We start from the raw sequence: 227,695 nt of genomic DNA, 5'->3' as shown, positions 1-227,695 counted from the left end.
GCATAGTGCTGGCCGAGATCGAGGTGATCGCCGGCTCGCTGGTTGATCCTGCAGCACCGTTCCAGGTCGGGCCCGCCTCTCGCCATTAGTGGCGGGAGGCGGGCTCGAATGGACTATCGCCATGCTGCCTTCGCCGCTAAGATCCGGCCTTCTCACATCGAGCGCGAGGATCGTCATGGAAATCAAACGGAGTGGCTCGCAGCCTTCCGGACGCGGGCCTGCGGACTGGTTCACGGGGACTGTTCGCATCGATCCGCTGTTCAGCGCACCTCAGCCGGCCCGCTCCGTCGGCGCCCGCGTCACCTTCGAACCCGGCGCCCGCACCGCCTGGCATACCCATCCCCTCGGCCAGACCCTGATCGTGACCGCCGGCTGCGGCCTGGTTCAGCGCGAGGGCGGCCCGATCGAGGAGATCAGGCCGGGCGACGTGGTCTGGTTCGCGCCCGGCGAGAAGCATTGGCACGGCGCCGCCAGCACCACGGCGATGACGCATATCGCCATCCAGGAGCAGCTGGACGGCAAGGCGGTCGACTGGCTCGAACAGGTCAGCGACGAACAATATGGTGCGCGCTGAGGCCCCCGCCCTCATTCATCCTCGCCGAAATCGCCCGACAGCCGTAGGCCTTCGAGCCAGGTCTCGCCATCGCGCTTGATCACGCGGTGCGGTGGCATGCCGGAAAGGTCTTCGATGGCATCCGCCAGGACCTGTGAATGGGTCACCAGCCAGATCTGGGCCCTCTGCGAGGCGCGCACGATCATGCCGGCGAGCGGAACCAGGAGATCGGGGTGCAGGCTGGCTTCCGGCTCATTCAGGGCAATGAAGGGCGGCAGGCGGGCCGACAGCAGCGCCCCCGCTAGCGCGAGATAGCGCAGCGTGCCGTCGGAGAGTTCGCTCGCCTCGTAAACGCGCTTGGGATTATCGGGGAATACCATGCCGAAAGAGGCCATGCGATCGGGCATCGGCACCACCAGCTGCGCGCCGGGAAAGGCCTCGCCGATACAGGTCTGCAGGGCTTCGGCATCCGCTCGGATATGGACGAGCGTGGCAAACACGGCCGCCAGATCATGGCCGTCGGAGGCCAGGGTTGGCGTCGTGACCGCATAGCAGGGCCGACGAAGCGCGGAATCGCGGTCCGTGCGCAGCCCGTGATAGAAACGCCATTCCAGGAGAGCGCGGCGCACGGCGGCGATGTCGGCGAGGCGATCGGCGTCGTGCAGCGTCGCCAACGCCGTCTCGGAGGCAAGCAAGGGAACGCCGAAGGGGCGCCGCTTGCCGTCCTGGCCAGCAATGGTAACCACCGGTCCCTTGCGCTCCAGCACCGTCTGCTCGCGCCCGCGATGGCTGAATTTGAGGGTCTCGACCTTGACCTGGGGCTCACCGAGAAAGCCAGTGCCGAGAATGACGCCGCCGGATTGCTGCACCAGCCCTGCCTCGATCCGGTAGCGATAGCGGGCGCTCTCGCTGCTCAAGCCGACGTCGAGGTGAATGCGGACAGGTTCGTTCCTCGGGCGCGTACCGGCCCATAGCGCAGCGGCCAATCCCCCCTCCCGTGCCAGCTCATGGGCGAAGCTGCCCTGTGCCGCCGCCTGGATCAGTTGCAGCGCCCGGTAGAGATTGGTCTTGCCGGTGCCGTTGGCGCCGACAAACACGCTGAGATCACCGACCTCGAAATGGATGGAGCGCAGGGAGCGATACCCCTTGAACCAGATATCGCTGACGCTGACGGACATGGCACCGCTCCGATTCGATCGAAGCCGACCTTGCCCCAGGCCGATGGGCGCCGCAAACGCCCGGCATGACAGCCGCGGCGATCGCGCGATGACGACAGCGATCCTATCGCCCCTTCATGACCGTTTCCCACGCCCGCCCCGCCCGGAGGGCCTGGGTGCGCGCCAATTGCTGATGGCCGTCGCCAGGGTGCTGTACCAGGCCCGTCGCGTCTGTGCCGGCGCATCCGGTTCCGGCATCACCGGCCGTTCCCAGCGACGCCGATAGGCCGTCTTGAAAAAATAGCTCGAGGGAATCATGACGGTACGCCTCTTTAATTTATTGAATCGATTCAATAAATTATCCAAAACTTACCGCAAGTTACGGGAAACAGGTGGCTTTGCATTTTATTGAATCGATTCAATCGATAACTCGAAAATGAACTCCGGTCAAGCAAAATTGAATCGATCCAATCGCATGTTAGAGTGATGTGTCTGCTGGCGCGTCTCGTGCCGGCTGCAATCGCGGCACCGCCGCTTTCGCCTCGCCGCGTGCAGGCACGATGGGAGATGCCTTTGGACAAAGTCATACGGCTTGCCGACGTGGCGAAGGCGGCAGGCGTGTCGCAGGGCACCGCCTCCAACGTCTTCAATCGCCCACGCCTGGTGCGACCGGAAGTCCGCGAGCGCGTCGAGGCGGTCGCCGCATCCCTCGGCTATCGCGGACCCGATCCGAAGGGACGCCTGCTGCGTGCCGGCAAGGTCAACGCGCTCGGCATCGTCACCGCCGAACCCCTCTCCTATTTCTTCGAGGATCCGTTCGCCCGCCTGATGATGGCGGCGATTTCCAAGGCCTGCGACGAAAGGGGTGCCGGCATCGCCCTGGTCTCGGCCATGAATGAGCAGAAACTCGCCTGGAACGTGCAGAGCGCCCTGGTGGATGGCTTCATCCTGTTCTGCATCGACGAGGGGCCGCGGCTGGTCGAGCTGACGCGCGAGCGCCAGCTGCCTTTCGTAGCCCTGCATCTGGGCACGCGCGACGAGAACATCGCGGCCATCGGCGTCGACAATTTTGCCGGAGCCAAGGCAGCAGCCGACCACCTGGCCGGCCTCGGCCATCGGCGCTTCGCCATCCTGTCCATGCCCTTTGCAGACGAGCGCACCGGTCCTGCCACCATGCGGGAAGTCGACGCCGCGATCTATTCGAGTTCGCGCGACCGGGTGCTCGGCTATTTCGCCGCCCTTGCCGAGCATGACATCGATACCGCCGGCGTGCCGATCTTCGAAACGCAGAACGAGGAGGCGGACGTCCTCGATGCGATGGCCCAGCTCTTTGAAACCCCTGCGCCGCCGACCGCTCTCCTGGCCATGTCGGACCGCATCGCCTTCGCCGCCCTCGAATGGCTGCAGCAGCAAGGCCTGTCGGTACCGCAGGACGTTTCGGTCATCGGTTTCGACGGCGTGCCGGAAAGCGCCTTCTCCGAACCGCCGCTCACCACCATCGCCCAGCCGATCGCGGCGATGGGCCAGCGCGCCGTCGAGATAATTCTCGACACGCCCGAAGAAACCGGTCGGCAGCAATTTTCGACGGAACTGGTGGTCCGCGGGTCGACGGCTCCGCCCAAGCCTTGAACAGGCAACAAAAAACCCCGCCGAAGCGGGGTTTCGAAAGTGCTGTCCGGAAGCTTAGCGCTTCGAGAACTGGAAGGAGCGGCGAGCCTTGGCGCGGCCGTACTTCTTGCGCTCGACCACGCGGCTGTCGCGGGTGAGGAAGCCTTCCTTCTTCAGAGCCGAACGCAGTTCGGGCTCGTAATAGGTCAGGGCCTTGGAGACGCCGTGGCGCACGGCACCGGCCTGGCCCGACAGACCGCCACCGGCAACGGTGATGTTGATGTCGTACTGGTCCGTGCGGTTGGCAACGGTCAGCGGCTGCTGGATCAGCAGGCGCAGCACCGGGCGGGCGAAGTAGACGGCCAGTTCACGGCCGTTGACCGTGACCTTGCCGGCACCCGGCTTGATCCAGACGCGGGCAATGGCGTTCTTGCGCTTGCCGGTGGCATAGGCGCGGCCATGGGCGTCCAGCTTCTGGACATGCTTGGGCGCTTCGGCAGCGGCAGCAGCCTCGCCGAGAGCCTGCAGCGAATTGAGCGTATCGGCCATCGGATCAGCCCTTCACATTCTTGGCGTTCATGCCGCCGACATCGAGCGCTTCGGGCTGCTGAGCCTCGTGCGGATGCTCGGTACCCTTGTAGACGCGCAGGTTGAGCATCTGCTTGCGGCCGAGCGGGCCGCGCGGGATCATGCGTTCCACGGCCTTCTCGACGATGCGCTCGGGGAACTTGCCTTCCAGGATGAACCTGGCGCTGCGCTCCTTGATGCCGCCCGGATGGCCGGTGTGATGATAATAGACCTTCTGATTGTACTTGCGGCCGGTGAACACCACCTGCTCCGCATTGATGACAATCACGTTGTCGCCGCAATCGAGATGGGGCGTGTAAGTCGGCTTGTGCTTGCCGCGCAGGCGCATGGCAATCACGGAAGCCAGACGACCGACAACCAGACCCTTGGCGTCGATGATGACCCACTTCTTCTCGATATCGGCGGTCTTGAGCGTAAAGGTGGACATGGTGTCGCCTATGGTTGCGCTGTCGATCCGACGGTTGAAAACGACAAGGCGGCATAGTGGCTTGCAAATGCAAACCACGTCTCCAAAACGGAAACTGGGGCCGCCGAGTTGGGGAGCTTCTACACGAGAGCCGGATGAAGGTCAACGCGATATTTCAAGCAAGCTCTTGAATTTTCCCTTCAAAAACAATTGCTTACTCATACGGTAATTAATTACCTGCGTTTTGCCCGTAGTAACTGACGAGATCTTCGAGTTTGGGGCGCGGCCGGTCGGGCACGGCTTCCTTCGGCGTGCCGATATGCACGAAACCGGCGAGCTTTTCATGCGAGCCGATGCCGAGCTTGGCGAGCACCCGCTCGTCATAGGCCATCCAGCCGGTGAGCCAGCTCGCGCCGAAGCCCAGCGCATGGGCGGCGATCACGAGATTCTCGCAGACCGCTCCCGCCGACAATTCCTGCTCCCAGAGCGGGATCTTCACATGGTTGGCGGCGGTCGAGACCACGCCGATCACCAGCGGTGCCAGGGTAAAGCGCGTCGATTCCTTCTTGCGGGCCGCTTCCTCCGCATCCGGGCATGCTGCCATGAAGGCATCGTAGACGACCTGCCCGGCCTTCTCGCGCGCAGCGCCCTGATAGATCACGAAGCGCCAGGGATGAAGCTTGCCGTGGTCCGGCACGCGCGTGGCGATGGCAAGCAGCGTCTCGAGCTGGGCGGCGTCCGGTCCCGGCGCCGACAACATGGCGGGGGGCACAGAGCGGCGGGTCTTCAGAAGCTCGATGGCATCCATGGCGTACATTCCCATTGCATTGCGATCCAGCGCCTGCGCCGAAAATCGCAAAGCCGCGTCCAGGCGCGGCGTTGGAGCGAGGCGGCGTTTTGATCGAACGCGCCTTGCCCGAGGAGACGAACGCTCACATAAGCCCTGCGGCAGGCCTTGGGTAGGACCTCCGGCGCGATAAGCCCGAGTCCTCCCCATCTTTACGGCCGGACGGTTGCGGGATGCGGTTAGGCAATCGCGCCTATCTGTCTGATAAGAAGGAGATTGTCGTGCCTTCCCGTTCATCGGGTTGCGGCAGGGTCATTCCGCCGCATCCTGGCGGGGAATGGCGCCGGTCTCCGCTCCCGCCGGCATCTCTCGCGCCGGGCGATAGGGTGTCGCCAGCAGGAAGGCAAGCGCCAGCACCTCGGTGCCCGCTCCCACCCAGCCGATGGCCTGGATCGAATAGCGCTCGACCACCACGGCACCGACAGCCGCCCCGGCCGCGGTGCCGAGATAGATGGCCGAGGCGTTCAGGGCGAGCACGACCGAGGCCAGGCGCTGGTCGATGGCAAGCAGGCGCACCTGCTGCACGGCCGGGAAAGCCCAGCCGAAAAGCCCCCACAGGATCAGCACCAACCCTGCGCCGATCCAGCCGGCCAGCCCCGGCAGGAAGGTCGGGATCAGCGGCAGGATGCCGAAACTCACGACCAGCACCGTGAGGACGAGGGTGAGAAAACGCCGGTGGTTCCAGCGGTCGGCCGCATGGCCGCCCAATGTATTGCCGGCGGCCCCCGCCAAGCCTGCAAGGATGAGGAAACCGGCAACCGCCTCGGGCGAGGCACCCAGCACGGTCTCGAGATAGGCTCCGATGAAGGTGTAGACGCCGAAGGCACCGGCCAGGACGACGACCGTCAGGCCGATGACTTCGAGCACGTCGGAACGGCGGGCCACGGCCAGGCGGTCGGCGAGGCTTGGCGCCGGCGGCCCCGACACCGCCGGCAGCTTCAGGACGATGCCGGCCAGCACCAGCAGGCTCATGGCGGCGACCATGCCGAACGTCGCCCGCCAGCCCAGATGCGCCGCGATGGCGGTGCCCAAGGGCACGCCGATCACCAGCGCCACAGTCATGCCGGTATAGATGAAGGACAGGGCCCGCCCGCGCTTGGCCGGCTCGACCGACATCGCTCCATAGGCAAAGGCGGCCGGCATGAAGGTCCCGGCCGACAGGGCCAGGACGACGCGGCTCGCCGCCAAGGTGAGAAAGCCGGTGGCGAAGGCCGCTGCCAGATTGGCGAGGCCGAAAACGGCCATCGCCGTGATCAGCAGGGTACGTCTCTCCCAACGTGCCGTCGCCACTGCGATCAGGGGCGAACCAACCGCGTAAGCGAGCGCAAAAATGGTGACGAGGTGACCGGCATGGGCGACCGGAATGCCGAGGTCCTCGGCGATGCGCGGCAGGATGCCGGCAATCATCAAGCCTTCGCTGCCGATGGCGAAGGCGCCCAATGCGAGCCAGGCCAGGGTTCGATACATGGCGAGTCCATAAGTTCAATAATTATTGAACTTATGGACTCTTCCCTCTCCCTGTCAATGAGTTCAATGACTCTTGAACCAATGGCATTCAGTCGATATGTCCCTGTCATGGCCAAGACGATCTTTCATCCGGAGACCGACCAGATCGAGTTGACGACGGTCCTCGAAGCACTCAGCGATCCCATTCGCCGCGACATCATTCTCGGCCTCTTCGAGGATGGCGAGCAGAATTGCTCCGCCTTCAATGGCCTGAGTTCCAAGACCAATCTGACCTATCACTATGTCCGGCTGCGCGAAGCCGGCCTGACGCGCACGCGCCCCATGGGCACGCATCGCCTGATCACATTGCGCGCCGACGATATCGAATCGCGCTTCCCCGGCCTGCTCGCCGCGATCCTGGCTGCCGCCCGGGCGGAGCGCCTACAGCGCCAGGCCGAGGACTTGTGCGACGCCTTATCCTCCGCCAAGGCAGCCGGCGACCAACCCCATCGTGAAGATGGGGCTTGAAATCGCCGCCTTTCCGTGAATCGTGGCGGCCATGATTGCCAAGACTTCAATCTTCAAGATTCCGGTCCTCCTGCTGGCGGGCGCCCTGATGGCCCTGCCCGCGGCCGCGCAGACGCCGCCGGGTCCTGCAGCCGTCCCCGCAGCAGCGCCGCAGGCACCTGCCCAGGCGGCGCCCCCGGCTGCGGTCGAGGAACCGGCCGTCACGCGCAAGGTCGAACTCTCCGCCAGTTTCGCCGAAAAAGGCGAGCCGATCACCTCGGGTCTGAAATGGCGGGTGTTCCGCCTCGGCAAGGGCGAGGCGGATGCGGTGAAGATGGCCGAATCCGACGAACCGGCTCCGGAATTCTCGTTGGCACCCGGGCGTTATGTCGTGCACGCCGCCTATGGACTCGCTGCTGCGACCAAGGAGTTCGAGGTCGACAAGGCACCCGTGCGGCAGGGGCTGGTGATCAAGGCCGGTGGCCTGCAGGTCGAGGCCTCGGTGCTCGACAAGCCCATCCCGGCCGAGCAATTGACTGCACGCGTCATGGTGATCCAGCCCACCGGCGAGCGCCGCCTCATCGCCGAGGGTGTGCCTGCCACCAGCATTCTGCGCCTGCCCGAAGGCCGCTATTTCGTCGAATGCACCTATGGCGATTCCAATGCCACCGTCTCCGCCGAAATCTCCATCGGCGCCGGCAAATTGACGGAGGCCAACTTCCACCAGATGGCGGCCACCCTGACGCTCAAACTGGTGAGCCAGGCCGGCGGGGAGGCGATCGCCAACACGGCCTGGTCGGTGCTGACGCCGGGCGGCGACGTCATCCGCGAATCCATCGGCGCCTTTCCCTCCCTGATCCTGGCCGAGGGCAATTATACCGTGGTGGCTCGCCACGAAGGCCGGGTCTATACGCGCGAGTTCGACGTCAAGGCCGGCCATGACGGCGATGTCGAGGTGATCGCGCGCTGAGGGCGCGGCGCGAGATAATCGAACCGAATTGCTCGACTTTTGTCATTGCCGGGCTTGCCCCGGCAACCCAGCCCCTTGCGGATAAGGAAGAGAGCGGGGCCATTGGAGGCCCGGATCACGCCCGGCATGACAAAGGTCGTGTCTTCATTGCCTCGCGTCGCCCCCTAAGAAACCGTTCAAGAATAAGCGCACCATCATCCCCGGCGCCGCCGCTGGCGGCGGAAGGGAATCCAGGGGCCGAACAAGCGGAACACCAGCTGCCGGGCGCGATTCTGTTGCCATTCGATCACAGTTGCGTGCGCTTTTGCCGATCACGCCGTTGTGTCTCGCTTCAATGCGCAATCCTGCCGCAATGCGCCTCTATCGCCCCAATTCATTGGAGCAACCGCTCCTCAGATTTGTCGGCTGATAGTTGCCACTGAAACATGGTACTGGATATTCGGGGTTGAAATGATACTGACGCGACGCATACTTCTTCTGGGTGCACCGCTTTTTCTTGCCAGTTGTGCAACGGGAGGCGGCCGAAGAAATGCCAATTTGCAGCAGGCGGCCTTTACACCTGACCCCTACTATGTCTCCCTCTACGGCGGCATCGAGGATGATCGCTTTCCCGTCCAAGCCGTGAACCTCGCCAAGGTACCGCCGAAATATTGGCGCCGCGAGGTTCCCTACGAGACCGCGGAGCAGCCCGGCACCATCGTCGTCGATCCCAACCAGCGCTTCCTCTATCTCGTCCAAGAAAATGGCAGGGCGATCCGCTACGGCGTCGGCGTCGGCAAGACCGAGGCGTTCAATTTCCAGGGCGAGGCCACCATCGCCCGCAAGGCCGAATGGCCGCGCTGGACCCCGACGCCCGACATGATCCGCCGCGATCCGGAACTGAACGAGCCCTATCGCAACGGCATGCCCGGCGGCGTCGACAACCCGCTCGGCGCGCGCGCGCTCTATCTCTACCGCGACGGCCGGGACACGCTCTATCGCCTGCATGGCACCACCAATCCGGCGACCATCGGCACCAAAGTGTCCTCGGGCTGCGTCCGCCTGATGAACCAGGACATCATCGACCTCTATAACCGTGTGCCCACGGGCACCAAGGTCATCGTGCTGCCCTCCGCGCCCGCGCCGGAGGAAGCCCCGCTGCCTGACATGGTCTGAGCCTTACGGGCGCGTGCGACATCGCAGCACGCGCCCCTCGTCCTCGGCGGCTCTATACTCCGCGGCATCGCTCCATTCTGCCGAGACCTCGGAGCGCGTGGAGCACCGTTTCCATGAACACCGTCGCCGTCGCGCCCGACACCGGTCTTGCCAGCCTTCTTCCCGGCGCCCAGTTCGCCGACGCCTATGCGCTGGACATGGCTCCCCCAAAACTCGACGCAAGACGGGCGGCCGAACGCATCATGGCCCGCTCGCCACGCTGGATCGCCACGCTTCTGGCTCTGAGGAACCTCGCCGTCGCCCCCTTCGGCCTGCATACCCGGCCGCCCTCCTCACCGGCGGGCCTGGGCGTCCTCGGCATCTTTCCCGTCCTCAGCCAGACGCCGGATCGGCTGGTCGCCGGCTTCGACGACAGCCATCTCGACTTTCGCATCGTCGTCGACATATCGCGGCGCCGCGAGCGCCAGCGCATCACGCTGACCACGCTGGTCCTTACCCACAACCGTCTCGGCCAGGCCTATCTCGCCACCGTACTGCCTTTTCACCGCGTGATCGTGCGCGCCATGCTGCGGCAGGTGCGCGAAGCCTGATCGCGGATCGCTTTCCTCAGGAGGCCAGCAGGACGGGCACGCCCTTATGCTTGGCCTTCTCCTCGGGCTCGACATGGATGGTCACCCGCGCGCCCTCGATCGCCTGGCGGAGCGCCAGTTCGATGCGGTCGCAGATGGCATGCGATTCGGTCACCGACATCGTGCCCTGCACCACCAGGTGGAAATCGATGAAGACGACGCTGCCGACCTGACGGGTCCTGACATCGTGCGCCTCCTGGGCGCCCTCGCTGTGGGTGGCGATGATCTTGGCGATCTGGTCGAGGATTTCCGGCGGCGCGGAGGCATCCATCAGGCTGGAGACGGAATCGCGGATCATCACCCAGCCCGACCACAGAATGTTGACGGCGACGATCGCCGCCAGGATCGGGTCCAGGATCAGCCAGCCCGTCACGGCCACGAGGGCAACACCGATCAGGACGCCGCCGGACGACCAGACATCCGTCATCACATGCCGACCGTCGGCCGCGAGGGCCGGCGAGCGCCAAGCCCGGCCCCAGCGCAGCAGCGTCAAGGCCCAGCCGAGATTGATCGCCGTCGCCACGGCATTCACCGCCAAGCCCAGCGCAGGCGCATCCAGCGGCCTCGGTGCGAGAATGCCGTCATAGGCCTTGACCAAGATGAGGATCGCCGCCAGCACGATCATCACGCCCTCGATCACGGCGGAGAAATATTCGGCCTTGTGATGGCCATAGGGATGGCCGCCATCGGCAGGCTTGGAGGCTACCCGCAGGGCGATGAAGGCGGCGCCCGCCGCAACCACGTTGATGATGCTCTCCAGCGCATCCGAATAGAGCGCGAGCGAGCCCGTCAGCCAATAGGCACCGAATTTGAGCGCAAGGACGACGAGGCCGACGCCGGCGCTGGCAAGGGCGGCTTTCTGGGCGCGATTCATGATGGTTCCTGGTTCATGCGCAGCACCTCCGCAAAGGCCTGTGCCGATGCGAGGTCCCTACTCCCGGAAACTGCCGTAAGGCCAGAGCAAGTAGTATAGCCTCGGCTATCGGTGCCTCATGCTCTGCGTCGGCGCCATCTCAGCGTCCAGCCTTGCGGGCCAGGACGAAGAGCCAGTCGGTCGGCTTGTTGTCATAGCCGCCGCCCTTGGCGGCCTCGATCGAGATGCTCTCCCAGGGGCCGGGCCGATAGGCCTGCCCGAGCCAGTCGGCCGAAGGATAATTGTAATAGCGGCCGAACTGGTCCCTTCCCTCGGCCTCGCCGGCCTTGAAGCTGGCGTGGAAGACGCCGCAGGGCTTCAAGGCTCGATGGATCCTGGCGATGATTGCGGACAGCTCAGTGCGCGGCACATGGAGCAGGCAGGCATTGGCCCAGACGCCGTCATAGATCTCGACGGCCTCGATCGCCTCGAACAGCAGCACGTCGACCGGCCGGCCGAGGCGCTGGGCGGCGGCATGCGCAATTTCCGGCGTGCCGTCAGTCGGCGTGACGTCGAAGCCGCCTGCCAGCATGTATTCGCTGTCCTGCCCAGCACCACAACCAAGTTCCAGGATGGCTCCGCCCGGAACGACATGGGACAGAAACTGATCGAGGCGCCGTTTCTGCGCCACTTGTCCCCGCTTGGTGTAGGCGCCCGCCTGTTCAGCATAGAAAGCAATCGTCACATCATCTTTGGCAGACATTTGCGTTTCCTGTTTCACTTCCAGGGCTCGGGCGCGATAACGCCAATGTTTCGGCCTTTCCGCCGAATCAGGTCTCTCGCGATATTTCACAATTAATAGACGGAAAATAACATGGCAGGAAACGCTGAAGCCAGCTCTGCTGGGGGCTCCGGTACCCAAGCGGTGCCGGGTGGAATCGGCCGCATCGTCCTGGCGAGCCTGGTCGGCACCACGATCGAGTTCTACGATTTCTACATTTACGGCACCGCCGCGGCGCTGGTGATCGGGCAGACCTTCTTCCCGTCGACCGCGCCCGGTTCGCAGGCCCTCAACGCCTTCCTCACTTTCGGCATCGCCTTTCTTGCCCGCCCGATCGGCTCGATCCTGTTCGGCCATTTCGGCGATCGCATCGGCCGCAAATCGACGCTGGTCGCCTCCATGCTGGTGATGGGCCTGTCGACCACGCTGATCGGCGCGCTGCCGACCTATGAGCAGGCCGGCTTCCTAGCCCCCCTGCTGCTGTGCATCCTGCGTTTCGGCCAGGGCATCGGCCTTGGCGGCGAATGGGGCGGTGCGGCCCTGCTCGCAACCGAAAACGCCCCGCAAGGGCGGCGCTCCTGGTTCGGCATGTTCCCCCAACTCGGGCCGCCGATCGGCTTCTTCATGGCCAATGGCCTGTTCCTCGTGCTCCTGATGTTCCTCAGCGAGGCAAGCTTCCTCTCCTGGGGCTGGCGCATCCCCTTCCTGATCAGCGCAGCACTGGTGGCCATCGGCCTCTATCTCAGGGTTTCCATCAGCGAAACGCCGGAATTCCGCGAAGCCATGGCCCGCAACGAGCGCGTCGAAGTTCCCTTGCTCGAGGTGCTCCGGGACCATTGGGTCCCCCTGATCCAGGGTTCCCTCGCCATCGTGGTGTGCTACGCCCTGTTCTACATCTCCACCGTCTTTGCCCTGGGCTACGGCGTCAATGCGTTGCATATCGCACGCGGCGACTTCCTTGGTCTGCTGTGCATTGCCGTCATCTTCATGGCGATCGCCACCCCGATCTCCGCCGCCCTGTCCGACCGTTTCGGCGCCCGCCCGGTGCTGCTGATCTCGAGCGCACTGGCGGCGGCTTCAGGCTTCTGCCTGCCCCTCCTGCTCGGCAGCGGCAACAACTTCGAGGTCCTCGCCTTCCTGTCGCTGTCGCTCGCCCTGATGGGGCTGACCTTCGCGCCGCTCGGCGCCCTGCTGCCCGACCTGTTCCCCACCAGGGTGCGCTACACCGGCGCCTCCAGCGCCTATAATCTCGGCGGCATCCTGGGCGCCTCGCTCGCCCCCTATCTGGCACAGATCCTGCTGCAGAACGGCGGTCTGCCTTGGGTGGGCTATTATGTCAGTGCGGCGGCGATCATCAGCTTCCTGGCGGTGCTCAGCATGAAACGGACCGGCTGATATATCGGCACATTAAGCAACCAAAAGGTTGCACAAAATGGCTCGATCTGGCATAAATGTGCAACCAGGAGGTTGCAATTATGTCAGATCGTATCGAAAAAACCATCGCGCTGAACGCGTCCATCGACCGTGTGTGGCGTGCCCTGACCGATCACGAGGAATTCGGCACGTGGTTCCGGGTCAAGCTGGACGGGCCTTTCGTGCCCGGCCAGATCTCGCGCGGCCACATCACCTATCCCGGCTATGAGCATGTCGCCTGGGAGGCCAAGGTCGTCAGCATGGACAAGCCCCGCTTGTTCTCCTTCACCTGGCATCCCTACGCCGTCGATCCGGACGTCGACTATTCGAAAGAAAAGCCGACTTTGGTTGAATTTCATCTACGGCCGGAAGGGGCAGGGACGCATCTCAGCGTGATCGAGTCCGGGTTCGATGCCATTCCGGCCCACCGCCGGGCCGAAGCCTTCCGCATGAACGATGGCGGTTGGGCGGAGCAAGTGAGAAACATCAAAGCCCATGTCGAGACTTGATATCGCCCCACCAACACAAGACCATGCGGCGACCTTTGCCGCGCTGGGAGACCCGACCCGGCTGTCCTTGCTCGGCCGGCTCAGCAGCGGGCAGGCGCAATCGATCGCCAAACTGTCGACCGACACCCGCCTGACGCGCCAGGCCATCACCAAGCATCTGCATGTCTTGGAAGGGGCGGGATTGGTCTCCAGCCTTCGTGTCGGGCGCGAGACCCAGTTTGCCTATCGCCCGGAACCGATCGAGGCCGCGCGCTCCTATCTCGACGAAGTCTCCGCGCAGTGGGATGCCGCCTTCGCCCGCCTCAAGGCTTTCGTGGAGAAGTGATTGGGGTCTTCCGTCAAGGAGTTGAGGTCTGAAGTTCAGATAGTGCGGTGCAACCCCTCATTATCCCAGCCCTTTTCGGATTGTTCGAAAGACCTTGAAAGGGAGCGGTCCCCTATCACTCCGCCATCACCAGCCGTGCCGGCCCGCCATCCTCGCTCTTTAATACACGGTAGAAGCAGGAATGGCGGCCGGTGTGGCAACAGCCGCCATCGCCGCCGACCTCGACGCGCATGATCAGGGCGTCCTGGTCGCAATCGGTGCGCAGTTCCACCACACGCTGCAGCTGCCCCGAGGTCTCGCCCTTGCGCCAGAGTGCCTGGCGCGAGCGCGACCAGTACCAGGCCTCCCCCGTCTCCAGCGTGCGAGCCAGGGATTGCACGTTCATATGCGCGACCATCAGCACCTCGCCATGTTCGGCGCCGAGCGTCACCACCGTGATCAGGCCGTCACGATCGAATTTCGGCGTGAAGACGAGGCCTTCCTCCAGGGAGGCTTTGTCGCCGGGCGCGGGGAACGAGGTCGTCATGCTGATACTCGCGGAACGGATGACAGGATTTGCACGGGCTTCGGAAACGTTGAGGGATAAATGCACTGCTTCCAGACTGTCATCCCCTTCCCTCGCCCTCTCTCGCTTCGCTCAAGAGCGGCTCAGCCCGGGGATGACAGCAGCACTTATTTATCGGCGCTTCCTTAGAAGATGAAGTCCGTATGGATGAATTTCGACTTGTGGCTGCGGGTGATCTCGTCGAGCAGCTTCTTGCTGGGCTCGGTCTGCTTGGCGGCGATCATCGAACGGATCGAGAAGGAGCGCAGCGCATCGGTGACCGAGAGTGTCCCCTCGGCCGAATCCTTGCGGCCGGTGAAGGGGAAGACATCCGGTCCGCGCTGGCACTGGCAGTTGATGTTGACCCGGCAGACCTGGTTCACCAGCGGATCGACCAGAGTGCCGATGTCATCGGCGCTGGTGGAAAAGATGCTGACCTGCTGGCCGTGCTCGGAGGTGATGACATAGTCGAGCGCCGTCTCGATGTCGTCGAAGGGCATCACCGGCACGATCGGCCCGAACTGCTCCTCGCGATAGAGCTTCATGCCCTCCGCCACCGGATAGACCACGGCCGGCCGGAACAATGTCTCGACCTCGTCCCCTCCGCCTTCATTGACCACCCTGGCGCCCTTGGCCACGGCATCCTCGACACAGGCCACCATATAGTCCGTCTTGGCCCTGTCGGGCAGCGGCGTAATGCTGACGCCCTTGTCCCAGGGCATGCCGATCTTGAGCTTGGCAAGCTCCTCGGTGAAGCGTTCCAGGAAGCGATCGACGATGGAGCGGTGGACGATCAGCATCTTCAGCGCGGTGCAGCGCTGGCCATTGAAGGATAGCGCGCCGGCGAGGCACTCCTTCACGGCCAGTTCCAGATCGGCATCGGCGAGCACGATGGCGGCGTTCTTGGCGTCGAGGCCGAGAATGGCACGCAGGCGGTTGGTCTTGGGATGCAGCTTCTTGAGGTGATCGGCAACCTTGCTGGAACCGATCAGGGTCAGCGCGTTCACCTTCCCCGACTCCAGCAGATGCGGCACGATTTCCGCACCCTTGCCATAGACGAAATTGACCACACCGGGCGGGAAGGCGCTGCGGAACGCCTCCAGCAGCGGCTCGAACAGCAGGACGCCGAAGCGTGGGGGCTTGAACACCAGGGTGTTGCCCATGATCAGGGCCGGGATCAGCGTGGCGAAGGTTTCGTTCAGGGGATAGTTGTAGGGACCCATGCACAGCACGACGCCAAGAGGCGTGCGGCGGATCTGCCCGATGGTGCCCTCGACGATCTGGAAGCGTGAATTCTCATTGTCGAGATTGCGCACGGCATCGACGGTGGCGCGCATATAGTCGACGGTGCGGTCGAACTCCTTCTCGGCATCCGGCAGCGACTTGGCGATCTCCCACATGATCAGCCGCACGATCTCGCTGCGACGCGCCACCATCTGGCGGATAAAATCGAGCATGCAGGTAATGCGATCGGCGACCCGCATCGTCGGCCAGGCGCCGCGGCCATTGTCATAGGCACCGACGGCAGCCGCGAGCGCGGCATCAGCCTCCGGGATGCCGCCGACCGGAATCGAGCCGAGGGTAACAGGCAGCAAGCGCTCTTCCCCATCCCGCAGGTGAATGGGTGAGATCACGTTCTGCTTCTCGCCGGTCCATGCCAGCAGCTCGCCGTTCACCAGCACGCGATCCTGATGGATCTCGCCCGGAAGACGGAACTCGGCAGGAATATCCTCGGCTTTCGGGAACAGCGTTTTGAGCTCAGTCGATTGCAGCATCATCGGTACTCCTTCGAGACATGGCTGCCCCACCCCGTGCACGATCCATGCCACACGCGCTCCAGCGTGCAGCACGACTCATAAAGGGAATAAGACGCTCGGACGCCGAACGAAACCGCTCGTGACGAGCAGCCCCGCTGCCGGGTGTCGCTCAGCGTGCCTTGTAGGCGCGCTGTACCAAGCTCAGGAAGTGCATCTGCTGCTGTGGTTCGGACTTGAAGATGCCGGTGAAGCCAGTCGTCACCGTCGAAACGCCCTGCTTCTGGATGCCGCGCATGGCCATGCACATATGCTCGGCTTCCAGCATCACGGCCAGTCCTCGCGGCTTGAGGCGTTCCTCGATGGCCTGGGTGACGTTGGCGGTGAGATGCTCCTGCGTCTGCAGGCGCCGGGCATAGATCTCCACCACGCGCGCCAGCTTGGACAGGCCGACGACGCCACCGCTCGGATAATAGGCAATATGGGCGTGGCCCAGGATCGGCACGATGTGGTGTTCGCAATGGGAGTAGAAGGGAATGTCGCGCACCAGCACCATGTCGTCATAGCCGCCGACTTCCTCGAAGATGGTGTCGAGTTCTTCGCCGGCATCGTGCTCGTAGCCCTTGAACATCTCGCGCCAGGCCTTGACCACCCGCTTGGGCGTATCGACCAGCCCTTCGCGATCCGGATCGTCGCCGGCCCACTGGATCAGCGTCCGCACGGCGGCTTCGGCTTCCTTGCGCGTCGGGCGAGGCAGCGGGGCGTGGACCGTGTCATCACGTTCCAACTTGGCCGCAGGCTTATCCACCAGTGCATCCATCAAAAGCTACTCCCGCCGCCAAGACAGATCGTCAAAATCCGCCTTGCGGCCTTAGATCATACCGGCCTGGAGAACACCCCTCCCCAACCGACCCATTCATGCCTATATAGTTGAGAACGAAGCGCATACAATCAAGCGTCCCCCCATGCTCGACGACGTCTATAATAAACGTATCCTCGAATTGGCAGCCAATATTCCGCGTATCGGCCATTTGCCGCGCGCAGATGCCGCAGCCACGGCCCATTCCAAACTGTGCGGCTCCACCGTCTCGGTGGAGCTGGCGGTTGAGGACGGCAAGGTCTCCGATTTCGCCCATATCGTAAAGGCCTGTGCCCTCGGACAGGCCTCCTCCTCCATCATGGCCCGCAACATCATCGGTGCCAGTGCAGATGAATTGCGCGCGGCGCGCGAGACCATGCGTCGCATGCTCAAGGAAAACGGTCCGCCTCCCGAGGGCCGTTTTGCCGAAGCTGCGGTGCTGGAACCGGTGCGCGACTTCAAGGCCCGTCACGCCTCCACTTTGCTCACTTTCGATGCAGTGGTCTCCGCTTTCGACAGCATCGAAGCGAAGGCTGCGGAGTAGGCTGGTCCTTCCAGCGCGTTTCCTGGGATCGCAGGCTTCCAGCCTGCTCTTGGGAACGCCGTCTCCGCTGGAGAGGAAGATGCAGGCTGGAAGCCTGCGATCCCAGGAAACACACGGCCTCTTGCGCATTGTAACGGAAAAGCCCCATTCTGCCCTTGAACTTGCCGGTTTTTCCGGAAATGAGCATCGCGTTTCGAGCGTTTTGTGATTTGGCGGCATCATCAAGAATCGCAAAGATGCGCCGGAACGAGAAGTTAGAGTCAATTGCCGTTCACGCTTGAACGCGCTTTGCTCTAGGTAAGGACGGGGGCGCCCATGTTGAAACTGATCCTGCGGCGAAACGTCAAGTCGGGGCTGATCGGCGGCAAGAAGTTCGAAGTTCATAGCCGTATCGAGACGGACAAGGATCTTGTCGCCTTGTTCAAGGGGTATCCTGATGAACTGGTGCTCGCCTATAAATCCATCTGGGCGGATCGCAGCCTTTCCCTCAAGCGCAGCGAATTCCTGCGCGGAACCAAGTTCACCGTCACCTCGCTCAACGAACTCATCGAGCTCGAAGAAAGGCTGCAATCGGCCTTCGACCAGGTCCGGCGCATGATCGAGATCGTCGAGACCTTCCAGACCGACATCGCACTCGAACTTTGACGCCGGTCCCATCCGGAGGGCCTTGCACCTGTCGCCTCTCGCCACGACCTGGCCGCGCACCGCCGCCCGTCTCCTCATCCGCAGCTATCAGGTCACGCTTTCGGCCCTGATCGGGCGGCAATGCCGCTATTTTCCGAGCTGCTCGGAATTTGCCGACGAGGCGATCGAACGCCATGGCCTGTGGGCAGGCGGCTGGATGGGCCTGGCCCGGATCTGCCGCTGCCATCCCTGGGGCGGATCGGGCATCGATCCCGTGCCGGAACGATTGCCCGTCGACACCAGCTGGTATAGACCGTGGCGCTATGGCCGCCGGCGGCCTTTTACCTGCGACGAGGGGCAGTAGCCTCTCCTCTATCACCTGAAATCGCTTACCTGCTTGGTTGGCAGGAGTGAGCCTGGAGAAAACTATGCCTGTTTTGACTTTTCCCGATGGCAACCAGCGTTCCTACGAGGCCGGCGTGACCGGCAAGGCGGTTGCCGAGGGCATCTCCAAATCCCTCGCCAAGAAGTCCATCGCCATGAAGCTCGACGGGGTCCTTACCGACCTCGCCGAGGAGATCGGCAGCGATGCCCGCATCGAGATCGTCACCCGCGAGAGCCCGGAAGCCCTGGAGCTGATCCGCCACGATGCCGCGCATGTCATGGCCGAGGCCGTGCAGTCGCTCTGGCCCGACACCCAGGTCACCATCGGCCCGGTGATCGAGAACGGCTTCTATTACGATTTCTATCGCGCCGAGCCCTTCTCTTCGGAAGACTTCCCGAAGATCGAGGCGAAGATGCGCGAGATCATCGCGCGCAACGCCCCTTTCACCCGCGAGATCTGGAGCCGTGACAAGGCCAAGCAGGTGTTCGCCGACAAGGGCGAGAAGTTCAAGGTCGAGCTGGTGGAAGCCATTCCCGCCGACCAGGACCTGAAGATCTATTACCAGGACAACTGGTTCGATCTCTGCCGCGGCCCGCATATGGTTTCAACGGGCCAGATCGGCAGCGCTTTCAAGCTGATGAAGGTGGCCGGCGCCTATTGGCGTGGCGACTCGAACAACCCGATGCTGACCCGCATCTACGCCACCGCCTGGCGCAACCAGGAGGAACTGGACGCCTATCTCAAGCAGATCGAGGAAGCCGAAAAGCGTGACCATCGTCGCCTGGGCCGGGAGATGGACCTGTTCCACTTCCAGGAGGAAGGCCCCGGCGTGGTGTTCTGGCACGGCAAGGGCTGGACGATCTTCCAGGAGCTGATCGCCTATATGCGCCGGCGCCTGAAGGCCGACTACAAGGAGGTCAATGCCCCACAGTTGCTCGACAAGCATCTATGGGAGATCTCCGGCCATTGGGGCTGGTACCGCGAAAACATGTTCATGGCCAAATCGGCCGGCGAGGACACGGATGACGACCGCATCTTCGCGATCAAGCCGATGAACTGCCCGGGCCACCTGCAGATCTTCAAGCACGGCCTGAAGTCCTATCGCGACCTGCCGATGCGCCTGGCCGAGTTCGGCGCCGTGCATCGCTATGAGCCCTCGGGCGCCCTGCACGGGTTGATGCGTGTGCGCGGCTTCACCCAGGACGATGCCCACATCTTCTGCACCGACGAGCAGATGGCCGCCGAATGCCTGAAGATCAACGATCTCATCCTGTCGACCTATGCCGATTTCGGCTTCGACGAGATCGTGGTCAAGCTCTCGACGCGGCCGGAGAAGCGCGTCGGTTCCGACGAGCTCTGGGACCGTGCCGAAGAGGTGATGATGCGGGTGCTCGAACAGATCGAGGAGCAGTCCGGCGGGCGCATCAAGACCGGCATCAATCCGGGCGAAGGCGCCTTCTACGGGCCGAAGTTCGAATACACCCTCAAGGACGCCATCGGCCGTGACTGGCAGTGCGGCACCACGCAGGTCGACTTCAACCTGCCGGAACGCTTCGGTGCCTTCTTCGTGGATTCGGACGGCGAGAAGAAGACCCCGGTGATGATCCATCGTGCCATCTGCGGTTCGATGGAGCGTTTCCTCGGCATCCTGATCGAGAACCATGCCGGGCATTTCCCGCTCTGGCTGGCGCCCGAGCAGGTGATAGTGTGCACGATCACCTCGGATGCTGACGACTATGCCCAGGAGGTCGTCGCGGCCCTCAGGGCAGCGGGTCTGCGCGCCGAAATCGATCTGCGCAACGAGAAGATCAACTACAAGGTACGCGAGCATTCGCTCGCCAAGACTCCGGTGATCTTCGCCCTCGGCAAGAAGGAAGGCGCCGAACGCACCGTCTCGATCCGCCGCCTCGGCTCCCAGGCCCAGTCGGTGCTGCCGCTCGACGAGGCGATCGCCGAACTCACCAAGGAAGCGACCCCGCCGGACCTGCGCCGCTGAACCCTTCCTGGCAACTGTAGTTGAGCGAGTGTCAGGCCTTGAACGGGGTCTGATCTCGCACGATGGCATTGAGAGTGACGAGGATCGCGGGCGTCTCGCCTGCTCCTGGAAACGTTGCGTTTGCAGGAGAGGAAGATGCAGGCGAGACGCCTGCGGTCCCAGGACACGCCAATGAGCAAGCTCTTTTTCACCGTCGACACCCATTTCGGCCATGAATCGATCATCCGCCTGTGCAAGCGCCCCTTCGACGCGTCGAGGCGATGGACGAGGCTTTGATCGCGCGCTGGAACGCCAAGGTCGCTCCGAACGACGTGGTCTATCACATCGGCGATTTCAGCTTTCGCTCGGGCAAGCCGGCGCAGGCCTATCTGGAACGCCTCAACGGCCAGATCCATCTCATTCTCGGCAATCACGACGACCAGGCCAAGCTTGAGTCGACCGGGCGCCTGCGTTCGATCACCGAGATCAAGGAATTGCGCTGGAAGGGCCAGACGATCGTGATGTGCCATTACCCCATGCGGGAATGGCCGGGGGCCTGGCGTGGCGCCTGGCACTTGTTCGGGCATGTGCATGGCCGCCTCGATAGCGAGCCCTTCGGCTACAGCCTCGATGTCGGCGTGGACAGCCATGGCTACGCCCCTCTCGCGGCAGAGGAGGTCGCCACGCTGATGGACGGGCGCCGGCAGATTTTCGGCACCTGACGTCTATAGGATGGCGGCGGAAAGGCCTCGCTGTCGATCCCGTACTACTCGGCGGCAACCTTGGCCGCAGGCTCGTTTCGTATGGCCAGCCCCGCCAGCACCATGTCGAAGATCTTGTCGACATAGGCCACATCGGGCGGCGTCACGGTGGTGTGGAAACGCTGGAAGATCGGCGACATGATCAGGTCGAGCACGGTATCCGGATCGACATCGTCGCGGATCTGCTTCTTGTGCATGGCCGAGATCACGAAGGCCCGGGCGATTTCCTGGCGGCGCTTCATGACGATCTCGCTGAAGCGTTCCCGGAACGGCCGCTCGAACTGCGCCTCTGCCAGCAGGGCCCTGGAGGCGCCTTCCATCATCGGATCGCTGAGATATTCAGCCAGGCGACGCACATAGTTGCGGAAATTCACCATGGGCTCGCCGCCGGCGACCATGGGCGGCAGTACCTCGGTGCAACGGGCAAGATAGGCGTCGAGCAGAAGATCGGCCTTGCTGTCATACCAGCGATAGATAGTCTGCTTGCCCACCCCGGCGAGAGCCGCGATGCGTTCGACCGAGATGTCGCGATAGGGAGCGCGTTCGAGCAATTCGGCCGCTGCATGCAAAATCGCCTTGTGCGTTTCCATGCAGCGCGGTCTTCCGACGGGTCGTGCCGCCTGCTGCGCAATGGCCACCGAGAACTCCTATAAATGTCAAGAATATAATCTAGACGTAATGTCTCATATATAAACGCATTTCTGCTTGTTTTCAATCAACCTGACCTTGCACGGCCATGTGGCCTCCCGTGAAAGAGGATCGAATCCGCTGGGAGCGGCAGCCCAGGTGAGGCCCGGCGATGGCCCCAGCCCTGCCGGAATTCCCCCTTCCCGCCCTTCACAAAAATTTCAATACGCAACGTATCATATCTCTTGCATTCAGAGACGAAGCGTCTTATAAAGATGCCCATGGACGGCACACGGCAATCATTGCTGCAGGTTGTGAGCCCTCCGAACGAAGCGTTCAAGCGTATCATGAGTTTGGTAACGATTGTCAGCACGTAAGAGTAGATGAAAGCGTCTTTGCGCTTTTCAATATTGCATAGTTTGATTTCTAATCGGGCGCCGCACCTCCCCAACAGGTGCGGCGTTTATTTTTGTCATTCGACGATCGTCAGAATTTCCACGGACAATATTACCTCAACTCAATTCGGTGGCAGCTTCGGGACATGCCGACGGCTTGCTGGGACGGCATGACAGGTTCCGCCGCCCTGAAGTTTTCCACCTGGAAATCCATTGGCTGCGCCATCGATTGCGAACGGGCCGGACCATATTTAGCCGCACAATGATCCGAGGAGCTTATAAGCGGTACACGCGCCGGACGCTCGAGACGGAAAGGGGCGCAGGCGTGACCTTGCGTGGTCGCATCCGCGGTCGCGGCGAGCCTCGTCATGGCTTTTCCACGTCCCTTGCAGGAAAATGAGGAAAGCGCGCCAATCGACCTCCTTGCTGGCGATGTAACGTCCGGCAACGGCTGCAGTCCCACAAGCGGCCTCGACCACCAGGAAGCACCGCCCCTGCCCATAATTCTGTACTGTCTCGCTCCGGCTGCCCTGCTGTTGATTGGTTTGGTCCTGGGGCTCCTGGGCCTCGCCCGCAAGGTCGGGAACAAACCCCTGCCGGGACGAACGACGAGGCGGGGCATGATCACGAGCTTGGCCTTGTCCGGGCTTGGGACGTTGCTGATCCTCACGCAGAGCTGCGACCGTCAGGCGCTGCTCGCCCGCGTCCCAGCCCCGCTCGAAGTCGCGCAGGTGGAATACCGGCTCGAGCAATCCTGGGGCCTTGGTTTCATGCCGGGCGACAACGAGAGCGGCTTCGTCGTCTACCGCCTCACCGAGCAAAGCGCGCAATGGGCGCGGAACCAGAAAAGCCAACTCGGAAAAAGTCTTCCCGGCGGCAGCACGCGATGGCACCCGACACCCGTGAGCCATGTCGGCAACCGGGACTGGCACCCTCATGACGACGACACATCCATGACGCTGACGAAAGGGGAACCGCTCCATCCCGTCGCCATCGCGGAATATCTTGAAAAATATGGATTCACGATCCCCATTGAGGAGGGACGGGATGCGCAAGCCAACCAGGCGATCCGAGAGGCCGGCTCCTTCTATGCCTATGGCCGCGGCGGAAGCGTCACGATCGTCGACCCGGCTAGGGGAAAGGTCTATTTCGCCTATGCCGGCTAGACGTCTCAGCTCTCTTGCGACCGTAACGGCTGACTGGCCACCACTCAGAATCCGTCAGATCAAACCGGCGAACATCACAAGACTCCCTCCCCAAAGCCCGACCTCGACCACCTGCTCGCCAGGCAAACAGGTTTGTACGTTTACGGCCAGGGCGACATCCGGTAGGCTGGATGCATGGCGCTCAAACGGATGGACAACGTCGGAATCGTCGTCGAAGACCTCGCAGGGGCGATCGATTTCTTTCACGAGCTCGGTCTTGAGCTCGAAGGGCGAGCCATGATCGAGGGAGAATGGGCCGGGCGCATCACAGGGCTTGGCGATCAGCACGTCGAGATCGCCATGATGCGCACGCCCGACGGCCACAGCCGGCTTGAGCTGTCACGCTTCCTCACGCCGCCTGTGGTCGCGGATCACCGCAACGCCCCGGTCAACGCCCTAGGCTATCTCCGCGCCATGTTCACCGTGGATGACATCGACGACACGCTCGAAAGGCTCCGAAATCGCGGCGCGCAGCTCGTAGGCGAAGTCGTCCAGTATAAAGAGGCGTATAGGCTCTGCTACATCCGCGGGCCTGAGGGACTTCTCATCGGCCTAGCCCAGGAACTCGGCTGAACGCAATCGTTCCGCCAAAACCGCCCTGCCAGTCAGGCCAGGCATTGAAATTAAAAGGAAATTTGGTGCCGGTTGCGGGACTTGAACTCGCGACCTACCGCTTACAAGGCGGTTGCTCTACCAGCTGAGCTAAACCGGCGTCGGTTTTGGGGTAGCAATTCGGGCCCCTTCGCGCAAGTTTCCTGTGCAATGAAAGTTGGTGTAACATCTGTTACGCTCCACTAAGTCGTGGTGTGTTTCGATTGTGAGGGTCCAGCTGCAACAGTTTGGTGGGAACTCAGAGCCGATGATCAGTGTCTTCGACATCTTCAAAATCGGCATCGGCCCCTCGTCTTCGCACACTGTCGGCCCCATGCGCGCCGCCAATCGCTTCGTGCAATCGCTCCGCAAGCAGGGCCATTTCATCCACACCCATCGGATCGAAACCGTGCTTTACGGCTCGCTGGCCTGGACCGGTCACGGCCATGCCAGCGATATCGCCGTGATCCTCGGCCTCGCCGGCGAGGAGCCTGAAACCGTCGATCCCGAAGCCGTCGCCGCGATCGTCGAAGATGCCACCAGCAAGGGTATGCTCGCGCTCGGCGGACGCCGAGCGATGAGCTTCGAGCGCAACCGCGACATCGTCTTCGATCGCAAGACGCAGCCCAAGGGCCATCCCAACACCCTGTCCTTCACGGCCTTGGGCGAGGGCGGGGCTGCCCTCGCCACCGAATTCTACTATTCCATCGGCGGCGGCTTCGTGCTGGCCGAGGGCGAAAGCGCCGTGGCCCGTGCGGAGGTGGATGTCCCCTACCCTTTCCGCAGCAGCGCCGATCTGCTGCGCCTGGGAGCCGAGCACAATCTGAGCATCGGCGGCATCGTGCTCGCCAATGAAATGGCGAGCCAGCCCGAAGCCACCATCCGCGAGCGCCTCGCCGGCATCCGGTCCGTCATGAATGCCGCCATCGACCGCGGCATGAGCCAGGAAGGCGAATTGCCGGGCGGACTGCGCGTGAAGCGCCGCGCCAAGGCCCTGCACGATCGCCTGCTCACCGATATCGGCCGCAATGTCCGCGCCCCGCACGAGGTGATGGACTGGGTCTCCCTCTTCGCCATCGCCGTGAACGAGGAGAACGCTGCCGGCGGGCGGGTGGTGACGGCCCCCACCAATGGCGCAGCCGGCATCGTGCCGGCGGTACTGCGCTACTATCGGGATTTCTGCGACTATTCGGAAGCCGGCGCCGATGAATTCCTGCTCACGGCCGCCGCAATCGGCATGTTGTTCAAGATGAACGCCTCGATCTCGGGGGCGGAGGTCGGCTGCCAGGGCGAGGTCGGTGTTGCCGCCTCGATGGCGGCGGGCGGGCTTGCGGCCGCACTCGGCGGCAGCATCGCCCAGGTCGAAAACGCGGCCGAGATCGGCATGGAGCATCATCTCGGCATGACCTGCGACCCGATCGGCGGCCTAGTGCAGATTCCCTGCATCGAGCGCAACGCCTTCGGCGCCAACAAGGCGATCGCCGCCGCTTCCCTCGCCTTGCGCGGCGACGGCACCCACAAGGTCAGCCTCGACCAGGTGATCGCCACGATGCGCGTCACCGGCGCGGACATGCAGTCCAAATACAAGGAGACCTCGCAAGGCGGCCTCGCCGTCAATGCGGTGGAGTGCTGACGCCTTTCAGCGGCGGCTCCCGGGATCGGCAGGCCTGCAACCACGGCGCCAAAGACTTGCGCTCCCCTGTCGCAAGCCTATTAAGGCTGGGATCTTCGTCCTCCCCCGATTGTTGCTCGAGCCGATGCCAGATCCTGCAGGCCAGATCCTCATTCTCACCGGCCCTCCGGGTTCGGGAAAGACCACCACGGCGCAAGCCCTCGCCTCCGAGCCCGGCGCGCCGGCCGTGCATCTGCATGCCGACGATTTCTGGCATTTCATCAAGAATGGCGCGATCGCGCCCTACCTGCCTGAAGCCCACCGTCAGAATGCGGTGGTGATCGACGTTCTGGCCAGCGCGGCACAAGCCTATGCCCGCGGCGGCTATTTCGTGATCCTGGACGGCATTGTCGGCCCCTGGTTCCTGCCGCCCTTCCGGACGCTCACCCTGCCGGTGCACTATGTGGTACTGCGCCCTCCTTTGGCGTCTGCCATCGAACGCTGTCGCCTGCGCGGCGGCGACACCCTGAGCGATCCCGAGCCGATCACCGCGCTGCACCGGCAATTCTCCGATCTGGGCTCTCTCGAACGCCATGTCATCGCGACGCAAGGGCAGGATCGCGCGGCCACCCTGGCGGCCGTCCGCAGGGCCGCTGCCGGAGGGGAGTTCCGGCTGGCGTCCTGAGCACCCGAGAAAGTGTCCGGCAAGGCGAGGCGAGGCAGGCAGGCATTTTCTTGCAATCGCACCCTTCCTCACCATGATTTTGACGTGAGAATCGGTCAATCGACAGCTTCCACATCCTGGTCGTGCCTAAATTCCGACCGTCAACCTTCGCTACACTCTTGTGGTGCATGGTCTTTTGCTGCAAAACGCAGCGCCTCCCCCGCCGTGCACAGCGGCCAGACGCAACAGGGCAACCGAACACTTCATGGCTTCCGACAATCGGGCTTCGAAAATTCGTATCGCTCTCGACGCGATGGGGGGCGACCACGGCCCCACGGTCGTGATTCCGGCTGCCGAGCTGGCCCTCACCCGCCATCCCGACCTGAGCTTCTCCTTCTATGGGGATGAGGCCGCCATCGCCCCACTGCTGGCCACCCGTCCGCGCCTTCAGGCCGTTTCCAGCGTCCATCACACCGAAGTCGCCATCCGCATGGACGACAAGCCGAGCCACGCCCTACGCTATGGCCGCAAGAAATCCTCGATGTGGCTGGCGATCGATGCCATCAACAAGGATGAAGCCGACGCGACCGTCTCGGCCGGCAACACCGGCGCGCTGATGGCGATGGCGCGCTTCTGCCTGCGCACGCTCGCCGAAATCGACCGTCCCGCCATCGCCGCGCTGTGGCCGACCCTGCGGGGCGAATCGATCGTGCTCGACGTCGGCGCCTCCATCGGCGCCGATTCCAATGCCCTGATCGACATGGCGGTGATGGGCGCGGCCATGGCCCGTATCGTGCTGGGCGTGGAGCGCCCCACCGTCGGCTTGCTCAATGTCGGCGTCGAGGAGGTCAAGGGCCTCGAAATGGTGCGCGAGGCCGGCCGCATCTTGCGCGAGACCAGCTTGCCCGATTTGACCTATCATGGTTTCGTCGAGGGTGACGACCTTGGCAAGGGTACCGTCGACGTGGTGGTGACCGAAGGTTTTGCCGGCAATATAGCGCTCAAGACCGCCGAAGGCACGGCCAAGCAGATCGCCTCCTATCTGCGTTCGGCGATGTCGCGCACCCTGATGGCGCGTATCGGCTACCTCTTCGCCCGCGGCGCCTTCCAGGCCCTGCGCGAAAAACTCGATCCCAACCGTGTCAATGGCGGTGTCTTCCTGGGCCTCAACGGCATCGTGATCAAGAGCCATGGCGGCGCCAATGCCGAAGGCTACGCTGCCGCCATCGATCTCGCCTATGATATGGTGAAACAAGAACTCATGACGAAAATCACCGAAAGCCTGAGCTTCGACCACCGCGCCGTGATGGCCGCCGCCAGCAATCCGGACGCTGCATAATGGCGACAATCCGTTCTGTTATCCGGGGCATCGGCTCCTATCTGCCCGAGAAACGCGTCACCAATGACGAGCTGTCCAGGCTTGTCGACACCTCCGACGAGTGGATCGTGCAGCGCACCGGCATCCGCGCTCGCCACCAAGCCGCGGAGGGCGAGTTCACCTCGCATCTCGCTACCAAGGCGGCCGAGCGCGCTTTGGCCGATGCCGGCCTGAAGGGTTCCGACATCGACCTGATCGTGCTGGCGACTTCCACGCCCGACAACACCTTCCCGGCCACGGCCACAACCGTGCAGGCCAATATCGGCATGACGGGCGGCGCTGCCTTCGACGTTCAGGCGGTGTGCACCGGCTTCGTCTACGGGCTTTCCATCGCCGACAATTTCCTGCGTTCGGGTTCGGCCAAGCATGCGCTCGTCATCGGCGCCGAGACCTATTCCCGCATTCTGGACTGGTCGGATCGTACCACCTGCGTGCTGTTCGGCGACGGCGCCGGCGCTGTGGTCGTCGAAGCCACGATGAATGACGGTTCGATCCACGATCAGGGTGTGCTGGCCACCAAGCTGCGTTCGGACGGGCGGCACAAATCGAAGCTCTTCGTCGATGGCGGCGCCTCCACCACCGGCACGGTCGGCAAACTGCGCATGGACGGCAAGGAAGTCTTCAAGCTCGCCGTCGGCATGGTGCCGCAGATCATCATCGACACCATGGACGATCTCGGCCTGCCCTATGACGCGGTGGATTGGTTCGTGCCGCACCAGGCCAATGCCCGCATCATCCACGCCACGGCCGAAAAGCTTGGCCTGCCGCCGGAGAAGGTGGTGCTCACCGTTGCCGAGCATGCCAACACCTCCTCGGCCTCGATTCCCCTGGCGCTCGATACGGCCGTCAAGGACGGGCGCATCAAGCGAGGAGACCTCGTCCTGTTGGAGGCCATGGGCGGCGGCTTCACCTGGGGCGCGGCCCTGATCCGCTGGTAGTCTGACGAATTTGACGGTTGCCTGACCGAGGTCGAAGCGAACACCGGTTTCGATTGGTGGTTGACCTTGACCGATTTCGTCAATAGCTTCGCGTTTTCAGTGACATAGAGTCGGGACTTCAGTGCCGGCCCTGCTGGGATGATTTGCGGGGCGGATTCGTGGCGGGACAGGCTTCCCGCAGTTCCGGGCTGCATCGAACGGATAACAGACAGGTGGCCTCTTCATGGAGCCTGTCCAACGTGGGGCATGAAAGCGATGGCGGGAAATACCGTCACAAGAGCAGATCTTTGCGAAGCGGTTTACCAGAAAGTAGGCCTGTCGCGGACCGAGTCGTCGGAACTGGTCGAGATGGTCCTGCATGAAATCTCCAGTTGCCTCGAACGCGGCGAAACGGTGAAGCTGTCGTCCTTCGGCTCCTTCGTCGTGCGCTCCAAGGGCGAGCGTATCGGCCGCAATCCCAAAACCGGCAAGGAAGTGCCGATCTCCCCGCGTCGCGTCATGGTCTTCAAGCCTTCCAACATTCTCAAGGCGCAGATCAATGGCGAGAATGTCGACGGCATTGCCGACGACTAGTCGGGCATGGCGCCTGGCCAGCCAAATCGGTAATGGACTGATCAGTCCTGTTTTCTGCGAGATAGGAAATTCCGGTCTGCCGGCGCCAGTTGTCTGCATGGCCAGACATCCCTGACGCGACCGGCAGCTATAGCTGTCCCCACTTGTCGGCAATGGGCGTCACTTTCCCCCTCAAACGGTTTCAAACTACCACTCGATGATGTTTTGGGTTGGAAACAAGTGATAAACGCTTGTCTTTCATCACAGAATCGGACGAGTGATAGGGGAAAGGCACGATTCGCCGCTTTCCGCTCGGGAGTCCGGCAGCATGGAAAAAGCACCTGACGCGTTCCGCACCATCAGCGAGGTCGCCGAGGATCTCGACCTGCCCCAGCACGTCCTGCGCTTCTGGGAAACCCGCTTCAGCCAGATCAAGCCGCTGAAGCGCGGTGGTGGGCGTCGCTATTATCGCCCTGACGACATCGATCTGCTCAAGGGCATTCGCTATTATCTCTATGGTGAGGGCTACACCATCAAGGGCGTGCAGCGCATCCTCAAGGAGCGCGGCAATCGCCATGTGATCGAGATCGGCCGGGCGCAGAACGAGGACTATGTGCCCCCCGTCGCCGTGATCCCACGGGCGGACGAGGAAGAGCGCCGCCGCGAGCGAGCCGAATGGCCGGAGGCGGAGGCCCCTGCGCTGGGTGATCCAGCCGGCGACTATGACGAGGGCGATGATCGGATCGAGCCCGTCTTCGACGAAGAACCCGAAGCTTACGAGCCGCCGCCAGCCCAGGCCTCGCTGCCGCTGTCGTCCCTGGCAGGCCCGCCCATGCGCAACGAGCCGCGCCCCGCGGCGCCTGCGGTCGCGCAGGCGGAAAGCGGCAGTGGATTGTCGCTGAGCGACGAACGTCGCAGGCGGCTGCAGACGGTGCTGCTGGAACTCGGCGAGTGCAAGCACATCCTGGAAGCTGCCCGCGGCTGAGAAGCCGAAACGGCACAGTGGTTGCGAAATCCCCCTCTTGGAAGCGCGGCATAGGCGGCATAAGAAGAAGCCGACGGGACGTCCGCGGTGCCAGCCGCTGCGTCATAACAAGAAGGCTTCGAGGAATTGGCTGACGCAACTTCACCCGCGGTCCACAGCGCGAACACTCCCTATGACGCGGTCATCATCGGCGGTGGCCATAACGGCCTGACCTGCGCCTATTACCTCGCCCGGGCCGGCCGGCGGGTGAAGGTACTGGAGCGCCGCTCCGTCGTCGGCGGGGCCGCGGTGACGGAGGAATTCCATCCGGGCTTCCGCAACTCGGTGGCCTCCTACACCGTCAGCCTGCTCAATCCCAAGGTCATCCGCGACATGGAGCTGGAGCGCCATGGCCTGAAGGTGGTGGAACGCCAGGCCTCGAATTTCTTCCCCTTCCCCGATGGGCGCTACATCCTCTCCGGCGAAGGCCGTACGCAGGGCGAAATCGCCAAGTTCAGCGAGAAGGATGCCGCCCGCTTTCCGGCCTATTGCGACGAGATCGACACCATCGCCGACGTGCTGCGCGACCTCATCCTGGAGACGCCGCCCAACGTCTCCGACGAAGGCTGGTTCGGCTCGCTGCCGGAATTGCTGCGCGCCGGCAAACTCGGGCGTCGGCTATCCAGGCTCGACATGCATCATCGTCGCGTGCTGCTCGACCTCTTCACCAAATCGGCAAGCGATTATCTCGACGGCTGGTTCGAAAGCCCCGAGGCGAAGGTGCTTTTCGGCTTCGATTCCATCGTCGGCTCCTATGCCGCTCCCTCGACGCCGGGTTCGGCCTATGTACTGCTGCATCACGTCTTCGGCGAGGTGAACGGCAAGAAGGGAGCATGGGGCCATGCCATCGGCGGCATGGGCGCGATCACTCAGGCCATGGCCAAGGCTGCCCGCGAGGCCGGCGCCGAAATCGAAACGGACGCACCGGTCCGACGTCTCATCGTGCAGAAGGGCGTCACGGCCGGCGTCGAACTGGAGGATGGGCGCATCATCCGTGCCAAGGCCGTCGCGGCCAATATCGGCCCGCGCCTGCTCTTCGACAGGATCGTGCCCGAAGATGCCGTGCCGGCCGATTTCCTGCAGCGCATCCGCCGCTTCAAATGCGGCTCGGGCGTGCTGCGCATGAATGTGGCGCTCTCCGAATTGCCCAGCTTTACCGCCCTGCCGGGCCGCGAACAGGGCATCCACCACACCGCCGGCATCATCATCGGGCCAAGCCTCGACTATATGGAAGATGCCTTCCTGGAGGCGCGTCGCCATGGCTGGAGCCGGCAGCCCATCGTCGAAATGCTGATCCCCTCCACGCTCGACGACACGCTCGCACCCAAGGGCCAGCACGTCGCCAGCCTGTTCTGCCAATATGTGGCGCCGTACCTGCCGAACGGCGGGAGCTGGGATGCCCATCGCGATGAGGTCGCCGACCTGATGATCGACACGGTCGAGCGCTATGCGCCGGGCTTCAAGCAGAGCGTGCTCGGGCGCCAGGTGCTGACTCCCCTCGACCTGGAGCGCATCTTCGGCCTCATCGGCGGCGACATCTTTCACGGCACGCTGTCGCTCGACCAGCTGTTCTCGGCCCGGCCGATGCTCGGCTATGGCGATTACCGCACGCCCGTGAAGGGGCTCTATATCTGCGGCTCCGGCACCCATCCCGGCGGCGGCGTCACCGGCGCCCCCGGGCACAACGCCGCCCGGGAGATGCTCTGCGACCGGGTCTAGGCCGTCATCCCGGACACGCTGCAGCACGAAGTGATGCTGCGCAGATCCGGGACCGCAAGCCGTATGAGGCTTTATTCAATGCGGTTCCGCGTCTGCAGCGCATCACTTTGTACTGCGCCGCGCGCGGAATGACCTCGTTACTTAGATCAGCTCCTCGATGGCGATCGGGAAATGCCTCACACGCTTGCCGGTCGCATGCCAGACGGCATTGGCCAAGGCGCCCGCCGTGCCGGTGATGCCGATTTCGCCGACGCCCTTGATGCCCAGCGCATTCACATGGGGATCGTGCTCCTCGACCAGGATGGCCTCCAGTGACGGTATGTCGGCATTGACGGGCACGTGATACTCGGCGAGATCCGCATTCATGATCCGGCCCGAGCGCTGATCGATCACCGCATGCTCGTGCAGGGCGAAGGAGACGCCCCAGATCATGCCCCCGAGATACTGGCTACGGACCAGATGGGGGTTGATGATCCGGCCTGCCGCAAAAGCGCCGACGAGCCTACTGACCCGCACCTGCCCGAGATCGGGGTCGACCTTGACCTCGGCGAAGACAGCACCATGGGCATGCATGGCATAGCTTGCCTGCGAGGCGGGATCGGCACGGCCGCGTCCCCTGGCCTCGATCTCCGCCACGCCGGCCCGGCCGAGAATATCGGCATAGCTCTCGCTGCGGCTTTCATCGTCCCGGCGGGCGAGCCGCCCCTCGCGGGCGATCACGCCGGCATTGCCGGCGCCAAACAGCGGCGAGCGCTCGTCGCCGGTCGCCAGTTCCGCCAGTTTGGCGATCACCGCCGCACCGGCTTCGTGGATCGCCACGCCGGCCGTGGCCGTATGCGCGGAACCGCCGGCGATACCGGCATCGGGCAGGTCGGAGGTACCCGCCCGGAATTCCACCTGGTCGATGTCGAGCCCCAGACCGTCGGCAGCAATCTGGGCCAAAGCCGTCCAGGCCCCCTGCCCCATGTCATGGGCGCCGGTTTCCATCAGGCCGGAACCGTCCCGCCGGATCACCGCCCGCGCCTCGGCCTGGAACATCAGGGCCGGGAAGATGGCCGTACCCATGCCCCAGCCGACGAGAAAGCCGGCCTTGTCGCGCATCTGCCTGGGCGCGAGCGGTCTGCCGGCCCAGCCGAAACGCCTGGCGCCCTCGGCATAGCATTCGCGCAGGGCCTTGGAGGAGAAGGGCTTGCCGGTGCTCGGCTCGGTTTCGGCATAGTTCCTGAGCCGGAACTCGAGCGGATCGATGCCGCTTGCCCAGGCCGCCTCGTCCATCGCACTTTCCAGGGCAACGGAACCGGAGGCCTCGCCGGGCGCCCGCATGAACAGCGGGGTTCCCGTATCCGTCCGCACGGCGTCATAGGTGGTGGCGATGGCCGGGCTGGCATAGAGCGCATGCGAAGCGCCGGCAGCAGGCTCGAAGAAGTCGTCGAAGGTCGACGAGGCAGTCCTGGCGTGATGGACGAGCGCCGTCAGCGCCCCATCTCCGGCAATCCCCAACTGCAATGTCTGCCGAGTCGGGGCACGATGGCCCACCGGCCCGTACATCTGATCGCGCTTGAGCACGAGTTTCACCGGCCGGCCGACCAAACGCGCCGCCATGATGCCCAGGATCTGGGGCCCGGCAACCAGCCCCTTGCAGCCGAAGCCGCCGCCGAGAAACGGGCTGCGGATGTGGATCTTGTCGGGTGCGATGCCGAAAAGGCCGGCAATGCGGCCCTGCGCCATCGCCATGCCCTGGCTGGGCGTGTCGATCGACAGGCTGTCGCCCTGCCAATGCGCGACGATGGCGTGCGGCTCGATCGGATTGTGGTACTGGGCGGGCGTCTCATAGACGGCCTCGATCCGCTTGTCCGCTGCCGCGAAACCGCCTTCGATATCCCCATGCACGGCTTCAGACGGACCGCCGACACCAACAGCCGGGGGTACGAAACTATCGCCGTCGAGGCCGACCCGCGCCGTCTCGACTTCGTAGCGCGGCGCCAGCAGCGCAGCCCCTTCCGTCGCAGCCTCCAGCGATTGGGCGATCACCACGGCGATCGGCTGGCCGGCATAGCGCACGCGATCGTTCTGCAGGACGTCCAGCCGGAACATGAAGGGATGGTCCTTGGCATCCGGATCCTGCGCCAGCGCCGGCTTGTGATCCGGTGTCATCACCTCCACCACGCCCGGATGGGCCTTGGCGGCCTGGACGTCGAGAGAGGCAACCCGGCCGCGGGCGATCTGCGCCACGGCCATCACGGCATAGAGCATGCCGCCAGGATGGTTGTCGGCGGCGTAGCGCGCCGCGCCGGTGACCTTGAGCACGCCGTCGCGGCGCGTCAGAGGCTGGCCGATATTGGAACCATGCCGGACATGAGCGGGAGCCCGGTTCGGCTTGAGGTCGGGCGTGACGAGTTCAGGCATCTCGGCGTGCTCCGGGAAGGGTTGAAAAAGGGGAACCTGGCAGAGCGGGGACGCGATCCGGTGTCCCCTTTGCGGCCTCGGCCAGGGCGCGCACGAGCGTGCGGCGCGCCAGTTCGATCTTGAATTCATTGTCGCCCGAGGGCTTCGCCTCGGCGAGAGCAGCCTGCGCCGCGCGCTGGAAGACGGTTTCACCCGGCGTGGCACCGGCCAGGATCGCCTCCGCTTCGAGCGAGCGCCAAGGCTTGGCTGCAACGCCGCCCAGTGCAAGCCGCGCCTCCTCGATCACCCCACCCTGGAGACGCAGGGCAGCGGCCACCGACACCACGGCAAAGGCATAGGATGTCCGCTCGCGAACCTTGAGATAACGGGCATGGGCCGCAAAGCCCGCACCATCGGCGGGTAGTCTCACCGCCACGATCAGGTCGCCCGGCTCGAGAGCCGTATCCTGCTCCGGCATATCCCCCGGAAGGCGATGCAGTTCGCCCAGCGGGATCTCACGCCGCCCTGCCCTGCCCTCGATTTCCACCACTGCGCCGAAGGCCGCCAGCGGCACGCAGAAATCCGAGGGGTGGGTGGCGATACAGGCTTCGCTCCAGCCCAATATCGCATGAAGGCGATTCTCGCCGCCCTTGGCGTCACAGCCCGAGCCCGGCAGGCGCTTGTTGCAGGCGCCGGCGACGTCGAAGAAATAGGCGCAGCGCGTACGCTGCATGAGATTGCCGCCGACGGTCGCAGCATTGCGCAACTGGCCCGATGCCCCGGACAGCAGCGCCTCCGCAACGGCCGGATAGGTCCTTGCGAATGCCGGATCATGGGCAAGGTCCGCATTGCGCACCAGTGCCCCGATCCTGACACCGCCATTTGGCAGCCAGTCGATCGCGCCGAGATCCGGCAAGCGGGTGACATCCACGAGCCGGTCGGGACGGCTGACACCGGTCTTCATCAGGTCGAGGAGGTTGGTGCCGGCAGCGAGAAAGGCAGAGCCGGGCTGGGCCCCCGCCGCGACTGCCTCTGCGATGGTGGCCGGCCTCACATAGTCGAAGTTTTTCATGCCGATTTCCTCCGTCCGCCCTCGGCGAGGACATGGTGGGCCTCCAGCACGGCCTCGGTGATGCCGGCATAGGCCGAACAGCGGCACAGATTGCCGCTCATGCCCTCGCGGATACGCTCGGGATCATCCCCGGCCTGGCCCTCGCGGAGCAGGCCAATGGCGCTCATGATCTGGCCGGGCGTGCAAAAGCCGCATTGGAACCCATCATGGGCGATGAAGGCGGCCTGCATGGGGTGGAGATGCTCGCCCTGGGCGACGCCCTCGATGGTTTCGATCTCCGCGCCATCATGGCTGACGGCAAGCGCCAGGCAGGAATTGATGCGGCGGCCGTCGACCAGGACGGTGCAGGCGCCGCATTGACCGCGGTCGCAGCCCTTCTTGGTGCCGGTAAGATCGAGGCGTTCCCGCAGGAGGTCGAGAAGCGTCACCCTGGGATCGTCGAGTTCGACGTGGCGTTGCTCACCGTTGACGGTGAGGCTGATGGAGAAAGTCATGCACTGCTCCAATCGAGTGATTTTTGGACTGTCGAGGCTGCCGAGAGCAAAGCGCTTCAAGGGGTGGCCGATTCTCTCGAATCGAAGGCGCCTGTCTCTGCAGGGTCTCTGGAGGAGCACGATCCGGGTGGATCGAACTCCGGGCTTCTGGCCGCGAGACACAATCCGGGCGGCCGGATGCAAAGGGGCTGCCCAACGGGATCGGGCATCGATTTGATTGGAAAGCATCTGTCTGATTTGATGCTTATGCAGTATTTATACGGAGGGCCCCTCCGTTTTGCAAGAGGCAGCCTGACTGAATTCAGATGGTGGAGCGAACCGAGAAAACAAGCCGCAAGCCGCGCGCCGATGCGATCCGCAATCGGGAACGGCTGCTGGCGGCTGCCAAGACCGTGTTCAGCAGAGGCGGCTCCGAGGCCAGCCTGGAGGCCGTCGCAAGGCAGGCGGAAGTCGGCATCGGCACGCTCTATCGCCATTTTCCCACCCGCGAATCACTGTTCGAGGCGGTCTATCGGCAGGAAGTGGACCACTTGAGCGAATTGGCGGAGCAACTGAAGGATGGCGTGGAGCCGGTCGACGCCGTCCGCCGCTGGTTGCATGCCAATGTCCAGCTGGTCGCGACCAAGAAGGGTATGCTGACGGCATTGGCGCTCGCCGCCTATGCCCCGTCCGAACTCTATGCTTATTCCTTCGATCGCCTGACCACGGCGCTCGGTATCCTGCTGAATCAAGCCGTCGCCGCCGGGCGGATGCGGGCTGATATCACACCGGACGACCTGCTGCGGGCCCTGGTGGGCATGTGCTACATGCGCGACCATCCCGGCTGGCTGGAAGCCGTGCAGCGGCTCGTCGACGTTTTCGTCGACGGCCTGTGTGTTGGGGCCGCGAAGACGGGTTGAGCGCCCCGTCGGCGGGTTTTCTGCCGTTCAGCCAGTTTTCCGGATTCGCACCGGCACGGATTTATAGGAAGGCGTGCCGCTTTGCTCATCCTTGTAGTCGAGGGGCACCAGCCCATTGGCTTCGGGATAATAGGCCGCGACCGAACCGCGAGCGATGTCGTAGGCGATGGCGGTGAGGCTGAGGCGCCGGGGCTCGCCCGACGGCAGCGCCGTCTCGATCTCGACGAGATCGCCATGCGCCAATCCAAGCCGGGAAAGATCCGCCTCGTTCACGAACAACACGTCACGGCGGCCGAACACGCCGCGATAGCGGTCGTTCAACCCGTAGATCGTGGTGTTGTACTGGTCATGGCTGCGGATGGTCGCCAGCTTGAGCACGCTGGCATCGGCGCTGGCCGGATCTTCTTCCAGCTCCTTGAAAGGCAGGAACTCGGCCTTGCCCGAGGGAGTCGGCCAGATGCGCTCGGTCGGCGGCAAAGGAAGGCGGAAACCGCCGGGGACCCGAATACGCTGGTTGTAGTCCTTGAAATCAGGCAGGACGTTCTCGATCGCGTCGCGGATGAGATCGTAGTCGGCAACCATCTCGGCCCAATAGACCTTGCTGTCCGGCAGCGTCGCCATCGCCATGCCGGCGACGATGGCCGTCTCGGAGCGTAGATACTCCGAGGCCGGCGGCAGCTTGCCGCGCGAGGCGTGCACCATCGACATCGAATCCTCGACCGTCACGGCCTGGGGCCCGCTCGCCTGCATGTCGCGCTCGGTCCGTCCCAGCACCGGCAGGATGATCGACTGCTTGCCGACGAGCAGTTGCGAGCGGTTCAGCTTGGTGTCGAGATGCACGGCAAGGTCGAGCTTGCGCATGGCAGCCTGGCAGCGTTCGGGATCCGGCATGGCAACGGCGAAATTGCCCCCCAGGCAGATCAGAACTTTCGAGCTACCCGCATCGATCGCTTCCATGGTGGCCACCGCATCATGGCCGTGATGACTTGGCGGCTTGAAGCCGAAGGTGCGCTCGATCCCCTCGAACAAGGGAATGTTGGGCCGTTCGGTGATGCCGACCGTGCGGTTGCCCTGGACGTTGGAATGGCCACGCAAGGGACAGATGCCCGCCCCCGGCTTGCCGAAATTGCCCTTCAGCAGGAGGAGGTTGGCGATCTGCTGGACATTGGCGGTTCCCCGACTGTGCTGCGTGATACCCATGCCATAGGCGACGATGGTGGCGTTGGAACGGGCGTAGGCCTGCGCCACCTCCCCGAGCTGGGCTTTGCCGAAACCGCTGATGGCCTCGATGGCCTCCCAGGATGTCGCCTCCAGATCGGCGGCGAACTCGGCAAAGCCGCGGGTGTGGGCGATGATGAAATCGTGGTCGAGCACCTGGTTGCCCGACGCCTCGTCCATTTCGACCAAGGCCTTCATGATGCCCTTGAGGGCCGCGGCATCCGCGCCGACCTTGACCTGATAATAGGACGAGGCGATCCGTGTGGAGCCGAAAGTGCCCATCTCGATGGGATTCTGGGGGTCCGCGAAGCGCTCGAGCGCCCGTTCCTTCAGTGGATTGAACACGATGATCGGCACGCCCCGGCGCGAGCATTCATGCAGCGTGCCCATCATGCGCGGATGGTTGGTGCCCGGATTGTGGCCCAGCGAGAGGATCAGCTCGCAATGGTCGAAATCCTCCAGCGAGACCGTGCCCTTGCCGATGCCGATCGATTGCGGCAGGCCGACGCTGGTGGCCTCGTGGCACATGTTGGAACAATCGGGGAAATTGTTACTGCCATATTCGCGCGCGAAGAGCTGGAACAGGAAGGCCGCCTCGTTGGAGGCACGGCCGGAGGTGTAGAACTCCGCCATGTTCGGATCGGGCAGGCTGCGCAAGGCGGCGGCGATGCGTGCGAAGGCATCGTCCCATTCGATCGGTTGATAGGTGTCCGTCTCACCATCATAGGCCATCGGATGGGTGAGCCGGCCCTCATTCTCGAGGTGATAGTCGCTCCAGCCCAGGAGTTCGGTGACGGTGTGTTCGGCGAAGAACTCCGGCGTGACGCGCTTGCTCGTGGCCTCCCAGGTCACGGCCTTGGCACCGTTCTCGCAAAACTGGAAGGTCGAGCCGTGCTCCTTGTCCGGCCAGGCACAGCCGGGGCAGTCGAACCCATCCGGCTGGTTCATCCGCAGGAAGGTCAGCGGCGCCTCGAGTACCTCCATCTGCGAACGCACGGCTGCTGCGGTCGCCTTGAGGGCCCCCCAACCACCGGCAGGACTGTCATAAGGCCTGATCCCAGGAACGTCGCGTTTGCGGGCCATATGCCCCTCCGCTTGCCTATGTCTCTTTTGGATCGTCGCGGATTGCGGCCAGGCCGGCCGCCCTCGCATATCCAGGAGCATGCCGGACCGCTTTGGCCCAATCCCGATCCAGCTTGCGCGTTCTCCCCATCCTGTCAACCAACATGAAAAAGTCGCCGGCCGGTTTGTCGACAGCCAATCCGGGTCTCTAAATTTGGAGAGACACGTGCCGGAAACGCGGAGTGCCGATCCCCAGGGTTGCCGGGTGATTTCTCTCCCTCAAATCAAGGGCGCGTAATCGACAGCCTGCATGGCACGGTCTTCGATGACGCCGACCATCTTGCCGTCGCGCGCCACGGTCTCGTCCTTGATCCGTTGCCATTCCTCGTCGGCCATGAAGCGCTCCCAGCTCGCCTTCATCGTCCCGGCATCCGGCCAGCGCAGCAGGTAGACGAATTCCGTCCTTTCCGGCGTAGCCGCCTCCCAGAGCGAAGCGAAGTCGAAACCGTAGGTCTTCATGATGCGGACGGCATGGTCGCGAAAACGGGCATGAAAAGCTGCCTTGTTGTGTTCGAATATCTCGTAGATGCGCAATTGATAGATCATCGAATTCCTGCTCCTTCGGGCATGGCTGGAGCCGGGCTGGAGGGCGATGGCCGTCGCCATGGCGGCCGCCGCACATTTCAGGACATTACGTCGATCCGTGGTCTGAAGGTTCATTTCAACCGCTCCAGCTCAGCTCGGAATCGATTTTGGTCACCTGACGATCAATGTAAAATATATTATATATGACTCATTGATATCTATCAGATATCAATTGTTGCTGCCTGCTTGACGATCTCGATGAAGCTGTCTCGGATCGACGAGGCGATATCGGCACGCCAGCCGAGGACCATGTCCATATGGCTCAGTTCATCCGGCGCCGAGGTGACGATCGGACGGAACACGGCTCCCTTGCGATTCTCCTGGCCGGCCGAGGCCGGCACCAGCGCCACGCCGAGGCCGCCCGCCACCAGGCCGACGACGGTCTGCATCTCGCAGGCTTCCTGCGTGATGCGCGGCTCGAACCCCGCATGGCGGCACAGGGCGATCAGTTGGTCATGGAAGCTCACCCCCTCGTTCCGAGGGGTCATGATGAAATCCTCCCCGGCCAGTTGCTCCAGCCTGACCGCCGCGCCTGTGGCGAGGGGATGATCGTCGGGCAAGGCGGCCAGGACCGGCTCGCGCTCGATGCGCTCGAAACGGATGTCGGCCGCCGGAACGCCGGGCCAACGCATGAAACCGATATCCGCCTGCTTGCCTCGCAGGGCCTCGATCTGCCTGGCCGTCGTCGCCTCGCGCAGAACGAGTTCCACATCCGGGAAACGCGAGCGGAAGGTTCGCAATGCCAGCGGAACCAGGTCTCGACGGGCCGTACCGACAAAGGTGATGGCAAGCCGGCCCGCCAGTCCCGCCTCGATGCGGCGTGCGCGCAGGGCCCCCTGCTCCAGGCTCACCAGGCAGGCCTTCGCCGTCTCCAGAAATGCGGCGCCGGCCTCGGTCAAAGCGACATGGCGATTGCTGCGGGTGAACAGGCGCGCCCCGACCTTCTCCTCGAGCTTGCGCACGGCCTGGCTGAGCGGCGGCTGGGCCATGTGCAGCCGCTCGGCGGCGCGATGGAAATGCAACTCCTCGGCGAGGACGACGAACTGGTGCAGGAGGCGCGTCTCGATCATCAGCCAGAACCATTGCGGCCCTTGCGGCCGCCTCTAAACGAATGAGGGAGGGCAATGCCCTCCCTCACCCACCAGAACCTATCGCAAAACCTCAGTGATGGGCCAGGATGGCCAGCAGGAGCAGCGCGACGATATTGGTGATCTTGATGGCCGGATTGACGGCGGGACCCGCCGTATCCTTGTAGGGATCGCCGACCGTATCGCCGGTCACCGAGGCCTTGTGGGCTTCCGAGCCCTTGAGGTGCTTGGTGCCGTTGGCATCGATGAAGCCGTCCTCGAACGACTTCTTGGCATTGTCCCAGGCCCCGCCGCCCGCCGTCATCGAGATGGCGACGAAGAGGCCGGTGACGATCACGCCCAACAGCATGGCGCCGACGGAAGCGAAGGCATCGGATTTCGAGCCGGTGATCCACAGCACCAGGAAATAGATCACGATCGGCGACAACACCGGCAGCAGCGAGGGGATCAGCATCTCCTTGATGGCGGCACGGGTCAGCAGATCCACCGCCTTGCCATAGTCAGGCTTGTCGGTGCCCTGCATGATGCCGGGCTTCTCGCGGAACTGGCGCCGGACTTCCTCGACGATGGCCGAGGCTGCCTTGCCCACGGCGGTCATGGCGATGCCGCCGAAAAGGTAGGGGATGAGACCACCGAGCAGCAGGCCGACCACCACGAAGGGATTGGCCAGCGAGAAGTTCGGCTGCACCCCGGCGAAATAGGGATACTGCGCCGAATTCGAGGCGAAATAGGTCAGATCCGAGGTATAGGCAGCGAACAGCACCAGGGCACCGAGGCCGGCAGAGCCGATGGCATAGCCCTTGGTGACGGCCTTGGTGGTGTTGCCTACGGCGTCGAGCGCGTCCGTCGATTTGCGCACTTCCTTGGGCAGTCCCGCCATTTCGGCGATGCCGCCGGCATTGTCGGTGACCGGACCGAAGGCGTCGAGCGCCACCACCATGCCGGCAAGGCCGAGCATGGTCGTCACCGCGATTGCCGTGCCGAACAGACCCGCCAGCGTGTAGGTGGCGACGATGCCTGCGACGATCACGATGGTCGGCAGCGCCGTCGCTTCCAGCGAGACCGCGAGGCCCTGGATGACGTTGGTGCCGTGACCGGTGACCGAGGCCTGCGAGATCTCACGCACCGGCCGGTAGCCGATACCCGTGTAATATTCGGTGATCCAGACGATAAGGCCTGTTACCAGCAGGCCGACGATGCCGCAGGCGAACAGAGAGGTACCGGTGACGTCATGGCCGCCGATGGTGCCGATCGAGCCCCAGCCGATGAGGAAATGCGTGGCGACGGCCAGGCCTGCCACCGAGAGGACGGCCGAGGCGATGAAGCCCTTGTAGAGCGCGCCCATGATCGACTGGTTGGCGCCGAGCTTGACGAAGAAGGTGCCGATGATCGAGGTAACGATGCAGGCCGCGCCGATGCCGAGCGGATAGAGCAGCACGTTGGAGAGCACCGGCGTACCGGCGAACAGGATCGCCGCCAACACCATGGTGGCGACCACGGTGACGGCATAGGTCTCGAACAGGTCGGCCGCCATGCCGGCGCAATCGCCGACATTGTCGCCGACATTGTCGGCGATGGTCGCGGGGTTGCGCGGATCGTCCTCGGGAATGCCGGCCTCGACCTTGCCGACGAGGTCGCCGCCGACGTCGGCGCCCTTGGTGAAGATGCCACCGCCGAGGCGGGCGAAGATCGAGATCAGCGAGGCGCCGAAGCCGAGGGCCACCAGCGAATCGATGATCTCGCGCGCCTGCTTGGGATCGGCGAAGGAGAGCTGCATCGGCCCGGTCAGCACGTAATAGTAGACGGCCACCCCGAGAAGAGCGAGACCCGCCACCAGCATGCCGGTGACCGCACCGGCCTTGAAGGCGACTTCAAGGCCCTGTCCTAGCGAGTTCATCGCGGCCTGTGCGGTGCGGACATTGGCCCTGACCGACATGTTCATGCCGATGAAGCCGGCAAGGCCCGAGAGCACGGCGCCGATCAGGAAGCCGATGGCACTCGGGATCGAAAGGAAATAGGCGACCAGGGCAAAGATGATGATGCCGACACCTGAAATGGTGACGTATTGGCGCCTGAGGTAAGCCTGCGCGCCTTCGCGCACGTAACCGGCGATTTCCTGCATCCGGGCGTTGCCGGCTGGCTGCGCCATCACCGACTGGAATGCCCAGACTCCGTAAACGAGGGAAAGCGCCCCGCACGCAATAATGACCCACAGAGAAAGCATGGACTAAATGTTCCTTGTTCTTTACTCGCACAAGCCACTGAACAAATCGCACGAACGAACGACCCCTGCCCTTCGCATCGAAGGTCAGGATATTGCAGGTGCGGCGAATCCTCCCACCGGAGCCGTCTGATTGTCCGGATTGCCGCGATGCTGCCAAAATCATACGGGCAGCGCAACCGACGCCGTGCGTTCGCGGCAAGTTCTTTCGAAGATCCTCTTGGTGCGTCACCCGCCGGAAAACTGTCACGCCTCTGTCATCGGCTCTTGCCAAGGAAGTCCACGCTGAAGCGTTTCGCAATTCGGCCATATTGCTGAAAATTGCGAAGACACGTCGAAACAACAATGACCGGGAGCAAAGACGCGTTTTCGCTGAGGCGCGTCTGTGTTCTGGCCACCGAGCGAGATTTCCATGCGCCTTCTTCGCACCATCCTTCTCACCACCCTCTCGGTTCTGCCGACGCTGGCAATGGCCGAGCCCCTGGCCATCAAGGAGCCTTTCGTTTCTTCCGCCCCGGGCGAAGAGAAGATCGATTTCGCCGGTGGCAGCTTCGTCAACCACGGCCTGGTCGGCGTCGGCCGGCTGAGCGCCGACCTCAAGGACGAGAAGGGGGACACGCTCGGCTCCTTTTCCTCCATGGCGATCGATCCCAAGAGCTGGAGCAAGACTGCCACGGGCTACAAGGGCCAGCTCCGCTCCCTACCGGATCGCGGCTACAACAATCCCGACAAGGGCCTGTTCTTCGACTATCAGGGTCGCGTCCTCGCCTTCGACTTCGCCTTCACGCCCTATTCCGGTGCTGCGCTACCCACCGCCGTGACCTCGCAGTCGCAGATCGACTTGAAGCCGCTCGCCGGCAAGGGCGTCTTCCTCACCGGCCTCGACGGCAAGCCGACGACGGGTGCCGATCCCGCCGACAACACCGTGGAGATGAACGGCTATACCCTGCCCGTGCCACCGGCCGGTGCGCTCGGCGCCGGCTCCCTCTCCTTCGACGCCGAGTCGATCGCCTATCGCTCCGATGGCAGCTTCTATGTCGGCGACGAATATGCCGCTGCCGTCTACCTGTTCGAGCCCGGCGGCAAGTTGAAGGGCCTGATCCCGCCCGGCCCGGCACTCGTTCCCACCAAGAAGGGCAAGATCAACTTTACCTCGATGGAAGCGCCCGACACCGGCCGGCGCAACAATCAGGGCCTGGAAGCGATCTCGCTGACGCCGGACGGCAAGACCCTCTATGCCGTGCTGCAGAGCGGCACGCTGCAGGACAGCTCCGCCGGCAAGAACCAGGCGAACCGCGCCACCACGCGTATCTATGTCTATGATGTCGCCTCGGACCCGCTGCCCAAGACCCCCAAGGCCGTCTATGCGATCGAACTGCCGGTCTATTCCAAAAAAGGCGACGGCAAGATCGACAGCACGGCCGCGCAGAGCGAGATGGTGGCGCTCGACGATCACCGCTTCCTCCTGCTCGCACGTGATGGCGCCGGCCATGGCTGCGATTGCAAGAATCCGGAGATGTTCAAGGCCGTGCTGGTGGTCGACACCTCAGGCGCCACCAACCTGGCGGGCACGGACTATGAAACCGGCACCAAGCCGATCGCACCCGCCAAGGACGAGCGCAACGTCCTCGACACAGCTATCACCCCGGCCCGTTCGCAGGTGCTGGTCAACCTCTTGAACGCCACCCAACTCGGCAAGTTCGGCCTCAACATCGACAATGCCAAGGCCAACGACCTCACCCTGTCGGAAAAGTGGGAGGCCATGACGCTGATGCCGGCCCTCGATCCGGCCGCGCCCAACGATGCCTTCCTGTTCGTCGGCAACGACAACGACTTTCTCACCAGGAGGGGCGTGATGAAGGGGCAGAGCTACGACGCCGGCCTCACCAACGACACGCTGGTACTGGCCTATCGCCTGACGCTGCCCGAAGACCTGGCCAAGGCTTTGGCAGCGAAGTAGAAGCCGCAGCCGAAGCGTCTGCGCGCAAAGCGGAAAGCCAACAAAGTAAGGTGTGACAAGCCTTCTCCCCTTGCGGGAGAAGATGGACCGGCGGAGCCGGGACGGATGAGGGGTGCTGGCGAAATGCTTAGACGGATGCGTTTCTCCCCTCTTCCGCCCCCAAGTCTTTTGCTTGAACGCGAGGTCCTGGAAGGACCTCGCTACGGCACCTTCTCCCACAAGGGGAGAAGGGGAACACGCCTTCTCCTGCCTTGCTCAAAAATGACTGAAACTGCCGCGGGCGAACTGGACGTCGTTGCCCTCATCGTCAAGCCATCTCGGAGCATGATGACCTAGTGTCACCGTGCCGATTGGGCTGACCGTGACCCCGCAATTCTGTGCCGCGGTTTCGAAGGCGATACGCTGCCCGGAGGGCACGGCACAGAGAATTTCATAATCGTCCCCTCCCGTGAGCGCCGTTTCCAGCAATATCGCGTCAAGCTTGCAGGCTGCCTGCGCGGCCGGTGAAAGCGGCACAGCATCGCGTTCGATATCGGCCGACGCACCGGAAGCCCGCAGCAGCTTGGCGAGATCGCCGACGAGGCCATCCGAAATATCCATCGAGGCCGAGGCATGGGCGAGCACAGCCGGCGCCAGGGCCGTACGCGGCTGCGGCAGGAGGTAGCGCCTGGCCAGGTAGTCGCGTTCCACCTCCGCAAGCCCGGCCAAGGCGTCCGCCCCGCGGCGCGCCAGCAGGCCCAGCGCTCCGTCACCGATGGAGCCGCTGACATAAAGGATGTCGCCCGGCTGCGCGCCGTCCCGGCGCGGAATACGGTCGGAGGGCACCAGGCCGAAGGCGTTGACGGCGATGGTCAGCGGCCCCGTGGTCTTGACGGTGTCGCCGCCCAGCAAAGCGAAGTCGAATTCCTTGCCGTCGACCGCCAGGCCCTCGGCGAAACGCTGCAGCCAGTCCTCGCGCCAGCCCGGCGGCAAGGCCAGGCAGAGCGTATAGGCATGCGGCTGCGCGCCCTTGGCGGCAAGGTCCGACAGGTTCACGCGCAAGGCCTTGCGCGCGATGAGATCGGGGTCGTCGTCGGCAAGAAAATGAATGTCAGCGACCAGCGCATCGGTGGTCACCACCAGATGCGCTCCAGGCGGCACGCTCAGCGTCGCAGCGTCATCCGTCAGCCCGCGCGCCCCGGGATGGGTCGCGAGCGGAGCGAAGAAACGGCTGATCAACTGATCTTCGGTGAGCCGCGCCATGCGAGGACTGCTGCTCAGGAAGCCTGGAGATGGTCGTTTCGTTCGGCCTTGGCGATCTTGTCGAGCACAGCATTGACCATGCCGGCTTCCTCGCGGTCGAGGAAGGCATGCGCGACACTGACATATTCGGAGATCGTCACTTTCGGCGGGATGTCCTGGCGATGCAGCAATTCATAGACGCCGGCACGCAGGATGGCACGCAGAATGGCATCCACCCGCTTGAGCGGCCAGCCATCGGCCAGCGCCTGATCGACCTTGGGATCGATGCTGCGCTGCTCGCGCACGACCCCGCCGACGATGTCGCGGAAGAAGCTCTCCTCGGCCGGCGAATATTCGACGCCGTCGATTTCCTGGCCTATCCAGTGGTTCTCGAATTCTGCCAGCACCTCGACGACATTGGTGCCGCGGATGTCCATCTGGTAGAGCGCCTGCACACTGGCGAGGCGCGCAGCGGAACGTTTCTGGGCCCGGCTCATGCCTCGACCCCATGCAGGCGGCGTTTCAGGGCAACCATGTGCAGAGCGGCATCGGCCGCGCCGCCACCCTTGTTCATTTCCGAAATGCTGGCGCGAACCCGAGCCTGCTCGTCATTCTCGACGGTGAGGATGCCGTTGCCGAGCGGCAAAGCGCGCTGCACGGAGATGTCCATCAGGGCACGCGAACTCTCGCCGGCGACGATGTCGTAATGGGTGGTCTCGCCACGGATCACGCAGCCCAGGGCGATCGCCGCGTCATAGGCACGGCCGCGCTGAACGGCGGCGTCGAGAGCCATCACGATGGCCGAGGGGATCTCGAGGGCACCCGGCACGGTGAGCACGTCGAAGCTGCCGCCGGCCGCCTTGATGGCGCCGGTCGCGCCGGTGAGCAGCCCGTCGGCGATCTCTTCGTAATAACGAGCTTCGACGATCAGGATATGCGGCGGCAGGGGACCGCCGAAGCCGGACTCGGTATTTTCGAAGGAAGGAGCGGAGGAACTGGATACACGCCTGGGACCGGCCATGGGAATTCTCGTCTCAGAGGAAAGGCGGGCTCTACACGCGCCGCCTGAATGCTGTTGGATTGAGGGCGTTCCTAGAGCATCGTGTCGAAAAGGGAAAGCCGGTTTTGAGCAGGAGCGATGTGACCGCGAAGCATGGCGGCGCGCGGCCTGTCTCAGCCTCCGGCGCGATCACTCCAACGTTCGGTCCCGACATCCGCCAGCCGCGCGGCATAGCGCGCCATGGTGTCGATCTCGATGTTAACAGTATCGCCCACCTCGGCATTGCCCCAGGTGGTGACGCACAGGGTGTGGGGGATCATCATCACGCCGAAATCCTGCCCCTCGACCTTGTTGACGGTCAACGACGTGCCGTCGAGCGCCAGCGATCCCTTCTGGGCGATGAAACGCGACAGGTCACCAGGTACCCGGAAGATGAATTGCGAGGTGCCGTCCTGATCCTTGCGATCCAGCACGGTCGCCACTCCGTCGACATGGCCGGAGACGATATGCCCGCCGAGTTCGTCGCCGATCCGGAGTGCCCGCTCGAGATTGAGCTTGTGCCCCACGCGCCAGGAGCCGAGTGTCGTGCGCCCGATCGTCTCGGAAGAGGCATCGACGGTGAACAGCGTGTCGCCACCCGGCCGCAGCGCCAGGCTGGTCATGGTAAAACAGATGCCGGCCACCGCCATGGAGGCCCCCACCGTCATGGTGTCAGCGGGATAGGAGCAGGCGACGGCGATGCGCTTGGCGGAGCCGTGGTCCTCCAGCGCGACGATCTCGCCAATATCGGTGATGATGCCGGTAAACATGATGGGCCCTTCAATTCCTGCGCTGAATGGTCATGGTATCATGTCCGATCATGCGTGCGGCCAGATTGGGCAATTGCCCATCGATTTTAGCCTGAAGCTGCGATGTCAGCGCCGTCACCCCCTCGCCGATCGGTTCGGACGAGGTGAACTGCACGAATTCCTCGACGAGATCGGCCTCGACCAGGCCGGCCGCAAGCCGAGGGCCGGCTTCGACCATGAGGCGCGTGAGGCCCCGCGTGCCGAGCAGACGCAAAGCCTCGCCGAGATCGAGGGATGCTCCCTCGCCGGGTGACAAGGCCGAGCAGCCGATCCGCATCACTTCCACGCCAGCCTCGACCAGACCCTGTTCCGGTTCGACCGGCGCATCGGCGCGAGCCATGACCCATACCGGCACCTCGCGAGCCGTCTCGACCAGCCGTGAGGTGAGCGGGAGCCGCAGCCTTGAATCGAAGACGATCCGCACCGGAGACTGGGCAGCCATGCCGGGCAATCGCACGGTGAGCATTGGGTCGTCCTTGAGCACGGTGCCGATCCCGACCGCGATCGCATCGCTCTGGGCCCGCATCAGGTGCACATGGGCACTCGCCTCTTCGCCGGTAATGCGAACCGGGCGCCCGCCGGGACCCGCGAGCTTGCCGTCCGCGGAGACCGCGATCTTCACGGTAACTCCGGGCCGGCCGAAGGTCACGCGCGTGATGTGCCCGACATGGGCCTGGAAGGCTTCGTCCGCCAGCACGCCCTCGCGGACCTCGAGGCCATAGCGCCGCAACATGTCGAAGCCGCGTCCGCCCACGCGCGGATCGGGATCGCGCAGGGCGCCGACGACACGGGCAATGCCGCCGCGCGCCAGGGCATCGGCGCAGGGGCCGGTGCGCCCGTAATGCGAGCAGGGCTCGAGGGTGACATAGGCCGTAGCACCCTTGGCCAGCGATCCCGCCTCGGCCAGCGCCTGCGTCTCGGCATGGGGGCGCCCACCCGGCTGCGTCCAGCCCCGGCCGACGATGATATCGGCGTCACCGACCCGCCGGACGATCACGCAGCCGACAGCCGGGTTGGGCCAGGTGTTGCCCAGCCCCCGCCGCCCCAGCGCCAGAGCCGCCCGCATGAAGCGTTCGTCACGCCGCAGGGCATCGATGGCGGAAACAGGCATGGCGAAAGTCACGGAAAAAAATCAAACCGGCAATGGGAGCTCGAAGCAGCAGATAGGCTTGCCGCTTACGTCATGCAAGCACGACACGGCAATGTCGCACCCACATGGACCGATCGAACTCACTCCTCATCCACCCGCGTCTCGTCCTCGATGCTCAATTCATCCAGAACGGCCGTGAAATCCTTGGCTTCGCTGAAATTGCGATAGACCGAGGCAAAGCGCACATAGGCGACATCGTCGAGGGCCTTGAGCCCTTTCATGACGATCCGGCCGATCTGCTCCGAGGTGATCTCGCTTTCCCCCAGGCTCTCGATCTGCCGAACCAGGCCGTTCACCAGCCGCTCGATACGCTCCTCGTCGACCGGGCGCTTGCGCAGTGCCGTGGTGATGGAGCGCGAAAGCTTGTCGCGATCGAAGGCGACCTTGCGGCCCGAACGCTTGACGACCGTCAATTCGCGCAACTGCACGCGTTCGAAGGTCGTGAACCGACCTCCGCAGTCCGAACAGACGCGGCGGCGGCGGATCGAGGTTCCATCATCGGTGGGACGGCTGTCCTTCACCTGGGTGTCGGGCGCACCGCAATAGGGGCATTTCATGGATCATTCCTGGGAGTGCGGACATCCGACATGCTCGCATGTCGCGATGTCCGCACTTCCTATACTGCACGCGATAGGTTTCCAAGAAGCGGACGCCGCAACATGCAGGCATGTTGCTGAGATGCCCGCCCTCCCGGCAGCGATCAGTAGATCGGGAAACGGCCCGTCAGCTTGTTGACCTTGGCGCGCACCGCTTCTTCGACCGCGCCATTATTGTCGGCACCGTTCTTGGACAGGCCTTCCAGTGCCTCGGTGATGAGATCGCCGACCTCCTGGAACTCCTTGACGCCGAAACCGCGCGAGGTGGCGGCGGGAGTGCCGAGACGGATGCCCGAAGTCACCATCGGCTTCTGCGGGTCATAGGGAATGCCGTTCTTGTTGCAGGTGATATGGGCGCGCTCCAACGCCTTCTCGGCGAAATTGCCGGTCAGGTTCTTGGGACGAAGGTCCACCAGCATCAGGTGGTTGTCGGTGCCGCCCGAGACGATGTCGAAGCCATTGCCCTTGAGGTTGGCGGCCAGGGCGGCGGCATTCTCGACGACCTGCTTGGCATAGGCCTTGAACTCGGGGCGCAGCGCTTCGCCGAAAGCCACGGCCTTGGCGGCGATGACATGCATCAGCGGTCCGCCCTGCAGGCCCGGGAACACAGCCGAGTTCACCTTCTTGGCGATCTCCTCGTCATTGGTGAGGATGATGCCGCCGCGCGGGCCGCGCAGGGTCTTGTGGGTGGTCGAAGTCGCCACATGCGCGTGCGGGAACGGAGAGGGATGCGCATCACCGGCGACCAGGCCGGCGAAATGGGCCATGTCGACGAAGAAATAGGCGCCGACCGCATCGGCGATCTGACGGAAGCGGGCAAAATCCCAGTGACGGGCATAGCCCGAGCCGCCGGCAATGATCAGCTTGGGCTTGTGCTCATGCGCAAGGCGCTCGACCTCGTCCATGTCGACGCGCTGATCCTCGGGACGCACATTATAGGGCACCACGTTGAACCAGCGGCCGGACATGTTGACCGCCGAACCATGGGTGAGATGGCCGCCGGCATTGAGATTGAGGCCCATGAAGGTGTCGCCCGGCTTCATCAGCGCCAGGAACACGCCCTGGTTGGCCTGGCTGCCGGAATTGGGCTGGACGTTGGCGTAGGCGCAGCCGAACAGCTTCTTGACGCGCTCGATCGCCAGGTTCTCGGCCATGTCGACGAATTCGCAACCACCATAATAGCGGCGGCCCGGATAGCCCTCCGCATATTTGTTGGTCATGATCGAGCCCTGGGCCTCCAGGACTGCCTTCGAAACGATGTTCTCGGAGGCGATCAGCTCGATATGGTCGCGCAGGCGGCCCAATTCGAGGTCGATGGTGCGCGCCAGCTCCGGATCGGCGGAATGCATATCGGCGGCGAAGAAGCTGTTCGACAGGGCGGCGGAGCGAGCGTCATTCATCGTGGCAGGGCCTCGTTGGAGAAGAGGCAGACGACATAACGGAGTTGCACCGCAAAGTCATGTCTGCAAGCGACCAAAGTTGCGCCATGACTGGAAAGGCAGGCTTGAAACGCAACAGCGCCGCAGACGAGGCTGCGGCGCTGTCAATCTCTTTCAGGTCGGAGGGGACGGCGCCCCGATCAGCCCTGCTCTTCCTTGGTGACCACGGAGAGCGAGGCGAATCCGTCCTTGTTGTAGATGTCGTCGCGGAACTCGACCAGGCCTTCCGGCGTCGCCCAGGCCGTGATGTAGGCCCAGAACACCGGCACCTTGGCGGTCGGGTTCACCGTCGTCTGGGCGCCCGAACGGATCACTTCATCGATGCGGTCGCGAGTATATTCGGTGCCCTGGAGGATCCAGGCGACCAGCTCACGGACGTCCTGCACACGTGCACAGCCCGAGGAATCAAAGCGGTAGTCCGAGCCGAACACCGACTTGTAGGGCGTATCATGCATGTAGACGCCATACTGGTTGGCGATGTTGATGCGCACCTGGCCGAGCGAATTGCCGAAGCCCGGCTCCTGCCGGAAGCGCATCTTGGTGGCTTCGTCGGTGTTCCAGTTGATCTGCTCGGGCGTGAGCTCCTGGCCCTGCGGATTGAAGATGCGGATATGGTGATCGGCCAGGTAGCTCGGCTCCTTCTGCATCAGAGGGATCAGGTCCTTCTTGATGATGGAGAGCGGCACCGTCCAATAGGGGTTGAAATTGATGTTCTGCACCACGGTCGACAGGATTGGCGAGGGCCGGTCCGGCTTGCCGATCACCGTGGAGTGGCGCTGCTCGACCGCGCCGTTGTTCACCGCTTCCAGCTCGGTCGCCGGAATGTTCATCATGATGTAGCGGTTGCCCAGATTGCCCATCGAGCGCAGGCGCACGATGTTCATCTGCAGCTGCTTGATGCGGACATCGATCGGAATGGCGAGGGCGGCGCGCGAGGTATCGCCGACGACGCCGCTGGACAGGATGCCGTGGCGCGACTGGAAGCGCTTCACCGCACCGTCGAGATAGGAATCGAAGACGGGCGAACCGCCGAGCGACGGCGCCAGATCGCCCGAGGCGATCAGGCGCTGGCGCAGCGAGACGACGTCGGGGCTGCGCGAGCCAAGCTGGAGCCGGCCCTTGCCGGTCACCTGGGGCCAGCCGCCCTGGGCCGCGATTTCGCTATATTTCTGCAGCGCATTCTGCGTGGCCTGCAAGGTGTAGGCCGAGAAAGTGGGCGAGGAACTGCTGGCCTGCCCGATGGGGCTGGCCACGGAATCGTAGCGTTCCTTCATCTCCATCTGGCCGAGGCCATAATCCTGCGCGGCGGCCGGACGCGCCAAGGCGGTCGCAGCGGCCCCGAGGGCCAAAGTGGAGAGAAAACCACGACGAGAATAGTCAGACATCTTGTTCTAATCCTGCAGCAAAGCCCGCTTGCGCCACGCACCTACCGTACCGGTAATTTCCTGCGGCCGTGAATTAGCCGAGCTCTTTACACGGGAGAGGTAAACGAACCGAGACCAAAATCAGACCTCGTCACCGGCCATTTGCGATCCCGGTATACGAAACTTGCGCAATGCCCTATCGCCAGAAAGCGGCAAAACCGGGACAAATGTGGCAAGGCCCGTCACGATCACCGCCATGTGAGCGCGAATCGCGCTTGCGTGACAAAGTTGCAACAATCCGGTCGCCGACTCTCACGGATGGCGCCGCTCGCGCGAGGCGAGAAAAGCCAGCCCGACATAGAGCAGGATCAGGACGCCGATCGTCGTCATCATCGCATATTGCCGGCCGAAGATCTCAGGACGGAACAGCGAAATGATGAAATAGCTGCCGGAAGCGATCAGCCAGATGACCCCACCCCATGTCGCCGCCATCCACAAGCCGACAGCCGCGACCAGATCGAAGACCGCGAACACGATCACCGCACTCTGGGTGAGCACCGGCATGCCGAGGAAGCGATCCGGATCGGCCTGCCCGATCCCCAGGATCAGGCACCAATGGATGATGCCCTTGGCCATCCACAGCACGGCGACGGCACGCATGAACCACAACAGATAGGCGCCGTAGGGCGGGCCGTCGCGGTCAAACTCGATATCGCTCATGTCGTGCCTCGTTGCTGGAGGTCCTTCTAACCGTGCAGGGAGCCGAGGGCAAATCACCTGGCCGCATGCAGGCGGATCGAAGCTTGGCCGAGGAAGGAAGACGAGGAATGCCTGCCGTCTCGCAGATGCTTCCCGGCTTGACCATCAAGCCCCCGCATTTGCCGCTGCCAGGGTGTGACATGACGGCATGCCTCCACTGCACCGGATGTGATAGAACCTTTCCAAAGTTCATTTCGAAGAGACTGCCATGCCTTCCTCCGTCACCCCGCTCAAACCCGCCCTCGCCTCCGCCTCGGACCGTCTCGACCTCATCGAGCGCCCGCGCCGCAACCGCAAGAGCGAATGGGCCCGCCGGCTGGTGAAGGAGAATGTGCTCACCACCAATGATCTGATCTGGCCGATCTTCGTGCAGGAAGGCGAGAATCTGAGAAGTCCCGTGGCCGCGATGCCGGGCGTAGACCGGGTCAGCATCGACATTGCGGTCGAGGAGGCACAGCGGGCCGCGGCCCTCGACATCCCCGTGGTGGCGATCTTCCCCTACACGGATCCCTCCTTGCGCGACCCGACCGGGAGCGAGGCCCTGAACGCGCAGAACCTAACCTGCCGGGCCTGCCGCGCCATCAAGGCCAAGGTGCCCGAAATCGGCCTGCTGACCGACGTGGCGCTCGATCCCTACACCTCGCACGGCCATGACGGGCTGCTGGAAGCCGGACGCATCCTCAATGACGAGACCGTCGCCCTGCTGGTGCGCCAGGCCCTGGTCCAGGCCGAATCCGGCTCGGACATCATCGCACCGTCCGACATGATGGACGGCCGCGTCGGTGCCATCCGTGCCGCGCTCGACGCCGCCGGTTTCCTCGATGTGCAGATCATGGCCTATTCGGCCAAATATGCCTCGGCCTTCTACGGCCCCTTCCGCGAGGCAGTGGGCTCCTCCGGCGCGCTCAAGGGCGACAAGCGCACCTATCAGATGGACTATGCCAATTCGGACGAAGCGGTGCGCGAGGCCGAGCTTGACATCGCCGAAGGCGCCGACATGATCATGGTCAAGCCCGGCCTGCCCTATCTCGACATCGTCGCGCGCCTCAAGCAGAACTTCGGCCGCCCGACCTTCGCCTATCAGGTCTCGGGCGAGTATGCGATGATCATGGCAGCCGCCCAGAATGGCTGGATTGACGGCGAAAAAGCCATGATCGAGAGCCTCACCGCCTTCAAGCGCGCCGGCGCCGATGGCATCCTCACCTATTTCGCCCCACGGGCTGCCGAATATCTGCGCGGCAAATAGCAGGCCGGCTATCTGTCGATATGACCGAGATCGCGATCGGGATCGAGCCGGTCGCGCACCAGCTGCTTGAGGGCCTTCACGTCGGGAAAGCCGCCGTCGCGCTTGCGCTCCCAGATCTCCTGCCCCTCATATTCGATACGGAAGGCACCGCCGGTGGCCGGCACCAGCGTGACCTCCCCCAGATCTTCCGAAAAGGTCGAAAGCAGTTCCTGGGCCATCCAGGCCGCCCGGAGCAGCCATTGGCATTGCCGGCAATAAACGATGGTCACACTGGGCTTGCCGTCACGCATCACGGGTCTCGAAGCAGGAAAGGGATTCGACGATAGCCCCGCCGCCGCCTCAGGAAAAGCTCCTGTTTGGACAGCCCCTCATCCGGGACGGCCGGGTTTGCTGTCCGAATCGCGGCGAGGCTGTAATCTGCCTACTGACAGCGCCGATATAAAAATCGGGTCAACTGGTCCGGCGCGACGATTCAGGCGGCACCCTTGATCCATCGTGTCATCGCCTTGCTTCTCGTCACTTTGTGCCTGGCTTCCTGTCGCGACAGCCTCGACCCGCTGGAAATCCGCATCTGCCGGCAGACATTACCCGCCATTGCGATCGACGCAGATGGACTTACGGTCACTGCCGTTACCTCCGCCTCGCCGCCATTTAAGATCCGTATCGACTATCGGGCGCTGCACCAGGGACGCAGCAGCAATCACAGCGTGTTCTGCGGCTTCGGACCGAGCCTGCCGGATAACCGGCTCATCGAGCTGAGCGCCCTGGCCGCGGACGGCAGAGCCTTTGCTGCCTGGAAGCTTCATATCCTCAAGCGCTATTGGCTCGAACGCCCCGAGGCTGTCCTTGCCGATCCGGGGCCCGGTGAAACCATCGCCGATGTACCCGAGGTCCCCGGCAGCATTGCCTTTCTGGTACAGAGTCTCGGCAATGGGGTGCCGACCACGGCAATGACCATGCTGATCGCGGTGGCCTATGCCCTCGTCTTCGGCCTGGTCCAGCGTATCAACCTGGCTTTCGGGGATTTTGCCACGCTCGGCGGCGTGATGAGCGTCTCGATCATGCTGATCATGCTGGCGCTCGGTTCCCGCTCTCCGGCCCTGGACCTCGTCGTCGTGTTCGCGGCTGCGGTCGGCCTCGTGGTTCTCGCCGGTCATATCGTCGAAAAGCTGGTCTTCGCCCCCCTCGCCTTCCGCCGCGGCCAGACCATCCTGATCGCCACGGTGGCCGTGGCCTCGGTCATGCGCGAGGCGATGCGTGTCGCCCAAGGCCCCAACGACCGCTGGGCACCGCCGATCACCAGTCCCTATCTGCCCGTGGTGCGGTCGGGCAATTTCGTCGTCCACATCACCGTCATGCAGATGTCGATCGGTGCCGCCGCGGCCCTCGTCGCCATCGCCGTCGTCATGCTGATGCGCCGCAGCGAGCTCGGCCGGCGCTGGCGGGCGATATCGGACGATGCCCTGATGGCCAACCTCGTCGGGATCTCCAGCCGGGGCATGCTGGCCCTGACCTTCGGGCTCGCCTCCGCGCTGGCCGGTTTCGCCGGTTTCATCATGACGGTCTATTATGGCGGAGCCGATGCCTATGGCGGAGCCATGATCGGCCTGAAAGGCCTGGTCGCAGCCGTCATCGGCGGCATCGGTTCGATCGAAGGAGCCTTGCTCGGCGGCCTCGTACTCGGCCTGTTCGAGGTCGTCTGGCAGGCTTATTTTCCGATCGAACATCGCGATGTGGCCGTGATGATCTTTCTCGTCCTCATGCTGATCTTCCGCCCGGGTGGACTGTTCGGCTTTGCCGACGCCACCCCTCGGCAGGTCTGAGGGCCGGGCTTTAAAAACAATCCCAGGCGCGATAATTTGATCTCGCCCGCCAGCAGGACTCTGGCGAGACGCGGCGCCCAGTGGTAGCCTTCGCCTTCATGCATGGAGAATGGCGTTGAGCATTGAAATACGCGACTCACCGCAATTCTATCTGACCGCGCCATCGCCCTGTCCCTATCTGAAGGGCAAGCAGGAACGCAAAGTGTTCACCCACCTGATCGGTGAACGGGCAGCGCGCCTCAACGACGTGCTCAGCCATGGTGGCTTTCGCCGTTCCCAGACCATCGCCTACCGGCCGGCTTGCGAAAACTGCAAGGCTTGCGTTTCGGTGCGCGTGCCGGTTGCCGACTTCATCAGGACGAAATCTTTCCGCCGCGTGCAGGCCGACAATCGCGACGTCGTTTCGCAGATGCGCACTGCCACCCCGACCTCGGAACAATATTCCACCTTCAGGGCCTATCTCGACCAGCGCCATGCCGATGGCGGCATGGCCGACATGACGGTGCTCGACTATGCGATGATGGTCGAGGACACCCATGTGAACACGCAATTGGTCGAGTACCGCCTGTCCGGCGCCGGCCTGCCGTTGAACCGGCAAGGCGAGGGTCCGCTGATCGGCGTTTCGCTCACCGACGTGCTGGCCGACGGCCTGTCGATGGTCTACTCGTTCTACGAGCCGGCCATGACGGCGCGCAGCGTCGGCACTTTCATGATCCTGGACCATATCGCCCGCACGCAGGCAATGGGGCTGCCCTATCTCTATCTGGGCTACTGGGTCGAGGGGTCGCGGAAGATGGCCTATAAGGGGCGTTTCCTGCCGCAGGAACGGCTCGGCCCCAATGGCTGGGATCGCGTCGAGAAATAGCGACCAGGGCGTTTGGTGATGGGTGGCCACGCCAAGAATCTTCACCGCCCGTCAGCCCGCCATCATGTTTCTGAACGTCAGATGACCGGGGCGTTCGCGCCGCGTTCAGGCAGCAACTGGCATCGTGTCCTCATTGCTCCTCGAGTTCCCACGAGCTCGAGCCCCCTCAATGAGGTAACCGATGAATCTTCTCGGCAAGACCATGATTGCGGCCTCCTTCGCGCTGACGGGCCTGGCGGCCAGTGTCGGCACGTCCTCGGCCATGAATGTCGCTCCCGCAGCACCGGGCGCCTCGCCGCTGGTCCAGGATGTCCGTTGGGGCTGTGGCCCCGGCTGGCAGCCCAATCGCTGGGGCCGCTGCGTTCCGGTCCGCCGTCCTTACTACGGCTATGGCGGCGGGTATGGCTATGGCGGCGGCTGGGGTCCACGTCCCCGCTGGGGCTGGGGCGATGGCTACCGCCCCCGCCATGGCGGCTGGGATCGCCCCTATTATCGCGAACGCCGCTGGGACAATTATTGAGCCCACCAAACGAGTTCCGAGGGGCGGTAGCGTATAACCGCCCCTCTCTCCCCATCCGGCCGAGCCACCGGTGTTTTGCGTAATTGGCTCACACTCGGAAACGGTGCCCCAGGCAAGACCCCCTATCGCGTAGGCAAGACGCTTATGGGGGCTTTGCGGACACTCGGGCTAGGCGCGGCTTGTCAGGCTGCAATGTCGCGCCGAACCCGGTGCCCGTGCCTGACGGCACCGTTTTGACTTCAAGCGCTGTTGCTGCTCCGGCGTCTGGCCTTCAAGAGATCACGCGCGGGTCCAGAGTGGCGGCCGCTTCCACGACGGCCCGTCTTTCGGGCATGCCATCCCAGCCATTGCCGAGTTCGCATTTGAGGCTTGCGGCCGCACTGGCAAAGCAGGCGGCATCGATCACCGACCGCCCTTCCGCCAGCCCGGCAGCCAGAGCGCCGTGAAACACATCTCCCGCACCGGTGGTGTCCAGTACGTTCACCGGCAAGGCGGGTATCAGGGTCAGGACGCCGTCGCCCCACCATAGCGAGCCCCGGGCACCCAATGTGACACCGAATGTCCCGCCGAGGCGGCGCGACAATGCTTCGCAGCCGTTGGCATCCGGTTGCGCCCCGTCGCTGGCCAGCGCAAATCCATCCTCCGAAAACACCGGCAAACTTGCGCGTCGCGCCAATTCCATCAGCAGCACCGGATCGGTGACTTCCGCATCGAGCACCGACGGGACTCCCGCAGCAGCAGCTGCATCCAGCGCCGCAAGAGAGGCTTCGCGCCAATTGATATCGGCCAGCACCGCACCGGCCCCGGCAATGTCCTGCAATGGCAGATGGGCCGGCGAGGCTGGTAGGTCGGTATGGTCATGGCCGACGATGAACCGTTCGCCCTGACGATCGACGATCACCACGGCGGCAATGGTATCCATCTCCTCGCTACATTTCACGCCCGTGATCCCGACGCCATGATGACGCAGGCGCTCGCATAGGAAAGCCGCCTCGGCATCATCGCCCATGCGGCTCCACAATTCGACCGGCTGCAGCAGGCGGGCACAGGCAACCGCAGCCGTCGCGGCTGGCCCACCTCCGCGCTTGAAATGGTGCCGGGCCGTAACCTTGATGGCTTGCCGCGGCATTTCATCGATTTCCAGCACTTGGTCCAGCGTGGTGGTGCCGACACAGATGACGGCTCCCCTCGTACTCATCGGCTCTTGCATGATCGCCTTGTCTTCGCCGCCCGAAGCATTCTGCTGACGGGCCTTCCTGGGTGGTTTCCTCGCGACGATATAAAGCCAGTTTGTCAGACAAAACAATATCGCGATCGGCTCATCCGGCAGACACGCACGGCAAGTGCGAACCATGATCGAGGTGGCTTGGCAAGCCTGACCAAACGTCAGCTTCCGTACCGATATAACACCCGCGTCACGCTCGTGCTGGTGTTGTCGAACCAACATTCGGGAGGGTCGAGGAAGAGCGCATGTTGCAGCTATGGACAAAAGCGCTCGCCTCGTACTGCTGTAACAATTTACCGGCGGACTTGGTAGCTTGCGCTCTTCGGGAGGCAATGAAAAGCCCGGTCCACGCATACGCGGCCGGGCTTTCGCATTCCGGGCAATCGGGTGGCTCGAATCGGGAGCCCGCCCACCGGGTCTGGTCAATCGCGACGGGCCGGGCTCGGAATGCCGCTGTGGCTGAAACCGGTTTCGGCAAGATCCTTTTGGGTCGGCATCCGACGGGCTTCCCGGCGCTTCTAACAGGCCGGAAACGTCTGATAGCGGATGCGCAAATTGGCAATGAGGCTGACAGGGATCACCGTCGGCTAAGGAAATTCACTGTTTGTTGCGGCGCAACATAATACGCAAAACCGGCCCCGTGGCGACGCGAAAGCGTGGCGATCATGCGGGCCTTTCGCAACAGCCCCAACCCAGGAGCTAGGACTATCGCCTACCTGACTAACCAACCGCCCTCCGAGTTGTCGAAGGGAACCAACACGCATTTTGCACCTATCAATACGACCGATCGCACGGATAAGATCGAGGAAAGTTCACCTATGCCCCTTCTGTCGGCATTCACCGTCGCCCCCACCATCGAGACGTCACGCTTGATTTTGCGTGCGCATAGACCCGGCGATCTGGAGAGCGTCACGGCCATGTGGGCAGAGCCCGCGGTGCTTCGCTATGTGCGTAAATCCCCCTATCCGCGCGAGGAGGTCTGGACCCGCATGCTGCGTTATGCCGGCCATTGGCTCTGGATGGGGTTCGGTTTCTGGATCGTGACCGACAAGACCGATGGCCGCTTCCTCGGCGAAGTCGGCATTCATAATTTCGAGCGCGACATCGAGCCGGAATTCTCAGGGACGCCTGAACTCGGCTACTCCCTGATCGGTGCGGCCCATGGCAAGGGCTATGCCACGGAAGCGGCCAAGGCCGTGCTGAACTGGTTCGACAGTCATATCGATCTGCCGCACACCAACTGCATGACAAGCCCCGACAACATCCACTCCCAGCGTGTCGCTCTCAAATGCGGCTATGGATATCTGCGCCAGTCCATTCATCTGGGTTCCCCGGTTGCGATCTTTCGCAGGCAAAGAGTCATCGCCCCCTCGCCGTGAAGCGATGTGAAATCACGGCTTGATCTCCTTGATGACGTTAAGGACAGTAAAACCTTGACTGAGTTTCGATCAGAAAAGCTTGCCGGCGTGAAGCGCCGGCAAGCTTTTGCCGGAATGGAAACTGATCCGAGCTGATGAAGGTTCCTCTTTTTTCTTTGGCAGACTCGGTCTATCACCAGGGTGTGCCGTACCTTCGCCGTATTCCTGATCACACAAATAGGCATTCCGGCTGAGGCTTATCCAGAGTCGGCGGCGGGCAATATCCGCCGAAAATGAGGGAGTTAGAATGATGCTTCGTTCCGCCATCATTGGTACCGGACTACTGATCGCCAGCGCCGTCGCGCTTTCTGCGCCAGCGCAAGCGCTCACCATGAAGGAGTGCAGCGACAAATATCAGGCCGCCAAGACCGCGAACACGCTGAACGGCGCAACCTGGAACGATTTCCGCAAGGCACAATGCGGCACGGAGGCGACTCCGGCTGCCACCGCACCGGCAGCCCCTGCAGCCCCGGCCGCGACGACGGCTGCCAAACCGGCACCGGCCGCCAAGCCGGCTCCCACCGCCGCCACGTCGGGAAGCGCCGTGTTCCCGTCGGCCGTCGATCCGAAATATGCCAAGGAGTCGGCCGGCAAGCAACGCATGCACACCTGCCTCGACCAGTACAATGCCAACAAGGCCAGCAACGGCAATGGCGGCCTGAAATGGATTCAGAAGGGCGGCGGCTATTACAGCGAATGCAACAAGAAGCTGAAAAGCTAATTCTCTTCTTCTTCATGCGGCCGCGGATCCCCTCCGCGGCCGTTTTCTTTTATCGCTGATGCAAGGCGTCAAGCCTTCACTTCCACCCAGCGGCCTTTGGCAAAGCTGTCCGCAATGGCATGGACGGTACGCTCGATGGCAAGGCCATCGTCAAAGTCGAACACCGAGGCCTTCTCGCCCTCGATGCGGGCGATCAGTTCGCGGCATTCGATCACTTTCAGATCGTTGAAGCCAAGGCCGTGGCCGGGCGCTGGAATGAAGCGATCATAGGGCTTGTGCATCGGCGCACTGAGAATGGTCCGGAACCCCTGGGTTTCCTCGCTGCCCTCGCGGCGGAAAAGCTGCACCTCGTTGAAACGCTCCTGATCGAACACGATGGCGCCGGCATCGCCGAAGATCTGCAATTGGATGCGGCCCTTGCGCCCCCAAGCAGCGCGATTGACGGTGAGCACACCCGAAGCACCGCTCTCCAGGCGCAGCAAGGCGGTGGCAATGTCGTAATTCTCGATGGCCCGCCTGCCGCCATCGGGATGGGGACGGTCCGCATAGGGCCTCGCCATCTCCCCGAACACTTCGGCAACCCCGCCGAGGACAAAACGCAGCAAGCTGAGAGGATGGACGGCAAAATCGTCGAGGGCCCCGTAGCCGGCACTGGACTCGTTGCGGGTGGCGAAGGGAGTTTGCCGATCCGCCATGAAATCCTCGTCCATCTCCAGGCGAACGTGATTGACGACGCCGATCGTCCCCTCGCCGATCAGCTTGCGGATCAGGCGCATGGCGGGGTTTTGAATGTAGTTGTAGCCGAGTACCGCCACCTTGCCGCTGCCGCGCCAGGCAGCATGCATCGCCTGCGCATCGGCAAATACGGTCGCCATCGGCTTTTCGCACCAGACATGCTTGCCCGCTTCCAGCGCCGCGATCGCCATCTCGGCATGGAAACGGTTGGGCGTGGTGATCGAGATCACGTCGATCTGCGGGTCGGCCAGGAGCTCACGCCAGTCGCCGGTCGAGGTGGCGAAGCCAAGTTCCATTGCCTTGGTACGGGCAAGATCGGCGGACGCTTCGGCAAGAGCAACCAAACGAGGCCTGATGACGTCACCGAAAGTCGAGGCGACCGCATTCCACGCCAAGGCATGACATTTGCCCATATATCCCGTGCCGATCAGGCCAACACCGAGCCCCCTGCCATCTGATTTGGCCGATGCCTTCATCACTTCTCTCCCTTCGCGTCCATTCGCCATACCGCCTTGGTATGGCCGTCATTCCATTTCATTGTGCGACGCAGCACAGATTTGTTGTATGCTGCACTGCATCAAAATCGGCACAGATCGATTCGACTCACCGCGAGCGGGCTGCCGTCTCTCGGGGAAAGAAAGGATATCCATGCTGGCTCCACGGTTCGCCGTCGCAGCCAAGGGGACAACTGCCATGCTGTTTACTGGCATCATCGCGGCCTTGATTGCCCGCATCATCGACGATCCGGCCCGGCGCATACCGCCGCCCTCCACCGACGCACCACGCGACCGGGACGAGGAGAAGCCGACAACCGACGGTGTCGATCCGCTTACGCGCCGGTGCTGAGCCGATCCACATCCGCGATTGCGAAACGGGTTTCGCAGTCTTTCCAGTTGCACTAACCTTCCGTTGGGCGTGCCTTTGCGGCACGATCCGGCATCGCTGCCGAGTGGCACCACCGGTAAGGTGTCAATGATAGGGAGGGCAGCCAACACACTGCCCCGCTTCTGGAACGGGACATGGTCATGGCTGAGGACGAGACGCGCGACTTTACCGATTTTTCCGCGCGCCTCGCCGATCGCATCGACCAATTGCCCAAACGCCTGCGGCAAGTGGCGCATTTCGCCAACGACCATCCCGACGAGGTCGCCCTCGGCACCGCCGCTTCGGTGGCGGAGAATGCCGGGGTGCAAGCCTCGACCCTGGTGCGTTTCGCCAAGACGCTCGGCTATTCCGGCTTTTCCGATCTGCAGCAGGTCTTCCTCGCCCGGCTGAAGCAGCGCTTTCCCGATTATCGCCAGCGCGTGGCATTGCTGCGGACCGAGGCGAATGAGGGCTCCCTGTCGGCGCCGCTGCTCAACGGCTTCGCCGACGCAGCCACGCTGTCGATCGAGCGGCTGCGGGCATCCGCCGATCCCGAAATGATCGATGCGGCGATCGAATTGCTCGCCGGTGCCGACATCATCCATCTGGTGGCGGCCCGCCGGCTTTTCCCGGTGGCGGCCTATCTCGCCTACGCCTTCGGCAATCTGGGCCAGCGCTGCGCGCTGGTCGACCATGTCGGCCAGCTCGGCAAGGAGCAGATTTCGCTGGCGGGGCCCAGGGATGTGGTGCTGGCGATTTCCTACAATCCCTACTCGCCCGACACCATCGAACTGGCTGGTATCGCGCATCAGCGCGGCAATGCCATCCTGGCCATTACCGACAGCCCGGCAAGCCCGCTGGCCCGCCTCGCCCGCATTCGCCTGGATGTGGAGGAAGCCGATCATGGTGCCTTCCGTTCGCTGGCGGCGACCTTCGCCCTGGCCATGACGCTGGCCGTGGGCACGGCCGAACATAAGGGGCGCGACTGACAAGAGGGCCCCAGGGAGGGCGGAGGTCCTCGTCCGCTCTTGCCAGTGCTCAGCCTGTCATGAAAGGCAGGCGTCCGGCACTCCTTGAGTGCCCAGGGACGTCCGCGCTTCCAGGCAGATCCAACCCGCCTATATTTTCACCGTCATACCCGTCTGGGCCGCTTGCGTGGCGGCATCGGCCAGAATCTGGGCCTTCAGGCCGTCCTCGCCCGAGGGATTGGGCGCCTTGCCCGCCAGGATCGCGTCGAGAAAAGCGGTCATCTCGAGACGATAGGCCTCTGCATAACGCTCGAGGAAGAAATCCTGCACAGGATCGGCCAGGAAGCCGGAGCCAGTCGCCACCTCCACAGTGGTCTTCGGCACGTTATGGGCACGGATCAGGCCCTTGGAACCATGCACCTCGATGCGCTGGTCATAGCCGTAGGTGGCGCGGCGCGAATTGGAGATCTGCGCGATCTTGCCCGAAGCCGTCTTCAGGAGCACGGCGGCAGTATCGACGTCACCGGCCTTGCCGATGGCCGGATCGACCAGGGCCGAAGCGACCGCGTGGACCTCCACCGGCTCCTCGGCCAGCAGGAAACGGGCAAGGTCGAGGTCGTGGATCATCATGTCGCGGAAGAGGCCGCCGGAGCCCTCGATATAGGAGACCGGCGGCGGCGCCGGGTCACGCGAGATGATGGTGACCAGTTCCACTTCCCCGATCGCGCCCTCGACGATTCGGTGCTTGAGCGTGGCGAAATTGGGATCGAAGCGGCGATTGAAGCCAATCATCAGGGGCTTGCCGGCCTTGGTGACCTCGGCGAGGCAGTGGCGAATCCGGTCGGACGACAGATCGACCGGCTTCTCGCAGAACACGGCCTTGCCGGCTCGCACGGCCCGTTCGATCAGATCGGCATGGGTGTTGGTCGGCGTGCAGATGAGCACGGCGTCAACGTCATCGGCGGCGATGGCCTCGTCGATCGTGCTGACGCGAGCACCTGTCTCGGCCGCCAAGGCCTCGGCGGAGGGCCCGTGCGGATCGGAAACCGAAATCAGTCTGGCCTGCGGATGCAGTGCCGCATTGCGACCATGGATCTTGCCGATGCGGCCGGCGCCGAGAACTGCGAGACGAACCATTTCTCTCCCCAATCGTTTGATTTGACCCGAGGACCGGGCCTGTTTGCTGTAGGATAATCGTCAACCATCGCGCCGTGCCACCGAATCGCGGCCATGCACGCAAAGGCGGGCGGCGGCACGGGCTTCACGTCAAAATATGGCATTTTTATTCTATATTGACAACATAATAGAATATATGTTTCATTTTTGAAGCGCCAATCGAAGGGATGAAGCAACCGCCGAAAGGCCCGCCGATGCGCGAGACAACAACAAGGCGACAGGCCGGCACGCAGTCGCCAAGAGGAAACGTTTAGAGCCGGCCGTTTCCGCCCAATGCGGCTGCCTTGTGCATCCGCCGTCCCATGGCGGGCCGGTCCGTCTGTCTGGAGGTCAAGCATGAGCACGCCCGCACTCGATGTCATCACGATCGGCCGCGCTTCGGTGGATCTTTACGGCCAGCAGGTCGGCGGCAGGCTGGAGGACATGTCCTCCTTCACCAAGGCCGTGGGCGGCTGCCCCGCCAACATCGCCATCGGCACGGCGCGCCTCGGCCTGAAATCGGCCCTGATCACGCGGGTCGGCGACGAGGCGATGGGACGTTTCATCCGCGAGCAGATGCAGCGCGAAGGCGTGGCGACCGAAGGTATCCATACCGATCCCGCCCGCCTCACCGCGCTGGTCATCCTCGGTGTGCGCGATGAGAAGCAATTTCCGCTCATCTTCTACCGCGACAATTGCGCCGACATGGCGCTCGATGAAAGCGACATAGACGAGGCTCTCATCGCCTCGGCCGCCGCCATCGTCGTCACCGGCACGCATTTTTCGCAGCCCAACACAGATGCGGCCCAGCGCAAGGCCATAGGCCTGGCCAAGAAGCATGGCCGCAAGGTGGTATTCGACGTCGACTACCGGCCCAACCTCTGGGGCCTCGCCGGACATGGGGCAGGCGAGGAGCGCTATATCAAGGCCGATCACGTCACCGCGCATCTGCAGACCATCCTGCCCGATTGCGACCTGATCGTCGGCACGGAAGAGGAACTCGCCATTGCCGGCGGTTCGGAGGACACACTCGAGACGCTGCGGCGCATCCGTTCCATCTCCGACGGCACCATCGTGTGCAAACGCGGGCCGATGGGCTGCGTCGTCTTTCCCGGTGCCATCCCTGCCAGCCTCGATGACGGCATTCGCGGGCCGGGATTTCCGGTCGAGGTCTACAACGTCCTCGGCGCTGGCGACGCCTTTCTGTCGGGTTTCCTCCGCGGATGGCTGCGCGGCGAGCCGCTCGAGACCGCCTGTGCCTATGCCAATGCCAGCGGCGCCTTCGCGGTGTCCCGCCTGCTCTGCTCTCCCGAGATCCCGACCTTCACCGAACTGAGCTACTTCCTCGAACATAGCAGCAAGGAACGGGCCTTGCGCAAGGACGCCGCCATCAACCACATCCATTGGGCCACCACCCGCCGCCCGGCCGCCGAGGGGCTGATGGCGCTCGCCGTCGACCACCGCGCCCAGATGGAAGCGATGGCGGACGAAATCGGCGTATCGCGAGAGCGCATCTCCGCCTTCAAGGCCCTGGCGGTCAAGGCTGCCGCCAGGATCGCAGGCGGGCGGTCCGGCTTCGGCATGCTGATCGACGGCATCTATGGCCGTGAAGCCTTGTTCCGCGCGGCCGATCACCCCTTCTGGATCGGCAGGCCGGTCGAGCTCCCCGGCTCCCGCCCCCTGGAATTCGAGGGCGGGCCCGATGTGGGTACCAGCCTGATCGAATGGCCGGTCGGACACACGATCAAGTGCCTTTGCTTCTATCATCCCAGCGACCCTCCTGCCCTCAAGGAGCAGCAGGAGCGCCAATTGCTGCGTCTTCACGCGGCTGCACGCACGGTGGGCCGCGAATTGCTGATCGAGATCATCGCGGGCAAGCATGGTCCGCTCGAGGACGACACGGTGTCGAGCGTGGTGCAGCGCCTCTACGACCTCGGCATCAAGCCCGACTGGTGGAAACTGGAGCCACTAAAGACCGCCGCGGCCTGGCGCGCCGTCGCCGCGGTGATCGAGCGCAACGATCCGCTCTGCCGTGGCATTGTGCTGCTTGGCCTGGAAGCTCCGGAGGAAGACCTCGAGGCTGCCTTCGCCGTGGCTGCGAGTGAACCGATGGTAAAGGGCTTCGCCGTCGGACGCACCATTTTCAACGAACCGGCCCGGGCCTGGCTGCGCGGAGCTCTCAGCGACGATGACGCGGTCGACGCGATGGCAACCCGTTTCGCCAGGCTGGTTCAGGCCTGGGAGAGTGCCTCGGGACAGGCTGCGGCGGCCCAATAGCACTCGCGAAGCAGCTTCACGCTGGCTATGGTCCGGCATTCCAGGCGAGGTCCGCAAGGGGCCTCCACTTCTCGATAAAGACAGTTGGAGCAGGCCACTCAACCATATTGATAGTTGAGTCCAATACGCTCAGGGAGAGATTTCGTGGCTACCATCCGTCTCACAATGGCCCAGGCCCTGGTCCGCTTCCTCACCGCCCAGAAGACGGTCGTCGACGGGCAGACGGTACCGATTTTCGCCGGTGTCTTCGCCATCTTCGGGCATGGCAACGTCGCCGGAATCGGCGAGGCCCTCTACCAGGCGCGCGAGAGCCTGCCGACCTACCGCGCCCACAACGAGCAGTCGATGGCACATGCCGCGACCGCCTATGCCAAGGCGATGCGCCGCCGCCGCATGATGGCCTGCACCACTTCCATCGGGCCTGGCGCAACCAATCTGGTCACGGCCGCCGCCGTGGCGCATGTCAATCGCCTGCCGCTCCTCCTGCTGCCGGGCGACGTCTTCGCCAACCGCCGGCCGGATCCCGTGCTGCAGCAGTTGGAGGATTTCGGCGACGGCACCGTGACCCCGAACGATGTCTTCCGGCCCGTCTCGCGCTATTTCGACCGCATCACCCGCCCCGAGCAGATCATCCCGGCCCTGGCACGTGCGATGACCGTGCTGACCGATCCCGCCGATTGCGGGCCGGTGACCCTGGCTCTGTGCCAGGACGTGCAGGCCGAAGCCTATGACTATCCCGCCTCCTTCTTCGAAGAACGGATCTGGACCAGCCGGCGCACCCGTCCCGACGAAGACGAACTGGCCGCTGCGGTCGCCGCGCTGAAGGCCGCCCGCAAGCCAGTGGTCGTTACCGGCGGCGGCACGCTCTATTCGCAGGCCGAAGGCACCCTCGCCACCTTTGCCGCAAGGCACGGCATTCCGGTCGGCGAAACCCAGGCCGGCAAGAGTGCCATCGCGCTGGACGACCCGCTCGGCATGGGCGCCATCGGCGTCACCGGCACCGGTGCCGCCAATACGGTGGCTGAGGAGGCCGATCTGGTGCTGGCCGTGGGGACTCGCCTGCAGGATTTCACCACCGGCTCTTGGGCCCTGTTCAAGGGCGATACGCATCGCATCGTCGGCCTCAACACCCAGCCTTTCGATGCGAGCAAGCACCGCGCCTTGCCTCTGGTCTGCGATGCCAAGGTCGGACTGGAGTTGCTCTCGCATGCCCTCGGCGACTGGAAGGCGCCGCCCGAGTGGACGGACAAGGCGATCGCTGGCCGCGCAGCATGGCTGAAGACGGCAGCCCGCTACACCGATGCCAGCAATGCCGAGTTGCCCTCCGACGCCCAGGTCATCGGCGCGGTGCAGCGGGTCGGCAAGCCCAGCGACATCGTGGTCTGCGCGGCCGGCGGCCTGCCGGGCGAACTCCACAAGCTCTGGCAGGCAGGCGCTCCCGGTGGCTATCACATGGAATATGGCTATTCCTGCATGGGCTACGAGATCGCCGGAGGACTTGGCGTGAAGATGGCCGAGCCCAATCGCGAGGTCATTGTGATGGTCGGCGACGGCTCCTATCTGATGGCCAATTCCGAAATCGCCACCTCGATCATGGCAGGCGCCAAATTGACCATCGTGGTGCTCGACAACAGGGGCTATGGCTGCATCAACCGCCTGCAGCGGGCGACGGGCGGCGAAAGCTTCAACAACCTCCTGCGCGACACCCGCCACGATGTGCTGCCGGACATCGACTTCACGGCGCATGCCGCCAGCCTTGGCGCGCATGCCGTCAAGGTGAAGAGCCTGGCCGAGCTGGAGGCTGCCGTCACCGCCGCGCGCGGGCACAGCCGGACATCCGTGGTGGTGATCGACACCGATCCCTTGGAATCGACCGATGCGGGCGGTGCCTGGTGGGATGTCGCAGTCCCCGAGGTTTCCCAGCGCCGCGAGGTGGAGGCAGCCCATGCGGCCTATGTGACCAAGAAGGCGCTGCAACGCGTGGGCGATTGAGCATCATGGGCGGCGGGTCTTCAGACCCGCCTTCTCCCCTACTCCCACCTGCAAGAATGCCGGGTCTGAAGACCCGCCCCCGAACCAATATTCTCCGGAGTTCTCTTATGCCTATCCGCATCGGCGCCAATCCCATCGGCTGGTCGAACGACGACATGCCTGAAATCGGTGGCGACACGCCGCTGGAAACCTGCCTGGCCGAGGCCAGGGAAGTCGGCTTCGAAGGCATGGAACTCGGCAACAAGTTCCCGCGGGAGGCAAACGCCCTCAAGGCTGCGCTCGCGCCCTTCGGCCTCGCCTGCGTCGGCGGCTGGCACTCGATCGAATTGCTGACCCGGGACGAACATGCCGAGTTCGCGGCGGCGCGCGCCCATATCGACCTGCTCAAGGCGATGGGCACCAGCGTCTTCATCGTCGCCGAAACCTCAAACGCCATCCACGGCGACAAGGCCAAACCGCTGTCGCAGCGCCCGGTGATGGCATCCGCGGACTGGGCCGAATATGGCCGCCGCATCACCGCCTATGCCGAGATGCTCAAGGCCGAGGGGCTGCAGCTCGATTATCACCATCACATGGGCACCATCGTGCAGTCGCAGGCCGATATCGATGCCTTCATGGCGGCGACCGGCCCTGCCGTGCATCTCCTGCTCGACACCGGCCACGCCACCTGGGGCGGCTCGGATCCTGCCGATCTTGCCCGCCGCTATCGCAACCGCATCAGCCATGTCCATACCAAGGATGTGCGAGCCGAGGTCCAGGCGCGTTCGGATGCGCAGGATTGGAGCTTCCTCGACAGCGTACTGGCCGGGGTCTACACCGTGCCCGGCGACGGCATGATCGACTTTGCCAGCGTATTCCGCGAACTCCCGGGCTATTCCGGCTGGGTCATCGTCGAGGCCGAGCAGGATCCCAAGAAGGCCAATCCGCTGACCTATGCCAAGGCCGGTTACGCGCATCTGCGAAAGGTGCTCGGCGAGACGGGATTGAAGGCAGCCTGACGAGAGCGAGCGCATCTTGGCGAAAGATGCGCTTTAATCCAATTCTTTGGTTCGACGCGTTTCTCCTGACGAAGTATCGATCGCTTTTCCGGGAGACGCTCTGGCAGCAATGAGCCCGGGGAGGCCATCATGTCAAAACTTCTGCTCAAGCCCGGCAAGTCCGGCTCGCCTATCCACCGGGTCACGCCGCAATCGGCAGGCTGGACCTATGTCGGTTTCGAGGTGCATGAGCTTGCGGCCGGCGAAAGCCTGGGCGCCGAGACGGGTGCTACCGAGATCTGCCTGGTATTGGTGGCCGGCAAGGCCTCGATCAAGGCGGGCAGCCAGGATTTTGGCGTGCTAGGCGAGCGCAGCAATCCCTTCGAAGGCGCCCCCTGGTCGGTCTACGTTCCCGCCGGCTCGAGCTACGAGGTCAAGGCTGAAACGCCGGTCGAATTGGCCGTATGCGCGGCACCGGGTACCGGCGCCCTGCCGGCCCGTGTGATCGGTCCCGACCAGGTCGGCCAGGAAACCCGCGGCAAGGGCTCGAACACCCGCCATGTCCGCAATATCCTGCCCGAATGGGAACCGGCCGAGAGCCTGCTGGTGGTGGAGGTGATCACCCCTTCCGGCAATTGGTCGAGCTATCCGCCCCACAAGCACGACCAGGACAATCTGCCCGCCGAGAGCCAGTTGGAAGAAACCTATTATCACCGCTTCAACCCGGCGCAGGGCTACGGTGTCCAGCGCGTCTATACGGACGATCGATCGCTCGACGAAGTGATCGCTTTTTCAGATCGCGACGTCGTGCTCGTACCGAAGGGTTATCACCCCGTCGGCGCCGCCCACGGCTATGACCTCTATTATCTCAACGTCATGGCTGGTCCCAAGCGCATCTGGAAGTTCCACAACGATCCGGACCACGCCTGGCTCGTCCAGGCCTGAGATCCACTCGACCGATACTTCCCAGCCGACGATCCATTCTTCCAAAGCCCGCCAGCCCCAGGCTCGCGGGCCTTTCTGCATTTTACGATGACGATACGTTCGGGCACACACCGACGAAAAGATACTGACATAACACCTTCGAGGTAGAGCCTCTATCCGCTTGGGCTCGCTCTCCCTCCCCCCTCGATAGCAAGGTCTACGTCTCCATAAGTCGTTTGGAACCAATTGAAGGTTAATATTTCTAAATAATGAGCTCTATTTAACCTAAAGCTAGGACATACTCTCCGAATTTTCAATTGCAAGCATCGTAGAATGGAAATTATATACCGCCATCTCCACGGCATCTATAAAAATTAACCCCAGTGTGGCTTTCTTGTTACAGACTCATCGTCCGAGAAACGTCACTATTCGGAAAATGTTGTTAGGACATATAGCCATGAAAATTTCTGCCGCAGCTCTGGCGATCCTGCTTTCCTCGACGGCCGCCTATGCCGCCGATCTCGCTCCGCAACCTGTCGAGCCGATTGCTCCGGTTGCCGCCCCCTATTCCTGGACCGGCTTCTACGGCGGCGTTCAGGCCGGCTATACTTGGGGCAAGTCCGACTATTCGGACTATTGGATCGCCAGCGGCGAGTGGGACTACAAAGGCAAGTTGACCGCCAACGGTTTCACTGCCGGTGTCTACACGGGTTACAATTATCAGTTCCAGAATAATCTGGTGGTCGGCATCGAAGGCGACATCAATTACGATTCCTTGAAGGGAAGTTCGAGAGCCCGAGGCAACCTCAACTTCTCGCACGGTGCACCAGATCCGATCACCACCTACAAGCAGCGGGCAGAGCTCAAATGGGATGGCTCGGTTCGTCTGCGGGTTGGCTACGCCCTTGATCGCTTCCTGCCCTACGTCACGGGCGGTGTCGCGTTTGGGAAATATGATTTCGCACCCATCTGGAATGTCGACGGCCCGCTGCGTTATTCCAGCACCCAGGTTGGCTGGACCGTCGGCGCCGGCCTCGAATACGCGGTCACCGACAATCTGATCGCTCGCGTTGAATATCGTTATGCCGATTACGGCAAGAAGGATTATTTTAATTACTCGAAAACGGCGGCTGGTAATTACAACGACCGGATCAATCTGAAGACCCATACGATCCGCGCGGGTATTTCCTACAAGTTCTGATCGATCTCTACCTTCCCTGCTATCCGTCGATAGCGCGGACCGGGAAGAACTGCTACGCGCCGGCTCATGCCGGCGCGTTTGTCTTTGCGCGTCGACGGTCTGGCCGCACCGCAGCTTCCATGCCTCAACCAGCCTTAGTACGATGACAGCCCCGACATGATGATCGACGTGGATCCACTTTCATTGCGCGCAATTAATCTTCATATCCCGATCGGAATGAAGCAAATCGGGCTCGACTACAGTATGAAGGCAGGGCTTGGTTCGTCGGGACGTCGAAACTCGACACCTGGGATCGCCAGCATGCCCCCCTTACCGCCAGGACTTCCATGAAACAGCTCTTCAAGGCCCTCATGATGCACAGCGCCATCGGCGCCTGGCTGGGGAAACTGCCCTTCCTGAAGGGCCTCTACCTCCGGCATGTCTGGGCGGGGCGGATGGATCTGTTCTACGGGCTCTTCGGCAGCTACGCCGAAGCCGAGCGCTTTTCTGCCAATATCGGTAAGGTCGGCTGGCATGACGACGCGCTCGCCGAACTGCTGGTACGCGACGCGGAGGTCGAGGCCCCTACCCTGTTTCAGACCTCGCAATTCGCCGTCATGCTATGGCTGTCGAAGCTCCTCCAGCCGGGCAGCACGGTGGTCGACTTCGGCGGCGCCGGCGGCATCTTCTATGAATTATGCGCGCGTTATGGCCTCCTGAAGCCGCCTCTGAGCTGGCATGTCGTCGACATGCCCGACATGGTCGAGCGGGGGCGGCAGCGCCATGCGACGCTCGGATCCACCATGATCAGCTTCGGGTCGGAACTGGCAGAGGCGCCAGCCCCCGACATCATGCTTATGCTGGGCATGATCCAATATCTTCCGGATCCCTTTGGCGAGCAGGGCCCCGGCATTCTGGACACGGTGCCAGCCTTGCCCGAGCATATTCTGATCAACAAGATTCCGATCTCAGACGCCCCCGATGCCTGGACGGCCCAGAACCACGTATCCTCCGTCATCCCCTGCCGGCTGTTCAATCGCGCGAAGTTCCTGGCCTATTTCGAGGCGCGTGGCTATCGCCTGGAGGATCGCTGGCTGGTGCCCGAGCTCCAGGCCGAGATCCCGTTCCACCCCGAGCGCACGCTGACCTACTTCGAAGGGTTCTATTTGCGCCGGCAGGCCTGAACGGCATTCGGGCCCCCGCCTGTTCCTCCTAATCGGTGCCATGGCTCGACCGGGAGAAACATGCTCGGCCGAACTGCGAAAATCGCCCCCTTTTTCCCGGGGTGGTCGATCTTGGCACCGATGGCGGCGAAGCTCCGCCTTTGTGAGGTCGTTCCAGTCTCCAATCGCCAAAAAGTAGTAGATGGCACTTCTTCACGCGGGTGTTGCCACCGACCAAATAAGGGCTGTCTTACGTTCGGATAGCCTCCTCCGTGCAATTCGGCGTATCCTCAGTATATACAAACCTATCCACTAAGATCGCTGCACTTCACAATTTTCCCAGCTTGTAACCGCCGATCGCAATAAGCAAGATACTTTCAAAATTAGTGCATGTCTTCTTTTCATGAATGGTCCCGGCCATGAGCCTTTCCGCCGACGAACTCATCACCATCGATGCCGATGGCTATCGCGCTGCCTATGATCGCATGCCCCTTGCCTTCGAGCATGGTCTTCATCACCTGCCGATGTTCCAGCCCGACGCGCTGGCGGCCCTGGCCGAGCGGTATGCCGACAGTCCCCAGGATTATTTCATCGCGGGATCAGCGGCGACACCAGGCACGAAATTCTATGACGTGGAGCAGAACAGGGCCAGACCGCACGAGGTCCTGGCGCAGCTGGGCGATGCACCCGCCCGGGTCCTGCTGAAACGCCTGGAGAATCATGATTCCGGCTTCCGCGACCTGCTGGACACGCTCTTCCGCAAGGTCACTGCACTTCGTGGCGGTCTGGGCGACGAGAGCATCGCCCGACTCGAATCCGCCCTCTTCATTTCCTCGGCCGCATCCACCACGCCCTTCCACTTCGATCCGGAGATCACGCATTTCTTCCAGATCGAGGGGCCGAAGCATTATCACGTCTTCCCGCCCAACGTGGTGGAAGAGAGCGATCTCGAACGCTTCTATGTCAGGGGCACGGTGAATATCGGCCAGCTCGATCTCGAAGGCTGTGATCCCCAGCAGGAGCATGTCTTCGACCTCGAGCCGGGCCGCGGCTTCCATCAGCCCCAGGATGCTCCCCACTGGGTACGAACGGGCGGCGTGCGCAGTATCTCCTACGCCTTCTCTTTCGAGACCGATGCCAGCCGCGGGCGCGGGCGCGTCCGCGCTGCCAATCGCTATCTGCGCGCCATCGGCATGCACCCGCAGCGCCCGGGTCCCAGCCCGAGCGCCGATCGGGCCAAGGCAGCCGTCATGCAGGTGGTCACGCCGACCTTGCGCGGTGTGCGCAAGGTCGTCAGGCAGGTTTCAGGACACTGACGCGGCTCGGCGCAAGCCGCCTGCTCCCTATGAGCCTTGGCGTTCCCGCGGCATCACGTCGAGGGAACGGGGTTTGCCGTTGCGCAGCACGTCGAAACGCGTCGACTTGCCGATGCGGTCCTCGCCGAGCAGCCGGATGAGGTCGTCCACCGCAGCGACGCGCCGTCCATCCAGGGCGACGATGATGTCGCCCATCAGCAGTCCGGCACTGTCCGCCGGGCCACCGGCTTCGGCCGTGGCAATCATCACGCCCACGCCCTGATCGATGCCGGCGGCCATCTGCACGCGGCGGGCGATCACCGCCTGCTGGGCGGCGATGCCGATGGAGGCGCGCCGCACGCGGCCATGCCGGATGAGTTGCCCCATCACGAAGCTGGCCGTGTTCGACGCGACCGCAAAGCAGATCCCCTGCGCGCCCATGATCACGGCCGTGTTGATGCCGATGACCTCACCGAGCGTGGAAACCAGTGGGCCACCTGAATTGCCCGGATTCAGCGCTGCATCGGTCTGGATCACGTCGTCGATCAGCCGTCCGCTCTTGGCGCGCAGCGAGCGGCCGAGGGCGGAGATCACCCCCGTCGTCACCGTCGCCTCGAAGCCGAGAGGGTTGCCGATGGCGATCGCCACCTGCCCGCGCCGCAACAGGCTGGAATTGCCGAGCCGCGCCGACGGCAGACTGACCGGTTGCTCGATGTGAACGAGGGCCAGATCCGTATCGGGATCATCGCCGATCAGGCGCGCATCGAAATGACGGCCATCCTGGGTTTGCACCAAAACGCGGGCGGTCCCCTGCGCAACGTGGCTGTTGGTGAGTACCAGGCCATCCGGTGAAAGGATGACGCCGGAGCCGGACCCCGCCGGCTTGCCGCCCTTGCGGATGTCGAGCTTCACAACGGCGGGGCCCACACGTTCAGCAACGTCAATGACGGTGTTCGAATAGGCGTCAAGCAACAGCCCGTCTTCGGGTGTGGAAAGGGATGATGTCTGTTGAGGATGTGTATCCTCGTCCAAAATCACGGAGGGTGTATCGTCAAGCAACATGGTATCGACCCAAGACAAAGAAATTGAATACAGAGCACCGATATGGGAATGCCGCCGCCTCGTCGGAAGTCCCCTTCCCCCCGCCCCCGGCATGGCGGGAAAGCGGGTTCCCTTGGCTTTGCATAGCTATGCTTGATCGAAACGATCAAAAATGATCATGACCGGTGGCATCGACGAACCGTTGCGCTCGGCTCGAATTTCGTCTGTTGTGCTGGTCCCTCAGTGTGCTTGTCCGAGTCACCATGAACATCCTGTCCATTCAGTCCTGGGTCACCTATGGCCATGTCGGCAATGCCTCGGCGGTTTTCCCGATGCAGCGCCTGGGCTGCGAGGTCTGGGCCATCCATACCGTGCAATTTTCCAATCACACCGGCTACGGTGCCTGGAAGGGCCGGGTCTATGACGGCACCATGGTGGACGAACTGGTCGAAGGCCTGGCCGAGCGCGGTGTCCTGCCCCTCTGCGATGGCGTGATCTCCGGCTATATGGGCTCCTCCGACATCGGCAACGCCATTCTTGCCGCCGTCGACAAGGTGCGCAGCGCCAATCCGGCGGCGACCTATTGCTGCGATCCGGTCATCGGCGACATCGGCCGTGGTGTCTTCGTAAGGCCGGGCATTCCCGAATTCATGCGCGACCAGGCCGTTCCGGCCGCTGATGTCATCACACCCAACCGGTTCGAGCTCGAATACCTGGCCGGCCGGGAGGTACGCAGGCTTGCCGATGCCAAGGCCGCGGTGACGGCCCTGCATGCCGTCGGCCCCAAGGTGGTGCTGGTGACTTCCCTCGACACCGACGACACGCCGGACGATGCCATCGACCTGCTGGCCTCGGACGGCAACGGCTTCTACCGGGTCCGCACGCCCCGCCTGGGGCTCGACATCAATGGAGCGGGCGACGCGATCGCGGCTCTCTTCAACCTGCACTGGAAACGCTCGGGCTCCGCAGCCGAAGCGCTGGACCTCGCCAGCGCCTCGATTTACGGCCTGCTCAAGCGCACCGCCGAGGCCGGCTCGCGGGAAATCCTCACCGTGGCGGCCCAGGATGAATTCGTGGCGCCGAGTCGCCGCTTCGAAGTCGTCGCGGTATAGGGAAAAATGCGATTTCTCGCACTTTGCTCTAACTCTCTGTTTTGACGCGTTTTCTCAATCGAAAAGTCTATCGATTTTTCTGGAAGACGCTTTCGTTTCCGCCGGATCGCCTGCTCGCAGAGCCCTGCCCTGCTGCCACGGTCCTTTGTCCCTTTGCCTTGCGAGGAGCCTTCTGATGCCCCGTCGTTTCTATACGCTCGACGTCTTCGCCGACCGTGCTTTGGCCGGCAACCCTCTGGCGGTAGTGCTCGATAGCGAAGGGCTCGATGCCCCCGCGATGCAGCAGATCGCACGCGAATTCAACCTCTCGGAGACCGTCTTCGTCCTGCCGCCGGACGACAGCCGCCATCGGGCCCGCATCCGCATCTTCACGCCGGGCCTCGAAATGCCCTTCGCCGGCCACCCGACCGTCGGAACGGCCGTGCTTCTGGCACTGCTCGACCATGACCGCAAGCCGGGTGACTATCTGTTCGGGCTGGAGGAGCAGATCGGCATCGTGCCCTGCGCGGTCTCTCTCAAGGACGGCAGCGCCTATGCCCGGTTCGACATACCGGCCCTGCCAACCGAGCGTGGCGCGCCGGCGGCCACAAACCTGATCGCCGAAGCCCTCGGCCTGAGCGAACATCAGATCGGCTTCGAGAACCACCACCCCACCGTGTTCGGCACGGGCTTCCCCTATACGTTCGTGCCTGTCCGGTCGCTGGAAGCGATGGGCCACATCCGCATCAATACCAGCCTGTGGACGGAGGCTTTCGGCCAGGAAGGCCTTGGCGCGGCCTATGCCTATACGCGCCAGACCGCCCAGGCCGGATCGAGCTTCCACGCCCGCATGTTCTCGCCCGGCGATGGCATCCCCGAGGACCCCGCTACCGGCTCGGCCGTGGCCGGGCTCACCGGCGTGATTGCCCGTTTCGACGATCTCGCCGACGGCACGCGGCATTTCCGCATCGAGCAGGGCTTCGAAATGGGTCGCCCCTCCCTGATCGACCTCACCATGACCATCCAGGGCACGCGTCTGGCCGGAGCCTCGATCGGCGGCGCAGCCGTGATCGTGAGTGAAGGAAGCCTGCATGTCTGAGCCGGAGATCGTCGAACTCGATGCCATCGACTGCCGCCTGGAGCAACGGCACTGGCGGTTCGCCGAGGACAATGCCGAAGCGATAAGAGCGCATTGGCAAAAGGTGATCGAGGCGAAGCCGGCGAGCTTCAACGGCAAGATCTTGCTGCTGCATCGCTGGCAGATCGCGGGACGCCGGTTCAGCGGCGCCTATCTGATGACCGATTATGCCAGCTTCCTGGCCTGGCGGGACTTCGGCATGCCGGGCGAGGCCCGGTGGAACTGCTTCGCCATGGCCGCGCTCGAGGCCGCCGACGGCGCCTTCCTGCTCGGCGAGATGGCCGAGCACACCTCCAATGCCGGCGCGATCTATTTCGCGGCCGGCACGCCGGATCCCTCCGACCTCGATGGCGATATCGTCAATCTCGCCGGCAGCGTGACCCGCGAACTGGAGGAAGAGACCGGCGTCAAGACGGCCGACGTCGAAATCGCTTCCGGCTGGACCGCTGTTTTCCACGGCCCGCGCATCGCCCTGATGAAATCGGTGCGATCGCCCCTGTCTTCGGCCGAGCTCAAGGACGGAATCGAGCGCTTCCTGGCCGAAGACGAGAGGCCGGAACTCGAACGCATGCATGTCGTCGCGTCACCGGCCGACATCCGCGCCGATCGCATGCCGGCCTTCCAATGCGCCTATCTCGCGCACCGGCTCGATAGCTGAAGCCGGGCCTCAGCGAACGGGATAGCCGTGGCGGCGCTGCGTCGAGGAGACCAGCGCCTGGGCCTTGGCGTCGTCGCCGGTCCGGCAGGCCTGGCCCGCTTCGGCCAGATCCCTGCTCATCGCATCATGCACCTTCTTGTCGGCAAAACCGGTCTTCACATCGCCGTCGATGACGCGCTGCACGAAGGCAATGCGCTCGGAGCAGGAAGCCGCCAAGGCTGGTGAAGACGAAGCCGCCAGCAGGGCGAGACAGATCAGGAAGCGCATCGGATAAGTCCGTTGGTTGATGTCCTGTGATCGCAGGCAAGTGCGTCGCTCTCAAGTCCTTGCCTCCATCTCTCCACCGCAAAGGCGTTTTGGCGTCGTGTCCGTCTCGGCATTTCCCCTTGCCCCCTCCATCACAGCACTGTACAAGCCCTTGCACCTGATGGCTCAGGGCCATCATCGGAAAAGGATCGAGCCGTGGCGACATCGCCCGCCAAATTCGAGACGCTTGCGCATCCGGCGCCGGCGCTCGTGCTCGCCCTCCTTTCCGGCCTCCTCCTTAGCCGCCCCTGAGGGCCGGCCGGGCTTCAGCCTGGGCGCTCAGGGGACATGATCGCGGTCGACTAGCCTCGCCGCCCCTTTTTTTGGCTAAGAGTTTTCAACATGACATATGCAGGCAAGGTTTCTCAGTTTTCCGCTCCCAAGGTTGACGTCGCCGCCAAATACAAGCCCTGGCCGCCAATCGACCTGCCGGATCGCCAATGGCCCTCCCGCACCATCACGCAGGCGCCGACTTGGTGCGCCGTCGATCTGCGCGACGGCAACCAGGCCCTGATCGAGCCGATGGGCCACGAGCGCAAATTGCGCATGTGGGACACGCTCGTCGGCATGGGCTTCAAGGAGATCGAGGTCGGCTTTCCCTCCGCCTCCCAGACCGATTTCGATTTCGTTCGCTTCCTGATCGAGACCGGCCGCATTCCCGATGGCGTCGCGATCCAGGTGCTGACCCAGGCCCGCGAGGAATTGATCCGGCGCACCTTCGAGAGCTTGAAGGGCGTCAAATCAGCCATCGTGCATCTCTACAACTCGACCTCCGAGCTGCAGCGCCGCATCGTCTTCCGGCAGGACCGGGCCGGTATCCGCGACATCGCCGTCAACGGTGCCAAGCTGATCATGCAACTCACCAAGGAGCTGGGCATGGAGGCGAATATCCGCCACCAATATTCGCCCGAGAGCTTCATGGGCACCGAACTCGATTTCTCCAAGGAGATCTGCGAGGCGGTGATGGATGTCTACCAGCCCACTCCCGACAACAAGCTGATCCTGAATCTGCCGCTCACGGTCGAAATGTCGACGCCCAACGTCTATGCCGACCAGATCGAATGGATGTCGCGCAACATCAAGAATCGCGACAGCGTCATCATCTCGCTGCACCCGCATAACGACCGCGGCACTGGTGTCGCGGCGACCGAACTCGGCCTGATGGCGGGGGCGGACCGTGTCGAGGGCACGCTGTTCGGCAATGGCGAGCGCACCGGCAATGTCGACCTCGTCATCCTGGCGGGCAATCTGATGATGTCGGGCGTCGACCCCCAGGTCGACATTTCCGACGTCAATGCCCTGGTGCGCGTGGCCGAGCATTGCAACCAGCTGCCGATCCACCCGCGCCACCCCTATGCGGGCGAACTGGTGTTCACCGCCTTCTCCGGCTCGCATCAGGATGCGATCAACAAGGGCTTCAAGGCAATCGAGACGGCGACCTCGCCGGTGTGGGAAGTGCCTTACCTGCCGATCGACCCGAAGGATCTCGGCCGTTCCTATGAAGCGGTGATCCGCATCAATTCGCAATCCGGCAAGGGCGGCATCGCCTATATCCTGGAAAAGGAACACGGCATCGAATTGCCGCGCCTCTTGCAGGTCGAGTTCTCCAAGGTGGTGCAAGGCATCGCCGACGGCGAAGGCGTCGAGCTCGGTGCCGACCGGCTGTGGGATGCCTTCACCCGCGAATATATCGACAATGGGCGCTACGCTTTCCTCTCCCACCAGATCGTCGGTGACACGGAGGGTGAGGAGCGGACCATCACCGCGCGCATTCGCGACGAGGGTGTCGAAAAGACCATCACCGGCGTCGGCAATGGCCCGATCGACGCCTTCGTAGCCGCGATGCGAGCCGAGAGCGGTCTCGACTTCGATGTCGCCAATTATCGCGAGCACGCCATGGGCTCGGGTGCCAATGCGGCGGCCGTGTCCTATGTCGAATTGCGCATTGCCGATGGTTCTACCTTGTTCGGCGTCGGTATCGACAAGGACACCACCAAATCGGCCCTCAAGGCCGTGACTTCCGGTGTGAACCGCATCCTCAAGCGCTGATCGGCAACTCGTTTGCCTCAAAAAGGAAGCCGGCCCTGATGAGGCCGGCTTCTTTCTTGCTGAAGTCAGGAAAGACCGCCCCTACTGAGGCAGCGTCGCCTGCGACTGCCGGTTGGCGCTGCGATAGAGCTTCCATTCGTCCACGCGCCGGCCGTCCGGCAGCTGGCAATCGGCGCGCTGGCCTCTCGCCGACCGCACGGGGATGGACCTGCCGCCCTGCTGCGCACAATAGGTCGAGGCCGGATTCGCCATGCCGGGCGCCTGCGGCGTCGCCATGCCGGGCGTTGGCGGCGCTGTCATGCCAGTCGCCTGCGGATCCGCCATCGGATCTTGTTGATTAGAGATACACCCCGTCACGATGAGGCAGGCGAATACCAGCGGATAGAACATCTTCTGCATGGTACCTCCAGTGCTTTTTCGATGGATGGATTGAGGAGCGTATCCGTGCCGCATGAGGAGCAGCGCACGATGCGAACAGCGTCCGCATCATCCTGGGACGCTCCGGTCAGGGGACAGTCTCTGAAGCGTCCCCTCGCTACCTATATCCTATTTCTCTCGATCTTGAACCCCGAATATCCGCATTGCCCACAGATCTACCCTAGAGACAATATAATAGGATATGGCCCGCGCAGGGCGGGCCATCATAGAATTACTGTTCTATTCGGAGATCCTCTATCCTGCCGTGTCGCTCTCATCGCGCAGGCGTTGTGCGTACACATTGATGATCAGTGCGATCAACAGAATGACACCGCGGATCAGGATCTTGAGGAAGCTGTCGATCTCGACATGATCGAGGCCGTTATTGAGCACGCCGAGCACGCACAGGCCGACGATGGTGTTGCCGATACCGCCGCGCCCGCCGAACAGGCTGGTGCCGCCGACCACGACGGCCGCAATGGCGTCGAGCAGATAGCCGGTGAACTCGTTCTGCTGCGCGCTGCCGAAATGGGCGACGCCCACCATGCCTGCCACGCCCGAGCATAGAGCCGCGATCACCATCACGCTGGCCAGGATCATCTTGACGTTGATGCCCGAGAATTCCGCCGCCTCGCGGTTGCCGCCCACCATGTAGATGTAGCGGCCAAAACGCGTATAGGTCAGCACGACATGGCCGACGCCGAGGAAGACCGCCAGCACGATCACGATCCAGGGCATGCCACCGATGTTGCCAGAACCCAAGGTCGACACCAGGTCCGGCACCGCATAGGCGATCTGGCCGCGCAGCAGCAGCGCACAGATGCCGTCGGCGATCTGCATCATCGCCAGCGTCATGATGAAGGAGGGAATGCCGATCCGCGTCAGGCCGAAGGCGTTGACCAGTCCGAGCGCCGCACACGCCACCAAGGCCAAGACGATCGCCACGCCGCCGGGCATGATGAAATTGGCATTGGCGATGTTCACATAGGATTCCTGCGCCGTGAAGAACGCCACCGCCACGCCGGTAACGTTGGCGACCGATGCGACCGACAGATCGATTTCCCCGCACAGGATCACGAAAGTCAGCCCGACGGCGATGATGCCCGTTACCGAGATCTGCACCAGGATATTGGCGAGGTTGTCGAGCGACAAGAAGGATGGGCTCGCCACAGCAAAGAAGATCACCAGCGCCAGCAAGGTGGCGAAGGGCGCGATGTTGCGCATCTGGTTGCGCAAGATCGCGCCCAGGCCTTGGCGTGCGAACTGCGCCTGGCTGCCATCCTGAACCGGTGTGCTCATTCCTCAAAACTCCCAGGCTGAAGACAGGCGGATTTGCCGCCTCAAGCCGCTTCCAGCAATTTATCCTTCGAGATCGTCTCGGCGGCGAACTCGCGCACGATTCGTCCCTTCTTCATCACCACGACCCGATCGGCCAGCGAGAGCACGGTCTCGGGCTCCGCCGAAACCACGATCACCGCCAGGCCCTTGTCGCGCAGGTCACGCACGATCTTCACCACGTCGTCCTTGGCGCCGACATCCATGCCGCGGGTCGGCTCCGACAGGATCAGGACCTTGGGCATGTGGGTCAGCCATTTGGCGAGGGCGACCTTCTGCTGGTTGCCGCCCGAGAGGGAGCCGAGCAAGGCATTCACCCGCGGCGGGCGGATATGCAAGGCCTCGATATGGCCCTGTGCCGTCTTGCGCTCCACGCCCGGCTTCAGCCACAGCCGCGAAATCTTCTCGAGAATGCTGATCGAGATGTTGCGATAGAGGGGCTGGTGATGGAACAGCATCGAGCGCCGGCTCTCCGGCACGAACGCGATGCCCGCCTCGCGCGCCTGCGCCGTATTGCGAAGGGTTCTGGCCTTGCCCTCCAGCTCGATATGTCCCTGCGCCGGCTGCAACTTGCCGAACAGCGCTCGGGCGAACTCGAGCTGGCCGCAGCCCATGAAACCGTAGACGCCGAGCACTTCGCCCGCACGCACGTCCAGCGTCACGTCGGCAAAGGCCCGCCCATAGCTGAGGCCCTGCGTCGCCAGCACGGGGGTGCCTTCCGGCCGGGCAGGCAGGCTGATCGACCCCGAATAACTTTCCTCCAACCCCTCATGGCCCCGGCCGATCATGTGTTCGATCAGCCAGTTCTTGTCGATGCCCTCGGTCGAATGGGAGATCACGTGGCGGCCGTTGCGGAAGATCGTCACCGCGTCGGAAATGCTGAGGATGTCGTCGAGGAAATGCGAGATGAAGACGATGCTGCGGCCGTCGGCCCGCACCTTGCGCAGCACCTCGAACAGCCGCTGCACCTCCGGTGGCGACAGTGCCGATGTCGGCTCGTCGAGGATGATGATACGCGCGCCGGAAAACAGCACGCGGGCGAGTTCGATCAATTGCTGCAGGCCGATCGGCAGCGCCCCGATGCGCATGCGCGGATCGACGTCGATGCCGAGATTGCGCAATTGCTCGCGCGCGCCCTTCACCATGGCCGGCCAATCGACAAGGCCGAGGGCATTGAGCGGCTGCTTGCCGAGATAGACGTTCTCAGCGACGGTGAGATCGGGAACGATGCTGAGTTCCTGATGCACCATGGAGATGCCGGCCGCGAGGGAATCATGGGCGGAGCGGAAATGCACCTGCCTGCCATCGATCTCCAGGCTGCCCTGATATTCGGTGTGCACCCCGGCGATGATCTTCATCATCGTCGACTTGCCTGCCCCGTTCTCGCCGACCAGGCCGTGGATCTCGCCGGCCCGCAGCGTGAAATCCACACCCTTGAGGGCGGCCACGCCACCGAAGGATTTGGAGATGTCGGTCATCTTCAGGCGCGGTGGCGCATCGGCCGTCGATTGCATGTCGTCTACCGCCATCATGCCTCTCGGAACGCGGTGGTGTGCCGGTCTTCCGACCGGCACTTTTCTGGAAGATGCCGGTACGAAGACCGGCACACCAACTCAGATCAGGTAGTGCTTTTCCATCCAGAGCATGCCGGCGGCATTGTCCTTGGTGACGACAGGCCCGTCGGTGACGACATTCTTGGGAATGCCGCCTTCGCCGGACTTCTCGCCGCCGACCACGGCCGCCACACCGGCGACGATCGCCCCGCCATGGATGCGGCAGGACGGGTTGCGCACGGTGGCGAACATGCGTCCATCCGCGACGGCCGAAATGGCCGGCGGCATGGCATCGACGCCTCCGATCTTGATGTCGGTGCGGTTGCGGGCCTTCATGATGTTGTAGGCGGCGAGCGCCATGTCGTCATTGTGGAAGAAGGCCGCGTCGATCTGCGGATATTTGGTCAGGTAGGTCTCCCACAGGCGGGCCGCCTTGGTGACGTCCCAATCGGCGGGCTGCGTATCCAGCACCTCGATGTTGGGGAACTGCTTCACCACGCTCTCGAAGCCCCTGGCACGGCCCTGGGCACCGGTGTGGCCGAGGGCGCCCTGGGTCATGATGATCTTGCCCTTGCCACCGATGGCGTTGCACAGGGCCTGCGTGACCGACGCTCCCATGAATTCGTTGTTCGGCGCCAGGAAGCTGTGCACGTTGATCTTGTCGAGCGGCGCGATCAGCGTGTCCATGTCGATCACCGGGATGCCGGCATCGATCATCTTTTGCACCGGCTGAGTCAAGGTGCCGATGCCGAAGGCCTGGATGGCGACGAAATCCCATTTCTGGGACGCCATGTTGTCGATGGCGGCGCGCTGCTTGACCGCATCGAGCTGGCCATCGAACCAGGTGACCTCGACATTGAAGAGCTTGCCCCAATATTCGGCCGCTTCCTTGCCCTGAGCGCACCAGGTGGCCTGCAAGCCTGCATTGGAGAAAGCCGCCTTGAGCGGCTTTTCGGAGCGGCCGGCCACTTTAGCGGCCTCGGCGGCGAAAGCCGGATCGAGGCCGAATCCCCCGAATAGGGCCGCGGCAGCGCCGGCAGAGAACGAGGCAGAACGAATAAAATCGCGCCGCGTATGCGGCGTCCTGTCCTTAGGCATCCATTTCCTCCCTAGAGCAAAACACGTTCAGAACGTCTGTTTGCTCTCACCCTTTGTTTCGACGCGTCCTTGCGATTCCGGGCGATACCACCCAATCGCAAAGCGCTCCGGCATGTTGCTTTCGGTGCACGGCACCGACGCGGCTCTTTGTGAGCCTGGCGCAGGCGGTTGAATCCGCTGCGCTGACACCATCTTATGTTTGTTCCGACAATTGACAACCGCTATTCTTTTGACCGGATAGTTTCTTCAAAATCGACGAGCGCTGTGGACCGGTACGGCACCCCGGTGGCAAGACCCATCCAGCCACAGTACGGTCGCGGTCATGGTCAAGCTTTCCATTGCCATCGTCGGCGCGGGCGTCGCCGGTCTGGCGGCAGCCTCCTGTCTCGCCGATGCCGGCCACCGCGTGGTGGTGTTCGAGCGTTTCGAGCAGGCCAAACCGGTGGGCGCCGGGCTTTTGCTGCAGCCGACGGGCCTGGCCGTCCTCGATCGCCTCGGCCTGCGCGAGGATGCCGCCACCCTGGGCAGCCGAATCGAGCGCCTGTACGGGCGTTGCGGTCCGACGGGCCCGTTGATCTTCGATCGGCGTTATGACGAGCTTCTACCCGGGCTGCACGGCGTCGGCATTCACAGGGCAAGCCTGTTCCACCTGCTGATGACGGCGGCCGAAACGCGCGGCATCGCCCTGGAGCAGGCGGCCGACATTACCGGCATCGAAAGCATCGAGAACCGGCCCGTGCTCGAGGACTCGGCCAGACGTCGACATGGCCCCTTCGATCTGGTGGTCGATGCCGGCGGCGCCCGCTCCAGCCTTCGTGACAGGCTCGGCGCACCGCAGCGGCGGCCTTATCGGCATGGCGCGGTCTGGGGCGTGGCCGGGGATAGCGGCTTTGGACGCGACGCCCTGCAGCAGCGTTACCGAACGGCGCGTTTCATGATCGGTGTGCTGCCGGTGGGACACTTGCCCCACGATCCCACGCCGCTCAATGCCTTCTTCTGGAGCATGCCGGTCGAAGATCTCGATCGCTGGAGCGAGACCGACCTTGCGGCCTGGCGGGCGGAGGTCGCCGCGATCTGGCCGGAGACGGCGGCACTGACGCGGCAATTCACCCGGCATGAGCAATTGACGGTGGCACGCTACGCCCAGTTGACGGTTGCTGCGCCCATACGCGGCCGCCTGGTGATGATCGGCGATGCCTGGCACCAGACCAGCCCGCAGCTCGGCCAGGGCGCCAACATGGCCTTGCTGGATGCCGTCGCCCTGGCGGATGCACTCAGCCTGCACCACGATATCGACGCCGCCCTGCCCGCTTTCCTGGCACAGCGCCGCGGCCACATCCGCTTCTACCAGATGGCGAGCACCGTGCTGACCCAGTTCTTCCAGTCGCATTCGCGGCTGACCGGGCCAGTGCGGAACCTCGCCTTCGGCCCGATGGGACGCCTGCCCTGGCTGCGCTCCGAAATGGTCAAGACCCTCGCCGGTCTCAAGACGGGCCCGTTCTCCTGGAGCCGGCCCGAAGATCTCGCCGGCCGTCCGACCGCAGAGCGGTTCCCCATCGCCGTCAATCGGCAAGAGGCCTGACCGCCCAGGCAACCTGTCCCGGAGATCTATCTGTAGAGATCCTCGCGCGTCGGCGGCAGGCCGGAAGGTCCCTTGGCCTTGCGCGAGGCAAGCGTCTGGAAGATGCCGACGGCAGATCGTTCGAAGGCCAGCGAGCAGCCGGCGAGATAGAGCAGCCAGATCCGGGTCTTGGCCTCGCCCACCTCGGCCGCAGCCTGGTCGCGCCTTGCATAGAGATTTTCGGCCCAGGCCTTGGTGGTGCGGGCATAGTGCTCGCGCCAGGCCTCGACGTCATGCACCTCGAAGCCGTTGCCCTCCAGCCCGTTGGACGACATGCCGACGGTATCGAGCTCGCCCCCGGGGAAGATGTAGCGGGTGAGAGCAGCAAATTCGGGCCGCTTCTTGCGGAACTTCTTCATGTCGCGCTTGGCCGGCCGGGCAATGGCATGGTGCAGATAGAGCCCGCGCGGCCGCAGCAGGCTGTGAATCTTCCTGAAATAGGCTTCGTGATTGTCGAGCCCAACATGTTCGAACATGCCGATGGAGGCGACCTTGTCGAAACTGCCGGTCAGGTCGCGATAATCCTTGAGCTCGACCGTGACGCGGTCCTGCAGGCCGAGCCGGGCGATGCGCTCCTGGGCAAAATCGAACTGCTCCTGGGCCAGGGTGACACCGTGGGCAGTGACGCCATAGTGTTGGGCGGCATGGCAGATCAGCCCTGCCCAGCCCGAGCCGATGTCGAGGAAACGATCGCCCGGCTGCAGACGCAGCTTGCGGCAGATCATGTCGAACTTCGCCGTCTGCGCTTCATCGAGCGTGGTTCCGGGCCGGGGCCAATAGGCGCAGGTATAGGCCATGGTCGGCCCGAGGAAGAGGCCGTAGAAATCGTTCGACAGGTCGTAGTGGAACTGCACCAGCGGCTTGTCGTCCCGGCCCTTTTCGACCTTGTCCTCGACCTTGCCGGCGAAATCATGCTTCTCGCCGGCGCCTTGCTTGGGCAGGGAGCGGGTGACGAAGGGCCACAGGCCGCGGGCGAGCTGCAGCTTGCTCAGGCGCTTGAACAAGCCCTTGGTATTCATGCTGCCGCGCCGTTCGGCGACATCCAGAAGCGTGCCGCCCTCGATTGTGAGGCTGCCGTCGGCCAGGAGCTGGATGAGCTGGTCGAACAGCGCATGCGGCCGCCGCACCAGCCGGGTGATCGCATCGGCGTCCGCGATCTTGAGGCGCAGATCCGTACGGGCGTTCGGGCCGAGCGGCACGACCTCGCCGTTCCACAATTCGACAGCAAGGTCGGCCTGCAGCTGATCGGCCAGATGCGAGATCAGCCGTTTGGCGGCATTGAGATATTTGTCCACGGTGCCTCCGCGCGATTGGGAGGCCTTATACCGTGATTTGCCGGCCTTGCCAGCGTCTCAGTGGATACGGAACTCCTGCCCGATCGCGCGCAGCTCCGCCGGCTTGATCAGCCCGTTATGGCAGACCGTGACCGAATGGAGCGCCCCTTCCAGCTTGTCGCGCCAAAACCCCAGGAATTTGTGCAACTCTGGAAAGGCCGGAGCCAAATCATATTCCTGCCAGACATAGGCCTGCAGCAAGGCCGGATGGTCCGGCAGACGATAGAGAATATTGGCCGTGGTGAGGCCGTACCCTTCCAACTGACGCCGAAACGCAACAGACACCATTTCCGTCACCTCCATGGTGATTGGAGACAGCATGATTGCACCGCAACCTTAAGGAAATGGCAACATGAATTTGGAATTAATCCATAAGAATCAATATCTTATCACTCAATGAAGGTGAGTGCTGCTAAAGTACTAAAGCACGGGCAATGCAGTTCACCTAGGCGTCTTCGCGTGTGCACGACCCTTGTCATTGCCGGGCTAGACCCGGCAATCCAGCCTCCTGGCCGCTTGCGCACGTGACTTCGGGATAGCCGGGTCAAGCCCGGCTAGGACAAACCGGAGCCCGTCCTGCAGCTATGAGCAGACCTTTTTGCCTCAATCGATCGCCTGCCCGGTACGGTCGCGCATGCTGGCCAGGGTCAAAACGCTGACGAGCGCCGCTGCCGCCACATAGAAGGAAGGCGCGATGGTGAGCCCGGTCCTCTCGATCAGCAGCGTCACGATCAAGGCGGCGAAGCCGCCGAACAGCGCCACGGCGAAATTATAGGCAAGCGACAGGCCGGTCGAGCGCAACGCAGCCGGGAATTGTTCGGCCAGCAATGCCGGCGCGGGGCCGGTGAAGGCGGCGAGCAGGAGGCCGAGCACGACCTGCACGGCGATGAGAACCGGCAGCGTCGGATTGGCGTTGAGCCAGGCAAACAACGGTATCACCAGAATGCCGATGGCGATGGCGGCCGTGAGCAGAAGGCTCTTACGGCCGATCCGGTCCGACAGCCTGCCGGCGACGGGACAGCCCAGCATCAGCACGATGCCGCCCAGCGTGGTGGAAATGAAGGCATCCTTGGCGGGGATCTTCAGGAACTTCTCCACATAGAGCGGCATGTAGAACAGCAGCACATAGGTGCAGACGGTCCACAGGATGGTGACGCCGAAGCCGGAGGCGACGCCGCGGCCATGGGCGCTCAGCGTCTCGAGCAAGGGGCTCGCGCTCTTGCGCGTGGTCTCGGCCGAGAAGACCGGCGTCTCGTCGAGGCGGGCCCGGATATAGAGCCCCACCGGCCCGATGAGCAGGCCGAACCAGAACGGCACCCGCCAGCCCCAGCTCTCCACCGCCTCCTGCGGGAGGAACTGGGTGATGGCGACGCCGCACAGCCCGCCCAGCACCACCGCGAGCGCTTGGCTGGTCTGTTGCCAGCTCGCAGCCAGGCCCCGCTCTTCAGGTCTGGCATATTCGACCAGATAGGAGGTGGCGCTGCCGACCTCGCCGCCTGCCGAAAAACCCTGGATCAGGCGGGCGAGCATCAGCACCACCGCTCCGAACACGCCGGCCTGGGCGTAGGTCGGCGCAAAGCCGAGCAAGGCGGTGCCGAGCGCCATGGTCAGGATGGTGATGGTGAGCGCCGCTTTGCGTCCATGGCGGTCGGCGTAGACACCGAGCACGATGGCGCCGACCGGGCGCATGCAGAAACCGACGCCATAGACCGTGACGGTCAGAAGAATGGCGGTCAGCGGGTCTTCCTTGGGAAAGAACTGCCGTGAGATCAGGGCTGCGAAGAAACCATAGACGGTAAAGTCGAACCATTCCAGGCCGTTGCCGATGGTCGCCGCGACAATGGCGTGCCGTCGCTTGCGATCGGAAACGGTAATTCCGGCGGATGATTCGATCGTCATACCAAATATCTCCGTTTAAGCGGTTTGGTATGACATTTGACAGTGTGATGACGGCACTGTCCAGACCGTCTCCCGATTCAAATGAACCGGGAGACAGGATTTTTACACTTCAGTATTCGGAAAACAATACTTCCAAAGGCTTTAGTTGCGGGCCTTGTCGACCAGCTTGTTCTTGCCGATCCAGGGCATCATGCCGCGCAGCTTTTCGCCGACGGCTTCGATCTGGTGGGCGTCATTCAGGCGGCGGATACCCTTGAAGCGCGAAGCGCCGGCACGGTATTCCTGCATCCAATCGGAGGTGAACTTGCCGGTCTGGATGTCCTTAAGGACGCGCTTCATCTCGGCCTTGGTCTCATCGGTGATGATGCGCGGACCGGAGACATACTCACCCCACTCGGCCGTGTTGGAGATCGAGTAGTTCATGTTGGCGATGCCACCCTCATAGATGAGGTCGACGATCAGCTTCACTTCGTGCAGGCACTCGAAATAGGCCATTTCGGGCGCGTAACCGGCTTCCACCAGCGTCTCGAAGCCGGCACGGATCAGCTCGACCAAGCCGCCGCAGAGCACGACCTGCTCGCCGAACAGGTCGGTTTCGCATTCTTCCTTGAAGTTGGTCTCGATCACGCCCGAACGGCCGCCGCCGACGCCGCAAGCGTAGGACAAAGCGATATCATGGGCGTTGCCCGAGGCATCGTGATGGATGGCGATCAGGCAGGGCACGCCGCCGCCCTTCTGGTATTCGCCGCGCACGGTGTGGCCGGGGCCCTTGGGGGCGATCATGATGACGTCGACGGTCTTCTTCGGCTCGATCAGGCCGAAATGCACGTTGAGGCCATGGGCGAAGGCGATGGCGGCGCCGTCACGGATATGGGGGGCGATCTCATCGCGATAGATGTCGGCCTGCAGCTCGTCGGGCGTGGCCATCATCAGGAGGTCGCCCCACTTGGCGGCCTCAGGAACAGTCATGACCTTGAGGCCGTCGGCTTCCACCTTCTTGGCGGTGGTCGAATCGGGGCGCAGCGCGATCGCGATCTCTTTGGCACCCGAATCCTTGAGGTTCATGGCATGAGCACGGCCTTGCGAGCCGTAGCCGACGATCACGACCTTCTTGGTCTTGATCAGGTTCAGATCGGCGTCGCGATCATAGTAAACGCGCATGGTCCCTTGTCCTTCAGACAGTTCATGATGGGGAAATGATGCGGGCGAATAGCCCGACATCGGGTTTGAAGCAATGTTTGTGATGAGAAAAAGCGCGATGGGCTTCATTTCTTGCGCCCACCGCCCTGTTGGCGCATGGAAAGAAGGGTCTAGAGCGGCTCGGGGCCGCGGGCGATCGCGGCAATGCCGGTGCGCGAGACCTCGACCAGCCCGATCGGGCGCATCAGTTCGATGAACTGATCGAGCTTCTCGCCCTTGCCGGTCAGCTCGAATACGAAGCTCTCGACGGTGGCATCGATCACCCGCGCCCGGAAGGCGTCGGCGATACGCAAGGCCTCGCTGCGGGCCTCACCCTTGCCGCGCACCTTGATCAGCATGAGTTCCCGCTCCAGGGCCTTGCCGGTCAAGGTGAGGTCGACGACCTTGTGGACGGGAACGAGCCGGTCGAGCTGTGCCTTGATCTGCTCGATCACGCTGGCGGTGCCGGTGGTGACCACGGTGATGCGCGAGACATGCTCGGCATGCTGGGTCTCGGACACGGTCAGGCTTTCGATGTTGTAGCCACGGCCCGAGAACAGGCCGACGACGCGGGCAAGCACGCCCGGCTCGTTGTCGACCTCCACCACGAGGGTGTGGGTCACGATCGTCTCGGCCGTCGAGGCCATGAAATAGGCGGATCCGGTCATTGGGGGTTCCAGAAATTCCTGGGAGCGCGGACATCCTGTCCGCTCTTGGAAACGTTGCGCTTAAGGAAAGAAAGAGCGGACAGGATGTCCGCGCTCCCTAGCGCACGCAAGTGCGTGCGCGGTCACACCAGTTGCTTGCCCTTGGCGTCGATCACGCTGCCGATATCGATGGCCGCGTCGCCCAGGATCATCTCGTTATGCGCCTTGCCCGAGGGAATCATCGGGAAGCAGTTCTCGGACTTGTCGACATGGCAGTCGAAGATGACCGGATGCGGGGTGTCGATCATTTCCTTGATCGCAGCATCGAGATCACCCGGCTTGGTGCAGCGGATGCCGACCCCGCCATAGGCTTCCGCCAACTTGACGAAATCGGGCAAGGCCGCCGAATAGCTCTCCGAATAGCGCCCGCCATGCAGCAGTTCCTGCCACTGGCGCACCATGCCCATATATTCGTTGTTGAGGATGAAGATCTTCACCGGCAGGCGATACTGCACCGCCGTCGACATCTCCTGCAGCATCATCTGGATCGAGGCCTCGCCGGCGATGTCGATCACCAGCGCGTCCGGATGGGCGAGTTGCACGCCGATCGCGGCCGGGAAGCCATAGCCCATGGTGCCCAGGCCGCCCGAGGTCATCCAGCGGTTGGGATCCTGGAAGTGGAAATGCTGGGCCGCCCACATCTGATGCTGGCCAACCTCGGTGGTGATGTAGACGTCGCGATCCTTGGTGAGCTGGTAGAGACGCTCGATGGCATATTGCGGCTTGATCGTCTCGTCTGAGCCGCGATAGGCCAGCGACTTGCGGCCACGCCAGGCCGCGATCTCATCCCACCAGCTTGCCAATGCCGCCTTGTCCACCGTCGGCTTCAATTCGCGCCAGGCCGCCAGCATCTGCTCCAGCACATGGGCGCTGTCGCCGACGATGCCGATATCGACCTTGACGTTCTTGTTGATCGAGGAGGGATCGATATCCACGTGGATCTTGCGGCTATGCGGCGAGAACGCGTCGATACGCCCGGTGATGCGGTCGTCGAAGCGGGCGCCGATATTGATCAGCACGTCGCAATCATGCATGGCCAGATTGGCTTCGTAGGTGCCGTGCATGCCCAGCATGCCGAGCCATTGCGGATCCGCCGCCGGGAAGGCGCCCAGGCCCATCAGGGTCGAGGTCACCGGGTAGCCGGTGAGCTTGGCGAATTCGCGCAGCAGCGCCGTAGCCCGCGGGCCGGCATTGACCACGCCGCCGCCCGTGTAGAACACAGGTTTCTTGGCGCCGGCGATCAGGGCCACCGCTGCCTTAATCTTGTCCTGGTCGCCTTCCAGGCGCGGGCGATAGGTCTTGTGGATGTTGTCGGTCGGCTTGAAATACTCGCCCACCTTGAACTGCACATCCTTGGGGATGTCGATCAGCACCGGGCCGGGACGGCCGGATGCGGCGATCAGGAAGGCCTCGTGCAGGATGCGCGGCAGGTCCTCGATACGCTTCACCAGGTAATTATGCTTGGTGCAGTGACGCGTGATGCCGATGGTGTCGGCTTCCTGGAAGGCATCCGAGCCGATCAGATGGGTCGGCACCTGGCCGGTGATGCACACCAGCGGGATCGAATCCATCAGGGCGTCGGTCAGGCCGGTCACGGCATTGGTGGCGCCAGGCCCGGAGGTCACCAGCACGCAGCCCACCTTGCCGGTGGAACGGGCATATCCCTCGGCGGCGTGAACGGCAGCCTGCTCGTGCCGGACGAGAATGTGACGAAGCTGCTCCTGCTGGAAGATTGCGTCATAAATCGGCAGGACCGCACCGCCGGGATAGCCGAACAGGGTGTCCACACCCTGGTCGATCATGGCTTGCACCACCATTTCCGCGCCGGTCATTTGCTTCGTCGACATCGCCTTTTTCCTTGGCTTCCAAGCACTTGGGCTTTTTCGAGCTTCGAATATCGTTCGCTTGTGTTTCGGGCAATAAAAAAGGCCCTCAAGGGGCCCATGTGCGTCATCGTAGGAGATTCGGGCTAACCCCGCTCCACCGACAACGCCAAACCTACGATAAGGATGTTGCGCAAGATCGCGCTCCCATTTTTCGAAAGTTACGGGGTTGTAAGGGTTGGCAAACAGGCGGTCAAGCGCTGATTTGCAGAAATTGTCAATTGTTGCGCAACATCTGGCAACGCTAGTCTTTCATTACCGTTCCCTGCCTCGTTCCCGGCAGCAAGCCAGGATCAAGAGAAAGCCTCCCCATGTTCGACAGCCCCGACGATGCAAGACAGGCCTTGCAGGCCTATTTCGACACGCCGCGCATCGAGATACTGGTCGAGGCGCTGGTGCCCGCCCTGGTCTTCGAGGTGGCGCCCGGCAAGCGGATCGTGGTCGGCGACACCAAATTCGGCGGCCGGCCGGACCTGCCCGCAGGCTCGGCCTGGCCGCGTCCACCGGCACCGGCCGATCCGGAGGCGATCGCCAGCCAAGGCAATGCGGAAGCCGGCGCCGAGATGCGGCGGCATCTGGCCCAGGGCCTGCCCTACGCTTTCCTCGCCCAGATCGATCTGGCGGAGGCCGACAAGCTCGGCAGTGTTGCCTCTCCCCTTCCACCGGACGGACGCCTGTTGTTCTTCTATGATCTTGCCGTCGGACCATGGGAAACCGGCAAACGCCCGGCCAAGGTGATCTGGGACCGGACACCACGTGACAAGCTCGCCACGCTTGCCATGCCCAAAGACCTGGTGCAAGCGGCGGAGAAGGCGCGCCGCGACGCGGCCGAAAGCCGGGCCAAATACAAACTGCCCGAACCATCACAGCCGGAAGGCAGCAACTACGACGCGCCCGAGCGCGCCATGACGCTGCGTGCGGGTCTGAGCCTGCCCGACCCGAGCGCCATCGAGATGGAGGCATCGGCCAAACTCCATGCCGCCTATTCGGCAGCCGATGGAACGCAAAGCGTTAAGAACGGGCAGAGCTTCGAGGAGGCCTATGGCGAAGCACTCACCGCCGGCGGCAAGCTCAAACCGGCGGGACGCTGGCACCGCCAGCAGCTTCTGGGCAGCCCGCAGCCGGAACAGGACGATCCTCGCTATGATGCCGTCGTGGTCTCGCAATTCGGCAAGCAGCATTTGTCGTCGGACGAGTGGAAGAAGGAACGCTCCGCCGTCATGGCGGCAGCCCATGAATGGGTGCTGCTGTTCCAGCTCGACCTCGCCGACTGGAGCGCCGGCGCCTGGGGCGAAGGCACCGTCTACTTCCTGATGCGCAGGAAGGATCTCGAACAACGCCGTTTCGACGAGGTGATCACCGTCTACCAGCAGACTTAGGATTTACCCGTCCACGAACAAATCGAGTTGGGCCTTTGTCATTGCCGGCATGACAAAGGTGGTGCTTCAGCTATCTCCGGACATCGCCTCAATTCAAGTTGGAGGCGACATCGCAGGCTCAAATGCGCTCCAGCGCCACCACCATGAAACCGGCATCGTCTCCCTCCCCGCGGGGATGGGGCGTGCGTGACACCTCCCGCCATTCTCCGGCCGTCAAAGCGGGGAAGACGGCGTCGCCTTGCGCCTCCAGGTCGAGTTCGGTGAGCAGCAGGCGGCTTGCCCGCGGCAAGGCCTGGGCATAGATGGCGGCCCCACCCGCAATGACGACCTCGTCGGCCTTCATCTCGGCGGCAACGGCCTGCCCGCGTTCGAGAGCGGCCTCCAGGCTGGCGGCCACTTCCACGCCCTCGGCGTGAAACGCGGGGTCGCGCGTCACCACGATGGTGCGCCGCCCCGGCAAGGGGCGCCCGATCGACTGGTAGGTCTTGCGTCCCATGATCAGGGGTTTGCCCATGGTGGCAGCCCTGAATTGCTTGAGATCCGAGCGCATATGCCACGGCAGCCCGTTGTCGACGCCAATGACACGGTTGCGGGCCATCGCAGCGACCATGATGACAGGAACGCTCATGGCTCGCCGTTCACACCGCGATCGGCGCGGAAATCGCCGGATGGGCTTGGTAGCCTTCCACGATGAAATCCTCGAATCTGTAGTCGAGGATCGAGGCAGGCTTGCGGGCAAACCGCAGCTTGGGCCAGGGCTTGGGCGTACGGCTCAACTGCTCACGCACGAGATCGCCATGGTTCTGGTAGACATGCACGTCGCCGCCGAACCAGACGAACTCACCGGGCTCCAGGTCGCATTGCTGGGCCAGCATGCGGATGAGCAGCGAAGCGGTGACGAGGTTGTAGGGCACGCCGAGACCAACGTCGCAGGAACGCTGGTGCAACAGGCCAGAGAGCTTCCCGTCGGCGACGAAATATTGATAGGTGGTATGGCAGGGCGGCAGCGCCATCCCGTCAAGCTCGGCCACGTTCCAGCCAGTGAAGATCAGGCGCCGCGAGGTTGGGTTGTGCTTGATATCGTGCACCAGTCGCGCGATCTGGTCGATGCCCTTCGGGTCCCGGCGATAGAGTCCCTCCTCGCCTTCGGTATCCGTCGGCACGAAAAGCGGCCAACGGCGCCATTGCGCCCCGTAGACGGGTCCGAGATCACCCCAACGCTCGGCGAAGGCCGCGTCGGCCACGATCCGCGCCTCGAAATCCTCCTGGCTGATCGCCTCGCCGGTCGCCTTGCGATATTTCGCGAGCGGCCAATCGGTCCAGATCGTCACCTTGTTTTGGAGCAACGGCCGGATATTGGTGCCGCCGTCGAGGAACCATAAGAGCTCGCGAACGATCGTCTTCCACGACACCCGCTTGGTGGTGAGCAGGGGAAGCGTGCCATCGGACAGATCGATTCGGAGAGTCTGGCCGAACAGCGCGCGGGTGCCGACGCCCGTGCGGTCGACCCGCGGCGTACCCTCGCGCCAGACGCGGTCGAGGAGGTCGAGATAGCCCTGTTCGGGATGCGGCTTATGGGTACGGTCGAGCATGGCCTGATCTTAGCCGCGGCGTCCGATTCCGCGACCCCCAAAAAGATTTGTGCACCAGTCTTTGCAAGACTAACGCGGATTTCCTGCCAAACCATGACCGAAAGGCCGAATGCCACTCCGGTCTCGATATTCGGCCATTTGCCGGATCACACCGTCAGGCGCCCACGAAATCCCCGCACGGCATAATAGGAAGATGCGCCGTTGTGATAGGTGAAGACATGGTCGTAGCGGCGATCACAAAACAGGGCGCCGCCCTTCTTCCGGATCGCCGCCGGCGTGCTCACCCAGGTCGAGGTTTTCAGGTCGAATGCGCCAAGCTCCTGCAGGGCGCGATATTGTTCCTCCGTCAGAAGCTCGATGCCGATGGCAGCGGCCATTTCGGTCGCGCTGCCCTCCGGCTTGTGCTCCTTGCGCTCGTCGAGCGCCTGGCGGTCATAGCAAAGGCTCCTGCGACCCTTGGGTGTTTCCGCCGAGCAGTCGCAGAAGACATAATCCCCGGTCGCCGGATCCTCGCCGATGACATCCGGTTCGCCACCCGTCCGCTCCATTTCGGCGAGGGAGCGCAACTTTTCGGGCTTGGCCTCCAGGCGCGCCTGCACCTTCACCCATTCGAGGCCTTTGTGGCGTTTCATATTGGCATCGAAGCGAGCCTTCAGCACATCCAACAAGTCCTGGCTACCGTTCTTGCTCATCATGGCGCTTCCGCCTCCCGTCGATAGGTGTGGTCTCGTCCTGGCGGCCGATATCTAACGCACGAAATCCTGGCTGCGATATCCCTGCGCATAGAGCAGCGCCGTCAGATCGCCGTGTTCCACCCGCATCCGGGCCGCTGCGGCGACCGCGGGCTTGGCGCGATAGGCCACGCCGAGACCGGCTTCGCCCAGCATGGCAAGATCATTGGCGCCATCGCCGACCGCCATCGTATCGGAGGCCGCCAGCCCCCTCGCCTGCCGCAAGCGATCGAGATTGGCGCGCTTGGCTTCCTTGCCGAGAATCGGCTCGGCAACCTCGCCGGTGAGGTAACCATCCCTGACCACGAGGAGATTGGAGTGATGCTCGTCGAAGCCGACCATCGCCCCGATCTTGGCGGTGAACAAGGTGAAGCCCCCCGAGACGAGCGCCGTATAGGCCCCGTTCGCCCGCATGGTGCGCACCAGTTCGGGCCCGCCGGTGGTCAGTGTCAGGCGCTCCCGCACGACCTCGTCGGCAATGCTCTCCGGCAGCCCCTTCAACAGGGCGACGCGCTCGCGCAGCGCCGGTTCGAAGGCGATCTCGCCACGCATGGCACGCTCGGTAATCTCCGCCACCATCGTCTTGGCGCCGACGAAATCAGCCAACTCGTCGATGCATTCCTGGCCGATCATCGTCGAGTCCATGTCGGCAAGGAAAAGATGCTTGCGCCGTCCCTCGGCTTCCTGCACCACCAGATCGACGGTGGTCGCCGCCAGAGCCTCGCGCAGGCGAGCCTCGATCTCGACGATCGGCGCATCGGCTGCACAGGCAATGTCGACGGCCACGCCGGGAGCCAGGACGCTGGGGGCCGCCGGCGAAGCCAGCGCCTCGACCGCGCGCGACAGAGCGGCTGCTGTGACGGCGGGACGGTCCGGATGGGAGATCAGCGTGGCGACAAGGGACATGAGGACAGGTATCCGGAGTGACAGCCATTCAATATGACGCCGTGCTTCTCGCAGGTCCGACGGCGAGCGGCAAGTCGGCTTTGGCCCTGGCCCTGGCCGAACGGTTCGGCGGCAGCATCATCAACGCCGATTCCATGCAGGTCTACCGCGATCTCGCCGTGATCAGCGCCCGCCCGGATGCCAGCGAGACGGCGCGCGCGCCTCATTTGCTCTATGGCCATGTCGATGGCGCCGTCAATTATTCGGTGGGACGCTGGCGCGAGGACGCATCCGCCGCGCTGGATGACGTCCGCCGGCAGGGACGTCTGCCCATCGTGATCGGCGGCACCGGCCTTTATTTCAAGGCACTGGAACGCGGGCTCGCCGAAATGCCGGCCGTTCCCGATGGAATCCGCGACGCCGTGCGTGGCAAGGCCGAAGGCATGGAGACCGAGGCCCTGCATGCCTGGCTGAGTCAGAAGGATCCGGCCATGGCGAATCGCCTGCGACCCAGTGATCGCCAGCGCCTGATCCGCGCCCTCGAAATTTTCGAGGCAACAGGCCGCTCCCTGTCGGAATGGCAGAGTGAACCGCATACGCCGCCCCTGCTCGATGCCGGCAAATGCCTGCGCCTCTTTCTCAGCCCGGAGCGAACCGAACTCTATGCCAGGATCGATCACCGCTTCGACCTGATGGTCGGGCAAGGCGCGATCGAGGAGGTTCACGCGCTCTCCCAGCGCAGCCTCGATCCGGCCCTTCCGGTGATGCGTGCCCATGGCGTGCCTGGGCTCTGCCGTTACCTCGCCGGGGAGATCAGGCTCGATGAAGCCATTGCCGGCGCCAAGGCCGACACCCGCCATTATGCCAAGCGCCAATTCACCTGGTTCCGCCACCAGATGCCAGGCTGGCGCTTCGTCGAGCCTGCTCAAGCACTTGCGGTTGCTTCGGACGCACTGATGAACGAAATTTAACACGTGCCCGTCGCGATGTTCGTCGATTGCAGCCCGGCACCGGGTTTACATAGGAATTTCAAGGGGCTGCATAGGAGTTTCTGCAGCTTTGCCATGTGAAGACAGCTTCGTTCGAACGCCGTTTTGTCGATTTAGAGGCTTGTTTTCAAACATGGTTTCGGATTGATCGGGGGGGTTGCATTCCTATATGCAGCTTCTCTCCAGCTTATTCCGTTCTTAGGAATGGGCTTTCGTCCTGCTTTGGGCAGACGAACAATCAAAGGACCAAGACATGCCTTGGAGTAACCAGAGCGGCGGTGGTGGCCCCTGGGGTAGCGGCGGCGGCAACAGCGGAGGCGGACGTCCGGGGGGTGGTGGCCCCTGGGGCGGTGGTCCATCCGGCGGTTCTCAGCCCCCGGATCTCGAAGATTGGCTTCGCCGCAGCAAGGACGGCCTCAAGAATCTCCAGGGCGGCGGCGGCTTCACGCCGCGCAACATCGCGATCGGCGCGGTGGCGCTGATCGGCCTGTGGCTCCTCACCGGCTTCTATCGCGTGCAGCCCAATGAAGTCGGCCTCAATCTCGTCTTCGGCAAATATGTTTCGTTGAGCCCGCCGGGCCTGCGCTACAACGTGCCCTATCCGATCGGCACGGTCGAAAAGCCAACCGTGACCAATGTCGAGACCATCAATGTCGGCACGCGTGGTGACAGCGATAGCGCCAATGAAATGCTGACCGGCGACGAAAACCTCGTCAATATCGGCTTCACGGTGCAGTGGCAGATCAACCCGGCCGCCCCGCAGGATTTCGCCTTCAACCTGGCCAATCCGCGCGGTACGATCCGGGCCGTGGCGGAGAGCGCCATGCGCGAAGCCATCGGGCAACGCAACATCACGCCGATCCTGACCGGCGATCGCCAGGCGATCGAGCAGCAGGTGCAAAGCGAGATGCAGCGGGCCCTCGACAGCTATAGGGCCGGCGTGTTGGTCCGGCTGGTGCAGTTGCAGAATGTCGATCCGCCGCCCCAGGTGATCGATGCCTTCCGTGACGTGCAGGCCGCACGCGCCGACCAGGAGAACACCATCAACCAGGCTCAGGTCTATGCCAACAAGGTGATCCCGGAAGCAGGCGGTGAAGCCGCCAAGATCACGCAGGCGGCCGAAGCCTATCGCGCGCGCACCGTGGCCGAAGCCACCGGTGAGGCGTCGCGCTTCAACGAAGTCTACAGCGCCTATCAGAAGGCTCCTGTGGTCACCCGCGAACGCATGTATCTGGAAGCCATGACCTCCATCCTCACCGATACGAACAAGGTGATCCTGGACTCGAAGACGCAGGGCCAGGGCGTGGTGCCCTATCTGCCGCTCGACCGACTGCTCAAGCGGCCGGCCGGCACGGCCCAGCCCCAGCAGGGAGCGGCACAATGAGATCCCCGCTCGGAACCATTGCCCTGATCGCGACCGGTGCCATCCTGGTCCTGGTCTACTTGTCGGCCTATACGGTGACGCCGCGCGACTACGCCCTGCCACTGCGCTTCGGCGAACCGCAACCGGCCAAGACCCAGCCCGGCCTCTATTGGAAATGGCCGTTCATCGAGAATGTCGAGTACATCAACAAGCAGGTGCTGGACCTCGACAGCCTCCCGCAGGAAGTCATCGCCAGCGACCAGAAGCGCCTGAAGGTCGACGCCTTCGCCCGCTATCGCGTCTCGGATCCGCTGCGCTTCTTCCAGACCTCGCGTTCGGAGAAGGGTGCGGAGCTGCAGCTTTCCTCGATCCTGTCCTCGGCGGTTCGCCGCGTTCTCGGCCAGTCGACCTTCGCCGCCGTCGTACGTGACCAGCGTACCGCGCTGATGGAGAAGATCCGCGCCGAGGTGAATCGTGAAGCCGGCGGTCTCGGCATCGAGGTGGTCGACGTGCGTATCCGCGGCGCCGACCTGCCGCAGGCCAACTCCGAGGCCGTCTACAAGCGCATGCAGTCGCAGCGCCAGACCGAGGCGCAGCAGATTCGCTCGCAGGGCACCCAGCAGGCGCAGGTCATCCGCTCGGATGCCGATCGTCAGGTCGCCAAGATACTCGGTGAGGCGCGCGGCAAGGCGTCAGAGACGACAGGCCAGGCCGACTCGGCCCGCATCAAGATCCTGGCGGACGCCTACAACAAGGATCCGGAATTCTTCCAGTTCTACCTGTCGATGCGGAACTATGTCGACGCGATGAAGCCTGACAACACGCAGGTCTTCATCAGTCCGGACTGGGATTACTTCCGTTATCTGCGTTCGCCAGCCGCCCCTACGGGAGCACCTTCCCCAGCCGCCTCTCCCCAGGCTCCTCCGGCGCAATAGGCTTGACGCCGGCCCTATATAAAGCTCCATTGCGCCGACCGCTTCATTGCGGCCGGCGTTTTTCTTAGGACCGCCGTGAACATTCCGACGGCTGCCCTTGCCAAAAGCGTCTTGCGATTTGACGAGTTCACCAAGAATCGCAAAAACGCTCTGGCCAATCGGTTGGATTGGCTGGAAACAAGGAGCTGGAGCGAACAAGCGTTCAGGCATGAACGATTTTGCTCCAGGATCGCAAACCGTCGGAAGGTTCGGGTGCGGTTCATATAATGTGTGGGGCGGATGGATAGTTTCTCTTTCGGTGATTTCATCACGGCGCTCGGACTGGCCTTTGCGATCGAAGGGTTATTCTTCCTGGCCTTTCCCGATCCGGTGCGGCGCATGATGGTCTCGGTCGCCAACTCCCCCAATGCGCAGCTCCGCCTCGCCGGATTCATTTCCGCCATCATCGGTATCATCATAATCTGGGCCGTAAGGGGCATGTGATGCTGTCGGGTGGGTAGCCGGGCACCTTGGGTGCCCGATGCACTGTCCCATCCTGTTGCGGGTGAAACTGACAAGCCCCAACTTTGCGTGAAGTTGCGAGTACGTCACGCTCGCGCCGCATTCCACACTTGAAATTCAATCCGACTGCGCCCCACATCAACACCGATGCGGGTGACCATCCGAGGACTTGATGCCGATTCAACTCAACACCCTGATGCGCCGCAGCGGCGCCGTTGCCATCGCCGCCCTCATTGCAGCCAGCCCGGCCACCCTGGTGGCGCCGCCGGCCATGGCGGCGGCAGGCCCGCCCTCTGTCGCCGATCTCTCGGCCGAGCTGATCGATGCGGTCGTCAACATCTCGACGTCGCAGACGGTGGCCGCCGGCAGCAATGACGAAGACGGCGAGGACGAGCCGCGTGCGCCGATGCCCAAGCTGCCGCCCGGATCGCCTTTCGAAGAATTCTTCAACCAGTTCTTCAACAACAAGGACGGCAAGGGCCTGCAGCGGCCGAGAAAGACCGAAGCGCTCGGCTCGGGCTTCGTCATCGACCCCAGTGGCATCATCGTCACCAACAACCATGTCATCGACGATGCCGACGACATCGAGGTCAATTTCAACGACGGTTCCAAGCTCAAGGCCAAGCTGCTCGGTCGCGACAAGAAGGTCGACGTCGCCGTGCTGAAGGTCGATCCGCCCAAGCCGTTGAAGGCCGTGAAGTTCGCCGATAGCGACAAGGTCCGCGTCGGCGATTGGGCTATGGCGATCGGCAACCCCTTCGGCCTGTCGAGCACGGTAACGCTGGGCATCATCTCGGCCCGCAACCGCGACATCAATTCGGGACCCTACGACAATTACCTGCAGACGGACGCTGCTATCAACAAGGGCAATTCCGGCGGCCCGCTGTTCGACATGGACGGCGGCGTCATCGGTATCAACACCGCCATCATCTCGCCGACTGGCGGCTCGATCGGCCTCGGCTTCTCCATGCCGTCGGCGACCGTGCAGCCGGTGATCGAGCAGCTTCGACTCTATGGCGAGACGCGGCGTGGCTGGTTGGGCGTGCGTATCCAGGGCGTCAGCGACGACATTGCCGAAAGCCTCGGCATGCAGAAGGCACAGGGTGCGCTGATCGCCGGCGTCGACGACAAGGGCCCGGCCAAGCCGGCTGGCCTCGAGCCGGGTGACGTGATCCTGAAATTTGACGGCCATGACATCAAGGAAATGCGAGACCTGCCCCGCCTCGTCGCCGATACGCCGGTAGACAAGAAGGTCGAGGTGGTGATCCTGCGCAAGGGCCAGACCCTGACCAAGACCGTCACCGTCGCCCGCCTCGACGAGAGCGACACCGCCATCAAGGCATCCACCCGCGGCACCGAAACGCCCGAAAAGCCGAAGATCACCAAGGCCCTCGGCCTGGAAATGTCCGGCATCACCAAGGAGCTGCGCGACAAATACAAGCTTGCCACCGACGCCAAGGGCGTGGTGGTGACCAAGGTGGACAATGGCTCCTCTGCCGAGGACAAGCAGGTCAAGGTCGGTGACGTCATCCTGCAGGTCGGCCAGCAGGCGGTTTCCAATCCCGAAGATGTAAGCAAGCGCATAGAAGAGTTGAAAAAATCCGGCACCAAGCAGGCTTTGCTGTTGCTCTCGAATACCCAGGGCGAGTTGCGCTTCGTGGCGCTGGCGCTGAACTGAGCCGATCGCGGACTTTTTGAGCGTTCAAGAGAGCAGGCCCCCTTTTCCGGCTCCGGAAAAGGGGGTTCTGCCAGTCCGTATCGGGGCAATCGTCACGGCATGGGCAAGAAAGGCCGGAGCCATACCCCGTGAGACGGCATGGCGACGGACACTGATTTTGCCCCCTATATCCGACGATGGGCGCTTGTTCCCGACGGTGATCCGATCGTGACCCATTCCAGCCGCCTTCTCCCGGTTCTGCACGCCGGCGCGCCGGCCATGCTGAAAGTCGCCACCGAGGCGGAAGAACGCTGGGGTGCCGGCCTGATGATTTGGTGGGGCGGGCTTGGCGCTGCCCGTGTCCTTGCGCATGACGACCGGGCCATCCTGCTCGAGCGCGCCACCGGCCGCCGTTCGCTGGTCCACATGGCCCAAAACGGGGCGGATGACGAGGCCAGCCGCATCATCTGCAAAGTTGTCGGTGCGTTGCATGAGGCGCGCACGATGCCTCCGCTCGACTTGATCCCGCTCGAGCAGCGGTTTCAGGCACTGGAGGCTGCACCCGAAGGGGAGATTTTTGCGCGATCTGCCGTCGCGGCTCGAGCGCTTCTCGCCAATCCGCATGATGTCGTCACCCTTCACGGTGACATTCATCACGCCAACATTCTCGATTTCGGCGAGCGAGGCTGGCTTGCCATCGACCCCAAACGCCTGAAGGGCGAGCGGGGTTTCGACTATGCCAATCTCTTCTGCAATCCGGACCATGCGGTCGCCACCGCACGGGGCCGCCTTGCGCAACAGGTCGAAGTAGTAGCTCGGACCGCGCAGCTTGAACGCGGGCGCCTGCTTCACTGGATCCTGGCTTGGGCGGGGCTTTCAGCGACCTGGTTGATCGAGGATGGCGAGGAAGAGCACGTGGCGCCGACCCTCGAGGTCGCGAACATCGCTGCCGCGGAGATCGACAAGAACTGATTTGTCGCAAGGATCCGTGCCTCGCGGCTCGCCGGCTGAATGCGGGGAAACGGGCTACTTCTTCTTGCGGAAATGATCGAGGCTGACGATCTTCTCGTTCTCGGCGGGCCGCTCGTCCTCACCGCCCTCTTCAACGGTCGCCGACTCTTCCACAGGCGGACTGGCTTTCTTGCGCGAGGGCTTGGCCGCGGCCTCTTTGGTCCCGCCTTCCTTGGCCGGCGCGCCCTTGCCGGCTTCGCCCTCGTCACCACGCGGAACCGCACGGATCGCAGCCGGCGCCGGCGCGGGCGCAACCTCCTCTTCCGACTCGCCCTCATCGACTTCGAACTTCACGCCGAAATCCACCGACGGATCGAAGAAGGCCGTCATGGCGGCGAACGGCACGATCAGACGTTCGGGAGCATTGCCGAAGGACAATCCGACCTCAAAGCCGTAGTCGCTGACGGTAAGATCCCAGAACTGATGCTGGAGGACGATGGTGATCTCCTCCGGAAACTTTTCCGCCAGGCGCGCGGGAATGCTGACGCCCGGGAACTGGGTCTTGAAGGAGATGAAGAAATGATGGTCGCCAGGCAGTCCAACGCGGGCAGCATCGGCCAATACGCGGCGAACCATGCCGCGCAGCGCATCCTGAGTGAGAAGATCATAACGGATATGGTCAATACTCATCGCGCAATTTCTACCAGGCCAGCTCTTATTACGTCGGGCCCGCTAGCACGTGCACACGCCTCGCAGACCGCATCTCGGATGGCCTGCAGGCAGACCGGAATGAAGTGGAGGCTTCTGTTGCCAGGTGCCTCCGGACCCCGCCTGCCGGTGCTACCCGTCAGGACTTGATTTCGGTCTAGTTACCGCTTACGCGGCAACCGCAACCGGAGCATAGTTGTCGTTGGCAACTATTAAAAAGGCCCGATATCGGCGGAACCATGCCGAGCGAAAGCACACCCTTTACACCCTCGTCGATCCTGTTTCGCCCCCGCCGCAGCCCGCCCTGACGGGCTCTGGTGGAGGCGCCGGGTACTGCCCCCGGGTCCGATAGGTTTATTTCGATGACCATTTATCGCCATAGCCGGCGCGAGCCGGCAAACTGAATATAAGCTGCCTGTTCGGCAGAAAAAAGAGGCGATTGCGGTTTGACGGAGCTTTCCTCAGGCTTGGCATGCCTTATTTGAGGAAGAGGGCATCTTGCCCTGCCTGTATCACGCATGTCCGGCGCATAATGGCGGCCGTGGGTGATCCAAGGAAATGCCGAGTATGAGCTGCCATGCGAGCCCCGAATCCGGGCATGACCGCATAGGGCCAGTTGCAGGAGACCATCATGACCGAAGCCACCCCCGCCACCCGCCAGGAAAGCGACTCCTTCGGGCCGATCGACGTGCCGGCCGGGCATTATTGGGGGGCCCAGACCCAGCGCTCGCTCGAGAATTTCCGCATCGGCGCCGAAAAGATGCCTCGCCCGCTGATTCACGCCCTCGGACTGATCAAGCTGGCGGCAGCTCGCGCCAACCGCGAACTCGGTGTGCTTGACCCCGCTCTGGCCGACATCATCGAGCGCGCCGCCCGCGAGGTCGCCGATGGCAAGCTCGACGATGAATTTCCCCTCGTCGTCTGGCAAACCGGCTCGGGCACCCAAACCAACATGAATGCCAATGAGGTGATCTCCAACCGCGCCATCGAGATGCTCGGCGGCGCCATGGGCTCCAAGAAGCCGGTGCATCCCAACGACCATGTCAATCGCGGCCAATCGTCCAACGATACCTTCCCCACCGCCATGCATGTGGCTGCCGCCCGGGAGATCCATGACCGGCTGCTGCCGGCACTGCGCCATCTGGCTTCCGCCCTGGAACAGAAGGCCGAAGCCTTCAAGGACATCATCAAGATCGGCCGCACCCATTTGCAGGACGCCACCCCACTCTCGCTCGGCCAGGAATTCTCAGGCTATGCCACGCAGTTGCGGCAGGGCATCCGGCGGATCGAGGCTGGCCTTGCCGAATTGATGCCCCTGGCGCAGGGCGGCACGGCGGTCGGCACCGGCCTCAACACCCGCGAGGGGTTCGCCGAAAGGATCGCGGCTGAACTTGCGGCCCTGACCGGCCTGCCCTTCGTCACCGCCCCCAACAAATTCGAGGCCCTCGCCACGCATGATGCCTTGGTGGCGGCCCATGGTGCGCTCAACACCGTGGCCGTCAGCCTGTTCAAGATCGCCAGCGACATCCGGCTGCTCGGTTCGGGCCCTCGAGCCGGCCTCGGCGAGTTGATCCTGCCTGAAAACGAGCCGGGCTCTTCCATCATGCCGGGCAAGGTCAACCCGACCCAATGCGAGGCGATGACCATGGTCTGCACACGGGTGTTCGGCAATCAGAGCACCATCACCTTTGCCGGCAGCCAGGGGCATTTGGAACTGAACGTGTTCAAGCCGGTGATAGCCGACGCGACATTGCAGTCTATCCGCCTGCTTGCCGACGCAGCCAACAGCTTTACCGATCACTGCGTCAGCGGAATCGAGGCCGACACTTCCCGAATCAGCGATCTCGTGGCGCGTTCCCTCATGCTGGTGACGGCACTAACACCTGTCATCGGCTATGATAAGGCAGCTTATATTGCGAAGACAGCGCACCATAACGGTACCACTCTACTTCAGGAAATATTGGCGGCAAAAATAATGGACGAAAGAGCTTTTGAAAGTGCGATGAGCCTTGCACGGATGATCACGCCAGATAAAGAATGACAGGAACGTTGTTTTCTAACCAACGCATATGTCTTACAAGATGCAACCCAATCGAGCCTCAAGTCGATATTGAAGTTGTTCACTTGAGAGAAAGTTCCTTTCCGGTAAGCTGATGGCTGAGATCGTGAATTTGAGGAGAGTACGCAAGGCTCGGGCAAGGGCCGAAGCCGGGCAGGAAGCAGCCCGGAAACGCTCGATCCATGGACTCTCGCGCATCGATAGAGACAGGCTGCAGGCGGACAAGCAGGAGGCCGAAAGGCACCTCGACAGACACCGCCTGGAGCCCAATAATGTAGAGTGATGGGCTGTCATGAAAAGCAAAGTCGTTAAACGTTCGATCGTCATTGCCGGCCACAAGACGAGCGTATCCCTCGAGGACGCCTTTTGGGAAACGTTGAAGGAACTGGCCGCCAAGCGCGATCTCACGCTCTCGGACGTCGTTGCCGAGATCGATGCCACGCGCGCCCAAGGAAATCTGTCTTCCGCCATCCGGCTCTTCGTCCTGGAGAATGTTCGCCGAGGCTGAGGGGCGAGTTAATTTGAAACGAGCGGCAACCGTATTCGTCCGATTGCTTGAAAAGCATGCACATCTACCAAGACCGGCTTGGCCCCTGTCCGCTGTTTGTCGTCAAGTTATAAGGGTTGTCTTTACGACAACGGCCACTTTCCCTTCAAGCGAGCGGACATGGCCTCCTTCGGGCTCAGCCCTGCCACCATGGTTGGTTCAGCAGTCTCATTCTGCAGCCTAAAATTGCCGGTGCTATAATACCACTCGCGATCTTGAACATTCATTTCAACCGAGATAGCGGGAAGCCAAGCTTCCAGCCTTGTCTCAGGGACCCACGGGTGGGGATCCGATGGGTGCTTGCGGCAAGGCCGGCCCGGCATTCGGCAGAAGCGGGGCCGGTACCACCGTGGTATGCCCGGGTGTCACCGGCGAGACCGGCAGGTTTTCGAGCGAGGGCAAAGTCATCGGAGGAACGCCAGGAAGGCCGGGCGATGGCGCAAGCGGCATTCCCGCCCCACCCGCTGCCGGCGCGACCGGCCCCAATTGCAGCGGCGGCAGTGCCTTCCGGCGGGCATCCTCGATTGCTTTCTGCATCTTCAGGGCTTCCGCCCGCCGGGCATCCTCCTGCGCCTTCTCCTCGATCCGCCGCTGGGCCTCCAGTGCCTCGAGCTTGCGGGCCTGCTGTTCGACGCCGCGAATACTGAGCCAGGCGACGAGGCTCGACACATCGACCTGCTTTTGCAGGGCGTCGATGGCACCGCGCAATTGCACCGGGATCGTCGGGGCCGGGCCGCCAAAGCCATCGGCCGGATTGGCAGGCGATAGGGCGATGTCGGCCTTCACCGTCAGATCCGAAAGATCCAGCAGGCCGGAAAGGGCGACACTGCCTTGAACCGAGGTCGCCCTCGTCGAGGAGAGGCGGAGGACGCCGCCCGCAAGCGAGAGATTGCCACTGATCGTTCCCGTCTTCAGCGGGGCCTCGTCCAGACTGCGCTCGAAGGCCTGCCGGACGTGATTAGCGTCGCCGGAAAGCCCGCCATCCACCGCCGCTACCGTATGGCCGAAGGCATTTTCAGAAAGCCCAGCCAGCGATGCCTGGACGAGTTCGGCAGTTCCGCCCCCCGTGAGGGAGGACATGATTGCGTCGGGTGAACGGCCATTGCCCTGGAATTCGAGTCCCATGGCCAGCTCACCGGAGAGCTGGCGTCCCTGCAGCGTGACCTTGTGCAGCGAGAAACGCCCGCTCGCAGCGGTATCGAGGGCTGCGTGAGAAAGCTGGAGGGCGCCGGTGACGTCACCAGCGGCGAGTTTCGCCGCAAAATCGTCCACGGCAACCTTGCCATTGCCGAAATTCACCACCGCACGTGCATCGTTGAGCTCCGGCAGACGCCGCGACAGGCGCAACGTCTTGGCCGAGATGGCGAGCCGACCGGCGAGGGCATCGAAGGCCCCCGGGCCGAAGGTCTCGTCGGAAAAGGCATTGCCATTGGCATTCCCGGCGCTCAGATCCGCTCCCGAGAACAACGACCCGAGCAATTGCCCATCGGCCTTGAGAAAATTCAGCCGGCCGTCGAGGCGTGTCGGCCTGCCGGCACTGATGGTGAGTGCGCCACTGACCGGCATGCCGAGCACGGTCCCCGTCAGGTCGTCGAAGACATAGCGCCCTGCCCTGGCACGAAAGCCGGAGTCCAGCGTGGCGCTCTGGGACGGAACCACGCCCGGAAGCGGCAGCCCCAGAAGCTGGGCGGGTACCAGCGCATCGTCGGTGCTGGCCGCCAAACGCCCGTCAAAGGCCGGTGCCTCGAACGAGCCGGTCATCTTGCCGGTGCCGGAAAGCTGTAACCCAGCTCCTTCGAAGCCGGCGTTCCAGCGCAGCGCGCCATTGAGCGGGCCCGACAAAGCCATTTCCAGCGAGGCGCGCCCGGGCACGGAGCCCACCGTATAGTCGAGCCCGGCCTGGCGCATCAGTGTCGCGACATCGAGGCTGTCGGCCTTCACCCGGATATCGGCACTCTCCCCCGCCCCCTTCCCCGCGAATTGCGTGTCGAGCTGCAGGACGCTGCCGCCAAACTTGCCGTCGACCGAATAACGCCGTACGGCGCCGAATGCGATGGAAAGGCTGGCATTGGCTGGAGAGAGCGCGGCCGCGCGAGCCGCGAAGGCATTGACCCAGAAAGCCGGCAGCGTACTGCGCTTGAGCGCGGTCGCCAGCCCCGAAAGGTCCTTGCCGTTCAGCACGACGCGGATTTCGCCCTGGGGCTCGGCGCCGATATTGTCGATACGGCCATTGGCCGTGAGATTGGCGCCGCCGAGGTCGCTGACGACCACGTCTTCCAACGCGATCAGCTTGCCGCCGGCCTTGATATGTCCACTGACCGATTTGGCCTCGATTCCGGACAAGGCGAGTTCCTGGGCCTGCAGGCGGACATCGGCTTCGCTGAACAGATCGCTGCTGCCGGGCAGGAGAGCGGCCACCGATGGCAGCGCGTCGAGGTCGATGCGTTGCGCGGCGAGGTTGGCTTCGACCCGTCCGGCGGACCGGCCGTGCGCCAGCCGGTTCCAGGCCAGCCTGCCTTTGACCGCCGCATCGTCGATGGCAAGGGTCAGCTGCGAAAAATCGACCTTGTCGGTATCGGCCTCGAGCGCAGCCTTCAAGGACAGCTTGCGCGCGGCGTCCGGCCGTCCCAGGACGGGTTGGCCCTGCAGCCAGCCGATCAGGCCGGTAGCCCGGTCTGATTTGAGGTCGAGATTGCCCTTGAACCCGCCACCTTCGTCATTGACGTCACCGGCCAGCAAAAGATGGCTGTTGCCCGGCAAGTCCGCCTCGAGACGATCGACCTGCAGCTTCCCCTCGGCTACCCGGATGCTGGCCCGGGCATTCTGGGTCAACTCACCGCCCAGCATGAGACCATCTGCAGTCAGGTCGATCTGAGCGTTGGTGGCGGCTCCGGCAAGCACCGGCACGACCTTGGCAAGTCTTGCCAGCACCGCAGCCGGCGGTTGGCGCTTGTCGGGGCCGATACCGACGAAACGATCGAGCTCGAGTTGCTTGCCGGCAAGATTCGCTTCCAGCACCGGGGTGGCACCGAAAGCCAGGTTGACGCTGCCAGCAAGCTTGAGCGCGCGCTCGTCCGGCCCGAGCTGGATCGCCACCTTGTCGGAGACCACGCCCGCCGGCGTCGCCGTCACAGGTCCCGACATGCTCCAGGCCAGCTGCTCGCCGGCTCCCTGATCATCGGCACCCCCCTCTCCCGCCGCCTTCGCGGAGAAAGTTGGACGCAGCAGCGTCGCCATGCCGACGAAGGTTGGCTTGCCGCCCTGAAGCTTGACCTGGCCGTCGAGATCGAGCGTTACCGGCTTGTCCGCCGGCACGGCCGTGATGCGCAGATTGAGACTGCCTTTCTCGGCCACGCCCGTGGCGATTTTCACCGTATGGGGAACGCCTGCGATCTTGATCCCGCCCTCGGCCTTGTAGGGGCCGAGAACCGAGCCGGATTCACCGACCAGATTGATGCCGGTGAGACTGATGTCCTGGCCGTCGACCTTGTTGACATAGTGAAGCGAGCCACCGCTGACCTCGAAGCTCTCGACCGCCGCCCCGAGCGACACCGGATATTTCGAAAGAGGCGCGATCGTCCCCTCGTCATCGGCCGCCACGGACAAGGCAGGATCCCGCACCACGACATTGGAAAGATCGACATCGCCCCGCAGCAGGCCGCCGAGGCTGACGTCTCCGTCGATACGGGCAACGTTCAACCTGGTGGTGCCATAGGGGTCGCCGATACTGACATCGGAGAGCGAGAGCCAAGGCTGGGGCAGAAGCCGTGCTTCGATCGGGCCACGAATGATGACGGGCGTGCCGAAATGCTGCGTGAGGCGGTTGCCGATATCCTCGCGCCAGGCATTCCAGTCGACGTAGAGGGGCGCGGTGAACACCGCCGCGAACGCCACGATCAACAAAAAACCGATAACGGTGAGCGCCTCGCGCACGCCGCACGTCCTTTCCAAAGCCCTTTGCGATCCAGCCCTATCGTCAAGAATCGCAAAATGCGTCCAAACAAATCGTTGGAGCAAAATGCGTTCTGTCAAAACACGCTTTGCTCCCGAACCGGCAGACACTCCAAACCCGCCGCTGGCGGCATGGTGGATCCGGCATCGAGCCCCTCCCGGCCAGTTCCGACCATACGCGAAAACCAAGGCGAGACGAAACCGGGAACAGGGAGAAACTGTGGTCCCAGGTCACCAGACGAGGCCGCAAACCGGCGACCTCATAAGGCCAGAATCATCCGCAAAGAATTGAGTATGGACAGATTCGCCCGCAATTGTCTTACGAACGACCCGGCATATTCACATTTTCACCAATTCTTTAGATTTCATTAAGACCCGTACAAAATTTGTGCTATGACATCCGCCGCCGGGATAAATGCTAAAGCATGAACCGGCTGGGCTGTGCCTGGATGCTCCCACACAAAAGAATGAGCAGCGGGCGAAAAAGGGGCGGTCGAATTCCTGGCCGTTCGTCACAACAGCGTCGCGTCAATAGAGGAACGGTATCTCTCGCTTTCAGTGAGGTGGGTACACAATGTTACGCTTGATCAGCTCCGTCGGAGTCGTATTGGCGTTAGGTGTCTTCGGCGCAGGCTTTTATACGGTTGGGACTAGTACGGGGCAGTCTCCGTTGGCCCGTAGCGAGCCGACAAGCCGTGTAGCAGCCGCGAACATGCTGGTATTTCTTTCGGTGGACAAGCAAACACAGCAGGCAGGCTATCTCGACGGCCGGCCCGTCCCTTCCGGTTTGACGATGCCGATCATCGTCCGTGTCAAACCCAAGGACGCTACTGAAGGAAAGGCCGCTGGTCAGCCGGTGGTGGTGACGCCATAGGAGAGGATAGGTTCCACGGCTGGGAGGGACCGGGCCGGTACTATCCTTGAACAAACAGAGCTGGGCCTGGCCGCAGGCAAGGCTCGACAGGCACCCGGACGGGTGCCCAAGATGAATGAAGACGACAGGCGGATGTTTCCACGGGGAGCATCCGCCTGTTGCTTTTTGCAGGGGCCCGGAAACCGGCTGCTCGAACGAGCGTCAGACCCTGGTCTGCCCGCTCAATCAGGAAAAATCTTGCCGGGATTCATGATGCCTGCCGGGTCCAGGGCCTGCTTGATCGCCTGCATTGCTGCCAGGGCCGGGGCGCCATGCTCGGCTTTGAGATATTTGCGCTTGCCCTGCCCCACGCCATGCTCGCCCGTGCAGGTGCCTTCCATGGCCAGCGCCCGCTCCACCAGCCTTTCGAGGAAGCCCTCGCAGGCGGCGATCTCGCCGGGGTCGCTCATGTCGATCATCGGCTGCACGTGGAAATTGCCGTCGCCGACATGGCCCACGATCGGGGCGATCAGGCCGGTGGCATCGATGTCCCGTCGCGTTTCGGCCACGCATTCGGCCAGGCGCGACAGCGGCACGCAGACATCGGTGGCGACGATCTCGGCCCCCTGCCACATGGACTTGACCGCCCAATAGGCATTGTGGCGCGCCGCCCACAGCTTGGTGCGCTCCTCGGGCTTGGTGGCCCAGGTGAAAGGGCCGCCGCCGAACTCGGCGGCGATTTCGCCGAAGCGCTCGGCCTGCTCGGCCACGCCGGCGTCGCTGCCGTGGAATTCCAGGAACAGCATCGGGGTCTCTGGCAGGCCGAGACCGGAATAGGCATTGGCTGCCTTCACCATCAAGGTGTCGAGCAGTTCGATGCGCGCCACGGCAAGCCCGGACTGGATGGTGGCGATCACCGCATCACAGGCAGCCTTCTCGCTGCCGAAGGGGCAGACGCCCGCGCTGATAGCCTCGGGTATGCCATGCAGGCGCAACGTCACTTCGGTGATGAGGCCGAGCGTTCCCTCCGAACCAACGAGCAGACGGGTGAGATCATAGCCGGCCGAGCTCTTCTTGGCGCGGCTCGCCGTCGAGATGATCTCGCCATTGGCCAGCACCGCGCGCAACGAAAGGACGTTGTCCTTCATGGTGCCATAGCGCACGGCATTGGTACCCGAAGCACGCGTCGCCGCCATGCCGCCCAGGGAAGCGTCGGCGCCGGGATCGATGGGGAAGAACAATCCCTGGTCGCGCAGATAGTCGTTGAGCTGCTTGCGCGTGACCCCTGGCTGCACCACGGCATCGAGGTCCTCGGCATGCACGGCCACGATGGCGTTCATACGGCTGGTGTCGACGGAGATGCCGCCTTCCGGCGCATTGACATGCCCCTCCAGGCCGGTTCCGGTGCCATAGGGAATGATGGGCACGCCATGACGGGCGCACAGCCGGACGATATCGGCCACTTCTCCTTCATTCTCGGGAAAGACCACGGCATCCGGCGCCTGCGCCGGCAGCCAGGTCAGCGTGCTCGCATGCTGGTCGCGCAGGGCCTGGCCTGCCGAAAAGCGCGGACCGAATTGCCCGGCAAGGGTATCGCAGACGGCGGACAGATCTTCTGGCTGGTAGCGCCGGGAATTTGCGCCGGAATTGACCATAATATGCTACTTTTTCTTGAGGTATGAGCCATTTGGCATACACTGACTTGGAAGGCTTGCGCCAGAGGGTATCGTGATCGTGATCGATCCGCCCCCGTTCGGTGCGGACAGTTCTGAAACGAACTGAATATCCGAGCCTGCCCAACAGGTTCGGATATTCAGTTTGAAGTGGATTGAGAGGGCGGAAGACTTTGTGGCGTGGGGGCGGAGATGTTTGACACCAGCAAATTGCCGGCATTGTTCTTCGCGCCGTTCGTATCCTCGCAGATGCGCATCGAGCCGCATTGGATCGACTATAACGGCCATCTGAACATGGCCTATTATCACGTGCTGTTCGACAACGCCCTTGGCGAGGCGCTGTCGCTCGTCGGTCTGGGCGAGGATTACATCCGCGAGCGAGGCATGTCTTTCTTCACAGGTGAAGTGCATGTCATCTACAAGCGTGAACTTCACCTCGACGACCCCGTGCGGGTGCGCTTGCAACTGGTCGGCTATGACGAAAAGCGCCTGCACATCTATGAGGAACTCTGCCACGCCACCGAAGGCTGGGTGTCGGCGACCTGTGAGCTGATTTCCCTCAACATCGACATGGCGACCCGGCGGGTGGCCCCCTTCCCCTGCGACATCATCGACAATCTTGCCGAGATGCGCACCTCGCACGGCTATCTGCCTACCCCCGAAATCGTCGGCCGCGCCATACGAACCCCGGCGCCGCTCAGCCGGCAATAGGCTCCGGTCGGCGGGAAGCACGTCTCAGCAATACCGGCCGGTGCACCAGCGACACCAGCACGAAGCTGACGATCATCAACAGATACCAGGCACCGAGCTTGCCCAGGGAGACCAGGGCAAAGCCATGGCGCTGGTTGGGATAGATCCAGACCTGGCCGAAACTCCCGATGTTCTCGGCGATCCAGATGAAGAAGGCGACCAGGAAGAAGCCGACCAGCAGGGGCATGGAACGCGGCTCGCGATCCATTGTGAAATAGATCTGCGTGCGCCAGAACAGGATGCCGATGGCGGCGAACAGGCCGAGGCGAATGTCCGGCAGGAAATGGTGGGTGAAGAAATTCACATAGATCAACGCGGCCAGCAGGATCGTCCAGCGCATGCGCGGATAGCAGCTGTAGCGGAAGTCGAACAGGCGGGCCGCCCGGGCGATATAGCTGCCGACGGCCGAATACATGAAGCCCGAGAACAACGGCACTTCGCCGATCCTGAGCAGGCTCGGCTCGGGATAGGCCCAGGAACCGGCCTGGGTCTTGTAGATCTCCATGATGGTGCCGACGACGTGGAAGACCGCGATCACGGCGGCCTCTTCCCAGGTCTCGAGCTTGAGCGCCAGCAGAAGGCCCTGAATGCCTAGAGCCGCAAAGCAGAGGAAATCGTAGCGGCCAAGCCAGGCGCCTTCGGGATAATAGAAGCGGGTCGCCAGGATCAGGGCGAGGAAGGAGCCGCCGAACAGGCAGGCCCAGGCCTGCTTGAGGCCGAACAGCCAGAATTCGCGAAGGAAGAGCCTGAGCATTGCCATGCCCAATCCTGGCAGGCGCATTTGCAGCCTCGATGCAGGCGCATTGGTCCCACCGTGAAATCCCGGTGCAGTATCCATCGATACTCCGCACGAATCCGGCATGAAGCGGGCGCCGCCTTTTCGAGCAAAGCGCCCAAAGAGGTATCAGTAACATTCTGAAATATAGCCAATATTCTTGGCACGAAAATAACTTGCCCAAGAGCGGTCTCTGGGCCACACTTTCACGATCGGCAGTGGCGACAGACCCCGGGCAACAGAGTTCGCTCACAAGAGGCACAAGCGCCTGCCGGCCATTCAGAGAGACGGAAGGGTGCCAATCATGGACTGCCTGAAAGTATTTCAACGCAGCGGCCTTGCGGCCGCGGCGCTCGCTTTGCTCGTGGGGATTTCACCGGCCTCGGCTGCCTCGCCGGAATCCTCGGATCCCATCAAGATTGCCTTGTTCGACTGGACCAGCGTCAACCTCAACGCCAAGATCCTGGGCGGCATCCTCGAAAAGCTCGGATATACCGTCGAATATCCGACCGCGGACTATCTCTCCAGCCTGACCACCGGCCTCACCAATGGCGACCTGACCCTCGGCGTCGAATTCTGGGACACCACCGCCGGCGAGGCCATGAAGGCCTCCGATGCCACCAAGCAGACCGAACGCCTGGGCAAGCTCGGCCCCAAGGCCAAGGAGGAGTGGTGGTACCCGATCTATATGAAGGAGAAATGCCCCGGCCTGCCCGATTGGAAGGCCCTGCTGGACCCGAAATGCGCTGAAGCCTTCTCCACGCCCGATACCGCGCCCAAGGGGCGCTATCTCGGTGGGCCCGTGACCTGGGAAGGCTTCGATGACGAACGCGTGGCAGCGCTGAAGCTGCCCTTCACGGTCATTCATGCCGGCACGGATGGCGCCATGTTCGCCGAACTCGATTCCGCCTATCAGCGCAAGGCGCCGATCATGCTGTGGATCTATTCGCCGCACTGGGCCACGGCGAAATATCAGGGCGAGTGGGTGCAATTCCCCGAATACGAGCCGGCCTGCTACACCGATCCGAAATGGGGTACCAACCCCGATGCCAAATATGACTGCGGCAAGCCGCATGGCGAGATCTGGAAATATGCCTGGTCCGGCATGAAGGACAAATGGCCCGTGGCCTACAAGGTCGCCAAGGCCTACACGATCGAAACCGACGAGCTCAACAAGCTGAGCGGCCAGGTCGACCTCGAAGGCAAGAGCCTGGACGAGGTAGCGGCCAAGTGGGTCACCGATCACGAAGCAACCTGGAAAACCTGGGCACAGTGAACCCCTACGGCAGGCGGTGACGGACCCGCCATGCCCCGCGGCTGACGCCGTCGTTGCGGGCGGATCCGAAGATCCGCCCGTTGGTTACCCGATGCATTCAAGAGGTATCGATGCAAGGCGCGACCCCTTCGCCGGGCTCGGACGCCGCCACGCGAGCCGTGAAGCTCGCCTGCCGTGACGTCTGGAAGGTCTTCGGCCCCAATGCCGCCCGCGAGTTGGCGCGGCACGGCCAGCGACCGACGGATGAGGACCTTGCCAAGGCAAGCCTGGTCGCCGCCGTGCGCGAGGCGAGCCTGACCGTGCATGAAGGCGAGATCTTCATCATCATGGGCCTGTCCGGTTCAGGCAAATCCACGCTGCTGCGTTGCCTGGCCCGATTGATCGAACCGACTGCCGGCACGGTCGAATTCGACGGCAGGGACCTGCTCAAGGCCAGCGAAGCGGAGATGATCGAGCTTCGCCGGCACAAGATGGGCATGGTGTTCCAGAACTTCGCCCTGCTGCCGCATCTGAACGTGATCGAGAACGTCGCCTTCCCGCTGGCAGTCCAGGGCATCGCCAAGGCCGAACGGCTGAAACGGGCGCAGGACATGGTCGACCTGGTCGGCCTGCGCGGCCGCGAGGGCTTCTATCCGCGCGAGCTCTCGGGCGGCCAGCAGCAGCGCGTCGGCATCGCGCGCAGCCTCGCCACCAAGCCGGAACTCTGGTTCCTCGACGAACCCTTCTCCGCGCTCGATCCGCTGATCCGCCGGGAGATGCAGGACGAACTCGTCCGGCTGCAGAAGGTGCTGCACAAGACCATCGTCTTCATCACCCATGACTTCGACGAGGCGATCCGCCTCGCCGATCGCGTCGCCATCATGAAGGATGGCGCCATCATCCAGACCGGCACGCCGGAGGAACTCGTCACGCGGCCCGCAACCGATTATGTCGCGGAGTTCACCCGCGATGTCCAACGGGCGAAAGTGGTCTCCGCCCATGGCCTCATGCGCCCTCCCCGGCCAGGCTCCGCCTATGCCGGCAGTCTCGCCCCGACGGACAAGGTTTCCTCTTTCGCTGCCGATATCATCGCCGCCGCGGCTCCCTTCGCCGTCCGCGATCCCACGGGCGTCCTACTGGGCGAAGTCATGCCCGATGCCGTGCTCGACATCCTGACCGGCAGCGATCAGCGCAGGACCGCCGCTTGAGCAAGCCAGCCCCCCTTTCCCTCACGCAGCCGCATGCATCGACCGGCGGCCGGGTAACGGTCTGGGCAGCGATCTGGTGCCTCGCTTTCCTGTTCGCCATCGCGCTCTACCTCATGAGGTCGAATGCGGGCTGGCTCTCCGCCTGGCCGGACGACTGGATCGTGCCCTTCGCGGGCTGGATGTCGGCCCTCATGGCCTGGATGAAAGGCAATCTGAGCTGGCTGACGCGGGCAAGCGCCTCTGTCCTCGACCTCCCCCTCCAGATAGCTTTCGGACTACTAGCCAAGCCCTTGAAGTTGTGGGGTTTCCTGCTTCCAACGCTATCCTGGCTCGGCGTGATTTCGGCTACGATCATTGCCGGCCATGCGGCGGGGGGCCTGCGACTTGCTGCGCTGATGGCAGCCTGTTTTGGCTATATCGCCCTGTTCGGCCAGTGGCAGGGGGCCATGCTCACCCTCGCCCTGATCCTGATCTCGGTGCCGCTTTGCGTACTGACGGGCCTACTGCTCGGCATCGCTGCCTGGCGCTTTCCCAGGCTGGAGAAACTGGTGGTCACGCCGGCGCTCGATCTGATGCAGACGATCCCGACCTTCGCCTATCTCATCCCCATGCTGATCCTGTTCGGCAACAGCCCGGTTTCGGCGATGATCGCCACCTCGATCTTCGCCACGCCGCCGATGGTGCGGGCCACCATGGTGGCGTTGTCGCGCATCCCCTCCGAGATCGCCGATTTTGCCGTGATGGCGGGGTGCACGCCGCGCCAGAAACTCTGGCGCGTGCTGATCCCCACGGCGCGCCCTTTGCTGATGGTCGGCGTCAACCAGGTGATCATGCTGGCGCTCAACATGGTGATCATCTCTTCGATGATCGGCGCGGGCGGGCTCGGCTATGACGTGCTGCTGGCCCTGCGTGCCCTCAAGATCGGCCAGGGCATGGAGGCGGGTTTCGCCATCGTGGTGCTGGCCATCGCCCTCGACCGCCTCTCGCAGGCCTTCGCCTATCGCGGGGGCCGGCCCGTGCATCATGAGGGCAGCGGGCTCGTCGCCCGCCATCCCCATCTCGTCCTGGCCCTGGCCGTGCTGGCTGCGACCACGCTGGCGAGCCTCGTCCTGCCCGCTCTTGCCAAGATCCCGCCCGGCTGGACCTTGTCGACCGCGCCCTGGTGGAAGGCCGGCGTCGACTGGATCACCGTGCATTTCTTCGACGTGATCGAAGCTCTGCGCGTCGGGCTGCTGGTCTATGTGCTCAACCCTATCCGGGCCTTTTGCGAGGCCATTCCCTGGCTCGCCGCACTGGTGCTGCTGGTGCTGGCCGGATATCGGCTGGCAGGCTGGCGCCTCGCCCTCCTCATCGGCCTCCTCGTGCTGTTCTGCGCCTCGTCCGGCCTGTGGCAGAAGACGATGTCGACCGTCTATCTCTGTGGTGTCTCGGCCGTCCTCGCCATGCTGATCGGCATGCCCATCGGCGTCTGGGCCTCGCGCAGCGATCGTATGTTCCGCATCATCGAACCAATCGTCGACACCCTGCAGACCCTGCCGTCCTTCTGCTTCATCATCCCGATCGTCATGCTGTTCCGGGTCGGCGACGTCACCGCCCTGATCGCCACGGTCTCCTTCGCCATCGTGCCGGCAATCCGCTACACCAATCACGGCCTGCGCCAGGTGCCTCCTACCCTGATCGAGGCGGCCAAGACGGCCGGCTGCACGCGCTGGCAGACCTTCCGTCTCGTGCAACTGCCGATGGCGCTGCCGGAGATCATGCTCGGCATCAACCAGACCATCCTCTTGTCGCTGAGCATGATCATCATCTGTGCGATGATCGGCACGCGCGACCTCGGCCAGGAGGTCTTCATCGCACTCGCCAAGGCGGATGCCGGCCGCGGCATCGTTGCGGGCCTTGCCATCGCCTTCATCGGCATCATCGCCGACCGCCTGATCGGCGGCGCCAGCGCCAAGGCACGCCAGCGTTTGGGGTGACGCTCCCGGCGGACTATCCGCGCGCGGAACTCGCCAGTCCGCGTGCGCCGTCGAGGAGCGATTTCAGGCCGAAGCCGATGAAGACGACGCCCACGATCCTGGTCACCCAGACACCATAGCGCGCAAAGAAAGCCCGCACCGGCCTGAGGCCGATGGCGACATAGAGGATGAAGTCCGCCGCCACGAAGCCGAGAAAAGCGGCCATGATCAGGCCGGGCGTCGCGGCCCAGGTGATGTGATCACCATAGGGCGCCACCAGCGCGCCGAAGGTGGCGAGCGCCACTGGATAGGATTTCGGATTGGTGATGCCGAAGATCACGCCGTTGACCAGGGGCCGGTCGGCCCCGATCACGGCAGCCTTGCCGTCCCGGCGCGTCATCATGGCCCTTGCGCCCATATAGATCAGGTAGAGCCCGCAGCAGATGCCGAGGATGTCGAACAGCGTCGGGCCGATCTGGCTCACGCCGACGATCGCCGCCAGGGCCGCCACCGACCACAGGATATCGCCGACGAGATGGCCGGTCATGAACCAGGCGCCGGGCGTGCGCCCCTTCGCCGCGCCGAGCGCAAACAAAGCCAGGAAAGCGGGTCCGGGTGAGATCGTATAGAGGAAGCCGGCAAAAAAGGTTGCGGCGAGCAGGGAAACGTCGAACATGGGAATCGGCCTGGCGGCTATGGGATCGTTCATTGCTGCACGGCCAGCGTCCCGACGCAAGCGGGCATGCGCTTCCTTCCCATCAAGCCCGCACAAGCTCGTTCATGCCCGCTTCCAATTCACCGGCACCTGTCTTTCTCCTCCTCGCGACCGGCACGTTTCTCGGCCTCTATTTTCCGCTCGGAAAATTATCCGGCGCAGCAGGGATACCGCCGGCCGTATGGACGCTGCTGATTTCTGCGGGCAGTGCCCTGGTCATCGGCGCCGTGCTGGCCCTCCGCCGGGAAGCCTTGCCCCTGACGCCGCCCTTTCTGCGCTTTTATGCAATAGGCGGGATTATTTCCTACGCCCTGCCCAACTTCCTTGTCTATCTGATCATTCCGCATCTCGGCTCGGGCTACACCTCGATCATGTATACGCTGTCGCCGATCGTCACCACGATCCTGGCGACGGCGCTGAATGCACGGCGCCCCAACCTGCTCGGCGTCGGCGGCATCCTGGTCGGCTTCATCGGCGCCATGCTGATCGTGCTGGGCAAGGGCCGCGTGGGCGAAGTCAATTTCCTCTGGATCGGAGTCGGCTTTCTCATCCCGCTCACGCTCGCCACCGGCAATGTCTACCGCACTCTGGATTGGCCGCGCGGTGCCCAGCCCCTGGCTCTTGCGGCAGGCAGCAACCTCGCCGCCGCCCTGGTGATGTCGGCCGTCCTGCTCGCCGCCAATGGAGGGCTTGGCCTCGGCACGCTTGCCAACGCCCCGCTGGTCAGCCTGGCGCAGGTCGCGGCAAGCGCCGCCATGCTTGCCTTCTTCTTCCGCCTGCAGATGGCGGGCGGGCCGGTCTATCTCTCCCAGATCGGCTATGTCGCCGCCGCCCTGGGCCTCGGTGTCGGGACCTTCCTCCTGGGAGAGCACTATCACTGGCTGACCTGGCTCGGCGCCGCGGTGATCACCGCCGGCGTGATCGTCACCACCATCGCCCAGCGTGTTCCGGGGGGATGAGACCGGCAATCCAATGGCCTTGCCTGTTGACGCAAACCGGCGCGCACCGCTCGCAATCTCGACGCGGCTCCCCATCTAAGCCATTATCCGGCAATCCAGAATCACGCGAAAGCCCGATTTGTCCGATCCACGCTCCCCTTCCCTTGCCCATCAGCCGGCCGCCGGCGGCATTGCCGCGCGTGCCATGGCCGCCGCAAGACCTGCCGCCTATGTCACCGGCCTGAATCCAGAACAACGCGCGGCGGTGGAGACATTGGACGGCCCCGTACTCGTGCTGGCGGGCGCCGGAACCGGCAAGACGCGTGTGCTGACCACCCGCATCGCCCATATCCTCGCCACCGGCCGCGCCGCGCCCCATCAGATCCTCGCCGTCACCTTCACCAACAAGGCCGCGCGGGAAATGCGCGAACGCATCGGCGTGCTGATCGGCCAGAGCGTGGAGGGCATGCCCTGGCTCGGCACCTTCCATGCCATCGGCGTCAAGATCCTGCGCCGCCACGCCGAACTGGTGGATCTCAAATCCAATTTCACCATTCTCGACACCGACGACCAGGTCCGCCTGATGAAGCAGGTGATCGCGGCCGCCGACATCGACGAAAAGCGCTGGCCGGCGCGCCAGCTCGCCAATGCCATCGACGGCTGGAAGAACCGTGGCCTGACACCGGCGCAGGTCCCTGCCGGCGAAGCCATGTCCTTCGCCAATGGCAAGGGCGGCGAGCTCTATGCCGCCTACCAGGCGCGCCTCAAGACCTTGAACGCCGCCGATTTCGGCGATCTCCTGCTCGAATCCATTCGGCTGTTCCGAGAGAACCCGGGTGTCCTCGCCGAATATCACCGCCGCTTCCGCTTCATGCTGGTGGATGAGTATCAGGACACCAACGTCGCCCAATATCTGTGGCTGCGCCTGCTCGCCCAGACGCCGGCCGGCGAAAAGCCGAATTTGTGCTGCGTCGGCGACGATGACCAGTCGATCTATGGCTGGCGCGGCGCGGAGGTCGACAACATCCTGCGCTTCGAGAAGGATTTTCCGGGCGCGACCGTGATCCGGCTCGAGCGGAACTACCGTTCCACCGGCCATATTCTCGGCGCGGCCGGGCACCTGATCGCCAACAATGAGGGGCGGCTCGGCAAGACCCTGTTCACCGATGACGAGGAAGGCGAGCGCGTCACGGTCGCCGGCGCCTGGGATTCGGGCGAGGAAGCCCGCGCCATCGGCGACGAGATCGAGGCGCTGCAGCACAAGGGCCACGCCCTCAACGACATCGCCATCCTGGTGCGCGCCTCTTTCCAGATGCGTGAATTCGAGGATCGCTTCGTCACGCTCGGCCTGCCCTATCGCGTCATCGGCGGGCCCCGCTTCTACGAGCGCGCCGAAATCCGCGACGCCCTCGCTTATTTCCGCGCCACCATGCAGCCGGCGGACGATCTTGCCTTCGAGCGCATCGTCAACGTGCCCAAGCGCGGCCTCGGCGACGCCACGGTGCAGATCCTGCACGACTATGCCCGCCATAACGGCGTGCCGATGATGCAGGCGGCGCGGGTGCTGGTGGAGACCGAGGAACTCAAGCCCAAGCCGCGCCAGACGCTCGGCGCCCTGATGGCCTCCTTCTCGCGCTGGGCCGCCCAGAGCGAGGTGCTCGGCCACCAGGAACTGGCAGAGCTGATCCTGGAGGAATCCGGCTACACCGACATGTGGCAGAAGGACCGCACGGCCGAGGCTGCGGGCCGGCTGGAAAACCTCAAGGAACTCGTGCGCTCGATGGAGAGCTTCGAGAACATGGCCGGTTTCCTCGAGCATATCTCTCTGGTGATGGATGCCAGCGAAGAAGGCGCCAGCGAGGACAAGGTTTCGATCCTGACGCTCCACGGCGCCAAGGGCCTGGAATACGAGACCGTTTTCCTGCCCGGCTGGGAGGAAGGCCTGTTCCCGCACCAGCGCTCGCTCGACGAGAATGGCCGCGCGGGCCTGGAGGAGGAACGGCGCCTGGCCTATGTCGGCCTCACCCGCGCCCGCCGCCGCGCCAAGGTCTGGTTCGCCTCCAACCGCCGTATCCACGGCCTGTGGCAGTCGACCATGCCATCGCGTTTCGTCGATGAGCTTCCCGCTGCCCATGTCGACGTGATGGAGGCTTCCAATTCCTATGGCTCCGGCGGCTCGCTCGGCATGAGCCGCTTCGACAAGGCCCAGCCCTTCGCCGGCTCGAATTATTCGACACCGGGCTGGCAGCGCGCCCAGAGCAACATGGCCTCGGGCTTCCGCACCACCCAGGCCCCGCTCCGCCGCGAGCCCCTGACCATCGAGGGCGAATTGGTGGCCCGCTCCACCGGCACGGCCTCGGCCTACAAGGTCGGCACCCGCGTCTTCCACCTGAAGTTCGGCTATGGCGAAGTGGCCGAAATCGACGGCAACAAGCTCACCGTCGATTTCGACAAGGCCGGCCGCAAGCGCGTGGTCGACAGCTTCGTCGAGGCAGCTTGAGGGCGAGGTCATCCCGCACGCTTTGCAGCACGAAGTGATGCGATGCAGATGCGGGATCGCGTGCCAGTTGGTACGCCTTTTCCATCCTGCGGTCCCGTGTCTGCGAGGCAGCATTGCATGCTGCATCGCGCACGGGATGACCGGAGTTTACCCCTTGGCCGGCACGCCGGCGTCGAGGTTGTCGATGCCGCCGGCCTGGTTGAAGCGGGCTTCGTCAAGTATGCCCTGACGCTTGGAGACCAGCAGCGGCACCAGCGCCTGGCCGGCAACGTTGACCGCCGTGCGGCCCATGTCGAGGATCGGATCGATGGCGAGCAGCAAGCCGACGCCGGAGAGCGGCAAGCCGAGGGTCGACAGCGTCAGGGTCAGCATCACGGTGGCGCCGGTGAGGCCGGCCGTGGCCGCCGAGCCGATCACCGAGACGAACACGATCAGCGCGTAATGTTCGATGCCGAGCGGGATCTGGTAGAACTGGGCCACGAAAATCGCCGAAATGGCCGGATAGATCGCCGCACAGCCATCCATCTTGGTGGTCGATCCCAAGGGCACGGCGAAGGCGGCATATTCCCGGGGCACGCCGAGGCTGCGCTCCGTCACCGCCTCGGTTACCGGCATGGTGCCGACCGACGAGCGCGAGACGAAGGCAAGCTGGATCGCCGGCCAGGCGCCCGCGAAGAAGCGGGCGGGGCTCAGCCCGTGCAGGATCAGGAGCAGCGGGTAGACGACGAGCAGGACGATGGCGAGGCCGATATAGATGGCGAGCGCATACCAGGATAGCTGTCCCAGCGTCTGCCAGCCATATTGCGCCACAGCCTTGCCGAGCAGGCCGATAGTGCCGATCGGGGTCAGGCGGATGACCCACCACAGGATCTTGCGCACGATGGCGAGCAGCGACTCGTTAAAGGTCAGGAAGGGATTGGCCCGCTCGCCGACGCTCAGGGCCGCCACGCCGACCGCGATGGCGATCACCAGGATCTGCAGCACGTTGAACTGCAGCGAGGTCGAGGCGACGCCATCGGTGAGCTTGGTCGAGGCCTGGATGCCGAAGATATTGGCGGGCACCAAGCCTTTCAGGAAGTCGAGCCAGGAGCCGGTGGTGGCCGGCGCCTTGGCAGTCTCGGCCAGCACAGTCGAATGCAGGCCCGGCTGGATGACCAGGCCGAGGGTGATGCCGATCAGCACGGCGATCAGCGCGGTGATCGCGAACCACAGCAATGTCTGCCAGACCAGCGCGGCGGCATTGGACAATCTGCGCAGATTGCCGATCGAGGCGACGATCGCGGTAAAGACCAAAGGTGGCACCAGGGCGTAGAGCAACTGGACGAAGATCGAGGCGATCGTCGTCAGCGTCTGCACCAGCCAGTTCGGGTTGCCTGCCGCATCTGGCCCGAGCGAGCGGGCATAAAGGCCGAGCGCCAGGCCCACCACCATGGCGGCGAGCACCTGGAAACCGAAGGAGGCATAGAAGGGCTTGGCTGCCGCCGCTTGAGGGCCGGAAGGGGTTGCCATGTTCAATCTCTTGGGATGCATCGATGAAAATATAACATAAAATACATGTTATACACCTTCAATATCCATACCATGAGCGGATTTGAAAGAAAACTACAGCAAAGACAAAGCAGGCGCGCCCCTTATGCAGGGCTCGCCCCCGGGATCGCAGGCGTCCTCGCCTGCTCTTGGAACCGCCGCGTGGGCCGGAAAGGAAGGTGCAGGCGAGGACGCCTGCGATCCCGGGTTACCAACTCAACTCCAGCGCCTTCAGCCCGTGGAAATGATAGGTGTTGGCATAAACCGGCGTCCCTTCCAGCCGCAGACGGGGCAGCCGTTCGAACAGGATCGGCACCGCCACTTCCAGCTCCAGCCGCGCCAGGGGCGCGCCCACGCAGAAATGAATGCCGCCGCCGAAGCTGACATGGGGCGGGCGCTGCCGTGTCAGGAAACGCTCCGGCTCCTCGAAGCGGGCAGGATCATGGTTGGCGGCACCGAGCAGCAGCCCGATCTGGTCGCCCTTGCGGAAGGTTGCGGGCCCCAGCGTGACGTCCTCCAGCGCATAGCGCTTGAACATGTGGAGCGGCGGGTCGAAGCGCAGCATTTCCTCCACCAGCCCCTCGCCGCCGGCCAGCACCGCCTCACGGCCGAGGCCCGCCTGCAGCACGGACTTCACGCCGTTGCCGATGGCGTGCACCGTCGCCTCATGACCGGCATTGAGCAGGAGGATGCAGGTGGAAATCAGCTCCTCCTCGCTGAGCCGGTCTCCTTCGGCTTCGACAGCGATGAGATGGCTGATGAGATCGTCGCGCGGCTCGGCCCGGCGCCGCTCGACATAGCCGCGCAGGAAGTGGGAGAAATCTTGAGCGGCCGCAACGGCTTGATCCTCGATGCTGCGGCTGCGGCTGAACTGATACATCGCCACCATGCGATGCGACCAGTCGAGCAGTTGCGGGGCCATCTCGACCGGCACGCCAAGGAGCTCGGCGATCAGAATCACCGGGATGGGCGTAGCGAAAGCCTCGATCAGATCAACCCTGCCCTGCCCCTCGAAACCGTCGATCAGTTCGTTGGCGAGCGCCGCGATCCGCGGCCTCAGACGCTCGACCTGCCGGGTGACGAAGGCGCGATTGACCAGGGTGCGCAGCCTCGTATGAACCGGCGGCTCGCGCTCCAGCATGGAATGGGCATCGACGGCATCGAAGGGCGCCAGATGGGCCTGCGGCTCCGGCCAGCCGAGCTCGGCGCGGCTGGCCACATGCAGCACCTCGCGACCGAAGCGCCTGTCGCGGAAGAGGTCGAACACGGCCTGGTGCGAAGCCGCGCACCAGCAGCCATACTCCTCCCAGAAGAACAGCGGGCAGGCGTCGCGAATGGCCTTATAGGTGGGATAGGGATGCTGCACGAAGGCAGCATCGGTGGGGCTGAGCGACACGGCCGCGCGGGCGGCATCGATCTTGAGGCTTGATGGCAGGGACATGGCAAAAGGGGTAGGAGATTCCTGCGACAATGTCATCGTCGCAGCCACCTGAAATCCACTTGTCAGGGCAGAGCGCCGCAGGCATTTAAGACCGCATGAGCAGCCAGCCCGTCATCAATCCCAATCTCCTCGACACCGCCACCCCGCCGATCCCGGAGGCGCAAGCCTGGGCGCGCGCCTATGACGGCGCGGCCGGCCCGCTGATCGACCTCTCCCAGGCGGTGCCGGGCTATCCGCCGCATGCGGAATTGCTGGAGCGGCTCGGCCGCAATGCCAGCGCAGCGTCGAGTGCCGGCTACGGTCCGATCGAGGGCGATACCGTGCTGCGCCAGGCTTATGCCAAGCACATTTCCGACCTCTATGGCGGCACGGTCGACTGGCAGACCGTCTCGATCACCACCGGCTGCAACCAAGCCTTCTTCGTAGCGGCCCTGGCGGTGGCCAAGGCGGGGGATTCCATCCTGCTGCCGAGCCCCTGGTACTTCAATCACAAGATGACGCTCGACATGCTCGGCATCGAGGCAAGGGCGCTATCCTGCCCGCCCGAGAATGGCTTCGTGCCGGATGCCGAGAGCGCCGCCGAGCTGATCGATCCCACCACGCGGGCGATCCTGCTGGTGACGCCCAACAACCCGACGGGCGCCGTATACCCACCCGAGACCATCGAGGCCTTCGCCCGACTCTGCCGGGAACGCGGCCTGTTCCTCATCCTCGACGAGACCTATCGCGACTTCATCGCCGGCCGGCCGCACGGACTCATCGCTTCAGGCGGCTTCGACAACACCCTGATCTATCTCTATTCCTTCTCGAAGAGCTACTGCATCCCCGGCCATCGCCTGGGAGCGCTGGTTGCCGCGCCCGCAGTGGCGGCGGAAGTCGGCAAGGTTCTCGACACGCTGCAGATCTGCGCGCCCCGCACCGCCCAGGCCCCTGTCGCCTGGGCCATCGACGGCCTGACGGAATGGCGCGAAGCCAACCGCCTGGAGATCGACAGGCGGGCGGCCAGCTTCCGCGCGGCCTTCGAAGGCATCAATGGCTGGCGGATCGATGCGATGGGCGCCTATTTCGCCTTCCTGCATCATCCCTTCCACGGGCATACCGCCGCGAGCGTGGTCAAGGAACTGGTGGAGAAGGCCGGCGTGCTCTGCCTGCCCGGCCCCTATTTCGGCCCCGGCCTCGAGGGACATATGCGGGTCGCTTTCGCCAATGCCGGGGTGGAACAGCTGCAGGCCCTGCGCGAACGCTTCCAGCGTTTTGGCGGGTAGAAAACCTGGGATCGCAGGCATCTCTGCCTGCTCTCGGAAACGCTGCATTTGTCGTTGAGGAAGAGCAGGCTGGAAGCCTGCGATCCCGGCAAACAACATCGCCGCAATCGCGATTTCCATTGCCCTTCGGCGGCTGGCGCGATAGCCAAGCGACATGCTCGAAGGTCTTCATCCCAACAATCCCACCCATGTCGCACGTATCGTCACCGACGAGATGCGCGCGCGTCGCATCGCTGACCTGCTCGGCGAAAGCTTCGATCCCACGGAAACGGCGATCGCTGCCTTCGAAAGGGAAGACGGCACGGCCAAGCCCCCCTGGCTGGTCGAGGTCTATTTCCGCACCGAACCGGACGAAGCCTCCGTCCGGGACCTGATCGCGTTGGCGGCCGGCCCCGACATGGAGGTGGCCTTCGACAGCTTCGGCGACAAGGACTGGGTGGCGGCTTCCCTCGAAGGCCTGGCGCCCGTGCGGGCGGGTCGCTTCACCGTCCACGGCAGCCATGACCGCCAGCACGTGCCTGGAAACACCATCGGCATCGAGATCGAGGCGGCTCTCGCCTTCGGCACCGGCCATCACGGCACCACACGGGGCTGTCTCCTCGCCTTGGACGATCTTCTCAAACGCAAGCGCCCATACCGGCCGCTCGACATCGGTACCGGCACCGGCGTGCTCGCCATAGCGGCCGCGCGCGCGCTGCGCCGGCGCGTGCTGGCCTCCGACATCGATCCGATCGCCATCGCCACCGCGCGCAACAATATCCGCTTCAACAAGGCCGGGGCCTATGTCGAGAGCTTCGTGGCACGCGGCACCACCGCTCGCGCCATGCAGACCAACAAGCCGTTCGACTTGGTCTTCGCCAATATCCTGATGGGCCCGCTGGTGCGCCTGGCGGCGCCGATGAGCCACCTGCTGGCGCCCGGCGCCACGGTGATCCTTTCCGGCCTGCTCCATTCCCATGCCAATGCGGCGCTGGCTGCCTATCGCGCCCAGGGCCTCCATCTCATCCGCCAGATCAAGATCGACGAGTGGACGACGCTGGTGCTGTCCTATGGCGGCGGCAAGCCCAAGAAGCTTTGAGGACGCACGACTCTAGACGACTAGAATCCCTTCTCCCCTTGCGGGAGAAGGTCCCGGCAGGGGAATGAGGGGAGCAACACGCCCCTGCCAGCTTGGCGCCAACACCCCTCATCCGGCTGCCGCCACCTTCTCCCGCAGGGGGAGAAGGGACTTGTACTTCAAGGGTGATCAAATGGCTTTTCAGTCCTTCGACGAAATTTCCCAGCCCAGCCTCGGCCCGGCCCGCGCGGCGGCATTGCGCGGCAAGTTCGCCGAACTGGGACTCGACGGCTTCGTGGTCCCCCGCTCGGACGAACACCAGAACGAATATTGCCCGCCCTCGGAGGAACGCCTTTCCTGGCTCACCGGCTTTGCCGGCTCAGCCGGTATCGCCGTCGTCCTGAAGGACCAGGCCTCCATCTTCGTCGACGGCCGCTATACCGTGCAGGTGCGCGAGCAGGTGGATACCTCGACCTATACGCCGCGCCATCTCATCGAGGAGCCGCCGGAGAAATGGCTCGGCAGCGTGCTCAAGCCCGGCATGAAGGTCGGCTACGATCCGCGTCTTCAGTCGATGAATGAGGTGGAGCGTCTTCGCACCGCCTGCGAGAAAGCGGGTGCAAGCCTTGTTGCCGTCAAAGAAAATCCGATCGACGCCGTCTGGACCGACAGGCCGGCGCCCCCCCTTGCCCAGATCGTCCTGCACGATGTGGCATTGGCCGGCGAAAGCGTGTCCTCCAAGGTCGAACGGCTGCAGGCCAAGCTGCGTGAGCAGAAGATCGACGCCGTCTTCACCAATGACGCCCATGCCTCCGCCTGGCTGTTCAACATCCGCGGCGGCGACGTCTCCCACACGCCCCTGCCGCTCTCCTATGCACTGGTGCCGGCCGAGGGCCAGCCGACTCTGTTCGCCGATGGCCGCAAGTTCTCCAATGCCGTCCGCGACGACCTTGCCCAGCACATGGCCATTGCCGAACCACGCCAGATCGAGGCAGTGCTGGCTGGAAGCGTGAAAGGCAAGACGGTACGGCTCGATCCCGCCATGGTGGTCGAGCATTTCGCCACCCTGGTCGAGAAGGCCGGCGGCAAGGTGCAGAGGGGTGGCGACCCCGTCGCCCTCCTGCGTGCCGTCAAGAACGAGGCAGAGCGCGCCGGCTCCCGGGCTGCCCATATCCGCGACGGCGTCGCCTTCGTGAACTTTCTCGCCTGGTTCGAACGCACCGTGCCCGGCGGCCAGGAAACCGAAATCTCGGTGGCCGAGGCCCTGGAACGCTTCCGCGAGGGCACGGGCGTGCTCAAGGACCTCTCCTTCCCCTCGATCTCCTCGGCCGGTCCGAACGCCGCCTTGCCGCATTACCGCGTCAGCCATGCCAGCAACCGGCCGGTGACGCCCGGCTTTTTCCTGATCGACTCCGGCGCGCAATATGTCGACGGCACCACCGACATCACCCGCACCATCGCGGTAGGTGAGGTCTCAGCCGAGATGAAGGACCGCTACACCCGCGTGCTCAAGGGCCACATCGCCATCGCCCTGGCACGCTTCCCGAAGGGGGCCTCTGGCGCCCAGCTCGACAGTTTTGCCCGCGCCGCACTGTGGGAGATCGGCACCGATTTCGACCATGGCACCGGGCATGGCGTCGGCTCCTATCTCTCCGTGCATGAGGGCCCGCAGCGCATCTCCAAGCTCGGCACCACGCCGCTGGAGCCGGGCATGCTTCTTTCCAACGAGCCCGGCTACTACCGCACCGGCGCCTTCGGCATCCGCATCGAGAACCTCATCCTGGTCGAGCCCATCACGATCGAGGGCGCCGAGCGCGAGATGTACGGCTTCGAGACGCTGACGCTGGCGCCCATCGATGTGAGGCCGATCGAGCTGTCGCTGCTCACCACCCGCGAGATCGACTGGCTCAACACCTATCACGCAAAGGTGCGCGAGACGCTCGGCCCGCTGCTGGACGAACCGGAGCGGGTGTGGCTGGAGCAGGTGACGCAGCCGATCGGATAGCGGAGGCTTGCCTTCGGGCCGGGCTTGCGACGCATAATCGTCGAAAGAGAGGCGGGTCCGAAGCCCCTCCTCTCAACCCATCATCATCCTCAGCAGCACCACGCTCACCACGCCAACCACGATGGTCACCAGCAGCGACATGCGCGTGGCCGAAACCACGGTGATGGCGGCGGCGATGGTTTCGGCCGGCCCGGTGGCGAGCGCGACCGGTGCGATCACCGAAACCAGAACGGCCGCCGGAATGGCATCGAAGGCGGCCTTGGTCCGGCCGCTCAGGGCAAGGCGGCCGTCCAAGAAGATGCCGGCCACGCGAGTGGCATAGGTCACCAGCGCCATGGTCAGGATCGCCGCCACCGTGTGGGGATCAAACGACATCGACGGCCTCCTTGGCATCGAGCTTACTGCGGCCGGGATGGCCGGTGAGGAAAGCGGCCAGAATGCCGGCCAGCGCCCCGGCGGGCACGTGCCAGGGCGCACCCAGCTTGAGATAGACCAGGGCCGCCACGACGGCGCTGGTGAGGATCGCAGCCGCAGAGCTGCGGCCTTCCCAGAACCCTGCGATCAGGCCGATGAACAGGGCGGTGAAAGCGAAATCGGCGCCGTAGCGCGCGGGATCGCCGAGGAGCTGGCCAACGAAGCTGCCCGCCGTGCTCCACAGCACCCAGTTGAGATAGAAGAACACCGACATGGCGAAATAATAGGTCGGCGTCAGCTCGGTCTGGCCGGCCCTGCGCTCCGACATCGCCCAGTTCTCGTCGGCCATCATGAAGAAGCCGAGAAAACGCTGGGCAGGCGAGAAGAGCCGCGTCTTGGGGGTGAGCGAGGCTCCCATCAGGATATGGCGGCAATTGATCAGCAGGGTGCCGAAAGCCAGGGTCAGGATCGGCACCGGCTGCACCCATTGCTCAAGGGCGGCAAATTGCGCGCTGCCGGCGAACACGATGATCGACATCAAGGCAGTCTCGAAAGGCGACAGGCCTTTGGAGACGGCGATGGCGCCGAACAGGAAACCGATCGGCACCGCCGCCAAGGCAGGCGGGGCGATGTCGATCAACGCGGAACGGATTTCGGAACGGGCAGACAAGGGATAGCTCCTGATGGAGCCGTCTCAATAGGCGCCGTGTAAGCACCGGTCTTGGATAAAAGTTGCATCGGGACTGTCAGCCTCTGGCTGACATTTGTCGGCCCGGGGGCCGATACTCCATCACCCGCGAAACGCTCCCGGCGTCACGCCCATACGCGCCTTGAACACCCGGTTGAGGTGGCTCTGGTCGTAGAAGCCGCAGGCTGCCGCCACCTCCGCCGGTCCCTCGCCCGCCGCCAGCAGGCGCCGCGCCGCGCGATAGCGCCGGTCGGTGAGATAGGCATGCGGCGTGGTGCCCGTCGCCTTGCGGAAGGAACGCACCAGATGGCTGCGGTTGAGCCCCGCCACCGCAGCAAGCTCGTCAAGGCCGACATCGCGCTCGAAATGCTGGTCCAGATAGGCTCGCGCCTTGGCGAGAGGTCCGCTCTCGTCACCGAGCCTGATCGGCTCGCCATAACAGCCCCAGCGCCCGAGCAACGCCGAAAAGAAGCAGCTGAGCCTGGCATCGCGTTCAAGCAAGGTCACGGCGGGGTCGCTGAGCGCGATCTGTAGCGTCACCAGATCGGCGGCTAGGGCAGGATCCTCGATCACCGAACGGTCGAACCAAGGCGTGCCGGTGATAGGACGCCCAAAGGTATCCTCGGCGACGGAACGCATCAGATCGACGGTGGGATAGAGCACCCGGTAGACGAACCCTTCGCCCGCCGGCTCGCCATCATGCAATTCGTCCGGGCAGACCATCGCGAAACTTCCCGGCGAGGCGTAGTGCCGGCTACCGCGATGCGAGAAGGCCTCGCAACCGTCGAGCACGGCAGCGATCGCATAGGTCTCGTGGGTATGGGGCACATAGCGATGCCGGCGAAAGATCGCGCTCAGGCACTCCAGTCCGTCATAGCGCTGCTCGCGCCAGAACCGGACGGCATCGCCCCGTTCGGCGGCATCCTCGAGGGTGGTGAAGGCAGTGGACTGCGACGGCATGCCGTTAAGATAGTGCCTTTGTCGGCAAATTGCTTGGATGAAAGTTGCATCCGCTGCAGCGCCAGCCTCTATTTCAATGACAGCATCTGGCGCAAGGACCAAGCCTCCTCGGCATTGCCCTTCTTCGAGATGTTGGAAACGCGCCACTGGCCGTTTTCTTGCACCAGGTCGTAGACAAGCTCGTCGCGCTTGGGATCGCCGCGATTGAAGCTCACGCCTATCTGGGCCCGGTCACCCTGTACCGACGCCGGCTCGATCTTCAAATCCTTGATCATCGGATCCTGTGAATCGCTCACCGGATCGAAATCGAGCGCTCCCACCTCGCCGGACTTGGCGGATTCGTCGATATCCTTCTTCACCGCGGCAGCCAGGTCCTTGCTGAGATATCTGGCGCGCAGCTTGGCATCACCGATGATGTCGATGCCTCTCGTTTCGGGCGTCTTGCCCGAATAGATCTGTTTTACCGTCGCATCGGGCGAAATTTCGGCTGCAAGGGCCGACATCGCCAGCCCCGATGCCAGCAGAAGGCCGAGGCACAGTTCACGCATCCTGGTCATTCGTGTTCCCTGCTCCATTCACGAGCTCGAACCATTCATCCTCATTGATGACTTTGACGCCGTGCTTTTGCGCATCCGCCAGTTTCGAGCCTGCGCCGGGACCGGCGACCACGAGATCGGTCTTCTTGGAAACGGAGCCCGAGACCTTGGCGCCCAGCCGGTCGGCCATGGCCTTTGCCTCGTCGCGGCTCATGCGCTCCAGCGCCCCGGTGAACACCACCGTCTTGCCGGCGACGGGGCTCTCGGAACGGGGCAGTTCCGCTTCGAGAATGCGAATCTCCGCCGTCAGCCGCTCGAGGATGGCAAGGTTGTGCTCTTCCGCGAAATAGGCGCCGATGGCCTCGACCACGGTTTCGCCGATCTGGTCGATCGCATCCATGTCCGCTCCAGCCTCCTCATCCTTGGCAGCGATGCGCAGCGCCGCCTGCTCGAAGGCCGGCCAGGAGCCATAGGCACGGGCGAGTTGGCGGGCGGTGGTCTCGCCGACATGACGAATGCCGAGGGCATAGAGGAAGCGTTCCAGCGCGATCTCGCGGCGGGCATCGATGGCGGCAAACAGGTTCTTGGTGGAGGTCGCGCCAAAACCTTCACGGTCTTTCAATTTCTTGAAGTTCTGCCCATCGCGGGCAGCCAGGGTGAAGATGTCGCCGGGCTCGCGGATCGGCAGGTCCTCGTTCTCGAAGAAGAAGGCGATCTGCTTTTCGCCCAGCCCCTCGATGTCGAAGGCGCGGCGGGAGACGAAATGCCTGAGATGCTCGATCTTCTGGAAGGGACAGGCGAATTCGCCCGAACAGCGCCGCACCGCCCCCTCCCCGCCCGTCACGGTTTCCTCGCGGACGACGGGCGTCTTCAGGGAACAGGGACAGGTTTCGGGAAAGACATAGGGAACGGCGTCCGCCGGTCGCTTTTCCAGCACCGCCCCGAGGATCTGCGGGATGACGTCGCCCGCCCGCTGCACGATCACCGTGTCGCCGATACGCACGTCCTTGCGGGCGATCTCGTCCTCATTGTGCAAAGTGGCGTTGGAGACAACGACGCCGCCCACGGTGACCGGCTGCAGCTTGGCAACCGGCGTGAGGGCTCCGGTGCGTCCCACCTGGATCTCGATGCCCTGCAGCAGCGTAGTCGCCTTCTCGGCAGGGAACTTGTGGGCCGTCGCCCAGCGCGGCGAGCGCGAGACGAAACCGAGGCGCTGCTGCAGATCGAGCCGGTCGACCTTGTAGACCACGCCGTCGATGTCGTAGCCCAGCGTGGCGCGCTGGGCCTCGATCTGGCGGTAATGGGCGAGCAGGTCGGCCGCGCCATGGCAGCGCACCATCAGCGGATTGACTGCAAAGCCCCACTCGGCGAAAGCCCGCACCACCTCGAATTGCGTGGTGGCTGGCAGCGCGCTCGCCTCGCCCCAGGCATAGGCGAAAAAGCGCAGGGGGCGACTGGCGGTGATGGCGGCGTCGAGCTGGCGCAGCGAGCCTGCCGCGGCATTGCGTGGATTGGCGAACAGCGGCTTGCCCGCCGCGGCCTGCCTTTCATTCATGGCGTTGAAATCGGCGTGGCTCATATAGACCTCGCCACGCACCTCGAAAATCTCGGGGACGTCACCCTTGAGCACATTGGGAATGTCGCCGATGGTGCGGACATTAGCGGTGACATCCTCACCCTCGGCACCATCGCCCCGCGTGGCCGCCACCACCAGCCTGTCCTTCTCGTAGCGCAGCGAGCAGGACAGACCGTCGATCTTGGGCTCGGCCGTGATCACCACGTCATCGCCTTCGCCAAGGCCAAGGAAGCGGCGGATACGGGCCACGAATTCCTCGACATCCTCATCCGAGAAGCTGTTGGACAGAGAGAGCATCGGCACGCGGTGGCGCACCTTGGCGAATTTCTCGGACGGCGCCGCGCCGACCTTGTCCGAGAGACTCTCGGCCGATTTGAGCTCGGGAAAGCGCTCTTCGATTGCCGTATAGCGCCGCCGCAGGACGTCATAGTCCGCATCGCTGAGGACCGGCGCGTCCTCCTGGTAATAAGCCTTGTCGGCGTCGATCAACCGCGCCGCAAGTTCCTCGTAGTCAGCGCGGGCCTCCTCGATCGAGAGGTCGGAAACGGGCTTGGGAGTGTTCATGACAGGCCAATCGATGCATTGCTTTGCTGTGGCTTAACACAACCGTTCCAATCGGGGCAGCGTGGAAATGGTGTGCCAGTCTTCAGACCGGCATAGCCTTTCGCCATCGATCAGTGCCTGCGGAATGCGCTCGACCAGCGCCAGTCCGACGGCTGCCGGCATAGGCCAGCCGCCACAGGATTACGCTCGATATAATCGATCGCCCTGGCAAACTGCTCCTGATTACGCATATAGCGATCGAAATAATCGCGCTGCCAGAATGGTCCTTGGCGCCCAAGCACTCGGTTGGCCTTCGCTCCCGTATAGGCCTTCCAAGACTTCACGATGTCGCCAAGCCGAGCCCCTTCGATCGTTTCGAACAGGCACTGGACATGATTTGGCACGATGCACCATGCCCAAAGCCGATATCGGGCCTGATCGAATGCAAGCAAAGCATCTTCAACGAGTTCGCCTATTTCCGGTTGACCAAGCCAACAGGCACCGATGCCTTCATCTAGAAGGTGGTCCAAGCGGCGTCGGTTTTCGGCACTGCTGTTGTGGCGGCCAATTGCATTTGCCGGTAAGCTATCGAGCAGTCTGAAGGTCACGAATTGGGTCTTTTCCGGTGAATCGAATGCGGCAGGGCGTGAGGCTGATGCCAGCCCAGATGGCTTTTCTCATCCGCCATGGCGCCTTCGATCCTAAGAAGATGCCGGTCTGAAGACCGGCACACCACAGCCTCAGCCGCCACCACTCGCCAGCAGCCGATCGGCCGCCGCCCTCGCTTCGTCGGTCACATGGGCGCCGGCGAGCATACGGGCGATTTCCTCGCGCCGTTTGTCGGTATCGAGGGGCGTGACGCGGGTGGCGACCCTGTCCTTGCCTTCCGCCTGCTTGGCGATGAGGAAATGGGTGGAAGCACGCGCCGCGACCTGCGGCGCATGGGTGACGTTGATGACCTGAACCTTTCCCGCCAGTCGCGCCAGGCGCTGGCCGATGGCATCGGCGACGGCGCCGCCCACGCCGGAATCGATCTCGTCGAACACCAGCGTCGGCGCGGAGCCGCGATCGGCCAACGCAACCTTGAGGGCCAGCATGAAACGCGAGAGTTCGCCGCCCGACGCCACCTTCATCATCGGCCCGGGCCGGGTGCCGGGATTGGTCTGGACCCAGAACTCGACCCTGTCGAACCCATCGGGAGAGGCCAGGGTCTTGTCGCTCTCGACCGAAGTGGTGAACTTCGCCCTGTCGAGCTTCAGCGGCGGTAATTCGCCGTTGACGGCAGCATCGAGCTGGCCGGCGGTGGCTCTGCGTTTGTCGGAGAGCACCGCCGCCTCGGCCTCATAGGCTAGACGGGCGGCGCGATCGGCCTGCTCCAGGGTCTGCAGCTGCCCTTCCCCCTCGTCCAGGGCGGCAAGATCCGCCACATAACGCTCGGCCAGTGCCGGGAGGTCCTCGACGGAGACATCATATTTGCGGCTGGCCGCGCGCAGGGCGAACAGGCGCTCTTCCAGGCGCTCCAGTTCGGCCGGGTCGAAATCGGCCTCGTCCAATGCCGTCTGCAGCGCGATGCGGGCCTCTTCCAGGGCGTTGAGCGCCTGGTCCAGCGACGCGATCGCCGGTTCAACCAGGCGTGGCGCCTGGGCACCCCGCCGCTCGAGGCGCCGGATAATGGCCGCCAGCAACGGTGTGGGAGAGCCGTTGCCGCCGACCCCCTCATAGGCTTCCTTCAGATCGACGGCGATCTTCTCGGCCTGCATCATATGGGTGCGCCGCTCGGCCAGGGCCTCTTCCTCGCCGGCCTGGACATCGAGCTTGCCGAGTTCATCGACGGAATGGCGCAGCCAGTCGCCCTCCGCCCGGGCCTTTTCCAGCCTGGCCCGATGCTGTGCCAGCGACTGCGTGGCCCTGCGCCAAGCCGCATGCTTGCCGGCGACATCGGCCGCCAGATCCTCGAGCCCCCCGAAGGCATCGAGGAGCGCGCGGTGGGAAGCCGGATCGGTCAGGGCCCGATCGTCATGCTGGCCGTGGATCTCGACCAGAGCTGCCCCCGTGGCGCGAAGCACCTGTACGCTGACGGGCTGATCATTGATGAAGGCACGTGTGCGGCCGTCCGCCATCTGTACACGCCGCAGGATCAGATCGCCGTCATCGGAAATGTCGTTCGCCTTCAGCACGGCGCGAGCCGCATGATCGGCCGAAACGTCGAAGACGGCGCTGACCTGCCCCTGGCCCGTGCCATGACGCACCAGGGAGCCGTCGCCACGTCCGCCCAGCGCCAGGGCAAAGGCGTCGAGCAGGATCGATTTGCCGGCGCCGGTCTCGCCGGTCAACACGGACAGGCCTGCGACGAATTCGAGGTCGAGCCGATCAATCAGAACGATATCGCGAATGGCGAGTTGAACGAGCATGACAGCTTCTATACCGGGCCTGCGCCCGCATCGCATGACAAAACAGCATACTGCGCACAAAGAAAAGGCCGGTCGCAGGACCGGCCTCCATTAAAGCCCGCAAACGCGGTTCCTACAGCGTGATCGCGTTGCGGAATGTCCGGCTCAGCCACGAGTCGGTGTCTTCGCGCGGCTCCAGGCCATGCGATTTCACCAGCGTATAGGCATCCTTGTACCACTGGCTGTTAGGATAGTTGTGGCCCAGGATGGCGGCGGCAGTCTGCGCCTCGGCAGATAGGCCGAGCGCCATGTAGCATTCCGTCAGGCGGCTCAGCGCTTCTTCGATCTGCCGGGTCTGGGCATAGTCCTTGACCACGGTCTTGTAACGGTTGACCGCAGCGGAATAGTTCTGCTGCTTCTGGTAGAAGCGGCCGATCTCCATTTCCTTGCCGGCGAGCTGGTCGCGCACGACCTGGATCTTGAACTTGGAATCGCTGACATATTCCGACTTGGGATAGTCGGTGACAACCTTCTGGAAGCCGGCAAGTGCCTGGCTGGCCCGGTCCTGATCGCGTGTGATGTCAGGGATCTGCTTATACTGGGAATTGGCCCAGATATAAGTCATGTAGGCCGCGTCCTTGTCGTTCGGCCACAGGGTCACGTAACGGCGCGACGAGGTGATGGCATCGTCGTAATTGCCGGACGTGTAATTCGAATAAGCCATCATCAGAATGGCTTTCTTCTGCCATTCCGTCTGCGGATATTGCTTGTCGAGCGATTCGAAACGCTTGGAGGCCTTGGAATAGTCGCCGCCCTTCATGGCGACGAGGCCCTGGTTGTAGAGAAGATCAGGCGGGTCGGTCGCCTGGGTCTTGTAGCCCGGATCGTCGTCCCAAAAACCGCAGGCGGCCAGCGGCGTCGCCATCAGCGCAATGGCGACGGCACGAACCGCGAGCCGCGTCGCGACGGTGCGGGAAGACGAGAGGGAACGCAGCGGCATCACTCAGACCTCTACTTCGACTCGAGCAAAGCGCGTTTAGGCGCAAACGCCCTTTTGCTCTCACTCTTTGTTTGGACGCGTCTTTGCGATTCCAGGTGATTCCACCAAATCGCAAAACACTCCCGTACCGGCATTGTCGCGCGTTTCCGGCGGATGAAACCATCCATCAGCTTCGCACCACAACGTTAAGACTTCGTGGTTCGACATTCACGACCAGCACCGGCCCGTCCAGACGGATAGGCCGTTATGCCGGCAGCAATGCAGGGGCCCTTGTAGCCGATTGTCCGGCCAAGCGCCACCGCCTCTGCAAAATTGTACAATGCTTTGCGGCGGCGCTGTCAAGCGAGGCAAAAGCCTTCGCACTCAATTGGTATCAGGCGCGAAGGCCGCTGCGGCCAAGCCGCTGGAAAGCTCGGCATGGCCGCTCTCGCGACGTACCGGTGCATCGACCATGGTCCAGGCGCTGTCGTCCGCGAACAGGGCCTGAAGCATCATGTAATTGACGCGATGTCCGCCGCAATAGGAGCGGAACTGGCCGATCAGCGGAGCGCCGGCGAGAGCCAGATCGCCCACCGCATCGAGCATCTTGTGACGCACGAATTCATCGGCATAGCGAAGGCCTTCCGGATTGAGGATGCGGTCCTCGCTCAGGGCAACCGAATTCTCCAGGGACGAGCCGAGCGCAAGGCCCCTCTCCCATAACTGTTCGACATCCTTGACGAAGCCGAAGGTACGGGCCCGCGACAGTTCACGACGGAAGTTGTCGGGTGTCAGGTCGAACGCACGGCGCTGGCGGCCGATCAGGGGCGTCTCGAAATCGATCTCGACGTCGAGGCGGAAGCCCGCATTGCCGGACTTGTCCCAGGGCGTCAGTTCGGCCCAGGCGCGGCCCATCTCGACGCGAACCGGCTTGAGCACCTTGATCTGCCGGCGGCGTGCCCGCAGCGTGGCGATGCCGACCTGATCAATCGCCTCGATGAAGGGCGCGGACGAACCGTCCATCACCGGGATTTCGGCGCTGTCGACTTCAACCGTGACATTGTCGATACCCAGGCCCCGCAACGCCGCCATCAGATGCTCGATGGTGGCAACCGAAGCCCGCGTGGCATCACCGACGACCGTGCACAGGCGCGTATCGACGACGTTGTGATAATGGGCGAGGATCTCCCGCTCGCGTCCGTTCTCCAGATGCGTGCGCAGGAAAACGATGCCGCTGTCGGCCTCGCTCGGATGCAGAGTGATGGAGACAGGCTTGCCAGAATGGACACCAATCCCTTCGAGGGATACACGGTCATTCAAAGTCGTCTGGAAACCAGATTTCATGTGCGTATTCCACAAGCCGTCCGCCAGGGTGGCGGTACCCAACCGAAACTAGACCGGCCTGCTTTCTGTTTGACCACCTGGTCCTATCATTCCTTGCCACGAGGGCATGGACTCGGACCTTTCTTCGAAAATACGTAAAGCAAAAACCAAAGCTTTAGCCAAATCACGCTTTCTTACGGTCTGTAACACAAGCTCGCCAAGTTCCGGCTTGTGACCCTAGTTTGAAAATCCTTAATCATTTCAAAAAACTACGGCCCGGGCGATGTACCCGGGCCGTCATTGATCCGCACTATGGTTACGATTTCGTCACGAAGGCGAAATCGGCCTCAATTCGAATGGCGGCGCAGGAAGGCCGGAATCTCGAGCTGGTCGTCCTCGATCGAGCGCGACTGCTGCGGGGCCGGACGTGGCGCCGGCGGACGACGCTGGGCTTCCGGCGGGCGCGGCGGAGCCTGGCGCGGTTCGGGCTGGCGCGCGACGGGTGCCGGCTCATGTTCGACTTCATCCGTCTCGGGCCGGCCGAGGCCGACGGCAGCCAGGCGCTGGAGCAGCGTCATGCGCTTCTTGTCGCCGGCCTGGGGGGCTTCCGGACCACGCTGGGCGGCAATCTGGGCCTGCGCCGGCATGGGCAGATCCTCGATGCGCGGCATGCGCGGTGGACGGACGACGGCCCGCTCTGGCGCCGGCGGCACGAAATGCTCGGGTTCGGGATGATGCTCGGGAGCGCGGGGCGCTTCTTCGACCACTGGCTCGCGGAACAGGGTCGGCTTGGGCGCCAGCGGGCGCAGCGTCACGTCATTGGCGGCAGCCACCGGCTCCACGGGAGCGACTGGCATCGGCTGGGCGATTTCCTGCTGGATCGGGGCAGGCTCGATCGCCACCGGAGCCTGGGCCACCGGCGCGACATTGCGCGGCGCGGCAACGCGGGCAGCCTGAGCGGCCTGGGCCGCAGCCTGGTCGCGCACGCGCTGGGTCATTTCCGCCAGGCGAATGTCGTCCTTGGAGGGCGAAGCCTGGGGCAGGATGGCCGAGTCAATGCCGGTGGCGACCACCGACACGCGCATCGTGCCTTCCAGCGACGGATCCTGGGTCGCGCCCAGAATGATGTTGGCTTCCGGATCGACCTCTTCACGAATACGGGTCGCCGCCTCGTCGAGTTCGTAGAGCATCATGTCGGGGCCGCCGGTGATCGAGATCAGCAGGCCGCGGGCGCCCTTCATCGAGACGTCGTCGAGCAGCGGGTTGGCGATCGCCGCTTCGGCGGCCAGGATGGCGCGGCGCTCGCCCGAGGCTTCGCCGGTGCCCATCATCGCCTTGCCCATCTCGCGCATCACGGCGCGGACGTCGGCAAAGTCGAGGTTGATCAGGCCGGGCTTGACCATCAGGTCGGTGATGGAGGCGACGCCCGAATAGAGCACCTGGTCGGCCATGGCGAAGGCGTCGGCGAAGGTGGTCTTGTCGTTGGCGACCCGGAACAGATTCTGGTTCGGAATGACGATGAGGGTATCGACGCTCTTCTGGAGCTCGGCGATGCCGGACTCGGCCAAGCGCATGCGGCGCAGGCCTTCGAAATGGAAGGGCTTGGTGACGACACCGACGGTGAGGATACCGACCTCGCGGGCGACGCGGGCGATCACCGGGGCAGCGCCGGTACCCGTGCCGCCGCCCATGCCGGCGGTGACGAAGACCATGTGAACGCCATTGAGATGATCGCGGATCTCGTCGATCACTTCCTCGGCGGCAGCGCGGCCGACCTCGGGCTGCGAACCGGCGCCGAGACCCTCGGTAACCTGGATGCCCATCTGGACGATGCGGTCGGCCTTGGAAAGGGTCAGAGCCTGCGCATCAGTGTTGGCGACGACGAAGTCAACGCCTTCCAGTCCGGCCTCGATCATGTTGTTGACGGCGTTGCCGCCAGCCCCACCAACGCCGAACACGGTGATACGCGGCTTCAACTCCCGGATATCCGGCATTTTGAGGTTGATCGTCATGGTTCGCCTCTTTTGCAAGACGCGTCGCCGCGCCCCTTAATTGACCTTCATCAAGGCCTTACGACCCCTTCCTGCCCTTTGAATCAGAAAGTTACTGATTTGCGAAGCAGGCATTTGTGTAATCCGGCTAAATTTGACCGGAAAAATTAGTCAAAATGGCCTTGAAAAACCGGCCATTCTTCATGTCTCAACGTTACCTTTGCGATTCGAAACTCGATTTCCCTTTTGCAAATCGAAGTTTAGAAACTGTGTTTCAACCAACGCCCGACCCGACCGAAATAACCGTCTGTTCCGGTAGCTTGCGCACGCATCCGAACCTGCGGTTCGAAATGCTCAACTCCGGCAATCTGCGGATAGACCAGCAGACCAGCTGCCGTAGCGAAAGGTGGCCCCTTGGCCGCCTCGGGCATGCCGGCGATGCCGAGCGGACGCCCGATGCGGACCTGCCGATCCAAAATCTTGCGCGCCAGTTCCACCGTGCCCGTCAACTGGCAGGCGCCGCCCGTCAGCACAACGCGACGGCCCGCCTCGGCCCAGGCACCGGACCCACGCAGGCGGTCGCGGACCATTTCGAGGATCTCCTCGATGCGCGGGCGGATGATGCGCACCAGGCGCGAACGCGGCACGTGATGGATGCCGTCGCCCTGCTCGTCCCCGACGGGCGGCACGGCGATGGTCTCGCGATCGTCCGAAGGGCTGGCGATGGTGGCGCCATAGAGAACCTTCAGGCGCTCGGCCTCCGACAGCTTGGTCGACAGGCCGCGCGCCACGTCGGTCGTGACATGCGCCCCGCCCACCGGCAGGCTGTCGGCGTGCACGAAGGCGCGATTGGCGAAGACCGCGACGGAGGTGGTGCCCGCGCCCATATCGATCAGGGTCACGCCCATCTCGGTCTCGTCGTCGACGAGAGCCGACAGGCCGGCGGCGTAAGGCGTAGCGACCATCGCCTCGACATGGAGATGGCAGCGCTCGATGGCGAGCATCAAGTTCTTGGCCGGCGTGGACTCCGCCGTCACCACATGCATGTCGACGCCGAGTTGGCGGCCCAGCATACCCCTGGGGTCGGAGATGCCGCCGACGCCGTCGAGCATATGGCCGATCGGCAGCGAATGCAGCACGGCACGTCCGTCACGCACCGAATGGCTGGCACCGGCATCGAGAACGCGATGAATGTCGAGATCGCAGACCTGATGGCCGCCGACTTCCACCGTGGCCGAATAGTGTTCGCTCGCCACCCGCCCGCAGGAGATGTTGACGATCACCGAGTCCACCCGCACCCCGGCCATGCGCTCGGCGGCATCGACCGCATGGCGGATCGCTTGTTCGGCGGCCTCCATGTCGACCACGGCGCCCGACTTCAGCCCGCGCGAACGCTGATGGCCGATGCCCAGGATCTGGGCCTGGTGGCTGCGGCCCGGCAGGAGATCGGCCCCTTCGAGCGGACGCAGCCGCGCGATCAGGCAGACGATCTTGTTGGTGCCGACGTCGAGCACCGACATCACCGTGGTGCGACGCGGCGCCAGCGGCTTGAGCTTGGGGGTCAGGCCATTCTCGAAGGGGCTCATGCGCGGCCCCCCTTTGCCTTCTTCTTGGACAGCGCGTCGGCCCGGGCAGCCGCAGCCTGCTCACTCAAACGAAAGGTAGCGCGATCGGGCATACGCATGTCGACTGCCAAAATGTCCTTTTCCAAAACCTTGCCCTTCCGCTCAAGACCAGCCAGGCTCTTCAAGGCCTGGTCCGGATTGTCCTCGGGAAGGCGAACGACCACGCCATTATCGAGCGTGAGATTCCAGCGGCGCTGGGAAACAAGCGTCGCGCCCCTGACCCGGCCGGTCAGCTCCGGCGTGGCAGCAACCGCCGCGACGATTTCGCTGGCCCGCTTGTCGGCCCCCTCGCCCACCACCAGCGGCAGAGCGGCAAAACGGGCCTCGACATGATCCTCGATGACGACGCCGTCTTCGGCGATCACGCTGACCGAGCCGTCACGCTGCCACAAGGCATAGGGGGCGCGTTCCTCGATGGTGACCGAGAGCGTGGAGGGAAACAGCTTGCGAACCTGGGCCGACTTCACCAGCGGCAACTTCTCGAGCCCCTCGCGAGCCGCCTCAGCATCGAGGAACAGCAGGGACGAGGTGTTGGTGACCCCGGCGGCGGCGAAGATCTTCTGATCCGTCAGCTCGCGCTGGCCGGTGACGGCGACGGTCTCGACCCGGAAACCGAACAGATTGGCCGCCATGTCGAGCGGCGCGCCATATTGAACCTTCATCTGCGGCCAGACCGGTCCGGTCTGGGCACCATAGACGATGGTTCCCACCAGAAAGCCGGCCGACAGCATGAGCCCCAATCCCCGCGGGGGCTTTGCCAGCAGACGCTGCAGCCGCGACGAGCGCTGATCCACGAACGTTCTGGTCGTGAATCCGGCTTGGCGCAGGGAGGACAGATTGAAAAAACGCAGCATATGCTCGAAGCCAACGCACTTGAGGAACCACCCGTTAGGACGGTCTTTTGAAGGGCGATCTCAGGAGCTGACCACCCCCTCAAGCGGGAAATGCTTCATGCCCCATTAAGGTTAGCTTTCGGACAAATCAGTAAACAATCGGTTAGCAGCGCTTCAGCTTTGCCGCTTTAAGCCCTGGCGCGGCTCAGAAATCGACACCGCTTCCGGCCAGACATGCCGCTAGGTCACTCCAGCTCCCCGACCAGAGACTCCCGGCGAGGCCCACGACCGGATCACGCCGGCAAATTCCACCGGCGTTGGTATCTTGCGAGCACCTTCCGGGGCATGCCCGAGGCTCGGTCGAGAGGAACCTGCCCTGGGTCAGGCCGCCAGCCCCACGCGCTTGATTTCCCACTCGAGTTCGATGCCCGAATGTTTCAGCACGCGCTCGCGAACGGTCTCGCCAAGCGCTTCGATGTCGTTGGAGGTGGCCGTGCCGAGATTGACCAGGAAATTGGTGTGCATCGGCGAGACCTGGGCGCCGCCGACGGTCAGGCCGCGGCAACCGGCCTCGTCGACCAGTTTCCAGGCTGAATGGCCGGGCGGATTCTTGAAGGTCGAGCCGCCGGTGCGTGTATTCACCGGCTGGGAGGATGAGCGGGTTTCGGTGATCTTCTGCATCTGCGCCAAGATCGCCTCGCGGTCCCCCGCCTCGCCCCGGAATGTCGCCTGGGTAAACACCACATCCGCCGGCACGGCGCAGCGGCGATAGCTGAAGCCCATGGCGGGGGCGTCATAGGTCAGGATCGAGCCGTCGCGGCCGACCGCGCGCGCCGAGACGAAGACATCCTTGGTCTCGCCGCCATAGGCACCCCCATTCATGCGCAAGGCACCACCGATCGCTCCGGGAATGCCACGCAGGAACGACAGGCCGGAGATACCGGCTTCCGCCGCCGCGCGCGCCACCTTCACGTCGGGTGCGCCGGCGCCGGCCGTGATGGTCAAGCCATCGACGACAATGGAGCCGAAGCCCTTGCCCAGGCGGATGACCACGCCCTCGAAGCCGCCATCGCGCACCAGGAGATTGGAGCCGAGTCCTACCACCAGCCAGGGAATGTCCGCGGGCAATCCCGCCATGAACCGCGCCAGATCCTCCTCGTCCACAGGCGTGAACAGCGCCTGGGCAGGGCCGCCGGTGCGGAACCAGGAGAGCGGCGCCATCGGCGCATTGGCTTCGAGCGTGCCGCGCAGTGCCGGCATCAGCGGGTGCAGCGAGGGAATGAGGTCGGGAAAGGTCATGGAATGGGGAAGATCATGGGACGGGAAGGTTATGGGATCCGAAAAAGATCCCGCGGCGATCAGTGGTTTGGAATGCCGGCTTTATTGCCTACATTCACGGAAAAGCCTAGCGATTCTGCCAGGATGATTGAGTTTTGCCGCATCGACACGCCTGCCTTGAAGAGCGCCTGCGCGCCATCGTCCGGGCGGATGAGGGCCTGATGGCCTTCCTTGCCGTCGCCCGCGCCTTGCGCCTGCCGCAATGGCGGCTGGCGGCCGGCTGCGTCTACCAGACGGTGTGGAACAGCCTGAGCGGCAAGCCGGCCGGCACCGGCATCAAGGATTTCGACCTCATCTATTTCGACGCGGGCGATCTGAGCTGGGAGGCGGAGGATGGGGTGATCAGGCGCGCCGGGGCGGCGTTCGGCGCCCGCTGGCCGGTCGAGATCCGCAACCAGGCCCGGGTCCATCTGTGGTTCGAGCAGCGCTTCGGCCTGCCCTATCCGCAACTCCATTCGGCCGACGAGGCCTTCGGGCACTACGCCGCCATCGTGCACGCCGTGGGCATCCGTCTGGAGGAGGACGACACGATCGACGTCGCCGCCCCCTTCGGCCTCGACGACGTCTTCGGCATGGTCATCCGCCCCAATCCGGTGCGGCGCGGTGACAAGGGCCTGGCAGCAAAGGCGGCAAAGGCCAAGGCCATCTGGCCCGATATCCATTTGGTGGACATCGAGCCATGAGGCCGAGACCCGACTATGCGCAGGCACTGCGCGAGACCGGGCTGCTCGAGCTGCTACGCCCCTTCGATCCGCATGTGGCGGGCACGCCGCCGCTCGGCATCGACCTGCCATCCAGCGACATCGACATCCTCTGCCATGCTCCCGATCAGATCGCCTTCACGCAGGCCGTGTGGTCGAATCTCGCGGCAAGCGAAGCCTTCTCCATGCATCAATGGACCGGGGATCCGCGCCCGGTGGTCGTCGGCCTGATAGCGCAAGGCTGGCATTTCGAACTGTTCGCCTCGCCCCATCCCGTGGCAGAACAGGAGGGTTGGCGCCATTTCCTGGCGGAAAGGCGCCTGCTTGTCCTCGGCGGCGAGCCCTTGCGCATGCGGATCATGCAGCACCGCTTGGCGGGCTTGAAAACCGAACCCGCCTTCGCGGCTGCGCTCAACCTGGCGGGTGATCCCTACCAGGCCCTGCTCGATCTCCAGCAGCGAGCCAACAGGGACCTTGCGGCGATCCTGTCCGCCGCCGGATATCCGATTTCGCCCGAAGAGATCTGAGACCGTGGCGATAGCCGGCGAAAACCGGCCCTTTCAGCCTCCGATGTGCTTCATAGCCTCCCGGCGGCTGAGATTGCTCAGTTCGGGATGCGCCTCGACATAGCGGACGACTTCGGCGGGATCGGTCCGTGCATAGTGCCGAAGGGCCCAGCCGATCGCCTTGCGCAGGAAGAATTCCTTTGAATCGATCGAAGGCGCCATGCAGGCATAGAGGAGATCGAGATCCGTCGCGGCCTTCGCCTCAAGCTGGCAGAGGATGGCGCTGCGGCGCTTCCACATATCGGCGTCGACGGCCCAGGCGAGCATCGTGCGCCGCATCATCTCGGGATCGCTGCGCAGGATCGGCAGGAGACGATGCGCGGCGATCGCATCGACATAGTCCCACCAGGCACCGGTGACGATCATCTCCTCATACATCGGCAGAACGTCGATGCGCTGGAACGCCCGCACGGCGCGCAGGCCGGTCAGTTCGATGGCGGCGTAGCGCTCCTCGCGAAAGCGGGCACCGCGCCAGACCGCCAGAACCTCGGCCTGCCAATGATCGGCATTATCGAAGGAGAGCCCGGCAAAGATCGATTTGCAGATCTGCCTGAGCGGCACGGCGGAGACGCCGAGATAGGGCATGGCCGATTTCATATAGGCCTGCATGGCCGGGGCCAGTGCTGGATCGGCCGCGGCCGCCAGGCGCTGATGGATGGTCTCGGCCAACCCCATATGCCCTCCGACCACGCCCCTGTTTGGGGGCATTCGACGCTCAGGCCGGCTTGCCGTCCAGCGCTGCCAGTTCCCCCGGCAATGCATAGGCCCATTGCGTGATGTTGCCGGCGCCGAGGCAGATCACATAGTCGCCGGGCTTGGCCGCCGAAGCGACCAGGCCGGCGAGCGAACCGGGACCATCCAGCGCGACGACATGACGGTGGCCGCGCGCGCGGATGCCGGCGACGAGGCCTTCCTTGTCGGCGCCCGGAATCGGCGCCTCGCCAGCCGCATAGACATCAGCGACCACAACCATGTCGGCATCGTTGAAACAGGCCGAGAACTCGTTGAACAGGCTCGCCAGCCGGCTGTATCGATGCGGCTGCACCACTGCGATCACCTGCCCTGTCGTCGAGGCGCGCGCCGCCTTGAGCACGGCCGAGATCTCCACGGGGTGGTGGCCGTAATCGTCGAACACGGTAACGCCGTTCCATTCCCCGGTGCGGGTGAAGCGCCGCTTCACGCCGCCGAAGCCCTCCAACCCCTTGCGGATCGCCTCGGCATCCATGCCGAGATTATGGGCGACGGCGATGGCGGCCGTGGCATTGAGGGCGTTGTGGCCACCCGGCATGGGCAGGCCGAGATCGGGAAGCTCGACCACCGCACCGGTCTTGCGGTCGCGGATGACCACGCGAAAGCGCGAACGCCCACCCGTGAGGTCGAGATCCATCAGGCGCACATCGGACTGCGGGTTTTCGCCATAGGTGACGACGCGACGATCCTCGATGGTGCCGACCAGTTCCTGCACCACGGGATGATCGAGGCACATCACGGCGAAGCCATAAAAGGGGATGTTCTCGACGAAAGCCCGGAAGGCATCCTTGATGGCATCGAAGGTCTTGAAGTGATCGAGATGCTCGGGATCGATATTGGTGACGATGGCGACATCGGTCGGCAGCTTGAGGAAGGTGCCGTCGCTTTCATCGGCCTCCACCACCATCCAGTCGCTCGAGCCCAGGCGCGCATTGGTGCCATAGGCGTTGATGATGCCGCCATTGATCACGGTGGGGTCGAAACCGCCGGCATCGAGGAGCGTGGCCACCAGCGACGTCGTGGTGGTCTTGCCATGCGTGCCGGCAATAGAGACGCAGGTCTTCAAGCGCATCAGCTCGGCCAGCATCTCCGCGCGCCGCACCACCGGCAGGCGCTTCTCGCGCGCGGCGACAAGTTCGGGATTGTCGCGCTTGATCGCGGTGGAGACGACCACCACCTCGGCGTCGCCGATATTCTCGGCGGCATGGCCGATGAAGGTCTTCACGCCCTTATCCTTCAGGCGCTTGACGTTGTAATTGTCGGCTGCATCCGAGCCCTGCACCGTGTAGCCCAGATTGGCCAGCACTTCGGCAATGCCGGACATGCCGATGCCGCCGATGCCGACAAAGTGGATGGGACCGATTTCACGGGGCAGCTTCATGAGGTCTCTCGAAAAGGTGGAATTTCGGTTCGTATAGGGGCGACAGGGCCGGTAGGCAAATCTGGAGGAAATTCGGAGCGCGGACTCCCAGTCCGCTTCTTCGCAGTCTCGCAAGCGCGGCGTCTCCGAGAGGCGGACAGGATGTCCGCGCTCCGAGAGCTCCCCATTACATCGCCGCGAGCTTCACCACCCAGTCGGCGAGGCGGTCGGCAGCGTCGGGAATGCCGGCGTTCCGGGCATTGGCGGCCATGGCTTGCAGCCCCACCGGGTCGGCGAGCAGCGCCGTGAGATCGGCCGCCAGGGTCTCTGCGGTGAAGTCCGGCTGCATCACCATCCGGGCACCGTCGACATTGGCGAGCGTACGGGCGTTGGCAGCCTGGTCCTGGTCGAGAGCCCCCGGCAGCGGCACGAGGATCGAAGGGCGGCCGATGACCGAAAGCTCGGCCACGGTGGAGGCCCCGGAGCGGCTGATCACCAGATGAGCCCCCGCGATACGGGCGGGCAGGTCGCGAAAGAAGTCCTGCACTTCCGCGGCAACGCCGAGGCCGGCATAGGTCTCGCGCACGGCGGCAAGGTCCTCCTGGCGCGCCTGCTGCACGATGCTGAGCCGGCGGCGCAATGGTTCGTCAAGCCGCGCGATCGCCGACGGCACGATGGCCGACATCACGGCGGCGCCCTGGCTGCCGCCGAACACCAGCAGATTGATGGGCCCGTACAGGTCTGGATAAGGCGTCTTGGCCGCTTCCATCACCGCCGGCCTGACCGGGTTGCCGGTATGGACGAGCTTCGATTTCGGCACATTGTCCATCATCGCCACATCGGCAAAGCCGGTGGCGATGCGCGTCACCTTGGGTGCCAGCATGCGGTTGGCCCGGCCCATCACCGCATTGGCCTCGTGGATCATGGTGGGGATCTTGCGCCAGGCAGCAGCCGTCAGCGGCGGCAGGGTCGGGTAACCGCCGAAACCCACCACCACGGTGGGAGCCAGACGCCCCAGCATGCGCCAGGCCGAAAGTGTCCCCGTGCCGAGCTGCCAGAGCGTATTGGCCATGGCGAGCGGCGAGCGGGAACGCACGGTCTCGGATGGGATGACGTGGATGTCCTCCCAGGCAAAGGTGCCGGTGTAGCGCTCCACCCGTTCGTCAGTCGCGAGATGCGGACGGAAGCCGAGCGGTACGAGCGCTCCCGCCAGCGCTTCGGCCGGGAACAGGTGGCCGCCGGTACCGCCGGCACAGAGCAGGACGATCTTGCCACTCACGACGACAATCCGATACCGGCTGTGCCCTGGGCCCTGCGGTCGCGGAAGCTGAAGGCGCTTTCGAGCATGTCCGTGCGCGGGCGGCGGCGGGTGAGCGCCAGCACCATGCCCATGCCATAGGCCACCGAGATCAGCGAGGAGCCGCCATAGGAGATGAAGGGCAGCGTCATGCCCTTGGCGGGCATCATGTGGAGATTGACCATCAGATTGATCGAGGATTGCATTCCGAACAGGAGGGTAAGGCCGGCAGTAGCGAAGCGGCAGAAAGGATCTTCGACCTTGTAGGCGTGCCAGAAGCCGCGCAGCACGATGAGGGCGAACATCGCCACGACCACCATGACGAAAAGAAGGCCGAACTCCTCGCCGGTCACCGCCATGATGAAATCGGTGTGGGAATCCGGGAGGATCAGCTTGTAGGTGCCCTCGCCCGGCCCCTTGCCCAGCCAGCCGCCCGACAGGAAGGCGTCACGCGCGACGTCGACCTGGAAGGTATCGGTCCCCTCCGGCTTGAGGAAGCGGTCGATGCGGGAGGTTACGTGCGGAATGAACTGATAGGCGGCCACGATGCCGACGACGCCGACGCCACCGAGCCCGACCATCCAGAACCAGTGCAGCCCGGCCATGAAGAACAGCGCACCCCAGACGATGGAGATCAGCATGGTCTGGCCAAAGTCGGGTTGCAGGATGAGCAGCCCCGCCGAGCAGGCCAGTAGCAGCATGGCGAGGATGTTGGCGGGAACGTCCGGCCGCTTGACGTTTTCGGAAAACAGCCAGGCGGCCAGCACGACGAAGGCGGGCTTCAGGAATTCGGAAGGCTGGATACCGGCGATCCAACGCCTGGAGCCCTTCACCTCCGCACCGAACAACAAAGTCGCCGCGACAAGCGCGATCGAGACCAGGAACATCACCAGCGCCAGCCGACGGATGGATTGCGGCGACAGGAAAGAGATTCCGATCATTACCATCAGGGCCACCGGGATCATCATCGCCTGGCGGTTGACGAAGTGGAACATGTCGGAGATGCCGATACGTTCGGCGACAGCGGGGCTCGCCGCCAGCAGGAGGACGATACCGGTCAGCATCAGGGCCAGGATCGTCATCAGCATCAGCCGATCGACGGTCCACCACCAGGCATTGAAGGCTGAACGTTCGGTACGCGAGGCCATGAACAGGGAGTCCGTCAGCTGAGGGAGGATCGCCCTAGCAGTGCTCCCGACAGGGTTTAGGAACGGTTAAATGCGAAGGCCTCGTCGCGTTTTTGCCGGCAATCCCCCTGGAAATGCCGATTGAACCGGCCCGCCTTCCGTTCGCAGCGGCCGGCACCGGCTGCCGCCATTCCCTGTTCTATCGTGATGCCTGGCCCCTGGATTGCCGACGGTCGAGTCCCGCCACCACATCCTCGACGATTTCCTGCAACTCGGCACGGCTGCTGCCGTCCCGCGCCTGGATCGATATCCCCTGCATCACGGCCGCTAAATGGCGGGCCAGCCCAGGGAGCGCCTCGGCCTCGGCGACGGGGTGGAGAGCCTGCACGATATCCCTACGAATATTCTCACGCCGTGCTGCAAGGTCGCGGGCGAGCGAGACATGGTCGGGATGGCAGGTAACCATTCCGCTCGAGATCATGCAGCCACGCTCGCGATCGGGATGGATGACGGCCTCGATAGCCCTTTCAAGCAGCAGGCGCACCGCCTGTGGCAGATCGTCCGCCTGTGCGACAGCGGCGAAATCGAGCAGGCCGACGCTGCCCTCATAGCGTGCCAACGCTTCCTGGTAGAGCCCGGCCTTGCTGCCGAAGGCGGCGTAAAGGCTGGGCGGCGCGATACCGATCGCCTTGGTGAGATCCCCGACCGAGACGCCTTCATAGCCGTGGCGCCAGAACAGCCGCATGGCCGTCTCGACTGCCTGCTCCCGATCGAAGCTCCAGGGCCGCCCGCCACGCGATTTCGAACCGTGTTCCATATCGAACACTAAACAACATCTTGACAGGCGTCGTCAAGCAAGTTGAATAGCGATCGATAAACAACATCGGAGAACACAATGAACCCTTCAAGACGCCTTTTCCTGGGTGCCGCCGCCGCCCTCACTGCCCTCGCCGTCGAATCGGGACTTGCAGGCTCCGCAGCCGGCGCAATCGGCAAGAAACGCTCCGATGTCGCGAATGGAGGCAAACCAGACTCCGGACGTGAGAGCTTCTTCATCCGTTCGGCCGACGGCACGCTGCTGGCCGGCGAGGCGCAGGGCGATCCGGCGGCACCCGAGATCCTGTTCATCCACGGCCTTCGCCAGAGCCGGCTGAGCTGGGACAAGCAGTTTGCCGATCCGGCCCTGGCCGGTTTCCGGATGGTGAGGTTCGACCTGCGCGGCCATGGCGATTCCGACAAGCCTGCCTCGCCCGACGCCTATTCCGACCCCGATCGCTGGGCGGACGACGTCGCCGCGGTGATCGCGGCTGCGAAGCTGCGCCGTCCCATCCTGGTGGGCTGGTCGCTGGGCGGCCATGTCGCCGGCACCTATCTGCGTAAATATGGCGGCTCGCGCATCGCAGGGATCAACCTCGTCGATGCGGTCACCAAGCTATCGCCCGATCTTCTGACCCCGCTGGCAGGAAGCTTCGCCAAGACCGCAATTTCGCATGATCTCGGCGAACGAACCGCTGCGACAGTCGATTTTCTCGCGGCCTGTTTTCACAAGCCGCTTACCAGTGTCGAACTGCAGCGCATGCTGGTGGTGAACGGCATGACCGAACGCGCCGTGAACGAGGGCTTCGTCAAGACGTCCGCGCCTGACCTGGAACCGGTGTTCCAGGCCTATCCCGGCCCGATCCTGCTGACGCATGGGGTTCACGACCGGCTGGTGCGCCTCGCCATGTCCGAACGCATCAAGGCCCTTCATGCCGATAGCCGCCTCTCGGTCTATGCCGATAGCGGCCACAGCCCCTTCTACGAGGAGCCAGCGCGGTTCGGACGGGAACTCGCCGCTTTCACAACCGCCTCGGCGAGAGGCTGATGCCACGCGGAGCCGGTGCGCAGATCCTGCCCGGCTCCCGCACACACGCCACAGCAAGACCATCGTCCCACCGTGGAAAGACAAGCTCAACTGTCGGATTTCAGCTTCCCGGCAACGGCCCAGGCATCCTTTGGAACCTCGGTGATGATGATCTCGACGGATTCCGGCGGACAAACCAGGGTTTCGACGACGGCTTTCGTCGCCGCCTGCACGAAATCGCGCTTTTGTTCGAGCGTACGTCCAGGATGCATTTCCACTCGCAGCACAGGCATGGTCACTTCCTCATGAAAAGGTCCGATAGCGGGCCTGCTGCAATGTTCTCCAAACCGGTTTGCTGATAAATAGCTGTTCTGACCTTTCATTCAGAACCATATGGATTGCAATCATGGACAAGCTCGCCGGCATGGCCATGTTCGTCAGGGTGGTGGAAGAAGGCAGCTTCGCCGCCGCGGCGGAGACCAGCCGGGTATCGGCGACGATGGTCGCCAAGCACGTCCGGCTGATCGAACAGCGGCTGGGTGCTCGGCTGCTTCACCGCACCACCCGCCGCCACCAGCTCACCGAAGTCGGCCGGCTCTATTACGAACGCTGCAAGACGGCCTTGGCGGAGGTGGCCCTGGCCGAAGCGAGCGCCTCCGAATTGCAAGCCAGCCCGCGCGGACGATTGCGAATGGTCGCCCCGGTGAGCTTTGGCAGCGAAAGCCTGGTGCCGGCCCTGGTGGACTATCTGCAACGCCATATCGACGTCACCGTCGATCTCGTTCTCGACAACCGCACCGTGGACCTGATCGGCGAGGGCTGCGACCTCGGCATTCACATCGGCGACCTCACGGATGAAAACCTGGTCGCCCGCCCCCTGAAGCCCTATCGTCGCACACTGGCCGCCGCGCCCTGGTACCTGGATCGCCGCGGACGACCGCACCATCCCCGCGAACTCGGTGGCCATGACTGCCTCGGCCATGCCTATTGGCGCACGCAGGGCATCTGGCACCTTGTCGGCCCAGATGGGGAGACCTGCACGGTGAATATCGGCGGTCGCTTCACCACCAACCAGGGAGCGGCGTTACGCGTGGCGGCGCTGCATGGGGCTGGCATCGTGCTGCAGCCGGAACTGCTGCTGATCAACGACATCGAGGCCGGCCGGCTCGAGCCTGTGCTGCCGGAATGGTCTTACCGCCCCACGCCGATGTATCTGGTCTACGCGCCGGATCGTCGGCCGACGGCCATGCTGCGCAGCGCCATCGACTTCCTGCTCGCCCGCTTCGGCTGACCCAAAGGCCGTCAGGCCTTGCCGACACCCGGCAGGGCCTGCACAGCCCGGGAGAAGGCCTTGCCCCGTTCCTCGAAATTGCGGAACTGGTCGAAGGAGGCACAGGCCGGCGAGAGCAGCACCACGGCCTCGTCGAGGCCGGACGCCGCTGCGTCGGCAGTAGCCAGAGGCACCGCCTTCTCGACCGTCTCGGCCCGCACATAGGGTACGCGCCCCTCCAGCGTCGCCGCGAATTCCTCCGTCGCCTCGCCGATCAGATAGGCCTTGCGGATCTTGGGGAAATACTCGGCCAGGGACTCGATACCACCGGTCTTGGGCTTGCCGCCGGCGATCCAGAAGAGGGTCGGGAAGGACGACAGGGCCTTGGCCGTGGCATCGGCATTGGTGGCCTTGGAATCGTTGACGAACAGCACGGGGCCGAGCCGCCCGACCTGCTCCATGCGATGGGCAAGGCCGGGAAAGCTGCGCATGCCGGCCTGGATCTCGGCCAGTGTCAGCCCGCCCGCCTGGGCTGCCGCCAGCGCCGCGCAGGCATTCTGGGCATTGTGGGCGCCGCGCAGGGAGCCGATACCGGCCAGGCTGGCGACCTCGACTGCCCTGCCCGCTTGCGCCGAAAACAACCGGTCGCCAACGGCATAGACGCCGTCGCTCAATTGGCTCTCCACCGAGATGCGGACGGGACGCCCCCCCTTGGCTTCGATCGCATCGGCGATGGCGGCGCACCAGGCATCGTCGACGCCGACGACCGGCGTGCGGGCGCCTTCGACCAGGCGTGCCTTCACGGCCGCATAGTGTTCCAAAGTGCCGTGGCGGTCGAGATGATCCTCCGTGACGTTGAGCAGGACAGCGACGGAGGGATCGATGCTCGGCGCCAGGTCGATCTGGTAGGAGGAGCACTCGATCACATAAACTCTTTCGATTCCTTGCACCTTGTCGGGCGAGGGTGTCTCCAGTGACAGGATCGCCGTGCCGATATTGCCGCCGAGCTGCACATCGCGGCCGGCGGCAGCGAAGAGGTGAGCGATCAGCGCCGTCGTCGTCGATTTGCCGTTGGTGCCGGTGATGGCGATGAAGGGCGAGCCCGGCGCCCTCAATCGGCGCTCCCGCACGAAGAGCTCGATATCGCCGATCACCTCCACGCCATGCGCAGCGGCAAGCTTGACGGACCAATGCGGCTCTGGATGGGTCAGCGGCACGCCGGGCGACAGGACCAGCGCGGCGACGGAGGACCAGTCGATCTCATGGAGGTCGCGGACGTCGAGCCCCTTGTCGGCAGCCACCTTGCGGCCGGCCTCGCCATCGTCCCAGACGATGGGCTTGGCGCCGCCGGCGGCGAGAGCCTCAGCCGTCACGAGGCCCGAACCGCCGAGGCCAAACACGGCGACAGCACGGTCGCCGAAGGAAGTGATCGGGATCATGACGATCTCTAGTCCTATCTGAGCTTGAGCGTGGCAAGCCCGAGCAGTGCCAGGACCACCGCGATGATCCAGAAGCGGATCACCACCTGCGGCTCCTTCCAGCCCAGCTGTTCGAAATGGTGATGGATCGGTGCCATCTTGAACACGCGTTTGCCAGTATAGCGGAACGACAGCACCTGGATGATCACCGACAGGGTCTCGGCCACGAACAGGCCGCCGACGACGAGCAGCACGATCTCATGCTTGGTCGCCACGGCGATCGAACCCAACATGCCGCCGAGGGCGAGCGAACCGGTATCGCCCATGAAGATCTGGGCCGGCGGCGCATTGAACCAGAGGAAGCCGAGCCCTGCCCCGATCATCGCGCCGCAGATCACCGCGAGCTCGCCGGTACCGGGCACGAAATGGAGCTGCAGGTAATTGGCGAAATTGGCGTTGCCGACGAGATAGGCGATGACGCCGAAGGTACCGGCGGCCACCATCACCGGCACGATGGCCAGCCCGTCCAGCCCGTCCGTCAGGTTCACGGCATTGCCGAAGCCCACGATGATGAAGGCACCGAAGACCACGAAGAAATAGGAGAGGTTGATCAAGAGTTCCTTGAAGAACGGAAAGGCCAACGCAGTTGCCTGTGGGATCGAAGGCCCAGCCCCCCAAAGGAAACCGAGGAAGCGCGCTCCACCCGCCTGTGCCATCAGGATCACGGCGACGCCGGCGATCAGGAATTCCAGACCCAGCCGCGCCCGCCCGGAAAAGCCCTTATGGCTCTGTTTGGTCACCTTGAGATAGTCGTCATAGAAGCCGATGGCGCCGAAGCCGAGCGTCACCAGCAACACGGCCCAGACATAGACATTGGCCAGATTCCCCCACAGCAGCGTCGACACGCCCAGCCCCGACAGGATCATCAGCCCGCCCATGGTCGGCGTACCGCGCTTGGACAGATGGGATTGCGGACCGTCGTCGCGGATCGGTTGCCCCTTGCCCTGCTTCACCCGCAGCCAGGAGATCGTCCACGGCCCGAAGAAGAACACGAACAACAGCGCCGTGAAGATCGCCCCGCCGGTCCGGAAGGTGATGTAGCGGAACAGGTTGAGGAGCTCGAAATGTTCGCTGAAGCGACTCAGCAGATAGAACATGGAAATCCTTTCAACCTAAAGCGTTTTTGCGATTTGGCAGGATGGCCGGAAACGAACGGCGCCGTCCTCGAAGAACCGCACCCCATCACTCCGCCCTCGCTGCGATCGCCTCGCGGGCGACATCGTGATCGGAGAAAGGCAATACCGTCTTGCCGACGATCTGGCCGGGCTCGTGCCCCTTGCCGGCGATCAGCAGCACATCCCCCTGCGCCAGCTCCGCGACAGCCGTCTCGATCGCCTGGCGCCGGTCGCCGATCTCGACCGCACCGGGCGCCGCCGCCATGATGGCAGCACGGATCGTGGCCGGATCCTCGCTGCGGGGATTGTCGTCGGTGACGATGACCTTGTCGGCCAGCCTTGTGGCGATCTCACCCATGATCGGGCGCTTGCCGGCATCACGGTCGCCGCCACAGCCGAAGATCACCACCAGCCTGCCCTGCGCGAAGGGGCGCAGGGCCTCCAGCGCCTTTTCGAGCGCATCGGGCTTGTGGGCGTAGTCGACGAGCACCGGAGCTCCCTCGACGGTACCGACAAGGTCGAGGCGGCCCTTGGCGCCCTCGAGGTGATCGAGGGCAGCGAACACCGCATCCGGCTCACCACCGGTCGAGAGGCAAAGGCCCGCGGCGACCAGGGCATTCTCCACTTGGAAGCGTCCGGCGAGCGGCAGCCTGACCCGATAGGCCCGGCCCTGATAGTCGAGTTCGAGATGCTGGATGAAGCCCTCGATCTCGACCGATTTCAGGCGAATGCCCTCGCCTGTCTCACCGACGCTGAGGATGCGCAGGCCCTTCTGGCGTGCGGCGGCCAGCACGGCGCCGGCCTCGTCATGGTCGGCCGCCACCACCGCGCCAGCACCGGCGGGAAGGAGATCTCGGAACAGGCGCAGCTTGGCCTCGAGATAGGCCTCGAAGCTGGCATGATAATCGAGATGATCGCGCGACAAATTGGTGAAACCGCCGGCGGCAAGGCGCACGCCATCGAGCCGGAACTGGTCGAGGCCGTGCGAGGAGGCCTCCATGGCGAGATGGGTGATGCCCCTGCCCGCGAGTTCGTCGATCAGACGGTGAAGCTCGACCGCATCCGGCGTGGTGAGGGAACCATAGGTCTCGCCCCAGGGCGCAACCACACCGACGGTACCGATCGACGCCGATGGATGACCGAGCCTGGCCCAGATCTGTCGCACGAAGGCGGCGACCGACGTCTTGCCGCTGGTACCGGTGACGGCAATGATGGTTGCCGGCTGACGATCATAGAAGGCGGCTGCGATCTCGCTCAGCGCCTTGCGGGCATTGCGGACCCTGATCAGGGCAGCAGGCGCAGGCACGTCGAGCGGAGCTTCGCAGACGATCGCCACCGCACCGGCGGCCAGGGCCCGCGGGACATAGGCGGCGCCGTCGCTCTTGGTACCGGGAATGGCGACGAAGACGAAGCCGGGCTTCACCGCGCGGGAATCGGCAGTGACGCCCGTGACCTCGAGCGCGCGGGCATCGGCGGCAAGGGAGCCTTCGGAAACGATGTCGGCGAGGCGTTTGGTCATGAATGTCCTGGTTTTCGGCGATTCGGAATCGGCGGCTTTATTAGAGTGCCTATGAGGATTGGCAATGCAGTTTCAATGGCCGATCGATGCATCCCGGCCATGCATTGACCGAACTGCGATGGGCGGGTCTGGCGACCCGCCCATCGAATGGCCTATCGAGCTGCTAGCCAGGCCATGCTCTGGTTCAGCTGATCCTTGGGCGCATAGAGCGGCGGAACCGGATTGGGAACCTCCATGAAGCGGGGTTTGACACCGAGCAGCGGACCGACACGCTCCAGGATCTTGCCGGTGGTGACGCCGGCATTCCAGGCGGCCGTCGAGTAGCCGTAGGTCTCGGGCAGGCCCTTGGGCTCGTCGTAGAGAACGGTGATCAGATATTTCGGCTTGTCGAAGGGAAACACCGCCATGAAGGTGGTGAAGTTTAGGTTCTTGTTGTAGCGCCCGCCGATCAGCTTCTCGGCCGTGCCGGTCTTGCCGCCGACCTGATAGCCGAAGATGTCGACCTTCTTGGCGGAGCCATTGGTGGCGTTGAGGCGCATGATGTAACGCATCACGTCCGAGGTATGCGGCTTGAGGACTGTCTTGGACAAGGCCAGGGCTTCGTCCTCGTTGCGCTTGATGAAGGTCGGCTTCATCAGATGACCGCCATTCATCATCGCGCCGACCGCCATGATCGCCTGCAGGGGTGCAACGGTGATGCCCTGGCCGAAGGCGATGGTGGCGGAGTTCAACGTACCCCAGCGCCGCGGCAGGATCGGCGCGGCGTTTTCGGGCAGTTCCGTCACCAGGCGGTCGAGTTGGCCCATCTGGCGCAGGAAGGCCTGATGGGCGGGCACGCCGAGGCCCAGCGCCATACGGATGACGCCGATATTGGACGAATAGGTGAACACTTCCGGCAGGCTCAGCATGCGGCGCTGCGGATGATAGTCACGAATGGTCCAGCGCCCGATGGTGACGCTGCCGGCCCGGGCATCCAGCATGGAGTTGGTGGTGAACCGGCCCGATTCGATCGCCATGGCCAGCGTCAGCGCCTTGAAGGTCGAGCCCATTTCATAGGTGCCGACATTGATGCGGTTGATCCGGTTGGGATCGAGGGCATCGGCCGGGTTGTTGGGATCGAAATCGGGCAATGACACCAGCGAGATCATCTCGCCGGTGGTCACGTCCATGATGACGCCGCCTGCGGCCTTGGCCTTGAAATGTTCCATGCCGGCGATGAGTTCGTCACGCATCACCGCCTGGGCGCGCAGATCGATCGAGGTCTGCACCGGCTTCATCGCGTCCGAGGTCGAGGCATAGCCGAGCGCCTGCAGTTCGGAGAGGCCGCGCTTGTTGTCGATATATTTCTCCAGGCCCGCAATGCCTTGGTTGTCGATGTTCACGGCCCCGAGCACATGGCTCACCGTGGGGCCGTTGGGATATATGCGCTTGTTCTCGTTGATGAAGCCGATGCCGGGCAGGCCGAGCGCGTAGATGCGATTGCGTTGCTCGGGCGTGATCTCGCGCTTGAGCCAGATGAAACCCTTGCCCGAAGCAAGCTTGGCCCTGAGGTCGCGTGCATCGAGCTCCGGCATCTGGGCGGTGAGCAGTTCGGTCGCCTCGTCGACGTCGATGATCTTCTTCGGCTCGGCATAGAGCGAGGGTACCTGCACGTCGGTCGCCAGGATCCGACCATTGCGGTCGAGGATATCGGGCCGGGCCGCCGCCAATTGGTCGGCCGCCGAACGGCGGGCATCATATTGCTGGTCGGGAGCGGTGCCGAACTGGGTCAGCCGCGCCATGATCGCCATGTAGATGCAGACGAACCCCACCACGATCAGCACGATGCGTCCGGCGCTCTTCTCGAGCTTGGACAGGCGCCGGGGCGGCGCCTTGGCGGGGCTGGCGGCATCCGGGTTTGCGCCGGCTTCCGGCGCCGGCGCGCTTGCCAGCCTGTCCAGGATGGTCCCGTCGCTCATGTTCCCCTCACTCATGGGGTCGATCCTGTCACTTGTGGCGCCCCGGCCAGGCCGAGTCCTTCGAGTTTTTCGGCAATCAGGTCGCCTTCACGCGCCTTTTCGGGCAGGTCGGCGACATCGACGGACTGGACGACCTTCATCGGCACGAGGTCGAGATGGCGCTTTGCCAATGCGCCGATACGATCGGGCTGGCTCATATAGGCCCATTCGGCCTTGAGCGATTCGATGGCCCGGCGTTCGGTCTCGATGGCGCGGCGGAGCTTGGCCACCTTCTCGGCCTGCAAGGTCGATTCATATTTGATCGAATAGACGCCGATGGCAGACGCCACCAGCAGACCGACCAGGATGAGATTGAGAATTCGGGTCAACGGCCTCTCCCGGATTGAAGACTTACCTCAGGCAATCCGAGGAAACTGGTGCCGGTGTCGCGAGCGGGGCCCTCGCTGCGAATGGCGAAGCGCAGCTTGGCGGAACGGGCGCGGGGATTGAGCTCGGCTTCCGCCTCGCTCGCCGCCAGCGCCCCCCGATGGGTCTGAAGGAAGGTCGGCGGCGGAACGGCGGCCACCGGCTGATGGCGCGAACCACCGGCCTGGCTGCGGGTGCGGTCGGCGAAGAAGGTCTTGACGATGCGATCCTCGAGCGAATGGAAGGTCACCACCACCAGCCGCCCGCCGGGCTTGAGCGCCCTCTCGGCGGCCAGCAAAGCCTGGCCGAGCTCGTCGAGCTCGCCATTGACGGCAATGCGCAGGGCCTGGAAGGCACGCGTCGCCGGATGGATGTCGCCGGGCTTGGAACGGATTACGCGGCCGCACAGATCCGCCAGCTGCATGGTGGTGAGGAACGGTTCCCTCTGTCGGTCGGTGACGATGGCGCGGGCCAATGCGTGGGCCCGACGCTCCTCACCCAAGACCTGGAAGATGCGGGCCAGCGCCTCTTCGGGCAATTCCGCCACGAGATCGGCGGCACTCGGCCCGGCATGCGAGCCCTCGCGCGACATGCGCATGTCGAGAGGCCCGTCCCTGCGAAAGGAAAAGCCGCGGTCGGCCTCGTCGAGCTGCATCGAGGACACCCCGATATCCAGGACCACGCCGTCGACGCCACCTTCGCCCAGCATGGGAGCGAGCTTGTCGAGATGGGAGAAGCGATCCTCGACCAAAGTGAGGCGTCCCTGCATTTCGGACACCAGGGCCATGCCGTCGGTGATGGCATTGCGGTCGCGATCGATGGCGAGCACCTGCACGCCGGGTGCAGCCGCCAGAATGGCGCGCGTATACCCGCCGGCCCCGAACGTGCCGTCGATGAAACGCCCGTTTGCCTTGGGCTCGAGCGCCTTCAGCACCTCGGCGAGCATCACCGGCACATGCCGGGCAGCCTCGTTGGCGGTTGCGGAGGAAGCGGACATCGAACTCTCAAAGGCAGGAATTGCAGGCGGAACCAGCCCGCAAATCGGGCAGATTTCTCCAATCCCATTAACGCCCATGAAAGGTTAATGAAGGGTTCGTGGAGCCTAGTCGATCCCTTGAAAATTCCGTTACGTCATCAGCATGATGCGATCGCAGATCGCGATGAATTGGACGACATGGCCGGCGACCCATGTCGTGCCGAAACCACCCTTGCCAGATCTCGCGGAAACAGCCTCCATCGAGTAGGCTGATCATGTGAGGCTGTGAGGCAAACATGCGCGTTCTATTCATCCTGTTTTGGCTGACATTATTCGTCCAAACCGCATACGCACAGAACATCGCAGAGTATCCCATGCTGCGCTGGGGCATGACCAAGGCCGAAGCGCGAGCCGCTTACCCGGCCATGGTGGACGGAGTCTCGCACTATGATCCCGGCAAGCGCGCAATGGTTGACGGTTTCGGCCAGGCAAAGGCTCAATTCGCCGGCTGCGACGTGACTTTCCATCTGACCTTCGGGGGAGAAGGGCAACTGCAGCAAGCGGGGTTCTCGCGCTTGAAATCTGCGGTGGATGACTGTGTCCCGGCCTTCCAACTCGAGCTATCAAGACGCTTCGGGCCCAACTACCTCTCAGCAGCCGGCACGCTGTTCGGTCCGATTAACGCATCGCGTGTTGTTAGCGTAGATCGTTGGACGAGCGCGACTTGGGTCCAGCCTAGCGGGCTGATCAACTTCATGAACGACCCCCACCAACTCTTGGTCACATTTTCGAGGAACGTCCCATAGGCGGCAAACCAGTGACCGTATCGTTGGTACTTTTTGCGTGCGCTCCAACCAATCCACCCTCTTTCGCACTGCCGCAAAGGCGGGCACTATCGGCGCCGAACCGTTTCGACGGTGTGGAGATTCGCAACCGATGCCCCGACCCGCCAAAGCGCTGTATTGCGCTGCAGCCTTGACCCTTGCCCTGCCCGTTACGGAGGCCTTGGCCGAGGAAAGTCTTGCCAATCTCGATGCCGGCGGGCTGATCATCGAGCCCGCCGACCAGCTCGAATTGAAGGCGGAGGATATCTTCCTTTCGGCCAGGCAGGTCCGGGGCGCCTATCGCTTCCTCAACAAGGCGAGCCAGGACCTGACGTTGACGGTCGCCTTCCCCCTGCCCGAGGTAACCGGCGAAGCCGATCTCGATCTGGCCATTCCCAATCCAGGCTCGCCGAATTTCCTCAATGTCCAGGCCAGGGCCGCCGGCAAGCCGGTCGAGACGAGTGTGGAACAGCATGCCTTCTTCACGCCGGACGGCGGCAAGGAGAGCGAAATCACCGATCTGCTCAAGGGCTTCAACATACCGTTGCTGCCCGCCGGCGCCTCTACGGCCGAGGCCCTCAAGCGCCTGAGCAGCGAGGACCGCGCCAAACTGAGCACACCGGGCTACATCGAGCAGGCGGGCGAAAACTGGGTTCCGCTCTGGACCCTGCGGTCCCGAATCGTCCGCCAGCAGGCCTTGCCGGCCGGCAAGGAAATCGTCCTGCAATACAGCTACACGCCGAGCGTTGGCTCGGCGGCCGGCCTCTATTTCGACCGCGCCAACCTGACCGGCGAGTCCTTGACGCAATATCAGAAGAAATATTGCGTCAATGAGGGCTTTTTGCGCGCAGCCGACGCCTTGACCAAGCGCCTCACGGCAACCAAGCCGCAGCCGGGCGAAGCCTCGAAGCCCCCCAAGACCCGCCAGACCTATTTCGGCTACGCCTTTGTCGGCGGCGGGCGTTGGGCCGCCCCGGCCGGCCGGTTCGGCCTGGTGATCGACAAGGCCTTTCCCGATAATCTGGTCTCCTTCTGTGCAGACGGCGCCAAGAAGGTCAGCAGCACCCGCTACGAACTCAAGCGCAACAATTATGCGCCGGACCGCAATCTCGACATCCTGATTCTCGACAAGAACGTCGCACCATAACTCCCTTGCAGATCGGGCTTTTTAGCCGAGATAGCGGCGCCGCCGTTACGCGCTCTCAGCCTCCTGCTCTTCCGCGACCAGTTCCGTCACAACCTCGAACTTGCTCAGACTGTGGCGGCCGAAGGAACTGATCATCGGGATATCCGCGGCATCGCGGCCGCAACCGATCAGGATCCGGCCGATCCGGCGCTGGTTGTGGCGCGGATCGAAGCTGTACCACTCCCCGCCGAGATAGGCCTGGAACCAGGCACTGAAATCCATGGCGGCGGGATCGGCAGGCACGCCGATATCGCCGAGATAGCCGTTGCAGTAGCGCGCCGGAATGTTGAGGCAGCGGCACAGCGCAACCGCCAGATGGGCAAAGTCGCGGCATACGCCGACCTTCTGCTCGAAGGCCTGCAAAGCCGAGCGCGTCGCGCTGGCATGCTCGTAGCCAAAGCTCAGATGCGAATGGACGAAGTCGGTGACCGCCTGAACCCGCTGCCAGCCATCGGTTATCTCTCCAAATTGCTTCCAGGCGAAATCGGCCAGAAGATCGGTTTCGCAATAGCGGCTGCCCTGCAGATAGATCAGCGTTTCCTTCGGCAGGGCCATGATGGGCAGAATCCTCGCCCTCTGCACCGCCTTGTCGGGCTCGCCGCTGTCGCAGATGATGCCATCGCAGTGCAGATGCAGGAAATCATCCTCGACATGGATGCGCCGGCACAGATTGCCGAAGCTGTCGATATGGGCCTGGGTCGGATGGTTCGACAAGGCGGAGAGGTCCTGCTCGCGCACGATGTCACCGCGCCGCGATGGATGAACATCGAGGACGGTGATCAGCGTGGTCGGTTGCGAGAACTGCATCTCGATATCGAAACCGTAGCGGATATGCATCTTGGCTTTCCCATGAGCGGCGCAGGCCTGCATCCTCGTCCCGTTGGAGAGGCGGTGGCACGCCGAGGGTTGCAGGCTAGCGCCGGGGACCAGGCAGCAATAGAAGCCGCTACATCAGTGTTGCTAGTATGGATGCATCAGGGATTTCAGCTCGAGCGGCGCGGTGCAGCCTTTTGCGAAGCGCCGGTGAACCCGCGCTCACGCGCCCACACCACCGCGGCTGCCCGGCTGTGCACGCCAGCCTTGCCATAGATGCGGGCCACGTGGTTGCGCACCGTATTGCGGGTCAGCTTCAAGGCCTTGACGATCTGGGCATCGCTCAGCCCCTGGCAAAGCAGGCCGAGCACTTCCAATTCCCGCGGAGTCAGGTCGGCGAGTTCCGTGGAAGCCCCGTTCGACGTCCCCCCGTCCCGCAGATTGGCCAGCTTCTCGATCACGGTTCGGCTGAACCAGGAGGTGTCCTGCATCACGGCTTCGATGGCGGACATCAGTTCGACTTCCGATCGCTTGCGTTCGGTGATGTCCTGCAGGACGATCAGCACGCAATCCTGGCCCTGGATGCCGACGGTCTCGGCCGAGACCAGGCAATCCAGGCTTTCGCCGTGCCGGCTGCGCAGCTCGAATTCCCTGTTGCGCAGGGTTCCATCGCTTTCGATGTCCCGTTCGAGCTGCCGCCGCGATGCGCTCGAAGACCAGATCGGGACCAGGGCGATAGGCTTGTCGATCACCTCATCAGGCGCATAGCCCAGCACCACGGCAAAGGCCTCGTTGACGTCCAGCACACGGAAATCCTTGCGGGCCATCACGATGGTCGGCACGGGGGTCATGCGAAAGGCCCGGGCGAAGCGCTCCTCGCTCTGCCGCAGGGCCAGTTCTGCCCGCCTGCGCGGCTCCATGTCCATGAAGGTGAAGAGCATGCAAGGCTCCTCGCCTACCTCGATTGGCTGCCCGGCAACGATGACCAGCTTCGGATCACCGTCGGCCATGCGCAGGCTGGCCTCGGTCTGCGGAATCGTGCGCCCCTCGCGCAGAGCGGCGATGGCACTGTCCCGACCGGCGGCATTCTCCAGCACGTCGATTTCATAGGTGGAGCGGCCGAGGACCTCCTCGCGCTTGTAGCCGGTCATCTCCAGGAAACCGTGATTGACCTTCACATAGCGCAGATCGGCCAGCCGGCAGATGATGGCTGGGGCCGGATTGGCCGCGAAAGTACGCTCGAAGCGTTCCTCCGCCGTGAACCTCTCGGTCAGATCCTGGATGACCAGCACATAGGATTCGGGATCACCGGCGGGATCGGCAAGAGCCAGTCCTCGCAGCTGATGGATGCTGCGCCATCCCTCCTTCCCTTTGGGCGGCGCCGCCTTGACGACTTCGACGACCACATCCTCGAACACCTCTCCCGCCAGGAGGCGATCCAGCGGGTATTGTTCGGGAGCCAGCGTATGGTTGTTGCGATATTTCAGCAGATAGGTCTGCCGATATTCAGCCGGCGTCCTGCCCAGTGCGGCCAGTTCTCCCGCATCGTGCAGGTCGAGGGCCCTCTCATTGGCCCAGACGATCCCCCCGGCAGGATCGATCAGCAAGATGCCTTCGGCCAGCCCCGCAATGATCTCCTGGAGCTGCCGCCGGTCCACCTGTCGCCGCAGGATGCTCACATCTGGAACCTCGTTCGCCATGACCTGTTCCCACTTGCCGGCGAGAGCCGCGGCACGTCTTTTCTTGCAGACAGAACCATAGTCCGGAACGGTATGGGACGAAAGGAACGGCGCCTGCTGCCAGGCGCCCAAATGACTGCCGCAGGGGAGCGCGTTGCCGCGCTCCCCGCCCTCCTCATTTCTTCAGCGCATCGCGCGCCGCATCCTTGGCGCCGCCAACCGCATTCTGGACCTTGCCCGCCAGCTTTTCGGCCTTGCCCTCGGCCTGGGTCTTGGTATCACCCGTCACCTTGCCGACAGCCTCCTTGATGGTGCCCTTGACCTGCTTTGCAGCGCCTTCGACGCGATCCTTGTCCATGTCCGTCCTCCTGAATTGCCACGGCCGGCGCGCCTGCGTCCGGCTACCTTCCCGATTGCCGCATGTCGTGGGCAATCGCGAAAGACGCCATGGCATCAAGTGGTCTGATCCATCTGTATCAGGAGCGGCAAGGCCAATTATCGATAGGGCAGGGCGAAGGCTTCGGAAACTCACGCGCTGCGGGAAAAGGCCCGCCAAACCAGCAGCACGATGATTGCCCCGACGACGGCACCGATGAAGCCCGCCTTTTCGCCGATCGTGTACCAGCCGATCTGCTGCCCGAGCCAGGTCGCCAGTGCCGCGCCGACCACACCCAGCACCGTGGTGAGGATGAAGCCGCTCGGATTGTGCTGGCCCGGCGAGAGGAAACGCGCGATCAGGCCAACGATGAAGCCGATAAGGATGGTCCAGACGATACCCATGATATTACCCGGTTCGAAGTCCGCAGGAATTCGCCGGACCGCCACAGGCGGTTCGTTCCCGAATTCCGCGCGATTTCAACTGACTACAGCGCTTCCCTGAATCGGAATCAGACCCGCCGGGAAAGTCACCCGGCTGCAATGTGGCGGCGTTCGGTGACAAAAACAAGAACCGCCGGGCTCAGGCCCGATCGCTTCATCTGCAGGAAAGGCAAGGCTAGCTGGCCTGTAAGCCGGGTTCTGTATGGCCCGCTTGCGCGGACGTGGCGACCATTCATCTGGGGCCACCGTCACCGGTGACCTCAATGCAACCAACCCGGACGACAGCGCGGAAATGCGCCTCGACGCGTCCGAAGACCGCCGCGGCCGTCCCTATTCGGTCTTGCTCCGGGTGGGGCTTGCCATGCCGCTGCCGTTACCGGCCGCGCGGTGCGCTCTTACCGCACCCTTTCACCCTTACCCCGGCAAGCAAGCTTGACGAGGCGGTTTGCTTTCTGTGGCGCTTTCCCTGAGGTTGCCCCCGCCGGCCATTAACCGGCACCCTATTTCCGTGGAGCCCGGACTTTCCTCCATTCCCAGGTCGAAACCTGGCAACAGCGGCCGCCCGGCCAGCTAGCCGCGCCTGTGTGACGCCAAGCGTCAACGGCGTCAACAAAGAAAAACCGGCGCCCACCGATAGATGGACGCCGGAAGTTGTGTCTTTGGGAGGAAATGGGAGAACCATTCGCCAATGACATTGGCGCCGGCCGGACCGGCACGCTGTGCGAAAAGTCACATCATCGCCTGCTTCGCCAGGATGAGGCTGCGCAGGGTCTCGATGGTGGAAGCATCGCAGACGCCGTCGACCCTGGCCTGGCGGAAATGGCGCTGGAAGGCCGTCACCACCGCCTCGGTGAGCGTATCGTAGATCCCGGTCACTTCGATGCCGTAGCCATAGAGCGAGAACATCGCCTGCAGCGCCTCGATGGGCTGTCCGGCCTCGCCGGCGGAGAAGAAGCGCCCCCCCTGGATGGCAGCAGGCGGCACGTGAAGGCCGACCCCTTCCCCAGCCAGGCCGGCCCAGTCGAAGCGCTCGCCGGGATCGGTCTTGCGCAGGGGCGCGATGTCCGAATGCCCGAGCACGTGATAAGGCCGAATACCGTGGCGGCTGACAATATCGCGGCAGAGCGCCTTGACCGCCGTCATCTGCGCGGTGGGAAAATCCCGATAACCCCATTCATGGCCGGGATTGACGATCTCGATGCCGATGGAGCGGGAATTGATGTCAGCCATCCCCTCCCAGTTCGCCTGGCCGGCATGCCAGGCCCGGCGGGTCTCCGGCACCATCTGGACGATCCGCCCGTCCTCATCGACCAGATAGTGGCAGGAAACCTGCGAAGCCGGATCGGAGAGCCGAGCCAGCGCCAGCGCGCCATCGGGCATGCCGGTATAGTGCAGGATCAACAGAGCTGGCGACACGGGATCGAGGCGCTCGCCGTGATTGGGCGAGGCAACGGCAAGGCTGGCGAGGGATGAATCGAGTTGCAAGGGCAGTCTTTTCGATGCGGCGGATGGAACGGCCGATCCGCTGTGTCGGCAGTAAAACCCCTTACAGCCAGTTGATGCGCTTGAGAACCCATAGCGTGACGATCGAGGTGATGGTCACGAAGCCCACGATGGTTGCGAAGGCCCAGCCCTTGTCGACGCCGGGAATACCACCGACATTCATGCCGAACAGGCCGGCTACCACGCTGGGCGGCAGCAGCAGCGCGGCAAGGGCGGCCAGGCGGTTGGAATTGTGCGCGATACGTTCGCCGATCACGGTGGAAAGATCGTCATGCAGGATACTGGTCCGGTCCCGGATCGCGTCGAGATATTCGATGAATCGCATCAGCTTGTCGATCACCTCACGCAAGCGCAGCTTGTCGCGTTCATCCAACCAGGGAGCGTCATCATGCTCCATGCGGTTGAGTGCATCGCGCTGGGGGGCAAGATAGCGGCGCAGTTGCACCGCGCGCCGCCTGAGCAGCTTCAGGCGCTCACGCACCTCGCCGGCATCGCCCTGGAAGATCAGATCGTCGAGTTCGTCGACCTCCTCGTCCATGGCATCGAGCACCGGCTCGAGATCGCGAACCAGCTTGTCGCCGATCATCGCCAGGAGATCGCCGGCATGGCTCGGCCCCTTGCCCTTGTGCAGGGCCTTGCGGATGTCGCGCAGAGCCGTGATGTAATGATCCTTGTCGCGCAGCGAGATCACGCGGTCGCCATCGACCCACAGATGCAGCGGAACCAGATCGATATCGGCGGGCTTTTCCTCGACTTCCTCCGGCGCGGTCGCACAGACACCACGTAGAATGATCAGCAAACCATCGTCGATCGGCTCGACACGCGGCCGCGACTCTTCTTCGAGGAGGGCATCTGCGACGACAGGATCGAAATCTCCTCTGCCATGGACCCAGTCGGCGGCGGCGGGATGATCGCGCTCCAGATGCAGCCAAAGCACGCCGTCACCGGGCTTCCAGGCCCGGGCCTGCGCCATGTCGAGCTGGCAGCAGCCGCCCCGCCCGTCGAGAAGCAGGGCGAAACGCAATCCGGGTTCGATACCATAGCTCGCAGTTGGCGCGTTGGCGGTTTCCATACGGCCTCACCATAGTCTGAACAGCTGGGACGCATCCCGGCAGAACCGAAAAGCGCAGCCCGCACAAAAGCTTGCCGAACCGCGCGGATTCACATTATCCGTTCGATCCTTCGTGGCAAGATCAATCAAAAGCATGATGATTCGTTTTGTGACATCATCACCGTCCGATGCCGGCGCCACGCCAAACCGACCAGCGAATGACGCCCATGCAATTGACCATTGCCGAACTCACCGAACGCTTTCCCGACTTCCGTGTGGCCGTCCTCGTGGCCGAAGATCTTGCCGTCACCACGGGACGACCGGGCCATCTCGATGCGGCCATCCTCGCCTCGGAGGCAGCCTGCCGCAGCCAGCATGAAGGTATGGAACTTTCCACCATTCCGGGCGTCGCGGCCTGGCGCGGCGCCTATAAGGGCTTCGGCATCAAGAAGACCAGCTATCGCTCCTCGGTCGAGCGACTGATCAAGCGCGTGCTGGCGGGCGACAGACTGCCCGCCATCAACAATTTCGTCGATATCTACAACACGATCTCGCTGCAGCACGGCTTCTGCATCGGCGCCGACGACCTCGACAAGATCGCGCCACCGGTTGCCTTCCGCTTCTCGCACCCCGGCGACAGCTTTCTCGACATGGGGGCCGAAGCCGGCGAGGATCCCAACGATCCGCCCAAGGAGGGCGAGGTGGTGCTCGCCGATACCAGGCATGTGCTGTGCCGCCGCTGGAACTGGCGCCAGGACATGCGCTCGGCCATCACGCCGCAAACCCGGCGGGCGCTGGTGACGGTTCAGGCCAATGGCTGGGGCGAATTGGAGGAGGCCGCCAACCATCTCGCCGGCTGGCTCACGGCCGATTGCAGCGCAAAGGTCTCGATCGCCTATGCCGACAGGAGCAATCCCACGGTCATACTGAATTGAGCGTGCCGTTCCCCGGGTGCGCGGACGAGACGTCCGCGCACCCGGAAAATGCGTCAGGGTATCGCGAATTCAGCCACTCCTCGCGCAAGACCATGGTCCCGGAATACTTCTTCCTCATCTTGCCGAGCTCGAACCGATGGCCTAATCTCGGCGCATGACCGCAAAGCGCTCGACCTGCATGCATCCCGCCACGCACCTGCCTAGGGGCGCGGGAAGGGTATTGCCGTAAGCGCGATACGATCGTCCCATGAACCCTGCGAGGCGAGCAGGGTCCATGGCAGCCCGGCTCTCCCGCAAAAAGGAGAGCCATTATGCCCCCGAACCTATCCCCTCCTCGCGAGTCACGGCCGCTGCTGCCGGGACTGTCGATACGTGCCACGCGCCTGGAGGATGTCGACGCGATCACCGCGCTCGCCAATCTTCCAGGCTATCGGGCCGGTACGCTCCGCCTGCCCTATCAGAAGCCGGAATTGGCCCGGCGATGGCTGGAAAGCCTCGGCCCGGAGGCCTTCAACCTCGTCGCCGTGCTCGATGGCATCATCGTGGGAAATGCCGGCCTGGACCGCTACAGCGGCCGGCGATCCCATGCCGCTGGTGTTGGAATGGGCGTCCATGACGACCATCGCGGCAAGGGTATCGGCACGGCGCTGCTGAGGGAAATCACCGACGCGGCCGATCAATGGCTGAGGATAGAACGCCTCGAACTCACGGTCTTTGCCGACAATCTGCAGGCCATACGCCTTTACGAACGGTTCGGTTTCGAACAGGAGGGAATCCTGCGCAATTATGCATTCCGGGCCGGCGTGCTCGCGGATGCCCATTTGATGGCACGGCTGCGGGGTTGAGCCCTTCGCCCTGCCCCAGAGGACGTCATGACCGAGGCACGCATTATCCAGCAAAGCGCGACGCCGAGAACGCGGGAAAGCCTTGCCGCCGACCTGCGGATGCTCGGAGTTATGCCCGGCGAAACCTTGCTCGTGCATAGTTCCCTCAAGGCGCTCGGCTGGGTCAATGGCGCCGAGACAGCGGTGATCCAGGCGCTTTGCGACGTCATCACGCCCGCAGGCACGCTCGTCATGCCGGCGATGTCACCGGACCTGACCGATCCCGTCCACTGGCGCGCGCCACCCATTCCGCAAGCCTGGCATGAACCGGTGCGCCAGTCGATGCCGGCCTTCGACCCAAAGTCGACGCCGACGCGGGGCATGGGCAGGATCGCCGAACTGTTCCGGACCTGGCCCGGCGTGTCGCGCAGCAGCCATCCCGCCAGTTCGCTGGCGGCCTGGGGAACGCAGGCCGGCACGATCCTCCGCGACCAGCCCCTCGAAGATCCCTTCGGCGAGAACTCGCCACTGGCCAGATTGTATGATCGCCAGGCCCGAGTGCTCCTGCTCGGCGTCAGCTTCGAAAGCTGCACCATCCTGCATCTGGCCGAACGCCGAACCTGGCCGCATCAGGTCCGGATCCAGGAGGGCGCTCCCTTGATGGTCGATGGCGAACGCCGCTGGGTGCGCTACGAGACACCGATCCTGCGTGTCGATCTTCTGGAGGATGCGGGACGGCATCTCGTCGAGACCGGCATCGCTCATGGCGGCATCGTGGGATCGGCCCGGTCCCATCTCCTGCCTGTCCGCGAGGCAGTCGATGCCACCGTCACGCGCTGGCGCGGCATGGAATGAAGCGCCGAGCCTTCCTGGAGCGCGAACACCACAACCCCATGCAGACATGTCGCGCTGTCCGCACTTTATTGTGCAGGCACCTCGTTTGCCGGAGCGGATTGGAAGTTCGCGCTCCAGCTAAGCCGCCGCCTTTTCCACCTTCGGCCTGAGGCCGAGCAGATGGCAGATGGCATAGACCAGGTCGGCCTTGTTCATGGTGTAGAAGTGGAAATCGCTAACGCCACGGTCGACTAGATCGAAGACCTGCTCGGCAGCGACGGCGGCGGCCACGAGTTTACGGGTGGCAACATCATTGTCCAGGCCTTCGAACCGGTCGGCGAGGCGTTGCGGCACCTCGGTCCCACAGCGCTCGGCAAAATTGCGGACCTGGTTGAAATTCTGCACCGGCACGATGCCCGGCACGATCGGAATATCGATACCCGCCTCCCTGACACGGTCGACGAAGCGCAGATAGTGCTCGTTGTCGAAGAAGAACTGGGTGATGGCGCGCGTGGCGCCGGCATCGACCTTGGCTTTCAGGATATCGATGTCGAAGGCCAGCGACGGGCTTTCGGGGTGCTTCTCGGGATAGGCCGAGACGGAGACCTCGAAATCGCCCAGTGCCTTGATGCCCGCCACCAGATCGGCCGAACTGGCATAGCCGCCCGGATGGGGCTCGTAGCGGGCACCCACGCCCGCCGGCGGATCGCCGCGTAGCGCCACGATGTGGCGCACGCCCGCTTCGGCATAGCCGCGGATCACCTCGTCGATGGCCTCGCGCGTGGCACCGACGCAGGTCAGATGCGCCGCCGGGCGGATATCGGTTTCCTGCACCATGCGCGCCACCGTGCCATGCGTCCGCTCGCGGGTAGTGCCCCCGGCACCATAGGTGACCGATGCGAATAGGGGATCGAGCGGCGCCAGACGCTCGATCGCCTCCCACAGAGACGCCTCCATCTCAGCGTTCTTCGGCGGGAAGAACTCGAAGGAAACCCGAATGCCGCCGTGTGAGGGCAAGGCGTGACCAGCCATCACGCGACCTCCTGACCAAGAGTGATAGTGTCGGAGACCCGGCGCGGATCACGCCCGGTCCAAATCGATACGGTGAGGCTCGAAGGTCCCTCCCCGGCATCCACCAGGCGCCAGCCGTCAGGCCGCAGATGCGCTGCCTCCAACCAGTGCTCGATGGTGTCGCGAGCAAAGCCGAGACGGCGATGGGCGAAATCCTCACGCAGGAACTCGAGTTCGTGCGGGGCGAAATCGACGATGACCAGGCGACCGCCCGGGCGCAGGGCACGGGCGATCTCGCGCAGGGCCTTGGCGCCATCGTCGAGATAATGCAGGACCTGATGCACGATGATGAGGTCATAGGCGCCCGGTTCCACCGACAGCGCGAAGAGATCGCCCTGTCGCACCACGGCGTTACGGATACGGTTGCGCTCCAGATTGGCCCGGGCGATCACCAGCATTTCGGCGCTGGCATCGATGCCGACGGCCCGTGTCGCCAAGGGGGCGAAGAGTTCGAGCATGCGGCCGGTGCCGGTTCCGATATCGAGGAAGGCCTGGATGGGCTGGCTGCCCACGACTTCGCGCAGCGCCGCCTCCACCGCCTCGTCCGGCGCATGCAGGGCACGGATACGATCCCAATCACCGGCATGGGCCCGGAAGTAATCGGCAGCCACCGCCGCGCGGGTACGCCTGACTTCGACGAGTCGCGAACGATCACGGGCAAGGATGCGGTCGCTGCGGTCGAGCCCGGCGAGGATCTGGGCAAAGATCTCGGATTTCATGGTGCTTTCCGCCAAGCGGAAGAAGGCCCAGGCTCCCTCGCGGATGCGCTCGACCAGCCCCGCCTCGACCAGAAGCTTGAGATGGCGCGAGATGCGCGGCTGCGACTGGCCCAGGATCTCGGTGAGATCGGTCACGTTCAGTTCGCCTTCCGCCAGGATGGCCAGCAGACGCAGGCGCGTCGGCTCGCCCGCCGCTTTCAGCGTGCCCAATACCGTTTCGAAAGGAGCCAAATTTGCCATGCCCACGCCATCGCCTCTCACATAAAGATATGTTTATGTCATTTCTTAAAATGCGCAAGGAATTTGTTTTGCAAGCGACGCGATAATGTGAGCAGGCGACTTTTGAGCGGATAAGCTGACGAAATCACCATCTCCCCTCCATACCGATTGCATTCTGCAATTAGTTTAGACATAGTGAGGGAAAACAAGGGAGGCGCCGATGGCCAGCATCATCTATGCCATGCTGATGTCCCTGGATGGCTATGTTGCCGGACCGGGGCAGGAATTTGGCCTGCCGATCCCACAGGCCGAGCTGCATCGGCATTTCAACCAGCTCATGCGACAGACGTCGGTCGCACTCTATGGGCGGCGCATGTATGAGGTGATGCGCTATTGGGACAGTCCCGAGCTGGAGCAGGACACTGACGAAGTCGAGATCAATTTTGCCCATGCCTGGCGGGAGACGCCCAAGCTCGTTTTCTCGACAACATTGCGGGAGGTCGGGCCGAATGCGAGGCTGGTGAGCTCGGACGCCATCACGGTGGTGCGCTCGCTCAAGTCGGACAGCGACGGCGACATCGGCGTTGCTGGTCCCACCCTTGCCGCCGAACTGGCGCGGTCGGGTCTCATCGACGAATATCGGCTCTACCTGCATCCCATCGTACTGGGCGGCGGCAAGCCCTTTTTCCAGCAAGGCCTGTCACTTGGACTAAAACCACTCGGCAGTGAAAGCCTGCCCCAAGGCGTGACGCTGCTGCGCTATGCGCCCGCCAGTTGAAAGGGCGAAACGGCCTCAACCGCGTTTGCCTCAGCCCTGCCAGATCCATTGCTCGGGAACCCGCAGCTTGAACGCCTCGCCGCCCCGTATCGAACCGGGACGGTCGACAGTGGCGACCACGCCGCGCAGGCGCTTGGCCGCTGCGGCAAAGCGCAGCGCAAGCCCGTCCTGCCCGCTCAGATGCCGTTCGACTTCCGCCCCGGCGATGCGGCAAGGATCGTTCTGGCCCATCACCGCCAGCACGGCCCCCGAAGGGAAGAACAGCCTGGACCCGCGCGGGAGAAAGGAGAAATCGGGTACGCCTTCCACGGCGATATTGGCGCCGAGCCATTCCGGCTCCACGCGCTCGACGCCGAGATTGCGAGCGATCACCGCAAGCTCTTCCATCGACACGATGGAGACCTGGCGCTCGTTCTGGATCGGCGCACTGCGCTCGAACCAGGGCACCCTGACATCGGCAGGACGGAGGAAGCCGGCATGCCGGTCGCCCGGGATACCCTCATGCGTGAGCACGAGCTCGGCAAGCCTTTCCGCCCCGATGGCATCTCCCCCGGCTGCGGCGACCATGGCAACGTGCCCCGCACGCTTGAGCACGGGCCTGACGGCAATATCGGGAGAGGGAATGCTCGAAGAATCCGGCATGGTCTCACCTCGTCTGGCAGCGCGGGGCACCGATCTGCCACCGAATCGGCAACAACGCAAAGATGCCGCGCGATAGTTTGCCTTACCCCTCCTCGCCGCTCCCTATCAGGCCATTGTCACGCAGGATACGGGGCAAGTGGCGCCGGATCTGCCAGCGCGTCAGCAACACCAGGACGATCAGCATCGGCAGGTTGTCGAGAATGGCTCGGAAGAATCCGATCACCACATTGCCGATGAGGCCGCCGTCCCCCAGAAAGGCCGAGATGTCGCCACCCAGGAGCCCGGCGATCAGCATCGCGCCATAATGGGAAATCGAGCCGGTGACCTGCAGCATCGGCGCGACGTAGAACAGGAAGTTCAGCGCCCAGCCAATAGCGAAGACGAACAGGGCTACGGGAATGCCGATCCGCCACCAGACGGCGAAGGCGACCTTCTTGATGATCTGTGTTTCGCTCACGTCCTCGTCTCCGTTCTGAAGCGACCATGCCGGTTCGGGGCGGGCAGCGTCAAATCGGCGACGGTAGGAGGCGGGTCTTCAGCCCCGCCTCCCCTTTCCGGTAAACTCAACGCTTCCAGGCGGGTCCTAAGACCCGCCCCCACATTAGGCCCCGACCTTTACTGCTTCGCGATTGGCGATGCGGCGCTGTTCGACCGCCAGGGCCAGGCGCTCAAGGGCGACAACGGTGGTGTCCCAATCGATGCAGCCATCGGTGATGCTCTGGCCATAGGTCAACGGCTGGCCGGGCACCTGGTCCTGCCGGCCGGCGACGAGATTGCTCTCGATCATCACACCGATGATGCGGTTATCGCCTGCCGCAAGCTGCGTGCCGATATCGGCCAGCACCAGCGGCTGGTTCTCCGGCTTCTTGGCGCTGTTGGCATGGCTGGCATCGATCATCACCACCGGAGACAGCCCGGATTTGGCGACGTCAGTGCAGGCCGCCTCGACGCTCGCCGCATCGTAATTGGTGCTCTTGCCGCCACGCAGGATGATGTGGCAGTCCTCATTGCCTGACGTGGAGGCGATGGCTGAACGGCCATCCTTGGTCACGGCCATGAAGTGATGGGGCTGCGACGCCGATTTCACGGCGTCGACCGCGATGCGCACATTTCCGTCCGTGCCGTTCTTGAAACCGACGGGGCAGCTCAGGCCCGACGCCAGCTCGCGATGAATCTGGCTTTCGGTGGTCCGCGCGCCGATTGCACCCCAGGCCACGAGGTCGGCGATATATTGCGGCGTGGTCATGTCGAGGAATTCGCAGGCCGCCGGCAAACCGAGATTGTTGATGTCGAGCAGGACCTTGCGGGCGATGCGCAGCCCCTTGTCGATCTGGAACGAACCGTCGAGATCAGGATCGTTGATCAGGCCTTTCCACCCCACCGTGGTGCGCGGCTTCTCGAAATACACCCGCATGATGATTTCCAGCGAGGAACCCAGGCGCTGGCGCAGCTTCATCAGGCGGTCGGCATAGTCGAGGGCAGCCACCGGGTCGTGGATCGAGCAGGGACCGACCACCACGGCGAGACGATCGTCGCTGCCGCGCAGGATGTCGTGCACGGCCTGCCGCGACTGCGTGACGGTGCGGGTTGCTTCCAGCGTGCGGGGATGCTCGCCCATCACGTCAGCCGGCGTGGTCAACGCCTTGATTTCACGGATACGAAGATCGTCGGTGGTGCTCAACATGGCCTGGGTTCCAGTCTCGGTTCGCTAAGGGTTCTGGTAGGTCCCGGCCGGCGGCATAAAAAAACCGCCAGTCGGGCTGGCGGTTTGTCTGGGTTTGATCTGTTGCTACGTTCAGATCGAGCGCACCCCTACCTCCGCCAGCGGCCTGCGAAAGCCAAAATACCAGTAAAAGTAGGGGGCGGATGCAAAGGTCATGGCAGCCATATAGCGACGGCGAGTGGTTTTGTCACGTGCGAATTTGCCGTCCGGCCCTCAGCTTCCCAAGGCCTGAACCCGTTCGGCGAATACCTGTCCCAGCGCGAGATGCGCCTCGGCCTCGTAATGGATGCCGTCGACCGGGCTCACCTCGATCAGCTTGCCGGTGTCGAGAAATTCGGCACCGTGCTTTCGCGCGACCGCTTCGTAGAGGGGCGGCAGGGCCTGCGATTTCTCCACCCCGCCGGCGAACAACGGCCCCAGGCAGCCGACCACGCGGATCGGCGGCGGACAGGCGATCAGGAGCTTGGCCGGCGGCTGGTCGAGATTGGGCGTCGCGGCGATGATGCCGGCGAGGATGTCGACCCCGGCGGCAATGTCCTCCGGCGGTGCACCGAAGCGGGCCTTGAGGTCATTGGTACCCAGCATCAGCACGATGACGTCGAGCGGACGGTGGCTTTCGAGACAGGCAGCGAGATAGCGCCGGCCGTTCTTGTGGACGCCCTCAATGAGATCGTCGCGAATGGTGGTACGGCCCGGCAGCCCCTCCTCGATCACATGCCAGGCATGGCCGAGAATCTTGCGCATGACCCCGGGCCAACGCGTCTTGCCGTCATAGCGCCGGGCCTCTTCCAGGCTGGCCAGAGGCGGCGTGCCGAACGTGTTGGAATCGCCGAAACAAAGAACATTCTTCATGAGCCAACAAGCTTTCTTCTGGGATCGCAGGCGTCTCGCCTGCTCTTGGAACCGCAGCGTTTGGTACGAAGGGGGTTGCAGGCGGGACGCCTGCAACCCCAGGATCTAGCGCTGCACCACAATGAACAGCCGCGGAAAGGCCAGCACCACCTTGCCGTCGGCCCGCGGCGGATAAGCCTTCGCGATGCGCGCCGTATAGTTTTCCAGAAAGGCCGGCTGCTGGCCGGCATCGAGCGGATCGAGAAAGGCGCGCAGACCGGTCGCCCGCAGCCAGGACACGATGGCCGGCGCATCGTCCAGCACGTGATAATAGGTGGTACGCCAGATATCGATCGAGGACGCTTGTCCGGCGAACAGGTTGTAGTAGTCCTCGGCCGGCAGGATGCGCTCGCGGATGCGCGAGGCATCGCCGAGCCTGGCCGCCCAGGGGCCGTCTGCAGCCGTCTCGCGCATCAGGCGATGGGACGGCTCTGCCAGATTGTCGGGCATCTGCACGGCCAGCACGCCGCCCGGCGCGGTCTGGGCGAGCAGGCGCGGCAACAGCGCCGCATGTCCGGGAACCCATTGCATCACCGCGTTGGCGAAGATCAGTTCCGGCGGCTTTTCGGCCTGCCAGCTGGTCACATCCCCTTGCTCGAAGCGCGCCGATGGGAGGCGCTTGCGGGCCTCCGACAGCATGGTTTCGGAGGTATCGATGCCGATCACCTCGGCCGCGGGCCAGCGCCTGGCCAGGAGTTCGGTGGAGTTGCCCGGGCCGCAGCCAAGGTCGACGGCAAGGGCGGGCGAGGCCAGCGGGACCCGATCGAGCAGATCGCGCGCCGGTCGCGTGCGCTCATCCTCGAAGCGCAGATAAAGCGAGGGATTCCAATCGGCCATGAAAAATATCCTTCGATCGTCGCTCCGGGAAAACGCCCACGGCATCGCGTCAGGTGATCAGGAAGCCGCCATCCACGGGCATGGCGACACCATTCACCATCGAGGCCTTGTCGCTGAGCAGAAAAGCGATGGTCTCCGCCACTTCCTCCGGCTCGAAGAAGCGCCCCAGCGGAATGCGCTGCAGCATGGGTGCGGCCTTGGCGGGATCGCTCCAGGCCTTCACCGCCATGGGCGTGAGGATCACCGTCGGGCAGATCGCATTGACGCGGATGCCCTGGCGCCCGAGTTCGTTCGCCATCACAGTCGTCAGCGAGTCGAGCGCCCCTTTGCTGGCGCAATAGGCCGCGTGATCGGTAAAGCCGATCGAGGAGGAAATGCTGGATACGTTGACGATTGCCCCCTTCTTGCCGCGGGCGATCATGCTGCGCGCGCATTCCTGGCCGAAGATCATGGCCGCGACCACGTTCACCGACATCAATTCCTGGAAGGCCTCGACGCTGGTTTCCAGGAAGGGTTCGAGCGTGGTGGTGCCGGCATTGTTGACCAGCCGGTCGACAGGCTGGATCGAACGGGCCACGGCGCGGACGGCCTCGGGATCGGCGAGGTCGACGGCATGGATCTCCGCGCCCGTCTCGGCGGACAGGCTTTCGAGCTCGGCCTGGTTGCGCCCGATGGCAATGATCTCAGCGCCCCGGGCCGCCAGCAGCTTGGCGGTGGCCCGCCCGATGCCCTTGGTTGCTCCCGTTACCACGATACGTTCGCCGGCAAATTCCATCGCGTCCTCCCACATGTTTGGCCGGCATGGTAGCGGGCAGGAGCGTGCTGACAAGTCTGACAAATCAAAGTCAGGAAATTTTGGATCGGCACTAGCTTTGATGAGCCTCTTGGGCTATTTCCCCCGGCCCTCTTCCCCACCGCCGGAGCAAAGCGCGTTCGATCATGGACGCTTTTCCTGCTCTGCCCCCAGGCTCGACGCGTCCTTGCGATTCTCGTCGGCGTCGATGGATCGCAAACGCCTTAGGAGGCACCATGCCGCCCCAATCTCCAGCAGCGGGACAAAGCGCCCCCGTCTCTGTCGGCATCGACTTCGGCACCAGCAACACCGTTGTCGCCTTCGCCCATGCCGACGGCCGCACCGAAGCGCTGAATTTCGAGCATGGCGGCCAGGGCCTGAACCATTTCGTCACGGCCCTGTGTTTCTGGGACGAGCGCCGCCCCGGCAAGTCCACGATTCGCGTCGAGGGCGGACCCTGGGCCATCGAGCAATTCGTGGAAGCGACAACCGCCCTTCGCTTCATCCAGTCCTTCAAGAGCTTTGCCGCCAGCGCCACCTTCCAGGAGACCCGCATCTTCCGCGAGCGCTATCGTTTCGAGGATCTGCTGGCGACCTTCCTCAACACCCTGGTCAAGCATGGGGGCGGGAAGCTCGATTTGTCGGCCGCCAATCTCGTCATCGGCCGTCCCGTTACCTTCGCCGGCCGCCAGCCCGACGACGATCTGGCCATGCAGCGCTACCAGACCGCCTTCGAGCGCCTCGGCGTCGTCAATCCCACCTATGTCTACGAACCGGTGGGCGCAGCCTTCTTCTATGCCCGCCAGCTCAAGCGCGATGCGACCGTGCTGGTCGCCGATTTCGGCGGCGGCACCAGCGACTTTTCGATCATGCGCTTCGAGCAGGCCGCCGGCCAGTTGAAGGCCGAGCCCCTCGCCCATTCCGGCATCGGCATTGCGGGCGATGCCTTCGACTATTCGATCGTCGACCGCATCGTCTCGCCGCGCCTGGGCAAGGGGGGGCGCTTCCGTTCCTTCGACAAGGAATTGTCGATCCCCAATCACTATTACGCCAACCTAGCGCGCTGGCATCAGCTTGCCATGATGAAGACCAATGGCGACCTCAAGGGCTTGCAGGACCTGGCCAAAGTCGCAGTGGAACCGGAAAAGCTCGAGAAATTCATCGAGATCATCGAGTTCGACATGGGATTTGCGCTCTACAGCGCGGTATCCAGGGCCAAGATCGCCCTTTCCAGCCAGGACGAGACCGAGTTCCGCTTCGCCGGCGGCGACATCGAGATCTCGGCCCCGTTGAAGCGCCGCGATTTCGAGCGCTGGATCGCCGGAGACGTCGCCCGCATCGAGGCGAGCCTCGACGAAGGCCTGAAGCGCGCCAACACCAGGGCCGAGGAGATCGAGCGTGTCTTCCTCACCGGCGGCACCTCCTTCGTGCCCGCCATCCGCAAGCTTTTCGCCGAGCGCTTCGGCGAGGAACGCCTGGTCTCAACGGACCAGTTCGAGTCGATCGCCTATGGCCTGGCCTTGATCGGCCAGGACAGGCAAAAGGAGCGCTGGGCGGTACGCGCGCCCCTGGCGGCCTGAACGTCCCGAGCCGGCAAGGTCGAACAGCCGAGAAGATCGCAAAATCATTTCGCTCGCCGTTTCTATCGAACGGCCGACGACACTGCCATCAATCGAAAGTCTTCAACACATCGCTTATCCGATCGTCCTGCAAGCGGCGCGCCCACACGCTCAGGATCGGCAGGGCGGCGAGGAAGATGGCAAAATAGCAAAAGGCCAGAAGACGGCCCTGCCAGACAGTGGCATCATCGGGTTCGGCATTTCCCAACCAGCCAAGCCCGATCCAGCACAATGCGCATAGGCCACAGGCCACCCCGAACCAGACCAGAACGGGCTTGAACCGGCACCGGTCCGTACGCAGCCATGGCAAGGCGAGAAGGACGAGTGTCGCACAGATCGCGACAACGCCTCCGCCAATCCGGCCCTGGCCTCCCTGCAGCAAGGAATAATACGGTAGCAACCACCATTGCGGCGTATGGGGATTGCCGGTCGGAGTAGTCGGATAGGCGAACAAGGAGCCCATATGTCCGCTGCCCCGGCTCGAACTTGTAATGATGCCGACGATAGCGACAAAGGCCAGGACCAGAACTGCCTGCCAGACCTGGGACGAACGGATTGTGGATGAAGGCCCCTTGCCTATGCCGAGCGACACGTCGCGGCTCATGAGCATCACCAGCAGGTCAAGCACGAGAAACAGGGCCGCCGCAACCGCCGCCACCAGGGCCGGCATCTCCCATGGAACATCGAGGAATTGGATCAGTTCACTCCGCCATAGCGGCGTGCCGCTTTCGGGAATTTCGTACTCGGCGCTCAGTCGGAGTACGCACTTGTTCCAGGGCGCCCCATAACCGGCAAGAGCCAGTATCTGCGCGCACAGGAACGCCAGAATGAACACAACCCAGCTCGCCCTGCGCCAACGCGGAAACAAGCCGTCATACAGTGAGATCCCGACGTGAACATAGGCGCATAGAAAAAGGGCGCCCATTGACGCCCTTTGGGTAGTGACGGCCGCGGATATGCCCTGCGCCGCGAAAAATACAATCAGGACAAGGCCGATGGTGCGCGCCAGCCGCGCCGGTTCTGCGGCACGGCTGGCTGGCACACTTACCTCGAGAACTTCTTGTACTGGATGCGCTTGGGAATGGTGGAATCGATGCCGAGACGCCGCTTCTTGTCTTCCTCGTAAGCCTCGAAGTTGCCTTCGAACCATTCGACATGGCTGTCGCCCTCGAAGGCGAGGATGTGGGTGGCGAGGCGGTCGAGGAAGAAGCGATCATGCGAGATGATCACGGCGCAGCCGGCATAATTCTCCAGCGCCTCTTCCAGGGCCCGCAGCGTTTCCACGTCGAGGTCGTTGGTCGGTTCGTCGAGGAAGAGCACGTTGGAGCCTTCCTTCAGCATCTTGGCGAGCTGCACGCGGTTGCGCTCACCGCCCGAAAGCACGCCGACCTTCTTCTGCTGGTCGCCGCCCTTGAAGTTGAAGGCAGAGGTGTAGCCGCGTGAATTCACCTCACGCTTGCCGAGATAGAGGATCTCGTTGCCGCCAGAGATTTCCTGCCAGACCGTCTTGTTCGGATCGAGCGCATCGCGCGACTGGTCGACATAGCCCGGCTGCACTGTGTCGCCGAAGGTGATGGTGCCCGCATCGGGCTTTTCCAGGCCGAGCAGCATGCGGAACAAGGTGGTCTTGCCGGCGCCGTTCGGGCCGATCACGCCGACGATGCCACCCGGCGGCAGGGAGAAGGAGAGATCGTCGATCAGGAGGCGATCGCCGAAGGCCTTGGAGATGCCCTCGACCTCGATGACCTTGCCGCCCAGGCGCGGCCCGGTCTGGATCATGATCTGGGCCGTGGTCGGGCCCTTCTCGTTAGCCTTGGCGAGCAGATCCTCATAGGCGTTGATACGGGCCTTGGACTTGGCCTGGCGTGCCTTCGGGCTGGCGGCGATCCATTCCTGCTCGGCAGCGAGCTGTTTCTGGCGGCTCTCCTCCTCGCTCGATTCCTGGGCGAGGCGCTTCTGCTTCTGCACCAGCCAGGTCGAGTAATTGCCCTCATAGGGGATGCCGCGGCCGCGATCGAGCTCGAGGATCCAGCCTGTGACATTGTCGAGGAAGTAGCGGTCATGGGTGACGATCAGGATCGCGCCCGGATAGGTGCGCAGATGGCCTTCCAGCCAGGCCACCGTCTCGGCATCGAGATGGTTGGTCGGCTCGTCCAGCAGCAAGAGCTCGGGCTGTTCGAGCAGCAGACGGCAGAGCGCCACGCGGCGGCGTTCACCGCCTGAGAGATTGTCGACGGCTGCATCGTCGGGCGGGCAGATCAGCGCATCCATGGCCTGGTCGACCTGGCTGTCGAGATCCCACAGATTCTTGGCGTCGATCTCGTCCTGCAGGCGGCTCATCTCGTCCGCCGTCTCGTCCGAATAATTCATGGCAAGTTCGTTGTAGCGGTCGAGCACGGCCTTCTTGGCCGCGACGCCGTCCATGACGTTCTCGCGCACGGTCTTGCTGGGATCGAGTTGCGGCTCCTGCGGCAGGTAGCCCACGCGGGCGCCTTCGGCCACCCAGCCGTCGCCGGTGAAGTCCTTGTCGATGCCGGCCATGATGCGCAGCAGGGTCGACTTACCCGAGCCGTTCACGCCGAGCACGCCGATCTTGGCGTCCGGGTAGAAGGACAGATGGATGTTGTCGAGGACCTTCTTGCCGCCGGGATAGGTCTTGTTCAGACCCTGCATGTGGTAGACGAATTGATACGCGGCCATTGCTGCCTGCTCAAGCTTTCGTGGAAAGGGGATTTGGGGCGGTGTGTAGCCGAGCAGGCGCAACGGGGCAAGGGCGCAACTCCAAGCGCAGCCCTATTTTGCCGGTCTGCCCTACCCGCGAATGGACCTACCGCCAGAAGCGGAACAGGTAATAACCCAGCGCCACATAATTCGGATAAATGTCGAACAAGGCAGCGAGCCTGTAGACCGCGTTCCAGATGGCCCCGCTGACCTGGGTGGTGAACAACAGGAACAGGAAGCCCATCATCGCCAGGGGCGCGATGGCATTGGCCTGAGCCTGCATCTCATAGGGCAGATAGGGCCGGATGATCGCAAAGCCGTCGAAGCCGGGAACCGGCAGGAGGTTGAGCACCACGGCCGATGCCTGCAGGGCAGCGAGGAATGCCACGCCCGCCCAAAGCTGGGGCGAGCCCATCGTCTCCGGCAGGCCGATGAGGAAGGGCAGCCCCAAAGCGATCAGGCAGACGAGATTGGCCATCGGCCCGGCCAGGGCCACGAAGGCATCCCAGTGCCGGTTCTTGAGCACGGCCCGGTTGATGTAGACGGCCCCGCCCGGCAGGCCGATGCCGCCCAGGATGAGGAAGAGCAGCGGGAAGCCGAAGCTGGTCAACGGGTCGGCATAGGCGAGCGGATTGAGGCTCAGATAGCCCTTTTCCACCACGGAACGGTCCCCGCCCCAATAGGCGGCGAGTGCATGAGCCCCTTCGTGCAGGCACAGCGAAATCAGCCAGCCCGACACCACGAAAGCGAACACGGCAATGCCTGAATCGAACCAGCCGGTTGCCAGGCTGATGGCCGTCACCAGGAAGACGGCGAGGATTGGGAGGAAATTGGCGCTCAGGCGCCAGGGCATCGCCGCAACTCTGGACAAGGGGAACTCGTTCTCAAAAAAGGTTGCCCTATTGTGGGAAGTTGCGCCTCGTTTCGCAAGGGCAGCAAAGGCACTCAGATGCGCAGCCCCGCCCCGACGCGCCGCAAGATCCAGTAGAACAACGCCGTCGCCGCCGCGCCGATGAGAATCGCGAACCAGAAGCCCCCTTCCGTCTCGAGAAAAGGCAGATCCTTGGTGTTCATGCCGAAGATGCCGGCAACCAGGCTGCCGGGCAGCAGCAGCGCCGTCAGAATCGAGAGGGCACGCAGCGAGCGGTTGGTCTCTTCGGCCAGCCGGGCACCCACCTCATCCTGCAGGAGCTTGGCCCGCTCCTGCAAAGTGAGGATGTCGTGGTCGAGCGATTCCAGCCGGTCGGCCAGGCGTTCGGCCGCTATAGGCAGGGCCGGCTTGTCGGCCTCGTCCGAACGTTCCTCCCAGTCGCGCAACACATGGCCGAGTGAGGAAAGCTGGCGGTGGACCCGGACCGTCATGCGGCGGACCTCGATCAGCCTGACCCGCTCGGTGGCGGCCATGTCCTCCACGACGCGGTCTTCGGCGGTATCGAGCTCGTCGGTCATGCCGGCCACGCGGCGGGCGACGGAATCGCAGAAACGGTCGATGATCGTCTCGATCAGGCGTCCGGCGGCAGGCAGGTTGAGGCCCTTCTGCACGGCACGATGGATCTCCTCCACCGAGCGCAGCGGGTGCCGGCGCCCCGAAATCACCAGCCTCTCGTTGAGCGCGAAGCGCAGACGGCCAAGATGGTCGCTCTCCCCGCCAAGCTCGCTGTGGAAATCGGTGATGACGCCGAAGATGACATGGTCGATCGTGTGCAGGCCAAGCGGTTCGTCCTTGGCCAGGAACAGGGCCCGCACCTCTTCGGGAAGGTCTTCGAAGGAAGACAGCCAATCCCGGGCGAGCCGATCGGTCAGGCTGAAATGCAGCCAGAGCCAGCCATCCTCCGCCGCCAGCGCTGCAGGTACGTCACGCGGATCGATCGCTTCGGGCTCGTAGCCCTCGCGAAAGCGATAGGCCCAAATCAGGCCGGCGATCGCCGCCGGCACGAAATTGACGCCCGGCAGTTGGTGCTGCTGAATACTGTCCATGACGCCTCCGCCAAGCGGCCCAGGCCTTCCCCACCCGAGGCCCGAATGCCGCATAGCTTCAAGTTCAGGCAACGCCCCGCCCCTGGGATAGCCGCCTGGAATGACGGGGCTAGATCATGCATGTGACAGTGGGATGACAGCCGCACGGGAGCTGTCATGCAGGGCTCGCGACCTGCTCCAGCAAAGCGGACAGACCCGGCTCCTCGACCAGGAGAGCGGCGTCCCCGGGGGTGAACCAGCGCACTTCGCGTTCGTTCATCTCACGCCAGACAGGCAGATGGCCGGTGACGTCGAGACGATAGACGAAGACGCGGACAAGATCGAAATGCAGATCGCGACGCTTCCAGTAAAGATATTCGCCAACCGGTTCCTTGCCGATCTTGCCGAGCAGCCCGGCTTCTTCCTCGGCCTCTATGGCGGCCGCCCGGCAGTCCTTGTGGTTCCTCATCGGCCATCCCTTGGGGATGGTCCAGCGCCGCGTCTCCCGCGTGGTCACCAGGCAAACCTCTGTCTTGCCGCGCTGGATCCGCAAGGGCAATGCGCCGACCTGGCGAAGCTCCGTGGCTGTGACGGGCGACTTGAGAGGATATTTGTCGACTCTGGCCATGTAACGTGAGGAAACCCTAACACTGCACTCGGCAACACTATTCATACCGCGAATATATCAAATATTCCTTAGCATTCGTGTGCCTTTTCACACCAACTTTGTTCTACCCCTTTCGAACAAGCGCATCTCTTCAAACAGACGACAAGCTTGCGGGCAGCTTTCCATCCCTTCGCGGGAGGTCAGACATTCTGGCATGACAAGACACCACATACGTCTCTATGTTGTTATCTTTTTGTCGTATACAACCCCCTTCCCTGCAGTGGTCTCGCTTTGTTGCATTGCAATACAGACTTCGAGAGATGCACGAATATCCGGCCCATTCTCCCTTGAGACATGTGCGTCATGTCGATGCAATTTTTTGGATTCATTGTGAATAACCATTACATTACCGAGCAGTACAGGGTCGAATGCGGCGACATTGTGTTGAAAGTCCTCATCGCTTCGCTTATGGCGAGTGGACTGGGCGGCTTTCGATTCGGGCGAGATGTGCACAAACGCACGTCGTGCATGGTGATGGCCGGCTAGGGGTTCGCCGCCGGCGCATTCTCACCTGCGCCGCGGCACCACGAAGTTTTGGGCGATCCAAAACCGACCTTCCACGGTGAGGAAAGGAAGCCCCATGAGAAAGATCTTGCTCGCCGCCGCTTTCGGCTCTCTCGCTCTCTCCCTCGCCGCCTGTGGCGGTGGCAGCTCGAGCTGCACGGTCGAGGCCATTACCCAGAAGGGCAAGGACCTGACGGAAGCCATGACCAACGCCATGAAGGATCCGGCCAAGGCTCAGGCGAACGCGCAGACCTGGGCTCAGAAGGCTCAGGAGCTGCTCACCAAGGCCCAGGCCGCCCAGTCCGCCGGCGGCAAGCCGACCGATGAACTCTGCAAGGCCTATGACGAGCTGATCGCGGCCGTCAAGAAGTAAGCCCCCACCGACCAGGCCGGCTTGATGCGGCTCCGAGGCCTGCCTCGGAGCCCTTTTTATTGGTCAGACGAAAATCCCTGGCCGCACCCTGGCCCGCGCGATAGCTTGATGGCGGGAGGTTCGCCATGCTCACTGATATTTTCGACCTGACGGGACGGATCGGCCTCGTTACCGGCTCCAGCCAGGGAATCGGCCTGGCCATTGCCCGCGGACTTGCCGGCGCCGGTGCGACCGTCGTTCTCAACGGCCGCGACCAGGCCAAACTTGATGCCGCCGCCCGCCAACTCACCGAAGAAGGCCTCGTCGTGGAGACGGCCGCCTTCGACGTCACCGATCGCACCGGCGTGGAAACGACGATCTCGGCCATCGAAGCCCGCCATGGCCGCCTCGACATCCTGGTCAACAATGCCGGCATCCAGCGCCGGGCCCCTTTCGTGGATTTTTCGCTCGATACCTTCCGCGACGTGCAATCCACCAATGTCGAGGGTGTCTTCCTGGTGGCGCAAGCCGTGGCTCGCGGCATGATCGAGCGGCGTTCGGGCAAGATCATCAACATCTGCTCGGTGATGAGCGAACTCGGCCGCGCCAACATCGTGCCCTATGTTACGGCCAAGGGTGCCGTGCGCATGATGACCAGGGCCCTGTGCGCCGAACTCGCCCGGCACAACATCCAGGTCAACGGCATCGGTCCGGGCTATATCGAAACCGAGCTCAACACGGCGCTGATGCAGGACGCCGCCTTCTCCGCCTGGGTCGAGGCGCGTACGCCGGCCGGACGCTGGGGCAAGGTCGAGGAGCTGGCCGGAGCCGCCATCTTCCTCGCCGGCAATGCCTCCAATTTCGTCAATGGCCACATCCTCTATGTCGATGGCGGCCTCACGGCCTGCGTCTGACGACCCTTGCGGCCTCGTCGCCCCGACAGCACTGCGGCATGCGCTATTTTCCGGGCTGGGAAGAGACCGGTGCGGCCTGCGACGCTGCGGCCTGCCATGCCGCGAGCAGGACTTTGAAGTTGGCCGCCGCTGCCGCCGCCTCGCGGCCGATCTGCGGCGTCACCGTCCGAAACTCCAGCCGCGCCCGCAGGCCCCCTTCGAGGCCAAGCGTGCCGACGCAATAATGCTGGCCCGTGACCGGCAGGCTGTCGACGTCGCACGAAACCAGGAAGGGCGTAGCGGATTTGGCATCGCGTTCGAGCCAGATTCCACCGGGATAGATGTCGTAGTCGCCGTCCGGCTGGGTGGGAGGCGGCGTGCCGGCCTTGGTCAACCGGTCCTTCCAAGCCTTGAAATTGTCGAGGTCCGGAGCCTGCGTCTGGAACATGCTGTCGCCCTTAAAGGAAGCGGGTTCATAGAGCGCAATGGTGACCAGCGAACGCGGCGCTCCGCTCGGCCGTTCCTCGCCGCGACACAGGAAGAGTGTGGCGGTATCCCCGCCGTCCTTGCAAAACTCCGCCCGCCAGCTTGCTGCCACGCCGAAGGGCTTGTCCATCGCTTCCAGTGTGAGCACCAACGCCTTGGCCGTCACCTCGGGCTGCGAACAGGCTTTCTCCAATCCGGCCTTGGTGGAGAAATTGACCTCCTCGTCGGCTTTCTCTCCCGTCACCAGCGTCAGGGCCGGCGGCCCGGAAACGCGCAGGCCCGACTTGCCGATCTTTACGCCAATCCCCTTGCGCAGGCAGTCGGCATAGGGGGTGGGTTGCGCCGCGGGGATCGGTGCAGGAGCCTGGCCCACCTTTAGCGCCGGCGTCGGCTGCGGGTTTGTCGTCTCCGCACCCGCCATCGCCGCTTCCGCCACGGCGGCATGCGGGGCCGGGCTATGCAGCACAAAACCGCCCACAGCCAACACCAGCCCGATCGTGCCAAGAGCCGCCAGGCCGATACGTTCGCGCGCTTCCATCGTCTCTCCTGAACCGAACGCCCCGCCGGGCTAGCTCATTACACCCCGCGCAATAAGGCAAAAGTGGGAGAAATGCCACCAAGGCGGCGTCGCCACTCCCCTTTGACGGTCGAAAGCGTAAACATCGCGTGGGAATATGGTGGAATGAGCGTTGCCAACCGCGCGGCAGCTTCTCACATTCACCCGATGCGGCTTTTCCCCGGGCCGCGTCCGTTCGAGGATCCTGCACCGCCATGACGCTCAAGCGCCTCGTCCTCCTGCCGCTGCAGGTCCTACTTGCGATCCTGGTGATCATCGACGAACTGGCCCGGCCGATCTACGGGCCGCTGATCCGTCGTTTTGCCGCCCTGCGCCTTGTCGAAATCGGGGAGCGCGCCGTCGCGGCCTTGCCGCGTTTCGTCATCCTCATTCTGCTGGCCGTGCCCCTCGCCGTCGCAGAGCCCTTGAAGATCTACGGCTTGCTGCTCCTGGGCCAGGGCCGGCTGGTCCATGGCCTGCTCATCCTGGCCGTCGCCTATCTCGCCAGCTTCCTGTTGATCGAGCGTATCTATGCCGCCGGCAAGCCCAAGCTGATGACCATAAGATGGTTCGCCTGGCTCATGGGGCTGATCGACTGGGTTCGCCGGACGCTGCTCGACTGGCTGAAACGAACGCCCGTCTGGGTGGCGGTGACCGCCGCACGCAATTTTGCGGCCCGCGTCGTCGCCGTATTCCGGGCTGCCGTCTCGCAGAGGCGCGGGTAGTCTTCCGGCCAACCGGGCGAAAGAGATTCGCATTAACTTTGCCTGTTCACTCTTCGACAGGCCCGCCCTGGCGGTGCCGTGCGGCCTTGTCGACGAAAGGGGTCGTCAGTCGGCCTCTATTGCCGCCACCGCAACCTCCAACCCGGCCGGCCCCGGCGCACCATTCAGAGAAGACAGGATTATTTACCCGCTTTGGAATAACTCTAAAAATAATTCCAGAATTGCACAATTTAGAATCGCTATGAACTATAATTTAGAATTACTCTTATCTTTGATCCGCAACGGTTTTCTGCGTCACAGCCCCTTGTTCATCAGAATTGAACGCGTGTAATAGCTTGCCGATTGTTAATCTTGCATCGGCTGTGGGGGCGCGCAGGAACGACACAATGCTCGTACCATTTCTCATCATGCTCAGGGAGGGCATCGAGGCAGCGCTGATTGTCGGCATTGTTGCGAGCTATCTGCGTGTCACCGGGCGAAGCGCCTGGATGCCGGCCGTGTGGTGCGGCATCATACTGGCCGTCGGCCTCTCCTTTTCCGTGTTCATCGCGCTACGCGTCGCCAGCGCCGAATTTCCCCAGCGCACCCAGGAGCTGTTCGAAGCCGTCGTCGGCCTGATCGCGGTCTGCCTGTTGACCGCCATGGTGTTCTGGATGGTGCGAGCCTCGCGCAGCATCAAGACAGAACTGCAGCACTCCGTCGATGCCGCCCTGGCTTCATCAGACCATCAGGGCCTTGCGCTGGTCGGCATGGTCTTCCTGGCGGTCGCGCGCGAGGGACTGGAGTCCGCCTTCTTCCTGCTGGCGACCTTCGAACAGAATGTCGGCTATGGCGCGCCGGTCGGCGCCGCGCTCGGCCTGGTCTGCGCAGCCATCTTCGGCGTGGCGCTCTATTATGGCGGCGCCCGCCTCAACCTGCGCCTGTTCTTCCGCTGGACCAGCGTCCTGATCATCTTCGTGGCGGCCGGCCTGGTGGCAACCGCGGTCCGCTCGCTGCACGAGGCCGGCCTGTGGAACCATCTGCAGGGCATTGCCTTCGACATCTCCGGCATCCTGCCCGGCGACAGTGCGCTCGGCACCGTGCTCGGCGGCTTGTTCGGCTATCACGACACGCCGACCCATGGCGAGGTGATCGCCTATCTCCTCTATATCATCCCGGCGCTGTTGCTCTTCCTGATGGCGCCAACCTCCACCTCCCCATCCAAATCGAAGGCCGCACGATCGTGACAGCCCCGCGCATCAATTATCCGGCTGTCGGGGCCGGCATGCTCGCACTCATCGTGGCGGTGGGCGTCGGCACCTATTTCCTGGTCGCCAAGCAGCCCGGCGCCGAAGGGTCCAGGAGCGGCGATACCGTCGCCATCGCCGTCACCGCGACGGCCTGCGAACCGAACGAACTGACGGTTCCCGAAGGGCGCACCACCTTCGCCATCACCAACAAGAGCAACCGGGCGATGGAATGGGAGATCCTGCAAGGCGTGATGGTGGTGGAGGAACGCGAAAACATCGCGCCGGGCTTCACCCAGAAGCTGACCGCCAGGCTCGAGCCGGGCGACTACGAGATCGCCTGCGGCCTGCTCACCAATCCCAGAGGCAAGCTCAAGGTGACCGCGCTCGCCAATGCCCCCAAGGAGGTCAAACCGAGCCTGACGCAGCTGATCGGGCCGCTGGCCGAGTACAAGGTCTATGTCACCCTGGAGGTCGATGACCTGGTCGAAGCGACCAAGGCCTTTACCGACGCGATCAAGGCCGGCGACCTCGCCAAGGCCCGTGAACTCTATGCGCCGACCCGTCAATCCTATGAGCGCATCGAGCCCGTTGCCGAATTGTTTTCCGATCTCGACAAGTCGATCGACGCCCGCGCCGATGTTTTCGAGAAGCTGGAGGCCGATCCGGCCTTTACCGGCTTCCATCGCCTCGAATACGGCCTGTTCAAGCAGGGCAGTACCGAGGGACTCGCGCCCTTCGCCGACAAATTGCAAGCCGATGTCACCGAGTTGCAGAACCGGGTCTCGACCCTGGTCGTACCGCCTTCCAAGATGGTCGGCGGCGCAGCCGTGCTGATCGAGGAAGTCGCCTCTAACAAGATCTCCGGCGAGGAAGACCGCTACAGCCGTACGGATCTGTGGGATTTCCAGGCCAATATCGACGGAGCCCGCAAGATCGTCGAACTGCTCGCCCCCCTGACCACCAAGGCAGATGCGGCGCGCCAGAAGAGCATCGACGACAATTTCGCCGCCGTGAATGCCATCCTTGCCAAATACCGCACGCCCGATGGCGGCTTCAAATCCTATGACGCCTTGAGCCAGGACGATCGTGTGGCCCTGCAAAAACCGGTGACGACGCTGGCCGAAAGCCTGTCGACGCTGCGCGGCACGCTGGGCCTCGACTGAAGGGGACAAACCAATGACCGACAAGACCCCCTACCCGCCGCAATCCGACACCGACGCCCCGCGTTCTCCGGGCCGGCGCTCGATGCTGCTGGGCCTTGGCGCCGCCGGCGGCGGCGCGCTGCTGGCCACCCTGCCGGGCCAGCAGGCGGCCGCGGAGGAAGCCGGTTCCACCGGCCATCTCAGCGACCGCGTGACCTATCTCGGCACCCACCAGGCCGGCGTCACCACCGATCGCCCCCCGATGGGACTGGTGGTGGCCTTCAACATCCTCGCCACCAAACGCGGCGATCTCGAACGCCTGTTTCGTGTCCTCACCGATCGCATCGCTTTCCTCACCCAGGGCGGCACGCCGCCGGCGATCGATCCCAAGTTCCCACCCCCCGATTCGGGACTGATGGGCCCCGTGGTCTCCCCGGACAATCTCACCATCACCGTGGGCGTGGGCGCCTCGCTGTTCGACCAGCGCTTCGGGCTCGCCGACAAGAAGCCGCGGCAGTTGATCAAGATGCCGCAATTCCCCAACGACGCGCTGTCGGCCGAACTCTGCCACGGCGATCTGATGATCCAGATCTGCTCCAACACCACCGACAGCAACCTGCATGCCCTGCGCGATATCGTGAAGAACACGCCGGATCTGCTGATGGTGCGCTGGAAGCAGGAAGGCTTCGTGCCGCCGCCGCGCGCCACCGGTGAAACCCAATCGGCACCGCGCAACCTGCTCGGCTTCAAGGACGGCACGGCCAATCCCGACCACAAGGACGAGGCCGAGATGAATCGCCTGGTCTGGGTGCAGCATGGCGCCGCCGAGCCCGCTTGGGCGACCGGCGGCAGCTACGGCGTGGTGCGCATCATCCGCAATTTCGTGGAGCGCTGGGACCGCACGCCGCTCGGCGAGCAGGAAGCCATCATGGGCCGGCACAAGCCGAACGGCGCTCCGCTCGGCATGAAGGTCGAAGCCGACATTCCCAGCTACCACGACGACCCGGAAGGCAAGCGCACGCCTTTGGACGCGCATATCCGCCTTGCCAATCCGCGTACGGCGGACTCACGCAAGAATCTGATCCTGCGTCGTCCCTTCAACTATTCCAACGGCATCACCAAGTCGGGCCAGCTCGACATGGGCCTGCTCTTCATCTGCTTCCAGTCCGATCTGGATGCCGGCTTTGCCACGGTCCAGCAACGCCTGAACGGCGAACCGCTGGAGGAGTACATCAAGCCGGTTGGCGGTGGCTATTTCTTCATCCTGCCCGGCATTCCCGACAAGACAGCATTTCTCGGCCAGTCCCTGCTGGCGGAGACCGCCTGAACGATCCTTCAACCTTGAACTGAAGAGAGAGAACCCCATGACACATCTCAAATGGCGCATGCTGCTGGGCGCCGCGATCATCGGTCTTGCCACGACCGCCAGCGCCAACGCGCCGGCCGTCTCCCCGCTGGATCTGGTCCAGCCCGTGGCTGACTACAAGGTCTACATCAGCAAGGGCGTCAAGAAGCTGGTGGAGGACACCGCCAAGTTCACGGCCGCGGTCAAGGCCGGCGATCTGAAGAAGGCCCAGGCCCTCTACGCCCCCACCCGCTTTCACTACGAGATGATCGAGCCGGTCGCCGAACTCTTCTCCGATCTCGACGGCAGCATCGATTCCCGCGCCGACGACCATGAGAAGAAGGAGGCCGATGACGGCTTCACCGGCTTCCATCGCCTCGAATACGGGCTGTTCGAAAAGAAGAGCACCGAGGGTCTCGCCACTTTCGCAGACAAGCTGAACACCGATGTCGCCGAACTGCAGAAGCGCATTGCCGGCCTCACCATTCCGCCCGAAAAGATGGTGGGCGGTGCCGCTGCGCTGATCGAGGAAGTCGGCGCCACCAAGATTACCGGCGAGGAAGATCGCTACAGCCACACCGACCTGTGGGACTTCAAGGCCAATATCGACGGTGCCCGGAAGATCGTCGATCTCCTGCATCCGCTGACGGTGAAGGCCGACAAGGACTTGTCGAAGAAGATCGGCACGAATTTCGAGACGGTCGAGAAGATCCTGGCCAAGTACAAGACCAAGGATGGCTACGAGACCTATGACAAGCTGACGCCGGAAGATCGCACGGCGCTGCAGGGCCCGATCACCACGCTGGCGGAAGATCTTTCCAAGCTGCGCGGTACGCTCGGCTTGAACTGAGATCCAGAGCGGAATGCACTGTCGGGTGGCGGGCCTTTGGGCCCGCCCTTCGCTCGCCGCGAGGTCCGACCGCGGCCCATGGCAGGCTCTCTATTTGTCGATCAGTTCGATCGAGCGGGTCAATGTGACCTTGCGGTCGCCGACATTGTCCTTGAGCAGGACATCGATGCGATAAGGCCCCGGCTTGTCGTTCGGCTCGAAATGAACGGACAGGGTCGAGCGGCTGTCGACCACGTTGAAGCGGCCGCCAACCTTCTCCTTGAGCGCCGTCACGCCCTGCTGCGCCGAACGGGGATCGACCGAACCGTCGGGCCCGGTCACCTTGATATCGTAGCTCACATCCGCGGAAAGATCCTCCTGCAGGGCCATGCCGGAAAACAGCACGGTCACGCCGATGGTATCGCCGTGGCGCGCCTGCGGCATCGCGCCGGTCAGGGCCGTCGCCTCCGGAGCGCCACCATTCGTCGTTGGCTTATCCGGCAGTTTGAGCATGGCGATGCTGCCTGAAAAATCACCGTCCCGGTCGGGTGCGGGCCTGAAGGTCTGGCTTCTGATCGCCAGCAGGGCGTCGAGCGCCTGCTTGTAAGGGCCGGAGGCCTCTGCGGCCCGCCGCCGCAGATAGCGTTCCAACACCTCATGCTGGCGCAGATTATAGGCGAGGCCTTGCGCAGCATTGATGCGGATCGACTTGTCGAGCTCGTTGCTGCCGGTCAATGCCCTGCCCGGATCGAGCGCGTCGACCAAGGTTGCGAGGAAACCTGGATTGCCGGTTGCAAAGAAGGCTCCCCATTTGAGATCCATCTCCACCGGCCGGCTTGGTGCCAGCGTGTAGAGATTGCCGGGCTTGTCCCTGAGAAAGCCGGGCTCCTCATGGAAAAGCGACGCGATCAGATCGGCATTGCCCGATTGCCACAGGGCGAAGATGAGAACTGACTTGCTGTCGACCGGATAGTCGCTGCCCGTGCCGATCCAGCCTTCCACGCGCGCCCGATTCTGCAGGAACAGCATGGAGAAAAAGCCGGCCAGTGTCGCACGCGAAAGACCGGTGTCAGCAATCGTTTGCGAGTTCCTCATGGCAGCGAGCATGTCGGGCACCACCGCAGGATCCTTGCGCACGTAAAAGAAGACGATGCTCTCGGCGAGCTTGAAAGCGGCTGCGCTCGGCAGGGCTTTGGCCGGTGGCGGAGAAGTCGGCTGGGGCGGCAATGCCGGCGGCGGTGGTGGTGAAGGCGATGCATCCTGCGCCGCAGCCGGAGCAAGGCAAAGGCTCATCAGGACGGAGGCCAGCAGCAAGATGCGTATCAACGGAATTGCCATCCCAGCGGCGCCGCGGAATTGCGCGCCTGTTCCAGACCAACTTACGGTACAAGACGGCAAAATTGCGCTCGCCCCGGGGCAAAATACCTCCGCAATACAGCTCTTCAGTCGATCGCCGATCGCAGCGCCGGATAGAGCCCGCGCCAACGGGCCAGGGCCTCGACATAGGCCGGCGCCAGCACCGGGTCGGGCTCGATCGTCTCGACACGGTGGGGCGGTGTGCAGATCGCGAGAGGGTCCTCGCCGGTAACGGCCAGACGCGCCAGGCGCGCCGCCCCGAAAGCCCCGCCGGTTTCACCATCGGCCAGGCGATAGACCGGAAAGCCCAGCACATTGGCGAGGATCTCGAGCCAGAAGCGCGAGCGCGAGCCGCCACCGATCACGTCGGCGCCGGCAATTTCGGTTCCCGCTGCTGCCAGGGCATCGCGACAATCGGCGAAGGCGAAGGCGACGCCCTCCAGCACGGCCTGCACCATCGCCTCGCGTCCATTCTCATGGGCAAGGCCGGTGAAGGCGCCGCGGATGACGGTGTCGTCATGCGGCGTGCGCTCGCCGGACAGGTAAGGCAGGAACTGCACCGCCGACGGTGCCCCCGGCTTGTCGCCGAGCGGGGCCAGCAGGGCGCTCTCCTTGGTCTGCAGCACGCCGGCGATCCAGGCGAGACTCGAGGCGGCCGAGAGAATCACGCCCATCTGGTGCCAGGTCTTCGGCACGGCATGGCAGAAGGCATGCACGGCACGGGCAGGGTTGGGCAGGAAGCGATCGGTCGTCGCCCACAGCACGCCCGAAGTGCCGAGCGAGAGAAAGGCCGAACCCGGCCTGATGGCGCCGAGACCCACCGCGCCGGCGGCATTGTCCCCGGCACCGCCGGCAAACAGAGGCGCTTTGGCCATGCCCCAGCGCGCCACGAGATCGGCCCGCAGGCGACCGGCCGGCTCGGACCCCTCGACCAGGCGCGGCATGGCCTGGCGCGACAGGCCGGTGGCGGCAAGTGCCGCATCCGACCAGTCCCGCCGGCCGACATCCAGCCAGAGCGAGCCCGCCGCATCCGACATTTCTTCGATCGCCTCACCGGTCAGGGCCAGGCGCACATAGGCCTTGGGCAACAGGACAAGGCGCGTCGCGGCGAAAATCGCCGGCTCGTGGCGGGCAACCCACAGCAATTTGGGAGCCGTGAAACCCGGCATCGCCTTGTTTCCGGTCACCGCACGCAGATCAGGCCATTTGGCCTCCAGTTCCGCACATTCGGCATGCGATCGGCCGTCATTCCACAAGATCGCAGGCCGGAGCGGCTGATGGTCGGCCCCGAGCAGCACGGCGCCATGCATCTGGCCCGACAGGCCGATGCCCTCGACGGCGGCGATCTCCGTGGGGTGCGTCGCCTTCAGGGCATCGACGGCCGATATGACCGCCTCAACCCAGGCTTGCGGCGCCTGTTCCGAGAAACCGGGATGTGGCCGCTGCACCGTGAGCGCGACGTCGTGACTTGCGACGACGCGCTGCTCGCCATCCGCGAGCAGCGCCTTGACCGAAGACGTGCCGATATCAAGCCCTAGAAACACGCATTCCTCCGAAGAATTGTTCGAATCGATCATGCGTCAGGCTGGAAAGCCGGGGCAAGCCCCCTCCTATCGAAAGTGCGCGAGCATGCCGCCACATGGCAGCGAACCGCGAGTTTCACGGCCGTGTCACTGCGCCTGACCTATGCAAGGGGCTCGTGGACCCCGACTTCCATCAGGGGCTGTAGACGGCGACGCCATTCGCCGTCCTGGCCAGGGCACCTACGCCCTACAGCCCCTGGTGCTTTTTTTGTCGGAGCACGCCGGGTGGAGACGATACCGATCTTCGTCCCAGGCAGTGTCGGCGGTTCCTTCCGATTCAGCGGCTGATGTTCGCCCTCGACATGGGCCTGGTCTCAACCAGCGAGCTTGAAGGCCGCCTGCAGAGCTGGCGCGGATTGCATCGACCGCAGAGGTCTGTTCTCACAAGGCCTGCAGTGAGGCAAACGACATTCCAGAGCAAACGGCCTGGAACAACAATCTTATAAAATATTCGTAAATAACAATACAAATCTTCCACAATCAAAGAAATAACTCAAAAGCTTTACTGGCGCAATGTGCGCGTAATGTTCGCCCGTAAGATGATGCATGTCTTTCAGGTGCTTGAGTCGAAACAGGAGAGATGGACCGAGCCGCTATTGGCCGTTCCCTTCTCTGGAGCAAAGCGCTCCTACCATTGGCTTCGATGCGTCCTTTCGATTCTTGCCAATGTCGCTGCGTCGCAAGACGCCATGATCTCGGCAAACCGTCGCCGCCGACGAAAGACGACCCGAATGGAGCCCCTCCTTCAGGGACGGCATGGCTCAGGATCTGACAATCCGCGCACCGGCTCGCCGTGGCACTTGCCCCGCAGCAGTCGGCGCGTGCAGTGGAGTAGACACGTGCGTACGCAATTGCTCACCTCTCTCACGGCAGGCCTGCTGGCCTTTGCCGCAGCCGGCTGCGGCCTCGCCCAGGCCGAGGACTATTATGATACTTCCTCACGCTATACGCCGCCCCCTTCCCGATCCTTCAGCGGCTCCTATGTCGGCGTGCATGCCGGCGCAGCATCCGCCAAATCGGCCAACCCCTTCGCCAAGGGCAACAGCCTCCAATTGGGCGTGCAGGGGGGTTACGACATGCGCCTCGGGCCAGCCGTCATCGGCGGCGAGGTCGAAGGCTCCAATCTCGGCGGCGCCGAGCGGCGGGCGCGGGGCGGCAAGATCAAGGAAAAATGGCGGGCCGCGCTGAAAGGGCGGGCCGGCATCGCCCTCGATCGCACCTTGCTCTACGGCACGGCCGGCTTCGCCTTCACCAAATTCGAGGGCACCGGCGGCGTCCGCGTCAGGGATGGTTGGAAGACTGGCTATCTGATGGGCGCCGGCGTCGAACAGGCCTTCTCCGATACGGTCTCCTTCAAGGTCGAATACAACTATGTCCGCACCCCTGGCCTGAAGACACGCTCGTCCTTCGGACACGCCAAGGAAGACATCGGCAGCCACGCTTTGAAAGCGGGCCTCAACTACCGATTCTAGCGATCGCTGTTGGGGTCCCCGACCGGATCCGGCGCCAAGCCGGATCCGGTCGGCCCTCGTAATGTCGGCGCAATCTTCAGCTTTTAGAGCCAAATACAGTCTGGAATCACCAATGTCCTTTCGTCGCGCTTTCGCAGTCGTGCTCGCCGCAGGCCCTCTCCTGCTGGCGGGTTGCGCTTCCGCCGTCATGAAGAACTATGTCGGTGGCCCGGTTGAAACGGTGATGCTGGATTATGGACCGCCGACCAGCATACTCGATCTCGGCCCCGGCCAACGCGCCTACCAGTGGCGCAAAGTCTCAACCAATGTGGTGCCGGGCAGCGCCAGGAGCGAAGTCCGCCGGACCCGGCGAGGCACCGATGTCGAAACCACCGAAACGCCCGGCTATGTCGAGCGACAAGAATGCTTCTATACCTTCTACGCCCGCGCTGCTGGCGAGCGCTGGCTCATCACGAATTTCCGCAAGCCAAGCCTGGAATGCGAGTGATCCGGCCTCATTGCTGAGACTGGCACGAACCGAAGACGGACGAAGGCTCCCATGCGCATCCTGCTGATCGAGGACGAACCGGAAATGGCGTCCGTACTCAAGACGGCCTTGGAACGCCAGGACGTCGTGGTCGACCATGCTTCGAACCTGGCCGATGGCGAGGCAATGGCCCGCATCGGTTCCTACGACGCCATCGTGCTCGATCGACGCCTGCCTGACGGCGAAGGCCTGACCCTGATCCCGCGCCTGCGCGCCCTGCATGTCGAGGCGCCGGTCATCGCCCTCACCGCCATGAGCGGCCTGCAGGACCGGGTCTCCGGGCTCGACGCCGGTGCCGACGATTATATGGGCAAGCCCTTCGCCACTGAGGAACTGGTCGCTCGCCTGCGCGCCCTGCACCGCCGCCCCTATACGTTGCGGGCCGACCAGGCCGTCGTCGGCCGCCTCACCTATGACTTCCGCCATCGCGAGGCGCTGATAGACGATCAGGCGCTCGACCTGCCACGGCGCGAGCGCCTCGTCCTGGAAACGCTGATCCGCCGGCCGGGGCGCACCATCATGCGCAGCACCCTGGAAGAGGCCGTCTACGCCCTCGACGACGAGATCGGCTCCAACGCGCTCGACGCGCATATTTCGCGCCTGCGCCGCAAGCTGGACGACCTTGCCGCCGGCATCGAGATCCGCGCCATCCGCAATCTCGGCTATCTCCTGCGGGCCGCCTCATGAAGCAGGCGCGGGCCCGCTCCCTGCAATGGATCCTGGTGCGGCGGCTGATCTTGCTGCAGGCAGCCATGCTCGTCTTCTTCATCGTCCTGTTCATCACCGCGCTCTCGGTCGCCAATCCCCAGCTCATGGTCGACAACGAGGCGGCCGTAGCCGCCATCACCGGCGCGATCGACCGCGACAAGGACGGCAAGCTCATCGTCAGCGACACCAAGGAACTGGCCGACTTCCGCACCGAATATCCCTATGTCTGGTACATCATCCGCGACCAGTCGGGGCAAAGCCTGCGCGTGGGCTCTGTCCCTGCCGACTATGATCACGATCTCGGGGATCTGCTGCGGGCTGTCGATCACGCCAATATCGGCTTCGCCGGCAAGGGCGACGGACAGGAGATGCGGCCGGAGGCCTATGTCCAGAAGGCCGATACCAGAGCCGGCCCCGTACAGATCGTCACCTCCACCCTGCATTCACGCGCCGAGGCCGACGGCTTCATCATCAACGTGACGGCCACCGTTGACATGGCCCGCAATCCCGACGGCAGTGCCAATTGGGCCCGGGTCCTCCCGGGCATCGTCGTGGGCCTTGCCATCTTCCTGGTGCCGATCATCGTCGTGATGGGGGTGACCACGCTGGTGACGACACCCGCCGTGGTGCGCCGCTCCCTGGCTGGCCTGGTCGGCACCGCCAATGAGGCCGCGCGCATCGATGTCAGCACGCGTGCGATGCAATTGCCGGTCGAGAACGTGCCCCAGGAGATCGTGCCGCTTGTGCATGCCTTCAACCAAGCATTGGCCCGGCTCGCCCAGGGCTTCGACCGGCACAACCGCTTCCTGACCGATGCCGCCCATGAACTGCGCACGCCGATCGCCATCCTGCGAACGCGGGCCGAGTTGTTGAAGGAAGAGCCCCAGAGCCTGCGGCTGAGGCAGGACATCGAACGCCTCTCGCATCTGGCCCAGCAACTGCTTGACCATCAATTGCTCGATCGCCCCGCCAACCATCGGCAGGTGGTCGACCTTGCCGAACTGGCGGGCCGCGTCGCCGCCGATTTTGCGCCGCTTGCCATCGAGGCCGGTTACGACCTCGCCTTCGAACCGCCGCGCGGCACCGTCGAGGTCGAAGCCAATGTGCTGCAGATCGAGCAGGCTCTTGCCAACATCATCCGCAATGCGATCGAACATGGCGGCGGCCATGGCACCATCACGGTGGCGGTCGACGCGGCCGGCGGCTTGGAGGTAGGCGACGAAGGGCCCGGCATCCCGGCCGAGGAGCACAGGAACGTATTCGAGCCCTTCTACCGCCTGCACCCGCTTTCGCGCGGGGCCGGGCTCGGGCTGAACCTCGCCCGCCAGATCGCGCAGCTGCATGGCGGCAACATCGCGATCGTCAACGGCCCCTGGAAAGGGGCTCACGTGCGTATCGAGCTCCCCCTGCTCCGCGCGGCGGCCTGAAGATCGTCAGCCGCTCAAGCCCGAATGCGGCACTCGGGACCTGGCATTAGCGCCTGTCCTCGCTGGCGACGACGCCGAGTACCGGCAGGACCAGGCGCGGCAGCTCATGCGCCACGGTCTTCACGAACATGTTCTCGATCTTCATGGCCTGGATAGGCTTCATCGTTTCCGCGCCATAGATCTTCGCGATTTCGTCGATGCTCTGGTAGATCTTGGTACTGGCCGCCTGCACCGTCCTGTCCATATAGCGCAACTGCCCGATCGCCGTGCGATAGGCATAAAAGGCATGGTAGTTCGTCGAGCCAAAGCGTTCGAATTCCACGATGACCATCGCCACGCCGCCATCGTGGCCCACCATACGCGCCACGTCCTGCTCCGCCTTGACGATACGGATGGCGCCGCAACGGGCACCGAGCTGCGTCAGGACCCTCTCCATTCCCTGCATGGAAAGGCCGCCAAGCGCGCTGATGTCGATGCCGGCGGCCTTGGCGAGGTCATCCACCGTAACGAAGAGCTTTCCGTCGACCTTGGCACCGATTTGCGTGAGGGCCTTGGCCGAAGCAACCCAGGCGCAGATGCCGGCATTCGGATTGATGTCGACAATGAGCCTGGCCATGATGGCCCCCTTGACGGACCGGACCATCTGCGCCGCTTTGCCCACCGGCAGGATCGCGATGAGCCGCAGCCCATCCTGCCCGACGCCGGCCACCGTGCCCTTGGCGAGCCCGTCTCCGAGCCGGAGCACATCGACAAAACCGGCACCGAACGTCATCAGGGCCTTTGTACCGGCTCCCACGATCATCGCGCCTTGGCTGTAGTTGGAATCCTCGACCCATTTGTCCAGGATCGCTTCGGATTCCTTCTGCTGCTGACTCCACCAATCTGCGAGCTCAGTGAACTTCCACATGGAACCTCCGTGCAAGATCGCTTGCGCGCGAGGCCTCGCCGCCGCGCCGATCCCCTTGGGGTATAGGAGCGGGCATATCGGCCGACAGTTCCCTGGAGAACCCAGGGGAGGGAATCATGCGGAAGCCCGCGACGGCTTCAGCCGAAACGACGCGACAGCAATAGCCCGCGGTGTCGGCCCAATTCCGAAGCGGGCCCGACGCGGGAGCGACGCAGCGCTTCACAAAGCGGAAAAACTCGGGAAACACCCCTCCGCTATGGTGCCATCCTTCACACGGGAAGGTGCCGGACCTTGACCATCGCAGCCATGCTCTTCGTCATGCTGGCATTGTTGGGCCTCATCTATGTCACCTTCGACATCTGAAGCGGCCATTAGTCCAGCACGGCCAGACAGCCGACGATCCCCATGAGAATGGCCGCAGACAGCATCAATACGGTCTCGGCCAGATCGCACCGGCCGGCGAGGCGCTCCAGCCGGACTGATCCGGCAGACCCGGCGATGATCTCGTCGCATGGCGGCAAGCCCGTCTGCCGCAGCGGCTCGCCACAACCGAGACCGAGCAGCAGATCGGCGGCCGTCGTGTGGAGGTGAGCCGAAAGCCGTGTAGCCATGGCTGGCCGCAGGTCGCGTTGCCCGCAGGCCCAGGCATTGATATCGCCCACATTCACGCCGGCGCGGCGGGCAAGCACCGTGGCGTCCACCCCGGCTGTCGCCATGGCCGCCGCCAATCCGTTCGGATGCGGCATATGATCGAGATTCAGCGTGATTGCATCGAACATCACGCACCTGTTTTCGGCGAGGCGTGAACGAGACGGGTGTTCGCCGGCAAGTGGAGCCGGCAGCCGTCCAGACATTCGACAAATGTAGGATATCGATGCGGTCCGCAAAGGCCGAACAGCGCTTCGGCGGCGATGGGATAGGAACACATGGCCTGTCTTCCACGACGACACCTTCCGGTATAGGGCGCGAATCACCCGAAACCTTCGACGTCTCCCTATCGCCTGCGCATATTGCGCGGACATTGCGTCCCTCGCCGGCCTGGTGGCTGCTCCGCGCAATACTGGCTGCGCGTGCCTCCTCCACGCCGCACAAACAAACATCCTCCGGCCCGTGAAGGTCGGAGGATGCTTGTTTGCAAGTCCGGCAGACGGCTCAGATCAGGCCGTATTGCTTGGCCTTGTTGCGCAGGAAGGGCAGGCCCTCGGCCAGGATTTCCTCACGGCTGTTGGCGACAGGACGCCAGACCGACAGCGCTGAAGCGAGCTGCGGTGGCATATGGATGAAGCTCTCCATGGCCATGCCGCCCTTGAAGCCAATGCCGGCAAGGCCCGCGAACACCTCGTCCCAGGCGATCGTGCCGGAGCCGGGGACACCGCGATCGCTTTCGGACAGGTGGATATATTTGAGATGCTCGCCGGCCTTGAGGATGCCGTTGGCCTGCCCCTTCTCTTCGATGTTCATGTGGTAGGTATCGAGGTGGAGGAAGACGTTGGGCGCGCCGATACGCTCGATGACGCGGACCACCTGCTCGGTGGTATTCATCATGTGGTTCTCGTAGCGGTTGACCGCCTCGAGACCGAGTTCCAGGCCGAGCGTGCGAGCATGGGCCGCCGCCTTGTCCATCACCTTGACGACCGCGTCATATTCGGCCTCGGTCGGCGGATTGCCGGTGCGCTCGCCGATCGAACCGTAGACGACGCCGGACAGGGCCTTGGCGCCGATCTCGGCGGTCTTGTCCAGCGCCAAAGTGAGGAATTCCAGCGCCTTGTCCGGATTGTTGGTGGGGCGGGAATCATTGGGCAGGCCGAGCGAGCAGACGGCATCGACGCCATGCTTTTCCAGGAGCGCCCGGGTGTGGCCGGTATCGGCCTTGGCCGGCTCCAGCAGGGCGATCTCGACGAAGGCCAGCCCATATCGAGCAGCCTCCGCGATCGACAGTTCCGCCGCTTCGCGGGTCCAGCTATGCGACCACAGGCTGGTGTGAATGCCGAAGCCCTTCATGGCAATATCCTCAATGTGTTGGCTTTTGGGTGAAGAGAGACTGGAGGAACTCGCGAGCCCAGACCCAGCGCAGGATCATGACCGCCAGCAGGAAGGCGCCCCACATCGCCGTAGCGAGATGCTGGTTGGCGCCGAGGAGATTGAGGCCGGAGGCGATGACCTGCAGGATGACCAGGGCGATCACCACCGGGATCACCCGCCCGAACCCGCCGAAGGGATCGACGCGCCCGAGGAAGCAGGCAAGCACGGTGATCAGCAGATAGGCCTCGCCATGGCCGACGCGCACCGAATTGAAGCGGGCGAGCATCACCACGCCTGCGATGCCGCACATCACGCCTGACAGCGTGTAGATCAGCGTCACGGACCGGCGGGTATCGATGCCGGAATAACGCGTCGCCTCGATGTTGGAGCCGATCATGCGGGTGGAGAATCCGAGCCGGGCCCGCGTCATCACCACATGCCAGAGCAGGGCCGCCGCCGCGAGGATCCAGAGCGGCACGGGAATGCCGATCAACGTGCCGTGGCCTATCTCGCGCACGAAATCAGGAAAGCCCGAAATGTCCCCGCCATGAGTGAGAAACTCCCCGAGGCCGCGCAGAAAGATCATCATCGAGAGCGAGACGAGGATGGGATGGGCGCCGGTATAGGCGATGATGACGCCCATCAGCCAGCCGGCGGCCGCACCGGTCACCAATGCCGCGGCCACCCCGAGGACGAAGGCGCCGACGCCGGCATCGACACCGCCATAGGATTGCAGCACCCAGGCCATGGCGAGGCCGGCGATGTTGGCCGTGAACGTCGCCGCCAGGTTGAAGCCGCCGGAGATGATCGGCATCAACATGGCGAGGGTCAGCAGGCCGAGTTCAGGCAGCTGGAAGGCGATGGAGGCGAAGGTCGTGGCGGAGAAGAAGCGGTCGCTGCTGAAACTCAGCACCGCCACGACCAGGACGAGAAAGCCGATCAGGCCGGTAATGTCACTGCTCAGCAGCTTTGCGAAACCGGACTTGCCGGCGAGCTTTGAGGTCGATGTCGGTGTCATCAGGCCGTCCTCCGGGCAGCCGGCGCGCGCCGGGATCCAGCTTTCATGGAACCGATCAGCCGGGCGACGCCGTCGCTCGACAAAGTGATGGCGATCAGGATGATGGCGCCGATGATCATCTTGAAGGCATAGGGGGTGATACCGAGCAGGTTCAGGCCGTTCTCGGTGATGGCGACCAGGAAGATGCCGAGGATGGCCCCGAGCAGCGTGCCCCTGCCCCCGCCGAGGCGCGCTCCGCCGAGCACGACGGCGGCGAGAACGTCGAGCTCGCGGCCATAGAGCGCGTTCGGCACGACTTCCTGAGCGTAATGGGCCTGCATCAGCCCAGCAATGCCGGCCATCAGGCCGAGCCAGCCGAAGGCGAGATAATGCATGGCACCGATATTGATGCCCACGCGCCGCGCCGCTTCGGGATTGTCACCCATGGCGTAGAGTTGGCGGCCCGGCGTGGTCCTGCGCAGCAACAGCCAAGTGGCGAACACGCAAAGCGCCATGACGGCGACGGGAAGCGTCAATTCAGCCGAGCCGTCGCCCGTCGCAACGCTGAACAGCACGATGCGGTCCGTCAGCCAGTCCGGCAGGTCGTAAAGCGAGACGCCGCCGGTAAGGAACATCAACGTGCCGAAGAAGAGGTTGAAGGTCGCGATCGTCACCACGATCGAGACGATGCGGAAATGATAGATCAGCGCGGCGTTGAAAGCGCCGAGCAGGAAGCCGAAGCCGCTGGCGACCATCAGGCCGACCGCCCAATTGCCGCCACCCAGATGCATCACCGTCAACGCGGTGAGGTACTGCACGACCGAGGCACCGACGGCGAAGGAGATGTCGATGCCGCCGGCGATCAGCACCACCAGCAGACCGGCGGCGAAGATCACGTTCACCGCCGAGGTATTCATCAGGTCGAACAGGTTCGACAGGGTGAAGAAGGTGTCGGTGGTGAGGGCAAGGCCCGCGACAAGGGCCAGGACCACCAGGATGAGCCAGCGCTCGGTGGCGCCGATCGGCCAGTTGCGCCTGTCAGGCATGCACATCCTCCTCGATCTTGTCGATGGACACTTCGCCCGGAATGTATTCGTCGATGATGCGACCCTCGCGCATGTGCAGGATGCGATCCGCGTTGAAATAGACTTCGGTGATCTCGTCGGAAATCAGCAGGATGGCCATGCCTTCCTGCGCCAGCCGGTGGATGATGGCGAAGATGCCGGCGCGGGCACCGACATCCACGCCGACCGTGGGCGAATCCAGGATCAGGAGCTTCGGCTTGGTGGCCAGCCATTTCGCCAGCACCACGCGCTGCTGGTTGCCCCCGGAGAGGGTCGACACCGCATTGTCGGGATCGGAGACCTTGATGGCGAGCGCCTTGACCCAGTCGTCGACCAGCGACTTGCGTCGCCCCGGTGAGATCAGCCGGAAGAGATCGAGTAGTCTGTCCAGCACGGTGATGGCCGTGTTGTCACCGATCGACTGCGGCTGGACCAGGCCGAGCTGCAGGCGGTCTTCCGAGACATAGGCGATGCCGGCATCGATGGCAGCCCGGTTGGAGGCAAGCGACAGGGCCTTGCCCTCGATACGCATGCTGCCCGAACCCGGCCGGGTCAGGCCGAAGAGCGAGAGGGCGAGTTCGGTACGCCCTGCCCCCAATCGTCCCGTCAGGCCCAGCACCTCCCCGCGCCGGATTGTCAGGCTGATATCCTCGTAGTCGCCCGGCCGCGTCAGCTTCTCCACCTGCAAGACCACGGGCGAAGCGGAATGATCACGCGCCTGCACGGCTTGGTCGAAGGTCTTGCCGGTCATCAGTTCGGTCAGGCGGGTCTGCGTCATGCCGGCGGTGGGGTAGGTGCCGACATAATGGCCGTCGCGCAGCACGGTGACGCGGGTGCAGACATCGAGCACCTCGGCCAGGCGATGGCTGACGAAGACCACGGCGATGCCGTCGGCCGACAGGCGCCGCACGATTACCAGGAGCGCGTCGGTTTCAGCCTGGCTGAGTGACGCGGTAGGCTCGTCCATGAAGACCAGCCCAGCGTCGGCGACCAGAGCGCGGGCGATCGCTACGATCTGGCGTTGGGCGATCGAAAGCGTGCGCACGGGCGCATCGAGATCGAGTTCGACACCCAGCCGGTCCAGGATGCGCCGCGCATCCGCCTTCATGGCCGCATAGTTGACCAGGCGCGGGGCGCCGCCGAGATTGCGTTCGAAGGCAATGTTCTCGGCCACCGCCATTTCGGGAAAGAGTGCCAGGTCCTGCCAGATGACCTGGATGCCCAGAGCCCGGGCGCGCGCCGGACTGAGGCCGTCTATGGTGCGCCCATCGAACAGCATCTCGCCGCCCGGTTCGGGGCGATAGACACCGCTGATCAGCTTGATCAGCGTGCTCTTGCCGCAGCCATTCTCGCCGGCGAGACACAAGACCTCTCCGGGGAGCACCTCGAAGGAGACGTTTTCGAGCGCCCGCACGCCCCCGAAGCGCTTGGAGATGTTGCGCAGTAAAAGCAGCGGCGTCGCAGGCGTATCAGTGATTGCGGCTGTGGCGGCCATGACGGTCTCCCGGCCAGGAGGGAAGGAATGAAGCGAAACGCCGGCGCGCCGAGCCGGCCCCCCCAAATAATGGAGCGTGCCGGCAACGCCCGGTCGGTTCGCCAGGGCGGGAACCTCGCCGGCTCCCGCCTCTTCTCGCGGGGCCTACAGGCCCATCTTGGCGAGTTCGTCGATGGTATCCTTGTTGAGGGATACGAGCTGGTCGACGATGAGATTGTGTCCGTCGGGATGCACGACACCCAGCCCTTCGATCGTGGTGCCGTCCTTGATCTCCTGCCCCTTGGCCACCATGGTGCCCAAGGTGACGAAGACCTCGCCGGCCAGCATCGGGTTCCACATGAAGCCGCCGGTCAGCGTGCCGTCCTTAACGAGCTTGCGGCCCTGGCCGGGAGAGAACGGGCCGAGCACCTTGATCTGCCCCTTCTTGCCCTTCTCGGCCACGGCGCGGGCGGCCCCGATCGGTCCCTGGCTGCCGAAGGCCAGGAAGCCCTTGAGGCCGGGATGGGCACGGATGAGATCGAGAGCCGTCGAGCGTGAGGCATCGACGTCCTCGGCGACGCCGTAGCGGTCGCCGACCAGCTTCATCTCCGGTGCGTTCTGCTTGATATAGGCGATGGCCGCATCGGCCCAGGCATTGTGCAGCGGCACGGTGAGCGAGCCGACGAACACGGCATATTCACCCTTGCCGCCGAGCGCCTCGACCAGCTGCTTGCCATAGGCATCGCCGAAGCCCTTCACCGAAGCCAGCTCGAAATCCCAATCCGCCTGCTTCTGCTTGGGCGATTCATGGGTGATCACCTTGATGCCGGCCTTGCGGGCCCGCTCCAGCACCGGCTCGAGCACCTCGGCATCGTTGGGCACGACGCCGATCACGTCCACGCCCTTGGCGATCAGATCCTCGATGGCGCGCACCTGCAGGGCCGGATCGGCGCTGGTAGGTCCAACCATGAAAGCCTCGACGCCGAGTTCGGCCGACTTCTTCTTGATCCCGGCTTCCATGGCATTGAACCAGGGAATGCCGCCGATCTTCACCACCACGCCGATGACGGGCTTGTCCTTGGAAGCGTAAGCCGAACCGAGCACGCCCGGCAGCAGCAGCGAGCCGGCACCCAGGGCAGACGCAAGAAATGCACGGCGATCGAGCCTCGCCGCGCGAATGGAATCAGAATTCGACGCCATGGAACAGTTCCTCCCTCATTGTTCTGGCTGCCGCGGCTCCGATATCCCCCCGGCAGTTCACCTGAGCTAAATCCATTCAGCATTTGTTGTCAAGGTGGCTAAAAGGATTTAGCATTGAGTTGATGATCGAGTCTCCAATTCGATCCGCAAGACAAAAGAGGGGACGATGGCGCGCTCACCCAGCGGACGCAGGTCCACCATCTATGATATCGCCGCCGCGACCAAGGCCTCTCCTTCCACGGTCAGTCTGGTGCTCAATGGCAGCTGGACGCGCTACCGTATCAAGGAGGACACCGCCAAGCGCGTGCTGAAGGCCGCCCAGGACCTGGGCTATGCCGTCAACATGAAGGCCCGGGGCCTGCGCCTGTCACGCTCCGGCCTCGCCGGCATGATCATCCCCCATTACCGCAACCGCTTCTTCGCGGGCTTGGCCGAGGCCTTCGAAACCGATACGCGCCGGCGAGGCCTGTGCCCGATCGTGGTGAGCACCCAGCGCGACGAAGCAATCGAGGCAAGCGTTACCGCCACCCTGCTCTCCCAACAGGTCGAGTTCCTCTTCATCGCCGGCGTGCGCAACACACAGCCCCTCAATGCGCTCTGCCGCGCCGCCGGCATTCCCTGTGTCAATCTCGACCTGCCCGGCAGCGACGCGCCTTCGGTGGTTACCGACAACTATGGCGGCGCCCGCGCCCTCACGGAAAAGCTGATCGCCAAGCTGCGCAAACGCCGGACGGCGCCGCGCGACCTGCTGTTTCTCGGCGGCATCGCCGGCGAGCATGCCACCGACCGCCGCATCGAAGGCTTTCGCGATGCCGTGGCCGCCAATGGCCAGGAGATGACGCCGGAGGTCTCCTGCTGCGGCTATCGCCCCTCATCGGCGCGCGAGGCGCTCGCCGCCCGCTTCCAGGCGCTCGGCCGCATGCCGGACGGCCTGTTCATCAATTCCATCACAGCCTTCGAAGGGCTGGTGCAATTCTCCCTGCAGGTGCCGCGCCAGGCCATGCGTGAGGTCAGCACGGTATGTTCCGACTGGGATCCCTTCGCGGCCCATCTGCCTTTCGACGTGACGATGACACGCCAGAACGTCGAAGCCATCATCGCCGAAGGCTATGCTCTGGTGGACAATTACGTTCCCGGCGAGAATCCGATGGTGGTCGTGCCGCCCGAATTCGCGCCGAGTTCGGAGCGGGAGAGCAATTGGCGCTGAGGAAAGCGGCAAGCGCGCGCTACCAGCCTCGCGGCAATCCACCATCTTGATCGCAACGCTTCCCCGGCCTGAACTGGGGATGCCAGAACGAAGAATGGATATAGCCGGGGACGGAACATCAGGATGAAGAAACTCAAGCTCTCGTCGGCCCAGATGGTCGCGGCTGCCCGCGCCCGCATCGAGGAAATCGAGACCGAGGATGCGATCGCCATGGTCGGCGACCCCAATGTGGTCATCGTCGACATCCGCGATCCCCGGGAGAGGCAGCGTTCGGGCTATATTCCCGGCAGCTTCCATGCCCCCCGCGGCATGGTGGAGTTCTGGGTCGATCCCGAAAGCCCCTATTTCAAGGACATCTTCGGAGAGGACAGGAAGTTCGTCTTTCATTGCGCCTCCGGGTGGCGCTCGGCCCTGACCGTGGCAACGCTGCAGGACATGGGCTTTGCGGCGGCGCATCTCAAGGACGGTTTCTCGTCCTGGGAAAAGGCGGGCGGGCCTATCGAGTTTCCCGAGACCCGCGACGGCAAATGAAGCAGGCCGGCTCCGCGCGCTCAGGCCAAAACAGCCAGAATTGACCAACGCCTGACCTGAAAAACCGAGAACGCTGAACGCCGAAAAAACATTTTTTTCAATAACATGGCAGGAATACTGGAATCGGCCTCACACCCGTTTCCTTATGCAATCCTGATTTGTTGGGGCAGCGCCGACCCCCTACCCTCACGGTCATTGTCGATATCAATCTGTCTGTCGCACATGACCGTACCCTATCTGCGCGAGGCGGGCTCGGCGGATCTTCCCGCCCTGGTCGATCTCGAAAACGCGGCCTTCGCCGGCGATCGCATCAGCCGTCGCGATTGGCGCCATCTGCTGACCAGCCCTTCCGCCCTCGTCATCGTCAGCGACGATGCCGAGGGCCTCACGGGCTGCAGCGTCGTCCTCACCAATCGCCGCACGGCCGTCGCGCGGCTCTATTCCCTTGCCGTGGCGCCACGTGCCCGTCGGCAGGGCATTGCCCAGGCACTCCTCCAACAGGCCATGGCCAGCAGCGCCGGGATCGGCGCCCATCTGCTGCGCCTGGAGACGCGCAGCGACAATCTGCCCGCCCAAGCCCTGTTCAACCGCCTCGGCTTTCGCCCCTTCCGCCGTGTGGCGAACTATTATGAAGACGGGGCCGAAGCCATTCGCTTCCAGCGCCTGATCGACCGCGACTGCCTCAGGCAAAGTGCGTTGCAGTAGATGCGCCTGCAACCTTAAGCCCCTGCCTGGACATATCTTTCATCCTCTTGAAACTGCCGGCGAAAGACGGGCCAGATGGCCGCAGCGCTGGGCACCGACCTTCCCTTCGTGAAAGCAACCAATGCCCGCTCAACTGATCATTGTCGAAAAACCCAGTGATTTTCGCTGGTCAGTCCCCGGTGTCCGGGTGATCACCGCGCAGGACTTCATCGCGGAAGGACCAGGCCTGCTGCAGCGGCCCCGCCGTATCATCAATCTGTGCCGCAGCTATGCCTATCTCAGCATCGGCTACTACGTGTCCCTGCTCGCCGAAGCGCGCGGCGAACGGGTGATGCCGAGCATGGAGGCTATCACCGACCTGCAGGTCAAGGCAGTGCAGACCCAGAAGCTCGCCGGCCTCGAGCGCTGCCTCGGCCCGCTTGCCTCCGTACCCCGGGCGGTGAATGCAATGCGCATCCAGGTTTTTTTCGGTCAGGTCGAGGATCGCGGTGTCGAAGATCGGGGGCTGGCGGAGTTCGCGAGCCGCAGCTTCGAACTGTTCCGCTGCCCCCTCCTGGCGATCGACCTCGAACGCCTTGAAGGCGGCGCCGGCTGGAAGATTGCCGCCCTGCATCCGCTCGACCCGCGCAATGTCGACCCGGCCCGCGACAGCCTGTTTCTCGACGGCCTCGCCCGCTTCTGCCGGCGCCCCTGGCGCCATGTCCCTTCGGCCAGCGGGCCGCGCATGGACCTGGCAATCCTGCACGATCCCAAGGATCCCCTGCCGCCCTCCAAGCTGAAGACCCTCCTGGCCATGGTGCGTATCGGCCAGGACATGGATATTGCCGTGGAGCTGATCGAGAAGAAGGACTATCCGCGGCTCACCCAGTTCGACGCCCTGTTCATTCGCGAGACCACGGCGATCGCGCACCACACCTTCCGTTTCGCCCGCAAGGCCGCCAGCGAAGGCATGCCGGTGATCGACGACCCCGGCTCGATCCTGCGCTGCACCAACAAAGCCTTCCTGTCGGAACTCCTCAGCGGCAACGGCATCGCCACACCCCGCACGCTCTTCCTGACCCGCCGCACACTGGCGGGTTTCGAAACGCAGCTGACCTATCCCGCAGTGCTGAAAGTGCCTGATGGCGCCTTCAGCCTCAGCGTGAAGAAAGCCGAGAACTGGCAGCAATTCCAGGAGATTGCCGCGGCCATGTTCAAGCAGTCCGGCCTCATCCTGGTGCAGGACTACGTCTATACGCCCTTCGACTGGCGCATCGGCATTCTCGCCGGCGAGGTGATCTTCGCTGCCAAATATTTCATGTCCTCAGGCCACTGGCAGATCATCCAGCATGGCGAGGCCGGAGCCTACACCGAGGGCCGCACCCAGGCCGTACCGGTCGAGGAGGTGCCGCGCGAAGTGATCGAACCGGCAGTGCGGGCGGCAGGACTGATCGGCACCGGCCTCTACGGGGTTGATCTCAAGCAGACCAAATCGGGGGTCCTGGTCATCGAGGTCAACGACAATCCCAATATCGATCTCGGCCTGGAGGATGCCGCCGCCGGCGAGGGGCTCTACCGCAAACTGCTCTCTCACTTCCAGGCCCTAGTCGATGCCCGCCATCGTCCGCCCGCGCCTGCGCTTCCCTCCGAGGCTATTCACCGCCCTCGTCTGGTGCATGATCTGCGCGACACCGGCTCCTGAGGCGATGAATATCGGGGGCGTTTGCGGTTCGCGCGCCTCCGATCACTACAAGAGATGCACCACCCCTTCATGAAGGGCGATGATGAGCACGGCAAGCATGGTGCTCACCGCCAGGAGGGCGGCAAGGCTCGTCAATGCTCCCTGCAGAAAGACCGAAACGGCATTGGCTCGAAACGACACGGCAATCCTCCTGATGGAGAATGCAGTATCGGGCCTGGATGCTTCTGCCCTCGGTCCGCCATGTAAAGTTTCGTTGCGAATGCCGGGACCGCCGTCAGGGTGAAGCGTCGAGCGCCTTCAGATGTCGTAGCTGACATAATAGAGGCAGCAGGCCGAGGCCAAAGCGAACAGCAACGCGTAGAACATGACACGACCCTTCGTAACGAGGGCTGGATCATGCCCGGCAAACCTTTCCAGGACGTGTCTGAGCGATGGCCGGATCGTGTTAAAGTGTTTCCTGATGAGCCAAGTTTCGAAGACCTGCGCATCACTTTGAAAATATGGAAAAAAAGAGATTAACGGCGTCACGGTTTCGCCGCGATGGGACCATCCGTTTTCGAGACCAGGTCTCAAATCCGCATAGGCCGGAAAAGCCCTCGAAAAAACGCCTTCATAGTCTCCGGTCCAATGACCGTGCTCCTCCGAAGAGGCCTGCTCAACCGCTGACGATCAGGTCGTTCTGCAGCTTCAGCTGCCCCTTGAAGAGCATCACCGTCAACACGTCGTCGAGCCGCTCCTTCAGCACGGAACTAGTCGCCGCAAAGCCGAACAGGCGGGCAGCCGCCACGATCAGTGCATCGCGGGGCGCCCCGTAATTGGTGGCAATCACGGCAAGAAAGGCCGCTTCGATTTCTTCATTGGGCAGCATGTCGGGACGTCGCAGGCCGGCGCTTTCCACCGCGGAGCGATCACGCAGGACCACCGGCGCTTCCGGCAGCCTGTAGAAGGGCCCGCCAACGATCTTGCCGGTCACGCGGGCGACGTCGATGCCGTCCTGCACCGCCTCGCGTACCCTGTTACCGGCCCGTGCCAAGCCGAAGGAATCGCGGATGCGCGCCACGATCTCCTGTTCATGCACCGGCCCCTCGATTTCGACCACGCCGACGACATAGGCTGCCATGCGTGCCGTCGGCACCTCGTGGAGTTCCGCCGTGCCAGTCACGCTAAGGCGCGCCTCGACATAGGGGCGTGCCGGCGAAGACGCGGCAGGCTCCTCGGGCATGGCCAGCGGCTCGTCGATCGGCAGCGGCAGCGGAGACTGCTCATCTTCCGCCGCGTTTTCCGGCTCGGCCGACACGGCGAGCTCCTCGTCCCGTTTGCGCCAGACAGCCTTCGCCCGTTCGATCGCGGCCTCGACCTTGCCGAGTTCCTCCCGGGGACGCAGATACCAGTCCGTCGACCAGATGCGATGGACCACCCAGCCCTGCCCTTCCAGCACATGCTGGCGCAGCCGGTCGCGATCGCGGGCCGAGCGGGAGGCATGATATTGCGCCCCATCGCATTCAATGCCGAGCAGGAAGCGCTGCGGCCGATCGGGATCCACCACCGCGAGGTCGACGAAAAAACCGGCACTGCCGATCTGGTGTGCGATCTTGTGCCCGCGCGCGCGTAGCTGGTCGGCGACCTGCTCCTCGAACAGGGAATCGGGTGCCCTGCCGGTTTCGACGGGCGTGCCGAGCCGGCCGGTCTCGGCATAGTCGAGAAACAATTTGAGCGCCGCAACGCCGCGCGCATCGGCGCGCGCCAGATCGATGTCCTCGCCGCGAATGGAGGAGAACACCTCGCAGCGATATTTGGCGCGCGAGATCAGCACGTTGAGCCGCCTCTCGCCGCCGTCCAGATTGAGCGGGCCGAAGCTCATGGCAAGATAGCCCTCGGTGCTGCGGCCATAGCCCACCGAAATGAAGATGACGTCGCGCTCGTCGCCCTGGATGTTCTCCAGGTTCTTGACGAAGAAAGGTTCGTTGCCTTCCCGATTGAAGAAGACCTCGGTGGCAGGGCTCTCTCGCCGCTGCAGTTCGAGTTCCTTGAGGATGGCCTGGCGCTGCGCCACCGAGAAGGTGGCCACGCCGAGTGAGAGCGAGGCGCGATGGCGGGCATGCGCCATGATCGCCTGTGCCACGGCCCGGGCCTCCTCGGCATTGGTGCGGCTGTTACCGCGATCGTAGACCGCCTTGGGAAGATAGCGGAAGATCAGGCCCATCGTCTCGGCGCCGCCCGCCGCGCCGTTGGGAAGCCGGCCGCCGGCATGCGGGCTCGGCACCACCAACAGGCGATTGTCGTAGAATTCGCGATTGGACACGGTGATCAGTGACTGATGGCGGGAGCGATAGTGCCAGTTGAGCTGGCGGTAGGGCATGCCCTTGGCGAGGCAAAGATCGAGGACGCTTTCGGCATCGCTCGCCTTGAAGGTTTCCTCGTCGCCCTCCTCCTCCGGTACTTCGCCGGTCAGCTTGGCGAAGAAGCGTGTCGGCGGCAATTGCCGCTCGTCGCCCACCACGACGAATTGAGACGCGCGCGCCACCGCGCCGAGGGCATCGACCGGTTCGACCTGCGAGGCTTCGTCGATGACGAGCAGGTCGAAGCTGAGCGCCCCGGGCTTGAGAAACTGGCTGATGGAGAGCGGGCTCATCATCATCACCGGCTTCAACTGCTGGATGGCCGGGCCGGCCCTGTCGAGCAATTGCCGGATGGGCAGATGGTTGCGCTTCTTGGCGAACTCGCCATTGAGCACGCCGAGCGGCCCGATGCCACCGGCAGCGACCGGACGTTCACGCAGATGTTTAAGCGCCACGCTCTCGCGCGCCAGGGCGATGCGTCCCTTGTCCAGAGCTCGGAATTGCTCGACCGTGCGGTTCTGCAATTCGCCGTCGAAGCGCTTGAGATCGGGGTGCCGGGCGAAGAGATCCTCGCGCAAGGCCTCGTAATAGGCACGCTCGAAGGTCGCCACCAGGCTGTCCCCCGGGATGCGGCCACCGAACAAGCCGTCGACGAGAGCACCAAGCCCTGCCGCCCGCGCCACCCCGCAGCGATGGGTGAACGCTATCCAACGCGTGATGCTTTCGAGATTGGCCAGCCAGAGGCGCAGTTGCTGCGCCAGAACCGCGACCTCCAGATCCGCGCAATCGGCAATGCCGTGGCCTCCCTCCAGGTCGTAATCGAGGAAATCGCTGAGTGTCTTCAGATCCTCGAACAGGCGTGGCACGCTCTGTACGATCACCGCCCCCATGGCGCCGAGCTCGCGGCCGCCCGGCCGGGCAGCCAGCCGATCCAGGAAATCGGGAGCGAGCGCAGGATGACGGTGGTCGCGCCACCAGTCGGTAATCGCCTGCAGGCGCTCCCAGTCGGATTTCTCGCCGGCCCAGAGCGTACCGAAGGCGCGGGCGCCCATGTCCTTCTGGCTCTCGAAACGGCGGCGAAGCTCCTGTGCGGAGATCATGCCGTCGAGAAGCTGGAGCCGCCTGGCCAGGTCACCGGGCATCTCCGTGGCCAGCAATGCCTTGAACTGGGCCTTGGCACTGCGATAGCGGCCCGAAAAGAAGCGTAGGAAGGATGCACCATGCACGGCGAAAGCCTCTCGGATCGGCCGCAGATCCGCCGTCCAGGCCTCGGCGCGATAGACCTGCGCCATCGTGTCGGCGACCTTGCGATAGGCCTTGCCGAGAGCGACAAGCTCGCCCAGGGCGCCGGCATCCTCGCGCCACACGGGCTGGGCGAGCAGGCGCCGATCGGCATGGGCGGGCAGCGACACCGCCGCGCAGGTGGTGCGCCAGACCGCGTCGAGGTCTCGGATCGTCACCACTTCGAGGACAAAATCCTTGATGACGCCGGCTGCCGTCTCCCCCACCGCCTCCAGATCGGCCTCGACGCTGCGCATCAGGCCCGCCAGCCGTTCGAGCTCGGCGGGATCGATGGCATCGCGCCTGACCCCGCGCCAGATGTTGGCAGAGGGCTCCCCGACCGTACCGAGGCGTTCGGCGAGCTCGGCCATCAGCTCCTTGTTGGCGCGCGCCTGCTCGGCGCTCCATCGGCTGGCGCCGTCGATGGCAAAGCCGGGCAGGCCACCGGCCTCGCGCAAGGCGACGAGCCGGCCCAGCAACCGGTAAGGCGTAAGTCCGCTCGGCCTCATCGGCTCGTGCAGCATCGCCGCGTGCCGGTTGAGACCGGTCTGGGTCTCGGCGAGGCGCCCGGTGACACCGGGGTCCTGGACCGGCGTCTTCAGCGCAAGCTCACGCGTTCGCCGCAACTCCTCCAGGAGCAGGCGCTTATTGGCCTTGGTCGAGTGCAGTTCGAGCGTCATCGGCCCGAGCCCGACCTGGCGCAACCGCCGATGCACCACGTCCAGCGCCGCCATCTTCTCGGCTGCGAACAGCACCTTCCTGCCCTGCAGGGCCGCTCCGGCAATGATATTGGCGATGGTCTGGCTCTTGCCGGTGCCCGGTGGGCCCTTGATCACCAGATGGCGCCCGCGCAGCACTTCCTCGATGGCGACGGCCTGCGATGAATCGGCGTCCAGCACGTGGTTGAGTGCCGGCGGCGGTATTACGGGATCGATCGGCTGGCCATCGGGGACGATCGGCTCGAAGGCCTCGAAGCCTTCCCCCAGCAGCGCGGCCACCGGTCCATGTTCGTGGATGGCGCTACCTTCGGGCCAATTGGCCGGATCGAGGTCGCGATACATCAGGAATTTGGCGAAGGAAAAGAAGCCGAGCACCATCGCGTCCGGCAACACCTCCCAGCGTGCCTTGCCCGAGACGGTCCTGGCGATCTCGGCGACATAGGCTGGAATGTCGACCTCGTCCTCGTCGGGGAAGTCTTCGATCACCATGCCGAAATCGCCGCGCAGCTTGGCCTGGATCGACAGATTGGGCGAGGCCGGCTCGTCCCGTATGCGCAGGGTGAAGCGCTCGGCGGCGCTGGAACGGTCGAGACGCACCGGCAGGAGCACCAGCGGCGCATGGCGAGCGATGTCGGATTTGTCGTCCTCGTACCAGCGCAGCAGGCCGAAGGCGAGGTAGAGGATGTTGACGCCCTGCTCTTCCTCGATGGTGCGGGCATCGTACCAGATGTCGAACAGGCGCTTCTGCAGGGCTTCGGCGGCCAGGCGGGTCTGCAGCCGGTTGGGCGCCGGCGCTTCGCGGCTCGGCGCGGCCTCCGGCGGTGCCGGTGCTGAAGGGGCTGTGCCTTCGATGGCCAGTTCGCCTTGCACCGCCTCCTGCGGCTCTTGTCCGGGCAGGAAAGTCAGTGCCTTGCCAGCCGCCAGCAGATCATAGGTTTCGGCCGCCTTAGCCTCGATGATCTCAATGGTGCGCACGCCCTTAGTGCGCATCGGCAGGTTGATCAGCCGATTGCGCAGGCCAAGGTCGAGCAAAGCCTGCCGCTGTTCCAGCAGACGCTTGCGCACCGGATTGTCAGGCATCGATTCGAACCCCTCCATGCGAAGTCTATACTGGCGGGGGCCGAATTTTCCAGCGTGACACCGCTGGCCGGCACAAAATACCTCACCATATGGAAAACGGCGCGACACCGGGGTGCCGCGCCGATTCCGAGCCTGTTTGCCGGACGATCAGGACGGAATATTGTCGAGATCACGATCCTTGGTTTCCGGCACGAACAGCATGCCGATCACGAAGGTCAGCGCCGCAACCACGATCGGATACCACAGGCCGTAATAGAGATCGCCGCTGGCCGCCACCATGGCGAAGATCACGAAGGGCACCAGGCCGCCGAACCAGCCATTGCCGATATGATAGGGCAAGGACATGCCGGTATAGCGGATGCGGGTGGGATAGAGTTCCACCAGGGCGGCTGCCATCGGGCCATAGACCAGCGTGACGAGGACGATCAGCACGATCAGCATCACCACAAGCATGGGCTTATTGATCGCGGAGGGATCGGCCGGCGCCATCGCATAGGTGGTGGCGGTCTTGTCGGTGCCATCCGGGTTCTTGACGACGGCACCGCTGGCATCCTTCACAGGCGCCGCCTTTTCCGAAACCGGATATTGATGGTCCTTCAAGGCCTTGTAGAGCGCTGTCGTGAACTCGGCTTTCTTGGCCTTGGCAGCGGCGGCATCGAGGCCTGTCGCGACATAGGACGGGATTACGGTGTCGCCGATCTTCACCGAAGCCGGCGTCCCCGGTGCGGCCGCCTCATTGGTGTAGGACACCGAACTCGAAGCCAGGAAATTCTTGGCCACATCGCAGGACGAAGTGAACTTGGCGGTACCGATCGGATCGAACTGCACCGAGCAATCGGCCGGGTCGGCGACGACGCTGACGGCCGACTTGGCGAGTGCGGCCTCGAGCGCCGGGTTGGCGTAGTGGGTGATGGCCTTGAAGATCGGCTGGTAGAACACCGCCGCCAGGAGGAAACCCAGCAGCATGATCCATTTGCGGCCGATCTTGTCGGAGAGCCAGCCGAAGAACACGTAGAGCGGCAGGCTGATCGCCAGAGCGACGCCCAGCAGAAGCGAGGCAGTGGTGAGATCCACGCGCAGGGTCTTGGTCAAATAGAGCAAGGCGTAGAACTGCCCGGAATACCAGACGACAGCCTCGCCGGCGACCATGCCGAACAGAGCGATCAGGCCGATCTTGAGGTTGGACCACTTCAGGAAGGCCTCGCTCAGGGGCGCCTTGGAGGTCGCCCCCTCCTCCTTCATCTTGACGAAGGACGGACTTTCGGCGAGCTGCATGCGGATCCAGACTGAGACCAGCAAGAGGATGATCGAGATCCAGAAGGGAATGCGCCAACCCCAGTCGCTGAAGGCGGCATCGCTCATATATTGCCGGATCAGCAGGATGATGATCAGCGAGAGCAAGAGGCCACCGGTCGCCGTCGCTTGGATCCAGCCGGTATAAAGGCCGCGCTTGCCGGCCGGTGCATGCTCGGCCACATAGGTCGCGGCCCCGCCATATTCACCGCCGAGAGCCAGGCCCTGCACGATGCGCAGCCCGATCAGGATGGTAGGCGCGATGGCGCCGACGCCGAGATTTTGCTCACACCAGGCATAGCTGGGCAACAGGCCGACCAGGAAGGTCGAGGCGCCCATCAACGTGATGGTGACGAGGAAGGTGTATTTGCGTCCGACCAGATCGCCCACGCGGCCGAAGACGAGAGCCCCGAAAGGCCGGACGATGAAGCCTGCGGCCCAGGCCAGCAGCGTGGCAAGGAAACTTGCAGTCTCGCTGAGCGAAGAAAAGAAATGGGCGGCGATATAGGTCGCCAATGAACCATAAATGAAGAAATCGTACCATTCGAAGGCCGTGCCCAGAGAAGACGCGAAGATAACCTTCTTGTCTTCCCTGCTCATCGGCGCCGAAGGGTCGACACTTGCCGTACTGACTGACATCGATGCTCTCCCCGCCGGCCGGGCACAGCCCAGCGCACCCGTGCCGGATGTCGTGTTTCCTCATCGGCCGTTGACCGGTCCGTTGTCGGCTTTGATGCCGGTGGACGAGGCCTGAAGCGCGGAATCCTCAGACGATCGTCACGCTGTTCAATCAAGCTTCGGCACGCGCCGGCGACTCTGTCCGGAAAAACCACGGGCCTAAATTCGGACGGTTTCATAGATACTTGGCAGCGTCAAATTGTGATTCGAGTTATACTTAGCAACGTTAAGGCGTTCGGCTGTGCAGACCGGACATCATGTTCGCCACTTCCCTGCTACACCGATGCCGCCAACCGATTGCGTGTTACCGGCATGACTGTCGAAGTCGGTTGCGATGCCTTATGATCATCCACAACCTTTGGTTGAGATCTTTCCGGACGTCGAAAGGAAACCGCCATGCGGATGGCCTGGTTGACCTGCCTGTTCCTGGCAATCGGCCTTTCGACCGGAACGCCGGCCGGGGCGCAGATCAAGCTCGGCGTGGCTGGCCCGATGACGGGTCCGAACGCCGTCTTCGGCGAGCAGATGCGAAAGGGCGCCGAGGCGGCCGCCAAGGCCATCAATGCCAAGGGCGGTATCGCCGGCCAGCGGGTGGAAATCGTCATCGCCGACGACGTTTCAGACCCGAGGCAAGGCGTGGCGGCCGCCAACAAGCTTGCGTCTCAGGGCGTCAGGCTGGTGGTGGGTCACTTCAACTCGGGCGTCACCATTCCGGCCTCCGAGATCTATGCCGAGCGCGGCATGCTGATGATCTCGCCCTCCGCCACCAATCCGAAGGTCACCGAGCGCGGCCTGTGGAACGTCTTCCGCGTCACGGGCCGCGACGATCGCCAGGGCAGCGTCTGGGCCGACTATGCCGCCAGGAATTTCAAGGGCAAGAGGGTGGCCATCCTGCACGACAAGACCACCTATGGCCAGGGTCTGGCGAACAGCGCCCGCGATGCCTTCGCGCAGGCGGGGTTCAAGCCGGTGCTGGAGGCTGGTGTCGATGTCGGCGAGAAGGACTATTCCGCCATCGTCGACCGGCTGGGCAAGGCGCGAACCGACCTCCTGCTCTGGGGTGGCCTCTACACCGAGGCGGCTCTCATTCTCAGGCAGCTGCGCGAACGGGGCCTCAAGACGGTGCTGTTTTCCGGCGACGGCCTGATCGGCAGTGACTTTCCCGCCATTGGCGGCGATGCCGTGATCGGCACGCTGATGACCTTTCCTCCCCCACCCGGCCAAAACCCTGCGGCTGCCGACATCATCCGCGCCGCCCCCGACTTGGCGGAAGGATATGGTCTCTACACCTACGCCGCGGTCCAGGTTTTCCAGCAGGCTGCCGCACAGGCCCGAACGCTGGATCCAAGGCGCATGGCGGAAGCCATGCATGGCGGCCAGCCCTTCCGCACGGTGCTCGGCGACATCGCCTTCGACGCCAAGGGCGATCGCACCACGCCTGACCTGATCGTCTATCGCTGGCAGAAGGGCACCGACGGCACCATCACCTATCAGCCGGCAGAACCACAGGCACCGATTGTGGCGGTGTCCGACACCCCGCCGGACAATGCCGGCGGCGCGATCGAAACGGCCCAGGACACGTCGAAACCGGCTCCCGCGGTCGACACGGCTCCCGTTGCCACGACTATCCCTGTCGCCAAGACCGTCCCCGTCGCCAAGTCAGCCCCCGTCGTCGATACAACCGGCCCGGCGCCTCGTCGCGTCGCCTTGGTCATCGGCAATTCCGCCTATCGTTCGGTATCCCAGCTGCCGAACACGCTGCGCGATGCCGATCTCATCGGGCAGGCACTGCGCCAAACCGGGGTGGACGACGTCACGGTTGTGCATGACCTCGATCGCGCCGGCATGATCGCCGCACTGAAAGCCTTTGCGCGCAAGGCCGACCAATCGGACTGGGCCGTCATCTACTATGCCGGCCACGGCATCGAGGTGGACAACAAGAACTATCTGATCCCGCTGGACGCCGTGCTCGAATCCGACCGCGATGTTCCCGATGAAGCCGTTCCGCTGGAGCGGGTGATGAGCACGCTCGACGGGGCACGCAAGCTCAAGCTCGTGGTGCTCGATGCCTGCCGCAACAATCCGTTCATCGCGCAGATGAGGCGCAGCGTGGCGAGCCGTTCGATCGATCGCGGCCTATCGCGCGTGGAACCGGCCGGCGCCACGCTGGTGGTTTATTCCGCCAAGGAGGGCACCACGGCCGCCGATGGCGATCAGGCCAACAGCCCGTTCGCCCTTTCGCTCGCCAGGCGCCTGGTCGAGCCGGGCGTGGAGATCAACAAGATCTTCCGCTTCGTGCGCCAGGACGTGCTCGACATCACCGGCAACCGCCAGGAACCCTATGTCTACGGCTCGCTGCCGCCGGCGGATTTCTTCTTCGTCGCACCGCAATGAGGCCTCGAATGAGGCCTTGGCCAGGACAGCGAAGCTCATGTGGGCCCCCCACCGAGTTCGCCATTCCACGGAAGCGGATCATGGCTGCGCCTGTTCCGGCCGGCCGAGGCCTACCTCCTCAAGATAGCATTGCAGCACTGCCATCTCCGCGGAAGCAAGGATGGCGGCAACATAGCCATCGGGCCTTACAAGCACCCAATCACCCGGCCTGAGAGCATAGATGTCGCCGACATGGCCAGCATGGTCGACGATGTCGCCCCCTTCGCCGATGTGGTGGATATGCAGCCCGCAGCGTGGCGGCAAGGCGGCCCGGTTCGCCTCATACGCCAGCAGCGTCCAATGTGAGCCTCTGAACAGGTCGAACAGGCGCATGGACTGCCCCGCCGCGCCCCGGACCGGCGCGTCCGGAGCGCGATCTCCCGCAAGCACGCCGGCATCTCGTGTTGGCCGCCCGATCGCCAGCGAGGACTTGGGATAACCGATATCGAGCTGCTGGGTCTCGCGGCCACGCCGTATCTCGCCACGCTTGAGATCATCCAACAGTTTGGTGGCAAGCCCCAACATGGATGCTGCGACGGGCCGGCGCTCCTCTTCATAGGTGTCGAGCAGTTGATCACGGGCACCGCCCAGAACAGCAGCCAGTTTCCAGCCGAGATTATAGGCATCCTGCACACTGGTATTGAGCCCCTGCCCGCCTGTCGGCGGGTGGGTATGGGCCGCATCCCCAGCCAGGACGACGCGTCCGGCGCGATATCGATCGGCGAGCCGTGCGTTCATGGCAAAAGCCGAAGCCCAGGAGACGGATTTCACCAAGATATCGCTCCGGCCTGTGCGTTGCGCCACCAGGGCATTCAGGCCATCGGCAGAAAGATCGATCTCACCGTCAAGCGGAACCGGCCCCTGGATCTGAAAAAGATCGGTTCCAGCAAGCGGACACAGCGAGATCTGCCGCTGCATGTCCTTGTCCCCAAAACGATGCCAGACATCCCGGCTCAGACCGGTCAGGGACACGTCGGCAACGATGGCACGAGCGCCGAGCGTCCTGCCCGGGAAGCCCATCTCGAGCGCCTGGCGCACGAAACTGCGGCCACCGTCGGCACCGACAAGCCAGCGCACGCGAACATTCTCTTCGCCCGCCACGCCGACGATCCGCACTGCCACGCCAGCCTCGTCCTGTTCGAAGCCGACCAGTTCGGACCCGAATTCAGGGCGATGTCCCAGTTCTGCGAGACGATCGCGCAGAATGCTCTCGGTCAGAAACTGCGGCAGCATCAACGGGGTGCGATATGGTTCGGCCGGTATCGGCGCCTGCTGCTCCATGATCTCGGAATCGCTGTGACCGCCGTCATCATGATAGTGGCGTTGCCGCGGATAGGGACCTCCCGCCGCAGCGACGCGGTCGAGAACCCCCAGGTCCTCGAAGATCTCCAGCGTTCTCGGCTGGATGCCCTTGCCGCGCGACCCGTGGAACGGCTTGTCCCTTTTCTCGATCAGCCGGAAGGATACGCCCCGCCGCGCAAGGTCGATCGCCAGCGTCAACCCGGCCGCCCCCGCCCCGCAAATGAGAACATCGACTGCAGATTGCCCTGTCATGATCGTCTCCATATGTGTAATATGCACATAATAGGAGTCCGAACATGCCGTCAATCAATAATGTGCAAAATACACATATGAGCACCTTGCTGCGCGAGCTTCATGGGGCGCTGATCGATATCGTCAGCGTGATGAACCGCCCCCAACGCGATGAGGCGATGGTGCGGGCGGCCGGCATCTCTCTCGATCGCGCTCTTTTTCCGCTGCTGGTCATGGTGGAACGCCTCGGTCCCATCGGCGTGGTGGAATTGGCCGACCGCGTGGGGCGCGACTACACGACGGTCAGCCGGCAGGTGGCAAAACTCGAGAGCCTCGGCCTGGTGGATCGTCAGGGCAGTGCTGCCGATCGTCGTATTCGCGAGGCGACCATTACGGCCAAGGGCAAGGCCATGACCGATCTGGTCGATGCTGCCCGCGAGAAGATGGGCCGTAGAATCTTTGCCGAATGGGGTCAGGATGATGTTCAGGAACTCGTTCGGCTCATGCGTAAATTCGCGGACGGCATCAACGCCACCTCCCCTGAATAACCAGCGGGACACCTGCCGCGTGAAGCCCGAATTGGCTTGACCACCCACGCCAAGTCCGTGCTGG

Annotated in this window: 206 protein-coding genes, 1 tRNA gene and 2 other RNA genes; 94 read left to right on the top strand and 115 right to left on the bottom strand. The window is 63.7% G+C overall.

Annotated features, from left to right (window positions below; genetic code table 11):
• The first annotated feature begins 175 nt into the window (after window positions 1-175).
• The gene (locus tag U1R88_RS20290; protein ID WP_322432862.1) at window positions 176-574 is read left to right on the top strand and encodes a (R)-mandelonitrile lyase; all 399 of its coding nucleotides are present in this window, start codon (window positions 176-178) and stop codon (window positions 572-574) included.
• 11 nt (window positions 575-585) lie between these two features.
• Here the strand turns inward: U1R88_RS20290 and U1R88_RS20285 are convergent, their stop codons facing one another.
• Window positions 586-1,731 (bottom strand): AAA family ATPase, encoded by a 1,146-nt coding sequence (locus U1R88_RS20285; protein ID WP_322432861.1) that lies wholly within the window; start codon window positions 1,729-1,731, stop codon window positions 586-588.
• 88 nt (window positions 1,732-1,819) lie between these two features.
• On the opposite strand from U1R88_RS20285, the gene U1R88_RS20280 reads away from it, so the two are divergent.
• Window positions 1,820-1,996, top strand: a complete 177-nt coding sequence (locus U1R88_RS20280; protein ID WP_322432860.1) for a hypothetical protein — start codon at window positions 1,820-1,822, stop codon at window positions 1,994-1,996.
• A 287-nt stretch (window positions 1,997-2,283) separates the two neighbouring features.
• Entirely contained in the window at window positions 2,284-3,339 is a 1,056-nt protein-coding gene (locus U1R88_RS20275) for a LacI family DNA-binding transcriptional regulator (RefSeq protein WP_322432859.1), read from the top strand.
• A gap of 54 nt (window positions 3,340-3,393) precedes the next feature.
• Here U1R88_RS20275 and rpsI read toward each other — a convergent pair whose 3' ends face one another.
• The 4 genes from rpsI to U1R88_RS20255 all read right to left on the bottom strand — a co-directional run bounded on the left by rpsI (window position 3,394) and on the right by U1R88_RS20255 (window position 6,626).
• Window positions 3,394-3,867, bottom strand: a complete 474-nt coding sequence (gene rpsI / locus U1R88_RS20270; RefSeq protein ID WP_068289830.1) for a 30S ribosomal protein S9 — start codon at window positions 3,865-3,867, stop codon at window positions 3,394-3,396.
• A 4-nt stretch (window positions 3,868-3,871) separates the two neighbouring features.
• Entirely contained in the window at window positions 3,872-4,333 is a 462-nt protein-coding gene (gene rplM, locus U1R88_RS20265) for a 50S ribosomal protein L13 (RefSeq protein ID WP_322432858.1), read from the bottom strand.
• 208 nt (window positions 4,334-4,541) lie between these two features.
• Window positions 4,542-5,120, bottom strand: a complete 579-nt coding sequence (locus U1R88_RS20260; protein WP_322432857.1) for a nitroreductase family protein — start codon at window positions 5,118-5,120, stop codon at window positions 4,542-4,544.
• A gap of 291 nt (window positions 5,121-5,411) precedes the next feature.
• Window positions 5,412-6,626 (bottom strand): MFS transporter, encoded by a 1,215-nt coding sequence (locus U1R88_RS20255; RefSeq protein WP_322432856.1) that lies wholly within the window; start codon window positions 6,624-6,626, stop codon window positions 5,412-5,414.
• Window positions 6,627-6,734: 108 nt separating this feature from the next.
• Between U1R88_RS20255 and U1R88_RS20250 the strand changes: the two genes are divergently transcribed.
• From U1R88_RS20250 to U1R88_RS20235, 4 genes are all read left to right on the top strand, one after another.
• Window positions 6,735-7,133, top strand: a complete 399-nt coding sequence (locus U1R88_RS20250) for a helix-turn-helix transcriptional regulator (RefSeq protein ID WP_322432855.1) — start codon at window positions 6,735-6,737, stop codon at window positions 7,131-7,133.
• A gap of 31 nt (window positions 7,134-7,164) precedes the next feature.
• Entirely contained in the window at window positions 7,165-8,082 is a 918-nt protein-coding gene (locus tag U1R88_RS20245) for a hypothetical protein (protein WP_322432854.1), read from the top strand.
• Between the two features lie 450 nt (window positions 8,083-8,532).
• Complete coding sequence (locus U1R88_RS20240; protein WP_322432853.1) at window positions 8,533-9,237, top strand: L,D-transpeptidase; 705 nt, start codon at window positions 8,533-8,535, stop codon at window positions 9,235-9,237.
• Between the two features lie 113 nt (window positions 9,238-9,350).
• Window positions 9,351-9,827, top strand: coding sequence for a DUF2867 domain-containing protein (locus U1R88_RS20235; protein ID WP_322432852.1), 477 nt, complete (start codon window positions 9,351-9,353; stop codon window positions 9,825-9,827).
• A 16-nt stretch (window positions 9,828-9,843) separates the two neighbouring features.
• Here U1R88_RS20235 and U1R88_RS20230 read toward each other — a convergent pair whose 3' ends face one another.
• Both U1R88_RS20230 and U1R88_RS20225 read right to left on the bottom strand, forming a co-directional pair.
• A complete protein-coding gene (locus U1R88_RS20230) occupies window positions 9,844-10,740 on the bottom strand; it encodes a cation diffusion facilitator family transporter (RefSeq protein WP_322432851.1) in 897 nt (298 codons plus the stop codon).
• 139 nt (window positions 10,741-10,879) lie between these two features.
• On the bottom strand, window positions 10,880-11,482 hold the full coding sequence (locus tag U1R88_RS20225) for a class I SAM-dependent methyltransferase (RefSeq protein ID WP_322432850.1): 603 nt from the start codon (window positions 11,480-11,482) through the stop codon (window positions 10,880-10,882).
• Window positions 11,483-11,593: 111 nt separating this feature from the next.
• Between U1R88_RS20225 and U1R88_RS20220 the strand changes: the two genes are divergently transcribed.
• The 3 genes from U1R88_RS20220 to U1R88_RS20210 all read left to right on the top strand — a co-directional run bounded on the left by U1R88_RS20220 (window position 11,594) and on the right by U1R88_RS20210 (window position 13,747).
• Window positions 11,594-12,895, top strand: a complete 1,302-nt coding sequence (locus tag U1R88_RS20220; protein ID WP_322432849.1) for an MFS transporter — start codon at window positions 11,594-11,596, stop codon at window positions 12,893-12,895.
• Between the two features lie 80 nt (window positions 12,896-12,975).
• Entirely contained in the window at window positions 12,976-13,422 is a 447-nt protein-coding gene (locus tag U1R88_RS20215; protein WP_322432848.1) for an SRPBCC family protein, read from the top strand.
• The gene (locus U1R88_RS20210; RefSeq protein ID WP_311935419.1) at window positions 13,409-13,747 is read left to right on the top strand and encodes an ArsR/SmtB family transcription factor; all 339 of its coding nucleotides are present in this window, start codon (window positions 13,409-13,411) and stop codon (window positions 13,745-13,747) included. Before U1R88_RS20215 ends, U1R88_RS20210 begins: the two co-directional genes overlap by 14 nt.
• 115 nt (window positions 13,748-13,862) lie before the next feature.
• On the opposite strand, the gene hisI is transcribed toward U1R88_RS20210, so the two are convergent.
• From hisI to folE, 3 genes are all read right to left on the bottom strand, one after another.
• Window positions 13,863-14,273, bottom strand: coding sequence for a phosphoribosyl-AMP cyclohydrolase (gene hisI / locus U1R88_RS20205; RefSeq protein ID WP_322432847.1), 411 nt, complete (start codon window positions 14,271-14,273; stop codon window positions 13,863-13,865).
• Between the two features lie 164 nt (window positions 14,274-14,437).
• The gene (locus U1R88_RS20200) at window positions 14,438-16,069 is read right to left on the bottom strand and encodes an NADP-dependent glyceraldehyde-3-phosphate dehydrogenase (protein WP_322432846.1); all 1,632 of its coding nucleotides are present in this window, start codon (window positions 16,067-16,069) and stop codon (window positions 14,438-14,440) included.
• Between the two features lie 148 nt (window positions 16,070-16,217).
• Window positions 16,218-16,865, bottom strand: coding sequence for a GTP cyclohydrolase I FolE (folE, locus tag U1R88_RS20195; protein WP_068289802.1), 648 nt, complete (start codon window positions 16,863-16,865; stop codon window positions 16,218-16,220).
• A 145-nt stretch (window positions 16,866-17,010) separates the two neighbouring features.
• Between folE and U1R88_RS20190 the strand changes: the two genes are divergently transcribed.
• The 5 genes from U1R88_RS20190 (at window position 17,011) to U1R88_RS20170 (ending at window position 21,154) form a co-directional block, all read left to right on the top strand.
• Complete coding sequence (locus tag U1R88_RS20190) at window positions 17,011-17,448, top strand: iron-sulfur cluster assembly scaffold protein (protein WP_068289800.1); 438 nt, start codon at window positions 17,011-17,013, stop codon at window positions 17,446-17,448.
• Window positions 17,449-17,763: 315 nt separating this feature from the next.
• The gene (locus U1R88_RS20185) at window positions 17,764-18,093 is read left to right on the top strand and encodes a hypothetical protein (RefSeq protein ID WP_311935428.1); all 330 of its coding nucleotides are present in this window, start codon (window positions 17,764-17,766) and stop codon (window positions 18,091-18,093) included.
• Window positions 18,094-18,115: 22 nt separating this feature from the next.
• Entirely contained in the window at window positions 18,116-18,436 is a 321-nt protein-coding gene (gene yidD / locus U1R88_RS20180) for a membrane protein insertion efficiency factor YidD (protein ID WP_425545453.1), read from the top strand.
• Between the two features lie 64 nt (window positions 18,437-18,500).
• Window positions 18,501-20,453 carry a threonine--tRNA ligase gene (gene thrS, locus U1R88_RS20175; protein WP_322432845.1) on the top strand — a complete coding sequence of 651 codons (1,953 nt, stop codon included), beginning with the start codon at window positions 18,501-18,503 and terminating at the stop codon, window positions 20,451-20,453.
• Between the two features lie 260 nt (window positions 20,454-20,713).
• Window positions 20,714-21,154 (top strand): metallophosphoesterase family protein, encoded by a 441-nt coding sequence (locus tag U1R88_RS20170; RefSeq protein ID WP_322432844.1) that lies wholly within the window; start codon window positions 20,714-20,716, stop codon window positions 21,152-21,154.
• A 44-nt stretch (window positions 21,155-21,198) separates the two neighbouring features.
• On the opposite strand, the gene U1R88_RS20165 is transcribed toward U1R88_RS20170, so the two are convergent.
• A complete protein-coding gene (locus U1R88_RS20165; protein WP_068299318.1) occupies window positions 21,199-21,783 on the bottom strand; it encodes a TetR/AcrR family transcriptional regulator in 585 nt (194 codons plus the stop codon).
• A gap of 1,052 nt (window positions 21,784-22,835) precedes the next feature.
• Between U1R88_RS20165 and U1R88_RS20160 the strand changes: the two genes are divergently transcribed.
• Together U1R88_RS20160 and U1R88_RS20155 are read left to right on the top strand one after the other, a co-directional pair.
• Complete coding sequence (locus U1R88_RS20160; protein WP_322432843.1) at window positions 22,836-23,381, top strand: hypothetical protein; 546 nt, start codon at window positions 22,836-22,838, stop codon at window positions 23,379-23,381.
• Window positions 23,382-23,555: 174 nt separating this feature from the next.
• Window positions 23,556-23,993, top strand: coding sequence for a VOC family protein (locus tag U1R88_RS20155; protein WP_322432842.1), 438 nt, complete (start codon window positions 23,556-23,558; stop codon window positions 23,991-23,993).
• Between the two features lie 63 nt (window positions 23,994-24,056).
• On the opposite strand, the gene U1R88_RS20150 is transcribed toward U1R88_RS20155, so the two are convergent.
• Window positions 24,057-24,132: transfer RNA gene (locus tag U1R88_RS20150), tRNA-Thr, on the bottom strand.
• A gap of 147 nt (window positions 24,133-24,279) precedes the next feature.
• Between U1R88_RS20150 and U1R88_RS20145 the strand changes: the two genes are divergently transcribed.
• From U1R88_RS20145 to U1R88_RS20115, 7 genes are all read left to right on the top strand, one after another.
• Window positions 24,280-25,644: an L-serine ammonia-lyase gene (locus U1R88_RS20145; protein ID WP_322432841.1), complete on the top strand. Its 1,365-nt coding sequence runs from the start codon at window positions 24,280-24,282 to the stop codon at window positions 25,642-25,644.
• Window positions 25,645-25,768: 124 nt separating this feature from the next.
• On the top strand, window positions 25,769-26,308 hold the full coding sequence (locus U1R88_RS20140) for an AAA family ATPase (RefSeq protein ID WP_322432840.1): 540 nt from the start codon (window positions 25,769-25,771) through the stop codon (window positions 26,306-26,308).
• A 244-nt stretch (window positions 26,309-26,552) separates the two neighbouring features.
• A complete protein-coding gene (gene plsX, locus U1R88_RS20135; RefSeq protein WP_322432839.1) occupies window positions 26,553-27,626 on the top strand; it encodes a phosphate acyltransferase PlsX in 1,074 nt (357 codons plus the stop codon).
• Window positions 27,626-28,603 (top strand): beta-ketoacyl-ACP synthase III, encoded by a 978-nt coding sequence (locus tag U1R88_RS20130; protein ID WP_322432838.1) that lies wholly within the window; start codon window positions 27,626-27,628, stop codon window positions 28,601-28,603. The genes plsX and U1R88_RS20130 overlap by 1 nt, the downstream gene beginning before the upstream one ends.
• Before the next feature lie 255 nt (window positions 28,604-28,858).
• Window positions 28,859-29,176 carry an integration host factor subunit alpha gene (locus U1R88_RS20125; protein WP_068299343.1) on the top strand — a complete coding sequence of 106 codons (318 nt, stop codon included), beginning with the start codon at window positions 28,859-28,861 and terminating at the stop codon, window positions 29,174-29,176.
• A 307-nt stretch (window positions 29,177-29,483) separates the two neighbouring features.
• On the top strand, window positions 29,484-30,140 hold the full coding sequence (locus U1R88_RS20120; RefSeq protein WP_322432837.1) for a MerR family transcriptional regulator: 657 nt from the start codon (window positions 29,484-29,486) through the stop codon (window positions 30,138-30,140).
• A gap of 126 nt (window positions 30,141-30,266) precedes the next feature.
• Window positions 30,267-31,898 (top strand): phytoene desaturase family protein, encoded by a 1,632-nt coding sequence (locus U1R88_RS20115; protein WP_322432836.1) that lies wholly within the window; start codon window positions 30,267-30,269, stop codon window positions 31,896-31,898.
• Between the two features lie 141 nt (window positions 31,899-32,039).
• Here U1R88_RS20115 and U1R88_RS20110 read toward each other — a convergent pair whose 3' ends face one another.
• From U1R88_RS20110 to U1R88_RS20100, 3 genes are read right to left on the bottom strand one after another with little or no spacing between them, the layout of a single operon-like run.
• On the bottom strand, window positions 32,040-34,304 hold the full coding sequence (locus U1R88_RS20110; protein ID WP_322432835.1) for a xanthine dehydrogenase family protein molybdopterin-binding subunit: 2,265 nt from the start codon (window positions 34,302-34,304) through the stop codon (window positions 32,040-32,042).
• Window positions 34,297-35,355, bottom strand: a complete 1,059-nt coding sequence (locus U1R88_RS20105) for an FAD binding domain-containing protein (protein WP_322432834.1) — start codon at window positions 35,353-35,355, stop codon at window positions 34,297-34,299. The genes U1R88_RS20110 and U1R88_RS20105 overlap by 8 nt, the downstream gene beginning before the upstream one ends.
• Window positions 35,352-35,849, bottom strand: a complete 498-nt coding sequence (locus U1R88_RS20100) for a (2Fe-2S)-binding protein (protein WP_322432833.1) — start codon at window positions 35,847-35,849, stop codon at window positions 35,352-35,354. Before U1R88_RS20100 ends, U1R88_RS20105 begins: the two co-directional genes overlap by 4 nt.
• Window positions 35,850-36,154: 305 nt before the next feature.
• On the opposite strand from U1R88_RS20100, the gene U1R88_RS20095 reads away from it, so the two are divergent.
• Window positions 36,155-36,748: a TetR/AcrR family transcriptional regulator gene (locus U1R88_RS20095; RefSeq protein ID WP_322432832.1), complete on the top strand. Its 594-nt coding sequence runs from the start codon at window positions 36,155-36,157 to the stop codon at window positions 36,746-36,748.
• A gap of 27 nt (window positions 36,749-36,775) precedes the next feature.
• Here the strand turns inward: U1R88_RS20095 and U1R88_RS20090 are convergent, their stop codons facing one another.
• The 4 genes from U1R88_RS20090 to U1R88_RS20075 all read right to left on the bottom strand — a co-directional run bounded on the left by U1R88_RS20090 (window position 36,776) and on the right by U1R88_RS20075 (window position 42,985).
• Window positions 36,776-39,049, bottom strand: a complete 2,274-nt coding sequence (locus tag U1R88_RS20090; RefSeq protein ID WP_322432831.1) for an FdhF/YdeP family oxidoreductase — start codon at window positions 39,047-39,049, stop codon at window positions 36,776-36,778.
• 258 nt (window positions 39,050-39,307) lie between these two features.
• Window positions 39,308-39,748, bottom strand: coding sequence for an NIPSNAP family protein (locus U1R88_RS20085; protein ID WP_322432830.1), 441 nt, complete (start codon window positions 39,746-39,748; stop codon window positions 39,308-39,310).
• An 86-nt stretch (window positions 39,749-39,834) separates the two neighbouring features.
• A complete protein-coding gene (locus U1R88_RS20080) occupies window positions 39,835-40,743 on the bottom strand; it encodes a LysR substrate-binding domain-containing protein (RefSeq protein WP_322432829.1) in 909 nt (302 codons plus the stop codon).
• Between the two features lie 91 nt (window positions 40,744-40,834).
• Entirely contained in the window at window positions 40,835-42,985 is a 2,151-nt protein-coding gene (locus U1R88_RS20075; RefSeq protein WP_322432828.1) for a sodium-translocating pyrophosphatase, read from the bottom strand.
• A gap of 409 nt (window positions 42,986-43,394) precedes the next feature.
• Here U1R88_RS20075 and U1R88_RS20070 point away from each other — a divergent pair, with 409 nt between their 5' ends.
• Window positions 43,395-44,942 (top strand): esterase-like activity of phytase family protein, encoded by a 1,548-nt coding sequence (locus U1R88_RS20070; RefSeq protein ID WP_322432827.1) that lies wholly within the window; start codon window positions 43,395-43,397, stop codon window positions 44,940-44,942.
• 255 nt (window positions 44,943-45,197) lie between these two features.
• On the opposite strand, the gene thiL is transcribed toward U1R88_RS20070, so the two are convergent.
• From thiL to U1R88_RS20025, 9 genes are all read right to left on the bottom strand, one after another.
• Window positions 45,198-46,184: a thiamine-phosphate kinase gene (gene thiL, locus U1R88_RS20065; RefSeq protein WP_322432826.1), complete on the bottom strand. Its 987-nt coding sequence runs from the start codon at window positions 46,182-46,184 to the stop codon at window positions 45,198-45,200.
• Between the two features lie 14 nt (window positions 46,185-46,198).
• The gene (gene nusB, locus U1R88_RS20060) at window positions 46,199-46,660 is read right to left on the bottom strand and encodes a transcription antitermination factor NusB (RefSeq protein ID WP_068298916.1); all 462 of its coding nucleotides are present in this window, start codon (window positions 46,658-46,660) and stop codon (window positions 46,199-46,201) included.
• Window positions 46,657-47,184: a 6,7-dimethyl-8-ribityllumazine synthase gene (locus U1R88_RS20055; protein ID WP_082980224.1), complete on the bottom strand. Its 528-nt coding sequence runs from the start codon at window positions 47,182-47,184 to the stop codon at window positions 46,657-46,659. The genes nusB and U1R88_RS20055 overlap by 4 nt, the downstream gene beginning before the upstream one ends.
• A 152-nt stretch (window positions 47,185-47,336) precedes the next feature.
• Window positions 47,337-47,972, bottom strand: a complete 636-nt coding sequence (locus U1R88_RS20050; protein WP_322432825.1) for a riboflavin synthase — start codon at window positions 47,970-47,972, stop codon at window positions 47,337-47,339.
• 10 nt (window positions 47,973-47,982) lie between these two features.
• A complete protein-coding gene (gene ribD / locus U1R88_RS20045) occupies window positions 47,983-49,122 on the bottom strand; it encodes a bifunctional diaminohydroxyphosphoribosylaminopyrimidine deaminase/5-amino-6-(5-phosphoribosylamino)uracil reductase RibD (protein WP_322432824.1) in 1,140 nt (379 codons plus the stop codon).
• Window positions 49,123-49,241: 119 nt separating this feature from the next.
• Window positions 49,242-49,718: a transcriptional regulator NrdR gene (gene nrdR / locus U1R88_RS20040; RefSeq protein ID WP_068298911.1), complete on the bottom strand. Its 477-nt coding sequence runs from the start codon at window positions 49,716-49,718 to the stop codon at window positions 49,242-49,244.
• A 143-nt stretch (window positions 49,719-49,861) separates the two neighbouring features.
• Window positions 49,862-51,157, bottom strand: a complete 1,296-nt coding sequence (gene glyA, locus U1R88_RS20035; RefSeq protein WP_322432823.1) for a serine hydroxymethyltransferase — start codon at window positions 51,155-51,157, stop codon at window positions 49,862-49,864.
• Between the two features lie 179 nt (window positions 51,158-51,336).
• Window positions 51,337-52,581, bottom strand: coding sequence for a L,D-transpeptidase family protein (locus U1R88_RS20030; protein WP_068298907.1), 1,245 nt, complete (start codon window positions 52,579-52,581; stop codon window positions 51,337-51,339).
• Window positions 52,582-52,872: 291 nt separating this feature from the next.
• Entirely contained in the window at window positions 52,873-53,280 is a 408-nt protein-coding gene (locus U1R88_RS20025; protein ID WP_068298904.1) for a DUF6163 family protein, read from the bottom strand.
• A 247-nt stretch (window positions 53,281-53,527) separates the two neighbouring features.
• Between U1R88_RS20025 and hemB the strand changes: the two genes are divergently transcribed.
• Window positions 53,528-54,565 (top strand): porphobilinogen synthase, encoded by a 1,038-nt coding sequence (gene hemB, locus U1R88_RS20020; protein WP_068298902.1) that lies wholly within the window; start codon window positions 53,528-53,530, stop codon window positions 54,563-54,565.
• An 8-nt stretch (window positions 54,566-54,573) separates the two neighbouring features.
• On the opposite strand, the gene U1R88_RS20015 is transcribed toward hemB, so the two are convergent.
• Window positions 54,574-54,855 carry an Rdx family protein gene (locus U1R88_RS20015; protein WP_068298899.1) on the bottom strand — a complete coding sequence of 94 codons (282 nt, stop codon included), beginning with the start codon at window positions 54,853-54,855 and terminating at the stop codon, window positions 54,574-54,576.
• A gap of 195 nt (window positions 54,856-55,050) precedes the next feature.
• Here U1R88_RS20015 and U1R88_RS20010 point away from each other — a divergent pair, with 195 nt between their 5' ends.
• The 3 genes from U1R88_RS20010 (at window position 55,051) to U1R88_RS20000 (ending at window position 57,773) form a co-directional block, all read left to right on the top strand.
• Window positions 55,051-56,388, top strand: coding sequence for a branched-chain amino acid ABC transporter permease (locus tag U1R88_RS20010; RefSeq protein WP_322432822.1), 1,338 nt, complete (start codon window positions 55,051-55,053; stop codon window positions 56,386-56,388).
• 115 nt (window positions 56,389-56,503) lie between these two features.
• Entirely contained in the window at window positions 56,504-57,253 is a 750-nt protein-coding gene (locus U1R88_RS20005; protein WP_068298891.1) for an arginyltransferase, read from the top strand.
• 181 nt (window positions 57,254-57,434) lie between these two features.
• On the top strand, window positions 57,435-57,773 hold the full coding sequence (locus U1R88_RS20000; RefSeq protein ID WP_322432821.1) for a hypothetical protein: 339 nt from the start codon (window positions 57,435-57,437) through the stop codon (window positions 57,771-57,773).
• Between the two features lie 271 nt (window positions 57,774-58,044).
• Here the strand turns inward: U1R88_RS20000 and U1R88_RS19995 are convergent, their stop codons facing one another.
• Window positions 58,045-58,971: a PfkB family carbohydrate kinase gene (locus U1R88_RS19995; protein WP_322432820.1), complete on the bottom strand. Its 927-nt coding sequence runs from the start codon at window positions 58,969-58,971 to the stop codon at window positions 58,045-58,047.
• An 845-nt stretch (window positions 58,972-59,816) separates the two neighbouring features.
• Between U1R88_RS19995 and U1R88_RS19990 the strand changes: the two genes are divergently transcribed.
• The gene (locus tag U1R88_RS19990; RefSeq protein ID WP_322432819.1) at window positions 59,817-60,377 is read left to right on the top strand and encodes a GNAT family N-acetyltransferase; all 561 of its coding nucleotides are present in this window, start codon (window positions 59,817-59,819) and stop codon (window positions 60,375-60,377) included.
• Between the two features lie 286 nt (window positions 60,378-60,663).
• Window positions 60,664-61,137, top strand: a complete 474-nt coding sequence (locus tag U1R88_RS19985; RefSeq protein ID WP_322432818.1) for a hypothetical protein — start codon at window positions 60,664-60,666, stop codon at window positions 61,135-61,137.
• Between the two features lie 68 nt (window positions 61,138-61,205).
• Here U1R88_RS19985 and U1R88_RS19980 read toward each other — a convergent pair whose 3' ends face one another.
• On the bottom strand, window positions 61,206-62,348 hold the full coding sequence (locus U1R88_RS19980; protein ID WP_322432817.1) for a Gfo/Idh/MocA family protein: 1,143 nt from the start codon (window positions 62,346-62,348) through the stop codon (window positions 61,206-61,208).
• 172 nt (window positions 62,349-62,520) lie between these two features.
• Here U1R88_RS19980 and U1R88_RS19975 point away from each other — a divergent pair, with 172 nt between their 5' ends.
• Together U1R88_RS19975 and U1R88_RS19970 are read left to right on the top strand one after the other, a co-directional pair.
• Window positions 62,521-62,718: a hypothetical protein gene (locus tag U1R88_RS19975; RefSeq protein ID WP_322432816.1), complete on the top strand. Its 198-nt coding sequence runs from the start codon at window positions 62,521-62,523 to the stop codon at window positions 62,716-62,718.
• Between the two features lie 173 nt (window positions 62,719-62,891).
• Window positions 62,892-63,725: a MurR/RpiR family transcriptional regulator gene (locus U1R88_RS19970; RefSeq protein ID WP_082979406.1), complete on the top strand. Its 834-nt coding sequence runs from the start codon at window positions 62,892-62,894 to the stop codon at window positions 63,723-63,725.
• Between the two features lie 129 nt (window positions 63,726-63,854).
• Here the strand turns inward: U1R88_RS19970 and iolG are convergent, their stop codons facing one another.
• Entirely contained in the window at window positions 63,855-64,841 is a 987-nt protein-coding gene (gene iolG, locus U1R88_RS19965) for an inositol 2-dehydrogenase (protein ID WP_322432815.1), read from the bottom strand.
• A 375-nt stretch (window positions 64,842-65,216) separates the two neighbouring features.
• Here iolG and U1R88_RS19960 point away from each other — a divergent pair, with 375 nt between their 5' ends.
• The 7 genes from U1R88_RS19960 (at window position 65,217) to U1R88_RS19930 (ending at window position 74,688) form a co-directional block, all read left to right on the top strand.
• Window positions 65,217-67,136 (top strand): bifunctional 5-dehydro-2-deoxygluconokinase/5-dehydro-2-deoxyphosphogluconate aldolase, encoded by a 1,920-nt coding sequence (locus U1R88_RS19960; protein ID WP_322432814.1) that lies wholly within the window; start codon window positions 65,217-65,219, stop codon window positions 67,134-67,136.
• Window positions 67,137-67,301: 165 nt separating this feature from the next.
• Window positions 67,302-69,128 carry a 3D-(3,5/4)-trihydroxycyclohexane-1,2-dione acylhydrolase (decyclizing) gene (gene iolD, locus U1R88_RS19955; protein WP_322432873.1) on the top strand — a complete coding sequence of 609 codons (1,827 nt, stop codon included), beginning with the start codon at window positions 67,302-67,304 and terminating at the stop codon, window positions 69,126-69,128.
• A gap of 107 nt (window positions 69,129-69,235) precedes the next feature.
• Complete coding sequence (gene iolE, locus U1R88_RS19950) at window positions 69,236-70,126, top strand: myo-inosose-2 dehydratase (RefSeq protein WP_322432813.1); 891 nt, start codon at window positions 69,236-69,238, stop codon at window positions 70,124-70,126.
• 129 nt (window positions 70,127-70,255) lie between these two features.
• Window positions 70,256-71,050 (top strand): 5-deoxy-glucuronate isomerase, encoded by a 795-nt coding sequence (iolB, locus tag U1R88_RS19945; protein ID WP_322432812.1) that lies wholly within the window; start codon window positions 70,256-70,258, stop codon window positions 71,048-71,050.
• A 436-nt stretch (window positions 71,051-71,486) separates the two neighbouring features.
• The gene (locus U1R88_RS19940) at window positions 71,487-72,230 is read left to right on the top strand and encodes an outer membrane protein (protein WP_322432811.1); all 744 of its coding nucleotides are present in this window, start codon (window positions 71,487-71,489) and stop codon (window positions 72,228-72,230) included.
• Window positions 72,231-72,556: 326 nt separating this feature from the next.
• Complete coding sequence (locus U1R88_RS19935) at window positions 72,557-73,393, top strand: methyltransferase, TIGR04325 family (RefSeq protein ID WP_322432810.1); 837 nt, start codon at window positions 72,557-72,559, stop codon at window positions 73,391-73,393.
• A gap of 398 nt (window positions 73,394-73,791) precedes the next feature.
• On the top strand, window positions 73,792-74,688 hold the full coding sequence (locus tag U1R88_RS19930) for a hypothetical protein (protein WP_322432809.1): 897 nt from the start codon (window positions 73,792-73,794) through the stop codon (window positions 74,686-74,688).
• A 27-nt stretch (window positions 74,689-74,715) separates the two neighbouring features.
• Here the strand turns inward: U1R88_RS19930 and U1R88_RS19925 are convergent, their stop codons facing one another.
• Window positions 74,716-75,726, bottom strand: a complete 1,011-nt coding sequence (locus U1R88_RS19925) for a S1C family serine protease (protein WP_425545456.1) — start codon at window positions 75,724-75,726, stop codon at window positions 74,716-74,718.
• A 245-nt stretch (window positions 75,727-75,971) separates the two neighbouring features.
• On the opposite strand from U1R88_RS19925, the gene pdxY reads away from it, so the two are divergent.
• From pdxY to U1R88_RS19910, 3 genes are all read left to right on the top strand, one after another.
• Window positions 75,972-76,820 (top strand): pyridoxal kinase PdxY, encoded by an 849-nt coding sequence (pdxY, locus tag U1R88_RS19920; RefSeq protein ID WP_068282258.1) that lies wholly within the window; start codon window positions 75,972-75,974, stop codon window positions 76,818-76,820.
• A 175-nt stretch (window positions 76,821-76,995) separates the two neighbouring features.
• Window positions 76,996-77,898: a PhzF family phenazine biosynthesis protein gene (locus U1R88_RS19915; protein WP_322432807.1), complete on the top strand. Its 903-nt coding sequence runs from the start codon at window positions 76,996-76,998 to the stop codon at window positions 77,896-77,898.
• Complete coding sequence (locus U1R88_RS19910) at window positions 77,891-78,595, top strand: NUDIX hydrolase (protein WP_322432806.1); 705 nt, start codon at window positions 77,891-77,893, stop codon at window positions 78,593-78,595. Before U1R88_RS19915 ends, U1R88_RS19910 begins: the two co-directional genes overlap by 8 nt.
• Window positions 78,596-78,604: 9 nt before the next feature.
• Here U1R88_RS19910 and U1R88_RS19905 read toward each other — a convergent pair whose 3' ends face one another.
• A complete protein-coding gene (locus tag U1R88_RS19905; protein WP_322432805.1) occupies window positions 78,605-78,862 on the bottom strand; it encodes a hypothetical protein in 258 nt (85 codons plus the stop codon).
• Window positions 78,863-79,243: 381 nt separating this feature from the next.
• On the opposite strand from U1R88_RS19905, the gene leuA reads away from it, so the two are divergent.
• Complete coding sequence (gene leuA, locus U1R88_RS19900) at window positions 79,244-80,950, top strand: 2-isopropylmalate synthase (RefSeq protein WP_322432804.1); 1,707 nt, start codon at window positions 79,244-79,246, stop codon at window positions 80,948-80,950.
• 81 nt (window positions 80,951-81,031) lie between these two features.
• Here leuA and U1R88_RS19895 read toward each other — a convergent pair whose 3' ends face one another.
• The 4 genes from U1R88_RS19895 to U1R88_RS19880 all read right to left on the bottom strand — a co-directional run bounded on the left by U1R88_RS19895 (window position 81,032) and on the right by U1R88_RS19880 (window position 85,353).
• On the bottom strand, window positions 81,032-81,250 hold the full coding sequence (locus U1R88_RS19895) for a putative hemolysin (RefSeq protein ID WP_322432803.1): 219 nt from the start codon (window positions 81,248-81,250) through the stop codon (window positions 81,032-81,034).
• Window positions 81,251-81,622: 372 nt separating this feature from the next.
• On the bottom strand, window positions 81,623-82,666 hold the full coding sequence (locus tag U1R88_RS19890; RefSeq protein ID WP_322432802.1) for an ABC transporter permease: 1,044 nt from the start codon (window positions 82,664-82,666) through the stop codon (window positions 81,623-81,625).
• 41 nt (window positions 82,667-82,707) lie between these two features.
• Entirely contained in the window at window positions 82,708-84,234 is a 1,527-nt protein-coding gene (locus U1R88_RS19885) for a sugar ABC transporter ATP-binding protein (protein ID WP_322432801.1), read from the bottom strand.
• 81 nt (window positions 84,235-84,315) lie between these two features.
• Window positions 84,316-85,353 carry a sugar ABC transporter substrate-binding protein gene (locus tag U1R88_RS19880; protein WP_068282240.1) on the bottom strand — a complete coding sequence of 346 codons (1,038 nt, stop codon included), beginning with the start codon at window positions 85,351-85,353 and terminating at the stop codon, window positions 84,316-84,318.
• A gap of 322 nt (window positions 85,354-85,675) precedes the next feature.
• On the opposite strand from U1R88_RS19880, the gene U1R88_RS19875 reads away from it, so the two are divergent.
• Window positions 85,676-86,935 (top strand): FAD-dependent oxidoreductase, encoded by a 1,260-nt coding sequence (locus tag U1R88_RS19875; protein WP_322432800.1) that lies wholly within the window; start codon window positions 85,676-85,678, stop codon window positions 86,933-86,935.
• Between the two features lie 26 nt (window positions 86,936-86,961).
• Here U1R88_RS19875 and U1R88_RS19870 read toward each other — a convergent pair whose 3' ends face one another.
• The 6 genes from U1R88_RS19870 to U1R88_RS19845 all read right to left on the bottom strand — a co-directional run bounded on the left by U1R88_RS19870 (window position 86,962) and on the right by U1R88_RS19845 (window position 93,940).
• The gene (locus tag U1R88_RS19870; RefSeq protein ID WP_322432799.1) at window positions 86,962-88,269 is read right to left on the bottom strand and encodes a cyclopropane-fatty-acyl-phospholipid synthase family protein; all 1,308 of its coding nucleotides are present in this window, start codon (window positions 88,267-88,269) and stop codon (window positions 86,962-86,964) included.
• Window positions 88,270-88,326: 57 nt separating this feature from the next.
• Window positions 88,327-88,596 carry an usg protein gene (locus tag U1R88_RS19865; RefSeq protein ID WP_322432872.1) on the bottom strand — a complete coding sequence of 90 codons (270 nt, stop codon included), beginning with the start codon at window positions 88,594-88,596 and terminating at the stop codon, window positions 88,327-88,329.
• A gap of 315 nt (window positions 88,597-88,911) precedes the next feature.
• Window positions 88,912-90,207: an MFS transporter gene (locus tag U1R88_RS19860; RefSeq protein WP_322432798.1), complete on the bottom strand. Its 1,296-nt coding sequence runs from the start codon at window positions 90,205-90,207 to the stop codon at window positions 88,912-88,914.
• 141 nt (window positions 90,208-90,348) lie between these two features.
• Window positions 90,349-91,368, bottom strand: coding sequence for a ketol-acid reductoisomerase (gene ilvC, locus U1R88_RS19855; protein ID WP_068282228.1), 1,020 nt, complete (start codon window positions 91,366-91,368; stop codon window positions 90,349-90,351).
• A gap of 149 nt (window positions 91,369-91,517) precedes the next feature.
• Complete coding sequence (ilvN, locus tag U1R88_RS19850) at window positions 91,518-92,054, bottom strand: acetolactate synthase small subunit (RefSeq protein WP_202908416.1); 537 nt, start codon at window positions 92,052-92,054, stop codon at window positions 91,518-91,520.
• A gap of 122 nt (window positions 92,055-92,176) precedes the next feature.
• On the bottom strand, window positions 92,177-93,940 hold the full coding sequence (locus U1R88_RS19845) for an acetolactate synthase 3 large subunit (protein ID WP_311941560.1): 1,764 nt from the start codon (window positions 93,938-93,940) through the stop codon (window positions 92,177-92,179).
• 347 nt (window positions 93,941-94,287) lie between these two features.
• Between U1R88_RS19845 and U1R88_RS19840 the strand changes: the two genes are divergently transcribed.
• Entirely contained in the window at window positions 94,288-95,355 is a 1,068-nt protein-coding gene (locus U1R88_RS19840) for a DUF1963 domain-containing protein (RefSeq protein WP_322432797.1), read from the top strand.
• 118 nt (window positions 95,356-95,473) lie between these two features.
• Here the strand turns inward: U1R88_RS19840 and U1R88_RS19835 are convergent, their stop codons facing one another.
• The 4 genes from U1R88_RS19835 to serB form a co-directional block, all read right to left on the bottom strand.
• Complete coding sequence (locus U1R88_RS19835) at window positions 95,474-95,983, bottom strand: dihydrofolate reductase (RefSeq protein WP_322432796.1); 510 nt, start codon at window positions 95,981-95,983, stop codon at window positions 95,474-95,476.
• A gap of 10 nt (window positions 95,984-95,993) precedes the next feature.
• The gene (locus U1R88_RS19830) at window positions 95,994-96,947 is read right to left on the bottom strand and encodes a thymidylate synthase (RefSeq protein ID WP_322432795.1); all 954 of its coding nucleotides are present in this window, start codon (window positions 96,945-96,947) and stop codon (window positions 95,994-95,996) included.
• A gap of 146 nt (window positions 96,948-97,093) precedes the next feature.
• Complete coding sequence (locus U1R88_RS19825; protein WP_322432794.1) at window positions 97,094-97,642, bottom strand: DUF4256 domain-containing protein; 549 nt, start codon at window positions 97,640-97,642, stop codon at window positions 97,094-97,096.
• A gap of 51 nt (window positions 97,643-97,693) precedes the next feature.
• Window positions 97,694-98,584, bottom strand: a complete 891-nt coding sequence (serB, locus tag U1R88_RS19820; protein ID WP_322432793.1) for a phosphoserine phosphatase SerB — start codon at window positions 98,582-98,584, stop codon at window positions 97,694-97,696.
• A gap of 17 nt (window positions 98,585-98,601) precedes the next feature.
• On the opposite strand from serB, the gene miaA reads away from it, so the two are divergent.
• The 6 genes from miaA to U1R88_RS19790 all read left to right on the top strand — a co-directional run bounded on the left by miaA (window position 98,602) and on the right by U1R88_RS19790 (window position 104,980).
• Window positions 98,602-99,534, top strand: coding sequence for a tRNA (adenosine(37)-N6)-dimethylallyltransferase MiaA (gene miaA / locus U1R88_RS19815; RefSeq protein ID WP_322432792.1), 933 nt, complete (start codon window positions 98,602-98,604; stop codon window positions 99,532-99,534).
• A 271-nt stretch (window positions 99,535-99,805) separates the two neighbouring features.
• Complete coding sequence (gene hflK, locus U1R88_RS19810; RefSeq protein ID WP_322432791.1) at window positions 99,806-100,936, top strand: FtsH protease activity modulator HflK; 1,131 nt, start codon at window positions 99,806-99,808, stop codon at window positions 100,934-100,936.
• On the top strand, window positions 100,933-101,850 hold the full coding sequence (gene hflC, locus U1R88_RS19805) for a protease modulator HflC (RefSeq protein ID WP_322432790.1): 918 nt from the start codon (window positions 100,933-100,935) through the stop codon (window positions 101,848-101,850). The genes hflK and hflC overlap by 4 nt, the downstream gene beginning before the upstream one ends.
• Window positions 101,851-102,129: 279 nt before the next feature.
• Window positions 102,130-102,333 (top strand): DUF2065 domain-containing protein, encoded by a 204-nt coding sequence (locus U1R88_RS19800; RefSeq protein WP_105862061.1) that lies wholly within the window; start codon window positions 102,130-102,132, stop codon window positions 102,331-102,333.
• A 190-nt stretch (window positions 102,334-102,523) separates the two neighbouring features.
• Window positions 102,524-104,029, top strand: coding sequence for a Do family serine endopeptidase (locus U1R88_RS19795; protein ID WP_322432789.1), 1,506 nt, complete (start codon window positions 102,524-102,526; stop codon window positions 104,027-104,029).
• 138 nt (window positions 104,030-104,167) lie between these two features.
• Window positions 104,168-104,980, top strand: a complete 813-nt coding sequence (locus tag U1R88_RS19790; RefSeq protein WP_322432788.1) for an aminoglycoside phosphotransferase family protein — start codon at window positions 104,168-104,170, stop codon at window positions 104,978-104,980.
• Between the two features lie 54 nt (window positions 104,981-105,034).
• Here the strand turns inward: U1R88_RS19790 and U1R88_RS19785 are convergent, their stop codons facing one another.
• Together U1R88_RS19785 and ssrA are read right to left on the bottom strand one after the other, a co-directional pair.
• A complete protein-coding gene (locus U1R88_RS19785; protein WP_322432787.1) occupies window positions 105,035-105,649 on the bottom strand; it encodes an SspB family protein in 615 nt (204 codons plus the stop codon).
• Between the two features lie 103 nt (window positions 105,650-105,752).
• Window positions 105,753-106,103, bottom strand: a transfer-messenger RNA (tmRNA) gene (ssrA, locus tag U1R88_RS19780).
• A 195-nt stretch (window positions 106,104-106,298) separates the two neighbouring features.
• Between ssrA and fumC the strand changes: the two genes are divergently transcribed.
• The 3 genes from fumC to U1R88_RS19765 all read left to right on the top strand — a co-directional run bounded on the left by fumC (window position 106,299) and on the right by U1R88_RS19765 (window position 108,234).
• Entirely contained in the window at window positions 106,299-107,708 is a 1,410-nt protein-coding gene (gene fumC / locus U1R88_RS19775; RefSeq protein WP_322432786.1) for a class II fumarate hydratase, read from the top strand.
• A 112-nt stretch (window positions 107,709-107,820) separates the two neighbouring features.
• Window positions 107,821-108,009 carry a DUF4169 family protein gene (locus U1R88_RS19770; protein WP_068282179.1) on the top strand — a complete coding sequence of 63 codons (189 nt, stop codon included), beginning with the start codon at window positions 107,821-107,823 and terminating at the stop codon, window positions 108,007-108,009.
• 9 nt (window positions 108,010-108,018) lie between these two features.
• On the top strand, window positions 108,019-108,234 hold the full coding sequence (locus U1R88_RS19765) for a ribbon-helix-helix domain-containing protein (RefSeq protein ID WP_068282176.1): 216 nt from the start codon (window positions 108,019-108,021) through the stop codon (window positions 108,232-108,234).
• Between the two features lie 306 nt (window positions 108,235-108,540).
• Here the strand turns inward: U1R88_RS19765 and U1R88_RS19760 are convergent, their stop codons facing one another.
• Window positions 108,541-112,206, bottom strand: coding sequence for an AsmA family protein (locus tag U1R88_RS19760; RefSeq protein WP_322432785.1), 3,666 nt, complete (start codon window positions 112,204-112,206; stop codon window positions 108,541-108,543).
• Window positions 112,207-112,936: 730 nt separating this feature from the next.
• Here U1R88_RS19760 and U1R88_RS19755 point away from each other — a divergent pair.
• Window positions 112,937-113,098, top strand: a complete 162-nt coding sequence (locus U1R88_RS19755; protein WP_156771335.1) for a hypothetical protein — start codon at window positions 112,937-112,939, stop codon at window positions 113,096-113,098.
• Window positions 113,099-113,319: 221 nt separating this feature from the next.
• Here the strand turns inward: U1R88_RS19755 and U1R88_RS19750 are convergent, their stop codons facing one another.
• The gene (locus U1R88_RS19750; protein WP_322432784.1) at window positions 113,320-114,732 is read right to left on the bottom strand and encodes an FAD-binding oxidoreductase; all 1,413 of its coding nucleotides are present in this window, start codon (window positions 114,730-114,732) and stop codon (window positions 113,320-113,322) included.
• Between the two features lie 210 nt (window positions 114,733-114,942).
• Here U1R88_RS19750 and U1R88_RS19745 point away from each other — a divergent pair, with 210 nt between their 5' ends.
• The gene (locus tag U1R88_RS19745) at window positions 114,943-115,461 is read left to right on the top strand and encodes a thioesterase family protein (protein ID WP_311941611.1); all 519 of its coding nucleotides are present in this window, start codon (window positions 114,943-114,945) and stop codon (window positions 115,459-115,461) included.
• On the opposite strand, the gene U1R88_RS19740 is transcribed toward U1R88_RS19745, so the two are convergent.
• Window positions 115,448-116,260 (bottom strand): DUF817 domain-containing protein, encoded by an 813-nt coding sequence (locus U1R88_RS19740; RefSeq protein WP_322432783.1) that lies wholly within the window; start codon window positions 116,258-116,260, stop codon window positions 115,448-115,450. The two genes, U1R88_RS19745 and U1R88_RS19740, sit on opposite strands and share 14 nt — an antisense overlap.
• Before the next feature lie 319 nt (window positions 116,261-116,579).
• Between U1R88_RS19740 and U1R88_RS19735 the strand changes: the two genes are divergently transcribed.
• The 3 genes from U1R88_RS19735 (at window position 116,580) to U1R88_RS19725 (ending at window position 120,714) form a co-directional block, all read left to right on the top strand.
• The gene (locus tag U1R88_RS19735) at window positions 116,580-117,551 is read left to right on the top strand and encodes an ABC transporter substrate-binding protein (protein ID WP_322432782.1); all 972 of its coding nucleotides are present in this window, start codon (window positions 116,580-116,582) and stop codon (window positions 117,549-117,551) included.
• A gap of 110 nt (window positions 117,552-117,661) precedes the next feature.
• Complete coding sequence (locus U1R88_RS19730; protein WP_322432781.1) at window positions 117,662-118,738, top strand: quaternary amine ABC transporter ATP-binding protein; 1,077 nt, start codon at window positions 117,662-117,664, stop codon at window positions 118,736-118,738.
• On the top strand, window positions 118,735-120,714 hold the full coding sequence (locus U1R88_RS19725; protein WP_322432780.1) for an ABC transporter permease: 1,980 nt from the start codon (window positions 118,735-118,737) through the stop codon (window positions 120,712-120,714). The genes U1R88_RS19730 and U1R88_RS19725 overlap by 4 nt, the downstream gene beginning before the upstream one ends.
• Window positions 120,715-120,727: 13 nt before the next feature.
• On the opposite strand, the gene U1R88_RS19720 is transcribed toward U1R88_RS19725, so the two are convergent.
• Window positions 120,728-121,402 carry a LysE family translocator gene (locus U1R88_RS19720; protein ID WP_322432779.1) on the bottom strand — a complete coding sequence of 225 codons (675 nt, stop codon included), beginning with the start codon at window positions 121,400-121,402 and terminating at the stop codon, window positions 120,728-120,730.
• Between the two features lie 71 nt (window positions 121,403-121,473).
• On the opposite strand from U1R88_RS19720, the gene U1R88_RS19715 reads away from it, so the two are divergent.
• Together U1R88_RS19715 and U1R88_RS19710 are read left to right on the top strand one after the other, a co-directional pair.
• Window positions 121,474-122,367, top strand: a complete 894-nt coding sequence (locus U1R88_RS19715; RefSeq protein ID WP_322432778.1) for a DMT family transporter — start codon at window positions 121,474-121,476, stop codon at window positions 122,365-122,367.
• A gap of 118 nt (window positions 122,368-122,485) precedes the next feature.
• Window positions 122,486-124,846, top strand: coding sequence for an ATP-dependent helicase (locus U1R88_RS19710; RefSeq protein ID WP_322432777.1), 2,361 nt, complete (start codon window positions 122,486-122,488; stop codon window positions 124,844-124,846).
• Between the two features lie 147 nt (window positions 124,847-124,993).
• On the opposite strand, the gene U1R88_RS19705 is transcribed toward U1R88_RS19710, so the two are convergent.
• Both U1R88_RS19705 and U1R88_RS19700 read right to left on the bottom strand, forming a co-directional pair.
• The gene (locus tag U1R88_RS19705; RefSeq protein ID WP_322432776.1) at window positions 124,994-126,355 is read right to left on the bottom strand and encodes a dicarboxylate/amino acid:cation symporter; all 1,362 of its coding nucleotides are present in this window, start codon (window positions 126,353-126,355) and stop codon (window positions 124,994-124,996) included.
• 226 nt (window positions 126,356-126,581) lie between these two features.
• A complete protein-coding gene (locus U1R88_RS19700; protein WP_425545455.1) occupies window positions 126,582-127,814 on the bottom strand; it encodes a cytochrome P450 in 1,233 nt (410 codons plus the stop codon).
• Between the two features lie 95 nt (window positions 127,815-127,909).
• On the opposite strand from U1R88_RS19700, the gene U1R88_RS19695 reads away from it, so the two are divergent.
• The 3 genes from U1R88_RS19695 (at window position 127,910) to U1R88_RS19685 (ending at window position 132,141) form a co-directional block, all read left to right on the top strand.
• Complete coding sequence (locus U1R88_RS19695) at window positions 127,910-129,079, top strand: aminotransferase (RefSeq protein WP_322432774.1); 1,170 nt, start codon at window positions 127,910-127,912, stop codon at window positions 129,077-129,079.
• 154 nt (window positions 129,080-129,233) lie between these two features.
• On the top strand, window positions 129,234-130,157 hold the full coding sequence (locus U1R88_RS19690; RefSeq protein WP_322432773.1) for a 50S ribosomal protein L11 methyltransferase: 924 nt from the start codon (window positions 129,234-129,236) through the stop codon (window positions 130,155-130,157).
• A 172-nt stretch (window positions 130,158-130,329) separates the two neighbouring features.
• On the top strand, window positions 130,330-132,141 hold the full coding sequence (locus U1R88_RS19685; protein ID WP_322432772.1) for an aminopeptidase P family protein: 1,812 nt from the start codon (window positions 130,330-130,332) through the stop codon (window positions 132,139-132,141).
• 72 nt (window positions 132,142-132,213) lie between these two features.
• Here U1R88_RS19685 and U1R88_RS19680 read toward each other — a convergent pair whose 3' ends face one another.
• The 13 genes from U1R88_RS19680 to murB form a co-directional block, all read right to left on the bottom strand.
• The gene (locus U1R88_RS19680) at window positions 132,214-132,516 is read right to left on the bottom strand and encodes an AzlD family protein (RefSeq protein ID WP_322432771.1); all 303 of its coding nucleotides are present in this window, start codon (window positions 132,514-132,516) and stop codon (window positions 132,214-132,216) included.
• The gene (locus U1R88_RS19675; RefSeq protein WP_322432770.1) at window positions 132,506-133,225 is read right to left on the bottom strand and encodes an AzlC family ABC transporter permease; all 720 of its coding nucleotides are present in this window, start codon (window positions 133,223-133,225) and stop codon (window positions 132,506-132,508) included. The genes U1R88_RS19680 and U1R88_RS19675 overlap by 11 nt, the downstream gene beginning before the upstream one ends.
• A 120-nt stretch (window positions 133,226-133,345) precedes the next feature.
• Complete coding sequence (locus U1R88_RS19670; RefSeq protein WP_322432769.1) at window positions 133,346-134,203, bottom strand: helix-turn-helix transcriptional regulator; 858 nt, start codon at window positions 134,201-134,203, stop codon at window positions 133,346-133,348.
• Window positions 134,204-134,271: 68 nt separating this feature from the next.
• Window positions 134,272-134,760 (bottom strand): DUF3828 domain-containing protein, encoded by a 489-nt coding sequence (locus U1R88_RS19665; protein ID WP_322432768.1) that lies wholly within the window; start codon window positions 134,758-134,760, stop codon window positions 134,272-134,274.
• Window positions 134,744-136,879, bottom strand: coding sequence for an NAD-dependent DNA ligase LigA (gene ligA / locus U1R88_RS19660; protein WP_322432767.1), 2,136 nt, complete (start codon window positions 136,877-136,879; stop codon window positions 134,744-134,746). Before ligA ends, U1R88_RS19665 begins: the two co-directional genes overlap by 17 nt.
• 110 nt (window positions 136,880-136,989) lie before the next feature.
• A complete protein-coding gene (locus U1R88_RS19655) occupies window positions 136,990-137,466 on the bottom strand; it encodes an REP-associated tyrosine transposase (protein WP_322432766.1) in 477 nt (158 codons plus the stop codon).
• 132 nt (window positions 137,467-137,598) lie between these two features.
• Window positions 137,599-139,269, bottom strand: coding sequence for a DNA repair protein RecN (gene recN, locus U1R88_RS19650; protein ID WP_322432765.1), 1,671 nt, complete (start codon window positions 139,267-139,269; stop codon window positions 137,599-137,601).
• Window positions 139,270-139,381: 112 nt separating this feature from the next.
• The gene (locus tag U1R88_RS19645; protein WP_068282123.1) at window positions 139,382-140,248 is read right to left on the bottom strand and encodes an outer membrane protein assembly factor BamD; all 867 of its coding nucleotides are present in this window, start codon (window positions 140,246-140,248) and stop codon (window positions 139,382-139,384) included.
• A gap of 363 nt (window positions 140,249-140,611) precedes the next feature.
• Window positions 140,612-141,571, bottom strand: coding sequence for a UDP-3-O-acyl-N-acetylglucosamine deacetylase (gene lpxC, locus U1R88_RS19640; protein ID WP_322432764.1), 960 nt, complete (start codon window positions 141,569-141,571; stop codon window positions 140,612-140,614).
• 326 nt (window positions 141,572-141,897) lie between these two features.
• On the bottom strand, window positions 141,898-143,562 hold the full coding sequence (ftsZ, locus tag U1R88_RS19635; protein WP_322432763.1) for a cell division protein FtsZ: 1,665 nt from the start codon (window positions 143,560-143,562) through the stop codon (window positions 141,898-141,900).
• Window positions 143,563-143,801: 239 nt separating this feature from the next.
• Window positions 143,802-145,127, bottom strand: coding sequence for a cell division protein FtsA (gene ftsA / locus U1R88_RS19630; protein WP_322432762.1), 1,326 nt, complete (start codon window positions 145,125-145,127; stop codon window positions 143,802-143,804).
• Window positions 145,124-145,897 carry a cell division protein FtsQ/DivIB gene (locus U1R88_RS19625; RefSeq protein WP_162275040.1) on the bottom strand — a complete coding sequence of 258 codons (774 nt, stop codon included), beginning with the start codon at window positions 145,895-145,897 and terminating at the stop codon, window positions 145,124-145,126. The genes ftsA and U1R88_RS19625 overlap by 4 nt, the downstream gene beginning before the upstream one ends.
• 483 nt (window positions 145,898-146,380) lie before the next feature.
• Window positions 146,381-147,298: a UDP-N-acetylmuramate dehydrogenase gene (gene murB / locus U1R88_RS19620; protein ID WP_322432761.1), complete on the bottom strand. Its 918-nt coding sequence runs from the start codon at window positions 147,296-147,298 to the stop codon at window positions 146,381-146,383.
• Between the two features lie 134 nt (window positions 147,299-147,432).
• Here murB and U1R88_RS19615 point away from each other — a divergent pair, with 134 nt between their 5' ends.
• Both U1R88_RS19615 and U1R88_RS19610 read left to right on the top strand, forming a co-directional pair.
• Window positions 147,433-148,020: a nucleotidyltransferase family protein gene (locus tag U1R88_RS19615; RefSeq protein ID WP_322432760.1), complete on the top strand. Its 588-nt coding sequence runs from the start codon at window positions 147,433-147,435 to the stop codon at window positions 148,018-148,020.
• Window positions 148,017-148,565: a DUF4269 domain-containing protein gene (locus tag U1R88_RS19610; protein ID WP_322432759.1), complete on the top strand. Its 549-nt coding sequence runs from the start codon at window positions 148,017-148,019 to the stop codon at window positions 148,563-148,565. Before U1R88_RS19615 ends, U1R88_RS19610 begins: the two co-directional genes overlap by 4 nt.
• 33 nt (window positions 148,566-148,598) lie before the next feature.
• Here U1R88_RS19610 and U1R88_RS19605 read toward each other — a convergent pair whose 3' ends face one another.
• The 5 genes from U1R88_RS19605 to U1R88_RS19585 all read right to left on the bottom strand — a co-directional run bounded on the left by U1R88_RS19605 (window position 148,599) and on the right by U1R88_RS19585 (window position 153,955).
• The gene (locus tag U1R88_RS19605) at window positions 148,599-149,312 is read right to left on the bottom strand and encodes a DNA alkylation repair protein (RefSeq protein WP_322432758.1); all 714 of its coding nucleotides are present in this window, start codon (window positions 149,310-149,312) and stop codon (window positions 148,599-148,601) included.
• 7 nt (window positions 149,313-149,319) lie between these two features.
• Entirely contained in the window at window positions 149,320-150,735 is a 1,416-nt protein-coding gene (murC, locus tag U1R88_RS19600; RefSeq protein WP_322432757.1) for a UDP-N-acetylmuramate--L-alanine ligase, read from the bottom strand.
• Between the two features lie 166 nt (window positions 150,736-150,901).
• Window positions 150,902-151,993 (bottom strand): undecaprenyldiphospho-muramoylpentapeptide beta-N-acetylglucosaminyltransferase, encoded by a 1,092-nt coding sequence (murG, locus tag U1R88_RS19595; protein ID WP_322432756.1) that lies wholly within the window; start codon window positions 151,991-151,993, stop codon window positions 150,902-150,904.
• Window positions 151,990-153,159, bottom strand: coding sequence for an FtsW/RodA/SpoVE family cell cycle protein (locus U1R88_RS19590; protein WP_322432755.1), 1,170 nt, complete (start codon window positions 153,157-153,159; stop codon window positions 151,990-151,992). Before U1R88_RS19590 ends, murG begins: the two co-directional genes overlap by 4 nt.
• Before the next feature lie 178 nt (window positions 153,160-153,337).
• The gene (locus U1R88_RS19585; RefSeq protein ID WP_322432871.1) at window positions 153,338-153,955 is read right to left on the bottom strand and encodes a TetR/AcrR family transcriptional regulator; all 618 of its coding nucleotides are present in this window, start codon (window positions 153,953-153,955) and stop codon (window positions 153,338-153,340) included.
• A gap of 78 nt (window positions 153,956-154,033) precedes the next feature.
• On the opposite strand from U1R88_RS19585, the gene U1R88_RS19580 reads away from it, so the two are divergent.
• On the top strand, window positions 154,034-155,002 hold the full coding sequence (locus tag U1R88_RS19580) for an alpha/beta fold hydrolase (RefSeq protein WP_322432754.1): 969 nt from the start codon (window positions 154,034-154,036) through the stop codon (window positions 155,000-155,002).
• 86 nt (window positions 155,003-155,088) lie between these two features.
• Here U1R88_RS19580 and U1R88_RS19575 read toward each other — a convergent pair whose 3' ends face one another.
• On the bottom strand, window positions 155,089-155,274 hold the full coding sequence (locus U1R88_RS19575) for a 4-oxalocrotonate tautomerase (RefSeq protein WP_322432753.1): 186 nt from the start codon (window positions 155,272-155,274) through the stop codon (window positions 155,089-155,091).
• A gap of 113 nt (window positions 155,275-155,387) precedes the next feature.
• Here U1R88_RS19575 and U1R88_RS19570 point away from each other — a divergent pair, with 113 nt between their 5' ends.
• On the top strand, window positions 155,388-156,272 hold the full coding sequence (locus tag U1R88_RS19570) for a LysR family transcriptional regulator (protein WP_322432752.1): 885 nt from the start codon (window positions 155,388-155,390) through the stop codon (window positions 156,270-156,272).
• 11 nt (window positions 156,273-156,283) lie between these two features.
• Here U1R88_RS19570 and murD read toward each other — a convergent pair whose 3' ends face one another.
• The 6 genes from murD to rsmH form a co-directional block, all read right to left on the bottom strand.
• Window positions 156,284-157,690 carry a UDP-N-acetylmuramoyl-L-alanine--D-glutamate ligase gene (gene murD / locus U1R88_RS19565; RefSeq protein ID WP_322432751.1) on the bottom strand — a complete coding sequence of 469 codons (1,407 nt, stop codon included), beginning with the start codon at window positions 157,688-157,690 and terminating at the stop codon, window positions 156,284-156,286.
• 14 nt (window positions 157,691-157,704) lie between these two features.
• A complete protein-coding gene (gene mraY / locus U1R88_RS19560; protein WP_068282081.1) occupies window positions 157,705-158,826 on the bottom strand; it encodes a phospho-N-acetylmuramoyl-pentapeptide-transferase in 1,122 nt (373 codons plus the stop codon).
• 85 nt (window positions 158,827-158,911) lie between these two features.
• Window positions 158,912-160,363: a UDP-N-acetylmuramoyl-L-alanyl-D-glutamate--2,6-diaminopimelate ligase gene (locus U1R88_RS19555; RefSeq protein ID WP_322432750.1), complete on the bottom strand. Its 1,452-nt coding sequence runs from the start codon at window positions 160,361-160,363 to the stop codon at window positions 158,912-158,914.
• Between the two features lie 152 nt (window positions 160,364-160,515).
• Entirely contained in the window at window positions 160,516-162,321 is a 1,806-nt protein-coding gene (locus tag U1R88_RS19550; protein WP_322432749.1) for a peptidoglycan D,D-transpeptidase FtsI family protein, read from the bottom strand.
• Between the two features lie 11 nt (window positions 162,322-162,332).
• Window positions 162,333-162,689 (bottom strand): cell division protein FtsL, encoded by a 357-nt coding sequence (ftsL, locus tag U1R88_RS19545; RefSeq protein WP_068282075.1) that lies wholly within the window; start codon window positions 162,687-162,689, stop codon window positions 162,333-162,335.
• Window positions 162,686-163,723: a 16S rRNA (cytosine(1402)-N(4))-methyltransferase RsmH gene (gene rsmH, locus U1R88_RS19540; protein ID WP_322432748.1), complete on the bottom strand. Its 1,038-nt coding sequence runs from the start codon at window positions 163,721-163,723 to the stop codon at window positions 162,686-162,688. The genes ftsL and rsmH overlap by 4 nt, the downstream gene beginning before the upstream one ends.
• A 275-nt stretch (window positions 163,724-163,998) precedes the next feature.
• On the opposite strand from rsmH, the gene U1R88_RS19535 reads away from it, so the two are divergent.
• Complete coding sequence (locus tag U1R88_RS19535; RefSeq protein ID WP_322432747.1) at window positions 163,999-164,508, top strand: hypothetical protein; 510 nt, start codon at window positions 163,999-164,001, stop codon at window positions 164,506-164,508.
• Between the two features lie 130 nt (window positions 164,509-164,638).
• Window positions 164,639-165,673: a DUF4424 family protein gene (locus U1R88_RS19530; RefSeq protein ID WP_322432746.1), complete on the top strand. Its 1,035-nt coding sequence runs from the start codon at window positions 164,639-164,641 to the stop codon at window positions 165,671-165,673.
• A 45-nt stretch (window positions 165,674-165,718) separates the two neighbouring features.
• Here U1R88_RS19530 and U1R88_RS19525 read toward each other — a convergent pair whose 3' ends face one another.
• The 7 genes from U1R88_RS19525 to U1R88_RS19495 all read right to left on the bottom strand — a co-directional run bounded on the left by U1R88_RS19525 (window position 165,719) and on the right by U1R88_RS19495 (window position 171,598).
• Window positions 165,719-166,549, bottom strand: a complete 831-nt coding sequence (locus U1R88_RS19525; RefSeq protein WP_322432745.1) for a transglutaminase-like domain-containing protein — start codon at window positions 166,547-166,549, stop codon at window positions 165,719-165,721.
• A 146-nt stretch (window positions 166,550-166,695) separates the two neighbouring features.
• On the bottom strand, window positions 166,696-168,225 hold the full coding sequence (locus U1R88_RS19520) for a helix-turn-helix transcriptional regulator (protein ID WP_322432744.1): 1,530 nt from the start codon (window positions 168,223-168,225) through the stop codon (window positions 166,696-166,698).
• Between the two features lie 154 nt (window positions 168,226-168,379).
• Complete coding sequence (locus tag U1R88_RS19515; RefSeq protein ID WP_068282065.1) at window positions 168,380-168,562, bottom strand: CsbD family protein; 183 nt, start codon at window positions 168,560-168,562, stop codon at window positions 168,380-168,382.
• 170 nt (window positions 168,563-168,732) lie between these two features.
• A complete protein-coding gene (locus U1R88_RS19510) occupies window positions 168,733-168,984 on the bottom strand; it encodes a GlsB/YeaQ/YmgE family stress response membrane protein (RefSeq protein WP_322432743.1) in 252 nt (83 codons plus the stop codon).
• 210 nt (window positions 168,985-169,194) lie between these two features.
• Window positions 169,195-169,597, bottom strand: an RNA gene (gene rnpB, locus U1R88_RS19505) — RNase P RNA component class A.
• A 155-nt stretch (window positions 169,598-169,752) separates the two neighbouring features.
• Window positions 169,753-170,514 (bottom strand): N-acetylmuramoyl-L-alanine amidase, encoded by a 762-nt coding sequence (locus U1R88_RS19500; protein WP_425545454.1) that lies wholly within the window; start codon window positions 170,512-170,514, stop codon window positions 169,753-169,755.
• A gap of 55 nt (window positions 170,515-170,569) precedes the next feature.
• Entirely contained in the window at window positions 170,570-171,598 is a 1,029-nt protein-coding gene (locus tag U1R88_RS19495) for a CorA family divalent cation transporter (RefSeq protein WP_322432741.1), read from the bottom strand.
• A 206-nt stretch (window positions 171,599-171,804) separates the two neighbouring features.
• On the opposite strand from U1R88_RS19495, the gene U1R88_RS19490 reads away from it, so the two are divergent.
• The 3 genes from U1R88_RS19490 (at window position 171,805) to U1R88_RS19480 (ending at window position 174,191) form a co-directional block, all read left to right on the top strand.
• Window positions 171,805-172,512: a B3/B4 domain-containing protein gene (locus U1R88_RS19490; RefSeq protein WP_322432740.1), complete on the top strand. Its 708-nt coding sequence runs from the start codon at window positions 171,805-171,807 to the stop codon at window positions 172,510-172,512.
• Window positions 172,513-172,823: 311 nt separating this feature from the next.
• Window positions 172,824-173,357, top strand: coding sequence for a GNAT family N-acetyltransferase (locus tag U1R88_RS19485; protein WP_322432739.1), 534 nt, complete (start codon window positions 172,824-172,826; stop codon window positions 173,355-173,357).
• 27 nt (window positions 173,358-173,384) lie between these two features.
• Window positions 173,385-174,191 carry an AAC(3) family N-acetyltransferase gene (locus U1R88_RS19480; RefSeq protein WP_322432738.1) on the top strand — a complete coding sequence of 269 codons (807 nt, stop codon included), beginning with the start codon at window positions 173,385-173,387 and terminating at the stop codon, window positions 174,189-174,191.
• 117 nt (window positions 174,192-174,308) lie between these two features.
• Here the strand turns inward: U1R88_RS19480 and metF are convergent, their stop codons facing one another.
• Window positions 174,309-175,202: a methylenetetrahydrofolate reductase [NAD(P)H] gene (gene metF, locus U1R88_RS19475; RefSeq protein WP_311941752.1), complete on the bottom strand. Its 894-nt coding sequence runs from the start codon at window positions 175,200-175,202 to the stop codon at window positions 174,309-174,311.
• A complete protein-coding gene (locus U1R88_RS19470; protein ID WP_068282053.1) occupies window positions 175,202-176,200 on the bottom strand; it encodes an ArsR/SmtB family transcription factor in 999 nt (332 codons plus the stop codon). Before U1R88_RS19470 ends, metF begins: the two co-directional genes overlap by 1 nt.
• Before the next feature lie 199 nt (window positions 176,201-176,399).
• Here U1R88_RS19470 and U1R88_RS19465 point away from each other — a divergent pair, with 199 nt between their 5' ends.
• Window positions 176,400-176,957 (top strand): dihydrofolate reductase family protein, encoded by a 558-nt coding sequence (locus tag U1R88_RS19465; protein ID WP_322432737.1) that lies wholly within the window; start codon window positions 176,400-176,402, stop codon window positions 176,955-176,957.
• Window positions 176,958-176,987: 30 nt separating this feature from the next.
• Here the strand turns inward: U1R88_RS19465 and U1R88_RS19460 are convergent, their stop codons facing one another.
• The 6 genes from U1R88_RS19460 to U1R88_RS19435 all read right to left on the bottom strand — a co-directional run bounded on the left by U1R88_RS19460 (window position 176,988) and on the right by U1R88_RS19435 (window position 181,825).
• On the bottom strand, window positions 176,988-177,599 hold the full coding sequence (locus U1R88_RS19460) for an MOSC domain-containing protein (RefSeq protein ID WP_322432736.1): 612 nt from the start codon (window positions 177,597-177,599) through the stop codon (window positions 176,988-176,990).
• Between the two features lie 82 nt (window positions 177,600-177,681).
• The gene (locus U1R88_RS19455; protein ID WP_068282047.1) at window positions 177,682-178,056 is read right to left on the bottom strand and encodes a hypothetical protein; all 375 of its coding nucleotides are present in this window, start codon (window positions 178,054-178,056) and stop codon (window positions 177,682-177,684) included.
• A 144-nt stretch (window positions 178,057-178,200) separates the two neighbouring features.
• A complete protein-coding gene (locus U1R88_RS19450) occupies window positions 178,201-179,283 on the bottom strand; it encodes a 3-deoxy-7-phosphoheptulonate synthase (RefSeq protein WP_068282045.1) in 1,083 nt (360 codons plus the stop codon).
• Window positions 179,284-179,535: 252 nt separating this feature from the next.
• Window positions 179,536-180,174: an SGNH/GDSL hydrolase family protein gene (locus U1R88_RS19445; RefSeq protein ID WP_322432735.1), complete on the bottom strand. Its 639-nt coding sequence runs from the start codon at window positions 180,172-180,174 to the stop codon at window positions 179,536-179,538.
• Between the two features lie 105 nt (window positions 180,175-180,279).
• Window positions 180,280-181,050, bottom strand: coding sequence for a trans-aconitate 2-methyltransferase (gene tam / locus U1R88_RS19440; RefSeq protein WP_322432734.1), 771 nt, complete (start codon window positions 181,048-181,050; stop codon window positions 180,280-180,282).
• A 49-nt stretch (window positions 181,051-181,099) separates the two neighbouring features.
• Window positions 181,100-181,825: an SDR family oxidoreductase gene (locus U1R88_RS19435; protein ID WP_068282039.1), complete on the bottom strand. Its 726-nt coding sequence runs from the start codon at window positions 181,823-181,825 to the stop codon at window positions 181,100-181,102.
• Window positions 181,826-182,079: 254 nt separating this feature from the next.
• Here U1R88_RS19435 and U1R88_RS19430 point away from each other — a divergent pair, with 254 nt between their 5' ends.
• Entirely contained in the window at window positions 182,080-183,423 is a 1,344-nt protein-coding gene (locus U1R88_RS19430) for an Hsp70 family protein (protein ID WP_322432733.1), read from the top strand.
• A gap of 88 nt (window positions 183,424-183,511) precedes the next feature.
• Here U1R88_RS19430 and U1R88_RS19425 read toward each other — a convergent pair whose 3' ends face one another.
• The 5 genes from U1R88_RS19425 to U1R88_RS19405 all read right to left on the bottom strand — a co-directional run bounded on the left by U1R88_RS19425 (window position 183,512) and on the right by U1R88_RS19405 (window position 188,767).
• Complete coding sequence (locus tag U1R88_RS19425) at window positions 183,512-184,504, bottom strand: hypothetical protein (RefSeq protein WP_322432732.1); 993 nt, start codon at window positions 184,502-184,504, stop codon at window positions 183,512-183,514.
• A gap of 2 nt (window positions 184,505-184,506) precedes the next feature.
• Window positions 184,507-186,162: an energy-dependent translational throttle protein EttA gene (gene ettA / locus U1R88_RS19420; protein WP_068282032.1), complete on the bottom strand. Its 1,656-nt coding sequence runs from the start codon at window positions 186,160-186,162 to the stop codon at window positions 184,507-184,509.
• Between the two features lie 127 nt (window positions 186,163-186,289).
• Window positions 186,290-187,054, bottom strand: coding sequence for a site-2 protease family protein (locus U1R88_RS19415; RefSeq protein ID WP_156771333.1), 765 nt, complete (start codon window positions 187,052-187,054; stop codon window positions 186,290-186,292).
• A 74-nt stretch (window positions 187,055-187,128) separates the two neighbouring features.
• The gene (locus U1R88_RS19410) at window positions 187,129-188,160 is read right to left on the bottom strand and encodes a transporter (protein ID WP_068282028.1); all 1,032 of its coding nucleotides are present in this window, start codon (window positions 188,158-188,160) and stop codon (window positions 187,129-187,131) included.
• Between the two features lie 154 nt (window positions 188,161-188,314).
• Window positions 188,315-188,767, bottom strand: a complete 453-nt coding sequence (locus U1R88_RS19405) for an NUDIX hydrolase (RefSeq protein WP_322432731.1) — start codon at window positions 188,765-188,767, stop codon at window positions 188,315-188,317.
• A gap of 619 nt (window positions 188,768-189,386) precedes the next feature.
• On the opposite strand from U1R88_RS19405, the gene U1R88_RS19400 reads away from it, so the two are divergent.
• Both U1R88_RS19400 and U1R88_RS19395 read left to right on the top strand, forming a co-directional pair.
• Window positions 189,387-189,683 (top strand): hypothetical protein, encoded by a 297-nt coding sequence (locus U1R88_RS19400; protein ID WP_322432730.1) that lies wholly within the window; start codon window positions 189,387-189,389, stop codon window positions 189,681-189,683.
• Window positions 189,684-189,808: 125 nt separating this feature from the next.
• Window positions 189,809-190,576, top strand: coding sequence for an SDR family oxidoreductase (locus tag U1R88_RS19395; RefSeq protein WP_322432729.1), 768 nt, complete (start codon window positions 189,809-189,811; stop codon window positions 190,574-190,576).
• A gap of 43 nt (window positions 190,577-190,619) precedes the next feature.
• On the opposite strand, the gene U1R88_RS19390 is transcribed toward U1R88_RS19395, so the two are convergent.
• On the bottom strand, window positions 190,620-191,579 hold the full coding sequence (locus U1R88_RS19390) for a VOC family protein (RefSeq protein WP_322432728.1): 960 nt from the start codon (window positions 191,577-191,579) through the stop codon (window positions 190,620-190,622).
• Window positions 191,580-191,812: 233 nt separating this feature from the next.
• Between U1R88_RS19390 and U1R88_RS19385 the strand changes: the two genes are divergently transcribed.
• The 5 genes from U1R88_RS19385 to efeO (U1R88_RS19365) all read left to right on the top strand — a co-directional run bounded on the left by U1R88_RS19385 (window position 191,813) and on the right by efeO (U1R88_RS19365) (window position 196,888).
• Window positions 191,813-192,322, top strand: coding sequence for a hypothetical protein (locus U1R88_RS19385; RefSeq protein WP_322432727.1), 510 nt, complete (start codon window positions 191,813-191,815; stop codon window positions 192,320-192,322).
• Window positions 192,323-192,708: 386 nt separating this feature from the next.
• Entirely contained in the window at window positions 192,709-193,548 is an 840-nt protein-coding gene (gene efeU / locus U1R88_RS19380) for an iron uptake transporter permease EfeU (protein WP_322432726.1), read from the top strand.
• Entirely contained in the window at window positions 193,545-194,714 is a 1,170-nt protein-coding gene (efeO, locus tag U1R88_RS19375) for an iron uptake system protein EfeO (protein ID WP_322432725.1), read from the top strand. The genes efeU and efeO (U1R88_RS19375) overlap by 4 nt, the downstream gene beginning before the upstream one ends.
• Window positions 194,715-194,727: 13 nt before the next feature.
• Window positions 194,728-196,020, top strand: coding sequence for an iron uptake transporter deferrochelatase/peroxidase subunit (gene efeB, locus U1R88_RS19370; RefSeq protein ID WP_322432724.1), 1,293 nt, complete (start codon window positions 194,728-194,730; stop codon window positions 196,018-196,020).
• 37 nt (window positions 196,021-196,057) lie between these two features.
• Window positions 196,058-196,888: an iron uptake system protein EfeO gene (gene efeO / locus U1R88_RS19365; RefSeq protein WP_068282009.1), complete on the top strand. Its 831-nt coding sequence runs from the start codon at window positions 196,058-196,060 to the stop codon at window positions 196,886-196,888.
• A 90-nt stretch (window positions 196,889-196,978) separates the two neighbouring features.
• Here efeO (U1R88_RS19365) and U1R88_RS19360 read toward each other — a convergent pair whose 3' ends face one another.
• The gene (locus U1R88_RS19360) at window positions 196,979-198,193 is read right to left on the bottom strand and encodes a hypothetical protein (RefSeq protein WP_322432723.1); all 1,215 of its coding nucleotides are present in this window, start codon (window positions 198,191-198,193) and stop codon (window positions 196,979-196,981) included.
• 116 nt (window positions 198,194-198,309) lie between these two features.
• Window positions 198,310-199,767, bottom strand: a complete 1,458-nt coding sequence (gene xylB, locus U1R88_RS19355; RefSeq protein WP_322432722.1) for a xylulokinase — start codon at window positions 199,765-199,767, stop codon at window positions 198,310-198,312.
• Between the two features lie 878 nt (window positions 199,768-200,645).
• Between xylB and U1R88_RS19350 the strand changes: the two genes are divergently transcribed.
• The 4 genes from U1R88_RS19350 to U1R88_RS19335 all read left to right on the top strand — a co-directional run bounded on the left by U1R88_RS19350 (window position 200,646) and on the right by U1R88_RS19335 (window position 203,939).
• On the top strand, window positions 200,646-201,278 hold the full coding sequence (locus U1R88_RS19350; RefSeq protein WP_322432721.1) for an outer membrane protein: 633 nt from the start codon (window positions 200,646-200,648) through the stop codon (window positions 201,276-201,278).
• A gap of 112 nt (window positions 201,279-201,390) precedes the next feature.
• On the top strand, window positions 201,391-201,765 hold the full coding sequence (locus U1R88_RS19345) for a hypothetical protein (protein ID WP_322432720.1): 375 nt from the start codon (window positions 201,391-201,393) through the stop codon (window positions 201,763-201,765).
• A 51-nt stretch (window positions 201,766-201,816) separates the two neighbouring features.
• Window positions 201,817-202,491: a response regulator transcription factor gene (locus U1R88_RS19340; RefSeq protein WP_322432719.1), complete on the top strand. Its 675-nt coding sequence runs from the start codon at window positions 201,817-201,819 to the stop codon at window positions 202,489-202,491.
• Complete coding sequence (locus U1R88_RS19335) at window positions 202,488-203,939, top strand: sensor histidine kinase (protein ID WP_322432718.1); 1,452 nt, start codon at window positions 202,488-202,490, stop codon at window positions 203,937-203,939. The genes U1R88_RS19340 and U1R88_RS19335 overlap by 4 nt, the downstream gene beginning before the upstream one ends.
• 46 nt (window positions 203,940-203,985) lie before the next feature.
• Here the strand turns inward: U1R88_RS19335 and U1R88_RS19330 are convergent, their stop codons facing one another.
• From U1R88_RS19330 to U1R88_RS19300, 7 genes are all read right to left on the bottom strand, one after another.
• Window positions 203,986-204,846, bottom strand: a complete 861-nt coding sequence (locus U1R88_RS19330) for a hypothetical protein (RefSeq protein WP_322432717.1) — start codon at window positions 204,844-204,846, stop codon at window positions 203,986-203,988.
• Window positions 204,847-205,217: 371 nt separating this feature from the next.
• The gene (locus U1R88_RS19325) at window positions 205,218-205,625 is read right to left on the bottom strand and encodes a hypothetical protein (RefSeq protein WP_322432716.1); all 408 of its coding nucleotides are present in this window, start codon (window positions 205,623-205,625) and stop codon (window positions 205,218-205,220) included.
• Between the two features lie 373 nt (window positions 205,626-205,998).
• The gene (locus U1R88_RS19320; RefSeq protein ID WP_068281996.1) at window positions 205,999-206,847 is read right to left on the bottom strand and encodes a sugar phosphate isomerase/epimerase family protein; all 849 of its coding nucleotides are present in this window, start codon (window positions 206,845-206,847) and stop codon (window positions 205,999-206,001) included.
• Between the two features lie 10 nt (window positions 206,848-206,857).
• Window positions 206,858-207,886: an ABC transporter permease gene (locus tag U1R88_RS19315; RefSeq protein WP_322432715.1), complete on the bottom strand. Its 1,029-nt coding sequence runs from the start codon at window positions 207,884-207,886 to the stop codon at window positions 206,858-206,860.
• Window positions 207,886-208,911, bottom strand: a complete 1,026-nt coding sequence (locus U1R88_RS19310) for an ABC transporter permease (protein ID WP_322432714.1) — start codon at window positions 208,909-208,911, stop codon at window positions 207,886-207,888. Before U1R88_RS19310 ends, U1R88_RS19315 begins: the two co-directional genes overlap by 1 nt.
• Complete coding sequence (locus U1R88_RS19305) at window positions 208,904-210,424, bottom strand: sugar ABC transporter ATP-binding protein (protein ID WP_322432713.1); 1,521 nt, start codon at window positions 210,422-210,424, stop codon at window positions 208,904-208,906. The genes U1R88_RS19310 and U1R88_RS19305 overlap by 8 nt, the downstream gene beginning before the upstream one ends.
• A 144-nt stretch (window positions 210,425-210,568) precedes the next feature.
• Window positions 210,569-211,603: a substrate-binding domain-containing protein gene (locus U1R88_RS19300; RefSeq protein WP_322432712.1), complete on the bottom strand. Its 1,035-nt coding sequence runs from the start codon at window positions 211,601-211,603 to the stop codon at window positions 210,569-210,571.
• Window positions 211,604-211,769: 166 nt separating this feature from the next.
• Here U1R88_RS19300 and U1R88_RS19295 point away from each other — a divergent pair, with 166 nt between their 5' ends.
• The 4 genes from U1R88_RS19295 to U1R88_RS19280 all read left to right on the top strand — a co-directional run bounded on the left by U1R88_RS19295 (window position 211,770) and on the right by U1R88_RS19280 (window position 215,727).
• On the top strand, window positions 211,770-212,810 hold the full coding sequence (locus tag U1R88_RS19295) for a LacI family DNA-binding transcriptional regulator (protein WP_322432711.1): 1,041 nt from the start codon (window positions 211,770-211,772) through the stop codon (window positions 212,808-212,810).
• Window positions 212,811-212,933: 123 nt separating this feature from the next.
• On the top strand, window positions 212,934-213,341 hold the full coding sequence (locus U1R88_RS19290) for a rhodanese-like domain-containing protein (RefSeq protein ID WP_322432710.1): 408 nt from the start codon (window positions 212,934-212,936) through the stop codon (window positions 213,339-213,341).
• Window positions 213,342-213,563: 222 nt separating this feature from the next.
• Window positions 213,564-214,046, top strand: a complete 483-nt coding sequence (locus U1R88_RS19285; RefSeq protein ID WP_322432709.1) for a GNAT family N-acetyltransferase — start codon at window positions 213,564-213,566, stop codon at window positions 214,044-214,046.
• Window positions 214,047-214,167: 121 nt separating this feature from the next.
• On the top strand, window positions 214,168-215,727 hold the full coding sequence (locus tag U1R88_RS19280; RefSeq protein ID WP_322432708.1) for a RimK family ATP-grasp domain-containing protein: 1,560 nt from the start codon (window positions 214,168-214,170) through the stop codon (window positions 215,725-215,727).
• 45 nt (window positions 215,728-215,772) lie between these two features.
• Here U1R88_RS19280 and U1R88_RS19275 read toward each other — a convergent pair whose 3' ends face one another.
• From U1R88_RS19275 to U1R88_RS19265, 3 genes are all read right to left on the bottom strand, one after another.
• Window positions 215,773-215,907 (bottom strand): hypothetical protein, encoded by a 135-nt coding sequence (locus U1R88_RS19275; protein WP_256390517.1) that lies wholly within the window; start codon window positions 215,905-215,907, stop codon window positions 215,773-215,775.
• Between the two features lie 475 nt (window positions 215,908-216,382).
• Window positions 216,383-221,146: an anti-phage protein ProA gene (gene proA / locus U1R88_RS19270; protein WP_322432707.1), complete on the bottom strand. Its 4,764-nt coding sequence runs from the start codon at window positions 221,144-221,146 to the stop codon at window positions 216,383-216,385.
• Window positions 221,147-221,293: 147 nt separating this feature from the next.
• Window positions 221,294-223,078 carry an MFS transporter gene (locus U1R88_RS19265; protein WP_322432706.1) on the bottom strand — a complete coding sequence of 595 codons (1,785 nt, stop codon included), beginning with the start codon at window positions 223,076-223,078 and terminating at the stop codon, window positions 221,294-221,296.
• A gap of 435 nt (window positions 223,079-223,513) precedes the next feature.
• On the opposite strand from U1R88_RS19265, the gene U1R88_RS19260 reads away from it, so the two are divergent.
• On the top strand, window positions 223,514-225,511 hold the full coding sequence (locus tag U1R88_RS19260; RefSeq protein ID WP_322432705.1) for an ABC transporter substrate-binding protein: 1,998 nt from the start codon (window positions 223,514-223,516) through the stop codon (window positions 225,509-225,511).
• A 78-nt stretch (window positions 225,512-225,589) separates the two neighbouring features.
• On the opposite strand, the gene U1R88_RS19255 is transcribed toward U1R88_RS19260, so the two are convergent.
• The gene (locus U1R88_RS19255; protein WP_322432704.1) at window positions 225,590-227,104 is read right to left on the bottom strand and encodes an FAD-dependent oxidoreductase; all 1,515 of its coding nucleotides are present in this window, start codon (window positions 227,102-227,104) and stop codon (window positions 225,590-225,592) included.
• Between the two features lie 44 nt (window positions 227,105-227,148).
• Between U1R88_RS19255 and U1R88_RS19250 the strand changes: the two genes are divergently transcribed.
• Window positions 227,149-227,631 carry a MarR family winged helix-turn-helix transcriptional regulator gene (locus tag U1R88_RS19250; RefSeq protein WP_068281973.1) on the top strand — a complete coding sequence of 161 codons (483 nt, stop codon included), beginning with the start codon at window positions 227,149-227,151 and terminating at the stop codon, window positions 227,629-227,631.
• Window positions 227,632-227,695: the final 64 nt, after the last annotated feature.

It is taken from the genome of Labrys sedimenti (assembly GCF_034424805.1).
GTDB lineage: Bacteria > Pseudomonadota > Alphaproteobacteria > Rhizobiales > Labraceae > Labrys > Labrys sedimenti.
This window is presented reverse-complemented; position numbering and strand designations above follow the sequence as displayed.

Coding starts and splice junctions, on each gene's coding strand:
- U1R88_RS20290 (WP_322432862.1), top strand. CDS start 176: ATGGAAATCAAACGGAGTGGCTCGCAGCCTTCCGGACGCGGGCCTGCG.
- U1R88_RS20285 (WP_322432861.1), bottom strand. CDS start 1,731: ATGTCCGTCAGCGTCAGCGATATCTGGTTCAAGGGGTATCGCTCCCTG.
- U1R88_RS20280 (WP_322432860.1), top strand. CDS start 1,820: ATGACGACAGCGATCCTATCGCCCCTTCATGACCGTTTCCCACGCCCG.
- rpsI (WP_068289830.1), bottom strand. CDS start 3,867: ATGGCCGATACGCTCAATTCGCTGCAGGCTCTCGGCGAGGCTGCTGCC.
- rplM (WP_322432858.1), bottom strand. CDS start 4,333: ATGTCCACCTTTACGCTCAAGACCGCCGATATCGAGAAGAAGTGGGTC.
- U1R88_RS20260 (WP_322432857.1), bottom strand. CDS start 5,120: ATGGATGCCATCGAGCTTCTGAAGACCCGCCGCTCTGTGCCCCCCGCC.
- U1R88_RS20255 (WP_322432856.1), bottom strand. CDS start 6,626: ATGTATCGAACCCTGGCCTGGCTCGCATTGGGCGCCTTCGCCATCGGC.
- U1R88_RS20250 (WP_322432855.1), top strand. CDS start 6,735: ATGGCCAAGACGATCTTTCATCCGGAGACCGACCAGATCGAGTTGACG.
- U1R88_RS20245 (WP_322432854.1), top strand. CDS start 7,165: ATGATTGCCAAGACTTCAATCTTCAAGATTCCGGTCCTCCTGCTGGCG.
- U1R88_RS20240 (WP_322432853.1), top strand. CDS start 8,533: ATGATACTGACGCGACGCATACTTCTTCTGGGTGCACCGCTTTTTCTT.
- U1R88_RS20235 (WP_322432852.1), top strand. CDS start 9,351: ATGAACACCGTCGCCGTCGCGCCCGACACCGGTCTTGCCAGCCTTCTT.
- U1R88_RS20230 (WP_322432851.1), bottom strand. CDS start 10,740: ATGAATCGCGCCCAGAAAGCCGCCCTTGCCAGCGCCGGCGTCGGCCTC.
- U1R88_RS20225 (WP_322432850.1), bottom strand. CDS start 11,482: ATGTCTGCCAAAGATGATGTGACGATTGCTTTCTATGCTGAACAGGCG.
- U1R88_RS20220 (WP_322432849.1), top strand. CDS start 11,594: ATGGCAGGAAACGCTGAAGCCAGCTCTGCTGGGGGCTCCGGTACCCAA.
- U1R88_RS20215 (WP_322432848.1), top strand. CDS start 12,976: ATGTCAGATCGTATCGAAAAAACCATCGCGCTGAACGCGTCCATCGAC.
- U1R88_RS20210 (WP_311935419.1), top strand. CDS start 13,409: ATGTCGAGACTTGATATCGCCCCACCAACACAAGACCATGCGGCGACC.
- hisI (WP_322432847.1), bottom strand. CDS start 14,273: ATGACGACCTCGTTCCCCGCGCCCGGCGACAAAGCCTCCCTGGAGGAA.
- U1R88_RS20200 (WP_322432846.1), bottom strand. CDS start 16,069: ATGATGCTGCAATCGACTGAGCTCAAAACGCTGTTCCCGAAAGCCGAG.
- folE (WP_068289802.1), bottom strand. CDS start 16,865: ATGGATGCACTGGTGGATAAGCCTGCGGCCAAGTTGGAACGTGATGAC.
- U1R88_RS20190 (WP_068289800.1), top strand. CDS start 17,011: ATGCTCGACGACGTCTATAATAAACGTATCCTCGAATTGGCAGCCAAT.
- U1R88_RS20185 (WP_311935428.1), top strand. CDS start 17,764: ATGTTGAAACTGATCCTGCGGCGAAACGTCAAGTCGGGGCTGATCGGC.
- thrS (WP_322432845.1), top strand. CDS start 18,501: ATGCCTGTTTTGACTTTTCCCGATGGCAACCAGCGTTCCTACGAGGCC.
- U1R88_RS20170 (WP_322432844.1), top strand. CDS start 20,714: ATGGACGAGGCTTTGATCGCGCGCTGGAACGCCAAGGTCGCTCCGAAC.
- U1R88_RS20165 (WP_068299318.1), bottom strand. CDS start 21,783: ATGGAAACGCACAAGGCGATTTTGCATGCAGCGGCCGAATTGCTCGAA.
- U1R88_RS20160 (WP_322432843.1), top strand. CDS start 22,836: ATGATCACGAGCTTGGCCTTGTCCGGGCTTGGGACGTTGCTGATCCTC.
- U1R88_RS20155 (WP_322432842.1), top strand. CDS start 23,556: ATGGCGCTCAAACGGATGGACAACGTCGGAATCGTCGTCGAAGACCTC.
- U1R88_RS20145 (WP_322432841.1), top strand. CDS start 24,280: ATGATCAGTGTCTTCGACATCTTCAAAATCGGCATCGGCCCCTCGTCT.
- U1R88_RS20140 (WP_322432840.1), top strand. CDS start 25,769: ATGCCAGATCCTGCAGGCCAGATCCTCATTCTCACCGGCCCTCCGGGT.
- plsX (WP_322432839.1), top strand. CDS start 26,553: ATGGCTTCCGACAATCGGGCTTCGAAAATTCGTATCGCTCTCGACGCG.
- U1R88_RS20130 (WP_322432838.1), top strand. CDS start 27,626: ATGGCGACAATCCGTTCTGTTATCCGGGGCATCGGCTCCTATCTGCCC.
- U1R88_RS20125 (WP_068299343.1), top strand. CDS start 28,859: ATGGCGGGAAATACCGTCACAAGAGCAGATCTTTGCGAAGCGGTTTAC.
- U1R88_RS20120 (WP_322432837.1), top strand. CDS start 29,484: ATGGAAAAAGCACCTGACGCGTTCCGCACCATCAGCGAGGTCGCCGAG.
- U1R88_RS20110 (WP_322432835.1), bottom strand. CDS start 34,304: ATGCCTGAACTCGTCACGCCCGACCTCAAGCCGAACCGGGCTCCCGCT.
- U1R88_RS20105 (WP_322432834.1), bottom strand. CDS start 35,355: ATGAAAAACTTCGACTATGTGAGGCCGGCCACCATCGCAGAGGCAGTC.
- U1R88_RS20100 (WP_322432833.1), bottom strand. CDS start 35,849: ATGACTTTCTCCATCAGCCTCACCGTCAACGGTGAGCAACGCCACGTC.
- U1R88_RS20095 (WP_322432832.1), top strand. CDS start 36,155: ATGGTGGAGCGAACCGAGAAAACAAGCCGCAAGCCGCGCGCCGATGCG.
- U1R88_RS20090 (WP_322432831.1), bottom strand. CDS start 39,049: ATGGCCCGCAAACGCGACGTTCCTGGGATCAGGCCTTATGACAGTCCT.
- U1R88_RS20085 (WP_322432830.1), bottom strand. CDS start 39,748: ATGAACCTTCAGACCACGGATCGACGTAATGTCCTGAAATGTGCGGCG.
- U1R88_RS20080 (WP_322432829.1), bottom strand. CDS start 40,743: ATGATCGAGACGCGCCTCCTGCACCAGTTCGTCGTCCTCGCCGAGGAG.
- U1R88_RS20075 (WP_322432828.1), bottom strand. CDS start 42,985: ATGCTTTCTCTGTGGGTCATTATTGCGTGCGGGGCGCTTTCCCTCGTT.
- U1R88_RS20070 (WP_322432827.1), top strand. CDS start 43,395: ATGCGCCTTCTTCGCACCATCCTTCTCACCACCCTCTCGGTTCTGCCG.
- thiL (WP_322432826.1), bottom strand. CDS start 46,184: ATGGCGCGGCTCACCGAAGATCAGTTGATCAGCCGTTTCTTCGCTCCG.
- nusB (WP_068298916.1), bottom strand. CDS start 46,660: ATGAGCCGGGCCCAGAAACGTTCCGCTGCGCGCCTCGCCAGTGTGCAG.
- U1R88_RS20055 (WP_082980224.1), bottom strand. CDS start 47,184: ATGGCCGGTCCCAGGCGTGTATCCAGTTCCTCCGCTCCTTCCTTCGAA.
- U1R88_RS20050 (WP_322432825.1), bottom strand. CDS start 47,972: ATGTTTACCGGCATCATCACCGATATTGGCGAGATCGTCGCGCTGGAG.
- ribD (WP_322432824.1), bottom strand. CDS start 49,122: ATGCCTGTTTCCGCCATCGATGCCCTGCGGCGTGACGAACGCTTCATG.
- nrdR (WP_068298911.1), bottom strand. CDS start 49,718: ATGAAATGCCCCTATTGCGGTGCGCCCGACACCCAGGTGAAGGACAGC.
- glyA (WP_322432823.1), bottom strand. CDS start 51,157: ATGAATGACGCTCGCTCCGCCGCCCTGTCGAACAGCTTCTTCGCCGCC.
- U1R88_RS20030 (WP_068298907.1), bottom strand. CDS start 52,581: ATGTCTGACTATTCTCGTCGTGGTTTTCTCTCCACTTTGGCCCTCGGG.
- U1R88_RS20025 (WP_068298904.1), bottom strand. CDS start 53,280: ATGAGCGATATCGAGTTTGACCGCGACGGCCCGCCCTACGGCGCCTAT.
- hemB (WP_068298902.1), top strand. CDS start 53,528: ATGCCTTCCTCCGTCACCCCGCTCAAACCCGCCCTCGCCTCCGCCTCG.
- U1R88_RS20015 (WP_068298899.1), bottom strand. CDS start 54,855: ATGCGTGACGGCAAGCCCAGTGTGACCATCGTTTATTGCCGGCAATGC.
- U1R88_RS20000 (WP_322432821.1), top strand. CDS start 57,435: ATGAATCTTCTCGGCAAGACCATGATTGCGGCCTCCTTCGCGCTGACG.
- U1R88_RS19995 (WP_322432820.1), bottom strand. CDS start 58,971: ATGAGTACGAGGGGAGCCGTCATCTGTGTCGGCACCACCACGCTGGAC.
- U1R88_RS19990 (WP_322432819.1), top strand. CDS start 59,817: ATGCCCCTTCTGTCGGCATTCACCGTCGCCCCCACCATCGAGACGTCA.
- U1R88_RS19985 (WP_322432818.1), top strand. CDS start 60,664: ATGATGCTTCGTTCCGCCATCATTGGTACCGGACTACTGATCGCCAGC.
- U1R88_RS19980 (WP_322432817.1), bottom strand. CDS start 62,348: ATGAAGGCATCGGCCAAATCAGATGGCAGGGGGCTCGGTGTTGGCCTG.
- U1R88_RS19975 (WP_322432816.1), top strand. CDS start 62,521: ATGCTGGCTCCACGGTTCGCCGTCGCAGCCAAGGGGACAACTGCCATG.
- U1R88_RS19970 (WP_082979406.1), top strand. CDS start 62,892: ATGGTCATGGCTGAGGACGAGACGCGCGACTTTACCGATTTTTCCGCG.
- iolG (WP_322432815.1), bottom strand. CDS start 64,841: ATGGTTCGTCTCGCAGTTCTCGGCGCCGGCCGCATCGGCAAGATCCAT.
- U1R88_RS19960 (WP_322432814.1), top strand. CDS start 65,217: ATGAGCACGCCCGCACTCGATGTCATCACGATCGGCCGCGCTTCGGTG.
- iolD (WP_322432873.1), top strand. CDS start 67,302: ATGGCCCAGGCCCTGGTCCGCTTCCTCACCGCCCAGAAGACGGTCGTC.
- iolE (WP_322432813.1), top strand. CDS start 69,236: ATGCCTATCCGCATCGGCGCCAATCCCATCGGCTGGTCGAACGACGAC.
- iolB (WP_322432812.1), top strand. CDS start 70,256: ATGTCAAAACTTCTGCTCAAGCCCGGCAAGTCCGGCTCGCCTATCCAC.
- U1R88_RS19940 (WP_322432811.1), top strand. CDS start 71,487: ATGAAAATTTCTGCCGCAGCTCTGGCGATCCTGCTTTCCTCGACGGCC.
- U1R88_RS19935 (WP_322432810.1), top strand. CDS start 72,557: ATGAAACAGCTCTTCAAGGCCCTCATGATGCACAGCGCCATCGGCGCC.
- U1R88_RS19930 (WP_322432809.1), top strand. CDS start 73,792: ATGAGCCTTTCCGCCGACGAACTCATCACCATCGATGCCGATGGCTAT.
- pdxY (WP_068282258.1), top strand. CDS start 75,972: ATGAACATCCTGTCCATTCAGTCCTGGGTCACCTATGGCCATGTCGGC.
- U1R88_RS19915 (WP_322432807.1), top strand. CDS start 76,996: ATGCCCCGTCGTTTCTATACGCTCGACGTCTTCGCCGACCGTGCTTTG.
- U1R88_RS19910 (WP_322432806.1), top strand. CDS start 77,891: ATGTCTGAGCCGGAGATCGTCGAACTCGATGCCATCGACTGCCGCCTG.
- U1R88_RS19905 (WP_322432805.1), bottom strand. CDS start 78,862: ATGCGCTTCCTGATCTGTCTCGCCCTGCTGGCGGCTTCGTCTTCACCA.
- leuA (WP_322432804.1), top strand. CDS start 79,244: ATGACATATGCAGGCAAGGTTTCTCAGTTTTCCGCTCCCAAGGTTGAC.
- U1R88_RS19895 (WP_322432803.1), bottom strand. CDS start 81,250: ATGACAGCGCCGCCAACGCCCGGCATGGCGACGCCGCAGGCGCCCGGC.
- U1R88_RS19890 (WP_322432802.1), bottom strand. CDS start 82,666: ATGAGCACACCGGTTCAGGATGGCAGCCAGGCGCAGTTCGCACGCCAA.
- U1R88_RS19885 (WP_322432801.1), bottom strand. CDS start 84,234: ATGATGGCGGTAGACGACATGCAATCGACGGCCGATGCGCCACCGCGC.
- U1R88_RS19880 (WP_068282240.1), bottom strand. CDS start 85,353: ATGCCTAAGGACAGGACGCCGCATACGCGGCGCGATTTTATTCGTTCT.
- U1R88_RS19875 (WP_322432800.1), top strand. CDS start 85,676: ATGGTCAAGCTTTCCATTGCCATCGTCGGCGCGGGCGTCGCCGGTCTG.
- U1R88_RS19865 (WP_322432872.1), bottom strand. CDS start 88,596: ATGGTGTCTGTTGCGTTTCGGCGTCAGTTGGAAGGGTACGGCCTCACC.
- U1R88_RS19860 (WP_322432798.1), bottom strand. CDS start 90,207: ATGACGATCGAATCATCCGCCGGAATTACCGTTTCCGATCGCAAGCGA.
- ilvC (WP_068282228.1), bottom strand. CDS start 91,368: ATGCGCGTTTACTATGATCGCGACGCCGATCTGAACCTGATCAAGACC.
- ilvN (WP_202908416.1), bottom strand. CDS start 92,054: ATGACCGGATCCGCCTATTTCATGGCCTCGACGGCCGAGACGATCGTG.
- U1R88_RS19845 (WP_311941560.1), bottom strand. CDS start 93,940: ATGTCGACGAAGCAAATGACCGGCGCGGAAATGGTGGTGCAAGCCATG.
- U1R88_RS19840 (WP_322432797.1), top strand. CDS start 94,288: ATGTTCGACAGCCCCGACGATGCAAGACAGGCCTTGCAGGCCTATTTC.
- U1R88_RS19835 (WP_322432796.1), bottom strand. CDS start 95,983: ATGAGCGTTCCTGTCATCATGGTCGCTGCGATGGCCCGCAACCGTGTC.
- U1R88_RS19830 (WP_322432795.1), bottom strand. CDS start 96,947: ATGCTCGACCGTACCCATAAGCCGCATCCCGAACAGGGCTATCTCGAC.
- U1R88_RS19825 (WP_322432794.1), bottom strand. CDS start 97,642: ATGATGAGCAAGAACGGTAGCCAGGACTTGTTGGATGTGCTGAAGGCT.
- serB (WP_322432793.1), bottom strand. CDS start 98,584: ATGTCCCTTGTCGCCACGCTGATCTCCCATCCGGACCGTCCCGCCGTC.
- hflK (WP_322432791.1), top strand. CDS start 99,806: ATGCCTTGGAGTAACCAGAGCGGCGGTGGTGGCCCCTGGGGTAGCGGC.
- hflC (WP_322432790.1), top strand. CDS start 100,933: ATGAGATCCCCGCTCGGAACCATTGCCCTGATCGCGACCGGTGCCATC.
- U1R88_RS19800 (WP_105862061.1), top strand. CDS start 102,130: ATGGATAGTTTCTCTTTCGGTGATTTCATCACGGCGCTCGGACTGGCC.
- U1R88_RS19795 (WP_322432789.1), top strand. CDS start 102,524: ATGCCGATTCAACTCAACACCCTGATGCGCCGCAGCGGCGCCGTTGCC.
- U1R88_RS19790 (WP_322432788.1), top strand. CDS start 104,168: ATGGCGACGGACACTGATTTTGCCCCCTATATCCGACGATGGGCGCTT.
- U1R88_RS19785 (WP_322432787.1), bottom strand. CDS start 105,649: ATGAGTATTGACCATATCCGTTATGATCTTCTCACTCAGGATGCGCTG.
- fumC (WP_322432786.1), top strand. CDS start 106,299: ATGACCGAAGCCACCCCCGCCACCCGCCAGGAAAGCGACTCCTTCGGG.
- U1R88_RS19770 (WP_068282179.1), top strand. CDS start 107,821: ATGGCTGAGATCGTGAATTTGAGGAGAGTACGCAAGGCTCGGGCAAGG.
- U1R88_RS19765 (WP_068282176.1), top strand. CDS start 108,019: ATGAAAAGCAAAGTCGTTAAACGTTCGATCGTCATTGCCGGCCACAAG.
- U1R88_RS19755 (WP_156771335.1), top strand. CDS start 112,937: ATGCTGGTATTTCTTTCGGTGGACAAGCAAACACAGCAGGCAGGCTAT.
- U1R88_RS19750 (WP_322432784.1), bottom strand. CDS start 114,732: ATGGTCAATTCCGGCGCAAATTCCCGGCGCTACCAGCCAGAAGATCTG.
- U1R88_RS19745 (WP_311941611.1), top strand. CDS start 114,943: ATGTTTGACACCAGCAAATTGCCGGCATTGTTCTTCGCGCCGTTCGTA.
- U1R88_RS19740 (WP_322432783.1), bottom strand. CDS start 116,260: ATGGCAATGCTCAGGCTCTTCCTTCGCGAATTCTGGCTGTTCGGCCTC.
- U1R88_RS19735 (WP_322432782.1), top strand. CDS start 116,580: ATGGACTGCCTGAAAGTATTTCAACGCAGCGGCCTTGCGGCCGCGGCG.
- U1R88_RS19730 (WP_322432781.1), top strand. CDS start 117,662: ATGCAAGGCGCGACCCCTTCGCCGGGCTCGGACGCCGCCACGCGAGCC.
- U1R88_RS19720 (WP_322432779.1), bottom strand. CDS start 121,402: ATGAACGATCCCATAGCCGCCAGGCCGATTCCCATGTTCGACGTTTCC.
- U1R88_RS19715 (WP_322432778.1), top strand. CDS start 121,474: ATGCCCGCTTCCAATTCACCGGCACCTGTCTTTCTCCTCCTCGCGACC.
- U1R88_RS19705 (WP_322432776.1), bottom strand. CDS start 126,355: ATGGCAACCCCTTCCGGCCCTCAAGCGGCGGCAGCCAAGCCCTTCTAT.
- U1R88_RS19700 (WP_425545455.1), bottom strand. CDS start 127,814: ATGTCCCTGCCATCAAGCCTCAAGATCGATGCCGCCCGCGCGGCCGTG.
- U1R88_RS19695 (WP_322432774.1), top strand. CDS start 127,910: ATGAGCAGCCAGCCCGTCATCAATCCCAATCTCCTCGACACCGCCACC.
- U1R88_RS19690 (WP_322432773.1), top strand. CDS start 129,234: ATGCTCGAAGGTCTTCATCCCAACAATCCCACCCATGTCGCACGTATC.
- U1R88_RS19685 (WP_322432772.1), top strand. CDS start 130,330: ATGGCTTTTCAGTCCTTCGACGAAATTTCCCAGCCCAGCCTCGGCCCG.
- U1R88_RS19680 (WP_322432771.1), bottom strand. CDS start 132,516: ATGTCGTTTGATCCCCACACGGTGGCGGCGATCCTGACCATGGCGCTG.
- U1R88_RS19670 (WP_322432769.1), bottom strand. CDS start 134,203: ATGCCGTCGCAGTCCACTGCCTTCACCACCCTCGAGGATGCCGCCGAA.
- U1R88_RS19665 (WP_322432768.1), bottom strand. CDS start 134,760: ATGACCAGGATGCGTGAACTGTGCCTCGGCCTTCTGCTGGCATCGGGG.
- ligA (WP_322432767.1), bottom strand. CDS start 136,879: ATGAACACTCCCAAGCCCGTTTCCGACCTCTCGATCGAGGAGGCCCGC.
- recN (WP_322432765.1), bottom strand. CDS start 139,269: ATGCTCGTTCAACTCGCCATTCGCGATATCGTTCTGATTGATCGGCTC.
- U1R88_RS19645 (WP_068282123.1), bottom strand. CDS start 140,248: ATGCCGCTGCGTTCCCTCTCGTCTTCCCGCACCGTCGCGACGCGGCTC.
- lpxC (WP_322432764.1), bottom strand. CDS start 141,571: ATGAAATCTGGTTTCCAGACGACTTTGAATGACCGTGTATCCCTCGAA.
- ftsZ (WP_322432763.1), bottom strand. CDS start 143,562: ATGACGATCAACCTCAAAATGCCGGATATCCGGGAGTTGAAGCCGCGT.
- ftsA (WP_322432762.1), bottom strand. CDS start 145,127: ATGAGCCCCTTCGAGAATGGCCTGACCCCCAAGCTCAAGCCGCTGGCG.
- U1R88_RS19625 (WP_162275040.1), bottom strand. CDS start 145,897: ATGCTGTCGGCCGGCTTTCTGGTGGGAACCATCGTCTATGGTGCCCAG.
- murB (WP_322432761.1), bottom strand. CDS start 147,298: ATGACCTTTCCCGACCTCATTCCCTCGCTGCACCCGCTGATGCCGGCA.
- U1R88_RS19610 (WP_322432759.1), top strand. CDS start 148,017: ATGAGGCCGAGACCCGACTATGCGCAGGCACTGCGCGAGACCGGGCTG.
- U1R88_RS19605 (WP_322432758.1), bottom strand. CDS start 149,312: ATGCCCCCAAACAGGGGCGTGGTCGGAGGGCATATGGGGTTGGCCGAG.
- murC (WP_322432757.1), bottom strand. CDS start 150,735: ATGAAGCTGCCCCGTGAAATCGGTCCCATCCACTTTGTCGGCATCGGC.
- U1R88_RS19590 (WP_322432755.1), bottom strand. CDS start 153,159: ATGGCCTCGCGTACCGAACGTTCAGCCTTCAATGCCTGGTGGTGGACC.
- U1R88_RS19585 (WP_322432871.1), bottom strand. CDS start 153,955: ATGGAACACGGTTCGAAATCGCGTGGCGGGCGGCCCTGGAGCTTCGAT.
- U1R88_RS19580 (WP_322432754.1), top strand. CDS start 154,034: ATGAACCCTTCAAGACGCCTTTTCCTGGGTGCCGCCGCCGCCCTCACT.
- U1R88_RS19575 (WP_322432753.1), bottom strand. CDS start 155,274: ATGCCTGTGCTGCGAGTGGAAATGCATCCTGGACGTACGCTCGAACAA.
- U1R88_RS19570 (WP_322432752.1), top strand. CDS start 155,388: ATGGACAAGCTCGCCGGCATGGCCATGTTCGTCAGGGTGGTGGAAGAA.
- murD (WP_322432751.1), bottom strand. CDS start 157,690: ATGATCCCGATCACTTCCTTCGGCGACCGTGCTGTCGCCGTGTTTGGC.
- mraY (WP_068282081.1), bottom strand. CDS start 158,826: ATGTTCTATCTGCTGAGTCGCTTCAGCGAACATTTCGAGCTCCTCAAC.
- U1R88_RS19555 (WP_322432750.1), bottom strand. CDS start 160,363: ATGACCAAACGCCTCGCCGACATCGTTTCCGAAGGCTCCCTTGCCGCC.
- U1R88_RS19550 (WP_322432749.1), bottom strand. CDS start 162,321: ATGAGCGACGGGACCATCCTGGACAGGCTGGCAAGCGCGCCGGCGCCG.
- rsmH (WP_322432748.1), bottom strand. CDS start 163,723: ATGTCCGCTTCCTCCGCAACCGCCAACGAGGCTGCCCGGCATGTGCCG.
- U1R88_RS19535 (WP_322432747.1), top strand. CDS start 163,999: ATGCGCGTTCTATTCATCCTGTTTTGGCTGACATTATTCGTCCAAACC.
- U1R88_RS19530 (WP_322432746.1), top strand. CDS start 164,639: ATGCCCCGACCCGCCAAAGCGCTGTATTGCGCTGCAGCCTTGACCCTT.
- U1R88_RS19525 (WP_322432745.1), bottom strand. CDS start 166,549: ATGCATATCCGCTACGGTTTCGATATCGAGATGCAGTTCTCGCAACCG.
- U1R88_RS19520 (WP_322432744.1), bottom strand. CDS start 168,225: ATGGCGAACGAGGTTCCAGATGTGAGCATCCTGCGGCGACAGGTGGAC.
- U1R88_RS19515 (WP_068282065.1), bottom strand. CDS start 168,562: ATGGACAAGGATCGCGTCGAAGGCGCTGCAAAGCAGGTCAAGGGCACC.
- U1R88_RS19510 (WP_322432743.1), bottom strand. CDS start 168,984: ATGGGTATCGTCTGGACCATCCTTATCGGCTTCATCGTTGGCCTGATC.
- U1R88_RS19495 (WP_322432741.1), bottom strand. CDS start 171,598: ATGGAAACCGCCAACGCGCCAACTGCGAGCTATGGTATCGAACCCGGA.
- U1R88_RS19490 (WP_322432740.1), top strand. CDS start 171,805: ATGCAATTGACCATTGCCGAACTCACCGAACGCTTTCCCGACTTCCGT.
- U1R88_RS19485 (WP_322432739.1), top strand. CDS start 172,824: ATGCCCCCGAACCTATCCCCTCCTCGCGAGTCACGGCCGCTGCTGCCG.
- U1R88_RS19480 (WP_322432738.1), top strand. CDS start 173,385: ATGACCGAGGCACGCATTATCCAGCAAAGCGCGACGCCGAGAACGCGG.
- metF (WP_311941752.1), bottom strand. CDS start 175,202: ATGGCTGGTCACGCCTTGCCCTCACACGGCGGCATTCGGGTTTCCTTC.
- U1R88_RS19470 (WP_068282053.1), bottom strand. CDS start 176,200: ATGGCAAATTTGGCTCCTTTCGAAACGGTATTGGGCACGCTGAAAGCG.
- U1R88_RS19465 (WP_322432737.1), top strand. CDS start 176,400: ATGGCCAGCATCATCTATGCCATGCTGATGTCCCTGGATGGCTATGTT.
- U1R88_RS19460 (WP_322432736.1), bottom strand. CDS start 177,599: ATGCCGGATTCTTCGAGCATTCCCTCTCCCGATATTGCCGTCAGGCCC.
- U1R88_RS19450 (WP_068282045.1), bottom strand. CDS start 179,283: ATGTTGAGCACCACCGACGATCTTCGTATCCGTGAAATCAAGGCGTTG.
- U1R88_RS19445 (WP_322432735.1), bottom strand. CDS start 180,174: ATGAAGAATGTTCTTTGTTTCGGCGATTCCAACACGTTCGGCACGCCG.
- tam (WP_322432734.1), bottom strand. CDS start 181,050: ATGGCCGATTGGAATCCCTCGCTTTATCTGCGCTTCGAGGATGAGCGC.
- U1R88_RS19435 (WP_068282039.1), bottom strand. CDS start 181,825: ATGGAATTTGCCGGCGAACGTATCGTGGTAACGGGAGCAACCAAGGGC.
- U1R88_RS19430 (WP_322432733.1), top strand. CDS start 182,080: ATGCCGCCCCAATCTCCAGCAGCGGGACAAAGCGCCCCCGTCTCTGTC.
- ettA (WP_068282032.1), bottom strand. CDS start 186,162: ATGGCCGCGTATCAATTCGTCTACCACATGCAGGGTCTGAACAAGACC.
- U1R88_RS19410 (WP_068282028.1), bottom strand. CDS start 188,160: ATGGACAGTATTCAGCAGCACCAACTGCCGGGCGTCAATTTCGTGCCG.
- U1R88_RS19405 (WP_322432731.1), bottom strand. CDS start 188,767: ATGGCCAGAGTCGACAAATATCCTCTCAAGTCGCCCGTCACAGCCACG.
- U1R88_RS19400 (WP_322432730.1), top strand. CDS start 189,387: ATGAGAAAGATCTTGCTCGCCGCCGCTTTCGGCTCTCTCGCTCTCTCC.
- U1R88_RS19395 (WP_322432729.1), top strand. CDS start 189,809: ATGCTCACTGATATTTTCGACCTGACGGGACGGATCGGCCTCGTTACC.
- U1R88_RS19390 (WP_322432728.1), bottom strand. CDS start 191,579: ATGGAAGCGCGCGAACGTATCGGCCTGGCGGCTCTTGGCACGATCGGG.
- U1R88_RS19385 (WP_322432727.1), top strand. CDS start 191,813: ATGACGCTCAAGCGCCTCGTCCTCCTGCCGCTGCAGGTCCTACTTGCG.
- efeU (WP_322432726.1), top strand. CDS start 192,709: ATGCTCGTACCATTTCTCATCATGCTCAGGGAGGGCATCGAGGCAGCG.
- efeB (WP_322432724.1), top strand. CDS start 194,728: ATGACCGACAAGACCCCCTACCCGCCGCAATCCGACACCGACGCCCCG.
- efeO (WP_068282009.1), top strand. CDS start 196,058: ATGACACATCTCAAATGGCGCATGCTGCTGGGCGCCGCGATCATCGGT.
- U1R88_RS19345 (WP_322432720.1), top strand. CDS start 201,391: ATGTCCTTTCGTCGCGCTTTCGCAGTCGTGCTCGCCGCAGGCCCTCTC.
- U1R88_RS19340 (WP_322432719.1), top strand. CDS start 201,817: ATGCGCATCCTGCTGATCGAGGACGAACCGGAAATGGCGTCCGTACTC.
- U1R88_RS19335 (WP_322432718.1), top strand. CDS start 202,488: ATGAAGCAGGCGCGGGCCCGCTCCCTGCAATGGATCCTGGTGCGGCGG.
- U1R88_RS19330 (WP_322432717.1), bottom strand. CDS start 204,846: ATGTGGAAGTTCACTGAGCTCGCAGATTGGTGGAGTCAGCAGCAGAAG.
- U1R88_RS19325 (WP_322432716.1), bottom strand. CDS start 205,625: ATGTTCGATGCAATCACGCTGAATCTCGATCATATGCCGCATCCGAAC.
- U1R88_RS19320 (WP_068281996.1), bottom strand. CDS start 206,847: ATGAAGGGCTTCGGCATTCACACCAGCCTGTGGTCGCATAGCTGGACC.
- U1R88_RS19315 (WP_322432715.1), bottom strand. CDS start 207,886: ATGACACCGACATCGACCTCAAAGCTCGCCGGCAAGTCCGGTTTCGCA.
- U1R88_RS19310 (WP_322432714.1), bottom strand. CDS start 208,911: ATGCCTGACAGGCGCAACTGGCCGATCGGCGCCACCGAGCGCTGGCTC.
- U1R88_RS19305 (WP_322432713.1), bottom strand. CDS start 210,424: ATGGCCGCCACAGCCGCAATCACTGATACGCCTGCGACGCCGCTGCTT.
- U1R88_RS19300 (WP_322432712.1), bottom strand. CDS start 211,603: ATGGCGTCGAATTCTGATTCCATTCGCGCGGCGAGGCTCGATCGCCGT.
- U1R88_RS19295 (WP_322432711.1), top strand. CDS start 211,770: ATGGCGCGCTCACCCAGCGGACGCAGGTCCACCATCTATGATATCGCC.
- U1R88_RS19290 (WP_322432710.1), top strand. CDS start 212,934: ATGAAGAAACTCAAGCTCTCGTCGGCCCAGATGGTCGCGGCTGCCCGC.
- U1R88_RS19285 (WP_322432709.1), top strand. CDS start 213,564: ATGACCGTACCCTATCTGCGCGAGGCGGGCTCGGCGGATCTTCCCGCC.
- U1R88_RS19280 (WP_322432708.1), top strand. CDS start 214,168: ATGCCCGCTCAACTGATCATTGTCGAAAAACCCAGTGATTTTCGCTGG.
- proA (WP_322432707.1), bottom strand. CDS start 221,146: ATGCCTGACAATCCGGTGCGCAAGCGTCTGCTGGAACAGCGGCAGGCT.
- U1R88_RS19265 (WP_322432706.1), bottom strand. CDS start 223,078: ATGTCAGTCAGTACGGCAAGTGTCGACCCTTCGGCGCCGATGAGCAGG.
- U1R88_RS19260 (WP_322432705.1), top strand. CDS start 223,514: ATGCGGATGGCCTGGTTGACCTGCCTGTTCCTGGCAATCGGCCTTTCG.
- U1R88_RS19255 (WP_322432704.1), bottom strand. CDS start 227,104: ATGACAGGGCAATCTGCAGTCGATGTTCTCATTTGCGGGGCGGGGGCG.
- U1R88_RS19250 (WP_068281973.1), top strand. CDS start 227,149: ATGCCGTCAATCAATAATGTGCAAAATACACATATGAGCACCTTGCTG.